Raw genomic sequence first — 182,595 nt, 5'->3', positions numbered from 1 at the left:
GCGGGTCCCCCCACCCCCCCCCCACCCCCCCCCGGGCCCCCCCCCTCCGTGGGCGCCCCCCCCCGGCCCCCCCCCCTTTTTGTTGGGCGGCCCACCCCCCCCCCCCCCCGCAACACTTAACCGGGGTGCTGGCCCGCGCTTCGCGCCGACGAACTGCCTTACGTGCCTGACACCTCTATTATCAGGGCGCTGACCTGTGCAAATGGCCCCGTGCCCCTAGACGACCGGCGCACCCCGGGGCCGCTCGAGATGTCCTGGCCTCCACCCCATCCGCCCAGTTCCCCGCCTGAACAGCCACACAGATACGGCCCCCTCAGTGAGGGGGCCGTATCTGTGTGGTGCCGATTAGGGGCCGTGCAATGCATCCCTATGAGGTTTTCCCTGCAGGGAGAAGCCGTGCGGATGCCGGGGGGCGTTTGGGCGAGGCGCTACCAGGTGAGGTAGACAGCGCCGTTGTCTCCGTTTCCGCCCTTCTGGCCTCCGCCTCCTGCACGGCCTGGCGTCCCGGCGCCGGCGACATTGTGCGTTCTCCCACCGGGGCCAGCACCTTCCACCTTGTTGTACATTCCCCTGTCTCCGCCCCGTCCGCCGTGCCCGCCGTTTCCGCCCTTGCCACCGCTGCCAAAGGTGACGGGGAAAGTGCCCAGATAGAGCCGGGACACAATACGGCCTTGGCCGCCCGCCCCGCCTTCGGGCCCGGCAGCACCAGCACCGCCTGAACCGCCAATCAAGCCGTAGCTTCCTCCATCGACCCCGCGGGAGCCAGCCGGCCCGGTGGAGCCTGGAGCGGGCCTGTATACCGCCGCCTGCCGGTTGCACCGGGTAGCGAGGTTGGTGACGGGGGCAGGAGTGCCGCCCTTTCCGCCCGGTGTCTGGTCGTAAGGCGGAACGTAGATTGGCTCCGGCGCGCCTCCGCCTGAACCGCCAGGGGCCTGTCCACCATCAGCGGCGACCAGGTCTCCGTCGATGCTGGAGCGTCCGCCGTTGGCGCTCGCCTTGCCCGGCTTGCCGTCACTGCCGCCGAAGCCCTGCTGTCCTCCGGCGCCTCCGGCCCCGCCCTTGCCTACCACGATGCGCAGGTTCTGGCCCGGGGTGACGGACAGGGTGCACTGGATGAAAGCACCGCTGCTGCCACCGGCCCCTGCTCCACCGCTGCGGCCGCCTCTCCCGCCCTGACCGGGCAAACCGTTTTCGCCTGCTCCTCCGCCTCCACCTCCGCCGCTACCGGCGCCGGCGCCCCACACGTAGGCGTTGAGCCTGGTGACCTTCGGCGGCACCTTGAAGGTGCGCGTGTGCCGGATGACCTCGAACTGTCGCCATGCGGCCGGCGCAGAGGCAGCGGGTGCCGCCAGAAGCGGAACGGCCGTCACACCCGCTGCCGTGGCGCACAGCGCCGCGACAGCAGGCGTGAACCGGAACCAGCCGATGCCCGCCCGGTCAGGTGATCTGAACACAGCAGACCCCTCTCATGAGGATGTGATGATCGAAGGGTGCGCAATCACGCGCCCGATGTCCGGCACGGAAAGCGCGGCCCGGTTCATTCGCCAGCCGAAGGTGCAGCTGTCGGCATACGCGCAGTGCCCGGTCAGCCGTTGTCGTCCGCGCCCGCCGTGCCCGCCTTGAACTGCGCGACATTGCAGGTGACGGTGTCGACGCCCGTACCGAACAGCTTGTTGAGTTGCTGAGGGCCGTCGTTCATCGGGTTACCGTTGGTGTGGGCCGGCAGAGTGTCTGAACAGCTGGCCGTATCTGCCGCAGCCGTCCCAGCCCCGGCAAGGCTCACCACTCCGGCCGCCAGCGCGGCGCCAGCGGCAAGCAGGGCAGCGTTCGCGAGCTTCTTCATGTCCGTCGACCTCCAGGTCAGCTCATCGCCTACGGCTAGCCCGGGCGATGATCAGATCAACGGGGGCGCGTCACGGCATGGTTATGGCCATCCACCTGAAGGACGGATCATCCTATTTCCGCTGACCCGGGGCGCTGCCCAGCACCGCGATCCGCCGTTGTGACGGTGACGATGCAAACGAGCGTTGCGCCGCGGTCTCGAGCGGAGTCGCTGATCCCTGTGCACAGCGAAGTACAGGAAATCCCGGTGAGATCGATCTTGCTGGGCGCGACCTACTTCGTGGGGGCTTCGAGCTGGGCGGGGATGCGGCTGGCCCGCAGCTCGCGCAGGTCGGGGATGTGGTTGTAGAGGGTGCCCGGGGAGACGCCGAGCATCTTGGCGATCGCGGTGATGGAGTGCTCGGGGTTGGGCAGCAGGTCCCGGGCCATGTTCAGGATCTTCTCGTCGACCACGGTGGGCCGGCCGCCGACCTTGCCGCGGGCGCGGGCGGCGGCCAGGCCCTCGCGGGTGCCGGAGACGATGAGCTCGCGGATGAACTCCGCCAGGGCGGCGAAGACGTGGAAGACGAGCCGGCCGCCGGGGGTGGTGGTGTCGAGGTTCTCGTGCAGCGAGGTGAAGCCGATCTCGCGGCGGCGGAGCTCGGCCACCATGTTGATCAGGTCCTGGAGGGACCGGCCGTAGCGGTCGAGGGCGGGGACCACCAGGGTGTCGCCGGCATCGAGGAAGGCGTGGCATGCCTTGAGCTCGGGGCGGAGGTCGTTCTTGCCGGATTTCTTATCCGCAAAGAGCTTCCGGCACCCGGCCGCCTTGAGGGCGTCGATCTGCCGGTCGAGCTTCTGTCCGCCGGTGGACACCCGTGCGTATCCGATGCGGATCTCGGTACGGACGGCAGGCTCGGCGGCCAGCAGTTCGAAGGCCTCGGGTTCAAGGGGCGTGTTCACGCCCGGAACTCTGTCAGAAAACGGTGTCCCGGAGTTCTTGAACCACCCTGGTTTTTGAAGGAGTTTTTGAAGGCCCTGGGGGTCTTCCCGCGGTCCGCCCGGTGATCTTCATTAAACGTTGGTTTATTGAAGATCACGGGCCGGTTCCCGGACCACCTCAGCGGCGCGAGCGCAGGCCAGCGCATCGCGCTGGGTCACTTGTCACCTGGTTCGTCGTTCGTTAACGGCACCCCTGCTGCCCCCGGAGAACACCGTCACCTCGATCGCGAAGCTCCTCGGCGTCAGCAGGAACACGATCTACAAGTGCGTGCCCGAACTCAAGGGCAAGCGACTTCAATTCGACGAGGAGACGGCCGGCGCGACCTGCTCCCCTCGGTGTGAGAGGAGCAGGGCACAGGTGTTCTTAGCCGAATTCGAGCTTCGATACCTCTACCTTCGCGGACGAGTCGCGCAGGAGCTTTTCTTTGCGGGAGGTGAGCTCTTCCAGTGAGGTCTCTAGCTTCTTGCGCTGCGGGCCCGGTGCGGCGCCAAGCTGACGTCGGGTTTCAGCGATCTCCTGCTGGAGCTTCCGGGCTTCGGCCATCATGGGGGTGTTTTGATCCTTGGTCGTCACGAAAGACCTCGTGACGGGCGGGACGTCCCCTTCCGCCTTCACGGTGGTGGTCACCGGCATCACATCTATTACGCGGGAGTTCTTGTCGTGGACCAGGAAGAATCCAGTGTATTTGGCGGCAGCGGCGCGGACTTCCTCATATCCCCAGTACCCTTGGGGGACGGTCCGCTTATACGTCGAGGTCTGGGTATTGGCGTATTGCTTGGTGTCCGTAGTCTTATTTGTGTAACTGAAGTTCAGGCTCCCGCCCGCGCTGGGCTTGCTTGTCACCTCGCCGGCCTTCGTATCCTGGCCGTAGCCGACGTTGACAGATCCTCCCACGCTCCACCCTTGTTCCTTAACCCTGGTGCGGGTCTCAGTGTTGGACGTTGTGGTGGTGAATTCTGTTGGTCCCTGGATGTTGTCGGACTGGCCGATGATCGGAGCTCTCTCGGTCACCCTCCCGACGAAGACGCATGACACGTCGGAACGCGAGCAATCTTTGGCGAACCGGGAGTCGACGAATTTCCCGAACTGTGAGGCGGCGATAATGGGATCGCTGTAATCAGCGTCGGTGGTAAAGGGGCCTTCGCCCATCTTCTTCACGTATTCATTGACGCTTTTATGGCGATAGATAGCCCTAAATGGCTCGTCTGACTGCAGGAATTCCGGCTCTTGCTCATCGGCCCGCCATATGAGGTTGTCTCGCACGAACTGATCGGGGTCTTCGTTGGGGTCGCCTTCAGGGTTGAATGCTGCTTGCGCAGCCTTCCATCCAACCTTCCAATCGCTCCCTTCCAGTCCTGGATAGCCGGTGAATGAGGTATTCGTAGGCATCTTCTTGTAGGGGAGTGTGAAGTCCTTGCCGTTGTGCAGTTTGATCACTTCGTGCTCGAAATCATCGCCTGCGGCGAACGCCTGGGGCGTTGTTCCGGGGGCGGCGCCGAGTCCCGTCGCGAGGGCAGCAGCCAGGACTGCGGCGGAGGCTGCTCTCTTGGCGTACGAGGGGGTGCCCCGCTTTGCGGAGGCAAGGTGTCGCTGTGTCATCTCTTTCCTTTGTTGATGTGTGGTGTGTGGCACCGCATGCCAGGGGGTGCCTTCGCCCGTCCGGGAGGCTGCGGGTTGATTTAGAGGTCACGCGGCGGTTACGGCCGCCGGGTGCGCAGCGGTTCGGGCCTTGTGAGCCGTGATCGCGACGGTGGCGGCAGCCTCGGTGCCATCGGCTCGGCTGCCGTCTCGGGTCTTTTCCTCGGGCGGAGTGCCTGCGGGTGGCTCGAGTGCGGCAAAGGTGCGTGCTGACGGAATCTCAGTTCCTTTGATTCGCAGCACGGCTGGAATGGGGCCTTCCTTTCTGGCAAGAGCCCGGCCGGGTGTCCGGCGGGGGTTTCTCAATTCTTGGGGGCGATGGCTGGTTCCCGTGTAGGTCCAGGGGCCGGTTTTGTCTCTGCCGCGCGTTGAGCCTGAGTGCAACGAAAGTGGCACCGCATCTCATACTTTCGGCCGATAGGGGCCTGAGCGGGGACAGCCGGATACCGCCGCGCCTCGGCCCAGCCCATAACGGCCGCCTCTGTTCCCGGGGCGGGCCGCTGGCGGCCGGCTGCACTCGAGGACCCGGTCCACAGCCAGGTAGGTGTTGGTTCCTGTGAGCTACCCTTTGTGGTTCCCGAATTCCGAGGCACGGTATGAAGAGAGGTCGCAGATGCCGTTCTCTCTTTCCACCGGATCCGGCTGGAGATTCACCAAGGCGGAGTACCTGCCCGCGCTCGGTGCGGGCGTGTACAACCTGTCCGAGATCCTGGCCGCTCCGCAGGCTGGTTTCCTGTCCGAACACCTCGCGTTCAACGCCGCCGCATCAGTGGTCATCGGCCTGCTGATGGTCTTCCGGCTGCGCCGGCCGTACGCGGCAGCCGTCCTGGCAGCGATCGGCGACTGGGCCGTCTATGCCCCTGCCGCGGTGCTGCTGGCGCTGTTCACACTGGCCCGGCGCGGCAGGGTGCGCGCGGCGTGGACGGTGGGAATCCTGCTGGCCGTGGTGAACGCGTTCACCCCCTGGATCAACGGCTACCCGTCCTATGACCTGGTGTACGCCGGCGCCTACAGCGGCGAGGTCATGGCCTTCATCGTGGCCCCGATCGTGGTGGGCGCCCACCTGCGCACCGGACACGTACGGATCGTCTCGCTCTCGGAGTACACGGCCCGGCTGGAACGGGAGCAGCAGCTGCTGGCCGAGGCGGCCCAGGCTGAGGAGCGCACTCGTATCGCCCGGGAGATGCACGACGTCGTGGCGCACCGCATCACCCACGTGGTCGTGCATGCCGGCGCTCTCAAGCTCGGCGCGGGCAAGGGCTCGCAATGGGTGGCCGAGCGGGCCGAGCTGATCCGTACCTCGGGCACCCAGGCCCTGGACGAGCTGCGCGGCGTCCTGGGTTTTCTGCAGCCACCCGGTCGCGAACACGAACCCGCGCCACTGGAACCACCGGGCGTCCGGGCCCTGGAGCGTCTCATCAACGGGACCCGCGCCACCGGCACCCAGGTACGCCTGTCCAAAGAGGAGCCAGCGACCACGGTGCCCACCGCGCTGCGCGCCACCGCCTACCGGATCGTCCAGGAAGCCCTGACCAACGCCGTCAAGCACGCCCCCGGAGCACCCATCACCGTCGCGGTGCGCTACCCCCAGGACACGATGCTTCTCCAGATCACCAACGGCCCCACCGCCACACCCCCACGACCCATCCCCGGCGGAGGAAACGGCCTGACCGGACTGCGCCGCCGCGTCCGCGAACACGGCGGCACCTTCATCGCGACCCCCACCTCCGAAGGCGGCTTCCACGTCGAGGCCCGGCTCCCCCTGGGCCGGGGGATGCCCAGCGCATTCCCCCCACAAGGAGAGAAATGATCAAGGTTCTGCTCGCCGACGACGACGTCATCATCCGGGAAGGCCTCAGCGCGATCCTGGACATCAGCGACGACATCCACGTGGTCGGCCAGGTCTCCGACGGAGCCCAGGCAGTCGAAGCGGCCCGCTCACTTCAGCCCGACGTCATCCTGATGGACATCCGCATGCCCCACGTCGACGGCCTGACCGCCACCACGGCGATCTGCTCCGAGCTCTCCAACCCGCCCAGGGTCATCATGCTCACCACCTTCGGCCAGGACGACTACGTACGCAGCGCGCTGCAAGCAGGCGCGGCCGGCTTCCTGCTCAAGGACTGCGATCCCGAAGTACTCCTCCAGGCCATCCGGGTCGTCCATGCCGGGGACGGCATGCTCGCCCCCGCCGTCACCCAACGCCTGATGCGTTCCTATGCCACACTCCCGCGCCTGAACACCGAGCAACAGCAGGCCCTGGACACCCTGACCCCCCGCGAACGCCAGGTCCTCGACGCCATCGGACACGGCAAGTCCAACGCCGACATCGCTGCCGAACTCTTCATGAGCGAAGGCACCGTGAAGTCCCACGTCTCCAGCCTCCTCAACAAACTCGGCGCCACCAACCGTGTCCAGGCCGCTCTTCTCGCCTATACCGCCCGGCTTACCGAGTAGCCCCGCGGGTCGCTGGCTTCCGGGGGCGAGACCCATGAGGTGCCGAAGACCCCCTTCTACAGCCCTTCAACACGCGGACGGTATAGGGAAGTGTGCGGCAGATACGTATCCACCCGCGGCCCGCGAGACCTGACCGGGCTGTTCGGCGCGACGCTCTGGGACCCGCAGGAGACGCTGGCCCCGTCCTGGAACGTCGCGCCGACCGACGACGTCTGGTCCGTGGTCGAGGCCCCGGACCGGGACACGGGCGAGATCGTGCGGCGGCTGCGGCCGCTGCGGTGGGGCCTGGTGCCGTCCTGGGCGAAGAGCGTCACCGTCGGCGCCAAGATGATCAATGCCCGGGCCGAGACGGTCGCGGAGAAGCCCGCGTACCGTCGCGCGTTCGTCAAGCGCCGGTGCCTGCTGCCCGCGGACGGCTTCTACGAGTGGGTCGCCATGCCGGCCACCGAGCAGACGAAGGCGTACAAGCAGCCCTACTTCATCGCTCCGGCCAGCGGGGACGTCATGGCGATGGCCGGGCTCTACGAGTACTGGCGCGACCCCACCGTGGCCGCGGACGACGACCCGGCAGCGTGGGTGGCGTCCTGCACCATCATCACCACCGAGGCCACCGACGCCGCCGGACGCGTCCACCCTCGCATGCCCCTGGCCATCGCCCCCGGCGACTGGGACAGCTGGCTCGACCCCGCCCACCAGGACCCCGCCGAACTCCGCGACCTCCTGACCGCCCCCGCCGCCGGCCACCTCGACACCCGCACCGTGTCCACCGCCGTCAACAACGTCCGCGACAACGGCCCCCACCTGCTCGACAGCCCCGACGAGCTCTGACGTCCCCGCCCGGGACACCGGCGGCCCGTAACGGGGGCCACAACGGTGGGGCCCGGCCGACAACGGCCGAGCCCCATCACGCTGCCCGGAAGACGGTGCGCCTCCCGGCACTTCTTCAGCGGAACCACACCTCGACGCCCCCACGGCTGTGGAGTCGTCGGCACGGCCCGCCGACGAGACCCTCGCGGCATTGCCCGTGCCAGGGGCGTCCCGCGGGCTCTCATGGCGTTGACCAGCCGCCAAGCCTGATCAACAGTTTCCTGCTTCCCCTCGTGAACGGTTGAGTCAGCACACTCTCGGGGGGCCTCGGCGAAGGTCCATAACCAGTACCAGCACCAAGTTCGATAAGGAGGATCCCTCGCCAGCGGCGCCCGGTGAAGCACGAAAGGCGGGACAGAGATTGAGCCAACTCCCACGCCGCGAGGGTTCGCGCAGGTCAGACGGCATCTCGGCCGACAGCCCCCAGGCAGGCGCCCTTTTAGACGGAATGTCAGCCAATCCGAATCGGGCTACGCGAGACGGGTGGGGCCTGCGAGGCTGTGGGCGAGGACCCGCGCATGAGGTGCACGCCAAGGCGCCGCGCGGATCCGCCCGTTCGAGCCACCGACCGCGCACGAGGTGCCGCCAAGCCCTCGCGGTCTCCAGCTCGGTGAGTCAGCACCAGAAGCCGGCGGCGGCCCGCCCAGGCCGCCGCCCGGCCCAACCCCCGGGGGGCACTTTGCAGCACACCCAGGAACCGACGACCTCACCCGCACCCACAACCGCCCGTTTCGGCATGCCGCAGGCCCTCGTGCTCGTGGCCTTCCCCGCCGCGGCCGTCATCCTCCGCCTCGCCGGGCACATGCCCGTGCGCGACGTCGCCATCCTCTCGGCGCATCCGGCGCCGTCGGCGTCACCGTCCTGCTGGCCGCCGGCATGAAGGGAGGCAGGAGCGGAGGCGGCGGACGGGGACTGCTGCGGCGCTTGCTGAACGCGGCCCTGACCAGCGGCTCGGGGAGCTGAGCCCCCGTGCCCAGACCCGAAAAACCGGTCGACTACACGGTGCCGGAGGTCGGCGACCTCGCCGCCTACCTCCGCGCCCGGCGCGCCGCCGCCGGCCGCACCTACGCCGAGCTCGCCCAGGGCGCCGCGTGCTCCCAGGCCACGCTCAAGCGGGCCGCGGCCGGCGGCACCCGGCCGCCGGACTGGGCCACCGTGCTCCAGTACCTGCACCTGTGCGGCCACCCCGAGACCGGCGAGGCCCGCGCCCTGCACCAGCGGGCCGCGGACGCGGCGGCCGCCGCCCGGCGCGACGCACGCCGCACCACCGTGCGGCCCAAGCCCCAGTACGTCCGCGACCTCGCCGACCTCAGCGGCGCCCTGCGCGACGCCTACCACCGCGCCGGCAGTCCCCCAGTGCGCGACATGGAGCACCGGGCCGGACCTGGACGGCTGGCTCGCAGCACCGCGCACGCCATCATCACCGCCCGCACGATCCCCAAGGACATCCGCACCTACATCGCCTTCCTGGAAACCTGCGAGATCACCGGTCCCGCACTCACCCCCTGGTTCACCGCCCGGGCCAAAGCATTCGGGCCCGAGCGCATCCCGCCTGCCATCCGCCCGACCACACCCGGGGAGCGCCTCTTCACCGAATGGGCCAAGAAGGTCAACAAGCCTCTTGTGGACTTCGGGACACCCAGCATTGTCAATGGCTGCCATACGGTCACCAGCATGCTCCTCCTGCGTAACCCCCTGGTCACGGTCGCTGCCTGACCACCGTCCTGTCCGTCGGATGGGCGCCGTGCGCTCTCTGAGACCGCACGGCGCCCAAGCCTTCTTCGTCCTCCGACACTGCCATGGCCCGGCCCGGGGTCATCTCCGTCGGGGCGCCGCTCAAGGTCGGCAGCGCGGGAACCGCTCCCCGCTGGCCGGACACGGGAGATCGGCGGGCCCGTTCTCGCCAGATCAACTCAATGATAGGCAGTGGGTATCATTGCCGCATGCTGTATGAGACGCCGCGCCTCGAGCCGGTCGACCTTGAGGTCCTGGAGCAGGTCAACACCATGCGGGAGCAGCTGCGCCATGCCGTGCAGCAGGTTCCGATGAAGTGGACCCAGGACCTGCGCAAGGCGCTCACGGCGAGTGCGATCGCGGCGTCGAACACGATCGAGGGCTACCGGGTCGATGCCAAGGACGTTGCCGACCTGATGGACGGCGAGCGCGAGGTCGACGCGAGCGAGGAGAACAAGGCCGAGACGCTGGCCTACCAGCAGGCCATGACCTACATCCAGTCCCTCCACGACGTCGCCGACTTCCGCTACAGCAAGGAACTGCTCAACGCCCTGCACTGGATGCTCCAGGGCCACCACCCCCTGAAAACCGCAGGCCAGTGGCGCAGGACCCACATCCGCATCACGGCCCCGGGCGACGAGCTCGCCACCGACTACGAGGGGCCGGACCAGGAGCTTGTCCCCGGGCTCATGACCGAGCTCGTCGACTGGCTCAACGACGGCGACCTCGACAGCCACGTCCTGATCCGGGCCGCCATGGCGCACCTGAACCTGGTGAAGATCCATCCGTGGTCCGACGGCAACGGCCGGATGTCCCGCTCCCTGCAGACCCTGCTCATCGCCCGCGGCGGCGTCCTGGCACCCGAGTTCTCCTCCATCGAGGAGTGGCTGGGCATGCCGGGCAACACCTGGGAGTACTACAAGGTCCTGCGCGAGGTCGGCGGGCCCGTCTGGTCGCCCGAGCGCGACACCCTGCCGTGGATCAAGTTCAACCTCCTCGCCTACCACCAGCAGGCCCAGCGAGTGCAGCGCCGCGTCGACCGGTCCAACGAGTGCTGGATGCAGCTGATGGACGCCGCCGAGGCCGACGGGATCACCGAGCGGCAGGTGACCGCGCTGCACGAGGTGGCCATGACGGGCCGCGTCCGGCGCTCGCGCTACGAGAAGGCCGAAGGGATCAACACACAGCAGGCGACGCGGGACATGCAGGCGCTGACCCGCGCCGGACTGCTGACCGCCGTGGGTCAGACCAAGGGCCGCTACTACGTCGCCGGCCCCGCGTTTCCGTCGAATGTGCTGGCCACGGCGCAGCGGCCGCACACCATCACGAACCCCTACGCGTAGTTCGGGCCGAGTAGCACTCCGCCTTGGCCGATTATCCTGGGGTCTCGAGCGCCTCTGGCAGCCCACTCGCCGGGGTCGCACCGGCTGGCGCTGGCGAAGGTATCGACGGCTCAGCGCGCTACTATCAGTACAGACTTGAAGGGGCACTCGCCATCACTGGCCACTGCCCCTCTTTTCTTTGGCCCGCACACCTCCTGGTGTGCGGGCCATTTGTTCTTGGTCTCCCGCCGTACGGCGCCCTACTCGGCAGCTCCGAGCAGGGTTCGCCGGTCCTGGACGAGGTGCTGCCAGCGGGCGCGGACGGCGTCGGGGCCGTCGATCCAGCGCGTGGCGGTGGGGCTGGGCAGGGGCAGGCCGGCCATGAAGTGGGCGATGTCGGTGAAGTAGGCGAAGTCGCCGGTGGCAGTGAGTTCGCACAGCCGGTCGATGGTGGCGGCCAGGTCCTGGTCCTCGCCGCGGACGGCGTGGTGGAAGGCGAGGGCGAGCTCGACGAACCGGTGGAGGAAGGGGAGACCTGTGGCCTCGATGTCGGCGTGCAGGTGCTGGGCGCGGTCGGTGACGCCGTCTCCTCCAGCGTCCTTGATCAGGGCGGCGATCTGGGCGAGGAGGGTGTTGGAGCGCTGGTCGAGGCCGTCGAGGAGCTGGTGGGCGAGGGCGAGCTCGTCGTCGGCGCGTTCCTGTGTCCGAAGCGTCGGCGTCACCACTACGGCTCTCCTCCTCGCCGTGGGACCTGCGGCATCGGCTGACGCCAAGCAGCTCACGTCGACGCCGACCGCCGCCGCAACGGCGGCGAACCTGCCGGCAGCGGATCCCAGGATGACCGAGTGATCCGCGTACTGGCTCGTGCGGACCGCCCTGCCCCCGTTCATCGCTTCCTTGAGCGCCAGCGGCGCCATCGCTCTCGTTGGCTGGACCAGCAAGAAGGTCGCCGAAGGCCGGAAACTCTAACCCCCAGCGCCCCCTTCAGCGTCCGACCGGCTGGCCGCCGACGCCGCGTCCCGATGATGTCCATCCCTAAATCTGGGGATTCCGCGGGGGCGACCGGCCGGTCCATAGTCCGGACGGAGGTACCGGCACGCGGAAGGAGAGCCATGCGACGCACAAAGGCCCTACTGCCCATATCGGGCATCCTGTTGGCCCTGCTCGGGGCCCTGCTGGGCGGCCCGGCCACGGCGGCCGCCCACCCGCCCCGACCCGGCGGAGCGCGCTCGGTCGAGGTGGGCAGATACTACGACGCGAGTGGCCGGATCACCCTGGCGATCTTCCAGTCGGTGGCCGCGCCGGCCCAGAGCATCTGGACCGACCACTGGGTCCGGGTCGAGGACCCGTCGATGATTGCCATCGGCGGCGGTGCGACCGGCGCGGAATACCCTTACGGCGCCTATCTGACCGCCTCCTACCCGAGCTCCGATTTCTCGTCCTGGATCGTGTCCTCGAAGGACCACGTGAACGCCCGTCAGGCCCACGAACTCACCGGATACGTGATCGGCATGAAGATCGACGGCGTGAGCAAGGACCAGTTGCGCTCCTGGGTCGCGTCGTGCAGCGACCGCCGGACCAGCCCCGATCCGGAGTCCGCCCCGCAGGTGACCGTGCGCCTCCCGTCGGACCAGTGCACGTTGCTGGGTGGCGGATTCCAGGTGCACTGGACAGGGCAGGGCAACATCGCCACGGCCTCGTACCCCGATGAAGCCGTCAACTACGGCGAACCGGGGAAGACCTGGACCATACGGTCGAAGGACCACCAGGTCGCCGACCCGGCGCGCATCAGCGGATACGTCGTGGGCATCCCGACGTCGCTGCCGGTCGGCACGATCCTGGCGCGTGCGACCGCCGGGACCACGGGGGGCATGCAGCACCCCTCCGCCACATCCGCACCGCCCAACGGCGCGTGGGCGCTCAGCGGCGCCGGCGCACGCGTCCACTACTCCGGCGCGGGCAGCCTGTTGTGGAACGTGCATCCGTATGTCGACCGCGGCCTTCAGCTCGTGACCGCGTCGTCCAAGGACCACATGGTCGCCGATGCGGCCTCGATCACGTCATGGGCCATCTCCATCAGGCTCGCGTGAGCCGAGCGGCGCGCGGTACCACGCGGCAAGGCAGCCACTCGTGGTACCGCGCACCCCGCCGACGCACGCTGCACAGGTGAATCGTCCGGCGGCCCGGGAGATGGCGAAGAATGGCGGTGGCCGGGCGGCGAAACCGCAACGCCGTGCCCGTGCCGTGCGGCGCGACGGCCGGGAGCCGACGGGCCTGGGCGAGGCGTTCACCGGGCTGGTCACGGAGCAGACCTGGGAGCTACCAGTCGTCGGCGGTTCGCTGCGCGAGCGTTGGGCCGCCATCGCCCCGGACCTTGCCGGGTATATTGCGGCGGTCGGCTTCGACGCACAGACCGGGCAGCTGACGCTGCGCCCAGAGTCAGCGGCCTGGGCGGCGAAGGCCCGGCTGGAACAGCTACGCATCATCCGCGACGCGAACGAGGCCGCAGGCAGGCTGATTGTCCGCACGGTCCGCGTCCTGGCCCCGGCCCTGCTCCCGAGTCCGCCGCCGCGGGGTAGCCAGCGGCGGCCGCGCCCGTGCAGCCGGTGAAGACGAGGGAGACGGCCTCGCCCGGCTACCACCGCGCGCTCGGCGCGCACCAGGCAGCGAAGAAGCCGCAGACGGTCGGCCCGGCGATCCGTGAGGCGGCGGAACGGCAGGTCAATGACCGGCTCCGGGACGCCTACCTCCCGCAGGACGCCGAGGACCGGGCTGACAGGACGCGGTCGCTTGGCCGAGGGCCTCGCCGAGGTGTGCGGTGACCAGAGGCCGTCGCCGCGGCCGACCACACTGATGCCACAGGTCCCCGGCCGGTTGAGGCCGGGGACCCGCGTGTCTACGACGAGACGCCGCCGTGACCGCTCGCCCTCGCCGCACGCGTCCGTCGCTCGGGTACATGCCTCCAGAGCTTGGACAGCGGGTACACGTCGATGGTGTGCTCGGCGCAGTCCGAGCCCGTCGCAGGTTCATCTCCCCTGAAGGACTTGTTGAAGACGTTCAGCATCCATGATTGAGCCAGAAGAGCAGTCCGAAGATAATCGGCACGCAGAATCCAACGATGCCCCCGACGCCTGGATTGCGGCGTTTTATCCAGCACCAAGTGAGCATGCTGAGTGGGGGGATCCAGCTACATGTGTACAGAATCCACCCGATTCGAATAGCGGCATCGCCGCCAATCAGCCCAAAACAGACGAAGGCCGCTGTCACGAAGAGGGCGGGGGAACCCCATACATTGCCACTGACTACTTGTTCTCGTGTCTTTTTCAAATGACTGGCCTCCTAGACTGGCCGGGGGCTGCGGAAGTGAGCGCAGCCCCCAACGTCAGACGGTGTTACTGGTTGACCAGGTACTGAAACAGATCCCACAGGATCTGTGGGGGCAGGGTCTTGAGAGCCCACTTGACGGGGCTGTACCAGGGAAGGCTGTTGATCCAGTTCTGGTAGGCACCCCAGCCCCTCTTAGCGGCCTTGATCGCGGCTTTGAAATGCTTCGGGGACTTCTTGAGCATCTTGATGATCCCGGAGAGCCTGCCCTGGATCTGCATCTCTTCGGTGCTCGCAGTACCGGCGGTCTCGGCCAGCGCTGCGGCCGAGACGCCAACCTTTCCGGTGGTGGCGGGCTGCGGCTTCATCGTCTTGAAGGCAGCGAGTTCCACATCCGAGACGGCAGGTGCCGAGACGGCGGCGGCCGTGGTGCGGTGGGCCTCGGCGGCGTTGGCGATCGGCCCGGCGATGCCGATCGAGACAGCCGCTACTGCGGTCGCCGCAGCTATTTTCAGGGATGCGTGCTCCATGTATCCTCTCCCTTGGCGAGACGTACACGTCCCTGCAAGTCCTGCAGACCGGCAGGGACAGTGATGTCTGATCGTGCACAGGGGGCAGAACTCCGTATCTGGGGCTGTCCCCTGTGGCGTGTGCAACCAGTGCACTGCTAGCGCCATTTCCGTTGTTCGGAGTCACACTCAGCCATAACGCCCATTACGTGGCTCGAGAACTGGCGCTCGCTATGTTCACCTCCTCCGCAGTGCTATCGGGCTTCGAGCTGTCATAAATTTAGAATGGCCGGGCCGCACCGATTGTGTTGTCCGTGCAGGGAACTTGGTCAGGAGTGCACAATCGTTTGCCGGGAAGGAGCCCGGCACTCCCCGCTTCCCAGTCCGACCTGTCCCCCGACAATGTCGTTGGCCTCACCATGAACCGAAGCATCCCTATGCAAATCAGCTCAATTCCGCGCACAGCAAGGCAGGCTGATTGGCAGTCCAGGGACTGCGCGCCGCCTACCACGGAAGGTCCGCCTCATGTCGGTCCGCTGACTGCAGCCACCCATTCGGCCTGTTTAAGGCACGGGCGTTGAGCCCGATCATCACATTGGGTGCCCCATAGGATCTTACGGAAGCATCACCTGGCACCTCTTCTCACGTGGGTGCCCACAAGTCACTGAGGTCCCACCAATAACTGGATGGCCACCTATAGCATCAGCGCAGCCAGCGTGATTCAGCCAAGCTCGGGGTTCAACAACGGAGGAATCCCCTCGGCTGCCGCGATGGGACGGAAAGGCTGGGCCGGCTCCTGGTGAACAGGGAACACCAGGAGTCGCGTATCGGAAGCACTCCAAGAGCGCCCCCTCGCAGCACTGGGCTGAGCATCCTCACCCAGGGGCGCCTCCTGCGCCGCGCAACTCCATCACGCGGCATGGCAGAAACCTCCCTGGCGCGCCACGACAAAGCCCGGTAACGCTGGTGCTCGAGCTGGCCTTGGGGAAGAAGGTGATCTTGTGAGCAAGCACCCGTGTATAGACGTCAGCGGGGGTTCATCCGCAGTGGACAACGCCGAAAAGAGGCTGCCGTCTTACGAGCTGTACCATTGCGACCAGGCTGGCACCCGAGCGTTTTCTAGCAGCCTCAGCGGTCGATGCCGACGAAAGTCCGTCCGTTGAACGCGGCGGCTCTGGACACGGATTTCATGTCCCCAGAAGACCGCGAAGAAGCGATCCGGCACGCTGTCTGGGAATCCATTGTGCGAATCGATATCGCCCACCATGTTCCATCGAGGGACCTCTCAACTAAGCTCCAGCTCGACGCAGTCGGACAAATTGGCATCTGCTCGGCGCGGTCGACCGGCCTGACAATACGGCGGACATCGCGGCTGGCACGGGAAGACACGGAGCCGGCTGTCTTCCTCGGCCTCCAGGTTTCGGGCACCAGCCTGGCGGTGCAAAACGGTCGCCAGGCCCTGCTGAGACCGGGCGAGTTCGTCCTCTACGACACGACCATCCCGTACACGCTGCTCTTCGACTCGGGTGTCGACCAGCACTTCCTGCGCTTCCCCCGCGCGGCTCTCGCGCTGCCCGAGCGGTCTCTGCGGGAGATCAGCGCAGTCACGCTCGGCCCCCGCAACCCCATTGCCGCCCTCGCCTCCACCTATTTCTCTCAGCTGGCCGTCAGCCAGGAACTGCGCAGCGGCCGACACGCCGAGGCAGTCGCTGAGCCCAGCATCGAGCTGCTCCGTGCAGTGGTCTCCACCCAGCTCGGAGACTCGGACCTGGCCCGGGCACCGTTGGAGGCGACACTGAACCTGCGGATCACACGGTACATCCGGGCGCACCTGCGTGAGCATGACCTGTCGGCCGCGCGGATCGCCGCGGAACACAACATCTCGGTCCGCCGCCTCTACACGCTGCTGTCCCACTCGGGTATCAGCCTGGGAGACTGGATCCGCTCACATCGCCTAGATGATCGATTCCAAGGGGTAACTGCGGCTGCGGGTGCCCAACGAGCCATGCTGATTCCTGTGACCTGCGACTTCCGTGGTGGCAGTCGGATCCGGTGGACGGCCCTCGTCTGGGGACAGTCGACGGGAGTAGATACTGGCCCTGAAATGCAGGCGCAGATGAGGGGTGCAGCCCGTGACCGTCGACAATCGCATAGGACCGCCCAGCTTTGGAAGCGAACGTGACATGCTGCGGACTTTCCTCGACTACCACCGCGCGACCCTTGCCATGAAGTGCGAAGGGCTTACCGACGAGGAGCTGCGGCAGCAGTCGATGCCGCCGTCCAGGCTTTCCCTGCTCGGTCTGGTCCGGCACATGGCGGAGGTGGAGCGTGCTTGGTTCCATCGGGTGTTCGAGGACAACGACGTGCCCATGGTCTGGTCCGACAAGATCGACTTCCAGGCGGCGTACGACGCGAGCGCGTCGACCAGGGACGAGGCCTTCGGGGCCTGGGAGGCCGAGGTGGAGAACTCGCGCCGTATCGAGCGGGAGGCTGAATCCCTGGACCGGGCCGGGTATCAGCCGAGATGGGGCGAGGAAGTATCGCTGCGGATGGTGATGGTGCACGTGCTCCTGGAGTACGGCCGCCACAACGGGCACGCGGACTTTCTGCGCGAGGGTGTCGACGGGACCGTGGGTGCCTGAGGCCACAGGAGTCACCGGTCTCCACATGCTGGTCTTTTCCAGGGACTCGCCCACGCGCCTGGAAGGAGGGAGCCCAACATCGGTGTGTGAAGACAGGGTTGGACTCCCTCGCCACCGCACTCTATGTGAAGACCGATGACCTGCTGAAGGCATCACCGCATCTGGTGCCATGGCGTCCGGCTATCGGGATCGCTCCGCAACTGGCCGATGCCGAGCTGGTCACGCTCGCGATGATGCAGGCCATGCTGGGTTTCACCTCCGAGGCCAAGTGGCTTCGCTATGCCTGCTCTCACCTGCGACATCTCTTCCCCTACCTGCCGAAGCAGCCCGGCTACAACAAGCGCCTGCGCAAGGCGGCCGAGCTGCTGCGGCGAGTGACCCGGCTGCTGGCCACCGACACCTCTGTATGGAGCGACGACGTGTGGATCGTCGATTCCACGCCGGTTGAGTGCGGACGCTCCCGCGAGACTGTCAAACGCTCCGACCTGGCCGGATGGGCCGAGTACGGGTACTGCGCCAGCCACAGCCGCTTCTTTTGGGGCCTGCGCCTGCACCTGGTCTGCACCCTGCAGGGCCTGCCGATCGCCTTTGCCCTGACCGGAGCCAAGGACGATGAACGCGAGACCCTGCTGGACCTGCTCGCCGCCGAACCGAGCCTGACCGCCGCCCGGCCTGGACAGACCCTGATCGGCGACAAGAACTACTTCGGCCGCGACTTCGAGCACCAGTTGGCCGAGCGGGACATCCGGCTGCTGCGGCCGGCCCGAAAGGGCGAGCCGGAACGGCCCGGCGCCTTGCTGTTCAAGCCGTTGCGGCAGGTGATCGAGTCGGTCAACGAGACCTGCAAAGGGCAGCTCAACCTCGAACAGCACCGGGGCCGTACACCAGGCGGCGTGATCGCCCGTGTCATGCAGCGCATCCTCGCGCTGACCGCTGCGATCTGGCACAACGACCACACCAGCCAGTCCATCCTTCGCTCACTGACCGCCTACGACCACTAACCGCAGACCTCTTGGAATTGATCATCTAGGGACAGGTCCACCTGCCCGCGCCAGGCCGCCTCGGCGATCATGTCGTCCATCAGGGCCTGGAAGAAGCCCGCCTCGCGCCACTGGACGAAGCGGTTATAGACGGTCTGCCAGGCGCCGAACTCCGGTGGCATCTCCCGCCACTGACTGCCCGACCGGAACCTCCAGATCACGCCCTCGAACTGCTCTCGCAGACGCTCCGAATACGGGCCGGACCTGCCGATCGGTAGGAACGGCTCGATCGACTCCCACTCATCGTCCCTGAGTTCCGTACGCGCCATACCGAGCTTCTACCAACCAACAAGCAGGCACCGGAAGACGCAGTCCACATCTTGATCGCGACTCAAGACAGGCCCTAGGCCGCCCCGCCCCGGTTCCCGTCGCGAGCCCGGCCCGGACGCCGCCGAGGGCGCCGAGGACGAGGATCGACACGCACCCGCTCCCGGCGCCGTTCGTTGGACACGGAAAGTCCCGCGCCGGGACGGTCCACCGACAGGCTCGTCTCGTCCACGAGAGCCCAAAAAAGTCGGACGGCGATGTCGAGAACCCGTGACCGGCTCCGTCCCCGCAATGAACGCGACCACAATGGGCCGCACCAGCGAGGAGAAACACGATGGCCAAGTACTTGCTGCTCAAGCACTACCGCGGCGCCCCGGCCTGCGCCAACGACGTGCCCATGGACCAGTGGACGCCGGAGGAGATCTCGGCGCACGTGCAGTACATGAACGACTTCGCGGCCCGGCTCGAGAAGACCGGCGAGTTCGTCGACGGCCAGGCGCTCGCCCCCGAGGGGACGTGGGTCCGCTACGACGGCGAGGGGCGCCCGCCGGTCACCGACGGCCCGTTCGCCGAGACCAAGGACCTCATCGCCGGCTGGATGGTGATCGACGTCGACAGCTACGAGCGCGCCGTCGCGCTGGCCGGGGAACTGTCGGCCGCCCCCGGGGCGGGCGGGAAGCCGATCCACGAGTGGCTGGAGCTGCGCCCGTTCCTGGCCTGCCCGCCCACCATCACGGAGTGACCTCGTCGATGGACGAGGCCCTGCTCCGCAGCCTCACCCCGAGCGTGCTCGCCATCCTCGTCCGCCGCGGAGCCGACTTCGCGGCGGCCGAGGACGCCGTGCAGGACGCGCTCGTCGAGGCGGTCCGCGTCTGGCCCGCCGACCCGCCGCGGGACGCGAAGGGCTGGCTGGTCACCGTGGCCTGGCGCAAGTTCCTCGACGCGATACGGGCGGACACCGCCCGCCGCCGGCGCGAGGACCTCCTCGACGAGGAACCGGCGCCCGGCCCCGCGCCCGCGGCGGACGACACGCTCCAGCTCTACTTCCTGTGCGCCCACCCGTCACTGACGCCCTCGTCCGCGGTCGCGCTCACACTGCGCGCCGTCGGCGGGCTCACCACCCGCCAGATCGCCCAGGCCTACCTGGTACCCGAGACGACCATGGCCCAGCGCATCAGCCGGGCCAAGCGCACGGTCTCCGGCGTGCGCCTCGACCGGCCCGGCGACGTCGCCACCGTGCTGCGCGTCCTCTACCTGGTCTTCAACGAGGGCTACTCCGGCGACGTCGACCTCGCCGCCGAAGCCATCCGGCTCACCCGGCAGCTCGCGGCCGCCGTCGACCACCCCGAGGCGGCGGGGCTGCTCGCCCTCATGCTGCTCCACCACGCCCGGCGCGCCGCCCGGACCGCGCCCGACGGCAGTCTGGTACCGCTCGCCGAGCAGGACCGCGGCCGGTGGGACACCGACTTGATCGCCGAGGGCGTCACGATCCTCCAGGCGGCCCTCGCCCGCGACCGGCTGGGCGAGTTCCAGGCCCAGGCCGCCATCGCGGCCCTCCACGCCGACGCGCCCACCGCCGAGGAGACTGACTGGACGCAGATCGTCGAGTGGTACGACGAGCTCGCGCGCCTGACCGACAACCCCATCGTCCGGCTCAACCGCGCGGTGGCCGTCGGCGAGGCCGACGGACCGCGCGCCGGCCTGGCGGCGCTCGCGGCGCTGGACGACTCACTGCCCCGCCACGCCGCGGTGGCGGCCCACCTCCACGAGCGCGACGGCGACCTGGCGACGGCGGCACGGCTGTACGCCGAGGCGGCCCACAAGGCCACCGACCTCGCCGAACGCGACCACCTGACCCGCCAGGCCGCCCGGCTCAACGCCCGCCGACGTCGCTGACCCCGGCGACACGCGCGTCGTTCCCTCGCGCAGCGCCGGTTCGGCGTGGGCCGCCCCACCGGGCGCTGCGCTTCTCGGCCACGACGTCGCCGAGTCCACGGTGGGCGAGGACGTCGCCGAGTCCACCACGGCACCCGAGGCGGTGGCGGCAGCTGTCCGTCAACTGCCCTGCGGCCTCGCCCCGGTCGCGCTGGGGTCGTCGACCTGCTTCCCTCCGGTGGGCCCGACCGGCGCGCGGTCCGTCCACGGCGGTGGCCGGGAGCGCGGAACGCGAGGGCGCGCGGGGAGCCGTCACCGGTCACGCGCCCTCGCGGCGGGGCCGAGGGCGTCAGGCGTGGACGCGCCCCGCGAAGCGGCGCTCGAAGCCGTCGCCCACGTCGGCCGTGACGGTGTGGTCGTAGCCGCCGTCCTGCTCCGCCGTCAGCGCCAGCCGTGCGCTCCCGCCCGCCGCCACGGTGACCCGCTGCCCGTCGGAGACCGTGAAGACGACGGGTGCGCCACCACCGTTGGTGAGCGTGAGGCGCAGTGAACCGGGCGTGGCGGGGTCGGGCGTCACGGCCGCCTCCGGGTGCCCCTTGGTGCCGTCCGACCAGGTGCGTACATCGCCCTTGAAGCCGCGCAGATAGCCGTCGGGGCCGTGGAGGTCGACGTCGTACTTCCCGCCGCCGTAGGTCAGGGCGCTGAAGTAGTCACTCGCCCCGCCGCCCACCGGGACCGTGTAGTGCCATGCCGCATAAGCGCGGTAATTGACCGTGTAGGCGCTGAAACCGGCGCCGAGCGAGCCGGTGTTGACCACCTTGAACCACAGTCTGCCCGTGGCGGTGTCGGTCCAGGACGTGGTGTCGAAGCCGTAGCCCGTACGGCGGGCGGGCCGGGAGCCGGGCTCCTGCGCCGGCTGCGGCGGGTCGGCCGGGGGCCGGGCCTCGGGAAGGGAGTGCTGCCGGTCGCAGGCGGCGACGAGCGCGGTGGTGTCCGGCAGCGCGGGGAAGGAGACGTTCTTCGAGGCGAAGTCGAAGGCGGTCATCAGGTCGCCGCAGACGGTGCGTCGCCAGGCGGAGATGTTGGGCTCCTTGACGCCCGTCCAGTTCTCCAGGAACCGCAGGGGCGAGGTGTGGTCGAGCACCTCCGAGTGGACGTGCCCGCCCCGGCTCCACGGCGAGATCACCGTCATCGGCACCCGTGGCCCCAGCCCGATCGGCGCGCCGCCCACGAACTCGTCCGGCGTGCCGGCCGGGGGTACCGGCGGGGCCACGTGGTCGAAGAAGCCGTCGTTCTCGTCGAAGTTGAGGAACACCACCGTCCTGGCCCAGACCTCCGGGTGGGCGGCCAGCGATTCCAGGACGTACTTCGCGGTGAAGTCGGCGCCGTAGGCGGGCGGGTAGGCGGGGTGCTCGGACTGGTTCTCGGGAGCGACGACCCAGCTGACCGCCGGGAGCCGGCCCGCCGCGACGTCCTGGGCGAAGGCGTCGGCGGGGCGGCGCAGCATGCCGTTGTCGTACAGGGACGAGCCGGGCTTCGCGGAGCGGAACCGGGTGAACCAGGCCAGGGGGTTGTCGTCGTAGTTGTCCTGCTGCTGGTAGACGCGCCAGGAGATCCCGGCCGCCTCCAGGCGTTCGGGATAGGTCGTCCAGGAGTAGCCCTTCTCGGAGTTGTCGGTGACGGGCCCGCCCTGCTTGCCGCCCGGATCGACGGTCCCCGTCCACTGGTAGAGCCGGTTGGGGTTGGTGGGGCCCTGGACCGAGCAGAAGTACTGGTCGCAGATGGTGAACGCCTCGGCCAGCGCGAACTGGAACGGGATGTCCTCGCGCCGGTAGTGCCCCATGGTCCAGGCGCTCTTGGCGGGGATCCAGTTGTCGTAGCGGCCGCTGTTCCAGGCGCGGTGGGTCCCGGACCAGCCGTGGTCGAGGTCGCGGACCCGCTGGGCGTCGGTGGTGGCCGTGTCCAGGTGCCAGGGCCGCACCACACTTCCGCCGAGCGGTCCGAGCGTCGTCTGTCTGAGGACGTCGGAGCCGCCCGGGAAACGGAGCAGGGAACGGTCGCCGAAGCCGCGTACGCCCTTGAGAGTGCCGAAGTAGTGATCGAAGGAACGATTCTCCTGCATCAGGATGACGACATGGGCGACGTCGCCGAGGGTGCCGGCGGGGGAGGTGGCCGCCATCGCCTGCTGGAGCGACGCGGGCAGCGCCGAGCTCAGGGCCGTGGCCGCGCCGGTGGCGGCGGCCGCGCCGAGGAAGCCGCGACGGGTCAGGGGAGTCATGGGATCTCCTGGGACCGGGGGAAGGGACGGGCGGGTTCAGTGAAGGGCGCTGGGGTGACCGCCCGCCGCATCCGAGGTGTCCGGCGGCCCAAGAGACGGTGTGGGATGGGTCGGGCCCCGCCCGCCGCCCACGCCCGACGGGCCCCGCCGCCCGCGCCGACGGGGCGCGACGCTTCAGGCCCCCGATCCCCGCTCCGCCACCGCCCGGGCCCAGCGGTAGTCCGCCTTGCCGCTCGGCGAGCGTTCGACCCGTTCCGTCAGGACCAGGCCCCGCGGCACCTTGTACCCCGCCAGCCGCGCCCGGCAGTGCGTCTGGAGCGCTTCCAGGGTCGGGGGTGCCGTCCCCTCCCGGGGCTGGACGACCGCCGTGACGCGCTGGCCCCAGCGGGCGTCGGCAACGCCCGTGACCAGCACGTCGTAGACGGCCGGATGGGCCTTGAGGACCTGCTCGACCTCCTCCGGGAAGACCTTCTCACCGCCCGTGTTGATGCACTGGGAGCCGCGCCCCAGGACGGTCACCACCCCGTCGGCGTCCACGGTCGCCATGTCGCCGAGCAGCACCCAGCGCTCACCGCCGGCGGTGAAGAAGGTCTCGGCCGTCTTCGCCGGGTCGTTGTGGTAGCCGAGCGGCACGTGCCCGCGCTGGGCGATACGGCCCGGCACGCCCGGGGCGACCGGCCGGTGGGTCGCCGGGTCCACCACGGCCGTACGGTCGTTGACGCGCAGCCGGAAGCCCCGCTCGGGGCCGGAGTCCTCGGTGGCGGTGCCGTTGAAACCCGACTCGGAGGAGCCGAAGTTGTTGACGATCCGCACCCCGGGCAGCAGTGCCGCGAACCGCTCGCGCACCGTCTCCGACAGCACGGCCCCCGAGCTGCTGAGGCTGAGCAGCGACGAGCAGTCGGTCCCCCGCAGCGGCCCGGCCAGGGTCTCCGTGAGCGGCCGCAGCATCGCGTCGCCGACCAGGGAGACATTGGTGACCCGCTCCCGGGCGATCGTGCGCAGCACCTCCTCGGGCGCGTACTTGCGGTGGAGGACCACCTTCTGCCCGAGGAGGTGGGCGATGAGCGCGGTGAGGGTGGACGTACCGTGCATCAGCGGCGCGGTGGGGAAGAAGACCAGGCCCTCCCCGCCCGCCGCGACGCGCTCGGCCACCTCCTCCGGCCGCTTCACCGGCTCGCCCGTCGGCGCGCCCCCGCCGAGCCCGGAGAAGAACAGGTCCTCCTGCCGCCACACCACGCCTTTGGGCATACCGGTGGTGCCGCCGGTGTAGATGACGAACCGGTCGTCGCCCGAGCGCGGTCCGACGGCGTCGCGCACGGTCGTTCCGGACGTCTCGGCCTCGGCGAAGTCCATCGGGGCGATGGCCGGTTCGGGGGCTTCGGCGGGCGGCGTTCCCACTCGGACGAGGTGGCGCAGCCGTCCCCCGGACCGGGGGAGGGCCGCTGTCACCCGCGCGGTGAAGGAGGCGTCGAAGACCAGCGTGACCAGGTCCGCGTCACGGTAGAGATAGGCCAGCTCGTCCTCGACGTAGCGGTAGTTGACGTTGACCGGCACGGCCCGGATCTTCAGGCAGGCCCAGAGCGTCTGCACGTACGCCACACCGTTGTAGAGGTGCAGCCCCACGTGGTCGCCCGGGCCGACGCCGCTGTCGAGGAGGTGGCCGGCGAGCCGGTCCGCCGCCGTGTCGAGCTCCGTGTACGTCAGCCGGCGTTCGGCGCCGCCGCCGGGGAGGTCGAGCCGGACCAGGGCCTCCCGGGCGGGGACCACGTCCACGACCGACTCGAGGAGATCCGCGAGGTTGTAGTCCACGGCGGTCATTAGAGCGCCGGGGGGTGACGACCGGAAGGGCCGCGACCCAAGAAATCTGACGATCAGTCAGAAAACTATTGAACCGTGCCCCCGCCTCCTGCACGCTGTTCCGGTCCTCACGACCACGACCACCAGGATCCGTGATCACGACGGGAGGTCCGCCATGGGCGGGACCGAACACCTCACCGTGGAGCGCGTCGGCGCCACGCTCGTCCTCACCCTCGACCGGCCGGAGGCGAGGAACGCGCTGTCCCTGCCGATGCTCGCCGGCCTCTACGACGCCTGGCTGCTCGCCGACGCCGACGACGACGTCCGCTCGGTCGTCCTGACCGGCGCGGGCGGCGCGTTCTGCTCCGGCATGGACCTCAAAGCACTCGCCGGACCGCGCGCCCCCGAAGACCCCGTCCGCGAGCGCTTCAAGGCCGACCCCGACCTCCATTGGAAGGCCATGCTCCGCCACCACCGGCCCCGCAAACCCGTGATCGCCGCCGTCGAGGGCCCCTGCGTCGCGGGCGGCACCGAACTCCTCCAGGGCACCGACATCCGCATCGCGGGCAGCGGAGCCGTCTTCGGCCTCTTCGAGGTCCGCCGCGGCCTCTTCCCCATCGGCGGCTCCACCGTCCGGCTGCCCCGCCAGATCCCCCACACCCACGCCATGGAGATGCTGCTCACCGGACGCCCGTACACCGCCGCCGAAGCCGAGCGCGTCGGCCTCATCGGCCACGTCGTCCCCGACGGCACCGCCCTCGAACGGGCCATGGAGACCGCCGCACTCGTCAACGCCAACGCGCCGCTCGCCGTCGAGGCCGTCAAGGCCTCCGTCCACGACGCCGCGGCCCTCCCCGAACCCGATGCCCTCGCCCTCGAACTCGAACGCGGCCGGCCCGTCTTCGACACCGCCGACGCCAAGGAAGGCGCCCGCGCCTTCGCGGAGAAGCGCCCCGCCGTCTTCCGCCGCGCCTGACGAGGAGGAGAACCGATGCCGGAACACCTCACCGCGCCCCTCGTCGTCTCCTTCCCCTTCACCCGCTCCCTCGGCCCCGTACAGAGCGCGTTCCTCACCGGACTGCGCGAACGCGTCGTCCTCGGCGTCCGCGCCCACGACGGCCGCGTGCTCGTACCGCCCGCCGAATACGACCCCGACACCGCCGAGGACCTCCGCGAACTCGTCGAAGTGGGCACCACCGGCACGGTCACCACCTGGGCCTGGAACCCCGCGCCCCGCCCGAACCAGCCCCTCGCGACCCCCTTCGCCTGGGTGCTCGTACGCCTCGACGGCGCCGACACCGCGCTCCTCCACGCCCTCGACGCCCCGGGCCCCGAAGCCGTCCGCACCGGCATGCGCGTCCGCGTCCGCTGGGCCGGGCAGCGCACCGGAGCCATCACCGACATCGCCTGCTTCGAGCCCCACGACGGGCCGCACGACGAGCCGCAGACCGGCCACGCCACCCCGCACCACGGCACGTTCACCGACCCCGTCACCTCCCTCACCGCCCCCGCCCGCCTCGACTACACCTACACACCCGGCCGCGCCCAGACCCGCCACCTCGCCGGCCTCGCCCGCCGCCGCCTCACCGGCGAACGCTGCCCCCGCTGCCACAAGGTCCACGTACCGCCGCGCGGCGCCTGCCCCACCTGCGGAGTCGCCACCACCGAACAGGTCGCCGTCGGCCCCCGCGGCACGGTCACCACCTTCTGCGTCGTCAACATCAAGGCCAAAGGCCTGGCCATCGACGTCCCCTACGTCTACGCCCACATCGCCCTCGACGGCGCCGACCTCGCCCTCCACGGCCGCGTCGCCGGCATCCCCTACGACCAGGTGCGCATGGGGCTGCGCGTCGAGCCCGTCTGGCGCGACGGCGACCGCCACCCCGACCACTACCGGCCCACCGGCGAACCCGACGCCGACTACGACACCTACAAGAGGCTGCTGTGACCAGGAGGCCGCTGTGACGCCGCGCCCCCGCGACGTGGCCGTCGTCGCCTTCGCCCAGAGCGACCACCGCCGCGCCACCCCCGAGCTCTCCGAGACGGAAATACTCCTCCCCGTCCTGCGCGAGGTCCTCGACCGGGCCGGACTCGCCCCCGGCGAGGCCGACTTCACCTGCTCCGGCTCCAGCGACTACCTCGCCGGCCGCCCCTTCTCCTTCACCCAGACCCTCGACGGCGTCGGCGCCTGGCCCCCGATCGCCGAGTCCCACGTCGAGATGGACGGGGCCTGGGCCCTTTACGAGGCCTGGGTGAAGATCCTCACCGGCGAGGCGGACACCGCCCTCGTCTACGCCCACGGGAAGTCCTCCGCGGGCGACATCCGCGACGTCCTCACCCGCCAGCTCGACCCCGTCCACCTGGCACCCCTGTGGCCGGATTCCGTCTCGCTGGCCGCCCTCCAGGCCCAGGCCCTCATCGACGCCGGCGAGACCGACGAAGACGCCCTCGCGGCCATCGCCGCCCGCAACCGCGCGGCCGCCGCCGCCAACCCCTACGCCCAGCTGCGCGGCGCCGTCCCCCAGGGCGACTACGTCGTCCACCCCCTGCGCACCGGCGACTGCCCGCCCATCAGCGACGGCGCCGCGGCCATCGTCCTCGCCGCCCGGAACCGCGCCCGGCACATGTGCCCCCGGCCCGCCTGGATCCGCGGCATCGACCACCGGATCGAACCCCAGAGCCCGGGCCGACGCGACCTCACCGACTCGCCCTCCACCCGCCTGGCCGCCGAACGAGCCGGAGCCTTCGACGCGCCCGTCGACACCGCCGAACTCCACGCGCCCTTCACCGCCCAGGAAGTGATCCTGCGCAAGGCCCTCCGCCTCACCGGCGACGTCCGCGTCAACCCCTCCGGCGGCGCCCTCGCCGCCCACCCCCTCATGGCCGCCGGGCTCGTGCGGATCGGTGAGGCCGCCGCCCGCATCCACCGGGGCGAGTCCCACCGGGCCCTCGCCCACGCCACCTCCGGCCCCTGCCTCCAGCAGAACCTCGTCGCCGTACTGGAAGCCGCCGGGCTGGAAGGAGAACCCGCGTGAGCGGCACGAACCGCGTGAGCGGCACGAACAAGGAACCCGTCGCCGTCGTCGGCATCGGACAGACCCGCCACGCCGCGGCCCGCCGGGACGTCTCCCTCGCCGGACTCGTCCGCGAAGCCGCCCGGCGTGCTCTCGACGACGCCGCCCTCACCTGGACCGACGTCGAAGCCGTCGTCATCGGCAAGGCCCCCGACTTCTTCGAGGGCGTCATGATGCCCGAGCTCCACCTCGCCGACGCCCTCGGCGCCGCCGGCAAACCCGTCCTGCGCGTCCACACCGCCGGATCGGTCGGCGGCTCCACCGCCCTCGTCGCCGCGAACCTCGTCGCCGCCCGCGTCCACCGGACCGTCCTCGCCCTGGCCTTCGAAAAGCAGTCCGAGTCCAACGCCATGTGGGGCCTCTCCCTGCCCGTCCCCTTCCAGCCACCCCTCCTGGCCGGCGCCGGCGGCTTCTTCGCCCCGCACATCCGCGCGTACATCCGCCGCACCGGCGCCCCCGCCGGCACCGGCACGCTCGTCGCCCACAAGGACCGCCGCAACGCCCTCAAGAACCCCTACGCCCACCTCCACGAGCACGGCCTCACCCTGGAGGCGGTGCGCTCCTCGCCCATGCTCTGGGACCCCATCCGCTACTCGGAGACCTGCCCCTCCTCCGATGGGGCCTGCGCGATGGTGCTCACCGACCGCGCGGGCGCCGCCCGCGCCCCGCACCCGCCCGCCTGGGTGCACGGCGGAGCCATGCGCAGCGAACCCACGCTCTTCGCCGGCAAGGACTTCGTCTCGCCGCGCGCCGGCCGCGACTGCGCCGCCGACGTCTACCGCCGGGCCGGGATCACCGACCCCCGCCGGGAGATCGACGTCGCCGAGCTGTACGTCCCCTTCAGCTGGTACGAGCCGATGTGGCTGGAGAACCTCGGCTTCGCCGCCGAGGGCGAGGGCTGGAAACTCGTCGAGTCCGGCGCCACCGAACTGGACGGCGACCTCCCCGTCAACCCCTCGGGCGGCGTCCTGTCCACCAACCCCATCGGGGCCTCCGGCATGCTCCGCTTCGCCGAGGCCGCGCTCCAGGTGCGCGGCGGGGCGGGCGAGCACCAGGTGCCCGGCGCGCGCAGGGCCCTCGGGCACGCCTACGGCGGCGGCGCCCAGTTCTTCGCCATGTGGCTCGTCGCCGCCGGCCCGCCCACCGGATGAGGCCGGATCAGGGGGCCTGTCGGGCACCGGCCGCGCTCGCTAGTGTGGGCGGCGACGACGAGCCGGAAGGGGTACGGACGTGGCGGACAGCACGACCGAGCAACTGGTGGGCGACGTGAGGCCGGACCTCGACCTCGCCACGGCCACGTGGCAGTCGAGCGCCCGGGGAAGCCGGGGCAACGTCCAGATCGCCTTCGTCGAGGGCTATATCGCCCTGCGGGACCGCAGGGACCCCGACGTCCCCGCGGTGATCTTCTCACCGGGGGAGTGGCGGGCGTTCATGGTGAGCGCGCGGGCCGGGGAATTCGACCTCACCTGACCGGGGCGCGCCGGAGCGGCCGGCTCCCGGTGGAGGGACCCGCCCGACGGGTTCCCGGCGCCGTGGCGCCGCGGCGGGCACGTACGATGTGGGCATGTCCTTCCTCCGCCGCCGCAGCGCCGCCACCCCCACCGGGCCGGACTTCGACGTCCTCGCCATGGACCCCGGTGACTGGCCGGGTGATCTCGGAGCCGGGCTGCTCCCCGCGCCCGACGGCAGCTGCCAGGGAGTCTTCCTCCGCTACGACCTGTTCGGCGGCCGCGGCCCCGCGATGATCATCGGCAATCTGCCCGAGGGATCCCCGGCCCGGGAGCTCGGCGAGGGCCAGGTGCCCTTCGAGGTGGCCCAGCTGCTGGCCGCGCTCGGCAACGACGAGCCGGTCGAGGTGGTGGAGACCGAGGACCTGCCCGTCATGCACGAGGACAACCTCCTCATCGTGCGCCGGCTGAAGTGCTCCGAGAGCCGGATCTCCTGCACCCAGTTCGACCGCAGCGACGGCGTCCTCGTCACCATCGCCAGCTGGGACCGGCCGATCACCGACGACCTCTACCAGCTGCTGAAGCCGCTGCCGGCCGAGATGTTCCAGGCCGGCTAGGGCCGCCACCGGCCCCATGAACCACCGGAGCCCGGCACGCCGTCGCGTGCCGGGCTCCCGCCGTGCCGTGCCGCCACCACTTCCCGGGCCGCTACCACTTCGAGGAGTGGATCTCCACGTCGGTGGCCTTCACAAAGGCCACCCGGTGCCCGAACTGGATCTCGTAGTAGACGTCCTTGCCCCGGACGATCCGGTGGCCCGACGGCTCGAAGGTCGCCGCCCACAGATACTCGCCGGGCGATGTCGCCCCCAGCGCGTACGACTGACCGGCGAGCAGTCTGTACGGCAACGGGGTCACGGTCTGCACCGGAACGCCCGCCGGATAGGCCTCCTGTTCCGGGTAGGCGCGCCCGTACACCGGGATCTCGGCCAGGCCCTCCCTCGGGGTGACCAGCCGGCCGTGGGCGCCCACCGCCGTCGGGTCCCACCAGGGGTTACGGAACCAAGCCTTTTGCCCCAGGTACCAGATCGCCGTCCAGCCGCCCTGCCGGTCGGCCACGGCGAACTGCTGACCGGTGGAGGCGCGGGCACCCGTGTCATTGACGTCGGTCGTCGACGGGCTGCCGTCCGGGCGCAGACCGATGTCCTGGATCAGCGGGGCGTCCTCGCGCGGGGCGGTGTGCAGCCGCACCGCACCCGAGCCGTGCGGGGAGCACTTCTCACCCGGCTTGGCGCACCCGGTGTAGGCCGGCTCGTTCTCCTCGTAGTCGGGCGCGATGGTGACCATCCCGCTGAAGGGGCTGCCCGTGGCCTCGAAGGACTGGCCCATCAGGTCGAAGTAGTGCGCCCAGTCCCAGTACGGGCCGGGATCGGTGTGCATGCCCCTGATGGTCGACGGAACGGTGCCCGGCACGTTGTCGTGGCCCAGGATGTGCTGACGGTCCAGCGGGATGTCTAGCTTCTCCGCCAGATAGCCCACCAGCCGGGCCGACGTGCGGTACATCTCCTCGGTGTACCAGGCGTCGGGCCGGGCCAGGAAACCCTCGTGCTCGATGCCGACGGACTTGCTGTTCACATACCAGTTCCCCGCGTGCCAGGCGACGTCCTTGGTCGGCACGTGCTGGGCGATATGGCCGTCCCCGGAGCGCACGGTGTAGTTCCAGGAGACATACGTCGGATCCTTGATCAGCTTGATCGTCGTCTCCCAGTACCCCTCGGTGTCATGGATGACGATGAAGTCGACCTTCTGCGAGGCGGGCCGGTCGGCGAGGTCGTGATTGCCGTAGTCCTTGCCCTCCAGCCGCTGGTAAGGCGCCGGGATCGACTCGCAGGCCACCGACGCCGGGCACTCGGTGCCCTTGGACGGGACCGTGCCGAGCCCCAGCCGTCGTAGCTGCTCGGTGCGGGGCGCGACCCGGGGGGTGGCGGGGAGGACGACCTCCTGGCGACTGTCGGTGATGCGCCGCTGTCCCTTGCGGATGACGTCGAAGACGTCATTGGCGAAGGTGGTGGCCGTGGCGGCGTCGGTGGCGCCGGAGTAGCCGGCCACCGCCGCGTACCAGTCGGCGGCGTCATCGCTCGGCGGCAGGCCGAGGCGCTTCTGCTCGGCGGCCAGCAGGGCCGCGCCCCCCTGGAGGTTGGCGGCGGTGCTCGTACGCAGCTCCTTGGGGGAGCGCCCGGTCAGCTCGGTGGCCCGCTCCAGGGTGCGCAGCCGGGCCGGGAGGGTGGCGGGCGCGGGCAGGGGGGCCGGCGCGGGCGCGGCCACCGCGCTGCGGCCGGCGGCACGCGGCCGGGCGAGATCGCCTCGGGCGTCCTCGCCGGGGTCGCTGTGGTGCGGGGCGGTGGTCAGGGCGGTGGCGGCGTCGGTGAGATGCATCGGGCCATAGCCGGCGGTGACACTGGGGGCGCCGCCATGGGTGTCCCAGCGGGACTCCAGATAGGAGACGGCGAGCAGCACACTGCCTGGCACGTGATACCGGGCGGCCGCCTGGGCGAACTCCCGCTGGAGCGCGCCGGCGGCGGGCCTGTCCGCCGTGGCGGCCGGCCCGGCCGTGACCATCGGCAGGGCCAGGGCCGCCGAGGCGACCGCGCCGAACATCCGGGTCCGATGGCTTCTTCGTCTGCCGGTTCTCGCGTTCCGTCGTGACTCCGGTACGGATCCTCGCAATGCGGCCTCCTCGGGACGGGCCGTGCCGAGTGCTTGCAGTGACGGTGAAGAGTGCGTGATCGGATATGGGGACCGAACCTACCAAGAGGGATGCCCCAGCAGGCGATCCGTCAATATGACTGGAGTGGCGCTCATCAGACTGGGTGGATGGTGCAAGACACGTCAACGCCCGCGTCGGGGGTTTCCCGACGCGGGCGTTGAAACGCGGCGGAGTGCTGCTCGCCCGTCCGGGCGAGCACCGACACGCCATAAGTCGGCGGAACTACGTGCCGGTGGAGCAGCTCAGCGCGTACCGACGGCGGCCCGGACGGCCCGGCGGGCCATCGCGCAGTCGTCGTGGAGCCGACGGAGCAGGAGTCGCTGCTCCTCGCCGGACTCGGGGGTGGTGCCGGGTGGGGCGGGCTCGTGCATCGCGCGCTGCACGGCCGTCTCATAGGTCCTGATCTCCCGGGTGAGCACCAGCATCAGATTCACCAGAAAGGCGTCCCGGGAAGTGGTCCCCGCCTGCTGGGCGTGCTGGCTGATCTGACGCCGTGCCACCGGGGCGTCGCCGAGGACGGTCCAGAGCGTCGCCAGGTCGTACCCCGGCAGATACCAGCCGGCGTGGTCCCAGTCGACGAGCACCGGCCCGGCGGGGGAGAGGAGGACATTGGAGAGCTGGGCGTCGCCATGGCAGAACTGCCCCTGGACATGGGCCAGGCCGTGCAGCAGCTTCTGGAGATCGCCCATGTCACGATCGGTCAGCAGACCCAGCTCGTGATAGCGGGCGATGCGCTTCCCATAGTCCAGCGGCATGTCGAACATCCCGGCGGGCGGCCGCCAGAGATTGACCCGGCAGATGGCGCCGAGCGCAGCCCGGACGTCCGCGCGGGGCAGGGTGTCCACCGGGTGCCGCTGGGTGGCGGCGGGCCGGCCGGGCATCCGCTCGATGACCAGGGTGCAGTGCTCCGGATCGGCGGCGATGAGCCGCGGGACCCGGACCGGGGGGCGATGCCGGACAAACGCCCGATAAGTGGCTATTTCATGACGGAACCGCTCGGCCCATGCGGAGGAATGATCCAGTAAACACTTCGCCACGGCCGTACTCCGTCCGGTCGTGCCGACCAGGAGGACGGAACGACCGCCTCGGCGCAGCACCTGGACGGGGTTGAACTCGGGGCAGATGCGATGGACCGATGAGATCACCGTGCGCAGCTGCGCCCCCTGGGGGCCGGACAAGTCGATTCTCCCGCTGAGCGGTTGGGCGCCGATCCCCGGGGCCCTCCGCGCCCGTCCGCCCCCGAACGCGGCCCCCACGGCGTGGGAGGGGTCGAGGTACGGGCCGCCGCCGCTCTGCTGGGGGCGGAGCGGCCGGGGCGGAGCGGACACGGAGGTCGAGGCTGCATACATGAGCGGAACGGGTCCCTTCGTGTCGGCGAATTGCTGCGCTACCCGGTACCCGGGCCCTTGTGCACCCTGGGGAATGCGGTCGGGCTGCCGGGTGGCCGGGGTTGCGCGTTCCTACATCACACCCGATCGCGGGTGGCACACCATGTGGCGCACCCTGGCGAACCCTGGCGAATACTCGCTTGGCCCATGACGGCCCGAGTACCTTCAAGTCAGCCGAGGAACCTGGGGGCTTGACGTGACGAGGGAACCCAACACCCGCCTCGCGGACCTGTTCGGCCTGGCCGGCTGGTCCAAGGGCGAGCTCGCGAGACTCGTGAACCGGCAGGCGGCGGCCATGGGCCATCCGCAGCTGGCGACCGACACCTCGCGGGTAAGGCGTTGGATCGACATGGGGGAGTCCCCTCGCGATCCCGTGCCCAAGGTGCTGGCCGCCCTGTTCACCGAGCGACTCGGCCGTGTCGTGACCATCGAGGACCTCGGGTTCGGCCGGCGCGGGCGGGCCGGCAAGGCGCAGACCCCTGACGGGCTGCCCTGGCCGCCCGAGCGGACCGCCGCGGTCCTCACCGAATTCACGGGAATGGACCTCATGCTCAACCGACGCGGCTTGGTGGGCGCGGGCGCCGCGCTCGCCGCAGGCTCAGCAATCAGTGGCGCGATGCACGACTGGCTCCACACGGACCCGGTCCTCGCCTCCGACGCCCCGTACTTCGACGATCCCCTGCGCGTCAAGGCAGCGCAGGCCGACCCCGCCGCCTTCGACCGCTACGAGGCGGCCCCGGTCGGCTCCCTCGAGATCGACGCGCTGGAGCGCTCGGTCGAGGTCTTCCGGCTCTGGGACGCCCAGCGCGGTGGCGGGCTCCAGCGCAAGGCCGTCGTCGGCCAGCTGAACGAGGTGGGCGGCATGCTCTCCTACCACCACCCCGACCACCTCCAGCGGAGGCTGTGGGGTGTCGCCGCCAATCTGGCGGTGCTGGCCGGCTGGATGTCCCACGACGTGGGCCTGGAGCCCACGGCCCAGAAGTACTTCATCATCGCCGCCCACGCCGCCCGGGAGGGCGGGGACCGCCCGAGGGCCGCCGAGGCCCTCTCCCGCTGCGCCCGTCAGAAGATCCACCTGGGCAAGCCGGACGAGGCGCTGGACCTGATGAAGCTCGCCACGTCCGGTGCCGGCCCCGAGACCCTCCCGCGCACCCGGGCGATGCTCTACACGGTCGAGGCCTGGGCCCAGGCATCGATGGGGCGCGGCCAGGCCATGCGGCGGACGCTCGGCGAGGCCGAGCAGCTGTTCGTCGCCGACAAGGGGGATGTCACCCCGCCGAGCTGGATGCAGATGTTCGACGAGGCGGATCTCCATGGCATGCAGGCCCTGGCCTACCGCACCCTCGCCGAGCATGACGCCACGGCGGCCCCCATCGCCCAGCAGCACGCCAAGCGGGCGATGGAGCTGCGGGGAGGGCAGCGCCAACGGTCGATGATCTTCGACTACATCTCCATGGCGTCCGCCTGCTTCATCGGCAATGACCCGGATCAGGCCGACACCTTCGCCCGGATGGCGCTCACCACGATCCCCGAGACCTCTTCCCACCGCACCTGGGACCGGCTGCGCGAGATGTACCGGCTCACCGGGGAGTACGCGGACTACCCCGCCATCTCGCATCTGCGGGACGACATCCAGCGGGCCCTGCCCAAGGGACCGGGGAAGAGCCGCCCGACGGCGGTGTAAAGCCGGAAGCCCCCTGAGCGGCTGAGGCTATGAGCCGATACGGACGATCAGTACGCACGCGTCGTCCTCGCGCTCCCTGTCGCCGAACTCCTCCAGTACGGCCCGCAGGCACTCCTGAGCGGTGTCCGCCATGGTGAATCGCGGCGCGAGCTCCAGCAGCCGGCCGGCCCCGGGCCGGTCCGTCAGCCCCTCGGTGTGCAGCAGCAGCACATCGCCGGGCAGCAGCCGCTCCTCGGTCTGCGCGTAGGCGGCATCCGTCATGGCGCCGAGCAGGACGCCTTCCGGAGGCCGGAGCGCCCGCCCCGTCCCGTCGCGGAAGAGCAGCGGGGCGGGGTGGCCTGCCTGGGACCACAGGAGGGTGCCGGAGGAGGGCTCGTAGCGGCAGCAGACCGCGCTGCCCAGGGCGGGCTGGGCGGAGGATTCCAGGAGGTGATTGAGCCAGCCCATCAGGGGGCCGGGCTCGGCCCCGGAGACCGCCATACCGCGCACCGCGCCCAGCAGCATGGCCATGGTCGAGGTGGCGGCCACTCCCCGGCCGGTGAGGCCGCCGACGGTGAGCAGCGTACGGCCGCCGGGCAACTCCATCGCGTCGAACCAGTCGCCGCCGATAAGGCTGCTGGTCGAGGAGGGGAGATAGTGCCCGGCCAGGTCGAGGACGCCGCCGCCCGGGGCCTCGGGGGCGGCGGGGACGCTCTGCGGGAGCCGCAGGGAGCCGCGCCACGGTGGCAGTACGGCTTCCTGCAACTCGACCGCAAGCCGGTGCTCGGTCCGGGCGGCATCCCGTCGGCGGTGCGCCGAGTCACGGGTCTCGTGCACCTCCTGGCGGAAGCGCCGCAGATCGCTGACGTCCCGCAGCACGGCCCACATGGAGCTCGTGCAGCCGTCGGCGTCGAGCACCGGCTCGCCCATCATGTGCACCGTGCGCACGGCGCGGTCGTCGCCGCGCACGATGCGGAACTCGCCGTCGATCGGCTTCCCGTCCACCAGGCAGTCCGTGACCATCGTGGTCAGCAGCGCGGTGTCATCCTCCACGAGCGCGGAGGGGAGCTCGTCGAGGGTGAGGGCGCCGTCCTCGGGGCGGCGGCCGAAGAGCGCGAAGAGCTCGTCGGACCAGGCGACCTCGTCGGTCAGCAGATTCCACTCGGCGCTGCCCACCCTGCCGGATGCCGCGGGGCCCTCCGCGACGACGCGCGTGGCCGGGCGGGCGCCCTGGGCCGCCGCGCCGCTCTCCGTGCCGGCGGGGCCGGCCGTGGGCAGGCCCGCGCGGAGCTGGCCCAGCTGCTCGCCGAGGTCGTCCGCGTGGTGGGCGGCCAGCTCGCACAGGGCGCGCTGCCAGTGGAGCCGGGGGTCGTCCGAGGTCTCCGCGCTCGCCACCGCCTCACGGCGCACGGCGTCGATGCCGCCTCTGAGCCGTCGCGTCTGCGAGATGAGCGCGTCCACCTGGCCGCGCTCGGGCGACTCGGCGGTGGGACGATCCGCGGACTGTGGGGACGGCATCACGTACTCCGATACAGGCGGGGCGCGGCCGGCTCCGGGGACCCGCTGGAACGGCCGGCAGGACTGCTGTCACGACTGTGGCACAGGGAGCGACGGGCTGTAAGGGCTTTGGCAATACCCGATACGGTGGTGCATATGGCATATGCCGATGGCAGGGGTAGGACATTTCCGGCGGCGCTCGGCGGAACGTATCGCTCCGGGTAGGCTGCGGCGCTTGTGAGTACCCGAGTTTCCACAGTTCACCAGGCATAGCACAGGTGGACACCGGCAAGAATGCCGTCCGGAAGGAAATCCCGTTGCCAGCCGACTCCTCGCACCGGATGCTGACCCCATGTTCGATCCAGACATAGCGCCCAGCGGCACCCTGCTCGGCCTCCTCCAGCGAGGCCGCGGCGACGGGACCCTGCATGCCCTCGCGGCGCCGCGGGCCGAGGCGCTCGCGGCGCTGAACCACTGCGTGCTCCGCGACCCCCGCCGCGACTGGCAGGTGGAGAACCGCTCCCTCTACTACGCGCGCCTCTATCTGGACCTCGGCGGCCGGCTCGGCGAGATCGAACAGCACCTCTTCCACCCGGACGACCTGATCGACACCGCGGAGGAGCGCACGGGCCTGGCCCTGGCCGTCCTCGGCCACCTCGCCTCCTACGGCCGCGACGACGCCCTCGTCCTGCTGCGCCGCTACGCGGCCACCGGCGGGAACTGGGCCTGGGCACTCGACGAGCTGGCCCTGCGCGACGACGACGCCGGGCTGCGCGCCCTGGCCGTCCCCGTCCTCGCCCGCTTCCCGCACACCCCCGAGGGCGAGGCCGCGCTGGCCGCCGCCGTCCGCGACGCCTTCGAGCCCCGGCCCTGGCGGCTGTGGGCCGACGACCGCCGCGCCCCCGCCACCGCGGCCCGGGTGCGCGCCGCCCAGGAACAGGGCTCCTTCGACCGCTGGCAGCGTCAGATGCGCCCCTCCGGCCCCCGCCCGGGCTGGAGCGTGCGCGAGGTCCTCGACTGGGCCCAGCAGGGCCTCGACGCCCACCCCACCCAGCACCGCCACGTCCCGGCCACCCGCTGTCTGACCGCCGTGGCCGGCCCCGAGGACCGCCTGGAGATCATCGAGGCCGCCGCCTTCGGCCTTGAGGCCGCCCGTGCCACCGCCCTGCGCTACCTCGCCGAGCACCACGACCCCCAGGCCCTCGACCTCATCGAGACGGCCGCCGCCGACGTCGGCGAGCTCGTCTCCTCGGCCGCCGTGACCGCCTTCGAACGGATGCGCAGTACGGCCGCCCTGGAACGGGCCCGCGCCTGGATCCACCGGGGCGACGCCCTGGGCGCGGCCGCGGCCGGGATGCTCGCCTGCCGGGGCGCCGCCTACGACTCCGCGCTCGTCCTCGGCGCCCTGCGCCGGACCGTACGGACCGAGGGCTGCGACGCGCCCGTCCTGTGGGACCTCGTCGACGGGGCCGGCCGGCTGGCGATCACCTGTGCCGCGCCCGTGCTGCGCCACATCTACCGCGAGACGGCCTCGTCCCATCTGCGGGGCCGTGCCGCGCGCGCCCTCGCCGCGACCGACCCCTCCTTCGCGGCGGGCTTCGCCGTCGAGTGCCTGTGGGACTGCGAGGAGTCGACCCGGGAGCTCGCCGCCCGCCACGCGACCACGGCCGACGCCCGCGTCGTCGACCAGCTGCGCAGGCTGGCCGCCGACCCGGCGGAGGAGGCGGAGGTCCAGACAGCGGTGCGCAGCCGCTTCGAGCCGGAGGCTCCGACGGTCTGACCGTCGGAGCCGGCTCCGGGGAGACGGCCGCTCGCCTTCCCGGGCGTGGCCCCCGTCCGCCCGTCCGCCGGGGCGCGCCGCCCGGCAGGGCGCATCTCCCGATCCCGCGGGGCCTGCCGTCCGGGCCGCTGCTCACCAGGTGGCGGCGGCTCGTCAGACGCGGACCTCGCTCTCCGGGCCCCGCCAGGGCGCATCTCCCGATCCCGCGGAGACTGGTCGTCCGGCCACTGCCCACCACGTGGAGGCCGGCTTCCCGGCCACCGGCAGCGGGGCCCGCACCCGGCTCTTCCCCGCTCCGCACGGGCTGCGAAGCTGATGGGATGTCACGATCAGCATCCAGGGGCGTCATCACCGGGTCCGCCCCCTCCCGTCGCGCCGTGTTCACCGGAGCCGTCGCGCTCGCGCTGTGGCCCGCCACGGCCGTGGCCGCCGGGCCTGCCGCCGCCCCGGCCCGTACCGCCCAGGGCGCGCCCGTCCGGATCACGGAGGGGCAGGTCGCCGAGGCCGCCCGGGGGCAGGCGATCCTCTACCCCAGCGTCACCAGCTGCCTCACCGTCACCGTGCGGCTGAGCTGCGGGGCGAAGGTCGGCGCGCACGCCAGTCTGTTCCAGGTGCCCGGTGAGCTGCGCTCGGACGAGATCCTCGGCGCCGTCCGGCGCCGGGTCGCGGGGCGCCGGGTGGTCGCCGTGGAGGTCAGGGGCGCCGTCGGCGCCTGGGACCCCTCGTACTTCACCAAGGCCATCGAGAGCTACGGCGACGGCGAGACCGTGCCCTTCCCGACGCGGCCCGACCCGGAGGGGCTGGCGCGCGCGGTGGCCGGCGGGCTCGGTCTGCCGGCGTCGGCGCGGGTGGGCGTCGAGGACGTGCCCGACGGCGATCAGACGGTCCGCTGAAGCCGGCCGTCCGCCGGGGGCCCGGTGGCCGGGAAAACCGGCGGCCGACCCCTGCCGGTGTGTGTCAAGCTGTGGCGAAGGCCCCTATGACCAGGAGGTTTCAATGGCGGACGACGGAAGCGCCCAGGCCCCGGAGGGGCAAGAGGACGACGTGAAGCGCAAATTCCGGGAGGCGCTGGACCGCAAACGCGGGAAATCGACGGACGGTGCCTCCGGCGGGCGGGGCCGTGACGGCTCCAAGATCCATGGCACCCACGGCAAGGAGGGCGGGCAGCGTTCGTTCCGCCGCAAGAGCGGCTGACGCGGCCGGCGGCCCGGCACCGCGGCCCATGGCCTGACCAGTCCGGAAGCCCGGACTGGTCGGTGCCGCCGCGGGCCGGGACGTCACCCCATGGGGCCGGAGGGCTGCTCGGCCTCGGCGCTGCGCGACTGCGGGGGACGCGCCGGCTGCGGCGGGCGCACGTTCTGCGGGCGCGCCTGCTGGGCGTCGTCCAGCACGCCCTTGCTGACGTTCTTGCAGACGGGCACGGCGCCGGTGTTCTCCACGTACTTCGCCGAGACCCAGGTGTTGCGGTCCCGCAGCAGGTACCAGACGGGGTTGCCCGCCACGTCCTGGGCGTGGGCCTTGCAGCGCAGGGACACCTGGGTGTGGTACTTCAGCACACCCTTGACGGCGGAGTCCGTGGTGGGGAAGACGCGCTCGTTGATGCCCGTGTTGGAGACGACCGCACCGTACGGCCGGCTGGGCGGGATCGGCGGCGCATCGGCGGAGTATGCGGCGGGGGCGGCGGCCAGCAGCGAACCGCCGAGGGTGGCGGCCGCGATCACACCGGCCGAGACCCTTCTGCTGCGGATCACGAATGTACTGATCATGGGAACTCCCTCGATGCGAAGTGGATCACGCATTGACCGGGTTCCACATCAAATGTCGCCATAAACACAAATCAAGTTGACGGCCCGCATGGACGGCCCGGATGGCTGATCCCGGCGCTCCTCCGGGCGCGTTCGGCGTGCGCCCGCCGTCCTTTCAGTCATCGGTCCTCCGGGCCCGGCTGGGCTGCACCCGTTTGGGCTCGCCCTGCATCTTCGGGTGCTCCGGCGGATAGGGCAGATCGCCGAGGCCGTGCTCGCGTTCGTCGCGCGCGGCCAGCTCCAGGGCCGCCTCCAGGTCGCAGGCCTGCTCGTCCATGCCCGCGTGGAGATCGCCGACCTCGGCGAACCGGGGCGGCATCGTCGCCAGGTCGAAGTCCTCGGGCACGGCGCTGGGCAGCTCGGACCAGCGCAGCGGCGCCGAGACGGGCGCGTGCGGCCGGGGCCGTACGGAATAGGCGCTGGCGATGGTCCGGTCCCGGGCGGTCTGGTTGTAGTCGACAAAGATCTTTTCCCCGCGCTCCTCCTTCCACCAGGCCGTGGTGATCCGCTCGGGCGCGCGCCGCTCCAGCTCCCGGGCGACCGCGATGGCTGCCCGCCGCACCTGGACGAAGGTCCACCGGGGCGCGATGGGCACGAAGACGTGGAGGCCCCGCCCGCCCGAGGTCTTGGGCCAGCCGGTGAGCCCCAGCCCTTCCAGGACGTCCTTGAGCTCCAGCGCGGCCCGCACCGCGTCCGCGTAGTCCGTGCCGGGCTGGGGGTCGAGGTCGATGCGCAGCTCGTCGGGGTGCTCGGTGTCCGAACGCCGCACCGGCCAGGGGTGGAAGGTCAGACAGCCCAGGTTGGCCGCCCACAGCACCGCGGCCGGCTCGCCCGGGCAGATCTCGTCCGCGTACCGGCCACTGGGGAAGGCGATGCGCCCGGTCGGGATCCACTCCGGCAGGTTCTTGGGCGCCCGCTTCTGGAAGAACGATTCGCCCTCCACCCCGTCCGGGTACCGCTCCAGCGTCGTGGGCCGGTCGCGCAGCGCCCGTACGATCCCGTCGCCGACGCTCAGGTAGTAGCGGGCGACGTCGTACTTCGTGAACCCGCGCCGGGGGAAGTACACCTTGTCCGGGTTGGACAGCCGTACGGTCCGCTCGCCGACGGTGAGCTCGAGCGCCTCTGCCATGCGATTCACGCTAGGCCGGGCCGTGGGGCGGCGCCTGTCGGCGGGCGGGCGCGCGGCCCCGCCCGCACAATCGCGACCATGGACCTTCCGGTGATGCCCCCGGTCCGGCCGATGCTGGCGAAGGCCGCCGCCACCATCCCGCCCGGGATGCAGTACGAGGCCAAGTGGGACGGCTTCCGGGCCATCGTCTTCCGCGACGGAGCCGAGATCGAACTGGGCAGCCGCACGGGCAAACCCCTCACCCGCTACTTCCCCGAACTCACCGGCGCCCTGCTCGAACAGCTGCCCGCCCGCTGTGTCCTCGACGGGGAGATCGTCATCGCGCGCGGCGGCAGACTGGACTTCGACGCCCTCCTGGAGCGCATCCACCCCGCCGACTCCCGGGTGCGCCATCTGGCGGAGGTCACCCCGGCGAGCCTGATCGCCTTCGACCTGCTCGCCCTGGGCGACACCTCGCTCCTCGACACCCCGCAGAGCGAGCGACGGGCGGCCCTCACCGACGCGCTCCGCGACGCTCGCGACCCCGTCTTCACCGCGCCCGTCACCCACGACCTCGACGTGGCCCGGGGCTGGTTCGAGCAGTTCGAGGGCGCCGGCCTGGACGGGGTGATCGCCAAGCCGCCCGCCCTGCCCTACCGGCAGGGCGAACGCGTCATGGTCAAGGTCAAGCACGAGCGCACCGCCGACTGCGTCGTCGCCGGGCTGCGCCCGCACAAGAGCGGCCCGGTCGTCGGCTCGCTGCTGCTCGGCCTCCACGACGCCACGGGCCGGCTCCAGCACGTGGGCGTGTGCGCCTCCTTCCCCATGGGCCGTCGCCAGGAACTGATGACCGAACTGGAGCCGCTGCGCCTGCCGGACGCCACCGGCCACCCCTGGCAGGACTGGGCGGACGCGGAGGCGCAGGCCACCGGCCGGCTCCCCGGCGGCCCCAGCCGCTGGACCGGCAAGAAGGACCTGTCCTGGATCGCCCTGCGGCCCGAGCGGGTCGTCGAGGTCGCCTACGACCACATGCAGGGGGACCGCTTCCGCCACACCGCCCAGTTCCGCCGGTGGCGCCCCGACCGCACACCGGAGAGCTGCACCTACGAGCAGCTGGAGGAGCCGGTCCGGTACGACCTCGCACGCGTCCTCGGCGGTGGGCCGGAGGCCGGGTAGACCTTCCGGAGCAACGACGCCCCGTACGGCCGCCCCAATGCACGGCTGACGAGTCGCCATATTTCACGCTGGTACGACAACCTGAAACCGGCTTGAAGAGGTGACGCTCATGACCGGTGCCCGTATGATCCGCCTCCGCGCCGGCGCGCGGTACGGCAGGGCGGTCCTGGTGTGTGCCGGGGCCGTGTGCCTCGCCTGGGGGCCCGGCCCCGCGGCCGCCACGGATTCCGGGGACGGCTCGGACTCGCCGTTCTGGGTCGAGCCCTCGGGCCGGGCCGACAAACAGGCCCTGACCTGGGAGGAACGAGGCCGGGACGGGGACGCCGAGGCGGTGCGGCACATCGCGGAGCAGCCGACGGCCGTCTGGCTGACGAGCGACGACCCCAGGGACCAGACCGCCCGTGTCACCGAGGAGGCCGAACGCGCCTCCCGCATCCCCCTCCTGGTCGCGTACAACATCCCGCATCGCGACTGCGGCCAGTACTCCTCGGGCGGCGCGCCCACCGCCGCCGCCTATCGCGCCTGGGTCTCCCGCGCGGCCGCCGGCATCGGCGACCACCGGGCCTGGGTGGTGCTGGAGCCCGACGCGGTCGCCCAGTGGGCCTCCGGCTGTCTGCCGAAGGACGCGGCGCGCGCCCGGCTGGGGCTGCTGGCCGAGGCGGTACGGACGCTCAAGGCCCGGCGGGGGGTCTCCGTGTACGTGGACGCGGGCAACGCGGGCTGGATCTCGGACCAGTCGCTGCTCGCCGACGCGCTGCGCAGGGCCGGGGTCGCGGAGGCGGACGGCTTCGCGCTGAACGTCTCCAACTTCCATACGACGTCCGTGACGAGGGAGTACGGCGACCGGCTCTCCGAACGGCTGGGCGGGGCCCACTACATCATCGACACCAGCCGCAACGGCAACGGGCCGCTGCCCGCGCCGTCCGCGTCCGCCGCCGGGAGCGACGAGCCGGGGGCGGAGAGCTGGTGCAATCCGCCGGGACGGACACTGGGCACGCCGCCGACCACGGCGACCGGTGACCCGAGGGTCGACGCCTTCGTCTGGGTCAAGCGGCCGGGGGAGTCGGACGGCAGCTGCCGGGGGGCACCGCCGGCCGGGCACTGGTGGTCGGAGTACGCGCTGGGGCTGGCGAAGCCGGGGGCCGCGCCGGCCGGGCGGCCACCACTTGTGGGGGCGACGGCGTCGGGCTGACGGGGGCGCCCCCCCGGAATCACCGCACGTGCACCCACGCCGCCCGCGACGGCGTGCCCGCTCGGTCCGTCAGGAAGAGCATGTACCAGCCGCCCGGCACCAGCGAGGGGTCCTGCGGGATCGTCACGGCCACGGCACCGCCACGGTTGGTCAGGGGCAGCGCCACGGACCGCTGTTCGACGTCCGTCGCGTGGGTCACCGCGCTGGGCCGCATGAGCCGGGCGGTCGCCACCTCGCCCGGGTTCGTGCCCGGCAGGACGAGCGTGGCGCCGTGGGCGGTGCTCAGGGGGCCCGTGTGCAGGGCGGGGCGGTGGGTGCGGTAGAGGTACGGCGGTGTGTAGACCTCGATGCGCTTCTCGAAGACCCCCATGCGGGTGTCGTCCTTGTCCGCGAAGAGCGGATTGGAGCCGAAGACCGCGATCCGCCCGTCGGGCAGCAGCAGGGCCTCCGAGTGGTAGTCGCGGCCGACGGCCGGCGCGGCGGCGGTCTCGAAGGCGTGGGTCCTGGGGTCGTAGAACTGGGCGCGCAGGATGTCCGAGCCGCGCTTGCCCCGGTAGTCGCGGGAGCCGCCGGAGGTGAAGACCCGGTCGTCGGGGGTGAGCACGGCGTTGAGGTAGCGGGTGCCCTGGGGCAGGTCGGGGCCGGGGGCGTAGTGGGGGGCCGGGGCGCGGAGGTCGGCGATGGCGGTCCGCCTGGTGGATTCGTGGGACTCGCCGACCCCGCCGCCGCCGAGGATCATCACCTTCCGGTCCTGGGCCGGGGGCAGCAGCACGGAGGCCGAGGTCTCCGTCATGTCCTGCTCCTCCAGGCCGGGGACGGGCACGAAGGCGTTGGTGTCCACGTTCCACAGGCCCGGGGTGCGGCCCGCCTCGGCGGGCCCGTAGCCGGCGTTGGAGCCGGAGTAGAAGAGGCGGCCGCCGGAGGTGAGGAAGAGCGCGGGGTAGGTGGGGAAGTAGCGGTTGGGGCCCGGGGACCATTTGTGGGTCCTGGGGTCGTAGATCTCGTTCTTGCCGGGGATGATCTCGCCCATGTCGTCCAGGCCGGAGACCGCCAGGACCCGGCCGTCCTTGAGGGTGACCAGGGTGGGGTACCAGCGGGCCTCGGACATCGGGTCGACCCGGACGTAGCGCTCGGCGACGGGGTCGAACTCATAGGCGTCCCTCAGCCCCTGGAAGTCCTTCTTGTCCAGCCCCAGTTTGGCGGCGAGGCCGTAGAGGTCCTGGGCGGCACGGCCGCGCAGCCCCTGGACGCGGTACTGGTCGGCGGTGTGGGTGATGCCCTGCTCCCCGTCGGTGACCGCCTCGACGTAGACCCGGGCCTGGGCGGCGGTGACGGTGACCTTCGGCGGGGCGCCGCCGGTCCCCTCCGTGACGTTCTTCTTCGCGCGCGGCACGAGGAGGGGCAGGAGGGTGCGGTACCGCTTGCCGGTGGAGCCGACGAAGACCGTGCCGGCGGGGAAGGTCCGGGGGGCGTCGGGGTTCTCGTTCTTCACCAGCATCGCGCCGCCGGCCCGTCGCACGTCGCCGGTGAGCCTCTCGTAGCGGGCGGTGCCGCCCGCGACCAGCAGCCGGCCGTCGGAGAGCTGGGCGTGGCCCGCGCAGAACATGTCCTTGGGGGTGTCGATCTCCCGGAAGGTGTTGCGCACGGGGTCCCACAGGACGCTCTGGAAGGTCCCGGCCCTGAAGTTCTTCTCGTCGTTGCCGGAGCCGGCGATGAGCAGCACCTGGCCGGTGCGCAGCAGGGCCGCGTGAATGGCGTTGATCCGGAACCGGGCGGGGACGTCCACCACGTCCCAGTGCCCGTACCGGATCTTGTACGACTCCTGGTTGATCGTGTAGTCGTGCCAGGCCCGCTCGGCGAAGCCGGTGGCGGCCGGGCCGTTGGCCGCGATCAGGGCGAGGGCGGCGCCGGCGCCCAGCACCGCCTTGCGTGCCTTCCTGTTCGCCCGGAACCTCGCCCAGGACCTGGCGGGGAACGCCGCCGGGAACCTCTTCGCCGGGAACCTCACCGCATCCACGTCCCATCGCTCGTACGAGTCCGTCACCAGGCCCGGCGCCGCTCCCGCCACCGGCCGCCCCGCCAGACGGCGACCGGGCCGAGGGCGGTCACCAGGGCCAGCAGCGCCCAGAGCCGCATCGCCGCGTGGGCGTGGCCGAGCGCCCAGGAGGCCGCCAGCGACAGGGCGAACAGCCCGGCCCACACCAGATGGGTGCGGAAGGTCGCGAGACGGTCGGGGCTGGCCGAGTCGCCCTTGGGCGTCACCACGAAGCGCGAGCTCCGTCGCAGCAGGGCCTGGGCGAGCGAGCGCGCGTAGAGGGGGGCGGAGAGCGCGGACATCACCATGCCCGCGGCCCCGGAGGAGCCGGCCGGTTCGTGGGGGCTGACGTTGTGGCGCCGGTTCCAGACGTACAGGCCGATCTGGAGGGCGGCCGCGTCGCAGTAGAGCATCAGCCACAAGGACGGCTCCACGGAGATCCCCGAGGCCCCGAAGCCCAGGAAGAGCGCGCAGGTCAGGGCGCCCAGCACCCAGTTGAGCGCGGCCATGGGGTAGTAGGCCACCATGAATCCGTAGTTGAGCAGCCGTCCGGGGGAGAGGGTCCACGCCGCCCGCCAGAACTGCCGCAGCAGCGTCTCGTACGTCCCGCGCGACCAGCGCAGCTGCTGGCTGAAGAAGTCCGTCCACGTCGACGGTCCTTCCCCCACGGCGAGGACGTCGGGGGTGTAGACGGACTTCCAGCGGCGGCCCGTGGCGGGGTTGCGGCGGCGGTGGATCTCCAGTCCGGTGGCCATGTCCTCGGTGATGGAGTCGTAGAGGCCGCCGATCTGCCGCAGGACGCCGACGCGGACGCAGTTGCTGGTGCCGACGAACATGGGCGAGCCGTAGGCGTTGCCGGCCCGCTGGATCAGGGCGTGGAAGAGGAACTGCTGGCTCTCGGCGGCCTTGGTGACCGCGGTGGTGTAGTTGCCGTAGACCTGGGGGCCGACGACGAACGCCACGTCGGGGTCGCGGAAGTAGCCGAGCATGCGCTCCAGGAAGTTGGGCAGCGGTACGTGGTCGGTGTCGACGCAGGCCATGAACTCGTAGGCGTCGCCGTGGGCGTCCAGCCAGGCGTTGTAGTTGCCGTGCTTGGTGCGGGCCCGGTAGCGGCCGGAGGGCTGGTTCCAGCGGGCGACGCCCTTGCGGGAGAAGTGCCGTACGCCCAGCCGCCGGCAGAGCCGCTTGACCTCCGGGTCGTCGCCCTCGTCGAGCAGCCAGACGTCCAGCGGCCCGTCGTGCTCGATGCGCACCGCCCCCTCCAGCGTGGCCCGGACCATGGACAGCGGTTCCTTGCCGGGGACGAAGCTGGTGAGGAAGGCGACGCGGGTGCCGGGCCGGGCGCGGACGGGGACGGGGTCGCGGGCCACCCATGTGGCATGGGCGTTGGAGGTGACGTTGACGACGCGGAACAGCTCGATGAGCCCGATCGAGACCAGCATCACGGTGTCGAGGGCGCGCTCCCAGCCGCTGACGTAGGGCCGGTGGAGCCAGTGCTGGGGGGAGACGAGCCACAGCAGGAGGGTGAGGCAGACCAGGGGCCCCGCCGCGACCAGCAGCATCACTCCGAGACCGCCGCCCGGTCCGGGGCCGAGGAGGCGCCGGTAGCGCACCCGGTAGTCGCCGTCGGGGGGATCGGTGAGCGGCCCGGCGAGTCTGCTGTAGCGCGCGTAGTCGTAGCCGGCGGTGTCGCCCGGCCCGGCGGGTGCCGGGACGCCGGGGATGCCGCCCCCGGCGTTCCCGGTGTCGCCCACCGCGCCGCCGGGGGCGGGCACCGCGCCGTCAGGGCGGCCACGTGCCGCCGCCAGCCGGGCCTCGCTCGCCGAGATCGCCACCACAGACCCCCAGTCGCACCAGGAGGGACAGTGGGAGAAAACCTAACAAAACGGACCTACGATCATGTGATGAACGCGCCCCGAAACCGGCATCACATCACCTGCACAGCCGAGGGCTACGGTCCGTTCGCCCGCTCGGCCTAGAATTGCGTAATTCTTCAATTCACCAGGTCTGCGGAGAGCCGGACGAGTCAGTGAGGGGGCCGCCGTGAGTGCGTTCGCCGAAGCGATGCGGGAGCGGGTGCGCGCCGCGCGCGCCGAGCTCGTGGCCGCGCGGGCGGCCGGGGACGTCTACGCGGCCATGGTCGCGGAGGACGAACTGGACGACGCGCTGCGGCTGGCCCGCGCGCACGGCATCACCATGGACGAGGACGACGGGCGGGGTGGGAGTTGATCGGCGTGAGGGTGCCGCTGTACCAGGCCAAGGCGGAGTTCTTCCGGATGCTCGGCCACCCGGTGCGCATCAGGGTGCTGGAGCTCCTCCAGGACGGGCCGATGCCGGTGCGCGACCTCCTCGCCGAGATCGGCGTCGAGCCGTCCAGCCTCTCGCAGCAGCTCGCGGTGCTGCGCCGCTCGGGCATCGTCACCGCCACCCGCGAGGGCTCCACCGTCGTCTACGCCCTGGCCGGCGGGGACGTGGCGGAGCTCCTCGGTGCCGCCCGGCGCATCCTGGCCCAGGTGCTCAGCGGCCAGGAGGAGCTCCTCACGGAGCTGCGTGGCGCGGAGAGCGCCGCCGAACGATGACCCCGCCCGCGCACCCGACCGCGAGACGCGCCACGACGACCGGAAAGACGGAGATACGGCCATGACCCACGATTCCGAGAAGTACGCCGAGAAGGCGGTGGGCTGGCGCGTGCTGATCTACGTCGTCTTCGGCCACGTCCTGGCCGGCTTCATCTGGCTGCTCTTCTACCTCGGCTCGCACGCGAAGTAGCCCGCCAGCAGGGCGGAGGCCGCCTCCCGGGCCGTTCGGGCCGCCCCGGGGTCGCCCGACACGGCCGCCGTCACGATCGCGCCCTCCGTGAGGAGGGCGATCTGGTCGCCCACCGGCGCCGGCGCGCCCGCCTCCACGACGAGGCCGCCCAGATAGCGGCGGAAGGCGGCCTTGTGCGCCCGGGCCGCCTCCGCCACGGCAGGCGAGACGCCCCCCAGCTCGCCGAAGGAATTCACGAACGCGCACCCGCGGAAGCCGTCCTCCGTGAACCAGTGCTCCAGCCAGTCGAAGACCGCGAGCACCCGCTCCCGTCCGGCGGGCAGCGCCTCCGCATGGCTCGCCAGCGCCGCGCGCCAGCGCTCGTCGCGGCGCCGCAGATAGGCCTCCACCAGCACGTCCTTGGAGGGGAAGAGCTGGTAGAGGCGCTTGAGGGAGACCCCCGAGGCGCCCCGGATCGCGTCCATCCCCACGGCCTGGAGCCCCCGGGCGTAGAAGAGCTCCTCGGCCGCGTCCAGGACCCGGACCTCGGCCTCCGTCGGCGCCACCGTCCCCATCGCTCTCCCTCTCTTCGTCCTCTTCGCCGCTTGCGCGAGAACCATCGTTCTCCTTACGCTACCGCACACCACGGGGAACGATCGTTCTCCGCTCTGTTCGGCCCATGGACAACATGGACAAGGGGAGAGTCATGCCCGAGATCAAACCGCCGGTCCCGCCGTTCACCACCGAGACCGCCCTCGCGAAGGTGCGCGCCGCCGAGGACGCCTGGAACACCCGGGACCCCGAGCGGGTCGCGCTCGCCTACACCGAGGACTCCGAGTGGCGAAACCGTGATGTGTTCCTGATCGGCCGTCGGCGGATCGTCGCCTTCCTGCGCGAGAAGTGGGAGCGCGAGCTCTGCTACCGGCTCCGCAAGGAGCTGTGGGCCCACACCGACGACCGCATCGCCGTGCGCTTCGAGTACGAGTGGCACGACGTGGACGGCCAGTGGTACCGCAGCCACGGCAACGAGAACTGGGAGTTCGCCCCGAACGGCCTGATGCGCCGCCGCTACGCGAGCATCAACGACGTCGCCATCACCGAGCGGCAGCGGCACCTCCACCTGCCTCCGGAGGCGTCATCCGCAGCGGCGTGAGCTGCTCGATGTCATAGCGGAGGCGGAGCTCGGCGATCGCCTCGTGGTCCACCGCCGGCCCGGATTCGAGGATCTCGAAGAGCTCCTCGAAATACCGCTCGTGGTCGGGCGGCGGCGACGCCTGGAAGAACATCCGGGCCTGGTCACCCGTCACATTGGCGAACGCGTGCGGACAGCCCGGGGGCACGACGATCACCGTGCCGGCGGTGGCCCTGACACAGCGCTGACCACTGGCGGACTCCCACTCCCGCCAGTTGTCCCGGGTGCGCACGCGCGGCTCGAAGGCGAGGACGTCGAGCTCGCCCTCGAGGACGTAGAAGAGCTCCTCGCTGCGCGTGTGCCGGTGCGCCCCGACGTCGAAGCCGGGGGGGACGACCACCTCGAAGCTGGAGGCGGCCCGGGAGTGCTCCCCGGTCACCTTGAAGGTGACCCGCTGGGCCGCGGTGACCAGCGTCCGGCCCTCGCCCGGGGGCACGACCAGACCGTCGGGGGCGCTGATGAGAGTCATGGCGGAGCCTTTCGACTGCGGCCGGTGGAACCGGGACGGGCCGGGGCGGCGGTCACCAGGTGACGGGAAGGTTCTCCGGGCCCCGGATGAGCGCGCTGCGCTGCCAGCGGACCTTCTCCACGGGCTCCGCCAGCCGCAGCTCCGGGAAGCGGCGCAGCAGGGAGGAGAGGATGATCTCCGACTCCAGCCGGGCCAGCATCGACCCCAGGCAGAAGTGCGGCCCGTGACCGAAGGACAGATGCGGGACGTGCTCGCGGTCGAAGTCCAGCTCGTCGGGGCGGTCGAAGACCTCGGGGTCGCGGTTGGCCGTGAGATAGGAGGAGTGCACCACCTCACCGGCCTTGATCGGGACCCCGGCGACCTCGACGTCCTCGGTCGCGATCCGGGCCAGTCCCACGGCGTTGCGGTGCGGGATGAAGCGCAGCAGCTCCTCGATCGCCTGCGGTAGCAGCTCCGGCTCGGCCCGCAGCCGGGCCGTCTGCTCCGGGTGGGTGAGCAGCGCGTAGACCATGTTGGCGCTGTTGTTGCGCACCGCGTGGGCGGCGCTCGCCTGGATCAGCAGGGCGATGGCCACGGCCTCCTCCGTGCTGAGCCCGCCCTGGGCCGTGGCGTCGGCCAGCTCGCCCGCCAGGTCCTCCTGGGGCTCGGCGAGCCGCTGCGCCAGCAGATCGGTGAAGTACTTCGCCATCCCGTTCTTCGCCCGCTCGCTGGCCTCGCGGCCGTACCCGGCGGAGAGGATGACGTTCGTCCACAGCGCCATCTGCCGCCGGTCGGCCTGGGGCACGCCCATCAGATCGCTGATCACGGCCAGGGGCAGCGGCCCGTGGAGATGCTCCATCAGATCGGCGGGCGGCCCCTCCTGCTCCATCTCGTCGAGCAGTTCGTCCGCGGCACGCTGGGCGCCCGGCCGCAGCCGGTCGAGGCTACGGGTGGTGAAGGACCTGGCCACGGCCTTGCGCAGCCGGGTGTGCTCGGGCGGGTCGGCGAAGCCCACGGCCTCGTCCAGCGGGATGAAGTGCGGGGCGAGCCGGGTGATCGGGCGGCCCAGCACCGCCTGCCGGCTGAACCGGGGGTCCGAGGTGACGAACTTGACGTCCTCGTAGCGGGTCACGAACCAGGCGTGCCCCTCACCGTTGGGCAGCTTGACGCGGGAGATCGGCTCGTCCTTCAGCTGCGCCGCCATGAAGGGATCGAAGTCCAGCCCCCGGAGGTCCCGCACATCCCAGAACCGTACGGGGAACGGCCCCTGCGCTGATTCGGTCGTCGTCATCGCTCAAGTACTCCCACCCTGGCCACGAGCACGTCTGTCCGACAGACACGCTCCCCCAAAACGGGCACGCGCGGCGCGCCACGCCGGGGAAATCACCCGTCCGGCTCACGCCCCGGCGGGGCCGTTCGCGTGACGCGCGGGCGTGGTGCCACGTCCGTGGCGGGGGTACGGCCCGACGCTGTGCGTCGTGAACACAGGGGTGAGCGGGCCGGTGGCGGTCCTGCTGGCGGCGGCGCTGACATTCGCGGCACCGGGCGTGGCGGGTGCCCGGGCGGGACGGGCGGGGGAGCGCGCGGCCGCCGCGCCGATCGTGGCGGCCGACCAGGCGACACGGTCCGTGTACGTCCTGGACTCCGCGCGGCCGCGGTGGGACGCCCGGGACGAGGGCGACCCGGGGGTGCTCTGGTCGTGGAGCGCGGACGGGCGGTCCGAACTGTCCGACCTGGACCCCGGCACGACGTGGACCAACCCGAGCGAGGTCAAGTTCCGGTCGCTGAACGGCAGACGCTATCTGCTGGCCACGGCCTCCGGCGGACTGGCCGCCGTGGTGGGCTACCCGGACCGGGAGGTGTACTGGGCGGCCGACACCGGTACCGGCAACGCCCACAGCATCGACCTGCTGCCCGACGGGAACGTGGCCGTGGCGGCGAGCACCGGCGGCTACGTCCGGGTGTACGCGGCCTCCACCGGCTCGCGCGCCACGGGCCACGCGCAGACGCCGCTCCCGGGGGCGCACGGGGTGCACTGGGACCCGCGCACCCGGCTGTTGTGGGCGCTGGGCAGCCGGCAGCTCGTCGCCCTGCGGGTGGACGGGTCCGCCGCGGAGCCCGAGCTGACCGTCGTCCGGCGGGTGGCCCTGCCCACGCGGGGCGGACACGACCTGGCACCCGTACTGGGCAGGCCGGGTCACCTGTGGGTGACCACGGCGTCGGCGGTGTACCAGTACGCGACGGACCAGCAGGCGTTCGTCGGCTACCCGCTCCAGTCGAGGATCAGCGGCCCGGACGTCAAGAGCATCGGGGACGACCCCGCCACGGGCCGGATCCTGCTCTCCCGCCCCGAGCCGGGCCACTCCTGCTCGTGGTGCACCACCACGCTGGTCCTCTACCGCCCGGACGGCACCCGGACGATGCTGCGCGGCGGCATGTACAAGGCCCGCTGGTGGACGACCCGGCGCGGCGAGTGAGGAACGGGGCGCGCCCCTAGCGCGACCCCACCGGCGGCATCTCCCCCGTCAGGCGCGCCCGTACGTCGGCGGCGGCCTCCTCGCTGTCCGGCACCCGCTCCCACAGGGCGAGCAGGGCGGGCGCCAGCAGTGCCGCGCGGTCGCCGCTGTGCTGCCAGCAGTAGTGGGCCCGTTTCAGCGCGGCGAGGGCCTCCGCGTCGGCCGGGCCGCCCCGGTCCAGCCGGTGGGAGGCGGCCGACAGCCACAGCTCGGCGGCGCGCGGATGGTCCCCGGCGAGGCGGGCGAGGTCGGCCCGTACCTCGATCCAGAGGCAGGCCTCGGGGCTGTGGGGGCCGTGGCGGCGCAGCGCCTGCTGCTCCCAGGCGGCGGCCATGGCCGCCGCCTCGTTGTGCCGCCCGGCGTGGGCGGCGGCGAGGATGCCCGGCAGCGGATCCTCCTCCTGCCGTGCCGGCGCGGGGACGGCGGCGGGCGCGGAAGCAGTCGGCACGGGTGCGGAAGCGGGCGCGGTGGGTGCGGCCGGGGGTGCGGTGGTGCGTGGTGGGGCCGCCCGGTTGGCGAGGACGGGCCCGGCGCTGCCGTACGCCAGGGCCAGGAAGCCCTCGGGCAGCGTGGCCTGAGTCAGCGCCAGCTGATGCGGCAGCGCCGGGTCGAGGGCGGGCCCGGCCGCGGGGTTCCCGACGGACAGGGCGGTGAGGAAGGCCCGGGTGTAGGGGCCTGCCTCCAGCGAGGGCTTGGCCGGGGTGGGGGTGATCATCCCGTGGAGGGCCAGGCCGTCGGCGAGCCGGCCGTCGTGGGCGGCGGCGGTCACATGCGGCCAGGCGTGGGCGTCGGCCTCCACGTCGACGAGGAGCAGCGTCGGGCCCGTGTGCTCGCGCAGGGTCCGGGTGAGCCACTCCCAGGGCAGCCCGGTGTAGCGGACGGTCGCGGTGGTGCTCTCACGGAGCGCCAGGTGGAGTTCGGTGCTGCGTCGGGCCGGGACCATCAGGTGGCCGGTGATCCAGATCAGCAGCGGTCCGGGCACCCGGACGGCGTCCTGGAGGTAGGCGAGGACGCTCTGGGGGCCGGCCATGGCGGGGAGCTGCACCACGTCGGCCGAGGCGGCGGCGAGGAAGCCGCGGGGGTTCGCTCCGGCGATGGCGTGGGCGGTCGGGTTCGGCAGGGCGCCCCGTCGCCGGTCGGGGGTGCCGTCCAGCAGCAGAACACAACCATGGGTCGGCTGATCCAACGCGTTCTTCCTTCCGGCCGTTTCGAGAGCCCATGACGCAAGCCCGTGACGCAACTCTAGGCTCCGGTCCGCGCGTCGCGGCCCGCATTCCCCACCCCTGTCCGGCCCCCGGCACCGCCAATCCCGACATGGCCGTACTTATGCCCGCGCGCGGTCTGTGCCCCTCCGGGGGCCGTGGACGCGCCCTGCTGGGCGGTGTCCGGGTGTGCGGATAATGGATGCGCCCCGCGGCCCGCGGAGCAACGAAAGCCATAGCACCAGACACAGGGGGCGCGGATGAAGCACGAGCGGAATCACGACGGACGGTACCGAGGCCGGCTGGCCCGCAGAATGTCGGCCGTGGTGGCCGTGGTGCTGGGCGCCGTCCTGATGGCGACGCCCGCCACGGCGGCGAGCTCCTCGGCGGGCACCGCGCGGGTCGTCTCCGTCGCGGCCGCCGAGGCCGGTACGGCGGCGGTGGGGACGGGCGCCGCGGACGCGTCGCAGGGCCACCAGGTCGTCGCCGCCTCCCACAAGAAGCACGGTCACACGGCGCTGGCCAAGGACAAGAAGAAAAAGAAGAAGGGCTTCTTCGCGAAGCTGGGCGTGGCCCTGCTCATCATCCTGATCCTCGCCTTCCTGTTCGTGGTGGCGGTGATCGTGCTGGTGATCTTCATGATCCGCCGGGCCTTCAAGCGCCGCCGTTCCTGACCGGCCCGGTCGTCCACCCGCCGAGCGGGGCCCGCTGTCGCGGGCCCCGCTCGGCTCGTTCCCGGCTCAGCTCGTTCTCGCCACCCAGGCCAGTGCCAGCCACGGCGTGGTGGCGCTCGCGGCCGCCAGGGCCCAGCCGGTCTCCGTGTCGGGGAAGCCGATGAGCAGGGGCAGGACGAGCCCCGCCCCGCACAGCAGGAAGAGCGCGGCGGGCAGATGGACCCAGGGTTCGAATCGACGCGCGTAGCGGACGCTGGGCTCCCGGCGGTGGAGGGCCAGGCCTGTGACGAATCCCGCCGCGAGGGCGAAGGTCCAGATCAGCGGCAGCGTGATCATGCGGCCGGCGAAGGTTCCGATGTCGTTGCCGGGTGCCTGACGGGCCCCCAGCTCGGGCCGGTCCGGCACATAGATCAGCTCCACCGTGCGGCCCGCCTCGGGTTTGCCGCCGGTGTGCACCTCCTCGACGGTCACCTGCCGGGCGCCCGAGGCGAAGGGGACGGTGGCGACGATCGTCGAGGCGTACTCGTCGGTGTCGTTGATCTCGACGTCCGTGGGGCGCGGCTCACCCACGATCCGCTCCACGCGCACCTCGCCCGTCACCCCGCCGGACCGGGCCGCCGTGGCGAGCCACTCGCCCTCCGCGCCGTCGGGCCCCACGCCCTGGCACAGCGCGGCGGCGCTGGTGAGCGCGATGCCGAAGCCCAGCGCCCAGCAGAGCAGCCGGGACGGCCGCGGCTCGGGCCAGGGCTCGTAGCGCCTGCGCCAGGTCTTCTTCCGCAGGGCCTTCCGCCGGTGCGCGCGGACCAGGAGCGAAGCGAGGACCCAGCACCCGGCGCACACGGCGGCCGCGCCCATCAGCCCCAAATGATGCCGCTTGGGCGGCAGTTCCCGGAACGGAGCCGCTCCGAGCAGGACGGTCGCGTACCCGGTGAGCAGTGTCGCCCACCCCGTGAGGCGCGTCCACACCCTCATGCCCTACTTCCCCCACCCGCCTAATTGATCTTGAGGGGGACAGAGTAATGGGGCGCGCCCACTGCTCGCTCACGGGCGGTGCCACGAGGGCGGTGTGACGGACGGTCACCCGGTCACTCGAAGGGGACGAGGAACCTCTCGGGCTCGCAGGCGTCGCAGAACCGGACGTCGAACTTGGCCGCGCGCTCGCGGGCCTCCGCGGTGGTCAGGGTGTCCTCACCGCCCCGGGGCACCCAGCAGCCCGCGTGGTGCAGTTCCTGGAGGGTGCCACCGGGTCGGCGGTGGACGGTGACCGGCCAGATCGCGTCCTCGAGGTCGTGGCGCCACTCGCCCTTGAGGCGCTGGAGCGCGACCTCGCGCACCCAATCCCGCACGGAAAGGCCGCATTCCAGCGCGGCGGCCTCGATACGGACGAGTTCCTCAGCAGTGAAGAGGGTCTCCATGAGGCGGGACAGTAGCAGCGGAGGACTCCGGGCGAGCCCGGTTCCGGGCAATGGCCCACGGTGCTGACCTGCGGGCTTGACCAGCGGAAACGGCATCCGCTCGGCGACGGCGACGATCGGCCGGTCATACGATCCCCAGCTCCGGCCGCCTTTCCCCCGAGTGGCATAGGACGCGGGTCTACCCACCGGTGTCGACCGCCAATACACGCATCGCCGGCCTCTTGGCCATTCCGTTATCACCTGTCCTCGTGAACGCCCGGTATTTCCCGGCGGACGGGCCCCGGGCCCCGTAACCCCGGAGGGGGGTGCGGCCGTTTACTGCTCAGTCCCACGGCGCGGCGGTACCGGGCGCCGGGGAGTTCCGAGGGAGGCGGCATGGGCCTGCTGCGCAAGATCCGCGACACCGGACGGGTGGCGGAGGCCGCCCCGCCACCACCCACCGCCGCCCCGCCGCGCGCCGCGCGGGACCTGGGAGGTTCGGTCCAGGTCCGCTGCGTGGACGCGGGTTCGTGCAACGGTTGCGAGATCGAGATCGCCGCCGCGTTCGGCCCGGTGTACGACGTCGAGCGGTACGGCGCCCGCCTGGTGGCCTCGCCCCGGCACGCCGACGTCGCGCTCGTCACCGGCCCGGTGACCCGCAACATGGCCGAGCCGCTGCGCCGCACGGTCGCCGCCATGCCCCGGCCCCGCCTGGTGGTGGCCGTCGGCGACTGCGCCATCGACGGTGGGGAGTTCGCCGGGGGATACGGGGTCGAGGGCGCGGTCGCCGATGTGGTGCCCACCGACCTGGAGGTGCCGGGCTGCCCCCCGGAGCCGGAACGGATCGTGGCCGCGCTGCGCAGGGTGACCGGCCGGTGACGCCCACGCGCCCGTTTGTGGGCAATCGTTCCGCAGGGCCGGGGGCACCTCCCAGCGGTAGCCGGGGGAGGGTGGGCACAAACCGCCCACCGGGCGGCACTTGGCCCCGGTGCCCAGACCCCACCTTGATCCGGCCCGCCGAGAGGCGGTGACGTGAGCGTCATCGGGCACGCCACCGCGGCGGCAGCCGCCTTCGCGGCCGTCGGGGCCCTCTGCGGAGTGGCCCTGCCGGCCCGCGCCCGCGTCGTCGCGTCAGGCATCTGCACCGCCGGTACCGGCGCCGCCGGCCTCGCCGCCGGCACCGCCGCGCTGCGCGGCGCGCGCTGGTCGGCATTCCTGCCCGGCGTCCTGCCGCCCACCGGAGTCCACCTGGCCGTGGACGCCCTGTCCGGCCTGTTCATGGCCGTGGCGGGCGCAGTGATCCTCCCCGTGGCCGTCTACGGCACCGGATACGCCGCCGGGCACACCGGCCACGGAGCGGCCTCCCGCACCGCCCAGGCCGTACTGCCGCTCTTCGCGCTCACCCTGCTGCTCGTCCCGGCCGCCGCGTCCGTCTGCTCCTTCCTGCTGCTGTGGGAGCTGATGGCTCTCACCTCCCTGCTGCTGGTCCTCGCCGGGCACCGCGCCGGCCCGCCCGCCGCGCGGGCGGCGGTCCGCGCGGCCGGGCTCTGGTACGGCGTCATGACCCAGCTCGGCTTCCTCCTGCTCCTGGCCGGCACCGCCCTCTTCGCCGCCCGCGCCGGCGGCGAGACGTTCACCGCGCTGCGCGACGGCGCCCACCAACTGCCCTCCGCCGTCCGCGGCACGGTCTTCGTCCTGACCACCGCCGCGTTCGCGGCCAAGGCGGGCGCGGTGCCGCTGCACCCCTGGCTGCCCCGCGCCCACCCCGAGGCCCCCAGCCACGTCTCGGCGCTGATGAGCACCGCCATGGTCAACCTCGGGATCTACGGTCTCGTCCGCACCGGCTTCGACCTGCTGGACGGCGGGCCGCGCTGGTGGTGGCTGGGAGTCCTGGCCACGGGCGCGCTCTCCGCCGCGTACGGCGTCCTCCAGGCCGCGATGGCCTCCGACCTCAAGCGGCTGCTCGCCTACTCCACCTCCGAGAACCTCGGCCTCGCCCTCATCGGCGTCGGCGCCGCCGGGCTCTTCGCCGACGCCGGCGGCGGCGCCCCCGCAGCGCTGGCCCTGGCGGCCGCCCTGCTGCACCTCGTCAACCACGCCGCCTTCAAGAGCCTGCTGTTCTGCGCGGCGGGCTCGGTGCTGCGGGCCACCGGCCTGCGCGACCTGGACCGCATGGGCGGACTGCGCTCCCGGATGCCCGTCACCGCGGGCCTCTTCGCGCTCGCCGCGCTCGGCGCCGCGGCCCTGCCGCCCGGCAACGGCTTCCTCGGCGAGTGGCTCCTGCTCCAGTCCCTCATCCACGGCCTGGCCGTACCCGGCCTGGTCACCGCCCTCGTGCTGCCCCCGGCCGTCGCCGTGATCGCCCTGTCCGCCGGACTGGCCGCCGCCGTCTTCGTCAAGGCCCTCGGCGTCGCCTTCTTCGCCCGGCCCCGCGGCCCCCGCGCCGCCGAGGCCCGCGAGAGCCCCCCGGCCGTGCTCGCCGGGATGGGCCTCCTCGCGGCCCTCTGCGCCGCCCTCGCGCTCGTCCCGGGCGTCCTCGGCGACGGGCTGTCCGCGGCGGTCGCCGCCGCGGGGCTCGCCGACGGCCCGCCGCTGACCGGCGGCCCCCTCGGCGTCCGCCTGGACCGCCTCGCCACCACCCTGTCCCCGCTGTGGGCCGCCTGTGCGCTGACGGCCTGTCTGGTTACCGCGGCCGCGCTCACCCGGCTCGCGGCGCGCCGCCGCCGGCGTCGCAACGCCCACCTGTGGGACTGCGGCGGAGGCGCGCCGACCCCCCGCATGGCCTACACCGCCACGTCGTTCGCCGAGCCCCTCCAGCGGATCTTCGACCGGGTGCTGGCGCCCGAGCAGGACGTCCGGGTGACGGCCGCGCCCGAGTCCGCGTACCTCGTCGAGCGGGTACGGTTCCGCCGCCGGGTCCCCGACCGCTTCGAACACCGCCTCTACCGGCCGCTGCTGGAGGCCGTGGCCGCCCTGGGCCACGCCTCCCGCCGGCTGGCCACCGGCAGCGTCCATCTCTACCTCGGCTACGGCTTCTGCGGCCTCGTCGCCCTCCTCCTCGTCCTGGCGGTGCGCCCGTGACGGGCCACACCGCCGCCGGGGCGGCCGCCATGTGCGCCCAGGTCGTGGCGGTCGTCGCCGGGGCGCCCCTGCTCACCGGGCTGATGCGGCAGGTACGGGCCCGGATGGAGGGCCGGGCCGGGGCGGGCGTCCGGCAGCCGTGGCGGGACCTGCGTAAACTGCTGCGCAAGGAGCCCATCACCCCCACCGGCACCGGCCCGGCCTTCCGCGTCGCCCCGGCACTGCTGGTCGCCACCACCGCCGTGGTCGCCGCGCTGATGCCGCTGGCCAGCACCGCCACACTCGCCACCGGCCGGTCCGACCTCATCCTCGTCGTCGCGCTGCTCGCCCTGGGCACCGTGGCCCTGGCCCTGGCCGGGCTGGACACCGGCACCGCGTTCGGCGGCATGGGCGCCTCCCGGGAGATGACCGTCGCCGCCCTCGTCGAACCCGCCATCCTGCTGGCCGTGTTCGCCCTGTCGCTGCCCGCCGGCTCCACCGACCTGGCCGCCATCGTCTCCGGCGGTCTGCGCGACGCGGACCGGCTCGCCTCCCCGTCCGGGCTGCTGGCCACCGCCGCCCTCGCCCTCGCCGTGCTGGCCGAGACGGGCCGGCTCCCGGTGGACAACCCCACCACCCACCTGGAACTGACCATGGTCCACGAGGCGATGGTCCTGGAGTACGCGGGCCCGGACCTCGCGCTCGTCGAACTCGGCGCCCAGATGCGGCTCGCCGTCCTGCTCGGGCTGCTGGCCACGCTCGCCGCGCCCTGGGGCATCGCCACGACCGCCGCCCCGCTCGCCGTCGCCCTCGCCATCGCGCTCCTGGCCGCCAAGGTCGCGGTGCTGGGCGCCGCCCTCGCGGCCGCCGAGGTGTGCTGGGCCAAGGTCCGGTTGTTCCGGGTCCCCGAACTGCTCGCGGGCTCCCTGCTGCTGGCCCTCCTCGCGGTGACCGCCTCCTACTTCCTGACGGGAGCGTGACGAACCGTGCCCGGCACCCTCCCCGCCCAGCTCCTCGACCTGGTCTGCGGCGCGTTCCTACTGGCGGCCGTGGTGGTGCTCTGGCTGCGCCAGCTCGCCTCGATCGTCCGGGTGTTCGCCCTCCAGGGCGTGGCGCTCGCCGGGATCGCCGCCCTCCTCGACGGGCACGAGAGCCGCTGGGAGCTGCTCGCCGTCGCCGTCGGCATCGGCCTGCTGCGCGCCGGGCTGCTGCCCCTGCTGATGCGGCGCGCCCTGACCGCCGTCGCGACCGGCCCCGCGCCGGCGGCCGGCGGGGCGGGCCACCATTACGCGGAGGACGTCAGCGAGGCCCGCGAGACACAGCCGCTCGTCAACGTCGCGGCCTCCCTGCTGAGCGCGGCCCTGCTGACCCTCCTCGCCTACGCCGTCGCCAGGCCCCTGGTCGCCCTCCACCCCACGCCCGCCACCCGCGCCCTGCCGGTCGGCCTGGCCGTCGTCCTCATCGGCTTCTTCGTCCTGGTCACCCGGCGGCGCGCGCTGGCCCAGGTGGTCGGCTTCCTGCTGCTCGACAACGGCATCACCGCCACCGCGTTCCTGGCCGCCTCCGGGGTCCCGCTCATCGTCGAACTCGGCGTGTCCTTCGACGTGCTCCTCGCGGTGCTCGTGCTGGGCATCCTCACCACCCGGATGCGGGCCGCCTTCGGCGGGACCGGCATCGACGACCTGCGGGAGCTCTGCGACCGATGACGCACTCCACGACCTGTGTGCTGCTGACCGCGCCGGTGGGGGTGCCGTTCGCGGTGTCCGCGCTGTACGCAGCGGGGGTGCGGCCGGCCGCCACGGCGGCCGGGACGGTACGGCCGCCCGCGCAGCGGGTGCCGGCCGAGCGCGCGCACGCCGCCGCGGGGATGGCGGCCGCACACCGCGCGCCGCGCAGGCCCGGGCCGGGCGGTGGCCCCGCGACCGGCGTGCGACACCCCGGCCGTGGCCGGGATGTGCCGGGGTCCGGGGCGGAGCCCTCACGCGGCGGAGCCGCATATCGATACGGCGGAGAAGGGGCGGGCCAGGAAAGACCACACCCGCTCACCCACCTCGCCCTCCTTTCCCCCCTCACCGTCCTCGCCTGCGCCGTCGCGCTCGCCCGGACCGTCACCCGGCACGGCCCCGTCGCCGCGTACGGGCTGCGTGCCGACGCGCTCAGCGTGTGGATGCTGCTGACGGTCGGCGCCGTGGCCGTCCTGGCCTGCGCGGCGTCCGGGCCCGAGGCCCGGACCGCGCGGCGCTACCACGCCCTGGTCCACGCCTTCCTCGGCACCCTCGCCACCGCCGTGCTCGCCGCCAACCTCGGGATCGTCTGGATCGCGATCGAGGCGACCACGATCCTCACCGCGTTCCTGGTCGGTCACCGCCGCACCCGGGCCTCCGTCGAGGCCGCCTGGAAGTACGTGCTGATCTGTTCGGCCGGCATCGCCCTGGCCTTCCTGGGCACCGTGCTCCTCTACTACGCGGCCCGCCGCGCCGGGATCCCCGAGGCGTCGGCGCTGGACTGGCCGGCCCTCGCCGCCCGCGCCGGGGAGCTCGACCCGGCCGTCACCCGGCTGGGCACCGGCCTGATCGTCCTCGGCTTCGGTGCCAAGGCCGGGCTCGCCCCGCTGCACGCCTGGCTCCCCGACGCCTACGGCCAGGCGCCCGCACCCGTGTCGGCGCTGATGTCCGGGGTGCTGTCGGCCGTCGCCTTCACCGCCCTGCTGCGCTACAAGGTGATCGCGGACGCCGCCCTCGGCCCCGGCTGGACCCGTGCCCTGCTCACCGCGACGGCCCTGCTCACCCTCGCGCTGGCGGCCGCCCTGCTGCTGGCCCAGCGCGACCACCAGCGGATGCTGGCCTACTCGAGCATGGAGCACATGAGCCTGATCGCCCTCGGCGCCGCCGTCGGCGGCCCGCTCGCCGCCTCCGCGATGCTGCTGCACATCACGGGGCACGGGCTGGCCAAGGCCGTCGCCTTCCGTACGGCCGGGCACGTGCTGCGGCTGCGCGGCACCAGCCGGATCGGCCGGGTGCGGGGGCTGCTGGCCCAGGCGCCCGGCGTGGGCGCCCTGTTCGCCCTGGCCGTGCTCGCCCTGCTGGGGCTGCCGCCGTTCGGCCTGTTCGCCGCCGAACTGGGGCTGGTACGGGCCGGGTTCGCGGCGGGCATGGGCGCGGTCATAGGGATCGCGCTGCTCCTTCTGCTGGTCGCGTTCGCCGCGCTGGGCGCCCGGACGGCCCGGATGCTGCTGGGCCCGCCGCCCCTGCCGGGGCCCCCCGCGCGGCTGCCCGCCTCGGAGGCGATCCCGCTGGCCGGCGGGCTGCTGCTGTGCGCGGCCCTCGGCGTGACCACCGGGCCGCTCACGGGGCTGCTGGCCGACGCCGCGGCGATCGTCGGAGGGCGGTGAACCGTGGAGTCGCTCGACACGGGCACGGGATCAAGGACCATCACCGTCACCGACGCCGCCGAGCTGCCCGCGCGCTTCGCCGAGCTGCTGCGCGCCGGCCACCGCCTCGCCCTGGTCGCCGCCCACCACGACCCGGCCCACGGCGACCGCGACCGCGCCGTGCGGGTCGTCCACCTCTTCGTCTCCGGCCCGCCCGACACCCGTACCGAACTGCATGTGCGCCTCGACCCCGACGCGCCGGAACTGCCCACCCTGGCCCGGCTCTCCTTCCCCGGGGGACGCTTCGAGCGCGAGACGCGCGACCTGTACGGCATCGTCCCCCGGGACCACCCGCTGCCCCACCGGCTCGTGCGGCACTTCCACTGGCCGCGCGGCTGGTACCCGATGCGCCCGGACGCGGGACCGCCCCCGCCGTTCGGCGAGCCCGAGGGCCCGTACCCCTTCCTGGAGGTCGAGGGCGACGGCGTCTACGAGATCCCCGTCGGCCCGGTGCACGCCGGGCTGATCGAGCCCGGCCACTTCCGGTTCTCCGTGGTCGGGGAGACGATCATCAAGCTCAAGGCCCGGCTGTGGTTCACGCACAAGGGCGTCGAGAAGCTCTTCGAGGGCCGCACCGCCGGGCGCGGGCTGCCACTGGCCGAGCGCGTCAGCGGCGACACCGCCGTGGGACACGCGCTGGCCTACTGCCTGGCCGTGGAGGAGGCCCTCGCCGTCCGGGTGCCCGACGCCGCCCGTCGCGCGCGGGCGCTGCTCCTGGAACTCGAACGGCTCCACAACCACGTCGCCGACCTGGGCGCGCTGTGCAACGACGTCGGCCACGGCGTGCTCAACGCCCAGGCCCAGTGCGTCCGGGAGGAGTTGCTGAGGCTCAACCGGGAGGTCACCGGGCACCGGCTGCTGCGCGGCGGCGTCGTCCTCGGCGGTGCGGAGCTGCGCTCCGTGCCCCGCCCGGACCGGATGCGGGCGCTCGGCGAGGACATCCGCTCGATCGTGGAGCTGGCCCTGGGCCACACCACCGTCCGGGACCGCTTCACGGGCACGGCCCGGCTCGCCGCCGGGGCCGCCCGGGACCTGGGCTGCCTGGGCTACGTGGCACGGGCCAGCGGCCTGGCGGCCGACGCGCGCCTCGCCCATCCGCTGTACGACTACGGCCCCGCGCTGCGCGTCCCGGTCCACTCGGGCGGCGACGTGCTGGCCCGGTTCCTGGTGCGGGCGGAGGAGATCGACACCTCGCTGGCCCTGGTCGAACACCTCACGGACGGCCTGGCGCCGGGCGCCACCGTGGCCCTGCCGCCGGAGGCCGGCCCGGCGGCCCCCGGCCCCCGCTCGGGCGTCGGGCTCGCCGAGGGCTGGCGCGGCACGATCGCCACCCGCGTCGAACTCGGCCCGGGCCCCGTACTGAGCCGGGTGAAGATCGTGGATCCGTCGTTCTTCAACTGGCCCGCGCTCCCGGTGGCCTTGGCGGACACGATCGTCCCGGACTTCCCCCTGGCGAACAAGAGCTTCAACCTCTCCTACGCGGGCAATGATCTCTGATATCGCATCAGAACCCCTATCCCGCCGAATGACCGGTGAAAACAGGGCCGTCCGGCCCGGTGGCCACCGGAAACGATCCCGTACCGTGGAGTGATCCATTCATTCGAAGGAGCAGGTCGTGTGTGATCTCACCTATGACGACATCAAGCGGGCCGCCGACCGGCTGGCCGGGCGCACCCGGCCCGTCGCCGTCGTCGAGGGCGACGACGGCATCTGGCTGGCGCTGGAACACATGCAGCACACCGGCTCCTTCAAGGCGCGCGGCGCCTACAACTTCCTCGCCGCCCACCGCGAGGCCGGCACGCTGCCCGAGGCCGGTGTGACCATCGCCTCCGGCGGCAACGCCGGGCTGGCCTGCGCGTGGGCCGCCCGGCTCCAGGGTGTGCGGGCCACGGTCTTCCTGCCCGAGAACGCCCCCCACGTCAAGGTGGCCAAGCTGCGCGGCTACGGCGCGGACGTCCGCCTGGTGGGTGCCGAGTACGCCGAGGCGCTGGCGGCCTGCGAGGAGTTCGCCGTGACCACCGGCGCCCTGGCCAGCCACGCCTACGACCACCCGCTGATCGCGGCCGGGGCGGGCACGCTCGTCGACGAGATCCGGGCCAAGGTCCCCGGGCTGGACACCGTGGTCGTCGCGGTCGGCGGCGGCGGGCTGTTCTCCGGCGTCGCCACCGCCGCCGGCCACCACGGCGTACGGACCGTCGCCGTCGAGCCGGAGGGCTGCCGCACGCTGAACGCCGCGCTGGAGGCCGGCCGGGTCGTCGACGTGCCCGTCGACTCCGTCGCCGCCGACGCGCTCGGCGCCCGCCGGGCCTCGCGTACCGCCCTGGCCATCGCCCGGGACCCCGGCGTGCGGTCCGTGCTGGTGCCCGACACCGCGATCGTCCGCGCCCGCCAGGCCCTCTGGGACGACCGCAGGCTGGCCGTCGAACACGCCGCCGCCACCGCTCTCGCCGCCCTGGCCGGGGGAGCGGACGCCGCGTACGCGCCCGCCGAGGGCGAGCGCGTGGCCGTGGTGGTCTGCGGCGCCAACACCGACCCCAGCGACCTCGTGCGACGCTGAGGAACCAGGGGTACGCCCCCTGCCATCACCGCGAGGAATGAAGGGTGTTCACCCCTCTTCCGCCCATTGCGGACGGTCCGCTAGAAAAGCGGCAGTCGTATGGACGGGGGAGTACGGATGGACACCCAGCACACGGCATCACCACCCACACCCGCCACGCCGGACCCGGCGCCCCCGGAATGCGCCGGGTTCGTCGAACTCTCCGTACGCCTCACCGGCTTCGGCGAGTTCGACCTCCGGGGCACCGGCATGGTCCGGCTCTACCACGACACCACCCTCGACCAGCTGGGCCGGCCGGCCGTGGGCCGCTTCCTCGACGACCTGGCCGCCGCCGGGGGCGACCCCGGCGCCCTCGCCGACGAGGTCTCGCGCGACATCGCCCGGGCCATCACCCACCTGTGGTACCTGGGCGTCTGGCCGCCCCTCGCCCGCGCCACGCACACGGCGCTCGGCCGCGAGAAACCCAACACCGCCTTCGTCGTCTCGCCCGAGGCCTGGACCGAGGGCCTGGCCTGGCGGACCTTCCACGGCCACCCGCCGGGCGCCCGTCCGCCCGGCTTCGGCACCTGGGCCGACCCGCCCCCCCGGCGCCCCCGGCCCGGCGGCTGAGGAGGGGACGGCATGACCGCCCGTCAGCCCACCGGGCGCCGCCACGACGCCATCGTCGTCGGCGCCGGGCTCGCCGGCTCCCTCGTCGCCAAACACCTCGGCGACCGGGGATGGCGCGTCCTCGTCCTGGAGGCCGGCACCCGCACCCTGGACACCTGGCCGGGCCACCTCGACGCCCTGAACACCTATTACGCGGCCCTGGCCAAGGTCCCCAACGCGCCCTACCGGGCCAACGCCGCCGCGCCCTCCCCGGACGTCCTCGACCTGGAGGGCCTGCCGTCCGGCGGCTACCGGGCCCACGGCTACTTCGTCCAGGACGGACCCCTGCCCTACGCCAGCGACTACCTGCGCGCCTCCGGCGGCACCACCCTGCACTGGATGGGCCTGGTGCCCCGGATGCACCCGGACGACTTCGCCGTGCGCGCCGACTACGGCTACGGACGGGACTGGCCCCTCGGCTACACCGACCTGGAACCCCACTACCGGGCCGCCGAACACGCCCTGGGCGCCGCCGGGGACGCCGACGAGCAGCGCGACGCCATCGGCCTGCCCTTCCCGCCCGGCTACGCCTACCCGATGCGCCCGATCCCCCGCAGCCACCTCGACCGGGTCCTCGCCGCCCGCCTCGACGGCACCTCCGTCCGGGAGACCCCGGACGGGCCCGGGACCGTCCTGCGCGTGGTCACCACCCCGCACGCCCGCAACAGCACCCCCGACCCGCGGTACGACGGCGGCCGCGGCTACCGTCCCGCCGGCGCGGTGGGGCTGCCCAACTACGGCGAACGGTGCGTGGGCAACGCCTCCTGCGTCCCCGTCTGCCCCGTCCAGGCGAAGTACGACGCCCGCAGGACCCAGGCCACCTGGAGCCACCGGGTCACCCTCCTCGCCCGCGCCGTGGCCGGCCGGGTCCTCGTCGCGGGCAACGGACGCGTCCTCGGCGTCGAGTACCAGCGCTACGACGACCCCGCGAGCCCCGCGCACACCACCCACACCGCCGAGGCGGACGTCGTCGTCCTCGCCGCCCACGCCGTCGAGAACGCCAAGCTGCTGCTGCTCTCCGGGCTCGCCAACAGCAGTGACCAGGTGGGCCGCAACCTCATGGACCACCCCACCCTGCTCACCTGGGGCCTGCTCGACCGGCCCGTCGGCCCGTTCCGGGGCCCCGGCTCCACCTCCGGCCTGGAGGGCTTCCGCACCGGGCCCGCCCGGCGCGCCCGCGCCCCCTTCCGCGTGGAGATCGCCAACTGGGGCTGGAGCTGGCCCACCGGCGCCCCGGCGAGCGACGTCGCCCGCCTCCTCGGCATCGAGGCCGGCACCGGGGCGCCGCGCGGCGAGGGCCTCTTCGGCACCGCGCTGCGCGAGACACTCGGCCGCGAGGTCGGCCGTCAGCTGTGCCTCCAGTTCGCCATGGAACAGGACGCCGAGAGCCGCAACCGCGTCACCGTCGACCCCCGCCACCGCGACGGGCTCGGCAATCCGCGGCCCGTCCTCACCTACGACCTCTCCGACCACGTCAAACGCGGCATCGCCGCCGCCCGGGCCGTCTCCGGCCGCCTCTTCGCCCTGCTGGGCGCCGACGACCGGACCGCGTACGCGCCGGGGCCCGCCGCCCCCGGCTGGTACCGCTTCGACGGACGCGACTACGTCTTCCAGGGCGCGGGCCACGCGGCCGGCACCCACATCATGGGGAGTTCGCCCACGACCTCCGTGGTCGACCCGTGGCAGCGCTGCTGGGACCACCCCAACCTCTACGCCGTCGGCTGCGGCAGCATGCCCTCGGTCGGCACCTCCAACCCCTCGCTCACCATGGCCGCCCTCGCGCTCCGCAGCGCCGAGGCCGTCGACCGCGACCTCGGGGAGCTCCACCGGCCCCGGGTCGTCCACCCCGCCCCGCCCGTGCGGGACGAGGCCCGCCTGCCGGAGGGACGGACATGACCGCCGCGGACGCCACGCCCCCGCTCGCCGTCCTGGCGGAGCCGCCGTTCCGGGTGCCGCGCGACCGCGCGGACCTCCAGTTGTTCCTCCAGGCCGCGCTGACGCTGGAGCACCTCACCATCCCGCCCTACCTCACCGCCATGTACACGATGCGGGCGGGCACCAACCGGCCCGCCTTCTTCGTCATCCGTAGCGTGGTGCTGGAGGAGATGCTCCACATGACGCTCGTCGCCAACCTCCTCAACGCGGTCGGCGGCCGGCCCCTCGTGGCCCACTCGCGGTTCGTCAGCGCCTACCCCGCCCGGCTGCCCTTCAGCAGGGACGGCGTCACCGTCGCCCTGCGCCACTTCGGCGTCGAGGCGCTGGAGACCTTCCTGGCCGTCGAACGGCCCGCCTACGTGGCCGGGCCACCCGGTCACCCATCGGTGCGCGAGGACGACGGCTGGACCTCGGTCGGCCAGTTCTACCGCACCATCCGGGAGGGCGTGCTCCGGCTGGCGGACGGACTCGGCGAGCGCGAGCTCTTCAACGGCGACCCCGCGCGCCAGGTGGGGCCCCGGGACTTCTACAACTCCGGCGGAGAGGTCTTCCCCGTCACGGACCTCGCCTCGGCGCTCACCGCCCTGCGGGTGATCGCCGAGCAGGGCGAGGGCGCCGACCGGACCGTCTTCGACTCCGACGACAGGCTCTTCGGCGAGGCCCGGCAGCCCGCGCACTACTTCCGCTTCGACGAGATCCTCCGGCAGCGCTCCTACGGGCCCCACGACACCCCCGCCACCGGGCCGACCGGCCCGGCGTCCCCGGTGACCTGGCACGACGCCTACCCCATCGACCCCGCCGCCCGGGCCGCCGACTACCCGCCGGACGGGGAGGTCCGGCGGGCAGCCGACCGCTTCGACGACGTCTACGCGCTCCTGCTGTGCGTCCTCGAACAGGCCTTCACCGGCGACCCCGGGGCGCTGCGCCGGACCGTGCCCACCATGCTGGAGCTCCGCGACCTCGCCGGGTGGCTCTGCCGCAACCCCCACCCCGACCCGGAGCGGCGGGCGCGGGGGCTGTACGCGTCGCCGACGTACGAGATCACTAGTAGCCGGTTGGCGCGTGCCCGGTCGGAGCCGGCGGGTTGACGGCAGGCGGGGCCTCCGTCTTCCGTTCCGGTGGGGCTTCCGTCCGCTCCGGCGGGGCTGCCGTCCTCACGGGCGGGGCCACGGCGGTGGTGTGCGCGGGCGGCGGCGCGGCGGCCGTCGTCCGTACGGGCGGGGGCGCCACGGCCGTGGTGTGCGCGGGCGCGGCGGTGGTGGCGTGCGTCGGCACCGTGCCCGGCGTCCGGCTGTACGTGGGCGGCGGAGGGGCGATCGACTTCTGCGGGGGCGTGTACGTACCGCCGCCGCCACCGGTCCGTGACGGCGCCGGGAGCGAGGGCGGCTTGGACGCCGTGTGCCCGCCGCCGGACGACGGGCTGTGACCGCCGGTGCCCTTGCCCGACGGGGTGGCCGACGGGGACGGGGTCGAGGACGGGCCCTGTCCCGACGACGGGCCCGAGCCGGAGGGGGAGTCCGAGGGTGAGTCGGAGGGGGAGCCCGTACCCGGCTCGGACGGGGAGCCGGACGCGGAACCGGAAGCGGAACCGGAGGGAGACCCGGACCCCGCGTCCGACGGGGAACCGGACCCGCCCGGCCGCGACGGAGTCGGCGACGGCAGGGGATACGGCTTGCCGTCCGTCGAGCCGTCTCCCTTGGCCGGCCGGTCGAAGGCCTTGTCGGGCTGCCGGACGTCGACGAGCGAGACCGACTTCAGGGGGCCCTGCTCGATGGTGCGCGCCTCGATCACGGTGATCTGGGTGACCTCGAAGCGCTCCCACTTGGTCCCGGTGTAGGTGGACCCCTTCCGGTCGACGTCGTCCGGCTTCCCCAGCGGATTGCCGCAGTTGCATTTCACGGCCGGGGTCCCGTAGTCGTCCCGGAGGATGGTGACGCCCGCCTGGAGGACGGAGAGGTAGGCGACGGTCTTGCCGTCGCCCTGGTAGTTGTGGTTCTCGACCAGGGTGTCCTGGACGAGGGTGATCTCGCTGAGGCCGTTGATGTGGTCCTTGATCTTTTCGAAGGCGATGCCCCGCACACCGGCCCAGGCCTTCCCCTTCACCGGATCCTGGGTCAGCTGGTCGATCAGCTTGGCCCTGTCGCAGCGGGTCATGCCCGGCGTGCCGCCGAACGCCCCCCGGGCGTCGGCCCGGGTGGTGCTCCCGTTCAGCGGAACGGCCTTGACCCCCTGGACGTCGGGTCCCGGGGCGGCGACGAACGGCTGCGCCGCCACCAGGCCCGCCGCCTCCAGGGCGATGTTCGACGGCTTCCCCCCGTCCGAGGAGCAGGCCGTCAGGCCCGCGCCGGCCAGCAGCACGGGCACCGTCAGCAGTGAGACGATCCTGGTCCGTTGCACACTCACACCCCCGATAGCGCGACTAACACGACGTCACCCAGCCACCGCCGCACGTCGTCCGCGGGCTGGGAGATGGTTCGTAGGTGGGGGACGGGGACGGGTCGCCGGACCCGTCGTTCCCCGTCGGCCCGGTGGCCGGGGCCTGGCTCTGCCCGTCCTGGCCCCCGCCCGTGCCCTGGGAGACCGAGGCGGTGGGCCCGCCGCCCGGGGTCCCCGTGCCCTTGTCCCCCGCGTCGCGCAAGGCGATCACTCCGGCGGTGCCCCCGGCGACCAGGACCAGCGCGGTGACGGCCGCCACGATCCAGGCGGCCTTCCGCCGCCCGGGATCCGGCAGCGGATCCGGATCCGGGCGCACCGGGTACGCGGGGTGGCGCGGATCGCCGTAGGACGGGCCGACCAGGGGCGTGGCGAGGCCCCCCTGCTGGAGCCCGACCGGTACGGGCGGCGGGGTCGGGGAGGCGACCGGGGCGGGCCAGGGCCTCGGGGCCGGTGCGGGCGTAGGTGACCGCGTGGGCGTCGGCGTGGGCGTCGGTGAAGGCGGCGGCGCGGGCACGGACGTGGGCGTCGGCGCGGATGACGGCGTCGGTGACGGCGACGGCGTTGGCGTTGGCGTGGACGTGGGTGTGGGCGTGTACGGCGGTGGCGTCTCCCGTACGGGCACGGGCCCCGGCGGCGGGGTCTCCGTCCGGGCGTGCACCGGCTCGTCGAGGGTCGTGGGCACGTACCCCGGATGCTCCGTCAGCCGGCCGGCGGCGACGGCCTCCAGGAGTTGCTCGGCCTCGGCGGAGCCCATCCGCCGCGCGGGGTCCTTCCGCAGCAGCCCCTCCAGCAGCGACGCCAGCGGGCCGGCGCGCCGGGGTGGCGCCAGCGGGTCGTCGACGACGGCCCGCAGCGTGCTGAGGGCGTCGCCGCGCCGGAACGGCGACACCCCCTCGACCGCCACGTACAGCAGGGTGCCCAGCGACCAGAGGTCGGAGGGGATGCCGGGGCGCTTGCCCGTCGCCCGTTCCGGGGCGAGGTACTCGGCTGAGCCGATGAGGTCGCCGGTGCGGGTGAGGGTGCCCGCGCCCTCGACGAGCGCGATGCCGAAGTCGGTGAGGACGACCCGGCCGCCGGACTCCAGCAGGACGTTGGCCGGTTTGACGTCGCGGTGGAGCACCCCCACGGCATGGGCGGCGCGCAGCGCCTGGAGCACCAGGGCGCCGATGCGGGCGGCCTCCTTGGGCGTCAGCACCCCCTCCCGGCGGAGCACGGCGTCCAGGGACTGCCCGCGCACCAGCTCCATCACGATCCAGGGGCGGCCCTCCTGCTCCACCACGTCGTGCACGGTGATGACGTTGGGGTGGCTGATCCGGGCGGCGGCGCGGGCCTCCTGTTTGAGCCGGGCGTAGAGGACGCGTACGTCGTCGGCGCTCATCCGCTCCGGCGCCTGGACCTCCTTCGCCGCCACCTCGCGGTCCAGCACCTCGTCCAGGGCCAGCCAGACGACGCCCATGCCGCCCCGGCCGAGCTGCTCCAGGAGCCGGTAGCGCCCGGCCAGCAGTGGTTTGCGGCGTTCCGTGTCCATTTGCCGTACGCCCCTTCCCCCCGCGTACGGCGTACGGAGCCGTGCGCATTCGGGCCACACTGGCTGGGACGTGGTGCCTGCCGATACCGTTCCCCTCCGGTGGTGAAGGGCGTGTGCGCAGGCGTCAGCGGCGGGTGGCGAGTTCCTTGTCGAGCCAGCGGAGCACCACGGGGTATTCCTCGCGCCAGGTGACGAAGTTGTGGCCGCCCTCCTCGCGCACCAGCTTCTCGACCTTGGTGGGGGGTTTGGCCTTCCCCGCGAACTTCTGCATCTGCGCGTAGTACTTCTCCTCGCCCTTCTCGCTGGCGGCCAGGAGCAGGGAGGCCGGGGGAGGGGGCATGTGCTCCAGACGCCACGTCAGGTCGGACTCGTTCTTGAGCTGCTTGTTGCCGGCGTAGAGGTCGCCGGTGTCGCGGTCCTGGCGGGCGAAGAGGTCGGTGGACAGGCCGGCGGCGGCGCCGTACCGGTAGGGGTCGGTCATGGCCATCTTCAACGCGCAGTAGCCACCGGTGGAGTTGCCGACCGCACCCCAGGCGCCCCGGGCGTTGTCCACGCGGTAGACGTCGTTGACGGCGATCGGGACGTCCTGGTTGAAGAAGGTCAGCGCCTGCGGACCACCGGGCACGTCCGTGCAGTTGGTGTCGCGGTCCGCCACCACCGAGGGACGCAGCATCAGCACGATCGTCGGCTTCATCTCGCCCGCCATCACGGCCTTGGAGGCGGCCTGGGGGACCTTGGCCTTGGTGATGAGGTTGATGGACTGGCCGGGCTGGCCCGTGATCGCCACGATCACGGGGAAGGTGTCCTTCTCATGCGCCTTCTGGAAGTACTGGGGCGGGAGATAGGCGAAGCCGTCCATGCTCAGACCGGTCACCGGGCCGTTGATCTCGATCCGGTCCACCTGTCCGGCCTTCTCCTTCGGGCCGAGGCCGACGGGCTCCTGTCCCTTGACCGTCAGGGCCGGGGGCCGCTTGCCGTTGCCCGAACCGCTTTGCAGCGCCTGCTTGCGGGAGTTCTGGCCGAGGAGTTCCTTCCACGTGGAGTAGAAGCCGAACTCGTTGTTCGCCGCGACGAGGAGCACGGACAGGATGCAGAGCTGGGCCAGCACGAGCATCCCGAGGCGGGAGGCGAACGCCAGGGGCCCCTTCTTCGCGGCCCGCGGCCACAGCCATAGGACCAACGCGGTCACCGCGACGGCTATGACCACCAGGGTCAGCAGAAAGGTCTGGGACGTAAGGCCCACGGTTGTCGCTCCTCTTCACGGGGGGTCTCCTGGAGAGAGGGCAAACGACGGGACAAGGTTTCCTGCATAAGGGCCTTTTTCATCGTATAGCCGTACCGGAACCCTCGCGCTCCGGTGACCAGGACCTGTGGCCGGGCCCCTGGTCAGGGCTGTTCCACCGGGTACGGCACGAAGGTCGTGCGGTTCTCGTCGACGGCCAGCCGGCGGCCCAGGGGCGGTACGGCCCGCTGGGGGCAGTCCAGCCGTTCGCAGACCCGGCAGCCCATGCCGATGGGCGTCGCGGCCGACGCGTCGGCCAGGTCGAGGCCGGCGGAGTAGACCAGCCGGTGCGCGTGCCGGATCTCGCAGCCCAGGCCGATGGCGAAGGTCTTGCCGGGCTCGTGCCAGCCGCCCCGGGAACGGGTGACCGTACGGGCCGTCCACAGATACCGCCGGCCGTCCGGCATGGCGGCCATCTGCACATGGACCCGGCCGGGCGAGGCGAAGGCCTCGTAGACGTTCCACAACGGGCAGGTGCCCCCGCCGCGGGAGAAGTGGAAGCCGGTGGCGGACTGCCGCTTGGAGAGGTTGCCCGCCCGGTCGACGCGGACGAAGGAGAACGGCACGCCCCGCGCCCCCGGCCGCTGGAGGGTGGACAGCCGGTGGCAGACGGTCTCGTAGCCGACCCCGAAGTGGTCGGCGAGGCGCTCGGCGTCGTAGCGCGTCTCCTCGGCGGCGGTGTGGAAGACGCCGTACGGCAGGATCAGCGCGGCCGCGAAGTAGTTGGCGATGCCGATCCGGGCGGGCGTCCAGGCGGGGGAGTCCTCCGCGAAGTCCTCGGCCGCCTGCCGGGAGAGCTCCCGCCCGTACTCCAGCAGCGCCAGTTGCGTCGCCATCCGGAAGGCCTGCTGGCCGGGGCGGAGCCGGGGCGAGTAGTGCAGCACCCGGGAGACCGGGTCGTAGCGGTGCTGCTGCTCGGCGTCGGCGACCAGCCGGACGCCGTGGTGTTCGGCGAGCCGCGCCGCCAGCGCCTGCCGGACCTCGCCGCGCCGCAGCCCGATCCCGGCCGCCAGGCCCTCGGCGGCCGTGTCCAGGTCGTGGAGGTAGTTCTGGCGCCGGTAGAAGAACTCCCGCACCTCGTCGTACGGGGTGCGGCCCAGGACGGCGGCCTCGTCCGGCCCCCGGTCGCCGGCGAGTTCGGCCACCCGCTCGGTGAGCGCGCGGTTGCGGCGGTCGAGGTCGAGGAGGATCCGGGCCACCGTCGGCAGCCGGTGTGCGAGCTCACTCAGCTCGGCGGGGGAGACCCGGCCGCCCTCCGGCCCGTCCGCGAGCGCCTCCCGCAGGTCCGCCATGAGGCGGTTGGTGTCCCGCTCGGCGAAGAAGCCGGGATCCACGCCGAACGCCTCGGTCAGCCGCAGCAGTACGGGCACGGTCAGCGGCCGGGCATCGTGCTCCATCTGGTTGAGGTAGCTCGGCGAGACGGCCAGCCTCCGGGCCAACTCGGCCTGGCTGAGTCCGCGTTCCTCGCGCAGCCGGCGCAGCCGGGCGCCGGCATAGGTCCTGCCCATACCCGCGAGCGTAGTGGTGTTGGCAACATTCGCAAAGTGGCCGTGGACCCTTCGCGGAAATCGGCACGCGGCCACCGTCGACGGCCGTACGACGCCGGTGGGAGAGTCGTCGCACGGCCGGCCCGGCCCTGAGGGGGGCCGGGCCGACGGCCTTCGCAGGCATTCCGTTTCTTCGCACGCTTCGCACACTTCGCACGCCTCGCCGTCACGGCGACGGACTCTCCGACACACCCCGGGAGGGGACATGCAGCAGGCGGAAACCACGGCCGCGGCACTCGCGGAGCGCTGGGCCACCGAGGAACGCTGGCAGGGCGTCGAACGGACCTACGGCGCCGAGGACGTGATACGGCTCTCCGGCAGCGTCCGCGAGGAACACACACTGGCCCGGCGCGGCGCCGAGCGCCTGTGGCGCGAACTGCGCGAGCGCGACTACGTCCACGCGCTCGGCGCCCTCACCGGCGGCCAGGCCGTGCAGATGGTCCGGGCCGGGCTGCGCGCCGTCTACCTCTCCGGCTGGCAGGTCGCCGCCGACGCCAACCAGGCCGGGCACACCTATCCCGACCAGAGCCTCTACCCGGTCAACTCCGTTCCCACCGTGGTCCGCAGGATCAACAACGCCCTGCTGCGCGCCGACCAGATCGCCACCGCCGAGGGCGACACCTCCGTGGACTGGCTCGCGCCGATCGTCGCCGACGCCGAGGCCGGCTTCGGCGGCCCGCTCAACGCCTTCGAGCTCACCAAGGCGATGATCGCCGCCGGCGCGGCGGGCATCCACTACGAGGACCAGCTCGCCTCCGAGAAGAAGTGCGGCCACCTCGGCGGCAAGGTCCTCGTGCCCACCGCCCAGCACATCCGCACCCTCAACGCGGCCAGACTCGCCGCCGACATCGCCGACGTCCCCACCCTGATAGTGGCCCGCACGGACTCGCTCGCCGCCAACCTGCTCACCAGCGACGTCGACGAGCGCGACGCCCGGTTCTGCACGGGCGGGCGCACGGCGGAGGGCTTCTACCGCGTCGAGCCCGGCATGGCCCCGGTCATCGCGCGCGGCCTGGCCTACGCCCCCTACGCCGACCTGCTGTGGGTGGAGACCGGCACCCCCGACCTCGCCCAGGCCCGCGAGTTCGCCGAGGCGATCCATGCCCGGTACCCGGGCAAGGCGCTGGCCTACAACTGCTCGCCGTCATTCAACTGGAAGGCCGCGCTCGACGACGACCGGATCGCCAAGTTCCAGCGTGAGCTGGGCGCGATGGGCTACCGCTTCCAGTTCATCACCCTGGCCGGCTTCCACTCCCTCAACCACGCGATGTTCGACCTCGCGCGCGGCTACGCCGAGCACGGCATGACCGCCTACGTCGACCTCCAGGAACGGGAGTTCGCCGCCCAAGAACAGGGCTTCACCGCCGTCAAGCACCAGCGAGAGGTCGGCACCGGATACTTCGACCTGGTGTCCACCGCCCTCAACCCCGCCGCCGAGACGCTCGCCCTGCGCGGCTCCACCGAGGAGGAGCAGTTCCGGTGACCGGCACCCCGATCAGCCGCGTCGGCGTCGTCGGCGGCGGGCAGATGGGCGCGGGCATCGCCGAGGTGTGCGCCCGCGCCGGGCTCGACACGGTCGTCTGCGAGGCCGACGCCACGGCCCTGCGCGCCACGCGCGAGCGGATCACCCGCTCGCTCGACCGGGCCGTCGGCCGGGGCAAGGCGACGGCGGACGAACGCGACGCCGCCCTCGCCCGGATCGTCCTCACCGCCGACCTCGACGACATGGCCGACCGGCAGCTCGTCGTCGAGGCCGTGGTGGAGGACGCCGGCGTCAAGGCGGAGGTCTTCGCCGGCCTCGACAAGATCGTCGAGGATCCGGCGGCCGTCCTGGCCACCAACACCTCCTCCGTCCCCGTGATGCGGCTGGGCATGGTTACCGCGCGCGCCGACCACGTCATCGGCCTCCACTTCTTCAACCCCGCGCCGGTCATGCCGCTGATCGAGGTCGTCACCTCCCTCCATACGGGCACCGAAACCCTGCGCACGGCGGAGGCGTTCATCACCACGACGCTCGGCCGCCGGGTGATCCGCTCCCAGGACCGGGCCGGCTTCGTCGTCAACGCGCTGCTGGTCCCGTACCTCCTCTCCGCGATCCGCATGGCCGAGTCCGGCTTCGCCACCGCCGGTGACATCGACACGGGCATGGAGCTCGGCTGCGCCCACCCCATGGGTCCGCTCGCCCTGGCCGACCTCATCGGCCTCGACACGGTCCTGGCGATCACGGAGTCGCTCTACGAGGAGTTCCGCGAACCGCTCTACGCGGCACCGCCGTTGCTGCGGCGGATGGTGGAGGCGGGGCTGCTCGGCCGCAAGGCGGGGCGGGGGTTCCACCCGTACCAGGGCTGACCCCGCTACCCCGTGGATCCCAGTGCCTTCCCGCACCGCAGATTCCACCGGCCCGCCCGCCCGCTGAGCGCGGTCAGCGTCAGCGGTCGCACATCCAGCCGCCAGAACGCCTGCGACGGCAGCGCGAGCGCGTGCACGACCGCCGCCCGGATCACGGCGGGTTCGGCGACGGCCAGCACCCGGCCGTCGCCGGACCCGTCCTCCTCACCGCTTTCGCCCCCGAGCCCGTCGAGCCAGGTGCCGACCCGCTCGACGAGCGCGACCACCGACTCGCCCCCGTGCGGCGCCGCCCCCGGGTCCGCCAGCCACGCGGCCACGGCCTCCGGTTCGGCGGCGGCCAGTTCGTCGAGGCTCCGGCCCCGCCACCGGCCTACGGCCAGATCGGCGAGCGCGGGGGCGGGTTCCGGTGAGAGCCCCAGGGCGGCGGCCGTCCCCCGGCAGCGGAGGGAGGGCGCGGTCAGCTGCCGGGAGGCCCGTGGCACGGCCCCGGCGGCCGCGCGGGCCCGGGCGAGGCCGCGCTCGTCGAGCGGGCAGTCGTCGTCGAACCGGGCCGCGCGAAGGGCGGCGCTGGTGGCGGGGGAGATGAGCAGGGCGCGCACGGTCATGGGGCGGATTGTGCCCGAGGGCGGTCCTACCGTCATGGCGAGGGCGGTGTGGGTTCGGCGCGAACCGGCCGCCGACGTGATGCCGTTGCACCGTGTCAGGCGGTGTGGCATGGTGAAACCCTCAGCGACGGCGGCTACCGTCGCCGAGGGTTTCTAGGAGCTAACGGTCATCTGCCCCATGTTGCTGGTGGGACAGCGGATCGTCCTTATGATTCAGGGCCTGGTTCAGCCCTTCACGGACGGCGTAGCTGACCAGGGCGGTGAATACCGCCCCGGCAGCTCGCTTCGCCATGCGCCGGGCCTGAGCCCGGACGAACCATGTCGGTCGCTCCTTGCGGTGACGCCCCATAGGCGCCCCCTCTCTACGGGTGCGCCATAGCCGTTGGCGCTCGGAGGACGCCCATGCCGGGCGCCCAGCGCGAGCGTCCGGAAGTAGCGGTCCTCAGAGAGGGGGCGCACGAAGGTGCGCCGCCGGGGCCGAGCATATCCCTTCCGGTCCCCAAGTCCTGCCATGTCGGCGGAAATTACGGGTGAGGGAAACTCCGTTCACCGGAACGAGTGTGCACCGCCAGCATCCCCCGCACCGTCCGCTCCCACGGGAACTCCTCCGCCCGCTTCCGCGCCGCCGCGCGGCGGCGGGGTTCGGGGACGGCCAGCAGGTGGATCACCGCGTCCGCCGTCGCCTCCGGCGTCGAGGGGACGGCCAGGCCCGCGTCCGGGGCGAGGAGTTCAGGAGCCGCGCCGGTGTCCGCCGTGACGACCGGAGTGCCGCAGGCCAGGGCCTCCAGAACGGACAGGCCGAAGGACTCCACCGGGCAGGGGGCCAGCGCCACGTCCGCCCGCGCGAGCGCCCGGGCCACGGCGTGGCGGTCGGTCACATGGCCGTGGAAGCGCACCGGCAACCCGTCCTCGTATGCCCGCCGTTCCAGGCGGCCGCGCTCCGGGCCGGTGCCCAGGACGTCCAGACGGGCCGGGACGCCGCGCCGCAGCAGTACGCGCAGTGTCTCCAGGGGGAGACGGGGGTGCTTCTCCGCCGACAGGCGGCCCACGTACACCAGCCGCACCACCGCCTCCTGAGCGGTTGGATCCGGTGAGAACTCCGGTGAGAAGACATCCAGGTCGACGCCGAGCGGCACCCGGTAGAGCGCCGGGGCCGCCACGCGCGCGAACTCCGCGCAGGAGAAGGCGGACGTCGCCACCACGGCGTCGAACGCCCCGGCCAGGCGCCGGTTCCACGCGTCCGACGGTCGCGCCAGCGCGGTGGGCCGCAGCGGCAGCCGGGGCGCCAGGATGGCGTCCAGGCGTTCGTGGGAGAGCAGCACCGCCCGGATCCCCCGGGCACGGGCCCAGCGCGCGGCGTGGACGAGGGTGAACTTGTCGGACACCTCGACGGAGTCCGGTGTCAGGCGCCCCAGCAGCGCCCGCAGCGTACGCAGTGCCGGGGGCGAGCAGATCAGCCGGTAGCCGCCGCCCACCCGGACCCCGGGCAGGGCGACCCGGAGCCCGGCGGTGTCGCGCCACGCCCCGTACCGGGGGCCCGGAGTGATCAGGACCCGTTCGTGGCCCGCCGCCGCGTAGCCGTGGCCCAGCGCGTCCAGCGCGGTCCGCAGGCCGCCGGAGGCCGGGCCGTGGAAGTTGGCGAGCTGGACGATCCTCACGCGCCGTCGTCCCTCACGCGCCGTCGTCCCCCGGGCGGCGCCGGGCGCGCACCAGAGCGGCGTACGTCCAGGGGCGGGCCCCCGCCGCGAGGGCGAGGTCGACGGCCTCCAGGGCGTGTTCGCGCAGGCCCGGCCGGTCCAGGTCGGCCGGGTGGAGGGCGATGCGGAAGGGCCTGCCGCGCCCGGACCACCGGCCGGCCGCCGTGCGCATCAGGCGGGCGCCGGCCCTTTCCCCGAGGCCGCCCGGCCGGTGGGACAGCGCCGGCATCCGGTGCCGGGCGCCGGTGCGCAGGTCGTGCACCGCCAAGTGGCTGGTGGTGTATTCCAGGCCCACCGCGCGCAGGGCCGCGAGCGACCCCGGCGAGGCGAGCCAGCCCGGCGGGGTGAAGCCTTCCGGGACGATCCCCACGGAGGCGAGCGCGGCCAGCCCGGCCGTGAGCCGGCGGTGGGCCTCCGCCTCGTCCAGTGCGCAGAACTCCGCGCAGCCGCGCGCCAGCACACGGTTCAGCCACCGCCGCGCGGGCGGGCCGCCGGGCACGGCCCGGTGGGTGCAGCCGTGGAGGGAGAGCTCGTGCCCGCGCCGGGCCGCCTCGTGGAGCCAGCGCACCAGGGCCGGGTCGTCCGGCAGCCGGGTCCCGCGCCAGGCGCCCGGTACGAGCAGCAGCGTCGCGGGCACCCCCCGCGCGTCCAGCTCGGCCAGCCAACGGCGGCTGCGCGAGAAGCTCCAGGGGGCGACGTCGTGCACCGAGACCACGAAGACCGCTGTCACCCTCCCAGGATCCTCCGGCCGGTGTGACGTGCGCCGTACGTCCGGGTGAACACCCTCTTCCGGGTGCAGACTGTTGTTCGACAGAGTGGCAGGCAACCGGAGTTCAGGAGAATGTATGCGCTATGCGGACGGGCCCGGCGTCCACGAAGAGGTCCACATCGGCGCGGCCCCGGCCGAGGTCTGGAGACTGGTGGCCGACATCGGCCTGCCCGCCCGGATCAGCACCGAACTCCAGCGGGTCGAGTGGCTGGACGGCGCCACCGGGCCGGTGCTCGGCGCGGCCTTCGAGGGCCACAACCGCCACCCGGTGGGCGGCGAGTGGCGGACCGTCTCGTACATCGTCGCCCTGGAGCCCGAGCGGCTGTTCGGCTGGGCGGTCACGGACCCGGACAACCGGTTCGGGGGCGGCGTCGCCGATCCCTCGTACCCCCTCGCCACCTGGAAGTTCGAGCTCCGGCCCGAGGGCGGGGGGACGCTGCTGCGGCAGTCGGTGCGGGTCGGGCCGGCGCCCTCCGGGCTCAGCGCCGCCATCGGCCGGATGCCGGACCGCGAGGAGCAGATCCTCGCCATGCGCCTGGGCGAGCTGCGCGAGGGCATACGGGCCACCCTGGAGGGCGTCAGGCGGCTCGCCGAGGAGCCGGCCCGGGAGGCGGGGGCCGGCACAGGGGCCGAGGCGGGCGCCGGAGCGGGGGCGTAGGGCGAAATCAGGGGCGGGACGGCCCGGCCTGGCACGGAAAATCCTGATTTTCGATGATGGTGATTCCATGACCAAGACCAAGGCCATCTCCTTCAGCGCCTTCGGCCCCGCCGAAGTGCTCCGGCTCGGCGGCACCGATCTGCCCGTCCCCGGGCCCGGGCAGGTCCGGATCGCCGTCCGCTGCGCGGGCGTCAACCCGCTCGACCACAAGATCCGCAGTGGTGCCATGGAAGCGGTCTTCCCCACCGGACTGCCGCACGTCCCCGGCGTGGAGGCGTCGGGTCTGGTGGAGGCGGTCGGCGAGGGGGTCACGGAGGTACGGGCGGGGGACGCCGTCCTGGGCCGCACCCTCACCGGCGCCTACGCCGAACAGGCCCTGGCCCGCGCCGACCAGCTGGTGGTCAAGCCCCTCTCGCTGCCCTGGGAGGAGGCCGCGGCCCTGCCGGTGGCGGCCGAGACGGCGCTGCGGTGCCTGGACGAGCTGGGCGTGGGCGCCGGGGAGACGCTGCTGGTCCACGGCGCGGCCGGTGGGGTGGGCACCATGACCGTGCAGTTCGCCCGCGCGCGGGACGTGCGGGTGATCGGCACGGCGAGCGAGTTCAACCACGAGTACCTGCGGGGCCTCGGCGCCCTCCCCGTCACCTACGGGGAGGGCCTGGCCGGGCGGGTGCGGGGGATCGCCCCCGAGGGGGTGGACGCGGCGCTGGACGCGGTCGGCAAGGGCGACGCGGTCGCGGTGTCGGTGGAGCTGACCGGCGACCCCGGCCGGGTGCTGTCCATCGCCGACGCGGAGGGCGCCCGGCGCCACGGCGCGCGCTTCAGCCCGGGCGGTACGGGAGCGGGCACGGTGCCCGCGATCGAGGCCGCCCTCGCCCTCCACGAGGCGGGGATCCTCCAGCTGCCGATCCACCGGGTCTATCCGCTGGCGGAGGCCGCCGAGGCGCACCGCGCCAGCGAGCACGGGCACCTCACCGGGAAGATCGTCATCGCGGTGGCCTGAGTGGTGGCCGCCCGAGTGGGCGGCCCGGTCAGAGCCCGACCGTGAGCTCCGCGTCCCGTCTGATGTGCGGCAGCCGGGTGTTGGTGACCAGGGCGAGCTCACGCGTCCCGCCCCGGCCCGGCCGCCACTGCCCGCCGATCAGCGGCAGCAGGGCGACATTGCGTACGGGCCCGGCGGTGAAGTCGAGGGGGCCCGCGACCGTGGCCAGCCGGGTCGTGCCGAGGGCCGCCGCGACCGCGTGCCGGTCGGTGGGGTCGGCGGCGGTGGTCAGGGCGTGGACGGCGACCTCCAGCAGGGCGTGGGCCAGGCCCAGGGGCTGGAGCCAGGGCCGTCCGGTGGTGATCCGGTAGTCCTGGGCCAGCCGGGCCGCCGTGGTGTCGTCCAGCGAGGAGCGGTAGGGGTGCCGGGGCGTCCAGTAGACGAGCGTGGCGATCCTGGCGTTCGCCAGTCCGTCCGGGGCCGCCGACGCCCGGGGGCAGTCCAACTGGCGCGAACAGGTGATCAGCCGGGTGCGCAGCCCCGCCTCGCGGGCCTGCCGGTGGAAGAGGGCCAGGTCCGCCACGGTGGCAGCGCCGGTGACGACATCGGTCCCGGCCTCCTTGAACCGCCGGACGATGCCCGCGAACCCGGTGGCCGGCTCCCGGTAGCCGCCCGGGTCGATCAGGGTGTGGCCGCGCGCGGCCACCACGGGCGCGAAGCCGTACCGGGGGTGGCGCAGCGCCCACCCCTGGGGCCCGTCGTTCCATAGGCACCCCACCGTGCGGCGCGGCCCCACGCGTTCCCACATCTCCGCGAACACCACCGCGATGTCGTCCAGCCCCCACCCGAAGTGGAACGTCCAGCGGAACGCGCGCCCCGGCTCCGCGCCCCGGCCCATGGCGTACGCCTGCCAGGGGAAGCCCGTCGACAGACAGGGGATGCCCAGCACCTCGCAGGCGTCGGCCACGGCCGGCAGCACCCGGGTGCCGCCCATCACCACCACCGCCGAGGCCCCCTCGTCGCGTACGAGTTCCGCGACCGCGCGCCGCGCCCCGTCGGGGCCGGAGCGGCTGTCGCGCCAGGCGAGCCGGACCGGGCGGCCGCGCACCCCGCCCGCCAGCCGGGGGGCCAGTCTGCCGAGCGCGTAGAGCAGGGGGTCGCCCAGCCGGGCGAGCCGCCCCGTCCGCGGCACGACCGCCCCCACGCACAGCTCTCCCATCCGCCCACGAGCCACCAGGCCGCCCCCCGTTCCGCTGCCGCTCCCCGCTGTTCTCAAAGATCAACGTCCCCATCCCGCAACCTGGTTGACACGTGACACCCCGGACCCGGAAGGGTGATTCCGTATCGCCCCGCGCACCCGAACGGTCGGGTCCGGACGATTACCGTCCGTTCTCTGCACGGAAGTTGACGGTCATGGCGCTTGAATACCTAACGGAACCGGCATTCCGGACAGCCGTCATCAGGCCGATCTCGTGACGTCCGGAACCAGTGGAGGCGGATGTGCCTCCGGCCCCTGAACGTACGTCCGATGACGTTGTATACGGAAGTTGACACAGGTCACATCGGAAATGCCCCCGGACGGCCCCCCGGCGGCCGGCGGGAAGGGGTGCCGGACGCTGCGGCGGGTTTCGGCCAGCGACCCTCGGGGACCGGCCGGGCTACTCCCCGGTGCGCCCCGCGCGGGCTTCGGGCATGACGCACTATATGGCTGAGCGGACGAAGGGCAGCGATGCCTCTCGGAGCCGTGGCACTCCCGTGCCCGGAGCCCGCGTCGTCGTCGCGCGCCCCGGGCTCCCGGCGCGCGGCTGGGAACCGGACATCGGCGTCCGTTCCCTGGCAGGGGAGGAACGTTCGCGGCCGGGGTGGGGACCCGGCCGTCGGGGGGCCGATCACGATCACTCGAAGTGCGACGGCGTTCGTCAGGGGCGCCGCGCACGTATCAGGTACGGAGGACCGCGCACCCCGCGCGCGGCTCCGTCCGGGGGGAGACGTACATGGGGAGTACGACGCGCGCGGTCGCGGCCTGGGCCGCCGCCGCGATGCTGACGATGGCGCTGCCCGTGGGCAGCGCGAGCGCGGCGGACCTTCCGCCACGCATCGACCTGCGCCTACTGGTGGTCGACGACGGCGGCCCCGCCGTCGAGGCCATCCGTGCCGAGCTCGAAACAGCCGGCACCCCGTACACCAGGATCAACCTCGGCGACGCAGCCCGCCCGCGCGTCGACGAGGCGTTCCTCAGCGACACCGTGGACGGCAGACCGAGAGCCAAGTTCCAGGGCGTGGTGCTGCCCAACGACAACCCCTTCGGCGCCAACTCCGCCGAGATGACCGCCCTCGCCGGTTACGAGAAACGATTCGGCATCCGGCAGGCCGACGCCTACACCTACGCCCGCCCGGCCGTCGGGCTGAACACCCCCGACACGGGCGGCTACGCGGGCCCACTCGACGGGCAGACCGCCCAGGTGACCACGGCGGGCGCCGCCGGACCCTTCGGCTACCTCAAGAAAAACGTTCCCTTCGAGGACAACGACCCGGCCGTCAAGGAGAGTTACGGCTATATCGCCGTACCCCTCGCACAGCAGGAGAGCGGCGCCACCTACACCAGCCTCGTCGACGCGCCCGTCCCCGGCGGCTCCGCACGCGGCTCGCTGATCGGCCAGTACGACCACGACGGCCGCAGCGAACTCGTCGTCACCTTCGTCGCCAACCGCTACCAGACCCAGTTCCGCCTGGTCTCCCGCGGCATCGTGGAGTGGCTGACCCGGGGCGTCCACCTGGGCGCCGCCCGCAACTACTTCGGCGTCCACGTCGACGACGTCTTCGCCGCCGACGACCGCTGGGACACCAAGCTCAAGTGCACCCCCGGCGACGTCGACTGCCCCGGCAACCCCGACCCCAGCGCCCCCTCCCTGCGGATGACCGCCGCCGACGCGCAGTACGCCAAGCAGTGGTCCGCCACCCACAACCTGCCCATCGACTTCGCCTACAACGGCGTGGGCAGCGAGGAGTACCGGGCCTCGCACGGCGGCGCGCCCGACCCGCTGCTCCAGCAGTTCGTCGCCGACCAGAAGTCCTTCCGCTGGATCAACCACACCTACACCCATGCCTTCCTCGGCTGTGAGCAGGACACCAGCTCCGTGCCCTGGAAGTGCGCCACCGACACGGCCGGCAAGACGCGCTGGGTCAGCCGGCAGACCATCGGCTACCAGGTCGACGAGAACCTCCGCTGGGCCGCCCGCCAGGGCCTGACCCTCGACAAGGACGAGCTGGTCACCGGCGAGCACTCGGGCCTGAAGACCCTGCCGCAGCAGGGCCAGGACAACCCCGAACTCCTCCCGGTCCTCGACCGGTCGGGCGTCAAGTGGATCGCCAGCGACACCTCGCGCGAGCGCGAGCAGCGCCCGGTCGGCACCGCCCTGACCGTGCCCCGCTACCCCATGAACGTGTACTACAACGTCGGCAAGGCCACCGAGCAGGCCGACGAGTACAACTGGCTCTACACCAAGAAGGCCGACGGCGGCAGCGGCACCTGCGAGAAGTTCCCCGAGACCACCACCTGCCTGAAGAAACCCCTGGACGTCAAGACCGGCTTCCAGAGCTACATAGCCCCGCTCGAGGCCCGGATCGCCCTCGGCCACGTCCTCGGCAACGACCCGCGCCCGCACTTCATGCACCAGTCGAACCTCTCCGAGGAGCGGATCGGCTACACGGTCCTGGAGAAGGTCCTCGCCGACTACGCCGGCCTCTACGCCGACAACACCCCGCTCGTGAACCTCCGGATGCGCGACATCGGCGACGAGCTGAGCCGCCGCGCCGCCTGGAGCGCCGCCGTGACCGCAGGCAAGGTCACCGGCTACCGCGTCGGCAACACCGTCACCATCACCACGCCCGCCGGGCTGAACACCACCGCGACCGTCCCGGGCGGCACCACCGCCCAGGGCGGCACCCCCTTCGGGACCGCCTACGCCGGCGCCCAGTCCGGCTGGAGCACGCCCGCCGCCGACCAGACCCAGCTCACCCTCACCCTGCCCGCCGGCACCCCCGTCGCCCGTGTCGCGGACGGCAGGGCCGCCCGGGTCCAGGCCCCCGCTGCCGCCCTCCCGGTGCCCCCGGGCGTCGGCCACCGCGTCCCCTTCGGGGCCGGGCACACCGAACGGCGCTGAACCGGTTCGTACCTCCGTGCTGCACCACCCCGTCCCACCGTCTCCTGGAGAGAACCGACTTTCATGCACGGACCGTCAGCCGAACCTGCGTCCGCCACTCCCTCGGTGACCCTGCTCACCGAGGGCACCTACCCCCATAGCCACGGCGGGGTCAGCGTCTGGTGCGACCAGCTCGTCCAGGGCATGCCCGACGTCGACTTCAGCGTCATCGCCGTCACCGGCACCGGCCGCGAGGCACTCGCCTGGGAACTGCCCGGCCACGTCAGGGCCGTGGACACCTTCCCCCTGTGGGGCCCGCCACCGGCCGGCCGCGCCCCGCGCGGCCGGCACCTGCGCCACTTCCTCGCCACCTACGAACAGTTCCTGATCTCCCTCCTCGACCCCGCGCGCGAAGCGCTCTTCGCGCCCGCCTTCTACCGGCTGGCCGACCACGCCGCCGACGGCACGCTCTTCGCCGCCCTGCGCGGCGAGGCGGCGGCCCGGCTGCTGACCCGGCTGTGGAACCGGCCCCACCTCGCCACGGCCGCCGCGCGCCCCACGCTCCACGACGCGCTGGCCGCCACCGACCTGCTGGAGCACGCCCTGCGCCCGCTCGCCGCACCGGCCCCCGACGAGGGGATCACCCACGCGGTCAGCGGGGGCCTGGCCACCCTCCCCGGGCTCATCGCCCACCACCGGCACGGCACCCCCTTCCTCCTCACCGAGCACGGCATCTATCTGCGCGAGCGCTACCTCAGCTTCCGCGCCGAGCCGTACCGCTGGCCCGTCAAGGCCGTGATGCTCGGCCTGTTCCGGCTGCTCGCCGAGGAGGGCTACGCGAGCGCCGCGCTCGTCACCCCCGGCAACCGCTACAACCGCCGCTGGGAGGAGCACGGCGGCACCCCGCCGGAGCGCATCCGCACCGTCTACAACGGCGTCGACCCGGCCGCCTTCCCGCCCGCCGGCCCCGAACCGGACCGGCCCACCCTCAGCTGGGCCGGCCGGGTCGACCCCATCAAGGGCCTGGAGACCCTCATCCGCGCCTTCGCGATCGTCCGGAAGGAGATACCCGACGCCCGGCTGCGCCTCTTCGGCGGCACCCCACGCGGCGGCGAGGGCTACCGCACCGCCTGCGAAGGCCTCGCCGCCGAACTCGGGGCGGCCGACGCGGTCACCTTCGAAGGACGCGTCGACGACATCCGCGACGCCTACGCCGCCGGCAACGTGGTGATGCTCTCCAGCATCAGCGAAGGCTTCCCCTTCACCCTCATCGAGGCCATGTCCTGCGGGCGCGCCACCGTCTCCACCGACGTCGGCGGCGTCCGGGAGGCGGTCGGCGACAGCGGACTGGTCGTCCCGCCGCGCGACCCCGAGGCCATGGCCCGGGCCGCGCTGCGACTGCTGCGCGAGCCCGAACTGCGCGCCAAGATGGGGGAGTCGGCCCGGCTGCGCGTCATCGAACAGTTCACCCTCCGGCAGACCATCGACGGATTCCGCGACATCTACCACGACCTCTCCGGCCTGCGGCGCCCCGTCCCCGTGGACGTCACCGCCGACCGGCCCGCCCCCGTCATGGCCATGGCCGCCGGCGGTGCGGGATGAGCGGACTGTTACGCCTCGTCCCCGGCGAACCCGAACCCTCGCACGAACTCGCCACGGCGCCCACCGGGACCCGCTCCCGGCCCCGGTGGGCCGCCGACCCCCTCGACGAACTCGCCGAGGAACTGGCCGAGGTCTGCGCGGCCGCCGTCCACCCCGACGAGATCGCCGCCGTCCTGGAGGCCGACGGCCTCACCGGCGAACAGATCGCCGAACGCTACGGCCGCGCCGACGCCTTCGAGCTCGCCGTCGAGCTCTTCGCCCGGGTGCCGCGCGGCCACCCCGAACCCGCCCCGCGCCCCGACCCCTGGCGGGCCGGGCCATGGCAGCCCCTGCTGCGCTCGGTGGTCTTCACCCTGCCCGGCTTCGGCTACGCGCTGGGCTCACCCCTCCTCGCCGGCGCCCGGGACCGCTTCGGGATGCCCGCCGGCACCTGGGCGCTGGTGGCCTCCGCCCTCACCGCCTGGGCCTGGAACCAGGGCCTGGCCCACCGCGCCTACCTCCGGCTGGCCGCCGGCGGCCGGGCCGCGGCGGGCCGCGCCCTGAGCCTGGGCGCCCCCCTGGGCGCCCTCCTCGCCACCGCCGCCGCGCTCGCCCTGAGCGCCCCGGCCGGCGTGCTCGTCTTCGCGGCGGGCCAGGCCCTCTACCTGGCCGCCGCCACCGCGCTGCTCGTCCTCGGCCGCGAACGGCTCCTGCTGCTCGCCCTGCTGCCCGTCGCCACCGGGGGGGCGGTGCTCGTCGCCGCCCGGCCGCCGGCCGCCCTCGGCACCGGACTGCTGCTCGCCACCGTCGGCGGCGCGCTCTTCGCCGCCGGCTACGAGACGCTGCGCGCCCGGCGCGGCGAGAAACCGCCCTCCGCGCCGGTGCCCCCGTCCGCCACCTCCCTGCCCTACGGCCTCTTCGGCCTGGGCTGCGGACTGCTGACCACCTTCGCCGCCCTCGGCGACGCCCTCGCCCACCACGACGGGGGCACCGCCGGACCCGCTGTCATCGCCCTCACCCTCAGCATGGGCCCCGCCGAATGGCTGCTCTACCGCTGCCGGGGCCGCTCCCTCGCGGCCCTCGCCGCCGCCACGACCACCACCGGGCTGCTGTGGCGGGCCGCCCGCGTCCTCGCCCTGTGCGCCGCCGGATACCTGGCGGCCCTGACCGCGCTCATCATGGCCGTCGGGGCGCTGTGGCCCGGCGGGGCACCGCCCGCCCCCGGCCGGCTGGCCGCCCTGCTGGCGCTCGGCGCCGTGCTGTGGACGGGCCTGCTGCTCCAGGCCTACGGCACCGCCTGGCCCCCGGCCCTGCTCTGCCTGGGCGCCGCCGCGGCCGAGGCCGGCGCGCTCCGGCTGGGCACGGCGGCCCCGGTCACCGACCAGCTCGTCATCTGTTCCGGTGCGGCGGCGGCACTGCTCGCCGTGGCCACCGCCCTGCTCGGCCGGATCACCACCCACCGCTGAGCCACCGTGAAGAAGTCCCGAAGAGGAGAGCCCTCGTGTCCGCATCAGCACTCGTCGCCGTCACCGGCGCCGAAGGATTCATCGGATCGCACCTCGTGGAGGCCCTCGTCGCCGACGGCCACCGGGTCCGCGCGATGGTCCAGTACAACTCCTTCTCGTCCTTCGGCTGGCTGGAGGACCTGCCCCGGGGAGTCATGGACCACGTCGAGGTCGTCCTCGGCGACGTCCGCGACCCCGGCTCCGTCCAGGGCCTGGTGACCGGCGCCGAGACCGTCTACCACCTCGCCGCCCTCATCGCGATCCCGTACTCCTACCGGGCCCCGCACAGCTACGTCGAGACCAACGTCACCGGCACCCTCAACGTCCTCGAAGCCGTCCGCCACCTGGGCATCCCGCGCCTGGTCCACACCTCCACCAGCGAGACCTACGGCACCGCGCGGACCGTGCCCATCACCGAGGACCACCCCATCAACACCCAGTCCCCCTACGCCGCCTCCAAGGCCGGCGGGGACCGGCTCGCCGACAGCTACCACGCCAGCTTCGGCCTGCCCGTCGTCACCCTGCGCCCCTTCAACACCTTCGGTCCCCGCCAGTCCATGCGGGCCGTCATCCCCACCGTCATCGGCCAGGTCGCCGCCGGACAGCGCGCCATCACCCTCGGCGACCTGCGGCCCACCCGGGACTTCAGCTACGTCAAGGACACCGTGGCCGCCTTCCGCGCCGTCGGCACCGCGCCCGCCGCAGCCGTCCTCGGCCGCACCTTCAACTCCGGCACCGGCGAGGAGATCTCCGTCGGCGATCTGGTGACCCTCATCGGCAAGCTGATGGACACCGACCTGGAGGTCACCGAGGACGCCGAGCGCGTCCGGCCCGCGGGCTCCGAGGTGATGCGGCTGGTCTGCGACTCCTCCCGGCTGCGCGCCGCCACCGGCTGGGCCCCCGCCCACACCCTGGAGCAGGGGCTCGCCGAGACCGTCGCCTTCTTCCGCGACCCCGCCAACCTCGGTCGCTACAAGACCGGTATCTACAACGTCTGACGTTCCGTCCCGTCCACCGACGTTCCGTCCACCCACGCGGTACCACCCACGCGGCACAAGAGAGGAACGGCACCCCATGCACGCAGTGATCCTCGCCGGAGGCAAGGGCGTCCGGCTCCGCCCGTACACGACCGCGCTGCCCAAGCCCCTGGTGCCCATCGGCGACCAGCACGCCATCCTCGAGATCGTCATGCGCCAGCTGGCCGGCGCCGGGTTCACCAGCTGCACCCTCGCCATCGGCCACCTCGGCCACATCATCCGCGCCTACGTCGGCGACGGCTCCCAGTGGGGCCTCACCGTCGACTACACCACCGAGGAGAGCCCGCTGGGCACCATGGGCCCGCTCCTCACCATGACCGACCGGCTCCCCGAGCACTTCCTGGTGATGAACGGCGACATCCTCACCGACCTCGACTTCGGCGAGGTCCTGCGCGACCACACCGCCTCCGGGGCGCCCCTGACCATCGCCACCTACCCCCGCCGGGTCAGCATCGACTTCGGCGTCCTGACCACCGAGGCGGGCCGGGTCGTCGGCTTCGCCGAGAAGCCCAGCATGGACTACCGCGTCTCCATGGGCGTCTACGGCGTCTCCCGCGACGCCCTCGACCGCTACACTCCCGGACTGCCGCTCGGTTTCGACGAGCTCGTCCTCGACCTGCTGGCGGACGGCACCCCGCCCAACGCCCACGAATTCGACGGCTACTGGCTCGACATCGGCCGCCCCGACGACTACGACCGGGCCAACGCCGAGTTCGCCGTCCGCCGAGACCTGCTGATCAAGGGAGCGTGACCGGCCCCGATGCGCATTCTCGTCCTGGGCGCCACCGGCTTCCTGGGCCGGCACACCGCCTCGCGCCTGCGCGCCCTCCCGGGCGCGCACGTGCGGGTCGCCGGCCGCGCCCCCGCCGCCGGCCCGCCCGTCGACCTGGCGACAGCCGACCCGGACCGGCTCGCGGCCCTGCTGCGCGAGGCCGCCCCCGACGCCGTCGTCAACTGCGCGGGCGCGGTCGGCGGCAGCGCCGTGACCCTCACCGCCGTCAACGCCCGCGGCCCGGCCGTACTCTGCGAAGCCATCGGCGCGGCGGCCCCGGACGCCCGCCTCGTCCACCTGGGCTCGGCGGCCGAGTACGGGCCCGCCGAGGCCCGGATGCCCGTCGGCGAAAGTGCCCCGGCCCGCCCGCTCGGCCTCTACGGCGCGAGCAAACTGGCCGGCACCCTCGCCGTCACCGGCTCCGGCCTGGACGCCGTCGTCCTGCGGGTGTTCAACCCCGCCGGCCCCGGCGCCCCGGCCGCCTCCCTCCCCGGCCGCCTCGCCGCCGAACTCCGCCGGGCGGGACCCGACGGCCGCGTCCGCACCGGGGACCTCTCCGCCCACCGCGACTTCGTCGACCCGCGCGACGTCGCCGAAGCCGTCGCCCTCGCCGTCACCGCGCCCCGCCCCCTGCCCGCCGTCCTCAACATCGGCAGCGGCACCGCCCGCCCCGTCCGCGACGTGGCCGAAGGGCTGCTGCGCGCGTCCGGGTTCACCGGCCCGGTCGGCGACCGCGTCGCCGAGGACGGCGACGGATCACCGCGCTCCGCCGCCGTCCCCTGGCAGCAGGCCGACATCACCGCCGCCGGCCGCGCCCTGGACTGGGCCCCCCGGCACTCCTTCGCCGACTCCCTCACCGACCTGTGGGCCGCCACCGCGCCCGCCACGGAGCCCGTGCCATGACCACCACCACGCCCGCCTCCCACGGGGACGACGGGCGACTGCTCGTCCCGCTCTACGTCCACCCCGCGACCCACCCCGAGGAGTGGGCGGCGCTGCTCGACGCCGCCCCCCGGCTCTACGGGGTCGTGCTCAATGCCGCCGACGGCCCCGGCGGCCGTCCCGACCCCGCCTTCGGCACCGCCGCGCGAGCGCTGCGCGCCGCGGGCGTCCCGCTGCTGGGCTACGTCGACACCGGCTACGGCCACCGTCGCACGGGCGCCGTGGTCGCCGACATCCGCCGCCACCGCCGGTGGTACGACGTGGACGGCGTCTTCCTCGACCAGGTCCCGGCGCACGACACCCCGCTGCCCCGCTACCGCCGCATGGTGCTGGCCGCCCGGGTACTGGGCGCCCGTACGGCCGTCCTCAACCCCGGCACCCATCCCGACCCCGGCTACGCCTCGCTCGCCGACCTCCTGGTCACCTTCGAGGGCACCTGGGAGGACTACCGGCGCGCCCGGGTGCCGGAGTGGACCACCGGGCATCCACCGGAGCGCTTCTGCCATCTGGTGTACGGGGTGCCCGAGGGGCGGGAGGGGCAAGTGGCCCGCACGGCGGGGGCGCGCGGTGCCGCGGTCCACTGCGCGGTGCCGGGCACGGGGGCCAACCCCTGGCGCTCGGTGCCCGTGGCGGCCGCCGGTCTCGCGGCGGGGGGCACGGCATGAGCGCGTGGCGCGTCCGCGCGGGGCTGTGCGCCGCGCTGCTGCTGGTCCTCGCGGGCTGCTCCGCCTCGCCCGCCGACGACGACGGGCCGGACCGGGACGACGACGGCGCCACGGCGGCCCCCCACGCCTCGGGCACTCCGCGTGCCTCGGGCGCGCCGAAGGCCTCCGGTGTCCCGGACGCCTCGGCCTCACCCGGCGGAACGGCCACGGGTTCGGCACCTGGTTCGCCACCGGCCGCGGCCCGTTGGCAGCCGCGCCCGGGCACCCGCTGGCAGTGGCAGCTGGACGGAAAGGCCGACACCTCGGTGGACGCCCCCGTCTACGACATCGACGGCTTCGAGAATTCGGCCGAAACCGTGGCCCAATTGCATTCCAGTGGCCGGAAGGCGATCTGTTACATCAATGCCGGTGCCTGGGAGGACTTCCGGCCCGACCAGGGGAAATTCCCGAAGAACCTGCTCGGCAACAAGAACAAGGGGTGGAAGGGCGAGAAATGGTTCGACATCCGTCGCCTCGACACCCTGCGGCCGCTCATGGCGGCCCGGATGGACATGTGCCGGCAGAAGGGATTCGACGCCGTCGAACCCGACCTGACCGAGGGATTCCGCAACTCCACCGGCTTTCCGCTGACGGCCGACCACCAGCTGGCCTTCAACCGGATGCTGGCGGATCTCGCCCATGAGCGAGGCCTGGCCATCGGGCTGAAGAACGACCTGGACCAGATCCCGCAGCTGGTGAACGTCTTCGACTTCGCGGTGAACGAGCAGTGCGCCCAGTACGACGAGTGCGAGAAGCTCACCCCCTTCGTAAAACATAACAAAGCGGTCTTCCATGTCGAATACGAACTGTCGACGGGGGAGTTCTGCGCCACCGCGCGGCGGCTCGGGCTGAGCTCGATGCAGAAGAAGCTGGAGCTGGACGCCTGGCGCCGGCCCTGCTGAACGGCATTCCCGGAATTACTCGTTCCATGCTGCAAGTACCCGTGGGAACAAGGGTTTAGGGCCAGTTCGGCGGGGGCGCGCGGAGCGCGGTTCCGGGTCTGCTCCCGAAGTGAAGAAGTTCACAGATGGCCGCCCGGGTGCCGGATTTGAATGATTCATGGTGCAGGATCTCTCACCGAACACAAGATCCCGTCACCATGGCGGGCCACCCGGGCGGACGCCGAGTCCTGCCGCCGTCCCGGGTGCGGCATCGAATTGATGGATCGGCAGGAGCGGGAGACCCGAGCGGTACGGATCACGAAGTCGGTGGTCCTTGGGGTGAAGCCGGGAAATCCGGCCGGGCAACTTCGCAGCCCGAACCCGACAGGTCATCTTTCGCAGGCGGATGTCGAAGGGCTTCGGCATGTCTGCTATGCCTCGCATACCCGCTCTCATATCCCGGGCCGGCGCCGCCTCCGCCGTCACCGCCGCAACGCTGGCGGCATCGGTGCTCGTCCCCGGCCTCGCCTCCGAGGCCTCCGCGGCCACACCCGGTGAGCAGGCCCTGAGGGTCGCCGCCGGCAAGGCCGGCTCCCCCTACCAGTACGGCGCGGCCGGCCCGAACCGGTTCGACTGCTCGGGCCTGACCCAGTACTCGTTCAAGAAGGTCGGCAAGAACCTGCCCCGCGTGGCCGCCGACCAGTACAACCGCACCCGGCACATCTCCAGCGGCTCCCGCCAGGTCGGTGACCTGGTCTTCTTCCACTCGGGCAGCAACGTCTACCACGTGGGGATCTACGCGGGTAGCAACAAGATCTGGCACGCCCCCAAGCCGGGCGCCACGGTCCGTCAGGAGAAGATCTGGACCGGCAGCGTCTGGTACGGACGCGTCAACTAGGCTCCCTGACCGGGCGGTCCGTGACCCGGGCCGCCCGATCATCCGCGTCCGCGCACGGGGGTGCCGCCTCCGGGCGCGGGGAGGGAGCGACGATGAGCGACGTCACCGGCCCGGAGGCCCGCACGGCCCAGGGCACCGTACGAGGCCGCACCACCGACGGCCTCGCCGTCTTCCGGGGCATCCCCTACGCCCGGCCGCCCGTCGGGGCGCTGCGCTTCGCCGCCCCGGCCGCGCCGCGCTCCTGGGACGGGGTGCGGGACGCGGCGGAGTTCGGCCCGCCGCCCCCGCAGTCCGGCCCGATCCCCGCGACCGGCACGGCCACCGGCGACGACTGGCTCACCCTGAACGTCTGGTCGCCGGACCCCGGCGGCTCCGGACTGCCCGTACTGGTGTGGATCCTGGGCGGGGGCTATGTCTCCGGGTACGCGGGCGACCCGCTCTACGACGCCGGGCTCCTGGCCCGGCAGGGCGGCCTCGTCGTGGTCACCCTCAACTACCGGGTGGGCGCCGAGGCCTCCGCCCAACTCGACGGCGCCCCCGCCAACCGGGGGCTGCTCGACCTGATCGCGGCCCTGGAGTGGGTCCGGGAGAACATCGCCGGCTTCGGCGGCGACCCCGCGCGGGTCACCGTCGCCGGCCAGTCCTCCGGTGCCGGCTCGATCGCCACCCTGCTGGCCGTGCCCCGCGCCGCCGGCCTCTTCCGCCGGGCGATCGCCCAGTCAGTCCCCGGCCTCTACACCACCCCGGCCCTCGCCTCCGGCCTCGCCGCCGAACTCGCCGGGCGGCTGGGCACCACCCCCACCGCCTCCGGCCTCGCCACGATCGAACCGTGGCGGCTGGCCGAGGCGATCACCCCGATGATGTACGGCCTGCCCGCCCAGGCCGACCGCTGGGGGCCGCTGGCCCGGACCGGCTCCCCGTTCTCCGTCGTGGTGGACGGCGACCTCGTACCGGAGACGCCCTGGACGGTCCTGCCCGACGGCCGGGCGAGCGGCGTGGACCTGCTGACCGGTCACACCCGCGACGAGTTCCGGCCGTTCCTGGTGATGAGCGGCGGCCGGGACAAGGTCACCGACGAGGACACGAACGCGGTGCTGACCGCCTTCGCCCCCGGCCCCGACGGCCCCCGGGCCTACCGCGCCGCCTACCCGGACGCCGCCCCCGTGGAACTCTTCGAGACCGTCCACAGCGACGTCCTGTTCCGCATGCCCTCGCTCCACCTCGCCGAGGCCCACACCGCCGGCGGCGGCACGGCGTACCTGTACGAGCTGCGCCGGCCCGCGCCCGCCCTGGGCGGGGCGCTCGGCGCCGCCCACGGGCTCGACGTGGCGATGCTGTTCGGCACCTACGACGCACCGCAGGCCCGGCTGCTGCTCGGCGAGGGGCCGGTCCCCGAGGACCTGGTGGCGATCGGGGACGGGATCCGCCGGTCGTGGACGGCCTTCGCGACCCACGGCGACCCGGGCTGGCCCGCCCACCGGGCCGACGACGGACGGCTCACCCGGCTCCTCGACACGGGGACGAGCACGGCGCCGTACCCGGAGGAGCCGTCCAGGAAGGTCTGGGAGGGGCACACGGTCCGGCCCTACGACCTGCCCGCCTGACGGGAGGTATGGGGGGCACGGCAGCCGACTTCGACAGCTGGACCGCCTCACTCGATTCAGCCGTGACGGCCCTGTTCTCCCGAAGCCGCCGCGAAGCGACAAGCGGCTCACCGACGCCGGTCGGCGGGCCCTGTCCCCGCTGTTTCCGGACGCATGAGATCCCGCCTCGAACTGGCCACCGCTGCGGCAGACTCGACCTGAAGCCGGGATCAGCGTTGGTCTGCTGACCGCTATCGGCACACGTGTCCCTCGCCTGCTACGGCTTCACCGTCTCCACCCCGGTGGGTGATCCGGTCGAGGCCGCGGCCCTGGGCGCTGTGGCCGGGGCCGGGCGGCCGGCCCGGGAGCCGTTGCCGATCGGTTCGGTCGAACCGAACATCGGGCACCTGGAGGCCGGCGCGGGGGTGGCGGGCCCGATCAAGACGGTCCTGGCGTTGCACCATGACCGGATCCCGTCCAGCACACACTGCCCGGTGCCCAGCCCGGCGATCGGCTGGGAGGCCGCGCGGCTGCGGGTGGCCACCTCGCTGATGCCGTGGCCGCGCACGGGCCGTCCGCGCAGGGCAGGGGTCTCCAGCTACGGCTACGGCGGGGTCATCGCCCACGTCGTCCTCGAACAGGCCCACGCCGCGACCGGCCACCCGGAACACCGGGTGGCCGACCAGGGGCCCATGTCGTTCCCCGCCTCGGGCACCACTGCGGGGCGTGCGGCGACAACGCCCGTCGGCCGGCCGACGGGCTCACGGCCGCAGCCACTGCGGAGACGCCGGTGCAGGGGCTGCGGCGTCTCGCGGACGATAAGCGGAACCCGGCCGTGGCCATCGGCTCGTCCTCTGGAAGCGCTGGAGCGCACGCAGATCGCTGACCGGGATCGGCGTGCGCCTATCGCTGGCGGGCCGCGATGTAGTCCATGACGGCTCCCACGGTGGTCAGCCGCTCGGCTTCCGCGTCAGGGATCTCCATGTCGAATTCGTACTCGAAAGCCATCTTCAGTTCGATCAGGCCCAAGGAGTCCGATCCGAGGTCATTGATGAAGGATGCCTCCCTCGGGATCCTGTCCGAACCGATGTCCAGCTGCTCGCGGACGACCTTCTCTACGCGTTCTTCAACGGTGGCCAACTCGGACCTCTCTCACACCTGGGACAACACAAAGGTGCCGCGCCGACTACGAAGCCGGCTGCGGCCCACTCAGCCTGGAGCCACCCTCCCGGCTTCCGCCAGACGCATCCCGGCCATGATCAACATCAGGAGTGAGCCATCCACGGCGCGGCGTGACCTCAGGGAGTCCGGCGAATCGCCGCGACCCACCGGACACTCCCTAGTCCACGGCGTCCAGATAGACCCAGTGGCCGTCCTCCCGCACGAAGCGGCTGAGCTCGTGCTGGGAGCCGGCCTCGCCGTGCGCCTCGTAGTGGGCGCGGAACTCGACCGTGCCGTCGTCGTGGAAGGCGCTGCCGCCGGTCGTGGCCAGGACGTCCAGCCCGGTCCACCGGATCCCGGCGTCGAGGTCGAGGTCGGCCGGGCGCGTGGAGGAGTGCCAGGTCCGCAGCAGATAAAGGGGGTCGAGGACGGCGAAGGCGCTGTAGCGCGAGCGCATCAGGCGCTCGGGCGTGGGGGCCGTGGCGCGGCCGCCGTGGAAGGCGCCGCAGCAGTCGCCGTAGGTCGCGTCGAGCCCACAGGGGCAGGGCGAGCCGGCGGTGACGACGGGCGGCTTCGGGGAGCGTGAGCTTCTTCTGGACACCCCTCGATTCTGCCTGCCCGGGGGAGCGCTCCCGGCCATGGGGGCGAACCCTTTCGGCCGCAGGGCCGGATGGCGCCGCCCCCGCTGTTCTTTCGGGTGAATTCCCAGCTCAGCCGGGTGTGCGGGCCGAGCGCCCGGCGCCGGTCACCAAGAACGGCCGGTTGCGCGCCCATCCGGCGCGGCGGACGGTGGTCGCGTCCCGGCAGGTGTCTCGAAGGGAGTCTTCCGCATGCGCAGCACCAAGCTCATCGCGATAGCCACGGCCCTCGTCTGCGGCTCGGTCACCCTGGGCGTCACCGGACCCGCGCTCGCCGCCGGCCGCGCGGCGCGGCCCGTCGCCGTGGAGTCCGTCGCCGTGGAGCCCGCCGCTGCGGAGCCCGCCGCCGTGGATTCCGTCCCCGAGGCCGACAGCCGCTCGGACTCCATCGGCAGCCTGGGCGAGACGCTCAACCTCGGCTCCCGGATCGCCAAGGAGGCCGACTCCTGGAACCCCGACGTGGAGCACCTGCGCGACCTGAGGGTGCGGCTGCGGGAATCGGCCGAGCGACTGCTCGCCGACGTCCGGGCGGTCAAGGCCAAGACCCCGGCCCGCCCCGGCACCGACGGCCTGGCGGTCGACCCGGTCTCGGACGTCAAATCGCAGCTGGACACCCTGGTCAAGGATGTGAACGACCTGCTGGCGGCCGTCGACGCCAAGGACGTCGCCAAGGTCACGGCCCTGGTGAGCAAGGTGACCGCCGATCTCCAGGCCCTCCTCGCCTCCGTGCCCAAGCTCCTGACGAACGCGGCACCCCTGCCGGCACCGGTGCCCCTGCCTGCACCAGTGCCCCTGCCGGGACTGTAGCCACCTCCGCTCCTTCCGGCACAACCCTGTTGGACGGCGGTCGGCTCCGCTACGGTCGGCCCGGTGCGCAGACGTCTGTTCGTCGCAGCGATCCTGACCGCCTCCCTGACGACCGCCTGCGGCGGCGAGGACACGGAGGAGCCGGACCAGGGTCCATCGGGCTCCCGGCGGGCCGACCGGGCCGAACCGCTCTTCCGCGGCGGCCGCCGGGCCAGCGCCCAGAACCCGGCGTTCTCCCCGGACGGCCGGTCGCTCCTCTTCACCGTCTTCCAGGACGGCTACAACGAGGGCGCCGCCGCCCTGCGCGTCCTGCCCCTGGACGACGGCGCCGGCGCCGCGCCGGGGGCCGCGCCCCGCACCCTGCTCGACGAGCGGGACAAGGCGGCCGTGAACCTGCCGGGTTCGAGCTGGAACCCGACGGGCGAGGTGGCCTTCGCCTCCGACCGGGCGGGCGGCCGCGACGAGGTCTGGGTGCTGAAGCCCGGCGGACGGCCCACCCGGGTGACCGAGCACGGCGGCCCCTCCGGCTATCTGGAGCCCAGCTTCTCCCCGGACGGCACGTGGATCGTCTTCCAGGAGAGCGTCGAGCGCGAGGGCTCCGGCGACCGCGCCGCGCTCGGCTCCCTGTGGAAGGTCCGCCGCGACGGCAGCCGCGCCACCAAGCTCCTGGACGGCCCCGCCACCCGGAGCGACAACCGCCAGCCCAACTGGTCCCCCAAGGGCGACCGGCTGGTCTTCCAGCGGCGTGACGAGGACGGCGAGGACTGGGCGCTGTACGTCATGAACGCGGACGGCTCGGGGCTGCGCCGTCTCACCCGGGGCGCGGGGGAGCACACCGACCCCAGCTGGTCGCCGGACGGGCGGTCGGTGGTGTTCTCCTCCACGGCGGGCGGCCTGGAACTCCCGCAGATCTTCGTCATCCCCGCCGACGGCGCCGGGGTCCCGGTCCGGGTGACCAGGAACCCCGACACCTACGACGGTGCCCCCAGCTGGTCCCCGGACGGCCGCTGGATCGCCTTCGAGTCCCACGAGGGGGGAGAGGACCGTCCCAGCTCCTTGTGGCGGATCCCGGCTCCCCGGATTTGACCGAATCGGCTCCCCCCGCCGGGCCGGAGGACGGGCCCGGCGCGGGGTGCGGGGCGTCTCCGCCGGGACGGGCAAGTGCCCCCGGAACTAGGGTGCTTCGCCCGTACCTCGGTCGTCTCCCCTTAAACAACAGAAGTTTCCATGAGTATGCATCCGGCCAGTCATATCCCGGTCACATCCACTGTCTTGACCGGTCACTTTTCATCGGCATATGTTCATGCCGGTAACACCAGCAGCAGAAACAACAGGAGTTCCAGTCGAGGGGTGGTCGTATGTCCACGGAAACCGCGGACCCGGATTTCCATCACGCACGGACCGCCTATGAAACGGTCGCCGCCGATTACGACGTGCTCGCCGTGGACCCGCTCTTTTCCCGGTGGGTTTCCTTCTACCACGAGCTCATCGAGAAATACGGGTCCGGCGGGCGGATGCTCCTCGACGTGGGCTGCGGAACGGGCAACAGCACCCTCGCCTTCCGGGACCTGGGCTACGAGGTGGCCGGCTGCGATCTGTCCCCGTCGATGGTCGAGCGCGCCCGGGCGAAGGCGTCCGGCGTCCCGTTCACGGTCGGCGACGTGCGCGACCTGCCGGTGCTGGGATCCTTCGACGCCGTCACGTGCATGAGCGAGCCGCTGAGCTACCTCACCGACGACGGGCAGCTGGAACGGGCCTTCCGGAGCGTGGCCCGGCAGCTGGCGGACGGCGGGATCTTCGTCTTCGACATGAACACGCTGGGCAGTTACCAGCGGGCCTACGCGGTGACCCGGATCGTCGACCAGGACGGCCACTTCGACGTCTGGCAGGGCGGGCCCGCGCCGGTGGAGCCCGACGCGGTCGTCGACGTCACCCACACCTACTTCCGGCGCACGGGGGAGGACTGGCGGCGCGTGACGTCCCGGCATGTCTACCGCCACCACTCCGATGCCACCGTGCGACGGCTGCTCGCCGCCGCCGGCCTGCGGCTCGTCGCCGCCCACGGTCTCACCGCCGGTGAGCTGACCGACTCCGGCGACGAGATCCGCGGCCGGAAGATCCTCTATGTCGTGAGCCGCTAGTCCCGCGCGGCGCGGCTCCGCCACGATCCCGGTCGGCCATCCGGCCGGCCGCCGGTGAAATTCCGAACGCGAAGGAGGTGGGCCCCATGCGCAAGATGGTTGTCAACACCAAGCCGGTTGTCACCGAGGAGAAGTACCTCGTGCTGCACTCCGCCTGAAAGTGACCGCGGCCGGGTCCTCACGGGCCCGGCCGCGGTACATCCCGTGAGGAGCGAAATTGCCCGTCCGCCGAGCCCGCAGCATCGTGTGCTACTGGCACGACAACGCATTCGTCGCGGAGAATTACCGCACCCGTACCACGGTTTCCCTGGAGCCCCTGGGCGCGGAATTACTCAACGAGCTGGGGGAATGGATCGAGGAGGAGAAAGCCGCCGCCCGGTTCCCGGATTTCGACCCCGAATCCGTCCTCCAGTCCCTGGCCGAACTGGAGGCCGCCGGGCTCGTCGTGCGCGATGGGGACCCCGGGGCCGACGGCGACGAGGCGGCCGGGACGGCCTGGCCCGAGTGGAACGTCAGCGCCCGCTACCTTCACGCGATGACCAGGGACGCCCCCTACACCGAGGACACCCCCGAACTCCGCGCCCGCATGGCCTCGGAGACGGAGCGGCCCGCGCTGTTCAAGTCCTACCCGGACGCCGACACCATCCTGCTGCCCCGCGTCCCCCGGCGCCTCGACGCCCCTTTCGAGGACGTCCTGTACGGCCGGCGGACCCATCGCGCCTTCGCCGACCGGGACGTGCCGCTGGCCGACTTCTCGGCCCTGCTCGCCGCCGTGTTCGGCCCCGCCGCCTTCATCGACGCCGACGCCTACGGCGCGCTGATGCAGCGCACCAGCGCCTCGGCCGGGGCGCGACAGGAGACCGAGGCGTACGTGCTGGTGCGCCGGGTCGCGGACGTGGCGCCCGGCGTCTACCACTACAACGTGCTCACACACGCGCTGGAGTTCCTGACCGAGTGCCCGCCGTGGCCGGACGTGGCGCGCCTGAGCGTGAACCAGCGGGGGATCGAGGACGCGGCGTTCGCCGTCGTGCTCACCTCGCTGACGGAGCGGCTGCGGTCCAAGTACCGCACGGCGCGCACGTACCGGATCATGCTGATGGACGCCGGCCACTTCGCGCAGACCTTCGCCATGGTGGCCACCGCGCTGGGGCTGGGCCCCTTCCAGACCGCCGCGTTCACCGACTCCGCCGTCGAGGGGCTGCTGGGTCTGGACGGGGTGGAGGAGACGGCGCTGTACCTGCTCGGCGCCGGGGTGCCGGCCGAGGGCCCGGAGGGGACCGAAGGGCTGAAGCGGCCGGCGGGGCTGGAGGCGTTCCGTGGGAGCCGTCCGGGCCCGGCGCCGGCCGCGCACCCCAAGATCAGCCCAGGCTGAGCGTGAGCAAGGAGTACTGGACGACCGTCAGCGGAACGCTCACCGTTCCACCGTCCACCGTGAAGGGAACCGCTTGCGGAGCGGGCGACCCAGCGTCCGGTGAGCTGACAGTGGCCCCCAGCACCTTCTTCCCGGGCGGCACGGCCAGCGCGACGGTGCACGCCGCCGGCGTGGTCTTGAATGCCGTCGGCACGTCCCCGAAGCCCGTGAAGTTGACCAGCTGGATCACCACGTCACCGCCCAGCCGCCCCATCTCCAGATGGATCCGGTTGTCGCCGCTCAGCGTCACCGCGGGCGGCGCGGCGGCCCGTACCGGCACGAGCAGCGCCTCGCCCGCCGCCTTGTCGGCCGTGGTCAGATACGCCTGCCCCGCCAGGGACTTGACGTAACGGCACGTCCCCGCGCCGAACCGGTTCTGCTTGTTGTCCGGTAGGGCGTCGCCCTTGCGGAAGCCGAGGACGTCGGCGAGCGCGTACTCGCTCCGGGCCGTACCGAGCTCGTCCAGCGCCGTCGGCGCCGGGCCGGTGATCACGACGGTGCCGCCGTTCGCGACGAACCCCCGCAGCACCGCGGCCTCCGCGTCGGAGACCGCCTGGAGGTTCGGCAGCAGCAGGACCTTCAGCCCGGCCAGGTCGGCGGCGGTCAGGCCGGGGCTGGTGACGGTGACGAAGGGGACGTGCGCGTAGACCAGCGCCTTGACCGTGCCGCGGAACTCCCCGAGCCACGCCTGCTTGGCGCAGCTCTCCTCCGCGCTGCCCGAGCTCCACCACTCCTTGACCCCGGCCGGCTTCTTGACGTTGGCGTACATGCCCGTGCCCGGCGAGGGGCTGACGAAGTCCCTTGAGGCGGAGGAGTGGTAGACGCCGACCTCGGCGGCGGTCGTGGTGTTGTAGAGCTTCTCCTGGTTGGCCGCCACGAAGGCGTACATGCGGGTGCGCATCACCTTGTCGGTGGTCTCGTTCTTGAACGGGCTCTTGACCTCGTACGGGTTGCAGCCCGCGGCCAGCAGCTCGGCCATCACCAGGGACGCGTCGTCGGCCTTCCAGCCGTAGGAGAACGCCCAGGCCGGCTTGGTGCCGCTGGCGGCCCGCGCGTACTTGTACATCGAGATCAGGCAGGTCCAGTCGGTGGCGGTGGCGTGGCGCATGCCGTCGTAGTTGCCGAGGACGTCCACCTCCCACATCTGGCTCACGCCCTCCGCCGTGCGCAGGTAGGCGCCGTCGAGGCCGACCAGCGTGGCGTACTGGTAGTCCATGCTGACGGTCTCGACGAAGGTGACGAGGTCGGGGTTGACGGACCGGCCGGCGGACGCGATGTCCAGCTGCCACTGGAGGAGGTTGCGGTGGCGCCACTCGACGTAGCGGCGGAAGGGTAGACTGGTGAAGTCGACCTTCGTGGGCAGGGCGAGGCCGGTGTCGGCCTTGAAGGCGGCTGCGGCCCAGGAGGAGCCGTCGCACCAGCTGAGAGCGCCGTCGAAGTAGATGGGGACGTCCGGCCAGATGGCGTCGAGGCCGGTGCCGGCGAGGGCCTTGATCCGGCCCAGGTAGTAGTCGCGCCAGGGGGAGTTGGGGCTGAGCCAGCAGCTCTCGTCGCCCGGGTCCACCCAGACGACCAGGCTGCCGTAGAAGACGTTGGGCTTGCCGTCGAGGGATCGCTGGACCCAGTCCTTGCCCTGGGCGTCCTTGTAGAAGGATCGGCCCTTCTCGCCGCCGACGCTGATCAGTTCCATCGACGGGTAGTACATGACCACCCGGATGCCCGCCGCGTGGGCGAGGCCGACGAAGTCCCTCACCTTGCCGACGTGCTGGGTGAAGTCCTGGTCCGTCAGCCAGTTGGACAGGACGGTGTCGAGCTCGATCACGCTGACGTTCTGCGCCTTGAGGCCGTCGATCACCGGCTTCATGTCGCGGACCGGGTCGGCGTCCTCGTCGAATGTCCCGTCGGCCAGCCGGGCGAAGCGGCTCCACTCGGGGAAGGTCCCCGCCCGTACGGCGGGCGCGGCCCACGCCGCCCGGTCCAGGGGCAGCGCGGCGGGTGCGGCAGCGGCGGGACCGGCGAGCGCCAGGTGCTGTCCCACCACGGCGGCGCCTCCCACCCCCAGCCCCGCCCGTAACAGCCCTCTTCGGCTCATTCTCCGGGTCACGTCCATGACTCTGCCCTCCTGGGAGACGTGCGTCGCCGCTGTCGCGGCTGTCCCACGAATCAGCGATTCTGCTGGGAATCCGGCGGGAGGGAAGAGTTCCGGCAAGACCGCATCCACATGCCCCGATTTGCCGGAATTCTGCATTTGCGTAGCATTTTGTCGTGGTGCGGATACGGATACCGGACGGCCCGCCGCGGCTCGCGGCGGGCCCACTGGACTGGTCCCTGGTGAGCGGATGGATCCCGCTCGCCGTCCTGGCCGTAGGCCTCTGCGCCCTCGCCGCCCTGTTCTTCTCCCGCCGCCGCCCGTGGCGGTCCCGCTGGGCCCCGGCGGCCGTGGTGCTCGCCGCCCTGCTCACCCTGCTCCTCCAGGTGGCCGTCGACGACTGGCTCCAGCCCTTCCCCGACCCCCTGCCGACGGAGGTCGTCCTGTGGGCGGGCGTCGCCGCCCTCGGCCTGTGCCTCACCGCCTTCCGGCTGCCGCTGCTGCGGCCGCGGTACTGGCTCCCGGCCGTGCTCGCGGGCCTGCTCGTCGTCCTCATGGGCACCTCGCAGATCAACCGCCACTTCGACCAGTACCCGACGACGCGCAGCGCCCTCAACGCCTGGCTCCAGAAGACCACCCGCCTCTCCGAAGCCACCGGCACCGCCGGTCCCACCCTGTCCGTGCCGCCGGGCAAGGTCCTCTCCGAGGTGTGGCGGCCCCCCGCGGGCATGGCCGACACCGGCACGATCTCCCGGACCGACATCCCCGGCACCGTCTCGGGCTTCAAGGCCCGTAGCGCCTACGTCTATCTGCCGCCCGCCTACAAGGCCACCCCGCGCCCACTGCTGCCCGTGCTCGTCCTGATGGCCGGTCAGCCGGGCTCGCCCGACGAGTGGATCAACTCCGGCCGGCTCGTCGAGATGATGAACGCCTTCGCCCGCGACCACCGCGGCCTGGCCCCCGTCGTCGCCGTCGTGGACCCGCTCGGCTCGCAGTTCGCCAACACCCTCTGCCTGGACTCCCGGCTCGGGAACGTCCAGACCTATCTCGCCACCGACGTCCCCGGCTGGATCCGCTCCCACCTCCAGGTCGCCGGCGCCCGCACCTCCTGGGCCGTCTCCGGCCTCTCCTTCGGCGGCACCTGCTCCCTCCAGCTCGGTGTGAACGCTCCCCAGGTCTACGGCGTCGTCAACGACATCTCCGGCCAGGAGGCCCCCACCCTCGGCAGCCGGCAGAAGACGATCGACAAGGCCTTCGGCGGGGACGCGGCCGCCTACGAGAAGGCGAACCCGCTGGACGTCATGGCCCGCCGGCGCTTCCCCGACACCAAGGCCGCGTTCGTCGCGGGCAGCGACGACAGCACCTACCGGCCGCAGCAGCGGAAGGTCTACGAGGCCGCCGTGAAGGCCGGGATGCGGGCCGAGTTCGTGCTGCTGCCCGGGGGTCACAGCTGGGCCGTCTGGCGCCCCGGCCTGGAGCGGCAGCTGCCCTGGCTGGCCCGGGAGACGGGACTGATCCGGTGAGCGGCACCGGCACCGGCGACACCCCGGCCGCCCCGCCTCCCGCGCCCCCGCCCCCGGCCGGCGACGTACCCGGGGTCGGTGACAGCACCCACCCCTGGCGGGCCACCCTCGACCGGCTCCTCGCACCCGTCCGCCACGCCCCCTTCACCCTGGGCTTCCTCGCGGTGCTGTGGATCGTCGGCGCCGTCACCGGCTCCCTGGGCTCCGGCCCCCGGCCGCACCGCATGGAACGGATCGCGGTCGGTGTGCCCGCGCTCGCCGACGGCCGCTGGTGGACCCCCGCCAGCTCCCTGCTGTGGTGCCCCGGCCTCGGCGCGTACATCGGCTCGACCGTCATCGTGCTGCTCCTTGTCACCCCCGCCGAGCGGCGCCTGGGCGTCGCCCGGACCGCCGCCGCGCTCCTCGGTGGCCAGGTCCTGGGCACCCTGCTGGGCGTCGGAGCGGTGAAGCTCGGCTCGCTGGCGGGCGAGCAGTGGCTGGACAGCCTCACCCAGGACCTGTCCGTCACCCCCACCGTGGGCGCCCTCGCCGTCGGAGCCGTCCTCAGCTACCGGCTCACCGCCCTGTGGCGACGCCGGGTACGGCTCGGCATCGTCGCCTTCTCCCTCGTCATGGCCCTGTACGTGGGCCACCTCCAGGGCGTGCTGCGGCTCGGCGGCGCGGTGGCCGGGCTCGCCGTCGGCGCCCTGCTCTTCCGCCGCCGCGGACCCCTGCGACCGCTGCACTCCTCCCACACCGAGGCCCGGGTGCTCGTCGCCCTCGTCGTGGCCGCCGCCGCGATCGGCCCGATCACCGCCATCCTCTACAAGGACGCCTACGGCCCCTTCAGCACCTTCAACGAGCTCTACGTCTCCACCCGGCCCAGCGCCCAGGACATCGCCGACGCCTGCGCCCAGTCCGCCCGGGACTGCCACGCCGCCCAGGCCGTCCGCGGCTTCTACGACTCGCCCGCCATCGCCATGGCCGTCGTCGTCCCCGTCGTCCTCCTCGTCCTCGCCGAGGGGCTGCGCCGGGGGCTGCGGCTCGCCTGGAGCCTGGCCGTCCTGCTCCACCTCTGCTGGATCGCCCTCTTCGCCTACTGGCTCCACGACTTCCTCGGCAACCCCTCCGCGTACGGTGCCCAGCCCAGCGAGCACGCCGACTACGTCCAGTACTTCGCCGAGCAGATGCTGCTGCCCGTCCTCGTCCTGCTCCTCCTCCTCGTCACCCGCAAACGCTTCGACCTGCGCCTGCCGCGCCCGGCCCTGTGCGGCCTGGCCGCCGTGGCCGGCGGCGCCCTGCTGCTGGCCTCCGCCGCGTACGTCGGCATCGGCTGGGCCGTGCGCGACCAGTACGACCCCCGGGCCGGTTTCGGCCGGCTGCTCGGCGGCCTGGTGTCGGAGTACCTGCCGCCCGCCTTCCTCGGCTACTTCACCGACTGGCCGGTGCCGGTCGGCGGCACGGCCGAGACCCTCTACCGCTACTGCGGGCTCCTCTTCTGGCTGGTGACCCTGATCGCGCTGCTGATCACCTTCCGCCGGCCCCGGCTCCACACCGACGCCGACGCGGCCGCGCGCGCCCGCGAACTGCTCGTCGCGCACGGCGGCTCGCCCCTGTCGTACCTGACGACCTGGGACGGCAACTACTACTGGTTCGCCGCGAACGGCCGGACCGCCGTCGCCTACCGGGTCATCGCCACGGTGGCGCTGACGACCGGCGACCCCTTCGGGGTGCCGGAGGAGCGGGCGGACGCGGTGGGCGGCTTCGCCCGCTTCTGCGACGAGCGCGGCTGGACGCCCTGCTTCTACAGCGTCGGCGCCGCCACCCGCGAGGCCGCCGAACGGCTGGGCTGGCGCTCGGTGCAGGTCGCCGAGGACACCGTGGTGCCGCTGCCCGACCTGGCGTTCACCGGCAAGAAGTGGCAGGACGTGCGCACGGCGCTGAACAAGGCCAGGAAGGAGGGCATCACCGCCCAGTGGTGGTCCTTCCCCGACGCCCCCGTCGCCGTCACCGACCAGATCCGGTCGATCTCCGAGGAGTGGGTCGCCGACAAGGGCCTGCCGGAGATGGACTTCACCCTGGGCGGCCTCGACGAGCTGGACGACCCGGCGGTGCGCTGCCTCCTGGCCGTCGACGCCGAGCACACCGTGCACGGCATCACCAGCTGGATGCCGGTGTACGAGGAGGGGGCGCCCGCCGGCTGGACGCTGGACTTCATGCGGCGCCGGGCGGACGGCTTCCGCGGCTCGATGGAGTTCCTGATCGCCTCCGCCGCGCTCGGCTTCAAGGAGGAGGGCGCCCGCTTCCTCAGCCTCTCCGGCGCCCCGCTGGCCCGCAAGGCCACCGAGGAGCCACCGGTCGCCCTCCAGCGGGTCCTCGACTACGGCGGGAAGATGCTGGAGCCCGTCTACGGCTTCCGGTCGCTGCTCGCGTTCAAGGCGAAGTTCCAGCCGCGCTACCGCCCGATGTACATGGCCTACCCCGACCTGGCGGCCCTGCCCGCCATCACCCGGGCGGTCGCCAAGGCGTATCTGCCGCACCTGACGGCCGTCCAGGGGGTGCGGCTGGTGCGGCAGTTCTCGGCGTAGCTCGTAGGCTCCTCCAGTGGCGCATGGGTGCCACGCAAGCCAGGGGTGACGGGCGAGAGGGGCCACGTGGCACACGAGAGCGCGATCGCGACGGCCAAGGAAGCGGCGGACGATGGCCTGGTGCTGGCCTTCGGCCGGCTCCAGGGGGCCGCGAACCGGCTGGAGTACATCCTGGGCCGGGCGATCGAGGAGGAGTGCGGGATCAGCCACCTGATGTTCGAGGTGCTGCTGATCCTGGGCCGGGCCGGGGAGGCGGGGCTGCCCATGCGGGCGATCGCCCAGGAGCGGGTGCTGACCACGGGCGGGGTGACCCGGCTGGTGGACCGGATGGAGGCGGCGGGCCTGGTGGTCCGGGACGCCGATCCCGGCGACCGGCGGGGCCGGCTGGTCCGGCTGACCCCGGTGGGGGAGGCGACGGTGGTCCGGGCCGCCCGGATCCACCGGGAGAACATCCGCCGCTTCTTCCTGGAGCCGCTGCCCGAGGCGCACCGGGAGCGGTTCGCCGAGGATCTGAAGATCCTCAGTCACGCGGCGAGGGACGCGCTGCCGCGACTGCGCTGAGGGGGCCGGCTCGGCGGTCGGGGGAATATCTGACACAGCAGATACTGTTATGGCAGGCGAACCGCTCACGCCATACCCTCTGGAGGTACCCCCCATGAAGCTCGTCTACGTCTTCGACGCCTACTGCGGCTGGTCCCACGGCTTCTCGGCCACGCTCACCGAGACCGCCCGGCGCCACCCGGGGCTGCCCGTGGAGGTCGTCTCCGGCGGACTGTTCACCGGCGCCCGCCGCGTGCCGATCCGCGAGTTCGGCTACGTCCAGGGCGCCAACGCGAAGATCGCGGAGCTGACGGGGGCGGGGTTCGGCGCGGCCTACGACCGGCTGATCGCGGACGGCTCCTTCGTCATGGACTCCGAGGCCGCCGCACGCGGCATGGCCGCCCTCCGCCAGGCCGCCCCGGACCGCGCCGCCGAACTGGCCGCCGCCCTCCAGAACGCGTTCTACGAGGACGGGCTCAGCCTCTCCGAGGAGGGCACCTACCGCACCGTCGCCGAGACCACCGGCCTCGACGCGGACGCCGTGGCCACCGCCTTCCCGTCCCCCGGCGCCGCCAAGGCCGCCCGCACGGACTTCCGCCGCGCGGCGGAGTACGGCGTCCAGGGCTTCCCCACGCTGCTCGCCGTCGACGGCGAGCGCGTCACGGTCCTGGCGGTGGGCCACGCGACGGCAGACCAGGTGAGCCAGCGCCTGGCGGCGGCCATGGCGGGCTGAAATCGGCCCGTCCGGAGCCTGAGGACCGGGGGTCCGGGGCGGAGCCCCGGTTGCGGCAACCCGCACGCCGCCTAGCCTGGGGAAACACCATGGCTCGCGCCGATATCCCACCCGCCGCACGCCGCGCCGTCTGGGCCACCCTCGCCGGCTGCGCCGGCTTCTACGGCTTCGCCCACGCCCTGGGCGACCGCATCCTCGGCCTCTACGCCATCTTCGGCGTCCTCCCGCTGGTCCTGTTCTCGCAGATCCCCGGCCCCGCCCGGCATCGCACCCGCGTCCTCCTCGCGATGGTGCCGGTCGGCTGGGTCATGGTCACGGCCGGCACCCTGCTGGCCGTGCGCGGCTGGGCCGCCGCGGCCGGCATGTTCGTCGTGGGCTTCCTCGTCGCCTTCGCGGCGACGGCCGGGCCCGGACCGGCCGGGCTGAGCGTGGCCTGCCAGCTCTTCTACGTCCTGCCCTGCTTCCCGCCCTACGCCCCCGAAACCCTCGGCTCCCGCCTGGCCGGACTGACCGCCGGCATCCTGCTCACCGCCGCCGTCGACCGGCTGCTGGACCGCCTGGGCTGGCGGGAGCCCCCGCCCGTCCCGTACCGGGTGCGGCTCGGCCGCGCGGCGGCCGCCGTGGCCGACAGCTGCGCCACCGCCGCGCGCGGCGGCGAGGACCTCCGGCCCGCCGCCGACCGCGCGCTCGAGGGGGCACGCCCCTCCCTGATCCCGCCCGCCGAGCGCCCCACCTCACCCTCCGCCCGCGACCGCGCCCTCAACCACACCCGCGCCTGCGTCCGGCACGTCCACGACCAGCTCGACCGCCTCTACCGCGCCCCCGGCGGACCCGACCACCCCTGCGGGCCCCGCGGCGGCGAGCCCGCCGCCACCGCCCTGCTGGAGCACACCGCCACCGCCCTGCGGCCCGTCGCCGACGGCCTGACCGGCGGCATCCCGCCCCCCGACGCCGACGAGCTGCGCCGCGCCGTCGCCGCGTTCGACGCCATCCGCGCGGACGAGCTCCCCGGCGCCCCGCCCGAGCGGCTCCGCCACGACGCCGTCGTCCGCTCCGCCGCCGAGGGCGCGCGGCTGGCCACCCGCACGTCCCGGATCGCCCTGGGCGCCCGTTCCACGACGGCCGGGGCGGAGCGCGACGGACCGTTCTGGTACGCCGCCGTGCCCGCCCCCGAGCTGTGGTGGCACCGGATGCGGGTGCACCTGACACTCCGCTCGGTCCATCTGCAGAACGCCCTCCGGGTCGCCACGGCCATGGCCGGCGCCCGGCTCCTGGTCGGCGCCCTCGACCTCTCGCACGGCTTCTGGGTCCTCCTGGCCACCCTCAGCCTCATGCGCACCTCCGCCGCCGACACCCGTACCGCCCTGCGCCCCGCCGTCACCGGTACGACCGCCGGGGCAGTGCTCGCCGCCCTCGCGCTCCGCGTGGTCGGCGACGTCCCCCTCTTCTACGCGGCCGTGCTGCCCATCGTCCTGCTCGTCGGCCTCACCGCGGCCCCGCTGCTCGGACCCGCGTGGGGACAGGCCACGTTCACCGTCGCCATCGTGCTGATGTTCGCCCAGATCTCCACCCCGCAGTGGCAACTGTCCGCCGCGCGCCTCGTCGACGTCCTCGTCGGCGGCGCGATCGGCGTCCTGGCCAGCCTCCTCGCCTGGCCGCGCGGCGCGGGGGGCGAACTGCGCTGCGCCGTCGCCGACTTCCTCGCCGCGGGTGCCGTCGGATGCCGGGGCGTCACGGACCTCCTCTGCGGCCGCCCCGCGCCCGCCGACCCCCTGCGCCCGGTCCGCGTGGCCATGCTCCTGGCCGAGGCCTCGTACTGCCAGCACCAGAGCGAACGCCTCCTGCGGCGCACCGCCGACCCGCCGTGGTGGATCGCCATGCTGGCCGGCTACCACATGCTGCGCGGCGGCGAACTGATGCTCCTGCGGCACGGCGCCGCCCTCGGCGACACGCCCCTCGCGCCCGACGCCGCCGCCGAACTGACCCTCCTGGCCGACCGCGTGGCCGCCGACGCCCTCCGCACGGCCGAGGCACTGCGCGCCCCCGCCCCGTCCCGCCCCGCCACCGGTGCCCCCGATCCCGTTCCCCACCCGGCCGCCGCGTCGGGCCTCCTGCGCAGCGCCGCCCTCCACGCCGGGGACGTGGACGCCGCGCGCGTCCTGCTGACGGTGGACGCGGAGGCCTGGCTGACGGGCGTGGCGGAGGACATCGCACGGATCGCCCGCACCCCGTACGCGGTACCGGCCGCCGCGTGAGTGACGTCCTCGGCGCGGTAATTCGATGGCGCGCGCGAAACTGTTTGCCCACTCTGGTCCCCGTGGCAGAAAGCAAACACCAGATTCGAGCCCAGTACACGGACTCCACGGTCACCGTCTACCAGGCGTACGCGCCGGGGATCGGCCTGCCGGCGGCCCGTGACGGCCGTTTCCCGGAGACGTGGAAACGGGACCGGATGACATGGATCAAGCCGTCGTTCCTGTGGATGATGTACCGCTGCGGGTGGGGCACGAAGGAAGGCCAGGAGACCGTCCTCGCCGTCGAGATCTCCCGCGAGGGCTTCGAGTGGGCGCTGGAGAACGCCTGCCTGTCCCACTACGAGCGGGGGCTCCACGCCGATGCCGCCACATGGAAGCGCCGGCTGAAGCGGGCCCCGGCCCGGGTCCAGTGGGACCCCGAACGCGACCTCCGCCTTCGGCCTCTTCCCCACCGGTCGCTCCAGCTCGGCCTCACCGGCGAAGCGGCGCGCCGCTACGCCGACGAATGGATCGTCGCCGTCACCGACGTCACACCGCTCGCCCACGCGATCCACGCGCATGTCCGGGACGGGGACCTGGACGCCGCGGGGCGACTCCTGCCCCAGGAACGCCCCTACGCCGTGAACGACGGGTTCCTGGCTCACCTGCACCAATGAGCCGGGGGTGCCCAGGTCGCGCTGTCACCCGTTCGGGTTAGTCCGCCCTCTGTCCCGCATGCCCGCTCGTCGGCCGTGCGCATGCTGAAGACAGGGGGCCTTCTTCAGCGTGGGCCCGCCGCCCGGCATCCGGGGAGGGGAACGCCATGTCACTCATGGACACGCTCAAGGGCCTCGTCGGCAGGGGGAAGGAGGCTGCGGCCGAGAACCCCGAAAAGGTTCATGAAGCGGTGGACAAGGCCGGAGGATTCATCGACGAGAAGACGGAGGGCAAGTACTCCGATCAGATCGGCAAGGGCGCGGACGCGGTGAAGAACGCCGTCCCCGAGCGGGAGCAGCCCGAGAGCCCTCCGCCCCCCGCCCCCGAACCGCCCGCGGATCCCCAGGGGTGACCCGCCCGTAGAGGCCCCTCCGGGGCCCTCGTGCCTATCGTGGAACGCGTAGGCGAACGCGACGACGCGTGCGCGAGAACAAAGGCGGTGGCGACGTGCCGGATCCCGCGACGAGAGTGACCGTGGTGGTGGCCGACGAGCACCCCGCCTACCGCGAGGGCGTCGTCCGGGGTCTGCGCGTCGAGGCCCGGATCGACGTGCGGGCCGAGGCCGAGGATGGCGTCGCGGCACTGACCGCCATCCGGGACCTCGTCCCGCACGTGGCCCTGGTCGACTACCGGCTGCCCAAGATGGACGGCGTCGCCGTGATCCACGCCGTCGTCGAGGCCGGGCTGCCGACCCGGGTCGTGCTGCTGTCGGCCGCCACCGACGCGGCGGTGGTCTACCGGGCGCTCCGGGAAGGGGCCGCCGGACACCTCGCCAAGGACGCCAAACGGCCCGAGTTCGTCGAAGCGGTGCTGGCGGCCGCCGACGGCAGACCGGTTCCCCCGGAGACCGGTCCCGGGCCGCCTGCCGGCGAGGACGCCACGGCCCTCTCCGACCGCGAGCGGCAGGTCCTGCTCGGCTTCGCCGAGGGCAAGGGCATCCCACAACTCGCCGCCGAACTGCGGCTGGCGGCGAACACCGTCAAGACCGTCACCCAGGGGCTGTACGAGAAGCTCGGCGTACCCGACCGGGCGACCGCGGTCGCCGAGGCCGTACGCCGGGGCCTGCTCGACTGAGGCGCCGGGGCGCCACCGAAATCAGAGGACGGGGCGCGGCGTGGTCACTACGATCCGGATTATGAGTACCCACCGTGCCGGCCCCACGTTCGTCCTGGTGCACGGGTCCTGCACCAGCTCCTTCATGTGGACGTCCGTCCAGCGGGAGTTGGCGTTGCTCGGCCACCGCAGCCTCGCCGTCGACCTGCCGGGCCATGGCTTCGACGCGCAGTACCCGGTGGCCTATCAGGCCCCGCAGGATCTCGACGCCTGGGCGGCCGAGCCTTCGACGCTGGGCAAGGTCACCTTGCAGGACAACGTGGACATGGTGGTCGACGTCGTCCGCCGAGTGGCCTCGTACGGGCCTGTGGTGCTGGTGGGCCTCAGCCTCGGCGGGACCACCATCACGCAGGTGGGCAACGCGATCCCCGAACTGGTGGACAGGCTTGTCTACGTATCCGCGTGGTCGTGCGTACAGCGGTCCAGCCCGGTCGAGTACATGCGGGAACCCGAGTTCGCCGACAGTCTGCTGGGCCCGATGGCGGCATTGAACGTGGGCGATCCGGCCGCACTCGGCGCCGGCCGGGCCAACTACCGCACGGCGGACCCCGCCCTGCTCGCCGCCACCAAGGCCGCGGTCATGGCGGATGCCACCGACGAGCAGTTCCGTGCCTTCCTCAACATCCTGCAACCCGACGAGTCCCTCGCCGTGATGACGGCTGACGCCCGGGGGCAGGCCGACACCTGGGGAACGATCGCCCGCACGTACATCCGGCTCACCGGTGATCGCGCAATTCCGGTGGCGATGCAGGACCGCCTGATCGCCGAGTCCGACGCGCTGACCCCCGACAACCCCTACGACGTGCACACCCTGGACACCAGTCACGTCGGCTTCGTCCTGCGACCGGCGGACGTGGCGGGAATCCTGGACCGGCTGGTCGCCTAGGGATCGCGTCGACTCGACCTGAGCCGGCAGCGGGCCCACCGGCGAGGCCGCGTGTGGTTCCGCCCGGCCTCCTCCGGTTGCGCGCCCTGCGGGGATCCGGTCGACTGGGCTGACCGGTGCCTTCCGGGTGCCGGTGGCCCGGGGGCCCGAGAACGGTGAGGTGTCGTCCGATGGCGCGAGCTCCGGAGGAACCCGGACCCGGAGACGGACGGGACCCCGGCCGCTGGGCGATGCTGGCCGTGCTGTGCGCCAGCCTGCTGCTGGTCGCCATGGACGCCACCATCCTCAACGTCGCGCTGCCCTCGCTGATCGACGACCTCCGGCCCGGCCCGCTGGAACAGCTGTGGATCATCGACATCTACGGGCTGATCCTGGGCGGCCTCCTCGTCACCACCGGCGCGGTCGGCGACCGGTGGGGCCGCAAACGGCTCTTCCTCCTCGGCTTCGTGCTCTTCGGCGCCGCCTCCGTCCTCGCCGCGACCGCGCACAGCTCGCTCCAGCTGATCGGCGGCCGGGTGCTGCTCGGGCTGGGCGGCGCCATGGTGATGCCGTCGACGCTCTCCCTCATCCGGAACATCTTCACCGACGCCCGGGAACGGGCCCTGGCCATCGGCGTGTGGGCCGCCGTGGCCGGGGCGGGCGCCTGTGTGGGGCCGCTGGTGGGCGGGTTCCTCGTCGAGCACTTCGCGTGGCAGGCGGCCTTCTGGGTGAACGTCCCGATCGTCGTCGTGACGGTCGCGATGGGCGTCCGGCTGCTGCCGGAGTACCGCGCCCCGCACCCCGGAGGGCTCGACTGGCCCGGCGCGGCCCTCTCGGTCGTCGGCATCGTGGCCCTCGCCTGGGGCATCAAGCACATCGCCAAGGGCAGCCCGCACCCCTCGGACGTGGGCGCCCTCCTCCTCGGCGTGGCCCTGCTCGCCCTGTTCGCCTGGCACCAGCTGCGGCTCGACGACCCCCTGCTGGACGTCCGGCTGTTCCGCGAAGGCCCGTTCCTCGCGGCGGCGCTGGCCACCCTCCTCGCCATGCTCGCCATCGGCGCCGCGCTGTTCCTCATCTCCCTCTGGCTCCAGTACGTGCACGGCTACTCGCCCTCGGAGGCCGGGCTGCGCACCCTGCCCTCCGCCCTCGCCATGCTGGTCGGCTCGCTGAGCTCGCCCTGGCTGATGCACCACGCCGGGGTGCGCACCGTGCTGGCCGCCGGTCTGGGCGCCCTCGCGGGAGGCTTCCTGCTCCTCGCCCTCGCCCCGCAGCCGACCACCTACCCGGTCGTGGCCGTCGTCCTGGCCGGGATCGGCCTCGGCGACGGGCTGGCCATCACCGCCTCGGCGTCCGTCCTCGTCTCCGCCGTCCCCGCGGAGCGCGCCGGGCAGGCCGGCGCGGTCTCCGAGACCGCCTACGAACTCGGCGTCGGACTCGGCGTGGCCCTGCTCGGCAGCATCCACGCGGCCGTCTTCTCCGACCGCATGACGGGCCTTCCGCTGCGCGGGCACGACCTCGACACCGCGCGCGGCTCGGTCGGCGGCGCGGCGGAAGTGGCCCGGCGGGTCGGCGGGGACACCGGGCGACGGGTACTGGAGGCCTCGCGGGCCGCCTTCGACCAGGCGCTCACCACCACCGCCTACGTCTCGGCGGGCATCGTCGTCACCGTCACCCTGCTGACCGTGTTCATGGTCCCGCGCGGGTTCAAGGTGACGGGCGGCGGCCACTGAACGACGGCCGCCCGCCGCCCCGGACAGGTCAGGGCACGATGCGCAACTGCACCGCGCCGGCCGCCTGCCGGACGCCCTCCGGCGTCAGACAGCCCACGGGAAGCCCGCCGCCCGGCGTCAGTTCGATGAACCGCTCCACGTCCGCGCCCTTGTCGCGCCCCGCGACGACCGTGCCCTTGAGCCGTACCGTGCTGAGGCCGAGGGCCCGGCCGGCGTGGCCGGTGGGGTAGTCGATCTCCGAGACCGAGCCGTCCCCGTAGCGGAGGGTCTCGTGCCCCGAGGGCGTGTGGAGCCCGAGACAAGTACCCGACGGCGACTGGCCGTTGGCGACACCGGTGGCCGCGACGGTGTGTCCCGGGCGGTCGGAGCAGGCGTACGAGGCGGCTCCCCGGATGCGGACCTGCTGGGGTGTGAGCGTCAGTCCCGGACTGTACGTGGTGTTCTCCAGCCCCTGACACGTGACCGGCGCGTGGGCGGGGGCGTGGGCCCCGACGGCCGGTGCGGCCCACCCCAGACAGGTGCCGAGCAGCGCCAGTGAACCGAACGCGACGCCGATCCCGCGCTTTCCGAACATGCGGTACCCCTTCGAGATGCCTCGACGCGCCCGGAGCGGCGCGTTCCGGCCCTCCCTACCCCCGCCGCCCACGGGAACCACCCCGCGCCGCCGGGCCCCCGCAGCACCTTCGCCCCGCCCGCGCCACAGCGTGCGCGCCCCGGCGCGCCACGCTCAACCGGTGCGCAGGAGCGGTAGCGACGCGCCCGCCGTGGTGCCCCGCAGCGCCGCGTGGACGGCGAGCAGCACCCCGGCGGTCCCCGTCGCCAGGTCCATCGACAGCCGCAGCAGCCCGTCCATCGGGAAGGCCAGCCGCCCCTGGAACCGCACCGCGTGCAGCCCCAGCCCGCGCAGCTGGGCCTGGCGCGCGTCCGCCGGGCCGCCGAGGTGGACGAGCGCGTAGAGCAGCCCGGCGTGGCCCTCGAAGAGGCCGGAGGACAGCAGCAGTTCGGTGCCCAGGCCCGCGCGGATCCGGTCCCGCAGCCCGGCGAAGTGCGGGTCCTCGCGGTGCCGCAGATACTCGTGGAGGGCGATGGCGACGCCGGCGCCGCCCCCGCCGAGTGTGGTCAGCCGGCGCCGCCCCGCGCGCACGTGGACGTGCCGGCCGGGGGACACCCCGCAGTGGGCGAGGTCGCGGGCGAGCGCGGCCTCCGCCCACCGCAGCCAGCGGTCGTCGCCCGTCTCGGCGAAGAGCCGGCTGAACAGCAGGGCCGGCCCGGACCAGCCCCGCATCAGCCCCGCCGCCGACGCGGGACCGCTGCCGGCGCCGTCGAGGCCTCGTGCCAGCCTCTCCGCCAGCCGCGCCGCCGTCGTCACGTCCCCGAAGTGCGTGAAGGCCAGGCCGATCCCGGCGAGCCCGCCGAACAGCCCCGCCCCGCAGTCGCGCAGGTCGAAGGCGCCCAGCCGGGCCAGGGCCGCCCGCGCCTGCTGCGGGCGGCCGAGCTCGTCGAGGACGTAGGCCACGCCCGCGAGCCCGTCGTAGAGGCCCGGCCGGGGCCAGCGGGCCCGCTCGGCCGCCCGGGCCAGCCAGTCCACGTACCCCTCGAAGCGCGCGCCGCCGCCGTGCCCGGTGCGGTGCAGCGCGTGGAGCACGCCCGCCGCGCCGTACGCCAGCGCCGCGCCCTGGCCGTCGAACTGCCGGACGTCGCCGGGGAAGAGCCGGTCCTCCCGCTCCGGGGTGGCGCTGCGCGCGATGGCCTCGCGCAGGGAACCGAGGGCCTCCTCCCAGTCGCCGGCCGGGCCGTCCGCCGTGCGCGGCCACGCGGGCGCGGGCGGCGGGGCGGGGTCCGGGGGCGGGGCGAGGCCCGCGCGCAGCCGCTCCCCGTAACCGGGCGGCAGGGGGAAACGGTCCTCGACGTGCCGGATCAGCTCCTCGTGCTTGCGCGGGTCGAAGCGCAGCAGCTCGGTGAGCGGGCAGAAGACCGCGAGCCGCATGCAGTCCAGGGCGTAGGCGTCGACGGCCGGTCCCGAACGCGCCCAGGGGGCCGTGAAACCCGCCGTGCCCAGCGCCGGGGTGAAGTTCTCGTCCGTCCCGAAGGACGTCTCGAAGTCGACGAGGCAGACGCTGCCGTCCGGCCGCACCAGCACATTGCCCGGCTGGAGGTCCCCGAAGACCACGCCCCGTCCGTGGAGGGCGGCTATCGCCTCCTCGACGCGGGCGACGACCGCGCAGGCCCAGGCGGTGTACGCGGCCAGCTCCGCCCGGCCCGCGTCCGGCCGGAAGAGGGGGTGGCGGCGCCCCATGGCCTCCTCCAGCCGTTCCCCCTCGACGAACTCCTCGACGAGGAAGTGGTGTTCCCAGTGCCGCGTCCGGGCGAGCACCCGCGGTACGCAGCCGAGCCCGGCGAGCCGCTCCAGCACGGCGTGCTCGCGCCCCAGCCGGGCCACCGCGTCCATGCCGTTGTCGTCGACCCCGGCATACGGGCGCGCCTCCCGCAGCACCACGCGTCGCCCGGTGCCGGAGGCGACGGCGCGGTAGACGCCGCCGCTGTTGGAGAAGCGCAGCGCCTTCTCCACCCGGTAGGGGAAGCCCCCGGCGCCGTCCGCCCGCGCGGCGCGGATCCGCCCGGCGATGAACGACGGAACGCCCGCCCACGGCGGCACCTTGAAGGCGGCCCCGCGCACATCGGGCACCGCCCTGCCGTCGGGCCGGACGACGGCGGGCACGTACTCGCCGTCGCCGGAGAAGCAGAACCGGGGCGCGAAACCCCCGTAGCGCAGGTACAGCGGTCCGTCGTCCCAGCGCAGATCGCTGAGGATGTAGGGGCCCTTGACGCCCCGCAACAGCGCGGACAGCTCCTCGAGCGCGCGTTCAAGGAGCTCCTCGGAGCGCGGGTAGACGGTGACGAGCTTGCCGCCCGCCGAGCGCGGGGCCCGCTTGCTGTTGACGAGGGCCAGCAGGGTTCGGCTGCGCAGGAACTTGAAGCCGATGCCGCGCTCGACGCAGTACTCCCAGACCGTGGCGATCGCCCGGGGGGCCTCCTCGACGGTCGCCGAGACATGGATCTTCCAGCCCTGCGGCGGCAGCCGCGCGTCCCGGGGCCGCAGGACCACCCAGCCGTCGCGTTCCGCGCGCCGCCACCCCGGCGGCGCCGGGCGGGCGGCGTGGGCGAAGCGGACGGCGGTGTCCTCCACGCGCTCCGGGGCGTCCACGAAGAGGGGGTCGGCGACGAGGTGGCCTTGAGCGAGCATGCCGTGCTCCTCCGGTGCCGTGTCGGGTCCGGTGCCGCGTCGGTCCGGTGCCGGGCCTCGCGTTTCCGGCGGGCCGACCGCCGCCGCCGTCCGGTGCGGCGGCGGCCGTCCCGCCGTCCCGCGAGGGCGGCTCAGACCTGTCCGAGGGTGCTGTGGTAGCTGTTGCTACACGGCCACTGGACGGGGGTCTCCTCCTCCAGCTCCTGTAGCTCCAGGATCTCCGACACGTCGTTCACCTCCCTCCCGGGCGGGCGGGACGGCCACGGGACGGGGGTCGAGGAAGGGCAGGACGGGCCCGGTCCCCTCGAACGCCGAGCCCAGCGCGAGCAGGACGCCGGCGGCGCCCGTCGCCAGGTCCGCCGAGAGCCGCAGCATCCGGAACCCGGGGAACGCCAGGTGCCCCCGGTAGGTCTGGGCGTACCAGGACAGCAGGCCGATCTGCCGGCCGAGCGCGGTGCCCGCGACCGGCTCGCCGAGCGCCGCGAGCACGGCCACCGACCCGGCCCGCCCGCGCAGCAGGCCCGCGTTGCGCACGTACACGGCGTCGCAGGTGAGCCGGAGCGAGGCGAGCACGGCGGCCAGCCGGGGGTCGGGCCGGTACCGCAGCAGGTCGCGCAGGACGAACGCGAGCCCGGTGCTGCCCCCGTGGAGGTACGGCAGGTTGGCCGCGCCGTCGAAGAGGGTGAGCGTCCCGTCGGGGAGGGTGCGCAGCCGCACCAGGTCGTGGCGCAGGGCGTGCCCGGCGAGGCCGAGGAGGGAGGCGTCGCCGGTGTGCTCGTACATCCGCAGGAACAGCAGGGCCGCTCCGGTCGCGCCGTGCAGCAGCCCGTAGGGTGCGGGGCGGCCCGGCGGGGCGGGCGGGGGGCCGTCCTCGACGGCCCGGCCGAGCTCGCCCGCGAGGCTCAGCGCGCGGCCCAGGAGCGCGGGGTCCCCGGTGGCGGAGGCGAAGTGCAGCAGGGTCAGGGCGATGCCGGCCCGGCCGGCGGCCAGGCCCGCGCCGGGCACCGCGTCCCGCTCCGGCGGGCAGCGGCCGAGGACGTCGAGGGCCTCCGCGCGCAGGCCGAGCGTGTCGAGGACGAACGCGACGCCGTGCAGGCCCTCGTGGAGGCCGGGCGCGGGGTCCGGGTCGCGCCGCACGGCCGCCAGGAGCCACGCGGTGTACTCCTCGGGGACCCGCGCCCCGGCCCTGTGCAGGGCGTACAGGACCCCGGCCGCGCCGTGGGCGAACGCGGGACCGCCCAGCGCCCCGGCCCCGGTGGGGCTGCCGGGGAAGAGCCGGTCGGCGCGGCCCGGGGTGGCGGTGGCGTGGATGCCCCGGACGAGGGAGTCGCGGATCGCCGGCCAGTCGGGCCGGTCCGCCGTCAGCGGCGCGCCCGCCCGGTCGTCCTCGGCCGGGTGGCCCTCGGGCCACAGCCCCGTCAGCAGCCCGGCGCCGAACCCCCGGGGCACGGGGTAGTGCCGCTCGATCGCGGCGGTGAGGGTGTGGAGCTTGCCGGGGCTGCGGTAGGGGACCGGCAGGAACAGCCACAGGCGCAGCCGGTCGAGGAGATGGCGCAGGGCGTCGGGGGCCGTGAGGCCGGGCGGTACGGTGAAGCCGGGCTCGCCGGTGGCGGGGGCCCGGTCGTCCCCGGCGTCCGTGAGCGTGCCGAGCCCGACGAGCGCCACCCGCCCGTCCGGCCGCACGAGGACGTTCTCCGGCCGGAGTTCGCCGAGACGCAGCCCGTGGGCGTACAGGGCGTGCAGGGCCCGCTCGGTGCGGTCCACGACGTCCAGGGCCCAGGCGGTGTACGGGGCGGCCTCCCGCGCGGCACGCTCCCGCGAGGTGAGCGGGAAGGCGGTGGCGGTGGCCCGCGGCAGCGAGGTGCCCTCGATGAACTCCTCGGCGAGGAACCGGTGTTCCGCGTGGGTGAGGTGGCCGAGGACGCGCGGTACGCAGTCCAGGCCCGCGAGTCGCTCGCGCGCCGCCCGCTCCCGGTCGAGCCGGGCGACGGCGTCCTCGCCCCGTTCGTCGAGCCCGGCGTACGGCCGGGCCTCGCGCAGCACCACGCGCTCGCCGGTGCGCTTGTCGACCGCGAGATAGGTGCCGCCGCCGTGGGACCTGCCGAGTGCCCGCTCGGCCCGGTAGGGGAAGCCGCCGGCCGGCCGGGCGCGCAGGGCCTCCAGGCCGGGCCGGAGCACCTCGGGCAGCGGCACCCCGTCGGGCGGGGCGAAGACGCTCCGGTCGCCGGGCCGGGGCCGGCCCTCCGGGCGGGGCGGGCCGTGGCTGACGTACAGCGGGCCGGAGCCGTGCCGCAGCGCGCCCGGCACATACGCGCCGGGCAGCCCGGCGAGGAGGACCGCGAGCTCCTCAAGGCTCCGGGTGAGCGTCGTCCCGTCGCCCGCGTGGACGGTGATCAGCCGGTTGCCGGGCAGCGGCTCGGCGCGGTCGCCGCCCAGTTCGCGGGCGGTGGCGCGGCTGCGGATGAAGTCGAAGGGCAGGGCATGCGCCACACAGTGCCCCCAGACGATCTCGACGGCCCGGGCGAGCTCCGGCAGCGCCACCGACACATGGATCCGCCAGCCCGCTTCCGGTGTCACCGAATTGGGCCGCAGAGTGATCCACCAGCCGGACTCGCCGCGCTCCCAGCCCGGCGGCGGTTCCCGGCGGGCCGCCGCGAACCTCTCGTGGTCGTCCGGATAGCGCTCGGGCACCTCGTAGAAGACGGGGTCGGCGAGGCAGAAACGGTCGTAGTCCTTGAGCGTCAGCACGGCGCTTCCCTTTCGGGGCGAGGACTGCGGGGGTCAGTGGGCGAGGGCGCTGAACTCCGGGGGATTCGTACGCACCGCGCGGCGTTCGATACGGGAACGGACCTCCGGGGAGCCGAAGTGATAGTCCATGCGGCGCACGGCCGCCGCCCAGTCCTGCATGGTGCGCACCGCCGACAGCGTTTCCACGACAAAGGGATCGCTGAGCCGGGAGACGCCCCGGTGCCACAGATCGAGCGGGGATTCCTGGAGAATGTTTCCCACCGTGCCCTCGTACACGGGCAGTGCCCTGACATCACCGTCCGGTTCGATCTGCATCACCAGTGCGTCGACGCCACTGGCGAAACGGTCCGGCCGCATCACGAGGTTCTGATTGTCGGTGGTGAAGACCCGTACCCCGGCCGGCGCCAGACGCTGGAGCCGGGCCCGCCGTTCGTCGCTCGTCAACTCGGTCACCTGGGCGTCGTCGAGGAGCTCGAAACGACAGAATTCCGGCCTGCTGGCAAGCCCTTCGGGCACCGCCGCGTTGAAGGTGAGCGTGCGCAATTCCGGGAAGCGCGGGGCGATGGCCGTGCAGAATTCCTCCAGTTGCGGGAAATTACTGCGCACGACGACGCAGTCGATGCCGAACCACAGCGGCGCGCGCCCCCGCCGGGCGCGCTCCCGGGCCACCCCGTCGAGCTGGGTGAGGGCGCTCAGCGCCCGGTCGAAGGAGCCCCGCCGGCCCCGGATCCGGTCGTGTACCTGGGCCGTCGCCCCATCGAGGCTCACGATGACCTCGTCGAACACGGAACCGAGTTCGGCCGCCATCCACGGTTCCATGATCCAGCCGCTGGTGTAGACGGCGGTGCGCACCCCGGCCCGGGAGAGCCGGGCCGCGACCTCGAAGATCCCCTTGACGACGAGGGGTTCCCCGCCGGAGAGCGCGACCACCCGGGGATTCAGCGAGATCAGGGCGTCGGCGACCCGCAGCATGTCCTCGTGGCTCAATTGCCGCGGTGCCCGCCTGCCGGACTCCGAATAGCAGTGCGAGCAACGCAGGGGACAGGCATAGGTGGTGTCCCAGACGACCACCTCGGGACCGGAAGACACGCTCATGGTTCCCTTTCGGCTTTCCTTGAATCGCACAGTCGATCGTCCTACCGGGGCCGTCGGGGCCGGTAAAAGGGCGGATATACCGAGTCTGCCGTGCCGGGGCGGCGGCGCGTACCCCGGAATCCTCCGATCCCACTGGGGGTTTTCCGCTATACGCGCCGAACGGGATCGTCTGGACTGGCACCTGGGCGCCCCCGATAATGTCGCGCGTGAGGGGTGCGTGTGAGGGGTAACGGCCGTGCGATACAGGTCGCCGCGTTCTCGGGCGGGCTGTGCCTGCTGTGGGCGGTGACCACCGGAGCGTTTCTGCTGCGGAACAACACCGTCACCCTGCCGTGGATCCTCGGCTCCGTCCTCCCGTGCTACTGCGCCGGACTGTTCGCGTGGTGGCACGCCCCCACGAGCCCGGTCGCCCGCCGGCTGCTGCTGATCGGCGCCGCGCTGGCGGTGAGCATCGGCATCCGCTGTACGTCGGCGCTGCTGACGACCTCGTTCGGCTGGGACCTCACCGCGCCCGAGAACGGCCTGCCGTCCCTCCAGGCGTCCTGTCTCGTCCTGCCCACCGAGTGGGACAACCTCGCCGTCAGCATCCTCGTCGTCCACCTGCTCGCTCTGCTGCCCGACGGCCGCCCCCGGTTCCGCTACGAACGCCCCGTGCTGCGCTCGCTGTGGGCGCTGCTGGCCCTGCCGTTCGCCCTGCCGCTGGCGGGCGTGCCCACGCGGATCGTGGAGTACATGGTCTTCTACTACCCCGAGGCCTGGCTGCCCGGGGTGGGCGCCGCGCTGCTGGTGCTGCGCTGCCTGCGCGCGCGGGCCGCCGGGGACCGGGACCTGTCCGGGGTGCTGCCCGTCGCCGCCGTGGCAGCGGTCCTCTTCCTGGGCCGGGCCACCTCGCGGCTGTTCCGGCCCTGGCACGGCGAGACGGGCATCCTCTACCTCGTCGGCTCGGCGCTCGGGGCCCTGCCCTATGTGCTGATCTCCCTGTCCGTCGTCTACGCCGCCTTCCGCTACCGGCTCCTGGGCGTCGACATCGTCATCCGGCGATCCGTCGTCTACGGCACCCTGTGGCTGATCATCAGCGGCTGGTACCTGGGCATGGCGATGACGCTCGGGCTGACGGCCGGACAGTACTTCCCGATCGGGCTGTCCGTGCTGGTCGCGGTCACCGCGACCGCCCTCTTCCAGCCCGTCCGGGAGCGGCTGAACCGGCTCGCCCAGCGGCGGGTCTTCGGCGAGCGGCTCAGCGGCTTCGAACTGCTCGTCCAGTTCGGCAGCGCCCTCGAACACGCCTACGACCTCAGCCGGTTGGCGCCCCAGCTGGCGGCCGGACTCCAGCAGGGGCTGACCCTGCGCTGGACCCGGGTCCGGCTCGGCGGCGGGGACCTCCCCGTCCACCTGGGCACCGCCGGCGAGCCACCCGGCCGGGGCCGGCGCCCGGCCGGTGCCGGGGGCGGCTTCCCGCTGCGCTACGGCAACGACGTCCTCGGCCTGATCGAGTACGGGCCCAAGGCCGAGGGCCGCTTCACCCCCCAGGACCACGACCTGGTGGAGACCCTGGCCCGGCAAGCGGCCCTCGCCGTCCACAACGCGCGCCTGGCCGCCGAACTCTCCACCCGCGTCCTGGAGGTGCAGCGCCAGGCGGGCGAGCTGGACGCCTCCCGGGCCCGGATCGTCCACGCCCAGGACAGCGAACGCCGCCGTATCGAACGGCGGCTCCACGACGGCATCCAGCAGGACCTCGTGGCCCTGGTCGCCAAACTGCGCCTGGCCCGCAACAGACTCGGCCGCGGGGGCGACGTCGACACCATGCTCACCGAGGTGCAGGACGACGCCTACCGCGTCATCGACGAGCTCCGCGAGGTCGCCCACGGCATCCACCCGCCCGTCCTCACCGACCAGGGCCTGGTCGCGGCCGTCACCTCCCGGGCCCGGCGGATGCCGATCCCCGTCACCGTGCGCGTCGACGACTCCCTGGACCGGGTGCGCTTCGCCCTGGACATCGAGGAGTCGGCGTTCTACCTGGTCTCCGAGGCGCTGACGAACGTCCTCAAGCACGCCCGGGCCGCCCGGGTGACGATCCGCATAGCGCGCTCGGAGGGCTGGCTGGTGGTGGAGGTCGTCGACGACGGGGTGGGCTTCCCCTGCGACACCACCCGGGGCTCGGGGCTGACGGGCATGCGGGACCGCATCGAGGCGGTCGGCGGCGACCTGCGGATCATCAGCCGTACCGGTGGCGGCACCATGATCCGCTCCCGGCTGGCCGAGCGGCTAAGAGAGGAGTTCTGTGACTGAGGTACCGATGCGCGTCGTCATCGCCGAGGACCACTACCTGGTGCGCGAGGGCACCCGTCGGCTGCTGGAGGACACCGGCGACATCTCCGTCGTCTCGGCGGTCGGCGACGCGACGGAGCTCCTCGACGCCGTCGAGGAGCTCCGTCCCGAGGCGGTCATCGCCGACATCCGCATGCCGCCGAGCCACCACACCGAGGGCATCGCCGCCGCCCACGCCATCCGCGCCGGCCACCCCGGCATCGGCGTCGTCATGCTCTCCCAGCACGCCGACGAGAACTACGCCTTCGACCTCTTCCGGCGCGGCACCGACGGCCTCGCCTACCTCCTCAAGGAACGCATCGGCGAACTCGACGAACTCCTGCGCGCCCTGCGCGAGGTGGCCGCGGGCCGCTCCGTCGTCGACCCCCGCATCGTCGAGGTCCTGATGGGCAGCCACACCCGCGCCGCCGACGCCCCGCTGGCCTGTCTGACCCGCCGCGAGCTCGACGTCCTGCGGCACATGGCCGAGGGCAAGACCAATCGCGCCATCGCCACGGAGCTCGTCCTGTCGGAGTCGACCATCGAGAAACACGTCAACTCCACGTTCGCCAAACTCGGCCTCGCGGAGGAGCCCCAGCTGCACCGGCGCGTCAGCGCCGTCCTCGCCTATCTGCGGCACGCGCCGCGCGGGAGAGGGACGTGATCCCGGACCACCGGACCGCGCCCCGCGCGCACAGCGCCGCCCGGGCCAATTACCCCTGGAGGTCCTCCCAGGTGATGACCGGGCTCCCCGCACGCAGGCTGTAGTCCATCGCGGGGTCCCGCACCGGCCACTTCAGCCGGAGCCAGCCGGGGATCGTCGCCGGGATGCCGTCGTCGGCCGCCAGGTGCCAGAAGGTGTTGGAGTCCTGGCGGGCGAAGTACGGGCAGAGGAAGGAGACGACGACCGTCACCCGGCGGCCCCGCGTCACCGGGGTGACGGCGTGGTAGATCCTGCTGCCGTGGAGGAACAGCGTTGCCCCGCGCTCCCCGCAGGGCGCCTCCCTGATCCGGGGATCGCCCTCCCGGGCGCCGGTGAACTCGTCCGCGCGGCCCATGAAGTAGCTGAAGCGCCCGCCGTCGTAGTCCTCGTAGCCGTTGAGCTGGATGGTCAGGACGTAGTCCATGCCGTCGTGGTGCCATTTGACGATGTCCGCGCGGCCGTCGGCCTCGAAGTAGTTGACCTGCACGGTGGGGATCCGCAGCGGATGCGGGATCAGGGGCACCCCCGCCAGCCGGGAGCAGGACAGCAGGAAGCCCCGGTCGCGGATCATGTTGTTGATGAACGCCGACATCAGATCGGCGTTGCGCACCCGGCGGGTGGTGATGAACCGGGCGCTGCCGGCCGAGCTCTCCAGCCGGTCGCACACCTCCGTCAGAGAGTCCAGGCCCTCCGGGGTGAGAATCTGTACGGGCCCGACGAGCGCCGTGTCGTCCACCGCGCCGTAGCCGCGGCTGAGCTCGTGGGAGGCGTAGCCGAAGTCCTGGAGCCCCAGGCGCGGCCCCTTGACGTCCCGCGCCACGAACTCGGCGCGCCAGCGCGGCTCGCCCGGCTGCCCGGCAGCGCGCCGTGGCCTCCGGCCGCGCAGGGCGTGGAGGAACCGGTCGAACCCGGTGGCCATCTTCGGGTGGTTGAGGGGACGGGGTCTGTGTCGGGTCGTCGCCGCCATGAGGTGATTGCAGCGCCGGGCGCCGGGCCTGGCAAGGGAGGTGTTCCCGCCACAGCGGGGCCTTCCTTGCTTCTATTGCAAGAACATGAATCCCTCCTTTCATTTCCAGGTGAAGTGGGTTTTCGCTCCTACGATCAATGGCACAGCACCCCGTACTTCCTTTCGTGGAATGAGCTCCGATGAGAATCTCCCCCTCCCGCCGCCGCGCCGCCGCGGCCTCCGTCGCCGCCGTCCTCGCGCTCCTGCTGTCGGCCTGCGGCATGTCGGACGGGGCCGGCGGCGACCGGGTGCGCATCGGGGTCAGCGGCGCCGACCCGGAGTGGGACGTCCTCGCCGAGGAGGCCAAGAAGGAGGGCATCGACGTCAAGATCGTCAATTTCGACGACTACCAGCTGCCCAACAAGGCCCTGGCCGACGGCGACATCGAACTGAACGCCTTCCAGCACCTGGCCTTCCTCAGCAAGTTCAACGGCCAGAACGGCACCGACATCGTGCCCGTCACCTCCACCTCCGTGGCGCCGATGGGCCTGTACTCGCTCAAGCACAGGAAAGTGGAGGACATCCCCGACGGGGCGCGCGTCGCGATCCCCAACGACCCCTCCAACCAGGGCCGGGCCCTCCTCGTACTCCGCCAGGCCAGGCTCATCGGCCTCAAGGACAAGGCCGGCATCTACGGCACGCCCGACGACATCACCGACAACCCCAAGCACTTGAAGATCACGCCGGTCGACGCCCAGCAGACCCCGCGCACCCTCAAGGACACCGCCGCGTCCGTCATCAACGCGGGAGTCGCCGAACAGGCCGGCTACAGGATCGACCAGGCCGTCTTCCACGACGATCCCGAGAGCGCCGTCGCCCGCCCTTACGTCAATGTCATCGCCGCCCGTGCGAAGGACAAGGACAACAAGAACATCCGGAAGATCGTCGAGCTCTACCGCTCGCGCACGGTGCAGGAGGCCGTCAAGAAGTCGGCCCACGGCGCCCGGTACGTCATCGACATCCCCCAGGGCGAGCTGCGGCACGAACTGGACCGCCTCACGCGCCAGGACCGGGGCTGAACCGTGATCGAACTCCGTGACGTGACAAAGGTCTTCCCGGCCGCCGGAAAACACCCCGGCGTGGTGCGGCCCGCCGTCGACGGCGCCTCCCTGACCGTCGACCGGGGCAGCGTCTTCGGCGTCGTCGGCCACAGCGGCGCCGGCAAGAGCACCCTGCTGCGGCTCGTCAACTACCTGGAGACACCCACCTCCGGCAGCGTGCTCGTCGACGGCCAGGACCTCGGCACCCTGGGCGAACGGCGGCGGCGCGAGGTCCGCCGCTCCATCGGGATGATCTTCCAGCAGTTCAACCTGTTCCGCTCGCGCACCGTCCTCGGCAATGTCGCCTACCCGCTGCGGCTGTCCGGGCTGAGCCGCGCCGAGGCCCGCGAACGGGCCGGGGAGACCCTGCGCTTCGTCGGCCTGGACGCCCACGCCCGCCGCTACCCCGAACAGCTCTCGGGCGGCCAGCGCCAGCGCGTCGGCATCGCCCGGGCGCTGGCCACGGAACCGGGCGTGCTGCTGTGCGACGAGGCGACCTCCGCCCTCGACCCGCAGACCACGGGCGAGGTCCTGGACCTCCTGCGGCGCGTCAACGCCGAACTGGGCGTGACGATCGTGCTGATCACCCATGAGATGGAGGTGGTCCGCTCGCTCTGCGATCACGTGGCCGTGATGGCCGACGGCAAGGTGGTGGAGAGCGGCGGCGTCTACGACGTCTTCTCCCGCCCCGCGCACCCCGTCACCGAGGCGTTCGTCCGCTCCGCGCTCCACGACGTGCCCGACGCCGCCGCCCTGGAGCGGCTCCGCGCCCGCCACCCGGGACGCCTGGTGACCGTCCCGGCGGACGGCGGCGACGACCTCTCCCGGCTGTTGCGCGAACACGACGTGGACTTCACGATCGCCCACGCCGGCGTCGCCGAGGTCCAGGCCCGGACGCTGGGCAGCGTCACCTTCGAACTGCGCGGCGCCGCACGGGACGTGGACGCCGTCCTGGCCCGCCTGACCGGCAAGGGAGAGGTGGTGGCCCGATGAAGGCCGACTGGAACACCTTCTGGGTCAAGGTCGTCGACGCCACCGGCGAGACGGTCTACATGGTGCTCGTCACCCTGGCCCTGTCCGCCGTGCTCGGCATGGCCGTGGGCCTCGCCCTCTACGCCACCCGCAAGGGCGGCATCCTCCGGAGCCGCGCGGTCTTCGCCGTCCTGAGCACCCTCGTCAACGTCGTCCGCCCGGTCCCCTTCATCATCGCCATCGTCGCGCTCTCCCCGGTGACCCGCGAAGTCGTCGGCACCATGATCGGCACCGAGGCCGCCGTCTTCCCCATGACGGTCGTGGCCACCTTCGGCGTCGCCCGGATCGTCGAGAGCAACCTGCTGTCCGTCGAGCCCGGAGTGATCGAAGCCGCCCGCTCCATGGGCGCGAGCCCGCTGCGCGTCCTCCTCACCGTCCTGATCCCCGAGGCCCTCGGCCCGCTGGTGCTGGGCTTCACCTTCATGCTCGTCGCCCTCATCGACTTCTCGGCCGTCGCCGGGACCGTCGGCGGCGGGGGAGTGGGCAACCTGGCCATGACCTACGGATACCTGCGCTTCGACACCTCGGTGATGGTGGTCACGGTGGCCGTCCTCGTGCTCCTCGTGCAGATCGCCCAACTGCTGGGCAACTTCCTCGCCCGGAAGGTGCTCAGACGGTGACACGAGGCCCGCTTCGTTCAGGGAACGGCCTCCGGCCAGCGGTAGCGGACGTGGGTGAGGGATTCGGACGTACGCCACAGGCGGGCGGCGAGCGTGGCGTCCGCGGCCGGGGTGGGGAGGTCCACCGGGCCGGGGGCGCCACGGGTCTCGAAGCGGCCGGTCGGGCCGTAGAAGCCGCCGGGGGCGACGTCCTCCGCCGTCGCCGCGTACAGCGTGGGCAGCGCGGCCGACGCCACCGACTGGCCGACGAAGTGCCCCGGCAGCAGGCGGGCCAGCGCGCGGACGGGCCGGGAGGCGTGCCGTTGGAGGCCCGTCGCGCTGAAACCTGGGTGGACGGCCGCGCTCGTCAGCGGGACGCCCGCCGCGCCGGCGCGGCGCTGGAGCTCCAGGGCGAACAGCACGTTGGCCAGCTTCGACTTGGCGTAGGCGTTCAGGGGCCGGTACTTGCGGGTGCTCTGGAGGTCGGAGAGCTCCGCGATCGCGCTGCGGGAGATCGCGGCGCTGACCGTCACCACACGCGGCGCGGGCGCGGCCAGCAGATGGGGCAGCAGCCGGCCGGTGAGTGCGAAGTGGCCCAGGTGATTGGTGCCGACGGTCAGTTCGAAACCGTCCCTGGTGGTGGCCCGGTGCCGGAAGCCCATCACCCCGGCGTTGTTGACCAGCAGGTCGACCGGGCGCCCGCCGTGCTCCACCCGGTGGGCGAAGCCCGTGACGGAGGCCAGGTCGGCGAGGTCCAGCAGATCGGGACGCACCCGCGCGCCCGGCACCTCGCGCGCCATGTCCTCCGTCGCCCGCCGCGCCCGGCCCGCGTCCCGGCCCGTCACCACGACCTCGGCCCCCGCCCGGGCCAGCTCGCGCGCGGTGACATAGCCGATGCCGCTCGTGGCGCCGGTCACCACGGCCAGCCGGCCCTTCAGGCTCGGCATGTCCTCGGTGGTCCAGCTGGGCGGGCTGTGGCGCATGCGACTCCTCGGCGTCCGGTCGCGGACGGGCGACCGTATTCTCCGCCGCCCGACCGGCGCCCGAGGGGAAGGCGCGCCCGGCGGCGGCCCCGCCTCACACCGCGGTGCCGCGCGCCACGGCGGCCCCTTCCCCGCCGTCCGCCGCGCCCGACACCTCCTCGGCGACCCGGCGGGCCTGCCGGACCACATTGCGCAGGTGGTTCGAGAACGGGATCCGTACGTGGGTGCCGACGCCCACCACCCACACCGGCTCGGGCCCGGCCCCGGGGCTCCGCCGTACGCGCAGGTCGGCCGCCAGGAAGTCCACGGTGCCGGAGTGGCGCGGCGGCTCCGCCGGGTGGAGCGCGGTGCCGTCGGCGGACCAGTACAGCCGGGGCTGGTCGAAGCCGGTGGCGTTGACCACGTGGTCGAAGCGACCGGGCCCGAAGCGACCGGGCCCGAAGTGATCGGGCTCGCCCGGAGCGGGCCATTCCACCCGCCAGGCGCCCGCCTCGTAGGCCACCGCGCGGGGGTAGGCGCGGGCCAGGCGCAGCGCCCCGGAGTCGATGTGCGCGAGCAGAAGGCGCGCGTTGACGACCGTCATCGCCGTGGCGTACCGGGCGATGAACCAGCCGTGGCGCTCCAGCAGCGCCCGGCGCCGTGCGGCGGGCAGCCGGGCGCCGAGCTCGATGACCGCCTCCATCATGGCCATGACGGCACCGGGCCAGGCACACGCGTCCGCTTCCACCAGCGCCGTCTCCTCGCGCAGCCGTGCCACGGGGTCGGTGGCCGACGAGGTCTGCCGGCGCAGCGGGGTGCGGTCGAGCGACCGTACGGCCTCGACGGCGGCGCGCCGCACCTTCTCCTCCAGCAGCGGATCGGCCGGGTCGAGCCGTGCGACGCGCTCCAGCGACGGGAATTCCCGTACGGGCGCGCCCAGCGAGACCCGGACGGCGGGCAGTACGCCGGAGGGCGAGGTCATCGTCACCCGGTGGCCGTCCCGGCACAGCAGCAGGGAGGCGTCGATGGCCGACTGGCGGCAGCCCAGGACCAGGACCTCCGCTCCGGGCGGCGGCCCCGTTTCGGGGTCGAGCAGCCGGGCGGCGGGGTAGGGGGCGGGGGAGTAGCGGGGGTGTCCGGTGAAGGCGGCGAAGCCGTCCGGGACGCGGGGGCGGTGGACGCCCGTACAGACGACGACGGCGTCGGCGCGCAGCTCCTGACCCGTGCTCAGCCGGACCGTACCCGCTGTGATCGAGTCGACCGCCGCCGGTACGTGGGCGACCTCGACGCCCAGGGCCTCGGCGGTCTTCCGGGCCGTATCGAAGCGGTCCCGGCAGTACTCGGCCATCCGCACCCGGGGCACGCAGTCGCGGGGCTCGCCGGGTAGGCCGCGCGCCCGCAGGTAGGCGACGAAGTCGGCGGGCTCGTCGGCGAGGAGGGAGTTGACCTCGGCGGCGCTGTTGCACAGCAGCAGCGGATCGGTGTCGCCGAAGGCGAGGCCCCGGCCGACGGGGTTCGGGTCGACGATCCGGATCGACCGCATCCGCCCGGCGTTCCCTCGGCCGAGCGCGCGCACCAGACACAGGAACACGCTGGTTCCCGCGACTCCGGCCCCCACGATCACCACATCACGCGCGCCCTGCCCGCTCTGTTCCATGGGCATCTCCCCTTTCCCGTTCGCCTTCTCACTCTGCCCGGGCGGGGACGTGAGGATGCGTGATCACGCGCGGGTGAGGGCGGCGGCGCCGAAGGAGACGTCGAAGCGGTCGCACCAGATGCTCACGCTGGTGTAGCGATTGAGGTCGAGGTCGGCGGGCAGGGCGTAGTTCTGGTCGCCCTTGTTGCCCTTGAGCTTGCCGAGGCTGGTGTGGGTGCCCTTGTCGAAGACGAACCAGCCGGCCCGGCCCTCCTTCACCGGGGCATCGGTGATCAGGACGCGCAGGTCCGGGCCGTTGCTCGTGTCGAGGTTCTCCAGGCGCAGGGTGCGCGAGCCGTCGGGCAGCCGCAGGATCCGCACGGTGCCGCTCGTCTCGTGCTCGTGGCTGATCAGCCGGCCGGTCGCCAGCGTGCTCGGCGCCTCGCCGCGCCCGCCCCCGGCCGTCGGCGCGGCCTCGCGCACCGTCTCGCTGACCCAGAGCTTCCACGGCTGGAACCAGTACGTCCCCGCGCCGGCCAGCACGATCCCGACGGCCAGAATGCCGATGACCACCTTCTTGCTCAGCAGTCGCCGTACGCGTCCCATGTTCCGCCTCCCGAAGCCGTTTCCGTTCTCACATGGGGAAACGGTGGGGAGGCGGGCCGGGGATCCGGATTTCCGATGACGAAAGTCTTACGCGATGACGCGGCTCACCCGGCCCCCCCGTCACGGGAGGGTCAGGATGCGCGGTCCGTCGTCCGTGACGGCGACGGTGTGCTCGAAGTGGGCGGCGCGGCTGCCGTCGGCCGTGCGCAGGGTCCAGCCGTCGGCGGCGGGGACGTAGTCGTCGCGGCCGCCGGCGATGAGCATCGGCTCGATGGCCAGGACCAGCCCGTGCCGCAGCGGGAGGCCGCGCCCGGCCCGGCCCCGGTTGGGGATGTGCGGCTCCTCGTGCATCTGCCGGCCGATGCCGTGTCCGCCGAAGTCGGTGGGCATCCCCATCCGGGCGGACCGCGCGACGGAACCGATGGCGTGGGAGATGTCGCCGACGCGGTGGCCGACGGTGGCGGCGGCGATGCCCGCGTCGAGGGCGCGCCGGGTGGCGTCCATCAGCTCCTGGTCGCCCGGCCGGGGCGTGCCGACGGCGAAGCTGACGGCCGCGTCGCCGGCCCAGCCGTCCAGTATCGCGCCGCAGTCGACGCTGACGAGGTCGCCGTCGCGCAGCCGGTAGTCGTCGGGGATGCCGTGGACGATGGCGTCGTTGACCGACGCGCAGATCACCGCCGGGAACGGCGTGGGCGCGAAGGAGGGGTGGTAGCCGAGGAACGGCGAACGGGCCCCGGCCTTCTCCAGGACGTCACGGGCCACCCCGTCCAGCTCGCGCAGGCTCACCCCCACGGCCGCCGCCTCCTCGACGGCGGCGAGCGCGTGCGCCACGACGCGCCCCGCCTCCCGCATGGCCGTAAGCGCCGCGTCCGTCTTCATCTCCACCATGTCCACTGACTCCCCACCCATGTCGTCGGCGATCGGCCGCACCCATGAATCCAATTCTTATACCGGTATTAGTATCACGCCCACTATGATCGTGGGCATGGTGAGGACTCCTCTGACCCCTTGGGAGCGGCAGCGCGGCGAGCGGCTGGGCGAGCTGCTGCGCGAAGCCCGTGGTCAACGCAGCATGGTGGAGGTGGCGGCCCGTGCCGGGCTGTCCTCCGAGACCCTGCGGAAGATCGAGACCGGCCGGGCGCCGACACCGGCGTTCTTCACGATCTCGGCGCTGGCGAACGCGCTGGGGCTGTCCATGGACGCCCTGGCCGACGCCTGCGTCGCGGACCTGGACCCGATGGAGGAACAGCTGACGGCCTAGACCGCGCCCGCCGGGCCGCGCGACAGCCGGCCCGGCGGGCCTGACCCGCCGGCCGTTCCCGCCCTCAGTCCGCGAGCCGCTCCCGCAGCAGCCGCTTGTCCGGCTTGCCCGCCGCCGTCAGTGGGATGTCGGGCAGCAGATGCAGGGACTCGGGGGCGTAAAGGCGCCCCTTGCGGGAGATGACGAACTCCCGGACCTCCTCCAGCGAGGGCCGCCGCCCCGCCACGGGCACCACGGCGGCGTGGACGTGCTCCACCGACTCCGCGTCCCGGCTGCCGAAGACCGCGCACCGGGCGATGCCGGGGTGGCTCAGCAGCAGTTCCTCCAGCTCCGTCGGGTACACATGGCCCCCGACGACCACGATCATGTCCTTGATCCGGTCCACGATGTAGAGGTAGCCGGCCTCGTCGAGATATCCGACGTCGCCGGTGTGCACCCAGCCGTCCCGCAGCACCTCCGCCGTCAGCTCCGGCCGCTTCCAGTAGCCGGCCATCACCTGGGGCGTGCGCACCTGCACCTCGCCCCGCTCCCCGGGCGGCAGGGTCACCCCGTCGGGATCCCGGATGGCGATCTCCACCCCCGGCACGGCCCGGCCGACCGTCAGCTGCCCGCCGCCGCCGGTCCTCGTCTGCTCCGCGGGGCCCGCCTCGGTGATGTGCTGCGCCTCGGCCTGCCCGTACAGTCCGTAGAGGACGGGCCCCAGGAGCTCGGCCGCCTGTCGCATCCTGGCCGCCGAGGCGGCGGTGCCGCCGTAGCTGATCCGGCTCAGGCCGGAGAGATCGGTGCCGGGCAGGTCCGGGTGGTCCAGCAGCCGGTAGAGCAGCGGTGGCAACAGCCAGGTGTGGGTGACGCGCTCGCGCTCGATCGTGGCCAGCACGTCCCCGGGCTCGAAGCCGTGCCGCAGGACGGCCGAGCCGCCCTGGCGGAGCGTCATGTCGATGAAGACGCCGGCGAGATGGGCGAGCGCGGTGCACGCCAGGAAGCGGGGCGGGTCGCCGGCGTCGGCGAACCGGTGGTCGAGGCTCTGCCGGTACGGGCCGTGGGTGGTCCTGATGCCCTTGGGGACTCCGGTGGTGCCGCCGGTGTGCCGGACGCACCAGTCGTCGTCCGGGCCCACCAGGCCGCCCATCGGCCGGGCGGGCCGACGGGCGGCCGCGGCCAGGACGTCCTCGGCGAAGCCGCTCGGCCCCAGGGAGAGCATCGGGGGAACGCCGGCGATCTTCCCCAGCTCCTCGGCGGTGTCGTGCCGCCGGTCGTCCACCAGCAGGAGGGCGCACTCCACGCTCGTCATGATCTCGGCCATGGTCGGCGGGCTCATGCCCTCGTAGAGGCCGACGACCCGGGCGCCGGCCAGATTGGCGGCATAACGGGCGACGATCGCCTCGGCGGTGTTGCCGGTGAGCAGGGTGACCGTGGTGCCGCGGGCCACCCCGCGCTCCGCCAGCTCCCCGGCGAGCCGGAGGACTTCGTCCCGGAGCTCGCCCGCGCTGATCACCCGCCCCTCGGCCGTGGTGACGGCCGGCCGTCCGGGCCCGTCGGACAGGGTGTCGAGGACGGCCTCCACGTAGCTGCTGAAACCGCCGTCCTGGGTGTCGTTTCGCTGGCTCATCGCTGGTCTCCCTCGTCGGAACCGGTGGACGGACCCGACGCTAGTGGCGGCCCCTCATACCTTCCACGACCTGTTCCGCCATGAACTCATGGCCCCGGAGGCATGATCCGGGCCCATGGCCAGCCGGCGGAAGTCCTGGGCCGCGGGGGAGAGGTAGGAGTCCCGGCGCCATACGAGGGTCAGCGTCCGGTGGCAGTCCGCGGCGTCCAGCCGCAGCCAGGCCACCGGGCTGTGCCCGCCGAGGGTCTGCCGCGCGACGGCGGGCATGAGGCCGAGGCCCAGTCCGGCGCCGATCAGCTCGGGGGTGGCGGCGGCCTCGTCGCCCTCGCAGACCACCCTCGGCGTGAGCCCCTCGCGGGCGAAGAGCCGCTCCAGCAGGGCGCGCTGCCAGTGGCCGGGGCGCGTGCTGACGAACTCCTCGTCCGCCAGCTCCGCCACCGTCACCCGCTCCCGGCCGGCCAGCGGATGCCCGGGCGGCACGGCCAGCAGCACCTCCTCCCGCACCAGCTCCACCGCGCACAGCCCGGGGCCGGCCAGCGGCTGGGAGGCGACCGCGAAGTCCACCTCGCCCGAGCGCAGATGACGCCGCATCGACGCCGGCGGCGCCTGGAACAGCCGCACCCCCACCCCGGGGCGGTGGGCGCGGAGGGCGGCCAGCACCCCGCCCAGCTGGACCAGGGTCTCGGCGGCGATGGCGACCCGGCCCGGGCCGTCACCGGTGGCGTCGGCGAGCTCGCGCCGGGCGTCGTCGAGTTCGGCCAGCATCCGCTCGACGCGGCGCAGGAAGGCCGCGCCGTGCTCGTTGAGCCGTATCCGGCGGCCCTGGCGCTCGAAGAGCGGAGTGCCGAGTTCTGATTCGAGCCGGATGATGGTCCGGCTCAGTGACGGCTGGGCGACGCGGAGTTCCTCGGCGGCCCGGCTGATGTGCTCGTGGCGGGCCACGGCCCGGAAATATCGCAGCGACAGGAGATCCATCAGGGTCTAAGTCAGGGGACGCCCCGCGTTAGCGGGGTGGGGAATGGCTTCTCTCAACTGCTCTGACCTGTCTTTTCCTACGGATCCGCACTGTTGTCAGTGGCCGCCGGTAGGGTGAACACGCTGTCTTTGACCAGCGAAAACTGAAGGGGGGTGGGCCACATGATCCGTGCCTACAAGTTCTTGCTGCGTCCCACTGTCCGGCAGGATACCGCGCTCGGTGAGATGCTGCGAGATCACTGCTCGCTGTACAACGGCGCGTTGCAAGAGCGTCGTGACGCCCGGCGTCACACCTCGAAGACGACGATCCGGTATGGGATCAGTCCGCGCAGCTCAAGGAGATCCGGGCGTTCGCCCCGGAGCGTCAGGGCCGCTGGTCTTTCTCCTCCCAGCAGGCGACGTTGCGGCGCCTGGACAAGGCGTTCCAGGCGTTCTTCCGCCGTGTGAAGGCCGGCCTCACGCCCGGCTGCCCCAGGTTCAAGGGCGTCGGTCACTTCGACACGGTGATGTTCCCGAAGGACGGGGACGGCTGCCGCTGGGACTCCACCCCGCACGACACTCAAACCCGCGTCCGCTTCCAGGGCGTCGGGCACGTCCGCGTCCACCAGCACCGGCCCGTGCGCGGCCGGGTCAAGACGGTCAGCGTCAAGCGCGAGGGCAAGCACTGGTACGTCATCCTCGCCTGCGACGACGTGCCTGCCGAACCGCTGCCAAAGACGGACAGCATCGTGGGTGTCGACATGGGCGTGGCGCACTTCCTGACCACCTCGAACGGCCAGCACGTCGAGAACCCTCGCTTCCTCGACGTCTCGACCGGCGAGCTCGCCGAGGCACAGCAGCACCTTTCGACGTTTCCCAAGCGCACCAGGCGCCGGACGAGGAAGCACCGGGCGGCGGCGCGGAAGGTCGCCAAGCTGCACGCGAAGATCCGGCGTCAGCGCCTGGATCACCACCACAAGACCGCTCTTGCCCTGGTCCGCGCGCACGATGTGATCGGGCACGAGAAGCTGAACACGGCCGGGATGACCAAATCTCCGGCACCCAGTCCCGACCCCGAGCGGCCCGGCGCGTTCCTGCGCAACGGGGCCGCTGCGAAGGCCGGGCTGAACCGCAGCATCCTCGACGCGGGTTGGGGACTGTTCCTCGGAATCCTGGTGAACAAGGCTGAGAGCGCCGGTCGCCGCGTGATCCCGGTGGACGCCCGCAACACCTCCCGCACGTGCCCGCCCGCGATCGGTGGATGCGGACACGTCGCCAAGAAGAACCGCGTCACCCAAGCGAAGTTCGAATGCGTCAAGTGCGGCCTGGTGGAGAACGCCGACCGCGTGGGCGCGCTGAACGTTCTGCACAGGGCCGGGCTGGTCCTCTGCGACGGTGCCTAGCCACCGATCCAGGAAGCCCGCGCGTTTACGCGTGGGTGGAGTCACGACGGCAGTCTCGCGGAATCGGAATCGGAATCGGCCATTCGGCCGACCCGCCGCCGGCCCGGCCCTCCTAGCCCGGGCCGCATGTACCGGAACCAAGCACTCGTCGGCCGTACCGCCGCCACGCTGCGGCTTCTGGACCGGCATCCGGAGGACGGCGTCACCGGACGCCGGCTGACCGACACCCTCGACATCCCGGCCGTCGACGCCACGGCCCTGCTGCGGAGCCTGGAGGCGGAAGGGCTGGTCCGGCAGGAACCGGACGGCGCCTTCCGGCTGGCCGGGCCCCTGAGCGGGCCCGCCGCCGACTGCAACGACCTGCGCGCCGCCGCCATGAACTGGGCGGACAAGCTCGCCGCGCACAGCGGCATGAGCGTCCACCTGGCGGTGGGGCACCCGGAAGGGGCGCAGATCGTCCACCACGTCTTCCGGCCCGACAACACCCCGCAGCGCCTGGAGACGGGTGACGTGCGGCCCGCGACCGGTGCCCTGGCACGGGCCCTGGCCGGTCCGCGCGACGGGCGCGTCGTCTACACGACGGACATGGCTCGGCCTGGAATGGCCTCCCTGGCCATGGCTGTCCGCTGCCCTGGGCCGGAGCCCGCCGCTGGCGCGCTGAGCCTCACGGGCCCGTGCCGCGCCTTGGATCCGGCGTGGCCGGAGTCCCGGTGGTGCCGTGGGCTGCTGCGAGAGGCCGCGGACCGGATCGAGCGCGCACTCGTCGCCGGGCGCTGAGCGGTCACCGCGGGCCGGTGGGGGCTGGTCGCGCAGTTCCCCGCGCCCCTAAGGGGCACCCCCCTTGCGGGGCGCTCAGCGGACCAGGCGCGACGCCGTCCTCGCCCCCGGGCTGCTCTCCGCGAGGGCCGTCACCAGTGCGTCCCCGGCCGTCGTCAGTGCCGTGTCGTCGAGCGGGCCGAGGGCGTCGAGGATGAAGACCGCTCGCGTGGTGGTGAGGGTCAGGCGGGTGCGGGTGCACTGGCGCCAGTTCCAGCGGCGGCACGTGACGCCGGCGTCGTCGCGCCAGACCACTTCGCCGGGCGGGCAGTGCTCGGTCACGGTCTCGCCGCCGCCCGTCGTCTCGAACGGCTCCTCGCCCGTGGCGCGGACCAGCCGGGCCGGGCCGCGGTAGTGGTCGAGGTCCTCGCCGCCCAGCGGCAGGACGTGGGCGACCGAGATCGCGTTGTAGATGTCGGTCAGCCGGTCCACCCGCGGCAGCCCCGCCGGCACGCGGCGCAGCAGCGCCTCCGCGCTGGGGCGGGTGCGCTGCGGCTTGGCGCCGAAGGCGCGGAACGTCTCGCGCCAGGCGGCCAGGTGGGGGTGGTCCTCGGGGGCGGTGCGGGCGAGCCACTCGCGGGCGGTCTCCTCCGCCCCGGCGAGCAGCTTCTCGCCGGCGTCGTCGCTGGGGCCGGGCATCAGGCCCTCCGCGACGACGACCAGCGCCCGGTAGTCGGGCCGCAGCTCCCGTACGGCGGTGTCGACGGCCACGGCCTCGAGCCAGGCCCCGATGTCGGCGGTGTCGACGGTTCCGGTGCCGGTTGTCATGCCTGCTCCTCGGGTCGGTACGGTTCCTCGGACCCTTCAGAGCAGCATCATGAACCAAAGGGTTCTGTTTACTGTACCTCGCCCATCGGTGGCAGCGCCCCGCACAACGCCTCCAGCGCCCCCGTGAAGCCGTGCTCGGGCGGAGTGCCGTACCCCACGACCAGGCCGTCGCCCGGCACCCCGGTGGCCTCCCCGTGCCGGTAGCCGCCGAGCCCCTCCACGGCCAGCCCCTGCCGGGCGGCGGCCTGGACGACGGCCCGTTCCGTGCCCGGCGGGAGCTCCAGCACCGCGTGCAGCCCGGCCGCGATCCCGGTGACCCGGACGTGCGGCGCGGACTCCGCGAGGGCCGCCACGAGCCGGTCACGACGCCGCCGGTAGTGGCGGCGCATCCGGCGGACGTGCCGGTCGTACGCGCCCGAGGTGATGAACTCGGCGAGCGTCAGCTGCTCCAGGGCGCTCGTCCAGGACTCCCGTTCGCCCTTCGCCTCCAGCACCGCGTCCACGAGGTGCCCCGGCAGCACCATCCAGCCCAGCCGCAGCGCGGGGGAGAGGCTCTTGCTGGCCGTGCCGATGTAGACGACCCGTTCGGGATCGAGGCTCTGGACCGCCCCGACGGGGCGGCGGTCGTAGCGGAACTCGCCGTCGTAGTCGTCCTCCAGGACCAGCCCGCCCGACCTCCGCGCCCAGTCGACGAGCGCGACCCGTCGCCCGGGGTGGAGGGGACCGCCGGTCGGGAACTGGTGGGCGGGGGTGAGCAGGGCCGCGTTCACGCCGGTCGTGGGCAGCAGGTCGACGCGCGCGCCGTGTTCGTCGATGGGCAGGTCGGCCGTCCGCAGCCCGGCCTCGGTGAGGAGGTCGCGGTGGAAGCCGAGCCCGTACGACTCCACGGCGACCGTGCCCTCCAGCACCCGGCCCAGCAGCCGCAGGGCGTTGGCGAAGCCGGCGCAGACGACGACGCGTTCGGGGTCGGTCCGTACGCCGCGCGCCCGTGCGAGGTAGTCGGCGAGGGCGTGGCGGAGCTCGGGGCGACCCCGGGGGTCGCCGGGCCCGAAGGCCTCGCCGGGTGCGGCCGTCAGGGCGCGGCGGGTGGCGGCGACCCAGGCGGCGCGGGGGAAGGCGGCCGCGTCGGGGGTGCCCTGCACCAGATTGTGGACGGGGCCGCGGAGCCGGGTGGGGGCCGTGGGGCGGCGGGGGTGCTCGGCGCGGGGCGGTTCCGCCCGGTGGGCGACGCGGGTGCCGGAGCCCTGCCGGGCGATGAGCCAGCCCTCGGCGGCGAGTTCGGCGTACGCGTCGGCGACGGTGTTGCGGGCCACGCCCAGATCGGCGGCGAGGGAGCGGTAGGGAGGGAGCCGGGTGCCGGGCGCCAGCCGGCCCGTCCGGACGGCGTCGCGCAGGGCCCGTATCAGCGCGCCGCGCCGCCCGCCGGGGCCGTCCGGCAGCTCAAGGTGGAGATCGCTGCCGGGGCTGCCCACAGCCGTCTCACCAGCGGAATTGACCATCGGTATCACCGGTGAATTGCACCATGGGGCCGGTCCGTTCCCCATCCGGGGTCGCTCGCCCCCGGGGTGTGCAAGGCCATGATCGCACTCACTGACGACCGGTGCCGTACGAGGACGGCGGTCAGACCCTGCGGAAGCGGTCGCGGTACGCGGCCGGGGACACCCCCGTCTCGCGGACGAACGCGCGACGCATCGTCTCGACCGTGCCGAAGCCGCACTGCCCGGCGATGGTGTCGACGCCGTCCGGCGTGCTCTCCAGCAGGGCCCGCGCGGCGGCGACCCGGGCCCGCTCGACGTACGCGCCGGGGCTGGTGCCCACCTGCTGGCTGAACAGCCTGCTGAAGTGGCGCCGGCTCATGCCCAGGCGGGCGGCGAGCGTGGGCACCGACAGATCCCCCGCCGGATGGGCGTCGATGTCCTCGACCAGGTCGCGCAGGGCGCCCCCGCGCGGCGGGTCGCCGCGCGTCCAGGTGCTGAACTGGGACTGCCCGCCGGGGCGCTGTATGAAGACGACCAGGTATTTGGCGACGGCGCGGGCCGCCTCCGGCCCGAGGTCGTCCTCCAGCAGCGCCAGGGTGAGGTCGATGCCCGCTGTCACCCCGGCCGAGGTCACGACCGCCCCGTCGCGGACGAAGATGGCGTCCGGCTCGACCGATACGGCGGGGTAGCCGGCGGCCAGTTCGGAGCAGAACGCCCAGTGCGTGGTGGCCCGCCGCCCGTCCAGGAGTCCGGCCTCGGCCAGCACGAACGCCCCCGTGCACACCGAGCCCGTCCGCCGCGCCCCGGCGGCGAGCCGCCGTACGTGCCGGACCAGTTCGCGGTCCGACGCGGCGGCGGCGTAGCCCCGGCCGCCGGCCACCATCAGGGTGTCCGGCGGCTTGCGGATCCGGGTCAGGTCCGCCGAGACGCCCAACTGCGCCTCGGCGGAGGTGGCTACGGACCGGCCGCCCAGCGAGGCCAGACGCACCCGGTAGCCGGTGTCCGCCTCGCCGCCTGCCCGGTCGAGGACATCCAACGGCCCCGCGACGTCCAGCAATTGCACTCCGTCGTACACGACGATCAGGACGTCGCGCGTCACCACCTTGCCGCTCACAGACCCATCATCGAGCGCCGTCCCGGTGGCGCACCGCCGAACGGGTCAGCGATCACCTTTATGGAGTAATGTCCTTTTTTCTGGGCATAGGACAGCGTATGCCATGAAGGAGGGCGGTGCGGTTGCGGCGCCCCACCCGCCACCTAGGGTGGAGGGCAGTCATGAAGCGAGACCCCGGCCCCGATGTGCCCGGGGCGGCCCCGGCGCTGCCCCGCGGTGTGCGCCCGCTCGTCGTGGCGGCCTATGTGCTGCTCGCGGCCGCCGTCGCGCTGGACCTCTCCACCAACCCCTCGCTGACCTTCTCCCCGGTGCTGGCCACCGCCCCCGCGCTCGCCAGCCTCGGCACCCGCAGCGCCCGCGTCCCCCTGACGACCGGACTGATCGCGCTGCTGCTCGTCGCCCCGCTCGCCCTCGCCGACCCCGGCGTCGCCCTGCCCGTCCACCTCACGGCCGGGGCCACCGTCCTGGCCATCACCTGCGTCTCCACCGCCAACGTCGTCCTCGTCTCGACCCGCGAGCGCCAGCTGCTCCAGACCCGCTCGGTCGCCGAGGCCGCCCAGCGCGCCCTGCTGCGCCCCGCGCCGGAGCGGATCGGCGGCCTGCGGATCGCCGTGCGCTACGCCTCGGCGGCGGCCGAGGCGCGGGTGGGCGGGGATCTGTACGAGGTGCTGGGCACCCCGTACGGGACGCGGCTGCTGCTCGGCGACGTGCGGGGCAAGGGGCTGGGCGCCGTCGAGACCGCCGCCGACGTCCTCGGCGCCTTCCGGGAGGCCGCCCAGGTCGAGCCCGGGCTCGACGGGGTGGCCCGGCGGCTGGACGCCACCGTCTTCCGGCGCGGCGTCGGCGAGGAATTCGTGACGGCCGTGCTCCTCGGGGTGCCGGTGCGGGGCGGCCCGGTGGAATTGGTCGACTGCGGGCATCTGCCGCCGCTGCTGTGGCGCGCGGGCGAGGTCACCGAGATCCAGTCGCCCGAGCCCGACCCGCCACTGGCCCTGCGGCAGCTGAACCCCGGCCCGTACCACCTCATGCGCACCCCCTTCGCGCCGGGCGACACGCTCGTGCTCTACACGGACGGGGTGACGGAGGCCCGCGACGCGGCCGGGCGCTTCTATCCGCTGGGCGAGCGGCTGGCGGGACTGCCCGACCTGACGCCGGCGCATCTGGCGGACCGGATCGTGGCCGATCTGCGGGACTACACGGGGGGTGAGCTGGCGGACGACGCGGCGTTGCTGATCGTCCGCAGGGAGCGGTGACCTCCGGTCCCGGTGCGATAAAAATAGAAAGGCAACCTTGCAAGGTGAGCTTCTGAAAAGCTAGCCTTTCCCCATGCCGCTTCCCTCGTCCGGGCCTCCCCGGTCCATAGGCTTCGGCCCCCGCTTCGTGGCGCCGATCGTCATCGGGTCGATGCTCAACCCGGTCAACTCGACCATGATCTCCACGGCCCTCGTCCCCATCGGCCGCGCGCTCGGCACGGGCGCGGCCGGCACAGCCTGGCTGGTCTCCGGCCTCTACGCGGCCAGCGCCGTCGCCCAGCCCGCGATGGGCAAGATCGCCGACCGGTTCGGCCCCCGCCGGGTCTACGCGGCCGGACTGGTCCTGGTGGCACTGGCCGGACTCGCCGGGCTACGGGCGGGCTCACTGGACCAGCTGATCGCGGTCCGGGTGGCCCTGGGCGTCGGGACCTCCGCCGCCTACCCCGCCGCGATGGCCATGATCCGCGCCCAGTCCGCCCGCCTCCGGCGGGAACCGCCGGGCGGCGTCCTCGGCGCCCTCACCATCGCCGGCCTCGCCAGCGCGGCGGTCGGCCCGGCCCTCGGCGGACTGCTGACCGGACTCGCCGGATGGCGCTCCATCTTCGGCGTCAACGTCCCGCTCGCGGCGGTGGGACTCCTCCTCACCCTGGCCTGGCTGCCCAAGGACACCCCGCGCCCGGCCGGCGAACGGGAGTCCGCCTGGACGGCCCTCGACCCGCTGGGCGCCACCCTGTTCGCCGGCGTCACCCTGCCCGCCGTGCTCTTCCTGATGAGCCTCGACCACCCCCGGTGGTCCCTGCTCGCGCTGGGCGGCGCGCTCGCGGCGGCGCTCGTCGCCTGGGAGCTCAGGGCCCGCCGTCCCTTCCTCGACCTGCGGATGCTGGCGGCCAACCGCCCACTGGTGCGCACCTACGTCCGCTACGCCACGGCCTTCCTCGTCCTCTACTGCGTCCTCTACGGCTATACGCAGTGGCTGGAGGAGTCCGCCGGCCACTCCACGACGACCACGGGGCTGTTGATGCTGCCGATGTCGGTGGTGGCGGCCGTGGCCTCCTGGCTGGGTTCGCGCCGCAAGCGGGTGCGCGGCCCGCTGCTCCTCGGCACCGGCGCCATGGTGCTGGCCACCGGGGTGCTGCTGTGTGCCGGGCCGGACAGCCCCGTACTGCTCCTCGTCGCCCTCGGCGCCCTCTTCGGGCTGCCCAACGGCCTGAACGCCGTGGGCAATCAGACCGCCCTGTACGCCCAGGCCCCCGCCGGGCAGACGGGCACCGCCGCCGGCCTCTTCCGCACCGCGCAGTACACGGGCGCCATCGCCGCTTCCAGCCTGATCGGCCTGTTCTACGGGGACCACGCCTCCACGTCCGGGCTCCACGCCATCGCCCTCGTCCTGGGCGCGCTGAGCGTGCTCCTGCTGCTGGCGACCCTGGCGGACCGCGACCTGCCGCGCGGTGGCCCGGGCCGTGCGGCATGAGGCACCGGCCGGGGCCGCGGTCGAAAGGTACCCTTGCTTGATGAAGGACCGAGAGCAGCCCCCCGCCGCCCCCGCCCCGTCCGCCGAACTGGCCGAGGCGGCCGCCAGGCTCCGTGTGCTCACGGGGCAGTTGACGCGCCGTCTGCGCGCGGCCTCGGAGGGCACGGACGTGACGCTGTCACAGGCCTCCGCCCTCAGCAGGCTCGACCGCGAGGGGCCCGCCACCACCGTGGCCCTGGCCCGCGCCGAGCGCGTACGCCCGCAGTCGATGGGCGCGACCCTCGCCGCCCTGGAGGAGTCCGGCCTCGTCGAGCGCACCCCGCACCCCAGCGACCGCCGCCAGGCCATCATGTCCCTCACCGAACAGGGCCGCATCCGGCTCGCGGAGGTCCGCCGGGAGCGCGAGGGGTGGATCGCCGGCGCCCTGGCGGAGCGCCTGGACGAGCGCGAACAGGCCGTGGTCGTCGAGGCGCTCGGCCTGCTCGCACGCTTGGCGGAGGAGGAGTAGGGGGCTGCTGCCCGTTCGGGCGCCGGCCCCCGCCCGCCCGGCGTTCCGGCAGCGAAATCCCCGTTGGGGTGCGGCTTTTGAGCCGTTCCCGGTGAGGGACCGCGCTGCCTTGCGTCAGGGCGTCGTCAGCTGAACTGGCCGGGGCGGTAGTCGCCGGCGGGCTGCCGGGTGATGACGTTCAGCCGGTTGAAGGCGTTGATGACGGCGATCAGGGAGACAAGAGCGTTGAGCTGCTCCTCGTCGTAGTGCGCGACGGCTCCGGCCCACACTTCGTCCGATACCCCGCCGGGCGTGTCGGCGAGGCGGGTGCCTTGTTCCGTCAGCTCCAGCGCCGCGCGCTCGGCCTCGGTGAAGACGGTGGCCTCCCGCCACGCCGCGACCAGGTGGAGACGCGTCGGGTCCTCACCGGCGGCGGTGGCGTCCTTGGTGTGCATGTCGAGGCAGTAGCCGCAGCCGTTGATCTGGCTCGCGCGGATCTTCACCAGTTCCTGCGTCGCGGCGGGCAGCGCGGAGTCCGCCACCGCCTTGTTCGCCGAGACGAGGTACTTGAGGACCTTGCCGGTGGTCGGGCTGCCGAAGGCGTTCAGTCGTGCGTCCATGGCGGGTGTTCCTCCGTCGTTGTCGATGGCTGCACACCCAGGACGGACTCGGCTCGGCAGGATGTGACACGATCCAGTGTGACGTGCGTCTCTCTCGGGGGCGGCATGACACCACCGAGGTGCCGGATCCGCATGGCCGGTTCGCGCCGTAGGCGCATCGCGTGTGCGCCCTTACCGTGAAAGCCATGGCAGCGGATGAACCGGACGAACAGCCCATCGGCGCGCACCCCTTGCCGACGCCCGAGGAGGTCGGCGCCGCGTACGACACATTCGGCCACCTCTACGGGCTGATCCTCGGCGACTCGGCCATCCACATCGGCATGTGGGCACCCCCCGACGGACCGTCGACCGCCGCGTCCCTGACCGGCCTGGCCAACGCGGCCATGGACCGGCAGACGGACCACTACGTCGAGGCCCTGGGACTCGGCCCCGACGACCACCTGCTCGACATCGGCTGCGGCACCGGCGGCCCCGCCGTCCGGCTGGCGCGGGCGACCGGCGCGCGTGTCACAGGCATCACCGTCAGCGCCGAGCAGGTGTCGTCGAGCCAGGAGAGGGCACGTGAGGCAGGGCTCGCCGACCGGGTGCGATTCGCCCTCGGCGACGCCATGAAACTCTCGGACGACCACCCCGACGCGGCCTACGACGCCGCGTGGGCCATCGACTCATTCGCCCACATGTCCGACCGCCGTGCCGCCCTCCACAACGCCTGGCGCGTACTGCGCCCCGGCGGGCGCCTGCTGCTCACCGAGTTCACCCACCGCGGTGACCCCCGCCCCGAGCACCTGGCCGCGTTCCGCACGGTGTGGAGCTCCCCGCCGCCGCGACTGCCGGCCGAGGTGCTCGCCTTGACGGAGCGGGCCGGTTTCGACCTCCTGCGGATCGAGAACCACACCGGCAGCCTCCAGGTCACCGGGGACCTGATGAGCGTCCTGTACCACGACCACCACGAGCAGATCCTGCGTCGCTACGGGTCCGAGACCGTGGCCGGCATGGACGCCATGATGCCGGTGCTGCGCGAGTTCCTCCGGGACCACCTCGGGTACCACGTCTTCCTTCTGCGCAAGCCGCGCTGACCCGGGCGCGAGGGTCGCGCCGTCCTTCGGGCGCGCGGCGGCCCGGGATCCGGCCCGGGCCGCCCGGGACGGCCACCCCGGCCGGCCACCCCGGACGGCCCGTCGGCCGGTGGGCCGGGCCTACTCGGCCGTCACCTGCGTGCTCGCCGCCACCGGCGCGCTGCCGGAGACCGCGCACTCCACCGTCACGCCGAAGACGTGCACCTTCGCCGTACCGGGGGTGAAGGTCGTGGTGCCGGCGGCGTCGAGTTTGACGGAGGCCGTGCCGCCGGTGAGGGTCACGCCCGAACCGCTGGGCACCGGGTCGGGGTTGGTGAAGCCGGTGGCCGTCACGGTGCCGGACGCGGCGCCGCCGAGGGCGAGGTCGAGCTCGCCGGTGACGGCCTGCGCGGGGACGCTGATCGGTACCTTCAGCTGGGTGGCGGCCTCAAGGGTGAGATCCGCCGTGCCGCCCTGCGGGACGCTCGCCGGAGCGGTCACGGTGACCTGGAGCGACTGGACGTCGCTGGGCGCGCCCGGGCCGGTGCAGGTGTAGCTGACGGACACCGTGTCCGCCGCGGCGGACGGCGCGCCCAGGCCGAGGCCGGCGCTCGCCAGGGCGGCCACGAAGGCCGCGGCGGCCGCGGCGCGTGCGCGGTGCCGGTTGCCGATGACGGTGTTCCTGGAGCCGATGGCAGCGTTCATCGCCGTACTCCCATCCGGCCGGGAGCGGCCCCTGCGGACCGCCGACGGCTGCGAAGAGTCGGGGGTTGAGGTGAACACGACATCAGTCGCACGGGGAGGTACAGAAGTCAACGGACTCCCGGGCCCGGCAGGCGAAACGCCGACGGTAATCGGCCATGCCGGTGGGGTCCCCTAGGCTTACGGGCATGGAGACAGAGGGAGGGGCGGTACGGATCGACGCCTGGATCTGGTCCGTACGGCTCACCAAGACACGCTCGATCGCCGCCACGGCCTGTCGCGCCGGGCACGTCCGGCTCAACGGGGAGCGGGTCAAGCCCGCCCAGACCGTCCGGCCCGGGGACGAGGTGCGGCTGCGGCAGGAGGGCTACGAACGGGTCGTGGTCGTCAAGCGGCTCATCCGCAAGCGCGTCGGCGCGCCCGTCGCCGTCGAGTGCTACGAGGACAACAGCCCGCCGCCACCGCCGCGCGAGGCCGTCGCCCCCGCCGGTGTCCGCGACCGGGGCGCGGGCCGGCCCACGAAGCGCGACCGGCGCGAAATGGAGCACCTGCGCGGCCACTGACGGAAGACGTGGGATTTCCGTTCCGCGTGGGAACCATCAGCTGTGGACGGCCCTCTCTGAGGCCGGACGCGTACACACGTACGTCGAGCACGGGATACACACCCACATTGCGGGGGGCGGTACATGACATTCAAGGTCGCGCAGCGGCGGACGTCGGCGGCACGGAAAGTCACGGTCAGAACGGCGGCCGCGCTGGCCGCCGGACTGGCGCTCGTCATGGGCGTGGCGGCGACGGGCCAGGCGGCCGCCGCCACGCCGGCCGGGGGCATCACCCCGGCCAAGCCCGGCTGTGACGGCGCGGAGCAGGCCGGCGCCATGAGCGCCGCGCCCGCGTGGGCCGCGGCGCACCAGCCGGCGCCGGTGCCGGCCCTCACCGGTACCGCCGCGCAGAACGTCGCGTACGGCATGCCGGGCCAGTTGCCCATCGGTCTGTGGTCGGACTCCGGCGTCACCCTGCGCACGCCCGTCACCAAGGGCACGGTCCGCCTGGACGTCTCGAGCAAAGGCTTCAGCACCGACTCCCTGACGGTGCAGCGCTACGAGCCGCGTGCCCACCGATGGGTCGACCTGGACAGCAAGTCGGGCCCCGGCTCCTTCCCCACCCGCGGCGTCCTCTCCTTCCCGGTGTCCGCGCCGGACGCGAGCCCCAAGCACCCGGTCGGCATCGCCCTGCGGCTCCAGGACCTCGACCGGCCCGGCACCCTCACCGTCGCCGCCTCCCTCGACGACGGCCGGGGCCACACCTACCGTGCCCCCGTCCGTACCGCCGAGGCCACCCGGCCGAAGGTCACCGTGACCGGCTGGGACCGGGGCGCCACCCTGCGGCGCGGAGGGGCGGGGCGCACCGTCACGGTCACGGTGAAGAACACCACCGACCGGGCCTACCCCGCCCTGAACGGCTCGTACTTCGCCTACGGCGCGGGCGGCTCGCACGCCCTGACGCCCAAGGACCTGACGCTGTCCCAGTACCGCACGGACCGGGGCTGGGCGCGCGTCCCACTGGTCGCGGGCGGCTGCGACCCGGGCATGAGCGCCGCCCTGCTGCCCACCACCGGGAAGCGCCTGCTCGCGCCCGGCGAGACGGCCGTCTACCGGCTGAAGGTCGCCGTCGCCCGGACCGCCCCGCGCGATGTGACCCACGCGGACGCGGGATTCACCGTCGGCAACGGCGACGCGTCCTTCCTCTCCCAGGAGCTGCCCTTCATGATCCCCGGCGGCACGCCGGGCCGGTGACCCGGGCTCGAGCGGGGTACGGCGTCAGCCCGTACCCCGCTCGGGGAAGGCCACCGCCGCCCAGTCCGGCGGGGGAGGCGGCGGCGCCGCCGCCTCCCCCGGCGCCGGTCTCGCCCGTCCCGTCCGCCGCAGCGCGGTCACGAACCGCAGACAGCTGTCGAAACGGTCGTCCGGCGCCTTGGCCAGCGCCGTCGCCAGGACGTCGTCGACGTCCGGGGGCAGCCCCGGCAGCAGCTCCGAGAGCCGTGGCGGCGGCTCGTACTGATGGGCCCACAGCAGCGCCATGTCGTCCTCGCGCCGGAACGGCGGCGCTCCCGTCAGCATCTCGAAGACGACGCAGGCCAGGCTGTAGACGTCGCAGCGACCGTCCACGGGCTTGCCCGAGATCTGCTCGGGCGCGACGTAGTCCAGCGTGCCGACGAACTGGCCCACCCGTGTGTAGCCGGTCAGCGACAGGGACTTCTTCGTGAGCCCGAAGTCGGTGAGATAGACGTGCTCGGGGTGGTCGGCGTCGGTGCCCTCGGCGACCAGGATGTTGCCGGGCTTGACGTCCCGGTGGACCAGGTCGTGGGCGTGCGCGGCGTCCAGGGCGGAGGCGACCTGGCCGGCGATCCGGGCCGTGACGGGCAGGGGCAGCGGGCCCTCGCGGTCGAGGAGGGCCCGCAGGTCCTGGCCGGGGACGTAGCGCATGGCGATGTAGAGGACGCCCTCCACCTCACCGGCCTCGAACACCGGCACGATGTGGGGGTGGTCGATGGCGGCGGCCACTTTCGACTCATGGCTGAAGCGGCGTCGGAAGGTGTCGTTCCGGGCGAGCTCGGGGGCGAGGAGCTTGAGGGCGACGGTGCGGTCGAGCCGGAGGTCCGTGGCGCGGTAGACGACGGCCATGCCGCCCCGGCCGATCTCGCTCTCGATGCGGTAGCCCGCGATCCGGTGCCCTGTCAGGCCGCCGGGCCCGGCCCCGAGCGACACGTCGGGGCGTGCGGGGCGCTCCTCCTGATCCCCGGCCATCACCGGCCACCGCCGTCAGGCCGCGCGGGCCGGGATCCGCCCGGGCCGCCCCCGGGGCGGGGGGACCGGCTCTCGCCGTCGAGGCGGGTGGAGCCCGCGTCCCCGGCCCCGGGCCCGGCGGAGCCGGGGCTCGCGCCGTTGAGCCGCGTGGAGCCCGCGCCGTCGTCGTCTTCGCCGGGGCCGGCAGATCGCCCCGCGCTCCCGCCGTCCAGCCGCGTGGAGCCCGCGCTGCCGCCGGCCGTCCCGGTCACCCCGGCCTGGCCGGGGCCCGGGCCCGCGTCGTCCAGTCGTGTCGCCCCCGGCGCGCCCCGTTCCGGTGATGGTTCGCCACCGGTGACGGCTGTCGTCGTCGTGCCGTCGCTGTAGCACCAGCGGTCGCCCGCCACGTCGTACAGCCAGATCTCCTCGCCCGCCACGACCACCCCGATCCGCAGGCCCCGCGTCGTGTGCCGGAACGTCTCGTCGTCGATCCGGCCCGCCGCCAGCTCCTCCACCGCCCGCCGGTAGCGCCCCAGCGACTCCTCCAGCCCGGCCAGCAGTTCTCGCGCGTCCGACGTGCGGACGAGCGCCCCGGCCGCCCCGGGCGGGTGCTGCGGCAGGGTGACCAGCAGCCGGGCGTCCACCCACGCCGACCAGCCGTTGGAGCACAGCACCTGCCCCCAGTCGCCGCTCCGGGCCAGCAGCCGCACCGGCAGCAGTGGGTCCAGCGGCTCGGTCGGCACGGCCGCGTCGGGGGCCGTCCACGTGGGCAGGCCCTCGTTCGGCACGACATGGGTCGGCCGGAAACCGGGGACGTCCGGCATCGCGCCGGACGAGAGGGGAACCGTGCTCATCGCGCCGTCACTTCCGCATGACCGCCGGCTCGTGGCGGCGCAGCAGCCGGGCGACCAGGAAGGCGAAGACGAGGGCCAGCACCACCATCATGCTCATGTCGAGCAGCCAGGTGCCGACGGCGTGCCGGAAGAGCGGGTCGGCCCCGCTCCCGCCCTTCGGCGGGAGCTGGCCGCTCTCGGGCGGGATGTGGGTGAAGTCGATGGTCGCGCTCATCGCCGCCAGCGCCCAGCGCGACGGCACCAGCCAGGAGAGCTGCTCCAGCACCAGCTTGCCGTTGAGCTCGATCATCCCGCCGCAGAAGACGACCTGGACGAGGGTGATGAGCACCAGCAGCGGCATGGTGACCTCCTCCCTGCGCACCAGCGCCGACACCAGCAGGCCCAGCAGCATGGAGGTGAACGACAACAGCGCCAGGGCGAGCGTCATCTCGAGCAGCGGCGGCATGAGCACGCCCTGGCCCTTGGGCGCGCGGGTGTCCACCCCGCCGAGGCCCACGACGGCCAGGACGATCGCCTGCGCCACCGTGATCACGCCCAGGACCAGGATCTTCGACATCACATACGCGGACCGGGACAGCCCGACGGCGCGTTCGCGCCGGTAGATGACGCGTTCCTTGACGAGTTCGCGCACGGCGTTGGCCACTCCCGTCAGCACGCCTCCCACACAGAGGATCAGCAGCACGGTGTTGGCCTTGTCGGCGGAGGCGAAGCGGGTGCCGGAGGACAGCCGGGCCATGGCGCCGGTGAGGAAGGGCAGCGCGACCATGATGATCAGGAAGGTCCGGTCGGCGCTGAGCGCCATCACATAGCGGCGCATCAGGGTCCACAGCTGGGCGCCCCAGGTCTGCGCCTTGGCCGGCGCGGGGGCCGCCTCCGGCGCGGGCGGCGCGCCCAGGCGCGGCTGGTCGGTGGCGGAGGCGATGTACTGCCGGTAGTGGGGCGAGGAGCGGTACTCGCCCGCCCAGTCACGGTCCTTGTCGTTCTCGAACGCCTCGAAGGCCTCGGGCCACTGGCCGAAGCCGAAGAAGGCGGGCATGTCCCCGGGCGGCCCGTAGAAGGCGGTCCGTCCGCCGGGGGCGAGGAACAGCAGCCGGTCGCAGACGTCCAGGCTGAGCACGCTGTGGGTGACGACGATGACGGTGCGGCCGTCGTCGGCGAGGCCGCGCAGCATGTTCATCACCGAGCGGTCCATGCCCGGGTCGAGGCCGGAGGTCGGCTCGTCGAGGAAGAGCAGCGAAGGCTTCGTCAGCAGCTCCAGCGCGACGCTGACGCGTTTGCGCTGGCCGCCCGAGAGGCTGTGGATGGGCTGGTCGGCGCGCTGCTCCAGGCCCAGTTCGCCGATGACCTCCTCGACCCGGGCCCGGCGTTCGGCCTTGGCGGTGTCGCCGGGGAAGCGCAGCTCGGCGGCGTAGTTCAGGGCCCGGCGCACGGTCAGCTGGGTGTGGAGGATGTCGTCCTGGGGGACGAGCCCGATGCGGGCCCGCAGCTCGGCGTAGTCCCGGTAGAGGTCGCGGCCGTCGTAGAGGACGGTGCCGCGGTCGGCGGGGCGCAGTCCGGTGAGGGCGTTGAGCAGGGTCGACTTGCCGGCGCCGCTGGGTCCCACGACGGCGAGGAGGCACTTGGCGCCGACGGGGAAGGAGACGTCGTCCAGCAGGGTCTTGCGGCCCGCGTCGACCTCCACGGTCAGGTCCTGGACGTCGAGCGAGACCTCGCCGGTGTCGACGTACTCCTGGAGCTGGTCGCCGACCAGGCTGAACGCCGAGTGGCCGATGCCGACGATGTCGCCCGGCCCGACGAGGGCGCGCTGCACCGCGTGGCCGTTGAGGTAGGTGCCGTTGTGGCTGCCGAGGTCGACGATCTCGTAGCCGCCGCCGGGGAGGGCGCGCAGCTCGGCGTGGGTCCGGGAGACGATCAGGTCGTCCAGGACGAGGTCGTTCTCGGCGGCGCGGCCGATCCGCACGGTGCGGGTGGGCAGGGGGCGTACGGACGTGGGCTGCCGGAAGGTGCTGGTGCCGGAGGGGTGGGAGACGGAGGAGGGCCGGTCGTCGGGGTGCGGCAGGACCTCGGTGACATGGACGGCGGGCCCGTCGGAGGGGTTGCCGAAGCGGACGACGCTGCCGGGGCCCACGTCGAGCGAGGTCACGCGGTGGCCCTCGGCGTAGGTGCCGTTGGTGCTGCCGCTGTCCTCCAGCGTCCAGTGGTCCGCGACGGCGCGCAGGGTGGCGTGGTGCCACGAGACGCGCCCGTCGTGCAGCACGATGTCGCTGAGGGGGTCGCGCCCCACGTGGTAGATCCTGCCGGGGCTCATCACCCGCGAGCCGCCGTCGGCCTCGACGACGAGCTCGGGTGCCGAGGGCGCGACCGAGCGCTCTCCCATGCCTCTAGGCTACGGCCGACCCCCGCCGCCCGCCTTTCGGCGGCGGCAGGGGGAGACGGATGGCCGGGCGACGGCCGGGGAAGGGAGCACGGGAGTGACGGCGGAGGACTCCGGAGGGCTGCCTGTCTTCGTCTACGGCACGCTGCGGCCCGGGCGGCACAATCACGACCGCTTCCTGCTCGGCCGGACGGTGACGGAGGAGCCCGCGCGGATGCGGGGCGCGGTGTTGTACGAGGGGCCGGGGTATCCGTACGCGGTGGCGGACGCGGAGGGCGAGATCCGCGGTGAGCTGATCACCGTGGCGCCGGGGGAGTACGGCCGGGTGCTGGCCGAGCTCGACGCGCTGGAGGACTACCGTCCGGGCGATCCCCGCAATTCGTACGAGCGTGTGGTGCGCGAGGTGCGGGTGGAGGGCGGCGGTCCGGTGCGGGGATGGGTGTATCTCGCGGCGGACCGGACGGCGCGCCGGCTGCGGGCGTCGGGGAACCGGGTGCCGGGCGGCGACTGGCGGGGGTAGCGACGGGCCGCGTCTCACATAGTGATCAGTCGGCCAACATGGGCAACCTTCGGGGGCGTTGCCGCGTCCTCCCCCGCAAGTCGACAGGAAGTTGCGCTGTCGTAACGGTGTGTTGGGGATTTGTAAACGGTAGATCAACTGTTCGGACAAGAAGCCCCTTCGCCCTTCTCATGGGCATGCCAATGGGTGCAAGGTCATCCACGGGACCTGGACCAGGGGTCCCCGTGGTGCGGCAGAACCGGCACCGCGTGCACGCAGGCGGTCCGGTCATCCGAACCGCCCTCATGGCAAAGGGCGCTGAAACGTGCGTACATCCCCCACAAGCTCCATATCGGCCTCGACCGGCAGACGCGCGCTGACCATCGCCGTCGCGGTGGTCGCCGCGGCGACCATGGCCGGCACGGCCGCGGCCGACACCATCCCGTCCCACTCCTCGGACAAGGCCCCGGCCGCGACCGCCGTGACCACCGCGACCAGTGGTGTTCAGGCGGACGTCGTCAAGGCCGCGCGGAGCGCCGCCGTCGCGAACGCGGCCGCCACCGGCGTCACTTCGGCGGACACGCTGAACGTCAAGGACGTCCTGACCGACCCCGAAGGGAAGCGGCACGTCCGCTTCGAGCGGTCCCAGCACGGCGTCGCCGTCATCGGTGGCGACCTGGTCGTCCACCTGGACGCGAAGAACTCCTACCTGGGCGTGACCCGTTCGGCCAACCGCCAGGTCACCGTCCCCAGCGTCACCCCCAAGCTCAGCGCCTCCGACGCCGCCGCCAAGGCCGCCGCGTCGGCCGACGGCACCGCCGCCGGCAAGCCCGAGCTGGTGGTGGACGCCCGCGCCGACAAGGCCGTCCTCGCCTACCGGGTGACCGTCACCGGCACCCCGAAGACCGAGGCCGGTGCCGCCCACTCGGTGCTCGTCGACGCCGCGTCCGGCAAGGTCATCAGCAAGACGCCGCTCTCCGACGCGTTCATCTCGCCCGCCCTGAAGGCGAAGCTGCGCGAGCAGGGCGCCCAGGCCGCCCCGCGCACCAACACCAAGCCCCTGCCCGGGCCGGTCAAGCCCGCCGCGGGCGCCTTCCCGGCGCAGGCCACCGGCAGCGGCTCGTCGATCTTCGTCGGCAATGTGCCGCTGATCACGACCCAGACCGCGAAGAGCTCCTTCACCCTGAAGGACCCCAGCCGCGGCAACGCCGAGACCCGCAACGCGGGCCGTCAGCAGCTGGGCACCTTCGCCGGCGGCAAGGCCTTCACCGACAGCGACAACAAGTGGGGCAACGGCGCGGCGTCGGACGCCGCCAGCGCGGCGGTGGACGCCCAGTACGGCATCACCGCCACGTTCGACTACTACAAGAAGACGTTCAGCCGGAACGGCATCAAGAACGACGGCGTCGGCCCGCACGCCCTCGTCCACTTCGGCAGCAACGTCGGCAACGCCTTCTGGTCCCCCGACTGCGGCTGCATGCTGTACGGCGACGGCGATGGAAAAACGTTCAAGCAGCCGCTGGTCGCGCTGGACGTCACCGGTCACGAGCTGACCCACGGCGTCGTCGAGGCCACCGCGAACTTCCAGCCCACGCGCGTCGACGACGACCAGAACCAGTTCGGCGAGGCGGGCTCGCTCAACGAGTCCTTCGCCGACATCTTCGGCACGGGCGTGGAGTTCGCCACCAACAACCCGGCCAACCCGCCGAACTACCTCCTCGGCGAGAAGCTCGGCCTCCAGCAGACCTTCCTGCGCCGCCTCGACAAGCCGTCGCTGGACAAGCTCGAGGGCACGGTCGACTTCTGGGACGAGGGCTCCTACGACCGTGAGGTCCACGCGGGCTCCGGCGTCTCCTCGCACGCCTTCTACCTGCTGGCCGAGGGCAGCGGCAAGAAGACGATCGGCGGCTTCACATACGACTCGCCGACCTCCGACGGCTCCACGGTGACCGGCATCGGCCGCGACAAGGCGGAGCAGATCTTCTACCGCGCGCTGAGCCGCTACCTGGTCTCCACCAGCGACTTCCACGACGCCCGCAAGGCCACCCTCCAGGCGGCCGCGGACATCTACGGTCAGGACGGCGCGGAGTACAAGGCCGTGGACGCGGCGTGGGCCGGGGTGAACGTCACCGAGGCGAACACGCCTTCCACCAACGCCAACCTGAAGCGGTGACGTCGGCGCCTCCGGCGCCGACTGGACGGGCGCGTCGTGTGACGCGCCGCGCGACGGGCTGACCGGGGACCCGGTCGCCCGGGGGCCGTGACCGGCGAAGACCGCCGGTCACGGCCTCGCGTGCGTGGACGGGTCGTGGCTCCGCCCGCCCCTACGGGCCGGACGGAGCCCGGGCTCACCTGCCCGGGCGGAACCCGCCCACCTGGGTCGGCTCTGCTCCGGCAGGGCCGGGCCCATTCCGCCTGGGCGGGGCGAGCCTCACCCGGGACGGACGCGCCTTGTCCGGGCCGGACCCGCCCGTCCGGATGGGACCTGCCCGGAAGGAGCCCGCTCGGGTCCGCGTCCGCCCAGGCCGAACCTGTCCCGCCCAGGCCGCCGCCACCCGGGTGGGAACCGCCCCGCTCAGGCCGGGCACCCCATCCCGACGAACCCCGCCCGGACGGGCACCCCGCTCACCCCGCCCGTCCCGCCTCCTCGCGGCGGCGCAGGTACCCCACGAGCACCCCGCCCAGGAATCCCGCCACCAGCCCCCACAGCAACCCCAGGCCCACCAGCGGCAATAGTCGCGCGTCGAGGGTCACCTCGCCGCCGAAGTCGCCCAGGTCGCCGATGCCCAGCAGGGACAGTCCGTAGCGGGCCGAGACGCGGGTGAGCAGTCCGATCGTCAGCAGGGCCAGCGCCAGCGTCACCGCGAGCCGGATCGCGAGTCGCCAGGGGCTCGTTCCGGCGGGGGAACGCACGGCCGTGAGGAAGCCCGTCGCCAGGAGGGCCAGGGCGGCCAGCAGGGCCAGGAGCCAGGCCCGTCCGTCCTGGGCGGAGAGCGAGGACAGGTCCACCGTCGCGGTCCCCTGCCCGCCCTCCCGCAGGACCGCCGCGAGCGCCTGCGGCATCGGCAGGCCGATGCCGTCCGGGACCCGCCCCTCCCACGTGCCGCCCAGTCCGATCCCGAGCCCCGTCCAGGCGAGGTTGGGCAGCCCCAGCAGCAGGACCGCGAACGTCCGGTCGGCGTGGCCGCGCGTGGCGGCCACCACCAGGCCCGCGAGCAGGCCGAGCACCACATAGCCCAGCAGCAGCACCAGCACCGCGAACGCCGCCGGGCGGACGGAGTCCTGGAAACGCAGCAGCCGCGAGGGCAGCGGCGTCCTACGGGAGACGGCCGTCGCCACGACCAGCAGGACCAGCAGCCACAGCAGCCCGTAGCCGACCGTCGGCCCGGTCGCGGCGCGGAAGCCGACCGTGGGCGTGACGCCCAGCGCCGCGCCGAGCTCGTCGAGGATGTCCTCGTCCAGGCGGATGCGGAACGTGTGCCGGGCCGCCCGCGCGACGAGCAGCAGCGCCACCAGCCACACCACGGCCGTACGGGCGGCCCGGCCGAGGAACGCGGCGCCGCTCGCCACCGCGTGATGGCGCATCGGGAGCAGGAAGACCACCGCGAGCGCCAGGGCCCCGGCGAGGGTCACCGACAGCGGTACGACGGCCAGCCCCGCGCCCGTACGGCCGAGGAAGCCGGCGCCACCCGACAGCTCGACGGTCCCGCCGACGGCGCAGACGACGGTGGCCGCGACCACGGGGGCCAGCGCGTCGGCGCCCAGGGCCCCCGCCCCGGCGGCCCACAGGCCGAGCGCGGCGACCGCGACCATGGCGGCCACTCCGGCGGCCACGGCCGCGAGGGCGTCCCCCCAGGCACGCAGCTCGCTCATGTCGCCAACGTAAGCCAGTAGCCGGTACGCCACCCGTCCGGGCGCGCGAGCGGGGGACGCAGGGCGGGTCGGGCGGGGGAAAGACGCGTGACGGCAACTTGCGGGGCCCATGGGTCTGGTACACACAATGTGCGCAGGGGCGGCGAAAAGGAACAAAAGGCCTCACTGAGGAGTCAGGGACGTGTCGTCCGAGCCACCGTCAGCCAACCGCCCCTCCGGCCCACCGTCCGGCCCGCTGTCGGGCCGGGGCTCCCAGCCGCCGGACCGCCCGGCGGGCGAGCCGGAGCCGACCCGGCCCGACTGGTCGGCACCCCGCCCCGAGGCCCCCGGTGGCCCCGCCGGACCGGGCGGCCCCGGCGGCCCGCCCGCCCCGCCGGCCGGCGGACGGGGCACCCCCGGCGAGGGCCCGGGCAAGGGCCCGGACGAAGGCCCGGGCGGCAGCCGCTGGTGGCGGTCGAAGAAGGCGCTCGTCCCGCTCGCCGCCCTGGTCGTCGCCGCCGCGCTCGCGGTCTTCTTCCTCCGCCAGGGCTCCGGCGGCTCCGCCGAGGCCTACCTCCAGTCCGCGACCGCCAACGGCAGGGACCCCTTCACCCAGTCGACGGCCAAGGACTACGGCGCGTCGGCGTCGTCCCACCCCGTCGTCCCGGCCGGCACGGGCGGCGGCGGAGGCACCCGGACCGTCCAGGGCTCCACACGCGGCCTCTACGGCGGCTCCCGGCACAACGCCGGCTGCGACGTCGAGCGCCAGATCGGCTATCTGACCCAGGACCAGGCCAGGGGTCGCGCCTTCGCGGGCGCCGCCGGCATCGAGCAGAACGGCCTCGCCGCCTACCTGCGCGGCCTGACCCCCTTGCAACTGCGCGCCGACACCCGGGTCACCAACCACGGCTACCAGGACGGCTCCGTCACCAGCTACCAGTCCGTCCTCCAGGCCGGCACGGCCGTGCTCGTCGACGACCGGGGCATGCCCCGGGTGCGCTGCGCCTGCGGGAACCCGCTCGGCCCGCCCGTCGCCGCCAAGGGCACCCCGACGGCCAAGGGCGACTCCTGGCCCGCGTACAAGGCGTCCGACGTCGTCGCGGTCACCCCCGCCGACTCCGTCCTGGAGTACTTCGTCGTCTACGACCCCGACACCGGCGAGTGGTTCGAACGGCCCGTGGGCACCGACGGCGAGGACGACCGCTCCACCTCGGCCCCCAAGGGCGGGGTGACGATGAGCCCCAAGCCGAACCCCTCACAGGGCGGCGGGCAGCAGTCCCCGCCGGCACCCCCGCCCCCGCCCAAGTCGCCGCCGCACACCACGCCGGCTCCCACCACGCCCTACACCACCACGCCGCCCACCCAGCCGCCGGCGCCCCCGGCGTACGGGCCGCCCCCGGTCCGCCCGCGCTGATGCCCCGTCCGACGCGTGACCCGCACACCGCGCGAGCGGTGTGGGCCCCGCTGCTGCTGACCACGGCGGCCGTGGTCTACAACGACTGGGTGCTGGAGTTCCTCCTGCCCACGGGCCTGGACCCCCGGCACTCCTACGTCAGCGAGCTCTACGCCGCCGACCAGCGCTTCCACGGGCTCTTCGGGGGCATCGAGCTCGTGGCCGCCGCCCTGGTGGGCGCGGGGGCGCTGCTGGCGCGGGGCCGGTCGCCGGGCCGCTGGGAGGAGGCCGGCTGGTGGTCGCTGGTGGCCTTCGGCGCGGCCTCCGTGGCCGACGTCGCCGTCCCGATGCGCTGCGCCCCCTCGGTGGAGAGCCCCTGCGAGGCCGTCAACCCCTGGCACACGACCACCAGCGCGCTGGTGCACCTGGCGCTGTTCGCCTCGATGGCCCTGCTGGTGACCGCGGCGGCGCTCGGCGCCCCGCGTCGCCCCGTCCTCCGCCGCTGGGGCCCCTGGGTGCTGGGCGCCGCGCTGACGACGGCGCTGGCCACGGTGGGGCCGCTGTTCGGGCGGCCGGGCTGGCACGGGGTGCCCCAGCGGGCGCATCTGCTGCTCGTCGGGGTGTGGTTCGTCCTGCTCGCCGCGGCCCTGCGCGCGGAGGCCCGGACGCGGCCGCGCGCGGCACGGGTGCCCGACCCCCCGGACCCGCGGGACGGCGCCGCTCAGCCCGTCAGCCCGTACACATGGAGCGCGCCGGAGAACGACGGGAGGTAGACGCGGCCGTTGGCCACGGTCGGCGGGACGAACTTGGCGAACTTGCCGACGTCGTCCCGGGCGGCGTTCATCCTGCTGTGCCACACCTCGTCGGTGAGGTCGTGGGCCCGGTAGGCCCGTAGAACGCCGTCCACCACGGCCTGGTTGGCGTTCTCCCGCCAGGGGTGGGAGGCCCACACCAGGCCCGATGCCGGGTCCCGGCCGGCGGCGGAGACGGACAGCATCCCGCCGGGCATGCCGGGGGAGCCGCCCGGCACGCCCGTGGGGTCGGTGGTGGTGCTCGTCGACACCGGGGACGGGTCCAGGCGTCCGCCGGCGAAGCGGTAGGCGCGCAGGAAGGCGTTCTCCGGCCAGATGTAGCACCAGGGGCCGCCGGGGACGTCCCACCAGACCGGGCCGCCGTGGATGTGGTGGCTGTTCGTGTCGGGCGTCACCACATAGAAGCTCTGCGGGATCTGGCTGTCGGAACCGGCGTGGAAGTGCCCCATGGCGTCCATGTCGAGCAGGTAGAACTTGCCCTCCTTGCCCCCGCCCAGCAGCAGCCGGGTGCCCGGGACCAGTAGCGGCCCGGCCGAGCCCAGGTCGGCGTCGGCGGCGTCCAGCGCCGCGTTGTTGAACGGCGAGAACCAGTCGGCGGGCGTCAGGTCCGGACGGATTTTGACGACGCTGTCGCCGAGCTCCGAGCCGTCGGCGCGGAAGCCGCCGTTGCCGGTCATGAAGTACAGGCACCCCGCCTCGTCCACGGCGAGCCCCTGCCCGGCCTGCCAGATGCCGCCCAGCCCGGTGCCGGGCGTGGTGACGTACACACCCGTCCGGCGCAGCGTGACCGCGTCGAAGCCGAACACCCAGCCGTGGTACGGGCTGCGGTCGCCGTAGGCCGCGAAGGCGGCGTACACCATGCCGTTCGCCAGGGTGAGCGCCGAGCGCTGGATCTGCCGCTTGCCGGTGAACGTGAGCCGCCCGCCCACGCTGCCGTCGCCCGTCCCCGGCACGGTCGCCTCGATGCGCACGGGGCCGCCGAGGACCGGCTGCCCCGTGCGGGTGTCGAGGGCGTGGAGGGTGTGGTGGTAGCCGTCCGCTTCTTTGGTGAAGGCCAGCACGTAGATCACCCGGCGCGCGGCGTCGATGACGGGGGTGCTCACCACGCCCACCTCGACCGCGATGTCGCGGTAGTGCGACGGGCCGATCTCGGGGTCGGGCAGCGGGCAGGACGGGCCGAGGGAGGTGCGCCACAGCGGGGCCGAGGCGGCGGGGTCGACGGCGTCGTAGGCGTAGACGCTGTTGTGCATCGTCGCCACATAGACCACGTCGCGCGGGCCCGGGCCCGGCAGCTCCACGCCGGGGAGGACCAGCGGCTGGGCGTAGACGTGGCCGTCGACCGCGCGGCTGAAGAGCCGGCCGAAGGAGGCGGGGGTGACATTGCCCGGATGGAGCGTCGTCTCGCACGCGTTGAGACCCGTGCGCCGGTTGTCGTTGTGCTGAGTGGTGACCGCCACTGGAGCGTTCGGTGTCTGCGGCATGGCGCTCCCCGTCCGTCCCCCGGCGGTTCCGGATTCCAGGGTGGGCGGCGACGACACCCGGTCACAATCACCGGAACGGGTGAAAGCCCGCTGATATCGCTTTTACCGGGACGCCTGTTTGCCGTTGAGGGTCGCGGGTACCCGACGCCGGTGATGAAGAGAAACCAGCCGAGCGTCGTCGTGGTGACCGGGGCGAGCGGCGGCGTGGGCCGGGCCACCGCCCGGGCCTTCGCCGAGCAGGGCGCGAGCGTGGCGCTGCTCGCCCGTGGCCGCAAGGGGCTGGACGCCGCCGCGGAGGAGGTCCTGCGGGCCGGCGGCGCCGCGCTGCCGCTGTCCGTGGACATGGCCGACCACCGGGCCGTCACCGAGGCCGCCGACCGGATCGAGGCGGTCTTCGGCCCGGTCGACGTCTGGGTCAACAACGCCTTCACCGGCGTCTTCGCCCCGTTCGTCGAGATCGAGCCCGACGAGTTCCGGCGCGTCACCGAAGTCACCTATCTGGGCTATGTGTACGGCACCCACGCCGCGCTGAGCCGGATGCTCCCGCGCGACCACGGCACCATCGTCCAGGTCGGCTCGGCGCTGGCCTACCGGGGCATCCCGCTCCAGTCCGCCTACTGCGGCGCCAAGCACGCCATCCAGGGCTGGAACGAGTCCCTGCGCTGCGAACTCCTCCACCAGGGCAGCAAGGTCCACACGACCATGGTCCAGCTCCCCTCCGTGAACACCCCGCAGTTCGACTGGGTGCTCAACCGGATGCCCCGCCGCCCCCGGCCCGTGGCGCCCGTCTACGAGCCCGAGCTCGCCGCCCGCGCCATCCTGTTCGCGGCCGCCCACCCGCGCCGCCGCGAGTACTGGGTGGGCGCGAGCACCGTCGCCACCCTCCTCGCCAACGCCGTCGCCCCCGGCCTGCTGGACCGTTACCTCGCCCGGACCGCCTACGACGCGCAGCAGCGCCCGGAGCCGGCGCCGCCGCTGCCCCCGGTCAACCTGTGGCACCCGGTCGACGGCGACGGCGGCCACGACCACGGCGCCCACGGCGACTTCGGCATGGGCGCCCGGACGCACGGCCCGCAGCTGTGGCTCTCCGAGCACCGGGGCGCCCTGGCCGCCGGAGCGGCGTTCGTCGCCGCCGCGTTCGCCGCGACCCGCATGCGGGCGGACCATGGCCGGCATGAGCGCTGACCCGACCCCGACCGAATCGCGCCGCAGGACCGTCCGCGCCCGGCACGCGGAGGCACTCGACCTCTTCACCGACCGGGTCCGTGCCGTGCGCCCCGACCAGTGGCGGGCGCCCACCCCGTGCACCGAGTGGACCGTCCGCGACCTCGTCAACCACCTCACCGTCGAACAGCTGTGGGTGCCGCCCCTGCTGGACGGCAAGGGCATCGCGGACGTGGGCGACGCCTTCGACGGCGACCAACTGGGCGACGAACCCGTCGCCGCCTGGGAGCGAGCGGCCGAGGCCGCCCGCGAGGCGTTCGGCGCCCATGGCTCCCTCACCGGCACGGTGGAACTGTCCTACGGGCGCACCGCCTCCCACGCCTACTGCGCCCAGATGATCGCCGACCTGGTCGTCCACGCCTGGGACCTCTCCCGGGCCATCGGCGCGGACGAACACCCCTCGAAGGCCCTGGTGGACTTCACCCGCCACGAGGTGGAGCCCTACGCCGACGCGCTCTCCGGCTCGGGCCTGTTCGCCCCGGCGGTCGAACCGCCGCCGGGCGCCGACTCCTGGCAGCGCTTGCTGGCGCAGCTGGGGCGGCAGCCCTGACCTCGTGACCGCCCTGCCCCTGTGACCGCCCTGCCCCCATGACCGACCTGGCCTCGTGACCGAACGTGGGATCGGTACTCTTCGGCACTGAGTGACATCCGGTGACGGGGAGCGAGGAGGGGGCGGTGTGAGCGGGATAGTCGTCCATCTGCCGCAGGGGAGCGGCAGTCAACTGTCGGGTGGGAGCCGCGACGCCGACGGGGAGCCGCGCGGCGACGCGGTGACGTTACGGCTCGGCCCGGGGGAGGTGGCGCGCTTCGGGCGGGGATCCGCGACGACACCCGTGGAGCTCCGTCTCGTCGACGAGGCGATCTCCCGGCTGGCCGGGGAGATCCGGGTGACCGACGACCACTGGCAGCTCAGCAATCACAGCGCGACCCAGAGCTATCTGGTGGAGAACCCGGAGGGGGCCGGGGAGTATCTGAGAGTGCCACCGCGACGGGCCGGGGCGCCGATACCCTTCGAGTTCTCCAGGGTCGTGCTGCCCACCCGCGGCGGCGCCACGGTCGCCTTCCAGGTCTTCGCGCCCGACCACGTCTATCTGGACCCGGACGACACGGGCGGTCCCTGGGAGGGCCGTACGGTCACCGCGTACTCCCTGGACGAGACCGCCACCTACTTCCTGGTGCTGGTCGCTCTCTGCGAACCGCGGCTGCGCGACGAGTCGCCCGTGGCGGTGCCGACCACTCCGCAGATCGTCGAGCGGCTGCGGGGCCACGCCGCCTGCGCCCGGCTGACGCCACGGGCCGTCAGCTCGCACATCGACTACCTCGCCGAGGAGAAGATGCGGATCGTCGTCCCGGCCGGGGGCGAATCCGGCCGGGAAGCCCGCCGCAACGGCAAGCGGGAGGCGATCGTCGGGCTCGCGCTGCGGTTCGGGCTCGTACGGGAGGAGCACCTCGCGCTGCTGCCGCCCCGCCCGGGAGCGGGCGCCGGGGTGACCGCGTGACACCGCTCCCGCCCGGCCAACGCGTCGGCGACTGGGAGGTCACCGAGCCCATCGGGACCGGCGGCTGGGCCACGGTCTACGCCGGACGACCAGCCGGCGGCCAGGGCGACGACACCGACGACGTTGTCGCCCTCAAGATCCTGCCCACCGAGGGGCTCGCACCGCGCCAGGCCCGCAAGGTGGCGGAGACCGCCCGGCGCGAGGTCGAACTCGGGCGCCGGGCCCGCCACCCCCGGCTGATCCGACTGCTGGGCTCCTTCGTGCTCAGCGAGCCGGGCCACCCGTTCCTGGACGGCGCGATCGTGCTGGTCATGGAGCGGGCCGCGCGCAGTCTGCGGGACGTGCTCGAAAGCGGGGTGACCGAGGCCGAGGCCGGGCGGATCGTCGCCGAGATCTGCGAGGGCCTGGCACACCTGCACGCCACCGGCTGGGTGCACGGCGACCTCAAACCGGAGAACGTCCTGCTCATGGCGGACGGTTCGGTCCGGCTCTCGGACTTCGGGCTCGCGACGGAACTGACCGGCGACCAGGGCACCCACGGCTACGCGCCCCCGATGGGCACCTTCGACTACCTTCCGCCCGAGCGCTGGAAGGCCCCGCTCGGTGAGCAGGGCGTACAGGTCCGGCCCAGCGCCGACATCTGGGCCCTGGGAGTCATCGTCCACCAGGTGTTCGCGTCCGGCGCCTCGCCGTTCCCCGGCGCCACACCGGTGTCGCGCGCCGCCTCGACGCAGGAGTACGCCGAGGGGCGGGCACCGCTGCGCATGGACAACGCGGTGCCCCCGTTCTGGCGCGCCCTGGCCGCCGACTGCCTGGCCCCGACGCACTCCGCACGCGCGGCCCACACCGCCGAGAGCCTGCTGGCCCGCATCACCGCCCGGCAGGCCGTCCTGCCGGAGCCGACCGGCCCCGACACCCTGCCACCGGTGGGACGCCGGCGGCGCCGTAGTACCCGTGCCGCGGTCGTGGCCGCCGCGGTGTGCGGCGTGGTGGCGGCGGGCTGGTCGTACGCCGTGCGCGACGCCGGGTCCGCCCCGCCCGCCGGCTCGGGCGGGCCCACCGCCGCCGGACGGATCCGGGTGTTCAACGTCGAGCGGTCCTGCCAGGACCGCCAGGACCGGAACGCGGAGTGCAGTCTCGGCCTGGCGATCGACCCCCTGCGGCCGTACACCATCGACAACGTCGTTCCGACACGGGTGTGGCACGGCGACGCCCTCGCCGTCGACTGCCGGCTGTCCAGTGGTGTGCCCATCGTCGACGAGATGGGCACGTGGTCCGCCGAATGGTTCCGCGTCCATCTCCCGCAGGGCTCCGCACGGCCCACCGCCTGGCTGCCCGCCGTGCGCACGAAGGACCGCCCCGCGATTCCCGTGTGCCCGCGCCCCACGCCTTCCCATTCCTATCGGTGACCGCCGGGCGCTGTCACTCCGGATCATTCCGGGTGCCGCGCCCCGGCGCCCCGCCGCTACCTTGCGGCCCGCACGTCTCTCTTCGTTCGACGACATTCTTTGACGACATTCGACGACCAGGAGGTCATCGTGAGTGAGTACCGCCCGACCCGCAGGAGTCTTCTGAAGGCCGCCGGCGGCCTCTCCGCCGCGGCGGCGCTCGGCGCCGGCGGTGTCCTCGCGACGGCGTCCACGGCCCACGCGGCCGGTGACGGCTTCGGGCTGCGCGTCGCGGAGCGCGGCGAGAGCGACCCCCGTATGTGGTACTACCGGTTCGAGACCGCGGAGATCGGCTGGAAGCCCGCCGTCAACGTCCTGCTCCCCGACGACTACCACACCAGCGGACGCACCTACCCCGTCCTCTACATGCTCCACGGCGGCGGGGGCGACTTCATCGAGTTCGACCGCATGGGCATCCGCGAGCTGACCGCCGGCAAGCCGATCATCCTCGTGATGCCCGACGGCGGGAAGACGGGCTGGTACTCCAACCCGGTCCGCTCCAACGTCGGCCCCCGCAACTGGGAGAACTTCCACATCAACCAGCTGATCCCGTGGATCGAGGCGAACTTCCGGACGTACGCCGAGTACGACGGCCGTGCCATCGGCGGCTTCTCGATGGGTGGCTTCGGCGCGCTGAAGTACACGGCCAAGTACTACGGCCACTTCGCCTCGGTGAGCTCCTACTCCGGCCCCGCCAGCCTGCGCCGTGACGCCGGCCTGGTCGTCCACTGGGCGAATCTGACGTCCGCCCTGGACCTCGGAGGCGCCACCGTCTATGGCACCCCGTGGGACCAGGCCCGGGTCAGCGCCGACAACCCGGTCGAGCGCATCGAGAGCTACCGGAACAAGCGGATCTTCATGGTCGCGGGCACGGCCCCCAAGACCGCGTTCGACTGGATGAACGAGCCCGAGGTCCTGGCCGGCCAGCGGGAGTTCCGCGGTCTCCTCGACCGGGCCGGCATCCCGTACGAGGCGCACGAGGACGGCGGCGGCCACTTCTTCCGCAAGGAATTCTTCCGCGGCGATCTCGACGGCATCATCGGCCGCCTCCGCAAGGCGTAGGCGGCGGCCGCACGGGCGGGGCCGTCCCGACGGCCCTGCCCGTCGCGTCACTCCGCTCACTCCGCGAGCCGGGGCAGCACCTTCGTCCGGTAGAAGTCGAAGAAGCCCCGCTGAAGGGGGCCGATCTGGGAGACGTGCACCCGGTCGAAGCCGGCGTCGGCGTACGCGCGCAGCGCCCCCACATGGGTGTCGACGTCGTCGCCGCACGTCACGGCGGCGGCCACCCGGTCACGTGTCACCAGCTCGGCGGCCTGCGCGAAATGGGCGGGGGTGGGCAGCACCTGGTTGAGCTCGCCCGGCAGCTGCTCCACGGCCCACAGCCGGTGCGCGGTGTCCAGCGCCGCCTCCCGGTCCGGGCCCCAGCACACCTTCACCCCGCCCTGCACCGGCTTCTGGCCGCCGCCCGCGCGCCGGAAGCGGGCCACCGCGTCCGGGTCCGGGACCATCGTCACCAGCCCGTCGCCGATGCGCCCGGCCACCTCCGTGGCCGCCTGCCCGAACGCCGACACGTCGATGGGCACCGGCTCCTCGGGCAGCGTGTACAGGCGGGCGTTCTCGACGGTGTAGTGCTTGCCGTGGTGGTTGACCTGGCCGCCCTCGAACAGCAGCCGCATCACCTGAACGGCCTCCTCCAGCATCTCCAGCCGCACCGCGGCCGGCGGCCACGGATCGCCCAGGATGTGCTCGTCGAGCGCCTCGCCGCTGCCCACCCCGAGCCGGAAGCGCCCCTGGAGCAGCACCGAGCTCGTGGCCGCCGCCTGCGCCGTCACCACGGGGTTCAGCCGCATCGTCGGGCAGGTCACGGCAGTCTCCACCGGCAGCGACGTGGCCTCGGACACCGCGCCGATGACCGCCCACACCAGCGGGCTGTGCCCCTGCTCGTCGGTCCAGGGGTGGAAGTGGTCGGAGATCCACAGCGAGGTGAAACCCGCCTGCTCCGCCATCCGGGCCTGTTCGACCAGGTCCCCGGGGGAGTGTTCCTCGCAGGAGAGGAAGTATCCGTACTCGGTCATCGCGGTCGATTCCTCCGGACGCTCCTTCGGACGGGAAGACGGGTAACCCGTGTCGCCACGGCGAAACCTCCCGGAGCCCTCCGCCTCCGGGTACTTGCCGCGACTGATTCGAAGCGCAACCAAGCGGCTCCCCCGTGTGTCATACGGGCATGACAAGCGCAGCAGCGAGCAGAGCGAACGTACGCGCACGCAGGCGACTCGGTGTTCTCCTCGGCGCGGCCGTGCTGGCCGCGCCGCTCTCCGTGGCGGCGGGGACGGGCAGCGCGCAGGCGGCCACGGCCCCCTGCACCGCCGGGGCCGGGCCGTACCAGAAGCAGGCGGAGCGGTTCCTGGGGCGGCCCGTAGACGGGCGGCAGTCGGCCGCCGACTGCCGGGCGATCCGGGACTTCCAGCTCGACCACGCCATCAGCCCCGCCATCGGCTACGCCGGGCCCGTCACCTGGGGCGTGATGGACCTCGTCGCCAAGCAGCGCGCCGCGGGGAGCAATCCCAACGCCGGGCGCACATGCCCGGTGAACAAGGGACGGATCGCCTGCGTCGACCTCACCCGTCAGCTGAGCTGGATACAGGACGGCTCGCGGCTGGCGTTCGGGCCGGTGCCGATACGGTCCGGCCGCGACGGGTACGAGACGCGGACCGGGCTCAAGCGGATCTACTGGCGCAGCGTCGACCACTGGTCGACGATCTACAAGGTGCGGATGCCGTACAGCCAGTTCTTCGACGGCGGGCAGGCGTTCCACTCCATCGACGGCAACGTCTGGTCGGCGCCCGGCTCCCACGGCTGCGTCAACATGCGGCGCGGGGATGCCAAGACGTACTGGTCGATGCTGAAGAACGGCGACGACGTCTACGTCTACGGGCGCAAGCCCGGCACCTGAGCCGGTGCCCGGGCCGGGCCCCGTCATGGCCCGGCCCCGGCTCCTCCGACGCTCCGGCCAGCGGATACGGTGGTCTTAAGGGTGGGCTGGTCGTCCGTCCGTGAAGGTTCGGACGCGCCTGCGAGGAGGCACGGAACGGTGGTGCGCTTACCGCAACTCAGACTGGACGAGCTGCTGGAGGAGCTCCAGGCCCGGATCGACGCCGCGCGGGGCACCCGGGACCGGGTGCACAGCCTCCTGGAGGCCGTGATGTCGGTCGGGCGCGAGCTGGACCTGGAGCATGTGCTGCGCCGGATCGTCGAGGCCGCGGTGGTGCTCGTGGACGCCCGGTACGGCGCGCTGGGCGTCATCGGGCCGGACGGGCGCACCCTGTCGCAGTTCCTCACTGTCGGGCTGCCGGAGGAGCGCATCCGGGCCATCGGGTCGTACCCGTCGGGCCACGGCATCCTGGGTGAGCTCATCCGCCACCCCGAACCGCTGCGGCTGTCGCGGATCTCCGCGCATCCGGCCTCGTACGGCTTCCCGGCGGAGCACCCGCCGATGGGCAGCTTCATGGGCGTGCCCATCCGGGTGCGCGAGCAGGTCTTCGGCAATCTCTACCTGGCCGAGAAGCGGGGCGGCGCGGACTTCGAGGACGAGGACGAGGAGGTGCTGTCCACGCTCGCCGTGGCCGCGGGCGTCGCCATCGACAACGCCCGGCTGTACGAGGAGTCCACCCGCCGCGAGCGCTGGCTGCGGGCGGGCGCCGAGGTGACGAACCGTCTGATGTCCGGCAGCCGGCCGGCCGACGTCATCGGCCTGATCGCCGAGCGGGCGAAGGAGATCACCTGCTCCGACCTGGTCACCGTCTCCCTCCCGCTGCCGGAGGGGGAGCCCGCGCTGACCGTCGAGGCCGCCCTGGGGGAGGGGGCCGAGGGACTGCGCGGCACGGTGCTGCCGGCCGACGGCACCCTCGCCGGGAGCGCGTACGTTTCGGGCCGGCCGGTCCTCAGCGCGGGCCTCGCCGCGGACCCGGCGAACTCCGCGGGGCCCTGCCGCGCCACCGGTCCCGCCGTGGCCGTGCCGCTCACCTCCGGTGACGCGGTGCGAGGCGTGCTGCTGCTGGCCCGGGCCAAGGGCCGCGCGCCGTTCACCCGGGAGGAGTCGGAGCCCCTCCTCGCCTTCGCCGGGCAGGCCGCCGTGGCCATGGAGCTCTCCGAACGCCGTGCGGACGCCGCGCAGATCGCCGTGCTGGAGGACCGCGACCGTATCGCCCGCGATCTCCACGACCTGGCCATCCAGCGGCTCTTCGCCACCGGGATGACGCTCCAGAGCGCCGACCGCTTCATCGACCACCCCGAGGCCGCCGAACGCGTCCAGCGGGCGGTCGACGACCTCGACGAGACCATCAAGATCATCAGATCCACGATCTTCGGCCTGCGGTCCCGGGAGACCGCCCCGCAGCACGGGCTCCGCACCCGGGTCGTCCGGACCGTCGGCGAGGGCGGCGCGCTCCTCGGCTTCGCCCCGAGCCTGCGGATGGAGGGGCTGCTGGACACCCAGGTGCCGCGCGAGGTCACCGAGGACGTCGCCGCCGTCCTGGGGGAGGCCCTGGCGAATGTGGCCCGCCACGCGCGCGCCCGGTCGGTGGACGTCGCCGTCGTCAACGACGGCCGCCGGCTGACGCTGACCGTCACCGACAACGGCGCCGGGATGCCGGAGGGCGAGGGCGGCCGCCGCAGCGGTCTGCGCAACCTCGGCGAGCGGGCCGACCGCCATGGCGGCCGGCTGCGGATGACAGCGCCGCCGGGCGGGGGGACGAGTTTGAGGTGGAGCATTCCGCTGCCGACCGGCGGGGCGGATCGGTAACAACCTCGTGCCCTCCGGGCGGCTGCCCGGAGGGCACGAGGGTTGCCGGCTCGTCGTTCACTTGGTGTACAGCCACCACCAGTGGCCGTTTTGCTCGCAGTAGTACTCGCTCCATTGGTGGGTGGTATTTTGACCATGGTCGCCTGCCGAGTAGCAGCAGTCCTGGTTGTATTGCCACTTGCTGCGCACGGTATAGCCCGACCGCGCCCGCTCGTTGTCCGACTTGCTCGTAGCCTTGCTGCTCGCCTTCGGGGAATCATCCAGCGGAGTTGCGACGGCCGCCCCCGACGCACCGGCAAGCAGTAGACCCGCGGTAAGCACTGCCGCTGCCGGGGTGAGGCGGAAGGCCCTCGTTTTCATGAGGCTGCCTCTCTGTTCGGTCCCTGCCCTGATAGTGGGCCTGGATCGCCGCCCCCGGAATCGGCGTGCGGGAGGGGGATCCCCAGGGGCGCCCGCGCGGGCGGGTCCGAGCTTCACGTGGCGTGAGGAAGGGGGTCGTGCCTCGGAAGGCGGCTCCAAGTCCGGCGAGCACGCATCTCAGGACGGCCGGGCGACGCTCGACGCGAGCACGGCCGCCTGGATCCGGCGCTCCACGCCGAGCTTGGCGAGCATCCGCGAGATGTGGTTCTTGACCGTCTTCTCGGACAGGTAGAGCCGCTCCGCGATCTGACGATTCGTCATGCCGTCCCCGATCAGGCCGAGGATCTCCCGCTCGCGCGGCGACAGCCCGGCCAGGCGCTCGTCCTCCGGCTCGGGCCGCTCGTCCTCGCCGCGCAGGCTGTTCATCAGACGCGTGGTCGTCGCCGGGTCCAGCATCGACTGGCCGGAGGCGACCGTGCGGATGGCGGCCACCAGGTCGGAGCCCTTGATCTGCTTCAGGACATAGCCGGACGCCCCCGCCATGATCGCGTCCAGCAGCGCGTCGTCGTCGTCGAACGAGGTGAGCATCAGACAGGTCAGCCCCGGCATCCGGGACCGCAGCTCACGGCAGACCGTGATGCCGTCGCCGTCGGGCAGCCGGACGTCCAGCACCGCCACGTCGGGCCGGAGCGCCGGCCCCCGCGTGAGCGCCTGGGCGATGCTGCCGGCCTCGCCGACGACCGAGATGTCGTCCTCGCCGTCGAGCAGATCGTGGACACCCCGCCGTACGACCTCGTGATCGTCCAGGAGGAACACCCGGATCGGCCGCTCCGCGGAGAACGCCCCCGCTCGCGCTGACTGCTGTTCCACCGCTCCGGCTCCTCATCGCTCCGTCGGCATGTCGTCCTGTTTGGATCATGATCCAACATTTGTCGGACCGCCATGGGCCGAACGGCCCCGATCCGGCCACGGACGCGTGGCCGGGGGCGCGTGGCCAGGGACGCGCGGCCGGGGGCGGCTCACTCCTCCGCGATCAGCACCGCCACGCCCGAGACCCGGTCTCCCGCCAGGTCCGCGAGCGCCTCGTCGGCGCGGCTCATCGGATACGGCTGTACATGCACCACCGGCCGGTGCCGGGCGACCTCCGACAGATACGCGCGCCCGTCGGCCCGCGTATTGGCGGTGACGCTGCGCAGGGTCCGCTCCTGGAAGAGGTGCCGCTGATAGCCGAGCACCGGGATGTCGGTGAGATGGATTCCGGCCACAGCCAGCGTCCCGCCCCGGTCGAGGGCCGCCAGCGCCACCGGCACCAGATCCCCGACGGGAGCGAAGAGGATCGCCGCGTCGAGCGGCACGGGCGGATCGTCGTACGTGCCGCCCGCCGACGCCGCGCCCAGTTCGAGCGCCAGCCGGCGGGCCGGCTCGGCACGCGTGATGACGTGCACGGACGCGCCCTGGGCGATCGCCAGCTGCGCGGTCAGATGGGCGGACGCGCCGAACCCGTAGATGCCGAGCGCGCCGCCGGGCGGCAGCTCGGCCCGCCGCAGCGCGCGATAGCCGATGATGCCCGCGCAGAGCAGCGGCGCGAGCTCCTCGTCCGGCGGGCCCTCCGGCAGCCGGTAGGTGAAACGGGAGTCCGTGACCACGTGCTCGGCGTACCCGCCGTGAATGTCCCAGCCGGTGTAGCGGGAGTCCGGGCAGAGGTTCTCCCGGCCGCCGGTGCAGTAACGGCACGTCCCGCACGTGCCCGCCAGCCAGGCGGCGCCGACGCGGTCGCCGGGGGCGAAGCCCTCCGCGGCCGGCCCGGCTGCCAGCACCCGGCCGACGATCTCGTGGCCGGGCGTACGGCGGGGCGCGCGCGGCGGCAGGTCGCCCTCCGCCAGATGCAGATCGGTACGGCACACCCCGCACGCCCGCACCTTGATCAGCAGGTCGTACGGGCCGGGTTCCGCCAGCGGCCGGCGCTCCCGGCGCAGCGGACGCTCGGCGGCGGGCGCGGTGTGGTCGACGACCCAGGCGGTGGTCTCCGCCACGGCCGCCCCGGGCCCGGGGGATCGCGGGTCCTGCGGTTCCGGGACCGTCATCGTGCTCACCTCCGGCCGTCGTCCCCGGCAGCGCCCCCGTCGGGCCCTCGCTCCTTCCACCGTGCGCCGGGCCCGGGGGGACGGCAAGGCCCGGGTGTCCCCGGGAGGGGCCCGTTCAGCCCCTGCGCGCCGTGGCCCCGCGTCGGCATGCTGGTCACAGCCCGGACGGGATGTCGTCCCCGCTCGGTCCCCCGGGCGCGTGCCGGGGCCGGAAGCCGATGGCCGGCCCCGGCACGCCGCCCCGGCGGGCACGCGCCGCCGGACCCGACCGCCCCGGCCCCGACCGCCTCGGTCCCCCGGCCGCCCCCGGAAGGGGAACCGGACGGCCGCCCCCGGTGCACGGTGGGGCCGGGCACGTCCCCGGCTGGCGCGTCCGGCCGGAGAGTCCGGCCCACACGGCCCACACGGCCCACACGGCCCACACGGGCCGTACGGGCCGTACGGGCCACCCGAGGCACCGGCCGCTGCTCACGGTCGGGCGTCGCGGGCAGCGGCAAACCCCGGCGCTCCGCCCGGGCACCGGCGCGAGTCCGGTCCGGTCGAACCCCGCCGGTTTCACCGGAATTTCATCGACCGCTGCCACTGTCGTCCGGTTGACCTCTGCCTGCCGTGAAATTCCCACGACAGGCAGAGGCGTGGACCGACTCCATGGGGAGAATCGAATGCGAACAAGACGGATCGCGGCCGTATCGGCCGCTTTTCTGCTGACAGCCGGGCTTTCTTCAATGGGGCAGGCGTCCGCGGCGCAAGCGACAGCTCCGTGCGAGGGCACCTACACGATCGTTGTGGGGGGCACGGGCAGCTCATGGAACAACGACCGTTTCTACGGCAATATCCAGCAGCACGTCGGGTACCCCACCACGATCCCCAACGGCGCCAGCGCCCGTGCGGGCGTCAATGAGCTGAACCGGCTGGTCCGCGACCAGCGTGCCGCGTGCCCGTCCCAGCACGTCAAGATGGCCGGGTACTCCTTGGGCGCCGCGGTGGTGCACATCTGGGTCACCGAGAACTGGCGGACGTTCGACAACGTCAACGCCGTTCTCATCGCGGACCCCAAGCGCCAGGGCCCTCCCGGCGCCAACGGCGGAGCCGTGCCGTTCGGTGGCATCATCGGTGCTCCGCTCGCCGGCGCCGACAAGTCCTTCGGGAACGTTCCGGTCAAGACGATCTGCCACTGGGACTACGTCTGCGACGAGTCAGCAGGAATTTGGACCTACCCGAAGAACCACGTCGACAACTACCCCGAAGACTTCAACATGGATCACCACAACGACAGCGCCAACGAGCAGTGGTACAACGGCGCCTGGTATCCCGCGTAAGTCGCGAAAGAACTCAGTAGTGCCAGCGCGGGCGGCCGCCGCCACCACCGCAGGTGATGAGACGGCCGTTGGCGGCGTGGGTGTTGGCACCCACGTCGCCGTCGCGGCAGCGCGGCAGTACTGGCCCGCCTTTTGACTTGCTCCTTGGGCTGGAGCCCGAGGATTCTGGTCTTCTCGTCCGTTGCTGTGCCGCTACGTGGCACGGGGTTCGGGGGAGAATCCGTGGCTTCCTGCTTCGTCGCGCTGTGCCGGGACGAGTCCTGGTCTTACCTGCGCTCCACAGGCTGCGACCGCCAGTCCGGCGGCCGTTTTGACGTTCTTCGCGGCGTTGTGGTCCCGGTCATGGACCGTGCCGCAGGCGGCGCATGTCCAGGTCCGGATGTGCAAGGGCTTGGGGCCGTCCTTGGCCCCGCACTGCGAGCAGACCTGGCTGGTCGGCTCGAACCGGCCGGTCTTCACCAGGGTCCGCCCGTACCTGACCGCTTTGTACTCCAGCATGTGTACGAACTGTGACCAGCCCGCGTCATGCACACTCTTCGCCAGTCTTGTGCGCGCGAGTCCTTTGACGGCCAGGTCTTCCACTCCGATCGCTTGGTTATCGCGGATCAGCCATGTGGAGAGCTGGTGGTGGAACTCACGGCGGGCGTCATGTACTTGTGCGTGGGTGCGGGCGACCTTGAGCCGGGCCTTCTCGCGGTTCCTGGATCCCTTCTGCTTGCGGGACAGCTCGCGCTGGGCCTTCTTGAGTTTCCTCTCCGCGCGGCGCAGGAATCGCGGGGAGGTGATCTTCGTGCCGTCGGAGAGGACGGCGGAGTGCGTCAGCCCAAGGTCGATGCCGACCGCCTGGTCACTGCCGGGCATCCGGGCGGCGTCGGAGGCCGGGTCGGTGTCGATGACGAACGAGGCGAAGTACCGCCCGGCCGCATCCTTGATCACGGTGACCGAGGTCGGGGTGGCGGGCAGGGCGCGGGACCACTTCACCTTCACCGCGTCGACCTTCGGCAGGTTCAGCCGCCCGCTGTCAGTGACCGACCAGCGGGCATTGGCCGTGAACCGGATCGACTCCCGCTTGTCTTTGCGGGACTTGAACCTCGGCGCACCCGTCTTCGGGCCCTTGCGGGTGCCCTTGAGGGAGGAGAAGAAGTTGCGGTAGGCGGCCTCCGCATCGCGCAGGGCCTGCTGAAGCACGACTGAGGAGACCTCCCCCAGCCAGGAACGCTCTGCGGTCTGTTTGGCCTGGGTGATCAGCCTTTTGGACAGCTCACCGGCCGTCGGGAACGCCGCGCCCGCTTTCCGGGCGTCCTCACGGGCGCGCACCGCGTCGTTGAACACGACACGGGCACACCCGAACGCCCGGGCCAGCGCCGTGCGCTGGGCGACGTCCGGGTACAGGCGGAAGCTGTACCGAAGCTGCATAACAGCCACCTTACAAACGTGGGTTATGGGTGAGATGCAGAAGATCAGGACTGGTCGGCACTGTGCTTTCATGATGCATGTGCATTTGGTCTTCGTGACCAAGTTCCGGCATAAGGTGTTCACGGATGCTCACCTGACGCGCCATGAGTTCCCCGACCTGGTACGGCACTACTAGCGGGCCAACAAGCTCTGGTCCGGGACCTACTTCGCCGGAACCGTCGGCGGCGCCCCGCTCTCCGTGGTCAAGCAGTACACCGAGCAACAGAACCAGCCCGCGTGAGCATCACCCGGCACCACCGGGACCCGCCATCGCGGCGCTCCGCGCCACGAGTGGCGAACACACGATGTCCGGCTCCGCAGACCAGGAATCCGCGAAGCACCGCATCGCCACGACAAGATTCGCCTCACCACCGGGCTGAAGCTTGATGCACCGCGAATGAATCCCGGTAGCAGTTCCCGGCGTTGGAGCGGATCTCACAGGACGACTTCGACGCGGACGATCCGTTCGCGCCCGCCGTGCGCTCCGCGCCGGGTGCCGGGGGCTCGGTCTGCGGCCCGCGCGTCTTCGGTGGCGCCTTCGGCGCGTGGGTCGACGGCTCGGGGGGCGGTGTGGGGGCGTGTGTCGCGCTCTCCGTGGGACTCGGCGACGGTGACTTCGACGCGGACGCGGACGCCGTGGCGGACGGGCGCGTCGACGACTTGTCGTCCCCCGTGCACCCGGTGAGCGTCAGCGCGGTCGCGAGGGCGAGCCCGCACGCGGCGGCGAGGCGCCGGCGGAAGGCGGGACGGGACACGGTGGCTATGGCCAAGGCGGAACTCCACGATCGGTACGGACGGGCAGGCGGCATCGCCGCCGAACGTGGGGGGACCGGCAGCGCTCACCCTAACGCCCCGCACGGGTGATCCGCCCCGTCAGCGCCGCAGGGCCCACTTCTGCACCGACTCCAGCGGGCCGTGCGCGAACCTCCGCAGCCACAGTGTCGATCCGGCCACGAGCACCAGGCCCACCGCCGCCCAGAGCCCCATGACCCACCACGGCCCGCTGCCCGCGAACCGGTCCGCGAGCCCCAGGCCGATGCCGTAGCAGGCCAGGACACACAGCACGTTCTGGGCGACGTAGCAGGTCAGCGCCATCCGCCCCACCGACCCCAGCCCCGCCGCCACCCGGCCACGGCCACGTCCGTGCCCACGGTTCCGTCGACGGTCCAGCAGCACGCCGATCAGGCCCAGGTACCCGATGGCCACCACGGGGGCGGCGACGTAGCGGCCCAGCAGGAAGAAGTCCGTACCGCCCAGGGATGCCGCCGCGTTGAGCGGCAGCCCGACGCCCAGGCCCCAGCGGAGCATACGGGCCCGCAGGCGCCGCCCCGCCTCGTCGTCGGCGAAGGCTCCCGCGCGGAACAGCCGTACGCCGAGGAGGAAGAGGAAGACCAGCAGCCCGAAGGAGAGCACGGGCTCCATGCGCAGCGCGATCGCGTTCTGGAGCCGGAAGGCGATCTGGTCGAGGTAGTCGCCGTGGGCGTAGAGGTCGACGACGCGGGGGTCGGGGCCGTCGCCGTCGCCGCCCGTACCGGCCGCCATCGTGCCGAGGGTGAGCAGCGCCATCACGGACAGGTGGAGCCCGCCCGCCACCCACATCGCCGTGCGGCGGACGCGTTCGGAGCGGGCGAGCAGCCGGGCCACGAGCAGGGCGGTGACCGCGTACCCCATGAGCACGTCCCAGGCGAAGACCAGCACGAAGTGCACGGTCCCCTCGGCGAAGAGGAACAGCGCCCGCCATCGGTAGCGGCCGGGCCAGGGCTGTCCCCGCGTGGACGCGGAAGCGAACTGGATGGCCAGACCCACACCGAACAGCATGGTCAGCATGGACAGGAACTTGCCGTCGGCGAGGAAGCGGAAGACGCTCTCGGCCGCCGCGGACAGGGACGGTTCGGAGAGCGGGCCGTGCAGCGTGGCCCCGTCGCCGCCCGTGCCGCCGCTGACGACGCCCCACTCCGCCGCAGGTCCGGTGAACAGCCACACGTTGGTCATCAGCGTGCCCAGGACGGCCGCGCCGCGCAGCACGTCCAGGAGCGGCAGCCGCCCCGGTGGCCCGCCGCCGGCAGCCGGCGCCGGTACGGGCGCGGTGGATCGTACGGTCTCCGTCATGGAAGCCCCCGGAATCGTCGTTCTCCTCATCCTCGGCGGGTGCCGGACGGCGGACCTCGTAGGCGGTGATGAACCCTCGCTACATCCTTCGATGTAGCGAGGCGTCGGCGTATAGCACCTCCGCACATGTGCCGAGAGAAAATGCCAAAACCCTCACCCTCCACCACCGTTATCGGTTACCTTCCGTCGCATGGGTCACGTCCCCTGGTGATCACCCCCCTTGTACCGAGACGCGGCGCTCCTTGATGCCGTCGCGCGGCTGGAGAGGATCGTGTGACCGGAATAGACGGGTGCCTGACGGAGGCCATGGACATCCCCGGGGCTCGGGGCGCGAGCCTGGTGGACTGGACGAGCGGGCTCACCCTGGGGGCGGTGGGCGACGGACCGGACGGCGACCACGAGGCGTCGGCGGCGGAGGCCGCCGAACTGGCCCGGCTCGCCGTCGAGAACGGTGTGTTCACGGGCGGTGGTGTGCGCTGTGACGGCCCGGTCGAGGAGCTGATCGTCACGGCCCGGGGGAGCTACCACCTGTTCCGGTACGTGGCGACCTCGTTCGACAGCAGCGTCTTCCTCTACGTCCGGCTGGACCGTACGGAGGCCAATCTCGCGGTGGCGCTGTTCCGGATGAAGGACCTGGCCGCCCGGCTGGTGTCGGCATGACGGCGTTGGCGGGAGCGGCGGGGGTGGAGAGGGCGGCCGCGGACCCGGGCTCGCGGGCGGGCGGGGCCGTCGTGACGGCCACGCTGGACCGGCTCGTCCGGGAACGGGCGACGGGGGCGCTGCACGGCCGGGCCGGGGCGCTCTATCTCGCCGACGGCGCCCTGGTGCACGCCGAGAGCCCGGTCGTGCCGGACGTGGGGTGGCGGCTGACGGCGGGCGGCCGGTTGTCGAGGTCGAGCTGGGAGGAGGCGGTGGCCGAGGGCGGGCCGGGCCATCGCGCGGGGAATCTGCTCGTCGAACGGGGCCGGCTGAGCCGGGGCGAGCTCGAACTGTGCCATCTCAGCGCCCTGTTCGACGCGGCCTATTTCGTGCTGTTCCCGCTCGACGGCTCCCAGCGGGCGCCCGACCGGTTCCTGAGGGAGGCCCGGCACTGGTTCGGGCCCGTCCGTCCCGTCCCCGTGGCGGCCGTGGAGCGCGAAGTGCGCAGCCGCCGGGGCCTGCTGGAGCGGGCCTGGCCCTGCCCGGAGGTCGATGTGTCCCCGGTCGTCCCCGTCCCCGGAGCCGTCCGCCGTGCCCGCCCCGGCGCGGTGCTGGCCGCGGCCGACGGGGTGCGGACGCCGACGCAGATCGCCGGGGTGCTGGGCCGCTCCGCCTTCGCCACCCTCCTCGACGTCCGGCGGCTGGCGGCGGCGGGGCTGGTACGGACCCCGGCACCCGGTACGCCGGCGCCCCGCCCGGCGCCGGCCGCGCGGGTCCCCGCCGACGCCCCGGAGATCTCCCTGCTCAGGCGGATCCGCGACGCTTTGGAGGCCTTGTGACCCTGAGACGCTCCGCGACCGTGCCGGGTGCCGGCCGGGTCCCGACGATCCCATGATGAGGCGCGCGTTGAGACAATTCGTCGTAAGGAGGCAACCGATGACCGCCGCACCCGAGGTGCTCGCCGAGCTCCAGGGGTTACGTGTCCGGGTACCGCATCTGACCGGTGCCATGGTGGCGAGCACGGACGGGCTGGTGATCGCGCATCTCGTCACCGGTACCGAACCGGACGGGCTGGCCGCGCTGACGGCCGCGGCCCTGGGGGTCGGCGCGCGGCTCTCGGACGCCGTGGGCCACGGGGGGTTCCGCGAGCTCGTCGTCAGCGGTGAGCTCGGCTACGTGGCCACGTACGCGGCCGGCGCCGCGAGCGTACTGACGCTGCTGGCCTCGGCCGACGCCAATGTGGGGCGGCTGAACCTGGAGGCCCGCAGGACGGGCGCCCGTATCGCGGAGCTCGTCGACGGCGCGCTGGAGCGACAGCGCCAGGCGTAGCCGATTGCGTATTTGTCAATAAATTCCCCCATGCGCATCCGATGCGCGCACATCCCATTCCCGGCAATTCATCGACAAGGAAACGGAATTTCCCATGGCGAACACCGAAATGGCCCTCAAGGACGCGATGAACTCGATCGACGGCGCGCTGGGCGTGGCCCTCGTCGACTACGGCAGCGGCATGGCGCTGGGCACCCTGGGCGGCTCCGCGTCGCTCGACCTCAACGTCGCGGCCGCGGGCAACACGGACGTCGTCCGGGCCAAGCTGCGCGCCATGGAGATGCTCAACATCCAGGACAGCATCGAGGACATCCTCATCACCCTCGGTACGCAGTACCACTTGATCCGGCTGCTGACGGGCCGGGGCGGCAACGGTCTGTTCCTGTACCTGGTCCTCGACGGCAAGCGCGCCAACCTCGCGATGGCCCGCCACCAGCTCCGGCGCATCGAGGCCGAGCTGGAGGTCTAAAGCGTTTTGGCGACTTGAGGGCCGATGCCGTCCGAGGGCCGATGTCAACGGCGCCACGCCCGAAGTACACCCTTCGGCCGGGCGGTTGCTGGGCTATTAGGGGTGGCTCGATTTGCGGGGGCAGCGCACCCGACGGAGGGTCTTCGTGAAGATCCCCTTCTGTTCGAAGGAGTTACCTCCATGGGTGTCCCCCGAAGATCCGGCCTGCTGGTGTCCGCCACCGTGAGCGGTGCGCTCCTCCTCGGCACCGCGGCCCCGACCACGGCCGGCACGGTGTCCGCGCCGGCCGGCGCGTCCGGCGTCACCGCCCACCTCCAGGCCCCGTCGCCCGACGCCGTGCGCAAGGCCGCGGGCCAGGCGATGCGGGCCATCGACGAGAACGCCGTCGGCAAGGAGGCGGCCGAGGAGGCCGCGGGCTGCGCGGCCCTCGGCCCGGAGCGGTCCCGCGCAGGGCACTGCGGGGTGATCCGGGAGAACCTCGACGCGCTCGGCCGGGCCCGGGCCGGCCTGGAGCGGCAGGCGGGCACCGGACGTCCGGAGCTCCGCGCCGTCACCCTCGCCACGACCGACGCGGTCGCCGCGACGGTACGGCTCGAGAGGGAACGGGCCGATCGCGACGGCGACCGGGTCAACGGCGCCGGGCTGGTCCCCGCCGTGCAGGGCCTGCTGAGCGGGCTCGTCAACACGCTCGGCAGCGTGGTGGGCGGCCTCAACGACCTGATCAGCGGACTGGTGCGCGGCCTGCTGGTCTGACGAGCGGTCCGGGGCGCGGTCCCGGGCGCCGGGGCGGGCGACCGCGCCGGCGCCCGTCCGTCACCACGGCCCGAACGGGACGAGGTCCGGGCCCACGCCGTGCCAGTCGTCGCCTCCCTGGGCGACACGGTGGAAGAGGTGCGCGGCGTACCAGACGACCAGGTCCTGCCCGTCGGTGCTCTCGCCGTTCAGATAGGCGCCGAGCCCGTCGTCGGCCGCGCTGCCCTGCCGTCCGTAGCGGTCCTCGCTCGCGCGGTAGCGCAGCAGCCACAGGTCGGAGGCGGAGAAGGCGTCCGCGGTGCCGTCGTTCGGCCCGGGCAGCACGTGGTAGCCACGGTGGCTGTCCAGGTCGACGACGGCCCAGCTGCGCCGCGAGGGCGGGTTCTTCAGCCGCTTGGTCTCGGCGCGGAAGGGGTGCCAGCCGACGCCCCAACCCTCCTCGCCCGTATAGGTGTTGTACTCCAGGGCCAGATCCCGCCGCGCGCCGTCGATGTCGAAGTCCAGCCGCCAGTAGACGTGGTGGCGGTGGTCGAAGGGGCACTGGATGCCCGCGCTGAAGAGCCGGGGCATGACCACGCCGTTCTCCCAGAACACCCAGCGGTGGGTGAGCCGGTAGGCGCTGATGGTGTGGTAAGACTCCACGCTCAGGGCACGCAGGCCCCCGCTGGAGTAGGCGTAGACGCACACCCTGCTCCCCGGGCAGCGGGAGGTGGGGTGCGAGTTGTTGTAGTTGAGCGGGTCCTTGTACGGGCCGCACGGCCCTTCGTACTGCACCCGCAGCGACGGCAGGCTGGCCTTGGCGAAGACCTGGTGCCCCCGGTAGGCGGCGCTGAGGATGACGATGCCCTCCTCGTCGGGTGCGTCCGCCAGCCGCCAGTCGAAGGTCCACACCGGCTGCTCGGCGGGCCAGCTGATCCGGCCCGACTCACTCATCCCCCTCCCTCCTCCCCGCGTCGACCACCCGCTCCTCCCCGAGGTCGACCAGGACGCGCACCTGGGGCATGCGCCGGTCGGGGGAACCGAAGGCGACATAGGCGCGCCGCCGGCCGTGGTGCTCGTCGCCCTCGTGGACGTCACTGGTGAGCAGCACCATGGGCACGGCGTCGGCCGGGGCCCGGCGCACGGCCTCGGACTGGGCGCGGGCGATCTCCACGGCCCGTTCGGTCTCCGCGTCCGAGAGGGCGGGCTGCGCGGGGCCCGCGGTCACGCCGGTGAGCACCGGCGGCTCGCCGTCGTCGAGGGTGAACTCCAGCGTGCGGTCGTCGGTGTAGTCGTAGACGAGCACCAGGATCGCGGGCGTCGCACGGTCCTTGTCGTCGGCGAGCAGGCCGGCGCCCAGGAAGGCGTAGCGGTGTCCGTCGAGCGCGGCCCGCGCCCTCGGGTCCGCGAGCACCGCCGGGGCGGCGCGGTCGAGCAGTTCCTCGCCGGAGGGGGTCGCGGTACGCTCCCAGGCCACCGGCTCGGCGGGGCCGGGGGCCGGTGGCGGAGCGGGAATGTCGCGGACGGCGGGCTCCACGACGGCCGGGAATTCCGGGAGGCCCGGTCGGTCCGGCGGTGGTTCGAGGCGGATTTCTGGCATGGGCCACCCTTTCCTCGCGTCCGCGCAGCCGGGCG

159 protein-coding genes, 4 pseudogenes and 1 riboswitch are annotated in these 182,595 nt (G+C 72.9%); of the genes and pseudogenes, 103 read left to right on the top strand and 60 right to left on the bottom strand.

The window, feature by feature from the left end:
* Nucleotides 1-1,585 precede the first annotated feature (1,585 nt).
* The 3 genes from AB0E98_RS15820 to AB0E98_RS15810 form a co-directional block, all read right to left on the bottom strand.
* A complete protein-coding gene (locus AB0E98_RS15820) occupies nucleotides 1,586-1,843 on the bottom strand; it encodes a hypothetical protein (RefSeq protein WP_361702556.1) in 258 nt (85 codons plus the stop codon).
* 272 nt (nucleotides 1,844-2,115) lie between these two features.
* Nucleotides 2,116-2,784, bottom strand: a complete 669-nt coding sequence (locus tag AB0E98_RS15815) for a recombinase family protein (RefSeq protein ID WP_361702554.1) — start codon at nucleotides 2,782-2,784, stop codon at nucleotides 2,116-2,118.
* A 403-nt stretch (nucleotides 2,785-3,187) separates the two neighbouring features.
* The gene (locus AB0E98_RS15810; protein ID WP_361702552.1) at nucleotides 3,188-4,423 is read right to left on the bottom strand and encodes a hypothetical protein; all 1,236 of its coding nucleotides are present in this window, start codon (nucleotides 4,421-4,423) and stop codon (nucleotides 3,188-3,190) included.
* A gap of 652 nt (nucleotides 4,424-5,075) precedes the next feature.
* Here AB0E98_RS15810 and AB0E98_RS15805 point away from each other — a divergent pair.
* The 6 genes from AB0E98_RS15805 to AB0E98_RS15780 all read left to right on the top strand — a co-directional run bounded on the left by AB0E98_RS15805 (nucleotide 5,076) and on the right by AB0E98_RS15780 (nucleotide 10,863).
* Complete coding sequence (locus AB0E98_RS15805) at nucleotides 5,076-6,272, top strand: histidine kinase (protein ID WP_361702550.1); 1,197 nt, start codon at nucleotides 5,076-5,078, stop codon at nucleotides 6,270-6,272.
* Nucleotides 6,269-6,919 (top strand): response regulator transcription factor, encoded by a 651-nt coding sequence (locus AB0E98_RS15800; RefSeq protein ID WP_361702548.1) that lies wholly within the window; start codon nucleotides 6,269-6,271, stop codon nucleotides 6,917-6,919. Before AB0E98_RS15805 ends, AB0E98_RS15800 begins: the two co-directional genes overlap by 4 nt.
* A gap of 90 nt (nucleotides 6,920-7,009) precedes the next feature.
* On the top strand, nucleotides 7,010-7,747 hold the full coding sequence (locus tag AB0E98_RS15795) for an SOS response-associated peptidase (protein ID WP_361702546.1): 738 nt from the start codon (nucleotides 7,010-7,012) through the stop codon (nucleotides 7,745-7,747).
* Between the two features lie 775 nt (nucleotides 7,748-8,522).
* Nucleotides 8,523-8,666 carry a hypothetical protein gene (locus tag AB0E98_RS15790; protein WP_361702544.1) on the top strand — a complete coding sequence of 48 codons (144 nt, stop codon included), beginning with the start codon at nucleotides 8,523-8,525 and terminating at the stop codon, nucleotides 8,664-8,666.
* Nucleotides 8,667-8,755: 89 nt separating this feature from the next.
* Nucleotides 8,756-9,502 carry a helix-turn-helix domain-containing protein gene (locus tag AB0E98_RS15785; protein ID WP_361702542.1) on the top strand — a complete coding sequence of 249 codons (747 nt, stop codon included), beginning with the start codon at nucleotides 8,756-8,758 and terminating at the stop codon, nucleotides 9,500-9,502.
* A gap of 227 nt (nucleotides 9,503-9,729) precedes the next feature.
* Nucleotides 9,730-10,863, top strand: coding sequence for a Fic family protein (locus AB0E98_RS15780; RefSeq protein WP_361702540.1), 1,134 nt, complete (start codon nucleotides 9,730-9,732; stop codon nucleotides 10,861-10,863).
* A gap of 239 nt (nucleotides 10,864-11,102) precedes the next feature.
* Here AB0E98_RS15780 and AB0E98_RS15775 read toward each other — a convergent pair whose 3' ends face one another.
* Entirely contained in the window at nucleotides 11,103-11,564 is a 462-nt protein-coding gene (locus AB0E98_RS15775) for a hypothetical protein (protein WP_361702538.1), read from the bottom strand.
* Nucleotides 11,565-11,954: 390 nt separating this feature from the next.
* On the opposite strand from AB0E98_RS15775, the gene AB0E98_RS15770 reads away from it, so the two are divergent.
* Nucleotides 11,955-12,932, top strand: a complete 978-nt coding sequence (locus tag AB0E98_RS15770; RefSeq protein ID WP_361702536.1) for a hypothetical protein — start codon at nucleotides 11,955-11,957, stop codon at nucleotides 12,930-12,932.
* Nucleotides 12,933-13,008: 76 nt separating this feature from the next.
* A complete protein-coding gene (locus AB0E98_RS15765; RefSeq protein WP_361702534.1) occupies nucleotides 13,009-13,452 on the top strand; it encodes a DUF721 domain-containing protein in 444 nt (147 codons plus the stop codon).
* A gap of 782 nt (nucleotides 13,453-14,234) precedes the next feature.
* On the opposite strand, the gene AB0E98_RS15760 is transcribed toward AB0E98_RS15765, so the two are convergent.
* Nucleotides 14,235-14,696, bottom strand: a complete 462-nt coding sequence (locus AB0E98_RS15760; protein WP_361702532.1) for a hypothetical protein — start codon at nucleotides 14,694-14,696, stop codon at nucleotides 14,235-14,237.
* Nucleotides 14,697-15,813: 1,117 nt separating this feature from the next.
* Here AB0E98_RS15760 and AB0E98_RS15755 point away from each other — a divergent pair.
* From AB0E98_RS15755 to AB0E98_RS15745, 3 genes are all read left to right on the top strand, one after another.
* Nucleotides 15,814-16,857 (top strand): AraC family transcriptional regulator, encoded by a 1,044-nt coding sequence (locus AB0E98_RS15755; RefSeq protein ID WP_361702530.1) that lies wholly within the window; start codon nucleotides 15,814-15,816, stop codon nucleotides 16,855-16,857.
* Nucleotides 16,808-17,317: a DinB family protein gene (locus tag AB0E98_RS15750; RefSeq protein ID WP_361702528.1), complete on the top strand. Its 510-nt coding sequence runs from the start codon at nucleotides 16,808-16,810 to the stop codon at nucleotides 17,315-17,317. The genes AB0E98_RS15755 and AB0E98_RS15750 overlap by 50 nt, the downstream gene beginning before the upstream one ends.
* A gap of 86 nt (nucleotides 17,318-17,403) precedes the next feature.
* Nucleotides 17,404-18,318: an IS982 family transposase gene (locus AB0E98_RS15745; protein WP_361702526.1), complete on the top strand. Its 915-nt coding sequence runs from the start codon at nucleotides 17,404-17,406 to the stop codon at nucleotides 18,316-18,318.
* Between the two features lie 26 nt (nucleotides 18,319-18,344).
* Here the strand turns inward: AB0E98_RS15745 and AB0E98_RS15740 are convergent.
* A pseudogene (locus AB0E98_RS15740) lies at nucleotides 18,345-18,626 on the bottom strand (transposase); the annotation flags it as partial.
* A 332-nt stretch (nucleotides 18,627-18,958) separates the two neighbouring features.
* On the opposite strand from AB0E98_RS15740, the gene AB0E98_RS15735 reads away from it, so the two are divergent.
* The gene (locus AB0E98_RS15735) at nucleotides 18,959-19,366 is read left to right on the top strand and encodes a YciI family protein (RefSeq protein WP_361702524.1); all 408 of its coding nucleotides are present in this window, start codon (nucleotides 18,959-18,961) and stop codon (nucleotides 19,364-19,366) included.
* 8 nt (nucleotides 19,367-19,374) lie between these two features.
* Nucleotides 19,375-20,520 carry a DUF6596 domain-containing protein gene (locus AB0E98_RS15730; protein WP_361702799.1) on the top strand — a complete coding sequence of 382 codons (1,146 nt, stop codon included), beginning with the start codon at nucleotides 19,375-19,377 and terminating at the stop codon, nucleotides 20,518-20,520.
* A 328-nt stretch (nucleotides 20,521-20,848) separates the two neighbouring features.
* Here the strand turns inward: AB0E98_RS15730 and AB0E98_RS15725 are convergent, their stop codons facing one another.
* Nucleotides 20,849-22,777, bottom strand: a complete 1,929-nt coding sequence (locus AB0E98_RS15725) for a phosphocholine-specific phospholipase C (protein WP_361702523.1) — start codon at nucleotides 22,775-22,777, stop codon at nucleotides 20,849-20,851.
* Nucleotides 22,778-22,951: 174 nt separating this feature from the next.
* Nucleotides 22,952-24,586: an acyl-CoA synthetase gene (locus AB0E98_RS15720; RefSeq protein WP_361702521.1), complete on the bottom strand. Its 1,635-nt coding sequence runs from the start codon at nucleotides 24,584-24,586 to the stop codon at nucleotides 22,952-22,954.
* A gap of 163 nt (nucleotides 24,587-24,749) precedes the next feature.
* On the opposite strand from AB0E98_RS15720, the gene AB0E98_RS15715 reads away from it, so the two are divergent.
* From AB0E98_RS15715 to AB0E98_RS15690, 6 genes are all read left to right on the top strand, one after another.
* Nucleotides 24,750-25,550, top strand: coding sequence for a crotonase/enoyl-CoA hydratase family protein (locus tag AB0E98_RS15715; RefSeq protein ID WP_361702520.1), 801 nt, complete (start codon nucleotides 24,750-24,752; stop codon nucleotides 25,548-25,550).
* A 15-nt stretch (nucleotides 25,551-25,565) separates the two neighbouring features.
* A complete protein-coding gene (locus tag AB0E98_RS15710) occupies nucleotides 25,566-26,522 on the top strand; it encodes an OB-fold domain-containing protein (protein WP_361702518.1) in 957 nt (318 codons plus the stop codon).
* A 13-nt stretch (nucleotides 26,523-26,535) separates the two neighbouring features.
* Nucleotides 26,536-27,609, top strand: a complete 1,074-nt coding sequence (locus tag AB0E98_RS15705) for a thiolase domain-containing protein (RefSeq protein ID WP_361702517.1) — start codon at nucleotides 26,536-26,538, stop codon at nucleotides 27,607-27,609.
* Nucleotides 27,606-28,799 (top strand): thiolase domain-containing protein, encoded by a 1,194-nt coding sequence (locus AB0E98_RS15700; protein ID WP_361702515.1) that lies wholly within the window; start codon nucleotides 27,606-27,608, stop codon nucleotides 28,797-28,799. The genes AB0E98_RS15705 and AB0E98_RS15700 overlap by 4 nt, the downstream gene beginning before the upstream one ends.
* 79 nt (nucleotides 28,800-28,878) lie before the next feature.
* Complete coding sequence (locus AB0E98_RS15695; RefSeq protein ID WP_361702513.1) at nucleotides 28,879-29,118, top strand: DUF397 domain-containing protein; 240 nt, start codon at nucleotides 28,879-28,881, stop codon at nucleotides 29,116-29,118.
* Between the two features lie 94 nt (nucleotides 29,119-29,212).
* Complete coding sequence (locus AB0E98_RS15690) at nucleotides 29,213-29,713, top strand: hypothetical protein (RefSeq protein WP_361702511.1); 501 nt, start codon at nucleotides 29,213-29,215, stop codon at nucleotides 29,711-29,713.
* Between the two features lie 91 nt (nucleotides 29,714-29,804).
* Here AB0E98_RS15690 and AB0E98_RS15685 read toward each other — a convergent pair whose 3' ends face one another.
* Together AB0E98_RS15685 and AB0E98_RS15680 are read right to left on the bottom strand one after the other, a co-directional pair.
* The gene (locus tag AB0E98_RS15685; protein WP_361702509.1) at nucleotides 29,805-31,751 is read right to left on the bottom strand and encodes a peptidoglycan recognition family protein; all 1,947 of its coding nucleotides are present in this window, start codon (nucleotides 31,749-31,751) and stop codon (nucleotides 29,805-29,807) included.
* Nucleotides 31,752-32,102: 351 nt separating this feature from the next.
* Entirely contained in the window at nucleotides 32,103-33,209 is a 1,107-nt protein-coding gene (locus AB0E98_RS15680; RefSeq protein ID WP_311607535.1) for an aminoglycoside phosphotransferase family protein, read from the bottom strand.
* A 235-nt stretch (nucleotides 33,210-33,444) separates the two neighbouring features.
* Here AB0E98_RS15680 and AB0E98_RS15675 point away from each other — a divergent pair, with 235 nt between their 5' ends.
* Entirely contained in the window at nucleotides 33,445-34,932 is a 1,488-nt protein-coding gene (locus tag AB0E98_RS15675) for a hypothetical protein (protein WP_361702507.1), read from the top strand.
* Nucleotides 34,933-34,959: 27 nt separating this feature from the next.
* Here AB0E98_RS15675 and AB0E98_RS15670 read toward each other — a convergent pair whose 3' ends face one another.
* Nucleotides 34,960-36,429, bottom strand: a complete 1,470-nt coding sequence (locus AB0E98_RS15670) for a SpoIIE family protein phosphatase (protein WP_361702505.1) — start codon at nucleotides 36,427-36,429, stop codon at nucleotides 34,960-34,962.
* A 331-nt stretch (nucleotides 36,430-36,760) separates the two neighbouring features.
* Here AB0E98_RS15670 and AB0E98_RS15665 point away from each other — a divergent pair, with 331 nt between their 5' ends.
* From AB0E98_RS15665 to AB0E98_RS15655, 3 genes are all read left to right on the top strand, one after another.
* A complete protein-coding gene (locus AB0E98_RS15665) occupies nucleotides 36,761-38,188 on the top strand; it encodes a HEAT repeat domain-containing protein (RefSeq protein ID WP_361702504.1) in 1,428 nt (475 codons plus the stop codon).
* Between the two features lie 320 nt (nucleotides 38,189-38,508).
* Nucleotides 38,509-39,081 (top strand): hypothetical protein, encoded by a 573-nt coding sequence (locus AB0E98_RS15660; protein WP_361702502.1) that lies wholly within the window; start codon nucleotides 38,509-38,511, stop codon nucleotides 39,079-39,081.
* A gap of 103 nt (nucleotides 39,082-39,184) precedes the next feature.
* Nucleotides 39,185-39,382, top strand: coding sequence for a DUF5302 domain-containing protein (locus AB0E98_RS15655; RefSeq protein WP_361702501.1), 198 nt, complete (start codon nucleotides 39,185-39,187; stop codon nucleotides 39,380-39,382).
* Nucleotides 39,383-39,465: 83 nt separating this feature from the next.
* On the opposite strand, the gene AB0E98_RS15650 is transcribed toward AB0E98_RS15655, so the two are convergent.
* Together AB0E98_RS15650 and ligD are read right to left on the bottom strand one after the other, a co-directional pair.
* Entirely contained in the window at nucleotides 39,466-39,954 is a 489-nt protein-coding gene (locus AB0E98_RS15650) for an SH3 domain-containing protein (RefSeq protein WP_361702499.1), read from the bottom strand.
* A gap of 154 nt (nucleotides 39,955-40,108) precedes the next feature.
* Nucleotides 40,109-41,122: a non-homologous end-joining DNA ligase gene (gene ligD, locus AB0E98_RS15645; RefSeq protein ID WP_361702497.1), complete on the bottom strand. Its 1,014-nt coding sequence runs from the start codon at nucleotides 41,120-41,122 to the stop codon at nucleotides 40,109-40,111.
* Between the two features lie 78 nt (nucleotides 41,123-41,200).
* On the opposite strand from ligD, the gene AB0E98_RS15640 reads away from it, so the two are divergent.
* Nucleotides 41,201-42,277 (top strand): ATP-dependent DNA ligase, encoded by a 1,077-nt coding sequence (locus AB0E98_RS15640; protein WP_361702496.1) that lies wholly within the window; start codon nucleotides 41,201-41,203, stop codon nucleotides 42,275-42,277.
* A 109-nt stretch (nucleotides 42,278-42,386) separates the two neighbouring features.
* Nucleotides 42,387-43,469, top strand: coding sequence for a glycoside hydrolase family 6 protein (locus tag AB0E98_RS15635; protein ID WP_361702495.1), 1,083 nt, complete (start codon nucleotides 42,387-42,389; stop codon nucleotides 43,467-43,469).
* A gap of 19 nt (nucleotides 43,470-43,488) precedes the next feature.
* On the opposite strand, the gene AB0E98_RS15630 is transcribed toward AB0E98_RS15635, so the two are convergent.
* Both AB0E98_RS15630 and AB0E98_RS15625 read right to left on the bottom strand, forming a co-directional pair.
* Nucleotides 43,489-45,390, bottom strand: coding sequence for a kelch motif-containing protein (locus AB0E98_RS15630; protein WP_361702798.1), 1,902 nt, complete (start codon nucleotides 45,388-45,390; stop codon nucleotides 43,489-43,491).
* A gap of 119 nt (nucleotides 45,391-45,509) precedes the next feature.
* Entirely contained in the window at nucleotides 45,510-47,339 is a 1,830-nt protein-coding gene (locus tag AB0E98_RS15625; protein ID WP_361702493.1) for a glycosyltransferase family 2 protein, read from the bottom strand.
* Nucleotides 47,340-47,547: 208 nt separating this feature from the next.
* Here AB0E98_RS15625 and AB0E98_RS15620 point away from each other — a divergent pair, with 208 nt between their 5' ends.
* The 3 genes from AB0E98_RS15620 to AB0E98_RS15610 all read left to right on the top strand — a co-directional run bounded on the left by AB0E98_RS15620 (nucleotide 47,548) and on the right by AB0E98_RS15610 (nucleotide 48,273).
* Complete coding sequence (locus tag AB0E98_RS15620; protein WP_361702492.1) at nucleotides 47,548-47,733, top strand: hypothetical protein; 186 nt, start codon at nucleotides 47,548-47,550, stop codon at nucleotides 47,731-47,733.
* Between the two features lie 5 nt (nucleotides 47,734-47,738).
* The gene (locus AB0E98_RS15615; RefSeq protein WP_311607517.1) at nucleotides 47,739-48,083 is read left to right on the top strand and encodes a metalloregulator ArsR/SmtB family transcription factor; all 345 of its coding nucleotides are present in this window, start codon (nucleotides 47,739-47,741) and stop codon (nucleotides 48,081-48,083) included.
* A 61-nt stretch (nucleotides 48,084-48,144) separates the two neighbouring features.
* Nucleotides 48,145-48,273: a DUF6126 family protein gene (locus tag AB0E98_RS15610; protein ID WP_361702491.1), complete on the top strand. Its 129-nt coding sequence runs from the start codon at nucleotides 48,145-48,147 to the stop codon at nucleotides 48,271-48,273.
* Here the strand turns inward: AB0E98_RS15610 and AB0E98_RS15605 are convergent.
* Nucleotides 48,249-48,827 carry a TetR/AcrR family transcriptional regulator gene (locus AB0E98_RS15605; RefSeq protein WP_361702489.1) on the bottom strand — a complete coding sequence of 193 codons (579 nt, stop codon included), beginning with the start codon at nucleotides 48,825-48,827 and terminating at the stop codon, nucleotides 48,249-48,251. The genes AB0E98_RS15610 and AB0E98_RS15605 overlap by 25 nt on opposite strands.
* 131 nt (nucleotides 48,828-48,958) lie before the next feature.
* On the opposite strand from AB0E98_RS15605, the gene AB0E98_RS15600 reads away from it, so the two are divergent.
* On the top strand, nucleotides 48,959-49,405 hold the full coding sequence (locus AB0E98_RS15600) for a nuclear transport factor 2 family protein (RefSeq protein ID WP_361702487.1): 447 nt from the start codon (nucleotides 48,959-48,961) through the stop codon (nucleotides 49,403-49,405).
* Here AB0E98_RS15600 and AB0E98_RS15595 read toward each other — a convergent pair.
* Complete coding sequence (locus AB0E98_RS15595; RefSeq protein ID WP_361702485.1) at nucleotides 49,347-49,913, bottom strand: cupin domain-containing protein; 567 nt, start codon at nucleotides 49,911-49,913, stop codon at nucleotides 49,347-49,349. The genes AB0E98_RS15600 and AB0E98_RS15595 overlap by 59 nt on opposite strands.
* A 52-nt stretch (nucleotides 49,914-49,965) precedes the next feature.
* Nucleotides 49,966-51,183: a cytochrome P450 gene (locus AB0E98_RS15590; protein ID WP_361702484.1), complete on the bottom strand. Its 1,218-nt coding sequence runs from the start codon at nucleotides 51,181-51,183 to the stop codon at nucleotides 49,966-49,968.
* Nucleotides 51,184-51,370: 187 nt separating this feature from the next.
* Here AB0E98_RS15590 and AB0E98_RS15585 point away from each other — a divergent pair, with 187 nt between their 5' ends.
* A complete protein-coding gene (locus AB0E98_RS15585) occupies nucleotides 51,371-52,369 on the top strand; it encodes a DUF6528 family protein (RefSeq protein ID WP_361702482.1) in 999 nt (332 codons plus the stop codon).
* A gap of 16 nt (nucleotides 52,370-52,385) precedes the next feature.
* On the opposite strand, the gene AB0E98_RS15580 is transcribed toward AB0E98_RS15585, so the two are convergent.
* Complete coding sequence (locus AB0E98_RS15580; RefSeq protein WP_361702480.1) at nucleotides 52,386-53,594, bottom strand: hypothetical protein; 1,209 nt, start codon at nucleotides 53,592-53,594, stop codon at nucleotides 52,386-52,388.
* A 276-nt stretch (nucleotides 53,595-53,870) separates the two neighbouring features.
* On the opposite strand from AB0E98_RS15580, the gene AB0E98_RS15575 reads away from it, so the two are divergent.
* Nucleotides 53,871-54,284 (top strand): hypothetical protein, encoded by a 414-nt coding sequence (locus tag AB0E98_RS15575; RefSeq protein ID WP_361702478.1) that lies wholly within the window; start codon nucleotides 53,871-53,873, stop codon nucleotides 54,282-54,284.
* 66 nt (nucleotides 54,285-54,350) lie between these two features.
* Here AB0E98_RS15575 and AB0E98_RS15570 read toward each other — a convergent pair whose 3' ends face one another.
* The gene (locus AB0E98_RS15570) at nucleotides 54,351-55,256 is read right to left on the bottom strand and encodes a hypothetical protein (RefSeq protein WP_361702476.1); all 906 of its coding nucleotides are present in this window, start codon (nucleotides 55,254-55,256) and stop codon (nucleotides 54,351-54,353) included.
* A gap of 113 nt (nucleotides 55,257-55,369) precedes the next feature.
* Nucleotides 55,370-55,699 carry a DUF6233 domain-containing protein gene (locus AB0E98_RS15565; RefSeq protein ID WP_361702474.1) on the bottom strand — a complete coding sequence of 110 codons (330 nt, stop codon included), beginning with the start codon at nucleotides 55,697-55,699 and terminating at the stop codon, nucleotides 55,370-55,372.
* Between the two features lie 375 nt (nucleotides 55,700-56,074).
* Here AB0E98_RS15565 and AB0E98_RS15560 point away from each other — a divergent pair, with 375 nt between their 5' ends.
* The 10 genes from AB0E98_RS15560 (at nucleotide 56,075) to AB0E98_RS15515 (ending at nucleotide 68,396) form a co-directional block, all read left to right on the top strand.
* Complete coding sequence (locus AB0E98_RS15560) at nucleotides 56,075-56,557, top strand: oxidoreductase (RefSeq protein WP_311607500.1); 483 nt, start codon at nucleotides 56,075-56,077, stop codon at nucleotides 56,555-56,557.
* Nucleotides 56,558-56,710: 153 nt separating this feature from the next.
* Complete coding sequence (locus tag AB0E98_RS15555) at nucleotides 56,711-58,759, top strand: proton-conducting transporter membrane subunit (protein WP_361702472.1); 2,049 nt, start codon at nucleotides 56,711-56,713, stop codon at nucleotides 58,757-58,759.
* On the top strand, nucleotides 58,756-59,718 hold the full coding sequence (locus tag AB0E98_RS15550) for an NADH-quinone oxidoreductase subunit H (protein ID WP_361702471.1): 963 nt from the start codon (nucleotides 58,756-58,758) through the stop codon (nucleotides 59,716-59,718). The genes AB0E98_RS15555 and AB0E98_RS15550 overlap by 4 nt, the downstream gene beginning before the upstream one ends.
* A gap of 6 nt (nucleotides 59,719-59,724) precedes the next feature.
* Nucleotides 59,725-60,444, top strand: coding sequence for a hypothetical protein (locus AB0E98_RS15545; protein WP_361702469.1), 720 nt, complete (start codon nucleotides 59,725-59,727; stop codon nucleotides 60,442-60,444).
* On the top strand, nucleotides 60,441-62,129 hold the full coding sequence (locus AB0E98_RS15540) for a proton-conducting transporter membrane subunit (RefSeq protein ID WP_361702467.1): 1,689 nt from the start codon (nucleotides 60,441-60,443) through the stop codon (nucleotides 62,127-62,129). Before AB0E98_RS15545 ends, AB0E98_RS15540 begins: the two co-directional genes overlap by 4 nt.
* 3 nt (nucleotides 62,130-62,132) lie before the next feature.
* The gene (locus tag AB0E98_RS15535; RefSeq protein WP_361702465.1) at nucleotides 62,133-63,665 is read left to right on the top strand and encodes an NADH-quinone oxidoreductase subunit C; all 1,533 of its coding nucleotides are present in this window, start codon (nucleotides 62,133-62,135) and stop codon (nucleotides 63,663-63,665) included.
* Nucleotides 63,666-63,783: 118 nt separating this feature from the next.
* Complete coding sequence (locus tag AB0E98_RS15530; RefSeq protein WP_361702463.1) at nucleotides 63,784-64,725, top strand: threonine/serine dehydratase; 942 nt, start codon at nucleotides 63,784-63,786, stop codon at nucleotides 64,723-64,725.
* A gap of 117 nt (nucleotides 64,726-64,842) precedes the next feature.
* Nucleotides 64,843-65,334, top strand: coding sequence for a hypothetical protein (locus AB0E98_RS15525; RefSeq protein WP_361702461.1), 492 nt, complete (start codon nucleotides 64,843-64,845; stop codon nucleotides 65,332-65,334).
* Between the two features lie 12 nt (nucleotides 65,335-65,346).
* Entirely contained in the window at nucleotides 65,347-67,269 is a 1,923-nt protein-coding gene (locus AB0E98_RS15520; protein WP_361702459.1) for a GMC family oxidoreductase, read from the top strand.
* On the top strand, nucleotides 67,266-68,396 hold the full coding sequence (locus AB0E98_RS15515; RefSeq protein WP_361702458.1) for a ferritin-like protein: 1,131 nt from the start codon (nucleotides 67,266-67,268) through the stop codon (nucleotides 68,394-68,396). Before AB0E98_RS15520 ends, AB0E98_RS15515 begins: the two co-directional genes overlap by 4 nt.
* Here the strand turns inward: AB0E98_RS15515 and AB0E98_RS15510 are convergent.
* From AB0E98_RS15510 to AB0E98_RS15495, 4 genes are all read right to left on the bottom strand, one after another.
* On the bottom strand, nucleotides 68,353-69,711 hold the full coding sequence (locus AB0E98_RS15510; RefSeq protein ID WP_361702456.1) for a DUF6777 domain-containing protein: 1,359 nt from the start codon (nucleotides 69,709-69,711) through the stop codon (nucleotides 68,353-68,355). The genes AB0E98_RS15515 and AB0E98_RS15510 overlap by 44 nt on opposite strands.
* A 16-nt stretch (nucleotides 69,712-69,727) precedes the next feature.
* Nucleotides 69,728-71,272 carry a serine/threonine-protein kinase gene (locus AB0E98_RS15505; protein ID WP_361702454.1) on the bottom strand — a complete coding sequence of 515 codons (1,545 nt, stop codon included), beginning with the start codon at nucleotides 71,270-71,272 and terminating at the stop codon, nucleotides 69,728-69,730.
* A 124-nt stretch (nucleotides 71,273-71,396) separates the two neighbouring features.
* Nucleotides 71,397-72,515, bottom strand: coding sequence for an alpha/beta hydrolase-fold protein (locus AB0E98_RS15500; protein ID WP_361702452.1), 1,119 nt, complete (start codon nucleotides 72,513-72,515; stop codon nucleotides 71,397-71,399).
* A 143-nt stretch (nucleotides 72,516-72,658) separates the two neighbouring features.
* Nucleotides 72,659-74,062, bottom strand: a complete 1,404-nt coding sequence (locus tag AB0E98_RS15495; protein ID WP_361702450.1) for a short-chain fatty acyl-CoA regulator family protein — start codon at nucleotides 74,060-74,062, stop codon at nucleotides 72,659-72,661.
* A gap of 244 nt (nucleotides 74,063-74,306) precedes the next feature.
* On the opposite strand from AB0E98_RS15495, the gene aceA reads away from it, so the two are divergent.
* Together aceA and AB0E98_RS15485 are read left to right on the top strand one after the other, a co-directional pair.
* Nucleotides 74,307-75,584 carry an isocitrate lyase gene (gene aceA, locus AB0E98_RS15490; RefSeq protein ID WP_361702448.1) on the top strand — a complete coding sequence of 426 codons (1,278 nt, stop codon included), beginning with the start codon at nucleotides 74,307-74,309 and terminating at the stop codon, nucleotides 75,582-75,584.
* Nucleotides 75,581-76,450: a 3-hydroxybutyryl-CoA dehydrogenase gene (locus AB0E98_RS15485; protein WP_361702446.1), complete on the top strand. Its 870-nt coding sequence runs from the start codon at nucleotides 75,581-75,583 to the stop codon at nucleotides 76,448-76,450. Before aceA ends, AB0E98_RS15485 begins: the two co-directional genes overlap by 4 nt.
* A 5-nt stretch (nucleotides 76,451-76,455) precedes the next feature.
* Here the strand turns inward: AB0E98_RS15485 and AB0E98_RS15480 are convergent, their stop codons facing one another.
* The 3 genes from AB0E98_RS15480 to AB0E98_RS15470 all read right to left on the bottom strand — a co-directional run bounded on the left by AB0E98_RS15480 (nucleotide 76,456) and on the right by AB0E98_RS15470 (nucleotide 79,482).
* Nucleotides 76,456-77,055 carry a histidine phosphatase family protein gene (locus AB0E98_RS15480; protein WP_361702445.1) on the bottom strand — a complete coding sequence of 200 codons (600 nt, stop codon included), beginning with the start codon at nucleotides 77,053-77,055 and terminating at the stop codon, nucleotides 76,456-76,458.
* A gap of 524 nt (nucleotides 77,056-77,579) precedes the next feature.
* Nucleotides 77,580-78,713: a glycosyltransferase gene (locus AB0E98_RS15475; protein ID WP_361702443.1), complete on the bottom strand. Its 1,134-nt coding sequence runs from the start codon at nucleotides 78,711-78,713 to the stop codon at nucleotides 77,580-77,582.
* 13 nt (nucleotides 78,714-78,726) lie between these two features.
* A complete protein-coding gene (locus AB0E98_RS15470; protein ID WP_361702442.1) occupies nucleotides 78,727-79,482 on the bottom strand; it encodes a polysaccharide deacetylase family protein in 756 nt (251 codons plus the stop codon).
* Nucleotides 79,483-79,597: 115 nt separating this feature from the next.
* Here AB0E98_RS15470 and AB0E98_RS15465 point away from each other — a divergent pair, with 115 nt between their 5' ends.
* Nucleotides 79,598-80,179, top strand: a complete 582-nt coding sequence (locus AB0E98_RS15465) for an SRPBCC family protein (RefSeq protein WP_361702441.1) — start codon at nucleotides 79,598-79,600, stop codon at nucleotides 80,177-80,179.
* Between the two features lie 67 nt (nucleotides 80,180-80,246).
* A complete protein-coding gene (locus AB0E98_RS15460) occupies nucleotides 80,247-81,179 on the top strand; it encodes an NADP-dependent oxidoreductase (RefSeq protein WP_361702439.1) in 933 nt (310 codons plus the stop codon).
* Between the two features lie 28 nt (nucleotides 81,180-81,207).
* On the opposite strand, the gene AB0E98_RS15455 is transcribed toward AB0E98_RS15460, so the two are convergent.
* Entirely contained in the window at nucleotides 81,208-82,392 is a 1,185-nt protein-coding gene (locus AB0E98_RS15455; RefSeq protein WP_361702437.1) for an ABC transporter substrate-binding protein, read from the bottom strand.
* 760 nt (nucleotides 82,393-83,152) lie between these two features.
* On the opposite strand from AB0E98_RS15455, the gene AB0E98_RS15450 reads away from it, so the two are divergent.
* The 11 genes from AB0E98_RS15450 to AB0E98_RS15400 all read left to right on the top strand — a co-directional run bounded on the left by AB0E98_RS15450 (nucleotide 83,153) and on the right by AB0E98_RS15400 (nucleotide 96,138).
* Nucleotides 83,153-85,321, top strand: a complete 2,169-nt coding sequence (locus tag AB0E98_RS15450) for a hypothetical protein (RefSeq protein WP_361702435.1) — start codon at nucleotides 83,153-83,155, stop codon at nucleotides 85,319-85,321.
* A 63-nt stretch (nucleotides 85,322-85,384) separates the two neighbouring features.
* Nucleotides 85,385-86,902, top strand: a complete 1,518-nt coding sequence (pelF, locus tag AB0E98_RS15445; protein ID WP_361702434.1) for a GT4 family glycosyltransferase PelF — start codon at nucleotides 85,385-85,387, stop codon at nucleotides 86,900-86,902.
* Nucleotides 86,899-88,347, top strand: a complete 1,449-nt coding sequence (locus tag AB0E98_RS15440) for a hypothetical protein (RefSeq protein WP_361702433.1) — start codon at nucleotides 86,899-86,901, stop codon at nucleotides 88,345-88,347. The genes pelF and AB0E98_RS15440 overlap by 4 nt, the downstream gene beginning before the upstream one ends.
* A gap of 35 nt (nucleotides 88,348-88,382) precedes the next feature.
* Nucleotides 88,383-89,384 (top strand): GDP-mannose 4,6-dehydratase, encoded by a 1,002-nt coding sequence (locus AB0E98_RS15435; protein WP_361702432.1) that lies wholly within the window; start codon nucleotides 88,383-88,385, stop codon nucleotides 89,382-89,384.
* A 76-nt stretch (nucleotides 89,385-89,460) separates the two neighbouring features.
* Complete coding sequence (locus AB0E98_RS15430; RefSeq protein ID WP_361702430.1) at nucleotides 89,461-90,174, top strand: sugar phosphate nucleotidyltransferase; 714 nt, start codon at nucleotides 89,461-89,463, stop codon at nucleotides 90,172-90,174.
* Nucleotides 90,175-90,183: 9 nt separating this feature from the next.
* Nucleotides 90,184-91,098, top strand: coding sequence for an NAD-dependent epimerase/dehydratase family protein (locus AB0E98_RS15425; protein ID WP_361702429.1), 915 nt, complete (start codon nucleotides 90,184-90,186; stop codon nucleotides 91,096-91,098).
* A complete protein-coding gene (locus tag AB0E98_RS15420) occupies nucleotides 91,095-91,802 on the top strand; it encodes a spherulation-specific family 4 protein (protein WP_361702428.1) in 708 nt (235 codons plus the stop codon). Before AB0E98_RS15425 ends, AB0E98_RS15420 begins: the two co-directional genes overlap by 4 nt.
* Nucleotides 91,799-92,743 (top strand): endo alpha-1,4 polygalactosaminidase, encoded by a 945-nt coding sequence (locus AB0E98_RS15415; protein ID WP_361702427.1) that lies wholly within the window; start codon nucleotides 91,799-91,801, stop codon nucleotides 92,741-92,743. The genes AB0E98_RS15420 and AB0E98_RS15415 overlap by 4 nt, the downstream gene beginning before the upstream one ends.
* A 221-nt stretch (nucleotides 92,744-92,964) precedes the next feature.
* Nucleotides 92,965-93,142: riboswitch (cyclic di-AMP (ydaO/yuaA leader) on the top strand.
* Nucleotides 93,143-93,146: 4 nt separating this feature from the next.
* Nucleotides 93,147-93,620 (top strand): C40 family peptidase, encoded by a 474-nt coding sequence (locus tag AB0E98_RS15410; RefSeq protein WP_361702426.1) that lies wholly within the window; start codon nucleotides 93,147-93,149, stop codon nucleotides 93,618-93,620.
* Nucleotides 93,621-93,712: 92 nt separating this feature from the next.
* Nucleotides 93,713-95,224 (top strand): carboxylesterase family protein, encoded by a 1,512-nt coding sequence (locus tag AB0E98_RS15405; protein ID WP_361702424.1) that lies wholly within the window; start codon nucleotides 93,713-93,715, stop codon nucleotides 95,222-95,224.
* A gap of 242 nt (nucleotides 95,225-95,466) precedes the next feature.
* Nucleotides 95,467-96,138 (top strand): ketoacyl-synthetase C-terminal extension domain-containing protein, encoded by a 672-nt coding sequence (locus AB0E98_RS15400; RefSeq protein ID WP_361702423.1) that lies wholly within the window; start codon nucleotides 95,467-95,469, stop codon nucleotides 96,136-96,138.
* Here AB0E98_RS15400 and acpP read toward each other — a convergent pair.
* Together acpP and AB0E98_RS15390 are read right to left on the bottom strand one after the other, a co-directional pair.
* On the bottom strand, nucleotides 96,107-96,343 hold the full coding sequence (gene acpP / locus AB0E98_RS15395) for an acyl carrier protein (protein WP_361702422.1): 237 nt from the start codon (nucleotides 96,341-96,343) through the stop codon (nucleotides 96,107-96,109). The genes AB0E98_RS15400 and acpP overlap by 32 nt on opposite strands.
* Nucleotides 96,344-96,542: 199 nt before the next feature.
* Complete coding sequence (locus AB0E98_RS15390; protein WP_361702421.1) at nucleotides 96,543-96,965, bottom strand: YchJ family protein; 423 nt, start codon at nucleotides 96,963-96,965, stop codon at nucleotides 96,543-96,545.
* Between the two features lie 229 nt (nucleotides 96,966-97,194).
* Between AB0E98_RS15390 and AB0E98_RS15385 the strand changes: the two genes are divergently transcribed.
* The 4 genes from AB0E98_RS15385 (at nucleotide 97,195) to AB0E98_RS15370 (ending at nucleotide 101,322) form a co-directional block, all read left to right on the top strand.
* Nucleotides 97,195-97,809 carry a hypothetical protein gene (locus tag AB0E98_RS15385; RefSeq protein ID WP_361702420.1) on the top strand — a complete coding sequence of 205 codons (615 nt, stop codon included), beginning with the start codon at nucleotides 97,195-97,197 and terminating at the stop codon, nucleotides 97,807-97,809.
* A 63-nt stretch (nucleotides 97,810-97,872) separates the two neighbouring features.
* On the top strand, nucleotides 97,873-98,895 hold the full coding sequence (locus AB0E98_RS15380; protein ID WP_361702419.1) for a hypothetical protein: 1,023 nt from the start codon (nucleotides 97,873-97,875) through the stop codon (nucleotides 98,893-98,895).
* Between the two features lie 272 nt (nucleotides 98,896-99,167).
* Nucleotides 99,168-99,950 carry a class I SAM-dependent methyltransferase gene (locus tag AB0E98_RS15375; RefSeq protein WP_361702418.1) on the top strand — a complete coding sequence of 261 codons (783 nt, stop codon included), beginning with the start codon at nucleotides 99,168-99,170 and terminating at the stop codon, nucleotides 99,948-99,950.
* Nucleotides 99,951-100,167: 217 nt separating this feature from the next.
* Complete coding sequence (locus AB0E98_RS15370; protein WP_361702416.1) at nucleotides 100,168-101,322, top strand: SagB/ThcOx family dehydrogenase; 1,155 nt, start codon at nucleotides 100,168-100,170, stop codon at nucleotides 101,320-101,322.
* On the opposite strand, the gene AB0E98_RS15365 is transcribed toward AB0E98_RS15370, so the two are convergent.
* Nucleotides 101,309-103,471 carry a hypothetical protein gene (locus AB0E98_RS15365; RefSeq protein WP_361702415.1) on the bottom strand — a complete coding sequence of 721 codons (2,163 nt, stop codon included), beginning with the start codon at nucleotides 103,469-103,471 and terminating at the stop codon, nucleotides 101,309-101,311. The two genes, AB0E98_RS15370 and AB0E98_RS15365, sit on opposite strands and share 14 nt — an antisense overlap.
* Nucleotides 103,472-103,626: 155 nt before the next feature.
* On the opposite strand from AB0E98_RS15365, the gene AB0E98_RS15360 reads away from it, so the two are divergent.
* The 10 genes from AB0E98_RS15360 (at nucleotide 103,627) to AB0E98_RS15315 (ending at nucleotide 115,472) form a co-directional block, all read left to right on the top strand.
* Nucleotides 103,627-104,973, top strand: coding sequence for an alpha/beta hydrolase-fold protein (locus tag AB0E98_RS15360; RefSeq protein WP_361702413.1), 1,347 nt, complete (start codon nucleotides 103,627-103,629; stop codon nucleotides 104,971-104,973).
* Nucleotides 104,970-107,540 (top strand): DUF2156 domain-containing protein, encoded by a 2,571-nt coding sequence (locus AB0E98_RS15355; RefSeq protein WP_361702411.1) that lies wholly within the window; start codon nucleotides 104,970-104,972, stop codon nucleotides 107,538-107,540. Before AB0E98_RS15360 ends, AB0E98_RS15355 begins: the two co-directional genes overlap by 4 nt.
* Before the next feature lie 66 nt (nucleotides 107,541-107,606).
* A complete protein-coding gene (locus tag AB0E98_RS15350; RefSeq protein WP_361702409.1) occupies nucleotides 107,607-108,101 on the top strand; it encodes a MarR family transcriptional regulator in 495 nt (164 codons plus the stop codon).
* Nucleotides 108,102-108,195: 94 nt separating this feature from the next.
* Nucleotides 108,196-108,813 carry a DsbA family protein gene (locus tag AB0E98_RS15345; protein WP_361702407.1) on the top strand — a complete coding sequence of 206 codons (618 nt, stop codon included), beginning with the start codon at nucleotides 108,196-108,198 and terminating at the stop codon, nucleotides 108,811-108,813.
* An 89-nt stretch (nucleotides 108,814-108,902) separates the two neighbouring features.
* The gene (locus tag AB0E98_RS15340; protein WP_361702406.1) at nucleotides 108,903-111,068 is read left to right on the top strand and encodes an FUSC family protein; all 2,166 of its coding nucleotides are present in this window, start codon (nucleotides 108,903-108,905) and stop codon (nucleotides 111,066-111,068) included.
* Between the two features lie 62 nt (nucleotides 111,069-111,130).
* Nucleotides 111,131-111,724: a DUF4291 domain-containing protein gene (locus AB0E98_RS15335; RefSeq protein ID WP_361702405.1), complete on the top strand. Its 594-nt coding sequence runs from the start codon at nucleotides 111,131-111,133 to the stop codon at nucleotides 111,722-111,724.
* Between the two features lie 146 nt (nucleotides 111,725-111,870).
* A complete protein-coding gene (locus tag AB0E98_RS15330; protein WP_361702403.1) occupies nucleotides 111,871-112,116 on the top strand; it encodes an antitoxin in 246 nt (81 codons plus the stop codon).
* A 68-nt stretch (nucleotides 112,117-112,184) separates the two neighbouring features.
* Nucleotides 112,185-112,838, top strand: coding sequence for a response regulator transcription factor (locus tag AB0E98_RS15325; protein ID WP_361702401.1), 654 nt, complete (start codon nucleotides 112,185-112,187; stop codon nucleotides 112,836-112,838).
* A 61-nt stretch (nucleotides 112,839-112,899) separates the two neighbouring features.
* The gene (locus tag AB0E98_RS15320) at nucleotides 112,900-113,763 is read left to right on the top strand and encodes an alpha/beta fold hydrolase (RefSeq protein ID WP_361702400.1); all 864 of its coding nucleotides are present in this window, start codon (nucleotides 112,900-112,902) and stop codon (nucleotides 113,761-113,763) included.
* Nucleotides 113,764-113,933: 170 nt separating this feature from the next.
* Nucleotides 113,934-115,472 carry an MFS transporter gene (locus AB0E98_RS15315; protein WP_361702398.1) on the top strand — a complete coding sequence of 513 codons (1,539 nt, stop codon included), beginning with the start codon at nucleotides 113,934-113,936 and terminating at the stop codon, nucleotides 115,470-115,472.
* A gap of 28 nt (nucleotides 115,473-115,500) precedes the next feature.
* Here AB0E98_RS15315 and AB0E98_RS15310 read toward each other — a convergent pair whose 3' ends face one another.
* From AB0E98_RS15310 to AB0E98_RS15295, 4 genes are all read right to left on the bottom strand, one after another.
* A complete protein-coding gene (locus tag AB0E98_RS15310) occupies nucleotides 115,501-116,046 on the bottom strand; it encodes a hypothetical protein (RefSeq protein WP_361702396.1) in 546 nt (181 codons plus the stop codon).
* Nucleotides 116,047-116,199: 153 nt separating this feature from the next.
* Complete coding sequence (gene lanKC, locus AB0E98_RS15305) at nucleotides 116,200-118,716, bottom strand: class III lanthionine synthetase LanKC (protein ID WP_361702394.1); 2,517 nt, start codon at nucleotides 118,714-118,716, stop codon at nucleotides 116,200-116,202.
* Between the two features lie 165 nt (nucleotides 118,717-118,881).
* Complete coding sequence (gene lanKC / locus AB0E98_RS15300; protein ID WP_361702392.1) at nucleotides 118,882-121,464, bottom strand: class III lanthionine synthetase LanKC; 2,583 nt, start codon at nucleotides 121,462-121,464, stop codon at nucleotides 118,882-118,884.
* 33 nt (nucleotides 121,465-121,497) lie between these two features.
* A complete protein-coding gene (locus AB0E98_RS15295) occupies nucleotides 121,498-122,559 on the bottom strand; it encodes a radical SAM protein (RefSeq protein ID WP_361702390.1) in 1,062 nt (353 codons plus the stop codon).
* Between the two features lie 219 nt (nucleotides 122,560-122,778).
* Here AB0E98_RS15295 and AB0E98_RS15290 point away from each other — a divergent pair, with 219 nt between their 5' ends.
* Both AB0E98_RS15290 and AB0E98_RS15285 read left to right on the top strand, forming a co-directional pair.
* Nucleotides 122,779-124,848 carry an ATP-binding protein gene (locus tag AB0E98_RS15290; protein ID WP_361702389.1) on the top strand — a complete coding sequence of 690 codons (2,070 nt, stop codon included), beginning with the start codon at nucleotides 122,779-122,781 and terminating at the stop codon, nucleotides 124,846-124,848.
* Between the two features lie 7 nt (nucleotides 124,849-124,855).
* Nucleotides 124,856-125,530, top strand: coding sequence for a response regulator transcription factor (locus AB0E98_RS15285; protein WP_361702797.1), 675 nt, complete (start codon nucleotides 124,856-124,858; stop codon nucleotides 125,528-125,530).
* 49 nt (nucleotides 125,531-125,579) lie between these two features.
* Here the strand turns inward: AB0E98_RS15285 and AB0E98_RS15280 are convergent, their stop codons facing one another.
* Nucleotides 125,580-126,536, bottom strand: coding sequence for a hypothetical protein (locus tag AB0E98_RS15280; RefSeq protein ID WP_361702387.1), 957 nt, complete (start codon nucleotides 126,534-126,536; stop codon nucleotides 125,580-125,582).
* A gap of 179 nt (nucleotides 126,537-126,715) precedes the next feature.
* On the opposite strand from AB0E98_RS15280, the gene AB0E98_RS15275 reads away from it, so the two are divergent.
* From AB0E98_RS15275 to AB0E98_RS15265, 3 genes are read left to right on the top strand one after another with little or no spacing between them, the layout of a single operon-like run.
* Nucleotides 126,716-127,594, top strand: coding sequence for a MetQ/NlpA family ABC transporter substrate-binding protein (locus AB0E98_RS15275; RefSeq protein ID WP_361702385.1), 879 nt, complete (start codon nucleotides 126,716-126,718; stop codon nucleotides 127,592-127,594).
* Between the two features lie 3 nt (nucleotides 127,595-127,597).
* Nucleotides 127,598-128,608 (top strand): ATP-binding cassette domain-containing protein, encoded by a 1,011-nt coding sequence (locus AB0E98_RS15270; protein WP_361702383.1) that lies wholly within the window; start codon nucleotides 127,598-127,600, stop codon nucleotides 128,606-128,608.
* On the top strand, nucleotides 128,605-129,267 hold the full coding sequence (locus tag AB0E98_RS15265; protein ID WP_361702382.1) for a methionine ABC transporter permease: 663 nt from the start codon (nucleotides 128,605-128,607) through the stop codon (nucleotides 129,265-129,267). Before AB0E98_RS15270 ends, AB0E98_RS15265 begins: the two co-directional genes overlap by 4 nt.
* Before the next feature lie 17 nt (nucleotides 129,268-129,284).
* Here AB0E98_RS15265 and AB0E98_RS15260 read toward each other — a convergent pair whose 3' ends face one another.
* From AB0E98_RS15260 to map, 4 genes are all read right to left on the bottom strand, one after another.
* Complete coding sequence (locus tag AB0E98_RS15260; protein WP_361702380.1) at nucleotides 129,285-130,229, bottom strand: oxidoreductase; 945 nt, start codon at nucleotides 130,227-130,229, stop codon at nucleotides 129,285-129,287.
* A gap of 94 nt (nucleotides 130,230-130,323) precedes the next feature.
* Nucleotides 130,324-131,865, bottom strand: coding sequence for an FAD/NAD(P)-binding protein (locus AB0E98_RS15255; RefSeq protein WP_361702378.1), 1,542 nt, complete (start codon nucleotides 131,863-131,865; stop codon nucleotides 130,324-130,326).
* Between the two features lie 63 nt (nucleotides 131,866-131,928).
* Nucleotides 131,929-132,450, bottom strand: a complete 522-nt coding sequence (locus tag AB0E98_RS15250) for a DM13 domain-containing protein (RefSeq protein ID WP_361702376.1) — start codon at nucleotides 132,448-132,450, stop codon at nucleotides 131,929-131,931.
* Nucleotides 132,451-132,570: 120 nt separating this feature from the next.
* Nucleotides 132,571-133,338 (bottom strand): type I methionyl aminopeptidase, encoded by a 768-nt coding sequence (gene map / locus AB0E98_RS15245; RefSeq protein WP_361702374.1) that lies wholly within the window; start codon nucleotides 133,336-133,338, stop codon nucleotides 132,571-132,573.
* Nucleotides 133,339-133,435: 97 nt separating this feature from the next.
* On the opposite strand from map, the gene AB0E98_RS15240 reads away from it, so the two are divergent.
* Complete coding sequence (locus tag AB0E98_RS15240; RefSeq protein ID WP_361702373.1) at nucleotides 133,436-133,711, top strand: helix-turn-helix transcriptional regulator; 276 nt, start codon at nucleotides 133,436-133,438, stop codon at nucleotides 133,709-133,711.
* Nucleotides 133,712-133,775: 64 nt separating this feature from the next.
* Here the strand turns inward: AB0E98_RS15240 and AB0E98_RS15235 are convergent, their stop codons facing one another.
* Entirely contained in the window at nucleotides 133,776-135,320 is a 1,545-nt protein-coding gene (locus tag AB0E98_RS15235; protein ID WP_361702371.1) for an AMP-binding protein, read from the bottom strand.
* Nucleotides 135,321-135,374: 54 nt separating this feature from the next.
* On the bottom strand, nucleotides 135,375-136,295 hold the full coding sequence (locus AB0E98_RS15230; protein ID WP_361702369.1) for a LysR substrate-binding domain-containing protein: 921 nt from the start codon (nucleotides 136,293-136,295) through the stop codon (nucleotides 135,375-135,377).
* Nucleotides 136,296-136,457: 162 nt separating this feature from the next.
* Here AB0E98_RS15230 and AB0E98_RS15225 point away from each other — a divergent pair.
* A pseudogene (locus tag AB0E98_RS15225) lies at nucleotides 136,458-137,677 on the top strand (transposase).
* 126 nt (nucleotides 137,678-137,803) lie between these two features.
* Nucleotides 137,804-138,454, top strand: coding sequence for a MarR family transcriptional regulator (locus AB0E98_RS15220; RefSeq protein WP_361702367.1), 651 nt, complete (start codon nucleotides 137,804-137,806; stop codon nucleotides 138,452-138,454).
* 75 nt (nucleotides 138,455-138,529) lie between these two features.
* Here AB0E98_RS15220 and AB0E98_RS15215 read toward each other — a convergent pair whose 3' ends face one another.
* The 3 genes from AB0E98_RS15215 to AB0E98_RS15205 all read right to left on the bottom strand — a co-directional run bounded on the left by AB0E98_RS15215 (nucleotide 138,530) and on the right by AB0E98_RS15205 (nucleotide 141,853).
* Entirely contained in the window at nucleotides 138,530-139,261 is a 732-nt protein-coding gene (locus AB0E98_RS15215) for a phenylalanine--tRNA ligase beta subunit-related protein (protein ID WP_361702365.1), read from the bottom strand.
* Between the two features lie 68 nt (nucleotides 139,262-139,329).
* Entirely contained in the window at nucleotides 139,330-140,760 is a 1,431-nt protein-coding gene (locus tag AB0E98_RS15210) for a PLP-dependent aminotransferase family protein (protein ID WP_361702363.1), read from the bottom strand.
* 121 nt (nucleotides 140,761-140,881) lie between these two features.
* Nucleotides 140,882-141,853, bottom strand: a complete 972-nt coding sequence (locus AB0E98_RS15205) for a DJ-1/PfpI family protein (protein WP_361702362.1) — start codon at nucleotides 141,851-141,853, stop codon at nucleotides 140,882-140,884.
* A gap of 161 nt (nucleotides 141,854-142,014) precedes the next feature.
* Between AB0E98_RS15205 and AB0E98_RS15200 the strand changes: the two genes are divergently transcribed.
* From AB0E98_RS15200 to AB0E98_RS15190, 3 genes are all read left to right on the top strand, one after another.
* Nucleotides 142,015-143,106 (top strand): PP2C family protein-serine/threonine phosphatase, encoded by a 1,092-nt coding sequence (locus AB0E98_RS15200; protein WP_361702361.1) that lies wholly within the window; start codon nucleotides 142,015-142,017, stop codon nucleotides 143,104-143,106.
* A 73-nt stretch (nucleotides 143,107-143,179) separates the two neighbouring features.
* Complete coding sequence (locus AB0E98_RS15195) at nucleotides 143,180-144,577, top strand: MFS transporter (RefSeq protein ID WP_361702359.1); 1,398 nt, start codon at nucleotides 143,180-143,182, stop codon at nucleotides 144,575-144,577.
* A gap of 40 nt (nucleotides 144,578-144,617) precedes the next feature.
* A complete protein-coding gene (locus AB0E98_RS15190; RefSeq protein WP_361702357.1) occupies nucleotides 144,618-145,085 on the top strand; it encodes a MarR family transcriptional regulator in 468 nt (155 codons plus the stop codon).
* A gap of 125 nt (nucleotides 145,086-145,210) precedes the next feature.
* Here AB0E98_RS15190 and AB0E98_RS15185 read toward each other — a convergent pair whose 3' ends face one another.
* Nucleotides 145,211-145,684 carry a carboxymuconolactone decarboxylase family protein gene (locus tag AB0E98_RS15185; protein WP_361702355.1) on the bottom strand — a complete coding sequence of 158 codons (474 nt, stop codon included), beginning with the start codon at nucleotides 145,682-145,684 and terminating at the stop codon, nucleotides 145,211-145,213.
* 185 nt (nucleotides 145,685-145,869) lie between these two features.
* Between AB0E98_RS15185 and AB0E98_RS15180 the strand changes: the two genes are divergently transcribed.
* Nucleotides 145,870-146,760, top strand: coding sequence for a methyltransferase domain-containing protein (locus AB0E98_RS15180; protein ID WP_361702353.1), 891 nt, complete (start codon nucleotides 145,870-145,872; stop codon nucleotides 146,758-146,760).
* A 120-nt stretch (nucleotides 146,761-146,880) separates the two neighbouring features.
* Here AB0E98_RS15180 and AB0E98_RS15175 read toward each other — a convergent pair whose 3' ends face one another.
* A complete protein-coding gene (locus AB0E98_RS15175) occupies nucleotides 146,881-147,444 on the bottom strand; it encodes a hypothetical protein (RefSeq protein WP_361702352.1) in 564 nt (187 codons plus the stop codon).
* 203 nt (nucleotides 147,445-147,647) lie between these two features.
* Here AB0E98_RS15175 and AB0E98_RS15170 point away from each other — a divergent pair.
* A pseudogene (locus tag AB0E98_RS15170) lies at nucleotides 147,648-148,004 on the top strand (RNA-binding S4 domain-containing protein); the annotation flags it as partial.
* Nucleotides 148,005-148,127: 123 nt separating this feature from the next.
* Nucleotides 148,128-149,237: a hypothetical protein gene (locus tag AB0E98_RS15165; RefSeq protein ID WP_361702351.1), complete on the top strand. Its 1,110-nt coding sequence runs from the start codon at nucleotides 148,128-148,130 to the stop codon at nucleotides 149,235-149,237.
* A gap of 24 nt (nucleotides 149,238-149,261) precedes the next feature.
* Here the strand turns inward: AB0E98_RS15165 and AB0E98_RS15160 are convergent, their stop codons facing one another.
* The 3 genes from AB0E98_RS15160 to AB0E98_RS15150 are packed head-to-tail and all read right to left on the bottom strand — an operon-like array spanning nucleotide 149,262 to nucleotide 153,458.
* Nucleotides 149,262-150,248, bottom strand: a complete 987-nt coding sequence (locus AB0E98_RS15160) for a serine/threonine-protein kinase (protein WP_361702349.1) — start codon at nucleotides 150,246-150,248, stop codon at nucleotides 149,262-149,264.
* Nucleotides 150,248-151,081: a hypothetical protein gene (locus tag AB0E98_RS15155; protein ID WP_361702347.1), complete on the bottom strand. Its 834-nt coding sequence runs from the start codon at nucleotides 151,079-151,081 to the stop codon at nucleotides 150,248-150,250. The genes AB0E98_RS15160 and AB0E98_RS15155 overlap by 1 nt, the downstream gene beginning before the upstream one ends.
* Before the next feature lie 7 nt (nucleotides 151,082-151,088).
* Nucleotides 151,089-153,458: an ATP-binding cassette domain-containing protein gene (locus AB0E98_RS15150; RefSeq protein WP_361702345.1), complete on the bottom strand. Its 2,370-nt coding sequence runs from the start codon at nucleotides 153,456-153,458 to the stop codon at nucleotides 151,089-151,091.
* 94 nt (nucleotides 153,459-153,552) lie between these two features.
* Here AB0E98_RS15150 and AB0E98_RS15145 point away from each other — a divergent pair, with 94 nt between their 5' ends.
* The gene (locus AB0E98_RS15145) at nucleotides 153,553-153,975 is read left to right on the top strand and encodes a gamma-glutamylcyclotransferase family protein (RefSeq protein WP_361702344.1); all 423 of its coding nucleotides are present in this window, start codon (nucleotides 153,553-153,555) and stop codon (nucleotides 153,973-153,975) included.
* Nucleotides 153,976-154,366: 391 nt separating this feature from the next.
* On the top strand, nucleotides 154,367-156,127 hold the full coding sequence (locus tag AB0E98_RS15140) for a M4 family metallopeptidase (RefSeq protein WP_361702795.1): 1,761 nt from the start codon (nucleotides 154,367-154,369) through the stop codon (nucleotides 156,125-156,127).
* A 452-nt stretch (nucleotides 156,128-156,579) separates the two neighbouring features.
* Here the strand turns inward: AB0E98_RS15140 and AB0E98_RS15135 are convergent, their stop codons facing one another.
* Nucleotides 156,580-157,827: a streptophobe family protein gene (locus AB0E98_RS15135; protein ID WP_361702342.1), complete on the bottom strand. Its 1,248-nt coding sequence runs from the start codon at nucleotides 157,825-157,827 to the stop codon at nucleotides 156,580-156,582.
* 181 nt (nucleotides 157,828-158,008) lie between these two features.
* Here AB0E98_RS15135 and AB0E98_RS15130 point away from each other — a divergent pair, with 181 nt between their 5' ends.
* Together AB0E98_RS15130 and AB0E98_RS15125 are read left to right on the top strand one after the other, a co-directional pair.
* Nucleotides 158,009-159,220, top strand: a complete 1,212-nt coding sequence (locus tag AB0E98_RS15130) for a DUF6777 domain-containing protein (RefSeq protein ID WP_361702340.1) — start codon at nucleotides 158,009-158,011, stop codon at nucleotides 159,218-159,220.
* Nucleotides 159,220-159,972: a DUF998 domain-containing protein gene (locus tag AB0E98_RS15125; protein WP_361702339.1), complete on the top strand. Its 753-nt coding sequence runs from the start codon at nucleotides 159,220-159,222 to the stop codon at nucleotides 159,970-159,972. The genes AB0E98_RS15130 and AB0E98_RS15125 overlap by 1 nt, the downstream gene beginning before the upstream one ends.
* Here AB0E98_RS15125 and AB0E98_RS15120 read toward each other — a convergent pair.
* The gene (locus AB0E98_RS15120) at nucleotides 159,921-161,492 is read right to left on the bottom strand and encodes a hypothetical protein (RefSeq protein WP_361702337.1); all 1,572 of its coding nucleotides are present in this window, start codon (nucleotides 161,490-161,492) and stop codon (nucleotides 159,921-159,923) included. The genes AB0E98_RS15125 and AB0E98_RS15120 overlap by 52 nt on opposite strands.
* Nucleotides 161,493-161,645: 153 nt before the next feature.
* Between AB0E98_RS15120 and AB0E98_RS15115 the strand changes: the two genes are divergently transcribed.
* The 5 genes from AB0E98_RS15115 (at nucleotide 161,646) to AB0E98_RS15095 (ending at nucleotide 166,725) form a co-directional block, all read left to right on the top strand.
* The gene (locus tag AB0E98_RS15115; protein ID WP_361702335.1) at nucleotides 161,646-162,677 is read left to right on the top strand and encodes an SDR family oxidoreductase; all 1,032 of its coding nucleotides are present in this window, start codon (nucleotides 161,646-161,648) and stop codon (nucleotides 162,675-162,677) included.
* Nucleotides 162,667-163,266, top strand: coding sequence for a TIGR03086 family metal-binding protein (locus AB0E98_RS15110; protein WP_361702333.1), 600 nt, complete (start codon nucleotides 162,667-162,669; stop codon nucleotides 163,264-163,266). Before AB0E98_RS15115 ends, AB0E98_RS15110 begins: the two co-directional genes overlap by 11 nt.
* A 127-nt stretch (nucleotides 163,267-163,393) precedes the next feature.
* The gene (locus tag AB0E98_RS15105) at nucleotides 163,394-164,215 is read left to right on the top strand and encodes a serine/threonine protein kinase (protein ID WP_361702331.1); all 822 of its coding nucleotides are present in this window, start codon (nucleotides 163,394-163,396) and stop codon (nucleotides 164,213-164,215) included.
* Entirely contained in the window at nucleotides 164,212-165,624 is a 1,413-nt protein-coding gene (locus tag AB0E98_RS15100) for a serine/threonine-protein kinase (RefSeq protein WP_361702329.1), read from the top strand. The genes AB0E98_RS15105 and AB0E98_RS15100 overlap by 4 nt, the downstream gene beginning before the upstream one ends.
* A 129-nt stretch (nucleotides 165,625-165,753) precedes the next feature.
* Nucleotides 165,754-166,725 carry an alpha/beta hydrolase-fold protein gene (locus AB0E98_RS15095; RefSeq protein ID WP_361702327.1) on the top strand — a complete coding sequence of 324 codons (972 nt, stop codon included), beginning with the start codon at nucleotides 165,754-165,756 and terminating at the stop codon, nucleotides 166,723-166,725.
* A 56-nt stretch (nucleotides 166,726-166,781) separates the two neighbouring features.
* Here the strand turns inward: AB0E98_RS15095 and AB0E98_RS15090 are convergent, their stop codons facing one another.
* Nucleotides 166,782-167,738 carry an LLM class F420-dependent oxidoreductase gene (locus AB0E98_RS15090; RefSeq protein ID WP_361702326.1) on the bottom strand — a complete coding sequence of 319 codons (957 nt, stop codon included), beginning with the start codon at nucleotides 167,736-167,738 and terminating at the stop codon, nucleotides 166,782-166,784.
* A gap of 149 nt (nucleotides 167,739-167,887) precedes the next feature.
* Here AB0E98_RS15090 and AB0E98_RS15085 point away from each other — a divergent pair, with 149 nt between their 5' ends.
* Nucleotides 167,888-168,616: a L,D-transpeptidase gene (locus AB0E98_RS15085; RefSeq protein WP_361702324.1), complete on the top strand. Its 729-nt coding sequence runs from the start codon at nucleotides 167,888-167,890 to the stop codon at nucleotides 168,614-168,616.
* A gap of 141 nt (nucleotides 168,617-168,757) precedes the next feature.
* Complete coding sequence (locus tag AB0E98_RS15080) at nucleotides 168,758-170,464, top strand: GAF domain-containing protein (protein ID WP_361702794.1); 1,707 nt, start codon at nucleotides 168,758-168,760, stop codon at nucleotides 170,462-170,464.
* A gap of 537 nt (nucleotides 170,465-171,001) precedes the next feature.
* On the opposite strand, the gene AB0E98_RS15075 is transcribed toward AB0E98_RS15080, so the two are convergent.
* Nucleotides 171,002-171,694: a response regulator transcription factor gene (locus AB0E98_RS15075; RefSeq protein WP_361702322.1), complete on the bottom strand. Its 693-nt coding sequence runs from the start codon at nucleotides 171,692-171,694 to the stop codon at nucleotides 171,002-171,004.
* Nucleotides 171,695-171,843: 149 nt separating this feature from the next.
* Nucleotides 171,844-172,908 carry a zinc-dependent alcohol dehydrogenase family protein gene (locus tag AB0E98_RS15070; protein WP_361702321.1) on the bottom strand — a complete coding sequence of 355 codons (1,065 nt, stop codon included), beginning with the start codon at nucleotides 172,906-172,908 and terminating at the stop codon, nucleotides 171,844-171,846.
* A gap of 662 nt (nucleotides 172,909-173,570) precedes the next feature.
* Here AB0E98_RS15070 and AB0E98_RS15065 point away from each other — a divergent pair.
* Nucleotides 173,571-174,227: a cutinase family protein gene (locus AB0E98_RS15065; RefSeq protein ID WP_361702319.1), complete on the top strand. Its 657-nt coding sequence runs from the start codon at nucleotides 173,571-173,573 to the stop codon at nucleotides 174,225-174,227.
* Nucleotides 174,228-174,419: 192 nt separating this feature from the next.
* Here AB0E98_RS15065 and AB0E98_RS15060 read toward each other — a convergent pair whose 3' ends face one another.
* A complete protein-coding gene (locus AB0E98_RS15060; RefSeq protein WP_361702317.1) occupies nucleotides 174,420-175,643 on the bottom strand; it encodes an RNA-guided endonuclease TnpB family protein in 1,224 nt (407 codons plus the stop codon).
* 25 nt (nucleotides 175,644-175,668) lie between these two features.
* On the opposite strand from AB0E98_RS15060, the pseudogene AB0E98_RS15055 reads away from it, so the two are divergent.
* Nucleotides 175,669-175,923: pseudogene (locus AB0E98_RS15055) on the top strand (transposase).
* Between the two features lie 182 nt (nucleotides 175,924-176,105).
* Nucleotides 176,106-176,546, top strand: coding sequence for a hypothetical protein (locus AB0E98_RS15050; protein WP_361702316.1), 441 nt, complete (start codon nucleotides 176,106-176,108; stop codon nucleotides 176,544-176,546).
* A 9-nt stretch (nucleotides 176,547-176,555) separates the two neighbouring features.
* Here the strand turns inward: AB0E98_RS15050 and AB0E98_RS15045 are convergent, their stop codons facing one another.
* Complete coding sequence (locus tag AB0E98_RS15045) at nucleotides 176,556-177,791, bottom strand: DUF418 domain-containing protein (protein ID WP_361702314.1); 1,236 nt, start codon at nucleotides 177,789-177,791, stop codon at nucleotides 176,556-176,558.
* Between the two features lie 273 nt (nucleotides 177,792-178,064).
* Here AB0E98_RS15045 and AB0E98_RS15040 point away from each other — a divergent pair, with 273 nt between their 5' ends.
* The 5 genes from AB0E98_RS15040 to AB0E98_RS15020 all read left to right on the top strand — a co-directional run bounded on the left by AB0E98_RS15040 (nucleotide 178,065) and on the right by AB0E98_RS15020 (nucleotide 180,981).
* Nucleotides 178,065-178,451 carry a hypothetical protein gene (locus AB0E98_RS15040; protein WP_361702312.1) on the top strand — a complete coding sequence of 129 codons (387 nt, stop codon included), beginning with the start codon at nucleotides 178,065-178,067 and terminating at the stop codon, nucleotides 178,449-178,451.
* Nucleotides 178,448-179,269: a transcriptional regulator gene (locus AB0E98_RS15035; protein ID WP_361702310.1), complete on the top strand. Its 822-nt coding sequence runs from the start codon at nucleotides 178,448-178,450 to the stop codon at nucleotides 179,267-179,269. The genes AB0E98_RS15040 and AB0E98_RS15035 overlap by 4 nt, the downstream gene beginning before the upstream one ends.
* Nucleotides 179,270-179,324: 55 nt before the next feature.
* The gene (locus AB0E98_RS15030) at nucleotides 179,325-179,759 is read left to right on the top strand and encodes a roadblock/LC7 domain-containing protein (protein WP_361702308.1); all 435 of its coding nucleotides are present in this window, start codon (nucleotides 179,325-179,327) and stop codon (nucleotides 179,757-179,759) included.
* A gap of 94 nt (nucleotides 179,760-179,853) precedes the next feature.
* Nucleotides 179,854-180,228, top strand: coding sequence for a hypothetical protein (locus AB0E98_RS15025; protein WP_361702306.1), 375 nt, complete (start codon nucleotides 179,854-179,856; stop codon nucleotides 180,226-180,228).
* 180 nt (nucleotides 180,229-180,408) lie between these two features.
* Nucleotides 180,409-180,981, top strand: a complete 573-nt coding sequence (locus AB0E98_RS15020; RefSeq protein ID WP_361702304.1) for a hypothetical protein — start codon at nucleotides 180,409-180,411, stop codon at nucleotides 180,979-180,981.
* Between the two features lie 60 nt (nucleotides 180,982-181,041).
* Here the strand turns inward: AB0E98_RS15020 and AB0E98_RS15015 are convergent, their stop codons facing one another.
* A complete protein-coding gene (locus AB0E98_RS15015; protein WP_361702303.1) occupies nucleotides 181,042-181,914 on the bottom strand; it encodes a hypothetical protein in 873 nt (290 codons plus the stop codon).
* Nucleotides 181,907-182,560, bottom strand: coding sequence for a hypothetical protein (locus tag AB0E98_RS15010; RefSeq protein WP_361702301.1), 654 nt, complete (start codon nucleotides 182,558-182,560; stop codon nucleotides 181,907-181,909). The genes AB0E98_RS15015 and AB0E98_RS15010 overlap by 8 nt, the downstream gene beginning before the upstream one ends.
* Nucleotides 182,561-182,595 lie beyond the last annotated feature (35 nt).

Origin of the sequence: Streptomyces sp. NPDC037389 (assembly GCF_040636475.1) — a bacterium.
GTDB lineage: Bacteria > Actinomycetota > Actinomycetes > Streptomycetales > Streptomycetaceae > Streptomyces > Streptomyces hesseae.
The sequence above is the reverse complement of the archived record's forward strand: the minus strand, read 5'-3'. Positions and strand labels throughout refer to the sequence as shown.

Bases quoted from the DNA above. Each gene is read 5' to 3' on its own strand.
- AB0E98_RS15085 (WP_361702324.1), top strand. From the start codon at position 167,888: ATGACAAGCGCAGCAGCGAGCAGAGCGAACGTACGCGCACGCAGGCGA.
- AB0E98_RS15440 (WP_361702433.1), top strand. From the start codon at position 86,899: ATGAGCGGACTGTTACGCCTCGTCCCCGGCGAACCCGAACCCTCGCAC.
- AB0E98_RS15115 (WP_361702335.1), top strand. From the start codon at position 161,646: ATGAAGAGAAACCAGCCGAGCGTCGTCGTGGTGACCGGGGCGAGCGGC.
- AB0E98_RS15090 (WP_361702326.1), bottom strand. From the start codon at position 167,738: ATGACCGAGTACGGATACTTCCTCTCCTGCGAGGAACACTCCCCCGGG.
- AB0E98_RS15200 (WP_361702361.1), top strand. From the start codon at position 142,015: ATGAAGCGAGACCCCGGCCCCGATGTGCCCGGGGCGGCCCCGGCGCTG.
- AB0E98_RS15650 (WP_361702499.1), bottom strand. From the start codon at position 39,954: ATGATCAGTACATTCGTGATCCGCAGCAGAAGGGTCTCGGCCGGTGTG.
- AB0E98_RS15730 (WP_361702799.1), top strand. From the start codon at position 19,375: ATGGACGAGGCCCTGCTCCGCAGCCTCACCCCGAGCGTGCTCGCCATC.
- AB0E98_RS15565 (WP_361702474.1), bottom strand. From the start codon at position 55,699: ATGGAGACCCTCTTCACTGCTGAGGAACTCGTCCGTATCGAGGCCGCC.
- AB0E98_RS15070 (WP_361702321.1), bottom strand. From the start codon at position 172,908: ATGACGGTCCCGGAACCGCAGGACCCGCGATCCCCCGGGCCCGGGGCG.
- AB0E98_RS15575 (WP_361702478.1), top strand. From the start codon at position 53,871: ATGAAGCACGAGCGGAATCACGACGGACGGTACCGAGGCCGGCTGGCC.
- AB0E98_RS15710 (WP_361702518.1), top strand. From the start codon at position 25,566: ATGCCGGAACACCTCACCGCGCCCCTCGTCGTCTCCTTCCCCTTCACC.
- lanKC (WP_361702394.1), bottom strand. From the start codon at position 118,716: ATGCTCGCTCAAGGCCACCTCGTCGCCGACCCCCTCTTCGTGGACGCC.
- AB0E98_RS15155 (WP_361702347.1), bottom strand. From the start codon at position 151,081: ATGAGCACGGTTCCCCTCTCGTCCGGCGCGATGCCGGACGTCCCCGGT.
- AB0E98_RS15540 (WP_361702467.1), top strand. From the start codon at position 60,441: ATGACGCACTCCACGACCTGTGTGCTGCTGACCGCGCCGGTGGGGGTG.
- AB0E98_RS15715 (WP_361702520.1), top strand. From the start codon at position 24,750: ATGGGCGGGACCGAACACCTCACCGTGGAGCGCGTCGGCGCCACGCTC.
- AB0E98_RS15165 (WP_361702351.1), top strand. From the start codon at position 148,128: ATGACATTCAAGGTCGCGCAGCGGCGGACGTCGGCGGCACGGAAAGTC.
- AB0E98_RS15255 (WP_361702378.1), bottom strand. From the start codon at position 131,865: ATGGAACAGAGCGGGCAGGGCGCGCGTGATGTGGTGATCGTGGGGGCC.
- AB0E98_RS15230 (WP_361702369.1), bottom strand. From the start codon at position 136,295: ATGGATCTCCTGTCGCTGCGATATTTCCGGGCCGTGGCCCGCCACGAG.
- AB0E98_RS15030 (WP_361702308.1), top strand. From the start codon at position 179,325: ATGAGGCGCGCGTTGAGACAATTCGTCGTAAGGAGGCAACCGATGACC.
- AB0E98_RS15320 (WP_361702400.1), top strand. From the start codon at position 112,900: ATGAGTACCCACCGTGCCGGCCCCACGTTCGTCCTGGTGCACGGGTCC.
- AB0E98_RS15820 (WP_361702556.1), bottom strand. From the start codon at position 1,843: ATGAAGAAGCTCGCGAACGCTGCCCTGCTTGCCGCTGGCGCCGCGCTG.
- AB0E98_RS15365 (WP_361702415.1), bottom strand. From the start codon at position 103,471: ATGGACGTGACCCGGAGAATGAGCCGAAGAGGGCTGTTACGGGCGGGG.
- AB0E98_RS15450 (WP_361702435.1), top strand. From the start codon at position 83,153: ATGGGGAGTACGACGCGCGCGGTCGCGGCCTGGGCCGCCGCCGCGATG.
- AB0E98_RS15560 (WP_311607500.1), top strand. From the start codon at position 56,075: ATGGGCCTGCTGCGCAAGATCCGCGACACCGGACGGGTGGCGGAGGCC.
- AB0E98_RS15140 (WP_361702795.1), top strand. From the start codon at position 154,367: ATGGCCGGCACGGCCGCGGCCGACACCATCCCGTCCCACTCCTCGGAC.
- AB0E98_RS15805 (WP_361702550.1), top strand. From the start codon at position 5,076: ATGCCGTTCTCTCTTTCCACCGGATCCGGCTGGAGATTCACCAAGGCG.
- AB0E98_RS15015 (WP_361702303.1), bottom strand. From the start codon at position 181,914: ATGAGTGAGTCGGGCCGGATCAGCTGGCCCGCCGAGCAGCCGGTGTGG.
- AB0E98_RS15340 (WP_361702406.1), top strand. From the start codon at position 108,903: ATGGCTCGCGCCGATATCCCACCCGCCGCACGCCGCGCCGTCTGGGCC.
- AB0E98_RS15410 (WP_361702426.1), top strand. From the start codon at position 93,147: ATGTCTGCTATGCCTCGCATACCCGCTCTCATATCCCGGGCCGGCGCC.
- AB0E98_RS15520 (WP_361702459.1), top strand. From the start codon at position 65,347: ATGACCGCCCGTCAGCCCACCGGGCGCCGCCACGACGCCATCGTCGTC.
- AB0E98_RS15180 (WP_361702353.1), top strand. From the start codon at position 145,870: ATGGCAGCGGATGAACCGGACGAACAGCCCATCGGCGCGCACCCCTTG.
- AB0E98_RS15065 (WP_361702319.1), top strand. From the start codon at position 173,571: ATGCGAACAAGACGGATCGCGGCCGTATCGGCCGCTTTTCTGCTGACA.
- AB0E98_RS15600 (WP_361702487.1), top strand. From the start codon at position 48,959: ATGCCCGAGATCAAACCGCCGGTCCCGCCGTTCACCACCGAGACCGCC.
- AB0E98_RS15310 (WP_361702396.1), bottom strand. From the start codon at position 116,046: ATGTTCGGAAAGCGCGGGATCGGCGTCGCGTTCGGTTCACTGGCGCTG.
- AB0E98_RS15185 (WP_361702355.1), bottom strand. From the start codon at position 145,684: ATGGACGCACGACTGAACGCCTTCGGCAGCCCGACCACCGGCAAGGTC.
- AB0E98_RS15160 (WP_361702349.1), bottom strand. From the start codon at position 150,248: ATGGCCGGGGATCAGGAGGAGCGCCCCGCACGCCCCGACGTGTCGCTC.
- pelF (WP_361702434.1), top strand. From the start codon at position 85,385: ATGCACGGACCGTCAGCCGAACCTGCGTCCGCCACTCCCTCGGTGACC.
- AB0E98_RS15235 (WP_361702371.1), bottom strand. From the start codon at position 135,320: ATGAGCCAGCGAAACGACACCCAGGACGGCGGTTTCAGCAGCTACGTG.
- AB0E98_RS15670 (WP_361702505.1), bottom strand. From the start codon at position 36,429: ATGCCGTCCCCACAGTCCGCGGATCGTCCCACCGCCGAGTCGCCCGAG.
- AB0E98_RS15295 (WP_361702390.1), bottom strand. From the start codon at position 122,559: ATGAGCGTGTCTTCCGGTCCCGAGGTGGTCGTCTGGGACACCACCTAT.
- AB0E98_RS15735 (WP_361702524.1), top strand. From the start codon at position 18,959: ATGGCCAAGTACTTGCTGCTCAAGCACTACCGCGGCGCCCCGGCCTGC.
- AB0E98_RS15515 (WP_361702458.1), top strand. From the start codon at position 67,266: ATGACCGCCGCGGACGCCACGCCCCCGCTCGCCGTCCTGGCGGAGCCG.
- AB0E98_RS15760 (WP_361702532.1), bottom strand. From the start codon at position 14,696: ATGGAGCACGCATCCCTGAAAATAGCTGCGGCGACCGCAGTAGCGGCT.
- AB0E98_RS15480 (WP_361702445.1), bottom strand. From the start codon at position 77,055: ATGACCGTGCGCGCCCTGCTCATCTCCCCCGCCACCAGCGCCGCCCTT.
- AB0E98_RS15465 (WP_361702441.1), top strand. From the start codon at position 79,598: ATGCGCTATGCGGACGGGCCCGGCGTCCACGAAGAGGTCCACATCGGC.
- AB0E98_RS15210 (WP_361702363.1), bottom strand. From the start codon at position 140,760: ATGGTCAATTCCGCTGGTGAGACGGCTGTGGGCAGCCCCGGCAGCGAT.
- AB0E98_RS15215 (WP_361702365.1), bottom strand. From the start codon at position 139,261: ATGACAACCGGCACCGGAACCGTCGACACCGCCGACATCGGGGCCTGG.
- AB0E98_RS15120 (WP_361702337.1), bottom strand. From the start codon at position 161,492: ATGCCGCAGACACCGAACGCTCCAGTGGCGGTCACCACTCAGCACAAC.
- AB0E98_RS15135 (WP_361702342.1), bottom strand. From the start codon at position 157,827: ATGAGCGAGCTGCGTGCCTGGGGGGACGCCCTCGCGGCCGTGGCCGCC.
- map (WP_361702374.1), bottom strand. From the start codon at position 133,338: ATGGTGGAGATGAAGACGGACGCGGCGCTTACGGCCATGCGGGAGGCG.
- AB0E98_RS15020 (WP_361702304.1), top strand. From the start codon at position 180,409: ATGGGTGTCCCCCGAAGATCCGGCCTGCTGGTGTCCGCCACCGTGAGC.
- AB0E98_RS15680 (WP_311607535.1), bottom strand. From the start codon at position 33,209: ATGTATGCAGCCTCGACCTCCGTGTCCGCTCCGCCCCGGCCGCTCCGC.
- AB0E98_RS15175 (WP_361702352.1), bottom strand. From the start codon at position 147,444: ATGAACGCTGCCATCGGCTCCAGGAACACCGTCATCGGCAACCGGCAC.
- AB0E98_RS15780 (WP_361702540.1), top strand. From the start codon at position 9,730: ATGCTGTATGAGACGCCGCGCCTCGAGCCGGTCGACCTTGAGGTCCTG.
- AB0E98_RS15635 (WP_361702495.1), top strand. From the start codon at position 42,387: ATGACCGGTGCCCGTATGATCCGCCTCCGCGCCGGCGCGCGGTACGGC.
- AB0E98_RS15345 (WP_361702407.1), top strand. From the start codon at position 108,196: ATGAAGCTCGTCTACGTCTTCGACGCCTACTGCGGCTGGTCCCACGGC.
- AB0E98_RS15035 (WP_361702310.1), top strand. From the start codon at position 178,448: ATGACGGCGTTGGCGGGAGCGGCGGGGGTGGAGAGGGCGGCCGCGGAC.
- AB0E98_RS15460 (WP_361702439.1), top strand. From the start codon at position 80,247: ATGACCAAGACCAAGGCCATCTCCTTCAGCGCCTTCGGCCCCGCCGAA.
- AB0E98_RS15330 (WP_361702403.1), top strand. From the start codon at position 111,871: ATGTCACTCATGGACACGCTCAAGGGCCTCGTCGGCAGGGGGAAGGAG.
- AB0E98_RS15505 (WP_361702454.1), bottom strand. From the start codon at position 71,272: ATGGACACGGAACGCCGCAAACCACTGCTGGCCGGGCGCTACCGGCTC.
- AB0E98_RS15405 (WP_361702424.1), top strand. From the start codon at position 93,713: ATGAGCGACGTCACCGGCCCGGAGGCCCGCACGGCCCAGGGCACCGTA.
- AB0E98_RS15265 (WP_361702382.1), top strand. From the start codon at position 128,605: ATGAAGGCCGACTGGAACACCTTCTGGGTCAAGGTCGTCGACGCCACC.
- AB0E98_RS15150 (WP_361702345.1), bottom strand. From the start codon at position 153,458: ATGGGAGAGCGCTCGGTCGCGCCCTCGGCACCCGAGCTCGTCGTCGAG.
- AB0E98_RS15280 (WP_361702387.1), bottom strand. From the start codon at position 126,536: ATGGCGGCGACGACCCGACACAGACCCCGTCCCCTCAACCACCCGAAG.
- AB0E98_RS15690 (WP_361702511.1), top strand. From the start codon at position 29,213: ATGTCCTTCCTCCGCCGCCGCAGCGCCGCCACCCCCACCGGGCCGGAC.
- AB0E98_RS15025 (WP_361702306.1), top strand. From the start codon at position 179,854: ATGGCGAACACCGAAATGGCCCTCAAGGACGCGATGAACTCGATCGAC.
- AB0E98_RS15610 (WP_361702491.1), top strand. From the start codon at position 48,145: ATGACCCACGATTCCGAGAAGTACGCCGAGAAGGCGGTGGGCTGGCGC.
- ligD (WP_361702497.1), bottom strand. From the start codon at position 41,122: ATGGCAGAGGCGCTCGAGCTCACCGTCGGCGAGCGGACCGTACGGCTG.
- AB0E98_RS15415 (WP_361702427.1), top strand. From the start codon at position 91,799: ATGAGCGCGTGGCGCGTCCGCGCGGGGCTGTGCGCCGCGCTGCTGCTG.
- AB0E98_RS15605 (WP_361702489.1), bottom strand. From the start codon at position 48,827: ATGGGGACGGTGGCGCCGACGGAGGCCGAGGTCCGGGTCCTGGACGCG.
- AB0E98_RS15685 (WP_361702509.1), bottom strand. From the start codon at position 31,751: ATGTTCGGCGCGGTCGCCTCGGCGGCCCTGGCCCTGCCGATGGTCACG.
- AB0E98_RS15385 (WP_361702420.1), top strand. From the start codon at position 97,195: ATGCGCAGCACCAAGCTCATCGCGATAGCCACGGCCCTCGTCTGCGGC.
- AB0E98_RS15425 (WP_361702429.1), top strand. From the start codon at position 90,184: ATGCGCATTCTCGTCCTGGGCGCCACCGGCTTCCTGGGCCGGCACACC.
- AB0E98_RS15725 (WP_361702523.1), bottom strand. From the start codon at position 22,777: ATGACTCCCCTGACCCGTCGCGGCTTCCTCGGCGCGGCCGCCGCCACC.
- AB0E98_RS15190 (WP_361702357.1), top strand. From the start codon at position 144,618: ATGAAGGACCGAGAGCAGCCCCCCGCCGCCCCCGCCCCGTCCGCCGAA.
- AB0E98_RS15260 (WP_361702380.1), bottom strand. From the start codon at position 130,229: ATGCGCCACAGCCCGCCCAGCTGGACCACCGAGGACATGCCGAGCCTG.
- AB0E98_RS15315 (WP_361702398.1), top strand. From the start codon at position 113,934: ATGGCGCGAGCTCCGGAGGAACCCGGACCCGGAGACGGACGGGACCCC.
- AB0E98_RS15595 (WP_361702485.1), bottom strand. From the start codon at position 49,913: ATGACTCTCATCAGCGCCCCCGACGGTCTGGTCGTGCCCCCGGGCGAG.
- AB0E98_RS15525 (WP_361702461.1), top strand. From the start codon at position 64,843: ATGGACACCCAGCACACGGCATCACCACCCACACCCGCCACGCCGGAC.
- aceA (WP_361702448.1), top strand. From the start codon at position 74,307: ATGCAGCAGGCGGAAACCACGGCCGCGGCACTCGCGGAGCGCTGGGCC.
- AB0E98_RS15655 (WP_361702501.1), top strand. From the start codon at position 39,185: ATGGCGGACGACGGAAGCGCCCAGGCCCCGGAGGGGCAAGAGGACGAC.
- AB0E98_RS15790 (WP_361702544.1), top strand. From the start codon at position 8,523: ATGCCGCAGGCCCTCGTGCTCGTGGCCTTCCCCGCCGCGGCCGTCATC.
- AB0E98_RS15125 (WP_361702339.1), top strand. From the start codon at position 159,220: ATGCCCCGTCCGACGCGTGACCCGCACACCGCGCGAGCGGTGTGGGCC.
- AB0E98_RS15010 (WP_361702301.1), bottom strand. From the start codon at position 182,560: ATGCCAGAAATCCGCCTCGAACCACCGCCGGACCGACCGGGCCTCCCG.
- AB0E98_RS15755 (WP_361702530.1), top strand. From the start codon at position 15,814: ATGCCGACGAAAGTCCGTCCGTTGAACGCGGCGGCTCTGGACACGGAT.
- AB0E98_RS15420 (WP_361702428.1), top strand. From the start codon at position 91,095: ATGACCACCACCACGCCCGCCTCCCACGGGGACGACGGGCGACTGCTC.
- AB0E98_RS15590 (WP_361702484.1), bottom strand. From the start codon at position 51,183: ATGACGACGACCGAATCAGCGCAGGGGCCGTTCCCCGTACGGTTCTGG.
- AB0E98_RS15060 (WP_361702317.1), bottom strand. From the start codon at position 175,643: ATGCAGCTTCGGTACAGCTTCCGCCTGTACCCGGACGTCGCCCAGCGC.
- AB0E98_RS15800 (WP_361702548.1), top strand. From the start codon at position 6,269: ATGATCAAGGTTCTGCTCGCCGACGACGACGTCATCATCCGGGAAGGC.
- AB0E98_RS15285 (WP_361702797.1), top strand. From the start codon at position 124,856: ATGCGCGTCGTCATCGCCGAGGACCACTACCTGGTGCGCGAGGGCACC.
- AB0E98_RS15240 (WP_361702373.1), top strand. From the start codon at position 133,436: ATGGTGAGGACTCCTCTGACCCCTTGGGAGCGGCAGCGCGGCGAGCGG.
- AB0E98_RS15220 (WP_361702367.1), top strand. From the start codon at position 137,804: ATGTACCGGAACCAAGCACTCGTCGGCCGTACCGCCGCCACGCTGCGG.
- AB0E98_RS15640 (WP_361702496.1), top strand. From the start codon at position 41,201: ATGGACCTTCCGGTGATGCCCCCGGTCCGGCCGATGCTGGCGAAGGCC.
- AB0E98_RS15275 (WP_361702385.1), top strand. From the start codon at position 126,716: ATGAGAATCTCCCCCTCCCGCCGCCGCGCCGCCGCGGCCTCCGTCGCC.
- AB0E98_RS15810 (WP_361702552.1), bottom strand. From the start codon at position 4,423: ATGACACAGCGACACCTTGCCTCCGCAAAGCGGGGCACCCCCTCGTAC.
- AB0E98_RS15110 (WP_361702333.1), top strand. From the start codon at position 162,667: ATGAGCGCTGACCCGACCCCGACCGAATCGCGCCGCAGGACCGTCCGC.
- AB0E98_RS15375 (WP_361702418.1), top strand. From the start codon at position 99,168: ATGTCCACGGAAACCGCGGACCCGGATTTCCATCACGCACGGACCGCC.
- AB0E98_RS15430 (WP_361702430.1), top strand. From the start codon at position 89,461: ATGCACGCAGTGATCCTCGCCGGAGGCAAGGGCGTCCGGCTCCGCCCG.
- AB0E98_RS15045 (WP_361702314.1), bottom strand. From the start codon at position 177,791: ATGACGGAGACCGTACGATCCACCGCGCCCGTACCGGCGCCGGCTGCC.
- AB0E98_RS15250 (WP_361702376.1), bottom strand. From the start codon at position 132,450: ATGGGACGCGTACGGCGACTGCTGAGCAAGAAGGTGGTCATCGGCATT.
- AB0E98_RS15195 (WP_361702359.1), top strand. From the start codon at position 143,180: ATGCCGCTTCCCTCGTCCGGGCCTCCCCGGTCCATAGGCTTCGGCCCC.
- AB0E98_RS15770 (WP_361702536.1), top strand. From the start codon at position 11,955: ATGCGACGCACAAAGGCCCTACTGCCCATATCGGGCATCCTGTTGGCC.
- AB0E98_RS15660 (WP_361702502.1), top strand. From the start codon at position 38,509: ATGTCACGATCAGCATCCAGGGGCGTCATCACCGGGTCCGCCCCCTCC.
- AB0E98_RS15570 (WP_361702476.1), bottom strand. From the start codon at position 55,256: ATGAGGGTGTGGACGCGCCTCACGGGGTGGGCGACACTGCTCACCGGG.
- AB0E98_RS15665 (WP_361702504.1), top strand. From the start codon at position 36,761: ATGTTCGATCCAGACATAGCGCCCAGCGGCACCCTGCTCGGCCTCCTC.
- AB0E98_RS15495 (WP_361702450.1), bottom strand. From the start codon at position 74,062: ATGGGCAGGACCTATGCCGGCGCCCGGCTGCGCCGGCTGCGCGAGGAA.